The sequence below is a fragment of the Affinundibacterium macrobrachii genome, from assembly GCF_014652415.1.
Lineage (GTDB): Bacteria > Pseudomonadota > Gammaproteobacteria > Burkholderiales > Burkholderiaceae_D > Undibacterium > Undibacterium macrobrachii.
The window spans coordinates 346,030-576,715 of the sequence record NZ_BMYT01000003.1; the positions used below are offsets into that span (position 1 = coordinate 346,030).

The 230,686-nt window shown below is 44.9% G+C and carries 185 protein-coding genes, 1 tRNA gene and 1 other RNA gene (2 of these 187 running past the window's edge); 75 read left to right on the forward strand and 112 right to left on the reverse strand.

Translation table 11 applies throughout. The features are described from left to right. The 5 genes from rsmH to IE103_RS10480 all read right to left on the reverse strand — a co-directional run. Positions 1-931, reverse strand: partial view of a 16S rRNA (cytosine(1402)-N(4))-methyltransferase RsmH gene (gene rsmH / locus IE103_RS10460; protein ID WP_189346053.1) — the 5' portion only. 23 nt of this gene lie to the left of the window's left edge; 931 of the gene's 954 nt are visible here — the first part of the coding sequence; its start codon is at positions 929-931; its stop codon lies beyond the left edge, outside the window. Positions 932-940: 9 nt separating this feature from the next. Next, positions 941-1,369 carry a division/cell wall cluster transcriptional repressor MraZ gene (gene mraZ, locus IE103_RS10465; protein ID WP_189346054.1) on the reverse strand — a complete coding sequence of 143 codons (429 nt, stop codon included), beginning with the start codon at positions 1,367-1,369 and terminating at the stop codon, positions 941-943. Between the two features lie 577 nt (positions 1,370-1,946). Further along, complete coding sequence (locus IE103_RS10470) at positions 1,947-5,135, reverse strand: bifunctional diguanylate cyclase/phosphodiesterase (protein ID WP_189346055.1); 3,189 nt, start codon at positions 5,133-5,135, stop codon at positions 1,947-1,949. Between the two features lie 394 nt (positions 5,136-5,529). Next, positions 5,530-5,909: RNase P RNA component class A (rnpB, locus tag IE103_RS10475), an RNA gene on the reverse strand. 288 nt (positions 5,910-6,197) lie between these two features. Next, positions 6,198-6,806 (reverse strand): chalcone isomerase family protein, encoded by a 609-nt coding sequence (locus IE103_RS10480; protein ID WP_229827220.1) that lies wholly within the window; start codon positions 6,804-6,806, stop codon positions 6,198-6,200. A gap of 498 nt (positions 6,807-7,304) precedes the next feature. On the opposite strand from IE103_RS10480, the gene IE103_RS10485 reads away from it, so the two are divergent. From IE103_RS10485 to IE103_RS10610, 26 genes are all read left to right on the forward strand, one after another. After that, positions 7,305-8,717 carry an MBL fold metallo-hydrolase RNA specificity domain-containing protein gene (locus IE103_RS10485; protein ID WP_189346056.1) on the forward strand — a complete coding sequence of 471 codons (1,413 nt, stop codon included), beginning with the start codon at positions 7,305-7,307 and terminating at the stop codon, positions 8,715-8,717. A 138-nt stretch (positions 8,718-8,855) separates the two neighbouring features. Beyond that, complete coding sequence (locus IE103_RS10490) at positions 8,856-9,578, forward strand: hypothetical protein (RefSeq protein ID WP_189346057.1); 723 nt, start codon at positions 8,856-8,858, stop codon at positions 9,576-9,578. Between the two features lie 25 nt (positions 9,579-9,603). Next, on the forward strand, positions 9,604-10,284 hold the full coding sequence (pxpB, locus tag IE103_RS10495; RefSeq protein ID WP_268248957.1) for a 5-oxoprolinase subunit PxpB: 681 nt from the start codon (positions 9,604-9,606) through the stop codon (positions 10,282-10,284). Positions 10,285-10,286: 2 nt separating this feature from the next. Continuing rightward, entirely contained in the window at positions 10,287-11,258 is a 972-nt protein-coding gene (locus IE103_RS10500; protein ID WP_189346059.1) for a 5-oxoprolinase subunit C family protein, read from the forward strand. Continuing rightward, positions 11,251-12,021 carry a 5-oxoprolinase subunit PxpA gene (pxpA, locus tag IE103_RS10505; RefSeq protein WP_189346060.1) on the forward strand — a complete coding sequence of 257 codons (771 nt, stop codon included), beginning with the start codon at positions 11,251-11,253 and terminating at the stop codon, positions 12,019-12,021. The genes IE103_RS10500 and pxpA overlap by 8 nt, the downstream gene beginning before the upstream one ends. 111 nt (positions 12,022-12,132) lie before the next feature. Next, positions 12,133-12,849 (forward strand): DUF969 domain-containing protein, encoded by a 717-nt coding sequence (locus IE103_RS10510; protein WP_189346061.1) that lies wholly within the window; start codon positions 12,133-12,135, stop codon positions 12,847-12,849. Next, positions 12,846-13,847, forward strand: a complete 1,002-nt coding sequence (locus tag IE103_RS10515; protein ID WP_189346062.1) for a DUF979 domain-containing protein — start codon at positions 12,846-12,848, stop codon at positions 13,845-13,847. The genes IE103_RS10510 and IE103_RS10515 overlap by 4 nt, the downstream gene beginning before the upstream one ends. A 25-nt stretch (positions 13,848-13,872) precedes the next feature. Beyond that, positions 13,873-14,535, forward strand: a complete 663-nt coding sequence (gene pcp, locus IE103_RS10520; protein ID WP_189346063.1) for a pyroglutamyl-peptidase I — start codon at positions 13,873-13,875, stop codon at positions 14,533-14,535. Positions 14,536-14,827: 292 nt separating this feature from the next. Further along, positions 14,828-15,979 carry a methyl-accepting chemotaxis protein gene (locus tag IE103_RS10525; protein ID WP_189346064.1) on the forward strand — a complete coding sequence of 384 codons (1,152 nt, stop codon included), beginning with the start codon at positions 14,828-14,830 and terminating at the stop codon, positions 15,977-15,979. Positions 15,980-16,106: 127 nt separating this feature from the next. After that, a complete protein-coding gene (locus IE103_RS10530) occupies positions 16,107-20,966 on the forward strand; it encodes a PAS domain S-box protein (protein ID WP_189346065.1) in 4,860 nt (1,619 codons plus the stop codon). 182 nt (positions 20,967-21,148) lie between these two features. Next, positions 21,149-21,547, forward strand: a complete 399-nt coding sequence (locus IE103_RS10535) for a response regulator (RefSeq protein WP_189346066.1) — start codon at positions 21,149-21,151, stop codon at positions 21,545-21,547. A gap of 192 nt (positions 21,548-21,739) precedes the next feature. After that, positions 21,740-23,173: a high affinity choline transporter 1 gene (locus tag IE103_RS10540; RefSeq protein ID WP_189346067.1), complete on the forward strand. Its 1,434-nt coding sequence runs from the start codon at positions 21,740-21,742 to the stop codon at positions 23,171-23,173. Positions 23,174-23,288: 115 nt separating this feature from the next. Continuing rightward, positions 23,289-23,645 (forward strand): FmdB family zinc ribbon protein, encoded by a 357-nt coding sequence (locus IE103_RS10545; protein WP_189346068.1) that lies wholly within the window; start codon positions 23,289-23,291, stop codon positions 23,643-23,645. A 34-nt stretch (positions 23,646-23,679) separates the two neighbouring features. Continuing rightward, positions 23,680-24,312: a DUF502 domain-containing protein gene (locus IE103_RS10550; protein ID WP_189346069.1), complete on the forward strand. Its 633-nt coding sequence runs from the start codon at positions 23,680-23,682 to the stop codon at positions 24,310-24,312. Positions 24,313-24,409: 97 nt separating this feature from the next. Further along, positions 24,410-26,212, forward strand: a complete 1,803-nt coding sequence (gene aspS, locus IE103_RS10555) for an aspartate--tRNA ligase (RefSeq protein ID WP_189346070.1) — start codon at positions 24,410-24,412, stop codon at positions 26,210-26,212. Positions 26,213-26,455: 243 nt separating this feature from the next. Further along, positions 26,456-26,905 carry a dihydroneopterin triphosphate diphosphatase gene (nudB, locus tag IE103_RS10560; protein ID WP_189346071.1) on the forward strand — a complete coding sequence of 150 codons (450 nt, stop codon included), beginning with the start codon at positions 26,456-26,458 and terminating at the stop codon, positions 26,903-26,905. 82 nt (positions 26,906-26,987) lie between these two features. Continuing rightward, positions 26,988-27,815: an endonuclease/exonuclease/phosphatase family protein gene (locus IE103_RS10565; RefSeq protein ID WP_189346072.1), complete on the forward strand. Its 828-nt coding sequence runs from the start codon at positions 26,988-26,990 to the stop codon at positions 27,813-27,815. Then, positions 27,808-28,968 (forward strand): cardiolipin synthase ClsB, encoded by a 1,161-nt coding sequence (clsB, locus tag IE103_RS10570; RefSeq protein WP_189346073.1) that lies wholly within the window; start codon positions 27,808-27,810, stop codon positions 28,966-28,968. Before IE103_RS10565 ends, clsB begins: the two co-directional genes overlap by 8 nt. Positions 28,969-29,008: 40 nt before the next feature. After that, entirely contained in the window at positions 29,009-29,401 is a 393-nt protein-coding gene (locus IE103_RS10575) for an RNA-binding S4 domain-containing protein (protein WP_189346074.1), read from the forward strand. 243 nt (positions 29,402-29,644) lie between these two features. Continuing rightward, the gene (locus tag IE103_RS18545) at positions 29,645-31,357 is read left to right on the forward strand and encodes a methyl-accepting chemotaxis protein (protein WP_189346075.1); all 1,713 of its coding nucleotides are present in this window, start codon (positions 29,645-29,647) and stop codon (positions 31,355-31,357) included. A gap of 340 nt (positions 31,358-31,697) precedes the next feature. Further along, positions 31,698-32,300, forward strand: a complete 603-nt coding sequence (locus IE103_RS10585) for a TetR/AcrR family transcriptional regulator (protein WP_189346354.1) — start codon at positions 31,698-31,700, stop codon at positions 32,298-32,300. 96 nt (positions 32,301-32,396) lie between these two features. Next, positions 32,397-34,187, forward strand: a complete 1,791-nt coding sequence (locus tag IE103_RS10590) for an acyl-CoA dehydrogenase C-terminal domain-containing protein (RefSeq protein ID WP_189346076.1) — start codon at positions 32,397-32,399, stop codon at positions 34,185-34,187. A gap of 223 nt (positions 34,188-34,410) precedes the next feature. Beyond that, complete coding sequence (locus tag IE103_RS10595; protein ID WP_189346077.1) at positions 34,411-36,810, forward strand: 3-hydroxyacyl-CoA dehydrogenase/enoyl-CoA hydratase family protein; 2,400 nt, start codon at positions 34,411-34,413, stop codon at positions 36,808-36,810. 18 nt (positions 36,811-36,828) lie between these two features. Further along, positions 36,829-38,025: an acetyl-CoA C-acyltransferase gene (locus IE103_RS10600; RefSeq protein WP_189346078.1), complete on the forward strand. Its 1,197-nt coding sequence runs from the start codon at positions 36,829-36,831 to the stop codon at positions 38,023-38,025. A 281-nt stretch (positions 38,026-38,306) separates the two neighbouring features. Continuing rightward, positions 38,307-39,206: an alpha/beta hydrolase family protein gene (locus IE103_RS10605; protein ID WP_229827221.1), complete on the forward strand. Its 900-nt coding sequence runs from the start codon at positions 38,307-38,309 to the stop codon at positions 39,204-39,206. Positions 39,207-39,219: 13 nt separating this feature from the next. After that, complete coding sequence (locus tag IE103_RS10610) at positions 39,220-39,993, forward strand: enoyl-CoA hydratase (RefSeq protein WP_189346079.1); 774 nt, start codon at positions 39,220-39,222, stop codon at positions 39,991-39,993. Positions 39,994-40,451: 458 nt separating this feature from the next. Here the strand turns inward: IE103_RS10610 and IE103_RS10615 are convergent, their stop codons facing one another. The 3 genes from IE103_RS10615 to IE103_RS10625 all read right to left on the reverse strand — a co-directional run bounded on the left by IE103_RS10615 (position 40,452) and on the right by IE103_RS10625 (position 44,209). Beyond that, positions 40,452-41,957 carry a peptide MFS transporter gene (locus tag IE103_RS10615; protein ID WP_189346080.1) on the reverse strand — a complete coding sequence of 502 codons (1,506 nt, stop codon included), beginning with the start codon at positions 41,955-41,957 and terminating at the stop codon, positions 40,452-40,454. Positions 41,958-42,055: 98 nt separating this feature from the next. Continuing rightward, on the reverse strand, positions 42,056-42,958 hold the full coding sequence (locus IE103_RS10620) for a GNAT family N-acetyltransferase (protein ID WP_189346081.1): 903 nt from the start codon (positions 42,956-42,958) through the stop codon (positions 42,056-42,058). A gap of 249 nt (positions 42,959-43,207) precedes the next feature. Then, positions 43,208-44,209, reverse strand: coding sequence for a helix-turn-helix domain-containing protein (locus IE103_RS10625; protein WP_189346082.1), 1,002 nt, complete (start codon positions 44,207-44,209; stop codon positions 43,208-43,210). A 690-nt stretch (positions 44,210-44,899) separates the two neighbouring features. On the opposite strand from IE103_RS10625, the gene IE103_RS10630 reads away from it, so the two are divergent. After that, the gene (locus IE103_RS10630) at positions 44,900-46,162 is read left to right on the forward strand and encodes a sensor domain-containing diguanylate cyclase (protein WP_268248958.1); all 1,263 of its coding nucleotides are present in this window, start codon (positions 44,900-44,902) and stop codon (positions 46,160-46,162) included. A 57-nt stretch (positions 46,163-46,219) separates the two neighbouring features. On the opposite strand, the gene IE103_RS10635 is transcribed toward IE103_RS10630, so the two are convergent. The 7 genes from IE103_RS10635 to IE103_RS10660 form a co-directional block, all read right to left on the reverse strand. Next, positions 46,220-47,290 carry an alanine:cation symporter family protein gene (locus IE103_RS10635; RefSeq protein ID WP_229827222.1) on the reverse strand — a complete coding sequence of 357 codons (1,071 nt, stop codon included), beginning with the start codon at positions 47,288-47,290 and terminating at the stop codon, positions 46,220-46,222. Next, on the reverse strand, positions 47,238-47,735 hold the full coding sequence (locus tag IE103_RS18690; protein ID WP_229827223.1) for an alanine:cation symporter family protein: 498 nt from the start codon (positions 47,733-47,735) through the stop codon (positions 47,238-47,240). Before IE103_RS18690 ends, IE103_RS10635 begins: the two co-directional genes overlap by 53 nt. A gap of 84 nt (positions 47,736-47,819) precedes the next feature. Continuing rightward, complete coding sequence (locus IE103_RS10640) at positions 47,820-50,600, reverse strand: TonB-dependent receptor domain-containing protein (RefSeq protein ID WP_308426990.1); 2,781 nt, start codon at positions 50,598-50,600, stop codon at positions 47,820-47,822. A gap of 365 nt (positions 50,601-50,965) precedes the next feature. Further along, the gene (gene mdeB / locus IE103_RS10645) at positions 50,966-53,617 is read right to left on the reverse strand and encodes an alpha-ketoglutarate dehydrogenase (RefSeq protein WP_189346085.1); all 2,652 of its coding nucleotides are present in this window, start codon (positions 53,615-53,617) and stop codon (positions 50,966-50,968) included. Between the two features lie 20 nt (positions 53,618-53,637). Further along, on the reverse strand, positions 53,638-54,849 hold the full coding sequence (locus IE103_RS10650; protein WP_189346086.1) for a methionine gamma-lyase: 1,212 nt from the start codon (positions 54,847-54,849) through the stop codon (positions 53,638-53,640). 16 nt (positions 54,850-54,865) lie between these two features. After that, the gene (locus tag IE103_RS10655; protein ID WP_189346087.1) at positions 54,866-55,417 is read right to left on the reverse strand and encodes an OsmC family protein; all 552 of its coding nucleotides are present in this window, start codon (positions 55,415-55,417) and stop codon (positions 54,866-54,868) included. A 53-nt stretch (positions 55,418-55,470) separates the two neighbouring features. Beyond that, positions 55,471-56,847: a trans-sulfuration enzyme family protein gene (locus IE103_RS10660; protein WP_189346088.1), complete on the reverse strand. Its 1,377-nt coding sequence runs from the start codon at positions 56,845-56,847 to the stop codon at positions 55,471-55,473. Positions 56,848-57,006: 159 nt separating this feature from the next. Here IE103_RS10660 and IE103_RS10665 point away from each other — a divergent pair, with 159 nt between their 5' ends. Next, positions 57,007-57,471 carry an Lrp/AsnC family transcriptional regulator gene (locus IE103_RS10665; protein ID WP_189346089.1) on the forward strand — a complete coding sequence of 155 codons (465 nt, stop codon included), beginning with the start codon at positions 57,007-57,009 and terminating at the stop codon, positions 57,469-57,471. 132 nt (positions 57,472-57,603) lie between these two features. Further along, positions 57,604-59,313: an alkaline phosphatase family protein gene (locus IE103_RS10670; protein WP_189346090.1), complete on the forward strand. Its 1,710-nt coding sequence runs from the start codon at positions 57,604-57,606 to the stop codon at positions 59,311-59,313. A gap of 117 nt (positions 59,314-59,430) precedes the next feature. Here the strand turns inward: IE103_RS10670 and IE103_RS10675 are convergent, their stop codons facing one another. The 4 genes from IE103_RS10675 to IE103_RS10690 all read right to left on the reverse strand — a co-directional run bounded on the left by IE103_RS10675 (position 59,431) and on the right by IE103_RS10690 (position 66,251). Continuing rightward, the gene (locus IE103_RS10675) at positions 59,431-61,011 is read right to left on the reverse strand and encodes a POT-type proton-dependent oligopeptide transporter (RefSeq protein ID WP_189346091.1); all 1,581 of its coding nucleotides are present in this window, start codon (positions 61,009-61,011) and stop codon (positions 59,431-59,433) included. Between the two features lie 144 nt (positions 61,012-61,155). After that, complete coding sequence (locus tag IE103_RS10680; protein ID WP_189346092.1) at positions 61,156-64,359, reverse strand: efflux RND transporter permease subunit; 3,204 nt, start codon at positions 64,357-64,359, stop codon at positions 61,156-61,158. Position 64,360: 1 nt separating this feature from the next. Then, positions 64,361-65,521 carry an efflux RND transporter periplasmic adaptor subunit gene (locus tag IE103_RS10685; RefSeq protein ID WP_189346093.1) on the reverse strand — a complete coding sequence of 387 codons (1,161 nt, stop codon included), beginning with the start codon at positions 65,519-65,521 and terminating at the stop codon, positions 64,361-64,363. Between the two features lie 274 nt (positions 65,522-65,795). Then, complete coding sequence (locus IE103_RS10690; protein WP_189346094.1) at positions 65,796-66,251, reverse strand: fasciclin domain-containing protein; 456 nt, start codon at positions 66,249-66,251, stop codon at positions 65,796-65,798. Positions 66,252-66,808: 557 nt separating this feature from the next. Between IE103_RS10690 and IE103_RS10695 the strand changes: the two genes are divergently transcribed. Continuing rightward, entirely contained in the window at positions 66,809-67,840 is a 1,032-nt protein-coding gene (locus IE103_RS10695) for a Leu/Phe/Val dehydrogenase (RefSeq protein ID WP_189346095.1), read from the forward strand. Positions 67,841-67,986: 146 nt separating this feature from the next. Here IE103_RS10695 and IE103_RS10700 read toward each other — a convergent pair whose 3' ends face one another. Together IE103_RS10700 and IE103_RS10705 are read right to left on the reverse strand one after the other, a co-directional pair. Continuing rightward, positions 67,987-68,409: a type 2 periplasmic-binding domain-containing protein gene (locus IE103_RS10700; protein ID WP_189346096.1), complete on the reverse strand. Its 423-nt coding sequence runs from the start codon at positions 68,407-68,409 to the stop codon at positions 67,987-67,989. A gap of 12 nt (positions 68,410-68,421) precedes the next feature. Then, positions 68,422-69,693 (reverse strand): porin, encoded by a 1,272-nt coding sequence (locus tag IE103_RS10705; RefSeq protein ID WP_189346097.1) that lies wholly within the window; start codon positions 69,691-69,693, stop codon positions 68,422-68,424. A 713-nt stretch (positions 69,694-70,406) separates the two neighbouring features. Here IE103_RS10705 and IE103_RS10710 point away from each other — a divergent pair. Then, a complete protein-coding gene (locus tag IE103_RS10710; protein ID WP_229827224.1) occupies positions 70,407-71,843 on the forward strand; it encodes an MFS transporter in 1,437 nt (478 codons plus the stop codon). Between the two features lie 283 nt (positions 71,844-72,126). Here the strand turns inward: IE103_RS10710 and IE103_RS10715 are convergent, their stop codons facing one another. From IE103_RS10715 to IE103_RS10730, 4 genes are all read right to left on the reverse strand, one after another. Next, on the reverse strand, positions 72,127-72,693 hold the full coding sequence (locus IE103_RS10715; RefSeq protein ID WP_189346099.1) for an STM3941 family protein: 567 nt from the start codon (positions 72,691-72,693) through the stop codon (positions 72,127-72,129). An 89-nt stretch (positions 72,694-72,782) separates the two neighbouring features. Then, the gene (locus IE103_RS10720; RefSeq protein ID WP_189346100.1) at positions 72,783-73,280 is read right to left on the reverse strand and encodes a hypothetical protein; all 498 of its coding nucleotides are present in this window, start codon (positions 73,278-73,280) and stop codon (positions 72,783-72,785) included. A gap of 833 nt (positions 73,281-74,113) precedes the next feature. Continuing rightward, positions 74,114-74,581, reverse strand: coding sequence for a DUF6714 family protein (locus IE103_RS10725; RefSeq protein ID WP_189346101.1), 468 nt, complete (start codon positions 74,579-74,581; stop codon positions 74,114-74,116). A gap of 80 nt (positions 74,582-74,661) precedes the next feature. Further along, positions 74,662-75,024 (reverse strand): hypothetical protein, encoded by a 363-nt coding sequence (locus IE103_RS10730; RefSeq protein WP_189346102.1) that lies wholly within the window; start codon positions 75,022-75,024, stop codon positions 74,662-74,664. Between the two features lie 352 nt (positions 75,025-75,376). Here IE103_RS10730 and IE103_RS10735 point away from each other — a divergent pair, with 352 nt between their 5' ends. Together IE103_RS10735 and IE103_RS10740 are read left to right on the forward strand one after the other, a co-directional pair. Further along, positions 75,377-75,913, forward strand: a complete 537-nt coding sequence (locus tag IE103_RS10735; RefSeq protein WP_189346103.1) for a DNA-deoxyinosine glycosylase — start codon at positions 75,377-75,379, stop codon at positions 75,911-75,913. A 218-nt stretch (positions 75,914-76,131) separates the two neighbouring features. Next, positions 76,132-78,504, forward strand: coding sequence for a M1 family metallopeptidase (locus IE103_RS10740; RefSeq protein WP_189346104.1), 2,373 nt, complete (start codon positions 76,132-76,134; stop codon positions 78,502-78,504). A 154-nt stretch (positions 78,505-78,658) separates the two neighbouring features. Here IE103_RS10740 and IE103_RS10745 read toward each other — a convergent pair whose 3' ends face one another. Then, positions 78,659-80,041: a hypothetical protein gene (locus IE103_RS10745; protein WP_189346105.1), complete on the reverse strand. Its 1,383-nt coding sequence runs from the start codon at positions 80,039-80,041 to the stop codon at positions 78,659-78,661. Between the two features lie 133 nt (positions 80,042-80,174). On the opposite strand from IE103_RS10745, the gene IE103_RS10750 reads away from it, so the two are divergent. Next, a complete protein-coding gene (locus IE103_RS10750; RefSeq protein ID WP_189346106.1) occupies positions 80,175-80,909 on the forward strand; it encodes an AraC family transcriptional regulator in 735 nt (244 codons plus the stop codon). Here IE103_RS10750 and IE103_RS10755 read toward each other — a convergent pair. Together IE103_RS10755 and IE103_RS10760 are read right to left on the reverse strand one after the other, a co-directional pair. After that, positions 80,906-81,289 carry a VOC family protein gene (locus IE103_RS10755; RefSeq protein WP_189346356.1) on the reverse strand — a complete coding sequence of 128 codons (384 nt, stop codon included), beginning with the start codon at positions 81,287-81,289 and terminating at the stop codon, positions 80,906-80,908. The two genes, IE103_RS10750 and IE103_RS10755, sit on opposite strands and share 4 nt — an antisense overlap. A 149-nt stretch (positions 81,290-81,438) precedes the next feature. Then, positions 81,439-81,855 (reverse strand): BLUF domain-containing protein, encoded by a 417-nt coding sequence (locus IE103_RS10760; RefSeq protein WP_189346107.1) that lies wholly within the window; start codon positions 81,853-81,855, stop codon positions 81,439-81,441. Positions 81,856-82,214: 359 nt separating this feature from the next. Here IE103_RS10760 and IE103_RS10765 point away from each other — a divergent pair, with 359 nt between their 5' ends. Continuing rightward, positions 82,215-82,562, forward strand: coding sequence for a YciI family protein (locus IE103_RS10765; protein ID WP_189346108.1), 348 nt, complete (start codon positions 82,215-82,217; stop codon positions 82,560-82,562). A gap of 6 nt (positions 82,563-82,568) precedes the next feature. Then, positions 82,569-83,825, forward strand: coding sequence for an RNA polymerase sigma factor (locus IE103_RS10770; protein ID WP_189346109.1), 1,257 nt, complete (start codon positions 82,569-82,571; stop codon positions 83,823-83,825). A 77-nt stretch (positions 83,826-83,902) separates the two neighbouring features. On the opposite strand, the gene IE103_RS10775 is transcribed toward IE103_RS10770, so the two are convergent. The 4 genes from IE103_RS10775 to IE103_RS10790 all read right to left on the reverse strand — a co-directional run bounded on the left by IE103_RS10775 (position 83,903) and on the right by IE103_RS10790 (position 88,817). Continuing rightward, complete coding sequence (locus IE103_RS10775; RefSeq protein WP_229827225.1) at positions 83,903-85,009, reverse strand: serine hydrolase domain-containing protein; 1,107 nt, start codon at positions 85,007-85,009, stop codon at positions 83,903-83,905. 74 nt (positions 85,010-85,083) lie between these two features. Beyond that, on the reverse strand, positions 85,084-85,920 hold the full coding sequence (locus IE103_RS10780; RefSeq protein WP_189346110.1) for a helix-turn-helix domain-containing protein: 837 nt from the start codon (positions 85,918-85,920) through the stop codon (positions 85,084-85,086). A gap of 337 nt (positions 85,921-86,257) precedes the next feature. Beyond that, positions 86,258-87,928: a methyl-accepting chemotaxis protein gene (locus IE103_RS18595; protein ID WP_189346111.1), complete on the reverse strand. Its 1,671-nt coding sequence runs from the start codon at positions 87,926-87,928 to the stop codon at positions 86,258-86,260. A gap of 415 nt (positions 87,929-88,343) precedes the next feature. Then, positions 88,344-88,817, reverse strand: a complete 474-nt coding sequence (locus IE103_RS10790; RefSeq protein ID WP_189346112.1) for an FKBP-type peptidyl-prolyl cis-trans isomerase — start codon at positions 88,815-88,817, stop codon at positions 88,344-88,346. 323 nt (positions 88,818-89,140) lie between these two features. Here IE103_RS10790 and IE103_RS10795 point away from each other — a divergent pair, with 323 nt between their 5' ends. Beyond that, positions 89,141-90,880, forward strand: coding sequence for an eCIS core domain-containing protein (locus IE103_RS10795; RefSeq protein ID WP_229827226.1), 1,740 nt, complete (start codon positions 89,141-89,143; stop codon positions 90,878-90,880). Positions 90,881-90,990: 110 nt separating this feature from the next. Here the strand turns inward: IE103_RS10795 and msrA are convergent, their stop codons facing one another. Further along, positions 90,991-91,539 carry a peptide-methionine (S)-S-oxide reductase MsrA gene (gene msrA / locus IE103_RS10800; protein ID WP_189346113.1) on the reverse strand — a complete coding sequence of 183 codons (549 nt, stop codon included), beginning with the start codon at positions 91,537-91,539 and terminating at the stop codon, positions 90,991-90,993. Positions 91,540-91,711: 172 nt separating this feature from the next. Here msrA and IE103_RS10805 point away from each other — a divergent pair, with 172 nt between their 5' ends. From IE103_RS10805 to IE103_RS10830, 6 genes are all read left to right on the forward strand, one after another. Next, complete coding sequence (locus IE103_RS10805; protein WP_189346114.1) at positions 91,712-91,984, forward strand: hypothetical protein; 273 nt, start codon at positions 91,712-91,714, stop codon at positions 91,982-91,984. Positions 91,985-92,368: 384 nt separating this feature from the next. Continuing rightward, on the forward strand, positions 92,369-93,730 hold the full coding sequence (locus tag IE103_RS10810) for a hypothetical protein (protein ID WP_189346115.1): 1,362 nt from the start codon (positions 92,369-92,371) through the stop codon (positions 93,728-93,730). Positions 93,731-93,844: 114 nt separating this feature from the next. After that, on the forward strand, positions 93,845-94,630 hold the full coding sequence (locus IE103_RS10815) for a hypothetical protein (RefSeq protein ID WP_229827227.1): 786 nt from the start codon (positions 93,845-93,847) through the stop codon (positions 94,628-94,630). A gap of 6 nt (positions 94,631-94,636) precedes the next feature. Beyond that, on the forward strand, positions 94,637-97,465 hold the full coding sequence (locus IE103_RS10820; RefSeq protein WP_189346116.1) for an ATP-binding protein: 2,829 nt from the start codon (positions 94,637-94,639) through the stop codon (positions 97,463-97,465). A gap of 163 nt (positions 97,466-97,628) precedes the next feature. After that, positions 97,629-99,203: a DUF3667 domain-containing protein gene (locus tag IE103_RS10825; RefSeq protein ID WP_189346117.1), complete on the forward strand. Its 1,575-nt coding sequence runs from the start codon at positions 97,629-97,631 to the stop codon at positions 99,201-99,203. Positions 99,204-99,235: 32 nt separating this feature from the next. Next, positions 99,236-99,766 carry a DUF1697 domain-containing protein gene (locus IE103_RS10830; protein WP_189346118.1) on the forward strand — a complete coding sequence of 177 codons (531 nt, stop codon included), beginning with the start codon at positions 99,236-99,238 and terminating at the stop codon, positions 99,764-99,766. 3 nt (positions 99,767-99,769) lie between these two features. On the opposite strand, the gene IE103_RS10835 is transcribed toward IE103_RS10830, so the two are convergent. Continuing rightward, complete coding sequence (locus IE103_RS10835) at positions 99,770-100,681, reverse strand: ATP-grasp domain-containing protein (protein ID WP_189346119.1); 912 nt, start codon at positions 100,679-100,681, stop codon at positions 99,770-99,772. Positions 100,682-101,258: 577 nt separating this feature from the next. Here IE103_RS10835 and IE103_RS10840 point away from each other — a divergent pair. Then, the gene (locus tag IE103_RS10840; protein WP_189346120.1) at positions 101,259-103,169 is read left to right on the forward strand and encodes a M20/M25/M40 family metallo-hydrolase; all 1,911 of its coding nucleotides are present in this window, start codon (positions 101,259-101,261) and stop codon (positions 103,167-103,169) included. A gap of 116 nt (positions 103,170-103,285) precedes the next feature. Here IE103_RS10840 and IE103_RS10845 read toward each other — a convergent pair whose 3' ends face one another. The 3 genes from IE103_RS10845 to IE103_RS10855 all read right to left on the reverse strand — a co-directional run bounded on the left by IE103_RS10845 (position 103,286) and on the right by IE103_RS10855 (position 108,408). Further along, on the reverse strand, positions 103,286-105,322 hold the full coding sequence (locus IE103_RS10845; protein WP_189346121.1) for a TonB-dependent receptor: 2,037 nt from the start codon (positions 105,320-105,322) through the stop codon (positions 103,286-103,288). Positions 105,323-105,409: 87 nt separating this feature from the next. After that, complete coding sequence (locus IE103_RS10850) at positions 105,410-105,931, reverse strand: DUF6702 family protein (RefSeq protein ID WP_229827228.1); 522 nt, start codon at positions 105,929-105,931, stop codon at positions 105,410-105,412. 104 nt (positions 105,932-106,035) lie between these two features. After that, positions 106,036-108,408 (reverse strand): M1 family aminopeptidase, encoded by a 2,373-nt coding sequence (locus IE103_RS10855; protein WP_189346122.1) that lies wholly within the window; start codon positions 108,406-108,408, stop codon positions 106,036-106,038. A gap of 383 nt (positions 108,409-108,791) precedes the next feature. Here IE103_RS10855 and IE103_RS10860 point away from each other — a divergent pair, with 383 nt between their 5' ends. Beyond that, entirely contained in the window at positions 108,792-111,623 is a 2,832-nt protein-coding gene (locus IE103_RS10860; RefSeq protein WP_189346123.1) for a coiled-coil domain-containing protein, read from the forward strand. Between the two features lie 148 nt (positions 111,624-111,771). Here the strand turns inward: IE103_RS10860 and IE103_RS10865 are convergent, their stop codons facing one another. From IE103_RS10865 to IE103_RS10880, 4 genes are all read right to left on the reverse strand, one after another. After that, positions 111,772-112,191, reverse strand: a complete 420-nt coding sequence (locus IE103_RS10865) for a hypothetical protein (RefSeq protein WP_189346124.1) — start codon at positions 112,189-112,191, stop codon at positions 111,772-111,774. Between the two features lie 4 nt (positions 112,192-112,195). Then, positions 112,196-114,337 (reverse strand): M56 family metallopeptidase, encoded by a 2,142-nt coding sequence (locus IE103_RS10870; protein ID WP_189346125.1) that lies wholly within the window; start codon positions 114,335-114,337, stop codon positions 112,196-112,198. Next, a complete protein-coding gene (locus IE103_RS10875) occupies positions 114,330-114,722 on the reverse strand; it encodes a BlaI/MecI/CopY family transcriptional regulator (RefSeq protein WP_189346126.1) in 393 nt (130 codons plus the stop codon). Before IE103_RS10875 ends, IE103_RS10870 begins: the two co-directional genes overlap by 8 nt. A gap of 167 nt (positions 114,723-114,889) precedes the next feature. Next, positions 114,890-115,783, reverse strand: coding sequence for an EamA family transporter (locus IE103_RS10880; RefSeq protein ID WP_189346127.1), 894 nt, complete (start codon positions 115,781-115,783; stop codon positions 114,890-114,892). Positions 115,784-116,066: 283 nt separating this feature from the next. Between IE103_RS10880 and IE103_RS10885 the strand changes: the two genes are divergently transcribed. The 3 genes from IE103_RS10885 (at position 116,067) to IE103_RS10895 (ending at position 119,619) form a co-directional block, all read left to right on the forward strand. After that, positions 116,067-116,258 carry a hypothetical protein gene (locus tag IE103_RS10885; protein ID WP_189346128.1) on the forward strand — a complete coding sequence of 64 codons (192 nt, stop codon included), beginning with the start codon at positions 116,067-116,069 and terminating at the stop codon, positions 116,256-116,258. Between the two features lie 13 nt (positions 116,259-116,271). Next, complete coding sequence (locus IE103_RS10890) at positions 116,272-117,123, forward strand: SPFH domain-containing protein (RefSeq protein ID WP_189346129.1); 852 nt, start codon at positions 116,272-116,274, stop codon at positions 117,121-117,123. A 336-nt stretch (positions 117,124-117,459) separates the two neighbouring features. Then, positions 117,460-119,619 carry an AsmA family protein gene (locus tag IE103_RS10895; RefSeq protein WP_189346130.1) on the forward strand — a complete coding sequence of 720 codons (2,160 nt, stop codon included), beginning with the start codon at positions 117,460-117,462 and terminating at the stop codon, positions 119,617-119,619. A 153-nt stretch (positions 119,620-119,772) separates the two neighbouring features. Here the strand turns inward: IE103_RS10895 and IE103_RS10900 are convergent, their stop codons facing one another. The 4 genes from IE103_RS10900 to argJ form a co-directional block, all read right to left on the reverse strand. After that, positions 119,773-122,772, reverse strand: coding sequence for a TonB-dependent receptor (locus tag IE103_RS10900; RefSeq protein WP_189346131.1), 3,000 nt, complete (start codon positions 122,770-122,772; stop codon positions 119,773-119,775). 377 nt (positions 122,773-123,149) lie between these two features. Beyond that, the gene (locus IE103_RS10905; RefSeq protein ID WP_189346132.1) at positions 123,150-123,578 is read right to left on the reverse strand and encodes an NUDIX domain-containing protein; all 429 of its coding nucleotides are present in this window, start codon (positions 123,576-123,578) and stop codon (positions 123,150-123,152) included. Between the two features lie 24 nt (positions 123,579-123,602). Further along, positions 123,603-124,466: an ATP-binding protein gene (locus IE103_RS10910; RefSeq protein WP_189346133.1), complete on the reverse strand. Its 864-nt coding sequence runs from the start codon at positions 124,464-124,466 to the stop codon at positions 123,603-123,605. 123 nt (positions 124,467-124,589) lie between these two features. Then, a complete protein-coding gene (gene argJ, locus IE103_RS10915) occupies positions 124,590-125,828 on the reverse strand; it encodes a bifunctional glutamate N-acetyltransferase/amino-acid acetyltransferase ArgJ (RefSeq protein WP_189346134.1) in 1,239 nt (412 codons plus the stop codon). Positions 125,829-126,018: 190 nt separating this feature from the next. On the opposite strand from argJ, the gene IE103_RS10920 reads away from it, so the two are divergent. Continuing rightward, positions 126,019-127,746, forward strand: a complete 1,728-nt coding sequence (locus tag IE103_RS10920) for a cation:proton antiporter domain-containing protein (RefSeq protein ID WP_189346135.1) — start codon at positions 126,019-126,021, stop codon at positions 127,744-127,746. Between the two features lie 210 nt (positions 127,747-127,956). On the opposite strand, the gene IE103_RS10925 is transcribed toward IE103_RS10920, so the two are convergent. From IE103_RS10925 to queA, 7 genes are all read right to left on the reverse strand, one after another. Beyond that, complete coding sequence (locus tag IE103_RS10925) at positions 127,957-131,043, reverse strand: efflux RND transporter permease subunit (protein WP_189346136.1); 3,087 nt, start codon at positions 131,041-131,043, stop codon at positions 127,957-127,959. Next, the gene (locus IE103_RS10930) at positions 131,040-132,326 is read right to left on the reverse strand and encodes an efflux RND transporter periplasmic adaptor subunit (RefSeq protein WP_189346137.1); all 1,287 of its coding nucleotides are present in this window, start codon (positions 132,324-132,326) and stop codon (positions 131,040-131,042) included. The genes IE103_RS10925 and IE103_RS10930 overlap by 4 nt, the downstream gene beginning before the upstream one ends. Positions 132,327-132,599: 273 nt before the next feature. After that, a complete protein-coding gene (gene secF / locus IE103_RS10935; protein ID WP_189346138.1) occupies positions 132,600-133,577 on the reverse strand; it encodes a protein translocase subunit SecF in 978 nt (325 codons plus the stop codon). Positions 133,578-133,642: 65 nt separating this feature from the next. Continuing rightward, positions 133,643-135,511 (reverse strand): protein translocase subunit SecD, encoded by a 1,869-nt coding sequence (gene secD / locus IE103_RS10940; RefSeq protein WP_189346139.1) that lies wholly within the window; start codon positions 135,509-135,511, stop codon positions 133,643-133,645. Positions 135,512-135,615: 104 nt separating this feature from the next. After that, complete coding sequence (yajC, locus tag IE103_RS10945; RefSeq protein WP_189346360.1) at positions 135,616-135,936, reverse strand: preprotein translocase subunit YajC; 321 nt, start codon at positions 135,934-135,936, stop codon at positions 135,616-135,618. A 292-nt stretch (positions 135,937-136,228) separates the two neighbouring features. Next, on the reverse strand, positions 136,229-137,362 hold the full coding sequence (tgt, locus tag IE103_RS10950) for a tRNA guanosine(34) transglycosylase Tgt (RefSeq protein WP_189346140.1): 1,134 nt from the start codon (positions 137,360-137,362) through the stop codon (positions 136,229-136,231). A gap of 221 nt (positions 137,363-137,583) precedes the next feature. After that, complete coding sequence (gene queA, locus IE103_RS10955) at positions 137,584-138,627, reverse strand: tRNA preQ1(34) S-adenosylmethionine ribosyltransferase-isomerase QueA (RefSeq protein WP_189346141.1); 1,044 nt, start codon at positions 138,625-138,627, stop codon at positions 137,584-137,586. A 380-nt stretch (positions 138,628-139,007) separates the two neighbouring features. On the opposite strand from queA, the gene recG reads away from it, so the two are divergent. The 4 genes from recG (at position 139,008) to IE103_RS10975 (ending at position 144,185) form a co-directional block, all read left to right on the forward strand. Beyond that, positions 139,008-141,086 carry an ATP-dependent DNA helicase RecG gene (gene recG / locus IE103_RS10960; RefSeq protein ID WP_189346142.1) on the forward strand — a complete coding sequence of 693 codons (2,079 nt, stop codon included), beginning with the start codon at positions 139,008-139,010 and terminating at the stop codon, positions 141,084-141,086. Between the two features lie 224 nt (positions 141,087-141,310). Further along, a complete protein-coding gene (locus IE103_RS10965; RefSeq protein ID WP_189346143.1) occupies positions 141,311-142,222 on the forward strand; it encodes an SDR family NAD(P)-dependent oxidoreductase in 912 nt (303 codons plus the stop codon). Between the two features lie 193 nt (positions 142,223-142,415). Continuing rightward, the gene (locus tag IE103_RS10970; protein WP_189346144.1) at positions 142,416-143,552 is read left to right on the forward strand and encodes a site-2 protease family protein; all 1,137 of its coding nucleotides are present in this window, start codon (positions 142,416-142,418) and stop codon (positions 143,550-143,552) included. Positions 143,553-143,648: 96 nt separating this feature from the next. Beyond that, on the forward strand, positions 143,649-144,185 hold the full coding sequence (locus IE103_RS10975) for a DUF6265 family protein (protein WP_189346145.1): 537 nt from the start codon (positions 143,649-143,651) through the stop codon (positions 144,183-144,185). Positions 144,186-144,303: 118 nt separating this feature from the next. On the opposite strand, the gene IE103_RS10980 is transcribed toward IE103_RS10975, so the two are convergent. Further along, positions 144,304-146,817, reverse strand: coding sequence for a TonB-dependent receptor plug domain-containing protein (locus IE103_RS10980; RefSeq protein WP_189346146.1), 2,514 nt, complete (start codon positions 146,815-146,817; stop codon positions 144,304-144,306). A gap of 276 nt (positions 146,818-147,093) precedes the next feature. Here IE103_RS10980 and IE103_RS10985 point away from each other — a divergent pair, with 276 nt between their 5' ends. Beyond that, positions 147,094-147,699, forward strand: a complete 606-nt coding sequence (locus IE103_RS10985) for a DUF938 domain-containing protein (RefSeq protein ID WP_189346147.1) — start codon at positions 147,094-147,096, stop codon at positions 147,697-147,699. Between the two features lie 104 nt (positions 147,700-147,803). Here the strand turns inward: IE103_RS10985 and IE103_RS18600 are convergent, their stop codons facing one another. The 3 genes from IE103_RS18600 to IE103_RS11000 all read right to left on the reverse strand — a co-directional run bounded on the left by IE103_RS18600 (position 147,804) and on the right by IE103_RS11000 (position 152,034). Then, the gene (locus IE103_RS18600) at positions 147,804-149,402 is read right to left on the reverse strand and encodes a methyl-accepting chemotaxis protein (RefSeq protein ID WP_189346148.1); all 1,599 of its coding nucleotides are present in this window, start codon (positions 149,400-149,402) and stop codon (positions 147,804-147,806) included. A 205-nt stretch (positions 149,403-149,607) separates the two neighbouring features. Then, on the reverse strand, positions 149,608-151,119 hold the full coding sequence (locus tag IE103_RS10995; RefSeq protein WP_189346149.1) for a sensor histidine kinase: 1,512 nt from the start codon (positions 151,117-151,119) through the stop codon (positions 149,608-149,610). After that, on the reverse strand, positions 151,120-152,034 hold the full coding sequence (locus IE103_RS11000; protein WP_189346150.1) for a substrate-binding periplasmic protein: 915 nt from the start codon (positions 152,032-152,034) through the stop codon (positions 151,120-151,122). It abuts the gene before it with no gap. A gap of 297 nt (positions 152,035-152,331) precedes the next feature. On the opposite strand from IE103_RS11000, the gene IE103_RS11005 reads away from it, so the two are divergent. After that, positions 152,332-153,147 (forward strand): substrate-binding periplasmic protein, encoded by an 816-nt coding sequence (locus IE103_RS11005; RefSeq protein WP_189346151.1) that lies wholly within the window; start codon positions 152,332-152,334, stop codon positions 153,145-153,147. 119 nt (positions 153,148-153,266) lie between these two features. Beyond that, entirely contained in the window at positions 153,267-153,560 is a 294-nt protein-coding gene (locus IE103_RS11010) for a PsiF family protein (RefSeq protein ID WP_189346152.1), read from the forward strand. Positions 153,561-153,710: 150 nt separating this feature from the next. Here the strand turns inward: IE103_RS11010 and proB are convergent, their stop codons facing one another. The 5 genes from proB to IE103_RS11035 form a co-directional block, all read right to left on the reverse strand. Continuing rightward, positions 153,711-154,829: a glutamate 5-kinase gene (gene proB, locus IE103_RS11015; protein WP_189346153.1), complete on the reverse strand. Its 1,119-nt coding sequence runs from the start codon at positions 154,827-154,829 to the stop codon at positions 153,711-153,713. Positions 154,830-155,026: 197 nt separating this feature from the next. Further along, positions 155,027-156,136, reverse strand: coding sequence for an Obg family GTPase CgtA (gene cgtA, locus IE103_RS11020; protein WP_189346154.1), 1,110 nt, complete (start codon positions 156,134-156,136; stop codon positions 155,027-155,029). A 338-nt stretch (positions 156,137-156,474) separates the two neighbouring features. Beyond that, complete coding sequence (gene rpmA / locus IE103_RS11025) at positions 156,475-156,732, reverse strand: 50S ribosomal protein L27 (protein WP_189346155.1); 258 nt, start codon at positions 156,730-156,732, stop codon at positions 156,475-156,477. Positions 156,733-156,785: 53 nt separating this feature from the next. Beyond that, positions 156,786-157,097 (reverse strand): 50S ribosomal protein L21, encoded by a 312-nt coding sequence (gene rplU, locus IE103_RS11030; protein ID WP_189346156.1) that lies wholly within the window; start codon positions 157,095-157,097, stop codon positions 156,786-156,788. 200 nt (positions 157,098-157,297) lie between these two features. Then, positions 157,298-158,293 carry a glycosyl hydrolase family 18 protein gene (locus IE103_RS11035; RefSeq protein WP_189346157.1) on the reverse strand — a complete coding sequence of 332 codons (996 nt, stop codon included), beginning with the start codon at positions 158,291-158,293 and terminating at the stop codon, positions 157,298-157,300. A 286-nt stretch (positions 158,294-158,579) separates the two neighbouring features. Between IE103_RS11035 and ispB the strand changes: the two genes are divergently transcribed. The 7 genes from ispB to IE103_RS11070 all read left to right on the forward strand — a co-directional run bounded on the left by ispB (position 158,580) and on the right by IE103_RS11070 (position 165,525). Further along, positions 158,580-159,560 (forward strand): octaprenyl diphosphate synthase, encoded by a 981-nt coding sequence (gene ispB / locus IE103_RS11040; protein ID WP_189346158.1) that lies wholly within the window; start codon positions 158,580-158,582, stop codon positions 159,558-159,560. Between the two features lie 403 nt (positions 159,561-159,963). Then, positions 159,964-161,691, forward strand: a complete 1,728-nt coding sequence (pilB, locus tag IE103_RS11045) for a type IV-A pilus assembly ATPase PilB (RefSeq protein WP_189346159.1) — start codon at positions 159,964-159,966, stop codon at positions 161,689-161,691. Between the two features lie 18 nt (positions 161,692-161,709). Beyond that, on the forward strand, positions 161,710-162,942 hold the full coding sequence (locus tag IE103_RS11050) for a type II secretion system F family protein (RefSeq protein ID WP_189346160.1): 1,233 nt from the start codon (positions 161,710-161,712) through the stop codon (positions 162,940-162,942). Continuing rightward, the gene (locus tag IE103_RS11055) at positions 162,942-163,808 is read left to right on the forward strand and encodes a prepilin peptidase (RefSeq protein WP_189346161.1); all 867 of its coding nucleotides are present in this window, start codon (positions 162,942-162,944) and stop codon (positions 163,806-163,808) included. The genes IE103_RS11050 and IE103_RS11055 overlap by 1 nt, the downstream gene beginning before the upstream one ends. A 1-nt stretch (position 163,809) precedes the next feature. Then, complete coding sequence (coaE, locus tag IE103_RS11060; protein ID WP_189346162.1) at positions 163,810-164,451, forward strand: dephospho-CoA kinase; 642 nt, start codon at positions 163,810-163,812, stop codon at positions 164,449-164,451. Between the two features lie 99 nt (positions 164,452-164,550). After that, positions 164,551-165,306: a cell division protein ZapD gene (gene zapD / locus IE103_RS11065; protein ID WP_189346163.1), complete on the forward strand. Its 756-nt coding sequence runs from the start codon at positions 164,551-164,553 to the stop codon at positions 165,304-165,306. An 18-nt stretch (positions 165,307-165,324) separates the two neighbouring features. Next, positions 165,325-165,525 (forward strand): DNA gyrase inhibitor YacG, encoded by a 201-nt coding sequence (locus IE103_RS11070; protein ID WP_189346164.1) that lies wholly within the window; start codon positions 165,325-165,327, stop codon positions 165,523-165,525. Positions 165,526-165,548: 23 nt separating this feature from the next. Here IE103_RS11070 and IE103_RS11075 read toward each other — a convergent pair whose 3' ends face one another. From IE103_RS11075 to IE103_RS11155, 18 genes are all read right to left on the reverse strand, one after another. Next, positions 165,549-167,105, reverse strand: coding sequence for a sigma-54-dependent transcriptional regulator (locus IE103_RS11075; protein ID WP_189346165.1), 1,557 nt, complete (start codon positions 167,103-167,105; stop codon positions 165,549-165,551). 110 nt (positions 167,106-167,215) lie between these two features. After that, entirely contained in the window at positions 167,216-168,493 is a 1,278-nt protein-coding gene (locus IE103_RS11080; RefSeq protein WP_189346166.1) for a D-amino acid dehydrogenase, read from the reverse strand. 135 nt (positions 168,494-168,628) lie between these two features. Further along, positions 168,629-169,756, reverse strand: a complete 1,128-nt coding sequence (gene alr / locus IE103_RS11085; RefSeq protein WP_229827229.1) for an alanine racemase — start codon at positions 169,754-169,756, stop codon at positions 168,629-168,631. Between the two features lie 377 nt (positions 169,757-170,133). Continuing rightward, positions 170,134-171,201 (reverse strand): Holliday junction branch migration DNA helicase RuvB, encoded by a 1,068-nt coding sequence (gene ruvB, locus IE103_RS11090; protein ID WP_189346167.1) that lies wholly within the window; start codon positions 171,199-171,201, stop codon positions 170,134-170,136. A gap of 16 nt (positions 171,202-171,217) precedes the next feature. After that, positions 171,218-171,799 (reverse strand): Holliday junction branch migration protein RuvA, encoded by a 582-nt coding sequence (ruvA, locus tag IE103_RS11095; RefSeq protein ID WP_189346168.1) that lies wholly within the window; start codon positions 171,797-171,799, stop codon positions 171,218-171,220. Between the two features lie 743 nt (positions 171,800-172,542). Continuing rightward, positions 172,543-173,064, reverse strand: coding sequence for a hypothetical protein (locus tag IE103_RS18425; RefSeq protein WP_229827230.1), 522 nt, complete (start codon positions 173,062-173,064; stop codon positions 172,543-172,545). Positions 173,065-173,092: 28 nt separating this feature from the next. Continuing rightward, the gene (ruvC, locus tag IE103_RS11100) at positions 173,093-173,635 is read right to left on the reverse strand and encodes a crossover junction endodeoxyribonuclease RuvC (RefSeq protein ID WP_189346169.1); all 543 of its coding nucleotides are present in this window, start codon (positions 173,633-173,635) and stop codon (positions 173,093-173,095) included. A 239-nt stretch (positions 173,636-173,874) separates the two neighbouring features. Continuing rightward, complete coding sequence (gene purH, locus IE103_RS11105; protein ID WP_189346170.1) at positions 173,875-175,440, reverse strand: bifunctional phosphoribosylaminoimidazolecarboxamide formyltransferase/IMP cyclohydrolase; 1,566 nt, start codon at positions 175,438-175,440, stop codon at positions 173,875-173,877. A gap of 30 nt (positions 175,441-175,470) precedes the next feature. Then, on the reverse strand, positions 175,471-175,704 hold the full coding sequence (locus IE103_RS11110; protein ID WP_186892113.1) for a helix-turn-helix domain-containing protein: 234 nt from the start codon (positions 175,702-175,704) through the stop codon (positions 175,471-175,473). 115 nt (positions 175,705-175,819) lie between these two features. Further along, entirely contained in the window at positions 175,820-176,854 is a 1,035-nt protein-coding gene (gene dusB / locus IE103_RS11115; protein ID WP_189346171.1) for a tRNA dihydrouridine synthase DusB, read from the reverse strand. Between the two features lie 216 nt (positions 176,855-177,070). Next, entirely contained in the window at positions 177,071-177,607 is a 537-nt protein-coding gene (locus tag IE103_RS11120) for a TlpA family protein disulfide reductase (protein ID WP_189346362.1), read from the reverse strand. 131 nt (positions 177,608-177,738) lie between these two features. Then, positions 177,739-180,072, reverse strand: a complete 2,334-nt coding sequence (locus IE103_RS11125; RefSeq protein ID WP_373295237.1) for an EAL domain-containing protein — start codon at positions 180,070-180,072, stop codon at positions 177,739-177,741. Between the two features lie 215 nt (positions 180,073-180,287). Next, the gene (locus IE103_RS11130) at positions 180,288-181,196 is read right to left on the reverse strand and encodes an aldo/keto reductase (protein WP_189346173.1); all 909 of its coding nucleotides are present in this window, start codon (positions 181,194-181,196) and stop codon (positions 180,288-180,290) included. Between the two features lie 77 nt (positions 181,197-181,273). Next, the gene (locus IE103_RS11135; RefSeq protein WP_189346174.1) at positions 181,274-183,001 is read right to left on the reverse strand and encodes a lipoprotein N-acyltransferase Lnb domain-containing protein; all 1,728 of its coding nucleotides are present in this window, start codon (positions 182,999-183,001) and stop codon (positions 181,274-181,276) included. Between the two features lie 170 nt (positions 183,002-183,171). Further along, positions 183,172-183,534 carry an adenosine deaminase gene (locus tag IE103_RS11140; protein ID WP_189346175.1) on the reverse strand — a complete coding sequence of 121 codons (363 nt, stop codon included), beginning with the start codon at positions 183,532-183,534 and terminating at the stop codon, positions 183,172-183,174. A gap of 110 nt (positions 183,535-183,644) precedes the next feature. Further along, positions 183,645-184,304: a DsbA family protein gene (locus IE103_RS11145; RefSeq protein WP_189346176.1), complete on the reverse strand. Its 660-nt coding sequence runs from the start codon at positions 184,302-184,304 to the stop codon at positions 183,645-183,647. 27 nt (positions 184,305-184,331) lie between these two features. Next, the gene (locus IE103_RS11150; protein WP_189346177.1) at positions 184,332-185,441 is read right to left on the reverse strand and encodes an anhydro-N-acetylmuramic acid kinase; all 1,110 of its coding nucleotides are present in this window, start codon (positions 185,439-185,441) and stop codon (positions 184,332-184,334) included. Positions 185,442-185,517: 76 nt separating this feature from the next. Continuing rightward, on the reverse strand, positions 185,518-186,912 hold the full coding sequence (locus IE103_RS11155) for a M23 family metallopeptidase (RefSeq protein ID WP_189346178.1): 1,395 nt from the start codon (positions 186,910-186,912) through the stop codon (positions 185,518-185,520). 264 nt (positions 186,913-187,176) lie between these two features. On the opposite strand from IE103_RS11155, the gene tyrS reads away from it, so the two are divergent. Genes tyrS through IE103_RS11170 form a run of 3 tightly spaced genes read left to right on the forward strand, consistent with a single transcriptional unit; the run spans position 187,177 to position 189,570 of the window. Then, positions 187,177-188,436: a tyrosine--tRNA ligase gene (tyrS, locus tag IE103_RS11160; protein ID WP_189346179.1), complete on the forward strand. Its 1,260-nt coding sequence runs from the start codon at positions 187,177-187,179 to the stop codon at positions 188,434-188,436. Beyond that, positions 188,433-188,888 (forward strand): D-aminoacyl-tRNA deacylase, encoded by a 456-nt coding sequence (dtd, locus tag IE103_RS11165; protein ID WP_189346180.1) that lies wholly within the window; start codon positions 188,433-188,435, stop codon positions 188,886-188,888. The genes tyrS and dtd overlap by 4 nt, the downstream gene beginning before the upstream one ends. A 13-nt stretch (positions 188,889-188,901) precedes the next feature. Beyond that, positions 188,902-189,570: a histidine phosphatase family protein gene (locus tag IE103_RS11170; protein ID WP_189346181.1), complete on the forward strand. Its 669-nt coding sequence runs from the start codon at positions 188,902-188,904 to the stop codon at positions 189,568-189,570. Positions 189,571-189,720: 150 nt separating this feature from the next. Here IE103_RS11170 and IE103_RS11175 read toward each other — a convergent pair whose 3' ends face one another. Both IE103_RS11175 and IE103_RS11180 read right to left on the reverse strand, forming a co-directional pair. Beyond that, entirely contained in the window at positions 189,721-191,088 is a 1,368-nt protein-coding gene (locus IE103_RS11175) for an amidohydrolase (RefSeq protein ID WP_229827231.1), read from the reverse strand. A gap of 212 nt (positions 191,089-191,300) precedes the next feature. Continuing rightward, positions 191,301-192,140 (reverse strand): hypothetical protein, encoded by an 840-nt coding sequence (locus IE103_RS11180; protein ID WP_189346182.1) that lies wholly within the window; start codon positions 192,138-192,140, stop codon positions 191,301-191,303. Positions 192,141-192,520: 380 nt separating this feature from the next. Between IE103_RS11180 and IE103_RS11185 the strand changes: the two genes are divergently transcribed. From IE103_RS11185 to IE103_RS11200, 4 genes are all read left to right on the forward strand, one after another. Beyond that, positions 192,521-193,219 (forward strand): FadR/GntR family transcriptional regulator, encoded by a 699-nt coding sequence (locus tag IE103_RS11185; RefSeq protein ID WP_189346183.1) that lies wholly within the window; start codon positions 192,521-192,523, stop codon positions 193,217-193,219. 340 nt (positions 193,220-193,559) lie between these two features. Continuing rightward, a complete protein-coding gene (locus tag IE103_RS11190) occupies positions 193,560-194,966 on the forward strand; it encodes a glycoside hydrolase family 88/105 protein (protein ID WP_189346184.1) in 1,407 nt (468 codons plus the stop codon). 75 nt (positions 194,967-195,041) lie between these two features. Further along, complete coding sequence (locus IE103_RS11195; RefSeq protein ID WP_229827232.1) at positions 195,042-196,328, forward strand: DUF4861 family protein; 1,287 nt, start codon at positions 195,042-195,044, stop codon at positions 196,326-196,328. 70 nt (positions 196,329-196,398) lie between these two features. Then, positions 196,399-198,246 carry a glycoside hydrolase family 28 protein gene (locus IE103_RS11200; RefSeq protein WP_189346185.1) on the forward strand — a complete coding sequence of 616 codons (1,848 nt, stop codon included), beginning with the start codon at positions 196,399-196,401 and terminating at the stop codon, positions 198,244-198,246. A gap of 103 nt (positions 198,247-198,349) precedes the next feature. Here IE103_RS11200 and IE103_RS11205 read toward each other — a convergent pair whose 3' ends face one another. The 8 genes from IE103_RS11205 to IE103_RS11240 all read right to left on the reverse strand — a co-directional run bounded on the left by IE103_RS11205 (position 198,350) and on the right by IE103_RS11240 (position 209,919). After that, the gene (locus tag IE103_RS11205; RefSeq protein ID WP_189346186.1) at positions 198,350-198,766 is read right to left on the reverse strand and encodes a sulfite exporter TauE/SafE family protein; all 417 of its coding nucleotides are present in this window, start codon (positions 198,764-198,766) and stop codon (positions 198,350-198,352) included. A gap of 400 nt (positions 198,767-199,166) precedes the next feature. Further along, the gene (locus IE103_RS11210; protein ID WP_189346187.1) at positions 199,167-200,336 is read right to left on the reverse strand and encodes a serine hydrolase domain-containing protein; all 1,170 of its coding nucleotides are present in this window, start codon (positions 200,334-200,336) and stop codon (positions 199,167-199,169) included. Between the two features lie 427 nt (positions 200,337-200,763). Beyond that, on the reverse strand, positions 200,764-201,408 hold the full coding sequence (locus IE103_RS11215) for a hypothetical protein (RefSeq protein WP_189346188.1): 645 nt from the start codon (positions 201,406-201,408) through the stop codon (positions 200,764-200,766). A 52-nt stretch (positions 201,409-201,460) separates the two neighbouring features. Then, positions 201,461-202,660, reverse strand: coding sequence for a hypothetical protein (locus IE103_RS11220; protein WP_189346189.1), 1,200 nt, complete (start codon positions 202,658-202,660; stop codon positions 201,461-201,463). A gap of 878 nt (positions 202,661-203,538) precedes the next feature. Continuing rightward, complete coding sequence (locus IE103_RS11225) at positions 203,539-204,915, reverse strand: pectate lyase family protein (RefSeq protein ID WP_189346190.1); 1,377 nt, start codon at positions 204,913-204,915, stop codon at positions 203,539-203,541. Positions 204,916-205,084: 169 nt separating this feature from the next. Then, a complete protein-coding gene (locus tag IE103_RS11230) occupies positions 205,085-208,030 on the reverse strand; it encodes a TonB-dependent receptor (RefSeq protein WP_189346191.1) in 2,946 nt (981 codons plus the stop codon). 661 nt (positions 208,031-208,691) lie between these two features. Continuing rightward, on the reverse strand, positions 208,692-209,264 hold the full coding sequence (locus tag IE103_RS11235; RefSeq protein WP_189346192.1) for an outer membrane beta-barrel protein: 573 nt from the start codon (positions 209,262-209,264) through the stop codon (positions 208,692-208,694). Between the two features lie 199 nt (positions 209,265-209,463). Next, complete coding sequence (locus IE103_RS11240) at positions 209,464-209,919, reverse strand: Lrp/AsnC family transcriptional regulator (RefSeq protein WP_189346193.1); 456 nt, start codon at positions 209,917-209,919, stop codon at positions 209,464-209,466. Positions 209,920-210,196: 277 nt separating this feature from the next. Here IE103_RS11240 and rocF point away from each other — a divergent pair, with 277 nt between their 5' ends. Beyond that, positions 210,197-211,120: an arginase gene (gene rocF / locus IE103_RS11245; RefSeq protein WP_189346194.1), complete on the forward strand. Its 924-nt coding sequence runs from the start codon at positions 210,197-210,199 to the stop codon at positions 211,118-211,120. A 77-nt stretch (positions 211,121-211,197) separates the two neighbouring features. Here the strand turns inward: rocF and cueR are convergent, their stop codons facing one another. Both cueR and IE103_RS11255 read right to left on the reverse strand, forming a co-directional pair. Then, positions 211,198-211,626 (reverse strand): Cu(I)-responsive transcriptional regulator, encoded by a 429-nt coding sequence (cueR, locus tag IE103_RS11250; protein ID WP_189346365.1) that lies wholly within the window; start codon positions 211,624-211,626, stop codon positions 211,198-211,200. Between the two features lie 8 nt (positions 211,627-211,634). Then, positions 211,635-214,040, reverse strand: a complete 2,406-nt coding sequence (locus IE103_RS11255; RefSeq protein WP_189346195.1) for a heavy metal translocating P-type ATPase — start codon at positions 214,038-214,040, stop codon at positions 211,635-211,637. A gap of 214 nt (positions 214,041-214,254) precedes the next feature. On the opposite strand from IE103_RS11255, the gene IE103_RS11260 reads away from it, so the two are divergent. Further along, positions 214,255-214,458, forward strand: coding sequence for a heavy-metal-associated domain-containing protein (locus IE103_RS11260; protein ID WP_189346196.1), 204 nt, complete (start codon positions 214,255-214,257; stop codon positions 214,456-214,458). A 65-nt stretch (positions 214,459-214,523) separates the two neighbouring features. On the opposite strand, the gene IE103_RS11265 is transcribed toward IE103_RS11260, so the two are convergent. From IE103_RS11265 to petA, 9 genes are all read right to left on the reverse strand, one after another. Beyond that, positions 214,524-215,264, reverse strand: a complete 741-nt coding sequence (locus tag IE103_RS11265) for an LrgB family protein (RefSeq protein ID WP_189346197.1) — start codon at positions 215,262-215,264, stop codon at positions 214,524-214,526. A 1-nt stretch (position 215,265) separates the two neighbouring features. Next, positions 215,266-215,664: a CidA/LrgA family protein gene (locus IE103_RS11270; RefSeq protein WP_189346198.1), complete on the reverse strand. Its 399-nt coding sequence runs from the start codon at positions 215,662-215,664 to the stop codon at positions 215,266-215,268. Between the two features lie 66 nt (positions 215,665-215,730). Beyond that, a complete protein-coding gene (locus IE103_RS11275; protein WP_189346199.1) occupies positions 215,731-216,492 on the reverse strand; it encodes a substrate-binding periplasmic protein in 762 nt (253 codons plus the stop codon). Positions 216,493-216,784: 292 nt separating this feature from the next. Further along, positions 216,785-216,860, reverse strand: a tRNA-Thr gene (locus tag IE103_RS11280). Positions 216,861-216,928: 68 nt separating this feature from the next. Next, a complete protein-coding gene (locus tag IE103_RS11285) occupies positions 216,929-217,417 on the reverse strand; it encodes a ClpXP protease specificity-enhancing factor (RefSeq protein WP_189346200.1) in 489 nt (162 codons plus the stop codon). Between the two features lie 76 nt (positions 217,418-217,493). Further along, positions 217,494-218,105, reverse strand: a complete 612-nt coding sequence (locus IE103_RS11290) for a glutathione S-transferase N-terminal domain-containing protein (protein WP_186891052.1) — start codon at positions 218,103-218,105, stop codon at positions 217,494-217,496. 95 nt (positions 218,106-218,200) lie between these two features. Further along, positions 218,201-218,965, reverse strand: coding sequence for a cytochrome c1 (locus tag IE103_RS11295; RefSeq protein ID WP_189346201.1), 765 nt, complete (start codon positions 218,963-218,965; stop codon positions 218,201-218,203). 25 nt (positions 218,966-218,990) lie between these two features. Further along, positions 218,991-220,403 (reverse strand): cytochrome b, encoded by a 1,413-nt coding sequence (locus tag IE103_RS11300; protein WP_189346366.1) that lies wholly within the window; start codon positions 220,401-220,403, stop codon positions 218,991-218,993. Then, positions 220,403-221,017, reverse strand: coding sequence for a ubiquinol-cytochrome c reductase iron-sulfur subunit (petA, locus tag IE103_RS11305; RefSeq protein WP_189346202.1), 615 nt, complete (start codon positions 221,015-221,017; stop codon positions 220,403-220,405). The genes IE103_RS11300 and petA overlap by 1 nt, the downstream gene beginning before the upstream one ends. Positions 221,018-221,372: 355 nt before the next feature. On the opposite strand from petA, the gene mscL reads away from it, so the two are divergent. Next, entirely contained in the window at positions 221,373-221,804 is a 432-nt protein-coding gene (gene mscL, locus IE103_RS11310; RefSeq protein WP_189346203.1) for a large conductance mechanosensitive channel protein MscL, read from the forward strand. Between the two features lie 56 nt (positions 221,805-221,860). Here mscL and IE103_RS11315 read toward each other — a convergent pair whose 3' ends face one another. After that, the gene (locus tag IE103_RS11315; RefSeq protein WP_189346204.1) at positions 221,861-222,628 is read right to left on the reverse strand and encodes a Nif3-like dinuclear metal center hexameric protein; all 768 of its coding nucleotides are present in this window, start codon (positions 222,626-222,628) and stop codon (positions 221,861-221,863) included. A gap of 9 nt (positions 222,629-222,637) precedes the next feature. On the opposite strand from IE103_RS11315, the gene IE103_RS11320 reads away from it, so the two are divergent. After that, positions 222,638-223,804: a S1C family serine protease gene (locus tag IE103_RS11320; RefSeq protein WP_189346205.1), complete on the forward strand. Its 1,167-nt coding sequence runs from the start codon at positions 222,638-222,640 to the stop codon at positions 223,802-223,804. Between the two features lie 5 nt (positions 223,805-223,809). Beyond that, the gene (locus IE103_RS11325) at positions 223,810-224,487 is read left to right on the forward strand and encodes a DUF2461 domain-containing protein (RefSeq protein WP_189346206.1); all 678 of its coding nucleotides are present in this window, start codon (positions 223,810-223,812) and stop codon (positions 224,485-224,487) included. A 6-nt stretch (positions 224,488-224,493) separates the two neighbouring features. Here the strand turns inward: IE103_RS11325 and tatC are convergent, their stop codons facing one another. From tatC to hisC, 11 genes are all read right to left on the reverse strand, one after another. After that, on the reverse strand, positions 224,494-225,261 hold the full coding sequence (tatC, locus tag IE103_RS11330; protein WP_189346207.1) for a twin-arginine translocase subunit TatC: 768 nt from the start codon (positions 225,259-225,261) through the stop codon (positions 224,494-224,496). A 31-nt stretch (positions 225,262-225,292) separates the two neighbouring features. Continuing rightward, positions 225,293-225,796, reverse strand: coding sequence for a Sec-independent protein translocase protein TatB (gene tatB, locus IE103_RS11335; protein WP_189346208.1), 504 nt, complete (start codon positions 225,794-225,796; stop codon positions 225,293-225,295). A 26-nt stretch (positions 225,797-225,822) separates the two neighbouring features. After that, positions 225,823-226,032 carry a Sec-independent protein translocase subunit TatA gene (tatA, locus tag IE103_RS11340; RefSeq protein WP_189346367.1) on the reverse strand — a complete coding sequence of 70 codons (210 nt, stop codon included), beginning with the start codon at positions 226,030-226,032 and terminating at the stop codon, positions 225,823-225,825. 52 nt (positions 226,033-226,084) lie between these two features. Then, positions 226,085-226,444: a histidine triad nucleotide-binding protein gene (locus tag IE103_RS11345; protein WP_189346209.1), complete on the reverse strand. Its 360-nt coding sequence runs from the start codon at positions 226,442-226,444 to the stop codon at positions 226,085-226,087. 45 nt (positions 226,445-226,489) lie between these two features. Then, positions 226,490-226,837, reverse strand: coding sequence for a phosphoribosyl-ATP diphosphatase (locus IE103_RS11350; protein WP_189346210.1), 348 nt, complete (start codon positions 226,835-226,837; stop codon positions 226,490-226,492). Between the two features lie 95 nt (positions 226,838-226,932). Further along, positions 226,933-227,331 carry a phosphoribosyl-AMP cyclohydrolase gene (gene hisI / locus IE103_RS11355; RefSeq protein WP_189346211.1) on the reverse strand — a complete coding sequence of 133 codons (399 nt, stop codon included), beginning with the start codon at positions 227,329-227,331 and terminating at the stop codon, positions 226,933-226,935. Next, the gene (gene hisF, locus IE103_RS11360) at positions 227,328-228,092 is read right to left on the reverse strand and encodes an imidazole glycerol phosphate synthase subunit HisF (protein WP_189346212.1); all 765 of its coding nucleotides are present in this window, start codon (positions 228,090-228,092) and stop codon (positions 227,328-227,330) included. The genes hisI and hisF overlap by 4 nt, the downstream gene beginning before the upstream one ends. Further along, positions 228,089-228,880, reverse strand: a complete 792-nt coding sequence (gene hisA / locus IE103_RS11365; RefSeq protein ID WP_189346213.1) for a 1-(5-phosphoribosyl)-5-[(5-phosphoribosylamino)methylideneamino]imidazole-4-carboxamide isomerase — start codon at positions 228,878-228,880, stop codon at positions 228,089-228,091. The genes hisF and hisA overlap by 4 nt, the downstream gene beginning before the upstream one ends. A 112-nt stretch (positions 228,881-228,992) precedes the next feature. Continuing rightward, positions 228,993-229,631 (reverse strand): imidazole glycerol phosphate synthase subunit HisH, encoded by a 639-nt coding sequence (gene hisH, locus IE103_RS11370; protein ID WP_189346214.1) that lies wholly within the window; start codon positions 229,629-229,631, stop codon positions 228,993-228,995. 78 nt (positions 229,632-229,709) lie between these two features. Continuing rightward, complete coding sequence (gene hisB / locus IE103_RS11375; protein WP_189346215.1) at positions 229,710-230,300, reverse strand: imidazoleglycerol-phosphate dehydratase HisB; 591 nt, start codon at positions 230,298-230,300, stop codon at positions 229,710-229,712. Positions 230,301-230,392: 92 nt separating this feature from the next. After that, positions 230,393-230,686: the final stretch of a histidinol-phosphate transaminase gene (gene hisC, locus IE103_RS11380; RefSeq protein WP_189346216.1), read on the reverse strand. It continues 801 nt past the right edge of the window; 294 of the gene's 1,095 nt are visible here — the last part of the coding sequence; its start codon lies beyond the right edge, outside the window — the gene reads right to left on this strand; the stop codon is at positions 230,393-230,395.

Genomic DNA, 230,686 nt, shown 5'->3' on the forward strand with positions numbered 1-230,686 from the left:
CAACGCGCATAATCGCGGAGCGCGCACGCGCATTACGCAGAACTTCTTGCTCAGTCGGCTTCATCCGTGAAATGAGACGCATATGCGGCTTAGGCAAATCGGCTTCTCGAATCGGTAAACGTCGATCTGGCTGCGCAACTTTCACCTTAGAAGCAAAAAATTGCTTCACGATGCGGTCTTCTAATGAATGGAAACTAATAATCGCCATTCGCGCTTCGGGCGCGAGACTTTCGTAAGCTGCAACTAAACCGATCTCGAGGTCTTCAAGCTCTTTATTGATGAAAATCCGTATAGCTTGAAAGGTGCGAGTTGCCGGGTCTTTGCCCTTCTCGCGAGTTTTGACGGCGTGTGCGACGAGTTCGGCAAGTTGCCGAGTACTTGAAATGGACTCGCTCGCCCGGCGAGCAACAATCGCCTTTGCAATCTGAAAAGCAAACCGTTCTTCCCCATAATTTTCTATCACCTCTCTAATTTTTTGTTCATCTTCATGCGCCAACCACTCTGCAGCGGAAATACCGCGCGTGGTGTCCATGCGCATATCCAAAGGCCCATCATTTCTAAAACTAAATCCGCGCTCGGCATCATCAACTTGCGGCGACGAAATACCTAAATCCATCAACACACCATCTACGCGATCAATACCAAGATCGCTAAGCGCTGTGTGCATGTCTGCAAAACTTTCATGCACAATAGAAAAACGTGGGTCGAGAATTTGCTCAGCATTGGCGATTGCGTAAGGATCTTTATCAAAGGCAATCAAGCGACCTTGCGGTCCGAGCTGACTAAGTACTTTGCGGCTATGACCACCACGCCCAAATGTGCCATCGACATACACACCGTTAATACGCGCGCCCTGAATATTGAGAGCATCTATAGCCTCATCCAGTAACACCGTATGGTGAATCAGCTCGCTCGGAGTAGTAACAGTCATGATGCTCGGTTAAAAAGAAAAATTACTTAAAGCATCAGGCATGCCGTCGGCAATTGCCTTGGCTTCATTTTCGGCGAGCTTGTTCGCATCCCAAATTTCGAAATGCGATCCCATACCCAGCAACATAACATCGCGCTGCATTCCAACTGCATTGCGCAGCTCTGGCGCGACCAAAATACGACCACTCCCATCCATCTCGACGTCACAAGCATTACCTAACAAAATACGTTGATAGGCACGTGCTGCCATAGGCCAAGCAGCAATTTGCTCGCGATGCGATTCCCAAGTTGGGCGGGGAAACAATAATAGACAGCCATCAGGGTGGCGAGTTAGGGTTACACGGCCTTCGCATTGCACATTTAAGGCGTCACGATGCTTCGCAGGAATAGACATCCTACCTTTCGCATCGAGATTAAGTGCAGAGGCGCCTTGGAACACTGGATAACCCTAAATTTGGAGTAATGATCATTAATTTGTGCTGAAAAAATATTTTGTGAATTTACGCCACAAAAAAACACTTTTTCACACTTTTCCCCACTTTAGTGGATCGCTTGAGCATGGTCAAGCGAATTTGCACAGGAAAATGTGAAATTAATGAATAAAGTCAATGACTTAGCGCAACTAGTTAAACCTGAAAAATGAAGAATATCCCAATAAATTAGGGACTTACAAAAGATAGTGAAAGTAGGACATTACATATACTCATGTGTTTAGCCCTAGCAAGGAGATCAGCAAAATGCCGAGTGAAAAGCGACAGTTTGTCACTTAAAGAGAAATGTTTTCTTTTGGGTAATATTTAAAGTGGCGCGTCAAATCAACCATCAAGCGAGCAATCGCAAATGTTCGATGAGCATAGCCAACGGACGAAGACAAGTTCGTCGAACCTAGCTAACTACCAATCTCATCCGCAAGTTAAAAAAATTATCGGCGACAAGAACAAAACCCATCAAATCTGCTAAGGGCGATTGCAACCCATAACGCAAATTGAAGTCAATTTAGAATAAATTAGAGAGTTTTATGATAAATTAGTACTCTCCAGCAAAACCATGAATTCTTCGAAAGGGAGGGCTTTGGAGAAGTAAAAGCCTTGATATTCATCGCATGAGCAGGACATCAAGGTGTCAAGCTGAGTGGCGTTTTCCACGCCTTCTGCAACCACCTTCAATCCCAAAGTTTTTGCCATCGCAACAATCGCTAACACGATCGCCGTGTCATTGGCATCTGCTGGCATATCTTGAATGAAGGAGCGATCAATTTTTAGGCTATTGACTGGGAAACGTTTTAAGTAAGCCAAGGATGAATAACCCGTACCAAAATCATCGATCGACAAGGTGTAGCCTGCAGCATTTAAACCATCCATGTGCGCAATTGCTTGCTCATGATTGTTCATGACCATGCTTTCTGTGATTTCGAACTCGATACTTTCTGGCGTGATCTTCCAGAATTCGGTTACCTTTTGCAACTCGTCTAACAAAAATGGATCGTTAAACTGCGCACCGGAGAGATTTATCGCCACTCTGCCAAATGCGCCGTAAGCCATTTTCATTTGTGCGATATCTCGACACACAATATCCAAAACTTGCAAACCCATCTTGCCTATCATGCCGGATTCTTCTGCCAAACCAATAAATTGAGTTGGCAATACGATGCCATTCTCTGGATGATTCCAACGAATTAAGGCTTCTGCACCGACAATTTTCCCGCTTAAGACACTGACTTTCGGTTGGTAGAACACCACGAACTCACGGTTTTCCAATGCACGTCGTAATTGCGCTTCAAACGACAATCGTTCTATCGTGTGCACATTCATATGCGCATCATAGAATTGGTAATTATTCTTACCCTTATGCTTAGCACGATACATGGCGATTTCAGAATTCTTCATCAGAATTTGCGCATCTATACCATCTTCTGGATAAACAGCGATCCCAATACTGGCACTAATTTGCAATTCTTGCCCATTGATCTCAAATGGCGTCGCAACTACTTGCAATAATTTATCTGCGATATCGGTGAGTTCACGCGGGGTCTTATAACGATCCAGCAATAACATAAACTCATCACCACCAACCCGCGCAATCGTGTCTGACTCAGATAAAGTTTGCCTTAATTGAGACGCGATATTGCACAGTACTTTATCGCCCTCATCATGATCGAAACTATCATTAATGGCTTTAAACCTGTCCAAATCGAGCAGCAGGACTGCTAGCGTACCTTTGGTCGCCTCGGCATACACCAAGGCCTTGGATAAATATTGATTGAATAAAAACCGATTCGGCAGCTTGGTCACTTCATCATAATGCGCCAGTCGAATCGCTTTTTCTTCAGCTCGTTTGCCTTCAATTGCAATACTTGAGACATCAGTCGCAATGCTAATCAAACTCAAGTCTTCGTTACTGAGTGCGGCGGAAGACTCGGTGAATAAAGTGAATGTACCTAAGATCAAACCAGTCTTACCCATAATCGGCCATGAACCAACTGCGGCATAATTCGCCAGCAATTTCCGTTGTGCGATAAATTCCATCGTTGGTGATTTGGGTATATCTTGCGTCCAGACTGGAATCATCTCAAGCACCGCCTCACTCCAAACACCATTGCCATGACACACCGGTGCTTCATTGAGCTGTCGACGTAAGATCTCTGGAAAATGATGTCCGACCGTTTGCGTAAAGACACGCTGATCAACCGACAATAACTGCACACCACAATGCCAGTGAGGATTATTTCTTTCAACGAAATGACAGGTATCGATCAAAATCGACTCCAAGCTTTCACTACTTCCAATCAATTGCAAAAGCTGATTTTGCCCTTGTAACAATCGTTCAGCATGTTTGCGCTGTGAGATGTCACGCATCACACAAAACACCATAGGCTCGGTCGAAATCTTCACGCGGCTTAAGGTAACTTCACTAAACCAATCTTTGCCACGTCGGTGGGCGATCCATTCAAATTTTTGCACCTTGCCTTTAAACGCAAGATCAACAAACTTCTTAATTGATTCTGCTTTTTTCGCAGCAACGGTTGGTTGGGTGTAACGCAAATCGGCCGAGAATTCTTCAATATCGAGACTTAACAAATCGGCTTTATTATCGACCGCCAGCATATCCAATGCGTTCTGATTGCCATCAACAAAATGATAAGTTTTATCAATTAATAGAATGCCGTCTTGCGCATCTTGAAACAGCAAGCGATAACGGCGCTCACTTTCAGTCAGTTTTTCTCTCGACAATTTAAGATGATGCACTTTTTTATAGAGCAGCACTGCCAGCAGCAATGTGAAAATAATCGATAAACCGGCGAATAATAAACGCTGCTCCAAGCGTTTCTGCCAATCCAGTAGGATCGTATCCAGATCTCGCCCCAATACCACCACCAGAGGAAAATCCTTCATCTTTAGATAGGTATAACTTGTACGTTTATCTGCGCCAATAAGCGCACTCTCTAAGCGACCTTGCTCATCGAAACTACTTTTCACGCTCGCTACCACAGCTTCGTCCGCCTCTGCTTTCAAGTTCGCATGGCGCGTCATTGTTTGCACGATCACAGAGCCATCTTTGTCATACAAAGAGATTTTCGCACCTGCGTCTTTTGCTACGCGTTCATAAAAATCTTGAAAATAACTCAGACTAATTTCGGCCTGTATTTGCCCAATTGGCTGTCCGGTCGTAGAGAAAATATTCCGTGCTAAAGGAAGAATCGCTTGCGCTGTCTTTTTTGGAATATACGGTGAACCGAGCTGAACTGTTTTTTGGTAGGCATTAATTGGTAAATTCAAAAATGCGATGTGATCTTGCTTAGATAAATCAGTAGCTTCAACTGGAAAGCGAGAAGACGATGCGCGTAACATACCTTGCCTATCGACCACCGACAGTGCCGAGATAAATTCTGAATCACGGCGCTGAATACTTAGTATTTGGCGCAAATTCGCTTCTTCATTGAGGATTTGATCGCCTTTGGTTTGCAATTCTTCTGCGGCTGCGATCGTGGCGCGACTAGCGTCGTGCAGCACGCGGTTGGCATGCTCTTCGAGAATCCTCAAATTCAACAAACTATTTTTGTTAGCGATAGCCAAGGTCAAACTACGGTCTTGTACGATAGACCACCAAGTTTGCCCCACAATCGCGGAAATAATGAGCAGTACGCAACTAACTAAGAGCCAAACTGGTACCTCTTTATCTTCGGGCTTTTTAGTACTACGCACCATGCATCACCCCTTAATGAAAGATCGTATTTGTTTCTGCAAAGCGCGCAAGCAAGCATACGAACAAATCTGACAAAAGCAAATAATACGAAAACTCAGCTGAACTTAGATGAACAAGAATAAACATCAAGTGCCACAAATTCACAACAAACTGATAGAAAACTTATAGCAAATTCGTAGCGAAGTGCACGCAATGACTTTTGTTCCTCAGTCACAGAATGCTCACTGAACTAATCGTATCTAATTTATTTCTTGAAGTGTAACACTGGCATGTCTTCATACCAAGAAATCCTGCTCTTGCGATGCCTATCAAACACCGAGTCAATATCAAATAGATACGCTATGCATCAGCAGCCGAGGAATAAATAATGGAGGAAAAAATCGAAGAGAAGTACAAAATTGAAGCAGGCCGGTAGGCCGGATTCTGTTACGGCGTTTTGCATTGCTGCATCACGCTATGACAATCATTCCTCTAGGCGACGGATTGCTCCGCCGCTCAAGCTTTCTACCCGCACGCTCAGCGAGCCACCTCAACGCGTGCCTATTTGAAATTGCTCCGAGTGGAGGTTACCGCGTTTCACCCTTTGTGGTTTAGCATAGGCTTGCGCCCGCTACTCCCCAAAGACTCGTCTCTGTGGCCCTATTCCTCGTCTTATACCTCAGCTTGCGCCTTGGCTTTCAACGTACGGCCGTTAGCCGTCACCCTGCTCTATGGAGTCCGGACCTTCCTCCCGTCATCGTGTCAACACGATAACCAGCGATTGTCTGGCCTGCTTCACGCGCTATTGTAACAGCTCGCTCTTGAATCCCTAAGATAAGCTGGAATTTATTCGCCGAATTACTCTCCTAAATACCTACCGAATTCCTTCGCGCCAATGATCAAATTCAACCAATACCATGCAAAACTGTTCGATAAGCAAATCGAATCAGCATAAAAAAACGTCAATTCACAAGCGTAAATTGACGTTTCTGTTTGCAAATTTAAGCAATAACCTACAGCACTAATTTATCGAGCTAATGTATTGCACTTAGTTTTACCAAGTGCCGCAATAATCATCGTAAAAATTAAGCAGCTTTCGCATTCAACATTTTTTGTTTCAAAGCTTCATCAGCAGGTTCTTTGCCTATCCAAATACGCAAGACTGCGTTATAAAAGCTCAAATCATTGATCGTTTCGCCTATCTTTTGACCATTAAACTGGCATACCACACCAGTACCTGGCACCCAATCAAACGTCAGGATATCGCCCTTCTTTAATACTGGAACCAAGGAAAACATTTTACCGAAGCTAATCATCGGTTTGATTAATTTGGAACGCTCATCAATATCTAGGTTGGCTCGCAGCCCATCCATAAAGCGCTGCCCTAGATCATCATTACTCAATTCTCGCATCATCACCAGCGTGACACGTTTTGCGCCGGGCATTGCTAAAACGTCCGCTGTAGTATTTTTTTCCTCTGGCAGATAAAGGGCTGCGACATATACTTTGAAAAACACTTTATACCGAACCCCTGCTCCATTCAGCTTCAAGGATTGAGAGCCAACTTGTACCGAGTCGTCGAGCTTAACTCCGGATACGGTTACTGTATCGGCCCCTGCACTCAATGAAAACACCGAAGCACATACCATTGCAACGTTGACTAAGCCGATTTTGAAGATGAGTGAAAGTTTCATGCTGTCTCCTAAGTTTCTATAATGTCATTCAACAATTTGGCTGAATGCTGATATTTTTTTACTTTTAGAAGATAGTGAAAAAGCCTAGGAGGTGCAAGCAAATGCAGCAGGAAAAGACAGGATTGGAATAGTTACTCGAAAACTTGCAGCAATTTTCTTAATGAAAGACTATGCAATTAATATTCAACCTAGCAAAAAATAATCAGAGCCTTGGTTCTACACAAGCATCGACTACGCAACAAGGGAGCAATCAAGAAACAACAAAGTTCTTTGGCCGGCAACATCGACAGCATCAATCAACAATTACCCACAAAACCTGATCAATTTGCGCAGAATCAAGCAATCAATGATGCTGGAGATCGGTAATCCGACATACACTAGTCGCTTACCGCTGAACAATACATACTAGTAACTCAGTTGTAGCGCATTTATGGCTAATCTTCTTTTCGCTGGCCTATCATATTCACTGAATACACTGTACATAGTCAGGACAATACAATGAAAATTTCATTCCACGGTGCCAACAAAGATGTCACGGGCTCATGTCATTTAATCGAATGTGCAGGTAAGAAAGTCTTGATTGATTGTGGCTTATTTCAAGGTGGTCGCGATCTTTCTGATGAGAATACCGAAGACTTTGGATTTGATCCTGCAGAAATTGATTACTTGCTGTTAACCCACGCCCATCTGGATCACTGTGGTCGCATTCCTTTACTAGTAAAACGAGGATTTAGAGGAGAAATCATCACGAGTGCTGCTAGTAAAGACTTGGCTCGTCTGGTTTTACTCGATTCTGCACATCTACAAGAGGCCGATGCGCGCGCACAGTTACGCAAACAACAGCGGCACTCACAAAAACGCGTGGTGCACGATGAACCGCTCTACACTTTATATGATGCCACGCGTAGCTTTGATTTTTTTGGCAGGGTCGCGCACTACAATAAGGCGATCAAAGTTGCTCCCGGCATTACCGCAACTTTCTATGATGCAGGTCATATACTCGGTTCCGCTAGTATTTATTTAGAATTAAAAGAAGGACGCAAAACGTGTTGGATTGTGTTTTCAGGCGATATCGGCAGCAAGGGTCGTAAAATTTTACGTGATCCGGTGATTCCACCTCCTGCAGATGTCGTCGTCATGGAAACCACCTACGGCGACCGTCTTCATCGCTCACTCGAAGCGTCGGTGGAAGAATTTTATCAAGCGATTAATGACACCTTTCAACATGGTGGCAACGTTATTATTCCGACCTTTGCGCTTGAACGGGCGCAAGAGATTTTATGGTATTTGCGTGAGGGCGTTGAAAAGGGCAAACTGCCTGCTGCCATGCATATATTTCTTGACTCACCGATGGCGATCTCGGCAACCGAAATCTTTCGGGATCATCCTGAATGCTACGACGAAGAAACCGCCAAATTACTCAAACAAAAACGCGATCCATTTCAATTAAATAATTTACACATTACACGTGATGCAGCGGACAGCATGGCAATCAATCGCATCACCAGTGGTGCAGTTATTTTAGCTGGATCTGGTATGTGTACTGGAGGTCGAGTAAGGCATCATTTAAAACATCATTTGTGGCGCAGAAACGCGAGTGTGATTTTTGTTGGTTTTGCCGCACGAGGCACCTTGGCGAGACAAATTATTGACGGAGCTAGAAGTGTTCGCTTATTCGGTGAGGAAATTGATGTCAACGCCAATATTTATACCATCAACGGTTTTTCCGCACATGCGGACCGCGCTGAATTATTGGCTTGGCAAAAGAAAATTACGCCAACACATACAGTCTTAGTACATGGTGAAGAAGAAGTTATGCAAAGCTTTGCATCCCACTTAAAAAATACTGAGATACATATTCCTGAAAAAAATCAGCGATTTAGCCTGCCTGATTTTAAGATTCTAGATTAAGCAAACCCGTATTAAGCATACCTATGTAAAACATTAATTATTCACTACGATTCGAGCGAGCAAGGTAAAATTTGAGTTCGCTTAAATATGTTTTCACAAAATTGATTTGGGCGAGCTGATCAACGAATTGGAGTTTCTATGTTTTCAAAAAAGAGTTTGCGCGTTGTTGGTGGTGGATTATTGTTAGCTTGTTCTGGTTTGGCATCGGCAGGAAATGACTTTGCTCAACTCAAAACATTAAGTCAGTCCGAGTTCAAACGACTCGCAAGCGATTTCACTTCGGTGGCAAGCTATAAAGCGGTGACGCCGGCAGCTGCATTAGGCATTACTGGATTTGATGTAGGTGGCGAATTGTCTGTTACGCAGTTGGGTAATAGCGCAGTATGGAAGAAAGCCGGGAGCGATGTGTCTACGCTCATCGTTCCACGATTGCATATTCATAAAGGCTTACCTTTGAATATCGATATTGGCGCATCCTTAAGCGCAGTTCCTGATTCCAATATCAAATTAATGGGCTTAGAAGCACGTTATGCCCTTCTCGAAGGCAATGTCGCCTTGCCAGCAATTGCGATCCGTGGTGCTTACTCCAAATTATCCGGTGTCAATGAATTGGGGTTCAATAGTAAAAGTGTCGAATTCTTGGTTTCCAAAGGCTTTGTTATGTTCACACCTTACGTTGGTGCGGGACGTGTGTGGGGTAATCTATCTCCGAATGTCATTGGTTTGAGAAAAGAAAGCACCACCGCGAATAAATTATTTGCTGGTCTAAATGCAAATTTGGGCTTGATGAACTTAGCGGCTGAAGTGGATCGCACCGGGGACAATGATACTGTCAGCGTCAAACTCGGATTCCGTTGGTAAATTTCTACACAACTTGAGGCTCTCAGTGAATGCAACGCATCAACAACATCAAACATTGAAGCCTCAATTTTCCTACTACTTGCTCGGCGAAAGATCGGCTGTGATGCAGTCGGTTTCCACACACATCGACCTCGATTGCCAGCGCCTAATTTGGGCGATTGCGCAAAAAATACAAACACGAAAGATTTGTATCGATGTGGTTCCTGGCATGAATAATCTAACGCTAGTTTTCGATCCAATACACCATCCACCGCAAGCCATCTTGGCACAATTAGCCGAACTGGCTGCAACTACTGAAGTGACAGAATCAGCGACACGGCATGTACAAATTCCGGTGAAATATGGTGCGCAATATGGTCCAGATTTGGCGATCGTCGCAGATCATTGCCAGCTGAGTACCGATGAAGTGATTCAACTACATAGCGAAGCTAACTACTTGGTTTACTTTCTTGGATTCCAGCCAGGTTTTGCCTACCTTGGCGGCTTAAATCCGCAATTAGCAACTCCAAGGAAAACCGAACCGCGTACAAGAATCGAAGCTGGTTCAGTTGGGATTGGCGGCAATCAAACTGGCATTTATCCGGCAGCTAGCCCCGGTGGTTGGCAAATTATTGGTCACACCTCACTACGCCTGTTTGATCCACATAGATCGTCTGCTAGCTTGTTGCAACCCGGCGATACAGTAAGCTTTATTGTCGAAGACTGAGCATGAACAATCAAGCTGCGCTATCGCAAATTAGTATATTGAAATCGGGTATCCAAACCACGATTCAAGACCTTGGCCGAACTGGCTATCGTCACCTTGGCATCGCACAAGCGGGCGCACTGGATCGCTATTCACTGATTCTTGCCAACAAACTGGTCGGCAATCCTGAACACTGTGCTGGCATTGAAATAATGATTGGTCCAGTTGAAATTCAATTTCATCGCGACACTTGGTTTGCCTTATGCGGTGCCAATTTTGGCGCAGAACTCAACGGTCGACCCATCGCCAAGGCGTGGCGACATTTTGCCCGTGCTGGTCAAACTTTAGTGTTACGCGGTGCGATTAAGGAAGCTTTAGCCTACATGGCAGTTGATGGTGGCATTCACAACGAAATCATCCTCGGTTCTCGCGCAACTGACATGCAAGCTGGCATTGGCGGGCATTTCGGCAGAGCATTGAAAAAAGGCGATCAGCTGAACATCGGTACACCACGACATTTTCAACGCTCCGTCGGCGTTCAGCAAAGAATATGGACACCTGAGGTCCGCGCGATCCGAGGCCCAGAGTATTCCCACTTTGATAGCGATTCACAAAGGAAATTTTGGCGGCAAGCTTGGAAAGTGAGTAGCCAAAGCAATCGTATGGGATATCGCCTGATTGGCGAAGCCAATGACAAACGCAGTAGCAACCAACTGACCCGCATCGAACAAAAAGAATTGCTGTCGCATGGTGTTATACCCGGAGTGGTCCAAGTACCCGCTAACGGCCAGCCTATCGTCTTACTGGCCGATTGCCAAACCACTGGCGGCTATCCCAAAATAGCCTGTGTAATCGAAGCCGATTTATGGAAAATTGCGCAAACCCCGATTGGCCAACACTTTTGTTTTATCGAAGTCGACCACGCACTTGCGATTGAAGCACAACAAAAATGGCAACGCGAACTTGCAAGAATTCATGGTGCAGCCAATGTCTAAAGCGATACAAAAAAATTCCAGAGTCATCGATCTCAATGCCGATCTAGGTGAAGGTGGTGCCTACGATGCAGAAATTCTCCAGATCGTAAGCTCTGCCAATATTGCCTGTGGCGGTCATACTGGCGATCAACAAAGTATGCGTGAATCGGTACGATTAGCGAAGGCACACAAGGTTGCGATAGGCGCACACCCCAGTTTTGTCGATAGAGTCAACTTTGGCAGAAGCGCACAGAACCCGCATCCTGATCTGCTATTCCAGCAGCTATGCGAGCAAGTAAGCCAGTTAGCAAACATTGCCAAACAAGAGAACTACCCCCTGCAACATCTCAAGCCACATGGCGCTTTGTACAATCAAGCGGCGCATGATGCGGTGTTAGGGGAAGTCATCATCCGCGTAATTCGCGCTTGTGACCCATCACTGACCTTAATTGGCTTAGCCGGAAGCGCACTTCTGACACAAGCGCAAAACGCTGGAATAAAAACAAAAGCAGAAGCGTTCGCCGATCGTCGCTATAACAAAGACGCAACTCTGCGTGCGCGTAGTTTCGCCGATGCGTGTATTGAAAGTGACGATGATGCGATACAACAAGTACTGAATTTAATCGAACAGCAACAAGTTGTTTCTGTAGATGGGCAGAAGATACATATAGAAGCTCAGACGATTTGCGTACATGGTGATGGCGAACACGCCTTACATTTACTCAAAAGCATACGTGACAAATGCACCGAGCTCGGCTATACAATCCAATCAGTATGTCATTAGCGATGCTCGCAACAAGATTGCTACGAGAGCATCGGGACATCGGGGCATCGGTATTCAACTTGACGAACAACTTATCCATAAATCTAAAAATACTTAAGGGAGATAAAGACAATGGACAGCAATCTATGGTTGCCGCTGATTGGTATTCCAATTATTGTCGCCGGCTTTGCGCTACGATTTAATCCGCTTATGGTTGTCATCGCTGCTGGCATGGCAACCGGTTTAGCAGTTGGTATGGATCTAGGACTATTGCTAGAAACTTTTGGCGAGAAATTTATGAATAGCCGTCAATTGGCAAGCATCCTATTGATCCTTCCAGTGATTGCGATCCTTGAGAGATACGGATTAAAAGAGCGCGCGCAAAGCTGGGTTAGCGGAATTCGAAGTGCTACCGCAGGACGCATCTTGATGCTGTACTTTGTACTGCGTCAATTTACTTGCTCACTCGGACTAATTAGTTTGGGCGGGCAAGCCCAAACGGTTCGCCCTCTGCTGTTTCCTATGGCTGAAGGCGCGGCACTATCGAAGTATGGTGAGTTACCAGAGAATTTACGTCAAAAAATAGCAGCCCATGCAGCTGCTTGTGACAATGTCGCCTTATTTTTTGGTGAAGATATTTTCATTGCTTTCGGTGCAGTTTTATTGATGACTGGCTTCTTGAAAGAAAATGGCATCACCGATGTTGAACCTTTAATGATTGGTTTATGGGCCATCCCTACCGCGATCTGTGCGTTGGTAATTCACTTAATTCGACTGTCATGGTTAGACGCACAAATTGCACGCGATGTACAAACTTGGCAGCAACAACAAACTGGAGTACGCGCATGAATGCGACAAATCAAAGCGCGCTTAGCATCATCAGCATTCAAGTCATTTTCTACTTAATCGGTATCGTCGTGATGGCAATTGCTTGGTTGAGCATACGTGATCGGAGTAATCCGAAACGTTATACAACGGGGCTGTTTTGGTTTCTATTCGGCATAGGATTTTTATTTGGCGATGCAATGATCGCGACTTTGGGCAAATCATTGAGCTACAAGATACTTGGTGGCATCGTGATGCTATTGGCATTGATTGCTGGCAGTAATTTACTAGGTAGTGGTCAACATCCAGCGCAAGCAAATTGGGATAAGGCGGCATTTGCAGGTCGATTCAAAAATAAACTGTTTTTACCTGCAATCGCGATTCCGATTATTACTGTGATTTTGAGTAGTCTAGGGAAAGACCTCAAAATTGGTGAGTACTTTATACTCGATCAAAAAAATCTGACCTTGGCTTGTCTCACCATCGCCTGTATTTTCAGCCTGATCTATGCTTACTTCATTACCGGTGGAACACCAGTGGTCGCGGTGCAAGAATCAAGACGTTTAGTCGATGCGATGGGTTGGGCCCTGATCTTACCTTTGATGTTGGCAATGTTAGGTGGCGTGTTTGTTGCTGCCAAAACAGGACAATCGATCCAAAACCTAGTGACGATGTTTGTTGATCCAAGCAGTCGCCTCGCCTTAATCGTGATTTACTGTCTCGGCATGGCGCTGTTTACGATGGTGATGGGAAATGCCTTTGCCGCATTTCCTGTTATGGCAGCAGGGATTGCCTTACCGTTTTTAATCCTGCAGCATCATGCTAGTCCAGCACCATTAGTAGCGATTGGCATGCTATCTGGCTATTGCGGTACTTTGATGACGCCGATGGCAGCCAACTTCAATATCATCCCAGCTGCGCTATTAGAATTAAAAGACAAATATCTAGTCATCAAATATCAAATTCCAACCGCGATAGCCGTCTTAATCTGCAATATGATTTTGATGTACTTTCTGGTTTAATTTTTTCATACACAAAGTGCGAGCTATGCCAACCATCTTACTCACTGGCTTCGAACCATTCGATCGAGAAACGATCAATCCATCTTGGGAACTTGTTCAACTATTTGTCGAACGAAGCTTTGGTGAACATTATCAAGTACAAGTGGCACAATTAGCCTGTGAATTCGGCAATGCGATTGATCAGCTAGTTGATTTACTCGATCGCCATCAACCAGAAATCGTCGTATGTATAGGGCAAGCTGGCGGCAGAGCGGATTTCAGTATTGAAAGAGTGGCGATCAATCTCGATGATGCACGGATTCCTGATAATGCAGGTGCTCAACCGATTGATCAATCCATCGTCGCCGATGGACCTGCCGCCTATTTTTCAAGCTTACCGCTGAAGAAAATTATTAGAAAATTACGTGATCACGGTATTCCTACCAACATCTCTCATACCGCTGGCACCTATGTCTGCAACCACGTGTTTTACGGTTTGATGCATTATGCCAACACCCATCCACAATTACGACATGCGGGATTCGTCCACATCCCCTACCTCCCTGCGCAAGCCTGCCACCATCCAGGCGCGGCCAGCATGTCGCTGGAGTCACTAGAAAAAGCACTCGTTCTCCTAGTAGAAACGATCTTAGATGAAGATCCATTCACAGATACTTCGATGCAATTTAGCGCAGGAACTATTTGTTAATTACCAACTTATCAAAATTGAGCGTGCAATGTGAATATAAAAAATTTCCTTCACGCAGTTTTTTTCATGCAATAAGCGCAAAATATTGTTTAGAATCATTTGTAGAGGAGCTATGACTTGATCTCGAAAAAGATCATAGAACGCAGGTAAATGATCCAATCGAAAAAAGCTAACGAGAAAAAATAGACGAACTAGCATCAAGCTGAATACCCAACTCCTAAGAAAATTAAGGTTTAGGGCTGCAAGTTGTTAAATAAAAAGTTAATGCAAGATTGAATTGGGATAAGTGATTATGCAAAACGATTTTTTTCGTCAACCCGCTTTTGCCTATCTGGCTGGATTCATAGGCATCGCGACTAGCTTTACGTTAGCGTGGCGTCAATCTAGCCTACTTAGCTTTTCTTTATTTGCTTTATCCGCATTAGTGATTGGCTTGCTTGTCCTCAGCCTACTGCGCAGTTTTGCGATGCTCAATGCAGACGAACTCACAAACGAACAATTCGGCAGCAGTGCCAACACAGTCAATGAATTACGTGAGTTATTAACGAATGTTCTGCCAATTTGGGAGGCGCACGTGGAATCTGTGCGTTCACAATCAGAATCTTCTGTGCATGATTTAATTAATAGCTTTTCTTCGATGGTAAGTGAGCTCGATAAAGCGGGCTTTGAAGGTGTCAGTAATGTTGATCGTCACACTGCGCAAAACTCGGATGTCACAATCACCCTACTTCAACTCTGCAAAAAGGAATTGGCACCATTGATTAACTCTTTATCTCAAATGATAGAGAGTAAGGACGAATTATTAACTTGTATTCGGGATCTCGCCAAAGCAACCAGCGATATGTCGAGTATGGCTCAAGACGTAGGCCAGATCGCCGCACAAACCAATCTGCTGGCGATTAACGCTGCGATTGAAGCAGCGCGTGTTGGCGTGCAAGGCAGAGGCTTTGCAGTTGTGGCAGATGAAGTACGAAAACTATCGCAGCGCTCGGCAGAAACTGGCAAACACATGGCGGAGCGCGTCAACCATATTGCAAACGTAACCAAAGTCGCATTAAATACGGCAGACCGCTCGGCAGTGCAAGACAAACGTATCTTAGAAATTTCAGGCGATGTGGTCAGAGACGTTTTGTCTCATGTGCAAACACTAGGCGATACCGCTGAGCAAATGCGACATCATGGCAATATCATCCGTACAGACATTGAAAACCTGATGGTGGCATTACAGTTCCAAGATCGAATTAGCCAAATTCTACAAGTCGTCAAAGATGACATGGACAAGCTATCTCAACTTGCCGACAATCTACATCAATCTACAGTACCCACTCCAGACACGTGGCTGGCGGGGTTAAAAGATACGTATACGATGGAAGAAGAACTGCGTCGCCACAATAAGTCACCACAAGCGAATGAGGAAAAGGAATCTGAGATTACCTTCTTCTAAACTAACTCACCACTTGAACGAATCGTAAAAATAAAGTTAACGACAGCTAAGTTAGTCTTGGTAGTTGGTCTTAATAGCTACGCACCATTAACTTGTTTTCTTGATCGACGCTACTACGGAGTTTTGCATGTGGTCTTCTTTGAATAAGCCGAGAATTCTGATAGTAGAAAGTGATGAGCTAGTTTCAATCTTCGTACAGTTAAAGCTGGAATTATTTGGCTACCAAACCATCGGTCAAACCAATTCTGGTGCCAATGCGATCCGCTTAGCAGGCGAACTTCGCCCAGATTTGATTTTGATGGATACGGAGCTTTCTGGTGACATAGACGGAATTACTGCTGCAGAAACGATACGCGCGCAGTATGCGCTGCCAGTGGTATTCCTCACTGGTAAAAGCAATGATGAAGCGATCTCGACCGCAAGTCGATTTCAAGGCTTCACTTACATCACAAAACCTTTCTCGGATCAAGAACTACGTGCCATTATTCAAATGGCACTGTACAAACATCAAGCCGAGACAAAATTACAGATCAGCGATCTCGCATTAAAAGCGATTTCACAAGGCGTCATTGTTTCTACACCCGACAGAAAAATTGTCTCCGTCAATGATGCGTTCACCAAACAAACCGGCTACAGCATACAAGATATTTTTGGTAAGACTTGCCGTATCCTACAAGGTCCTTTGACCGATGCAACAATGGTGGCAGCCATTGAATCTGCATTGGCTGCCAACTTGCCATTCTTTGGCGAAATCCTGAACTACCGTAAAGACCAAAGTATTTTCTGGAACGAGCTAACAATTACGCCTGCATTTGATGAAGTTGGACAAGTTACTCATTTCATCGGCATCACCCGAGATATTACAGAACGCAAGAAAACGCTTGAAGCACTGAGACAAAGTGAACATGATTTATTAGAAGCTGAACGTTCTACCCATGTAGGTCATTGGGTATGGGATGCCGACTCAAAGAAGATCCGCTGGTCGGATGAAATGAATCGTATTTGGCAACGGGAAACGACGGAATTTGACGGTGACATCTTTAAAATGATCGCACAAACTGTGCATCCGAATGATCAAGCCAAAGTCATTGCCACCTGCAAAGAGGCATTCGAGGATCGTGAAGAATATGATCCGTTTGAATACCGTATATTTTTACCTGACGGCAGCATTCGCACTATCTGGGCAAAGACAGGACGAAAACAAAGAAACGCGGCTGGTAAGATTGTTCGACTAACCGGTACAGTTCAAGATATCACCGAGCGTCGACAAGCGGAGGAAGAACAACGCTTAAATCACGCTCTGATGGAACAAGCTTTTGGTAGTTCACCGATAGGTATGGCCCTGATCGATATTGAAGGGAAATTTCTGCGTGTGAATCGCATTCTTTGCGACATGTGTGGTCACAAAGAATCTGAACTGTTACATCAACCCACACTCAAATTCACACACCCCGATGATGCCAACGTCGATAAAGAATTAATTCTCCAATTGATCAATCGAGAATTAGAACGCTTCGAGGTGCATAAACGCTACTATCACAAAGAAGGTCATGTAATCTGGCTGCAGGTAAATGTCTCATTGGTCAGAGACACCAATGGCGCTCCGGTAAATTTCGTCACACAAATTCAAGATATTACGCAACGCTTAATGGCCGAAGCGCAACTCAATCAATTATCACAAGCGGTCGAACAGAGTACAGAAGCCATCATTATCACCGATGTCATTGGCAAAATTGAATACGTCAATGACACCTTTGTTTTGAAATCGGGATTTAGTCGTGAGGAAGCCATCGGACGTTATCCCAATATTCTAAATTCAGGTCAAACACCTAGAGAAGTATTCTCGGCACTTTGGAGCACTATTCGCGCAGGAAAAACTTGGAAAGGCGAATTAATCAATCGCCGAAAAGATGGCTCGATTTCGATTGAGTATGCAACGATTTCTCCATTGCGCCAAGCCGACGGTAGTATTTCTCATTTTGTCTCAACTCAAGAAGATATCAATGAGAAAAAAAAGCTCAGTGAAGAATTGGATCAACATCGGCATCACTTAGAAGAATTGGTTGACAGTCGCACCCATGAATTAGCCATTGCACGAGAACTCGCCGAAGAAGCAAACCGTGCCAAGAGCGCATTCATCGCGAATATGAGTCATGAAATCCGAACACCCATGAATGGCTTACTCGGCATGACTTATCTTGCGTTAAATAGTGCAACCGATCCAAAGCAAATTGACTATCTACAAAAGATTCATTTATCAGGACAACATTTACTTCACATCGTCGATGATATCCTCGATTTTTCCAAAATCGAGGCGGGAAAAATGCGTATCGAAGGAGTTGACTTTAGCCTAGATGATTTGATGGCAAAACTCTCCGCAATGATGAATACCAAAGTCGCAGGACGCCAATTGAGCTGGCGCATCGCAATCGACCCAAATGTCCCAAGAGAAATGCATGGCGACCCGCATCGCCTAAACCAAATTTTGATCAATTACACGAATAACGCGATCAAATTTACAGAGCATGGTGAAATCACCGTCAGTGCAAAAAAATTGCGCGATACACCGAGTGGCTGGCTGATACGTTTTGAAGTCAGTGATACTGGAATAGGTATGAGCGCAGAGCAGCAAACCAAACTGTTCCGTTCCTTTGAGCAAGCCGATAGTTCGACCACCAGAAAGTATGGTGGCTCGGGCTTAGGCTTAGCAATTAGTAAGGAGTTGGCGCTATTGATGGGTGGTGAAGTCGGCGTCGAAAGCGCATTAGGGGAAGGTAGTAAATTTTGGTTCACCGCAATGTTAGAACAAATAAAAGGGCCGCCAATCAAGCTCAAGCAGGCGATAAATAATCAAAATGCCTTACAACGCTTAAGGTTGATTACCGAGCACAAAAAAGTACAAATCTTACTGGTTGATGATAACGATTTTAATCAACAAGTTGGCAGCGAGCTGCTCAAGGTTGCTGGTTGCCATGTGATTCTCGCTGATGATGGACAAATGGCATTGGAGCAACTGACCGAACATAATCAGCAAATCGATTGCGTCTTAATGGATATTCAAATGCCTGTGATGGATGGCTTGGAAGCGAGCCGTCGCATCAGAGTGATTCCCAAATACGCACAGTTACCGATTATCGCCATCACGGCCAATGCGATGAATCAAGATCGGATTCACTGCCTCGCAGCGGGCATGAATGACTTTATCGCAAAACCCTTTGCACCAGATCTACTATATGCAACGGTACTACGCTGGCTGGGTGGTATCGCAGAACAAATCTCTCATACCGAGCTTACACAAAATCCGATTGCTGAACTCACCAAACCCAATACAACTTTCGATCAGAATAGTGAAAAACCTAAAGTCGCAATTGATCTCAAAGTATTGGCAAATCTAGTAGGCGACTCACCAGAAAAGATCGGAAAATTTGCACAGAAATTTGTCGACTCAGCGCAGGCAGGCCTCATCGATATTCAGCAGATGGCTGACGCTGGTGATCTACAAGGTTTAAGTGCTTTAGGTCACAAATTAAAATCAAGCGCCAGAACTGTGGGGGCGATGCAGTTTGGTGAAGTCTGTCATCAGCTAGAAGAATTGAAAAACCACGGCAAAATCGAAGATGCGACTTCCCGTATAGAAGAACTACAGCGCCTTTTTGAACAAATAAAAATCGAAGTAGAAGCGTATCGATCGCCAGCGACTAAGCTTACGACCGTCAGCGAAAATAGCCAAGCAAGTTACGCGCAAACTGTGGCAGATGATGATTCATCTTCTTTGAGTCAACTCAAACCCAATTTGCATGTCTTAGTCTTGGAAAATGAAATCGGTGACATGGAATTAACCTGTACCAGTTTACGCAAGCTAGGAGTAGCACGCGTATCAAACTGCACTGAGGGCAATCAAGCCTTAGCAGTACTGCGCACCTACGAGCCTGATGTGTTGATTTGTGATTTGACGCTACCTGGTATGGACGGTATTAGCTTTTTACGCATCGCTGCAGAAAATGCATATAAAGGTAGTGTAATTATTCTCAGCGCTGTCGACAAAAGCGTCATGAAAGCAGCAGAAAATTTAGTGAAAGCGTATGGTTTAAATTTGATTGGTACCTTACGTAAGCCTTTGGTAGAGAAAGAGCTATTTGAGTCTTTAGCAAAACAAGCGCCGAATCCTGCGGAACAAGCAAAACGTTCAAAAGTTCCAACGCTTGACCTCAACGAATTGCAAGCAGGATTTTCTGAAGACTGTCTCGAGGTATTCTTCCAACCTAAGGTATCCATCAAAACTGGGCGCGTGATTGGTGCGGAATGCCTTGCGCGTTGGCGTCATCCGACGCGTGGTTTACTGGGACCGAATGCATTTATTTCCGTGATGGAAGCAAATGGCATGATCGATGACTTGAGTAAGCTCATTCTAGAGAAAAGCGCGATTCACTTACGCAAATGGTACAACCAAGGCCATCAATTGAAATTAGCCGTCAATGTGTCGATGGATAACTTAAATCAACTCGACTTGCCCGAGCAATTTGAGTCGATTCTGAAAAAAGTCGGCATTCGTCCATCGCAATTTATTTTAGAACTTACCGAAACACGCTTGATGGCTAACTTAACCGTCAGCTTAGAGATCTTAACGCGCCTACGCTTAAAAGGCTTTGGCCTTTCCATCGACGATTTTGGAACTGGCTTCTCTACTATGGAAAATCTGAAGCAATTACCATTTACAGAACTCAAAATTGATCGCGCCTTCGTCCACGGCACCAGTGAAGATGAAGCGTCTAAAGCGATCTTAAATTCGAGCATACAGTTGGGCAAAATCTTCCATTTGAATTTAGTAGCAGAAGGCGTAGAAACGCAACAAGACTGGGATGTGATCGTTGAGTCGGGATGTGACGAAGTGCAAGGCTACTTTATCGCACAACCAATGCCGCCTGAGCAATTTATCGATTGGAAGATTAAATGGGAAAAACAAGCAAAAAAGGAAATTCTGTATTAACCCAATTCACTACCCCTAAATGAGCTATCGAGTTATCCATCTTCGTAAAAAAAAACTTTGAGAAAGTTCGGTGTATAGTAACGCGTTAAATATCGAAAATCGTTCGCACTTTTTTACAAAGTAAAACGAATTCTGAGAAATATCGAAGGCTTCTAAAAAAACAATCAAGAAAGTTATACAAAATGACGAAAAGTTATGAAAACCTGAGCGTACTTATTGTTGACGATGACGAGTTTCAAGTTGATTTTGTGTCTGATTTGTTGACAGATTTAGGTGTAAAGAAAATTATTGCCGCCAATGGTGGCAAGCAAGGCTTAGCAGCATTCGACTCAACTTCAGTGAAACCGGACTTATTATTATGTGATATTCAAATGCCCGATATCGATGGTTTTGAGTTCATGAGCGCAATGCGTGACCGTGAATTTAAAGGTGGTGTGATTCTGATGTCAGGTCAAGGTTCACGCGTCTTGCATTCGGCCTCTCTGGTTGCACAACTTTCTAGGCAAAATTTCTTAGGTAATATTGAAAAACCTGTTAGCAAAGAAGCACTCGTTGATAAAATTAAAAACATCTTGGAGTGAGGACACAAATTTGTTTTACGCTCACTAAATTTTTGTTATCGTTTTGACTACATTCTCCTTTAGTGGCACAAAATTAGCACAAAAAGCACAGAAATATTGTTATTTATCGTTATTCTTACGCATTGCCTTATAATGCCCGCGAATTATTTGCGGGCATTATTTATTTAACTTTCCCTTATTTTTATCTATTCCATGAATACTCTGCTTTGGCTAGTCGTCATTTACTGGGTTCTTTCTGTTGGTCTCGGGCTCTATGCCGCCCGCTACGTCAATAATTCCAAAGACTTTGCGGTCGCTGGTCGTTCTTTACCCATGTATATCGTCACCGCAACCGTGTTTGCGACTTGGTTTGGTTCAGAAACTGTTCTAGGAATTTCCTCTACCTTCGTAAAAGAAGGTTTAAAAGGCGTGGTTGCCGATCCTTTTGGTTCTTCGCTTTGCCTAATTTTTGTCGGCCTGTTTTTTGCACGTCCGCTGTATCGGATGAATTTACTGACCATCGGTGATTACTACAAAGCCAAATACGGTCGCACTGTCGAAATCTTAGTTTCTCTCTGTATTGTAGTGTCCTACCTAGGTTGGGTAGCAGCACAAATTAAAGCCTTGGGCTTGGTGTTTAGCGTGGTCTCAGGCGGTGCAATCGATATGAATACAGGCATGATTATCGGTGCTGGCAGCGTTTTAATTTACACCTTAATGGGCGGCATGTGGTCGGTTGCTATTACCGATTTCTTGCAAATGATCATCATCATGATTGGTATGTTGTACATGGGATGGGAAGTTTCAAATATGGTTGGGGGTGCAGGAACCGTGATTACGCACGCCGTCAATGCAGGAAAAATGGAATTTTGGCCAGCACCAACCACGCGCGAAGTGCTTTGGTTCTTTGCAGCATGGATTACGATGATGCTGGGATCCATTCCACAGCAAGACGTATTTCAACGTGTTGCGTCGGCAAAATCTGAAAATGCAGCTGCTAACTCTGCGGTGCTAGGCGGCAGCTTGTATTTCTTATTCGCGTTTATTCCTATGTTTTTGGCTTACTCGGCAACCTTAATTGATCCAGCGATGGTTGCAAAACTGATCGACACCGATTCTCAAATGATCTTGCCGACTTTGATCATGACGCAAATGCCGCTGTTCGCCCAAGTCATGTTCTTTGGCGCATTGCTGTCAGCGATTAAGAGCTGTGCTAGCGCAACTTTGTTGGCGCCGTCCGTCACGTTTTCAGAAAATATTTTAAAACCACTATTTCCAAATCAAACCGACAAACAATTCCTATTGATGATGCGAATTGTGGTTTTGATCTTTACCTGTATCGTTACTTTGTTCGCCATGAATACCAGCTCAAGCATTTACCAAATGGTTGAAAACGCTTACAAAGTCACCTTAGTAGCCGCATTTATTCCTCTAGCTTTTGGTTTGTATTGGAAACCAGCGACACAACAGGGTGCCCTACTTTCCATCATTTTCGGCTTAGTCACCTGGATTTCTTTAGAAATCTATGCACCTGAAGACTTCTGGCCACCTCAGCTTGCAGGCGTGCTGATGAGCTTAACCGGCATGTTGCTAGGTTCTTTGCTGCCGCAATTCATCGTTGCTAAACAAGCACCGTCAGCACACTAAATGCGTAAGCCCCTGAATTAATCGGCGTTGAATCGGCAATCTATGCGCGCTTTTTGTAAAAGCCGCGCATAAACCGTTATAATTCAGGGTTTTACGAGTTTTCCTGAGGATAAAAATGCCTATCTATGCTTATCGCTGCGATGCCTGTGGCTTTGCCAAAGATGTGCTGCAAAAAATGTCAGAAGATCCATTGACGATTTGCCCTGAATGTCATCAGCCTAGCTTTAAAAAACAAGTCACTGCCGCTGGTTTTCAATTAAAAGGTTCTGGTTGGTACGTCACTGATTTCCGTGGTGGCAATTCAGATAAAGCCAGCACAGGCGCCGCCACTGGTGCAACTGCAAAAACCGAAGACAAATCCAGTGAAGCCAAGCCCGCAAGTTCGGCTGACGCAAATAGCGCTAGCAGTAGTAGCGAAAGTAGTAGTACAGCAGCGACCAGCACAACGAGCGGTAGCGACAAAGCGGCATAACAGCAACACAATTTATCGAGCAAAATCTTGATCTATGCGTAAATACTTTATAACTGGCTTGCTGACTTTAGTACCGATTGCTATTACGGCATGGGTATTACATGCGGTTATCAGTAGCATGGATCAGACGCTATTGCTGTTGCCAGAACAATGGCGTCCAGAAGCTTTAATCGGACTCAAGATTCCTGGCTTTGGTGTTGTATTGACGGTTTTGATCATCTTCATCACTGGCTTATTAACACGAAACTTCATTGGCAATTACATCGTCAGCGCTTGGGAAGCTTTGTTAAATCGCATTCCTATCGTCAATTCAATTTATTCCAGTGTAAAGCAAGTCTCCGACACCTTATTTTCCTCGTCTGGAAACGCATTTAGTAAAGCTTTGTTGATTGAATATCCGCGACAAGGCGCTTGGACTATCGCGTTCTTGACTGGCAAACCCAGTGGTGATGTCAGCAAACATCTGGGCGAAGACTTCATCAGCGTCTATGTACCGACTACCCCCAACCCGACATCAGGGTATTTCTTAATTATCCCCAAAAAGGATGCGATTGAACTCGATATGAGTGTCGATACGGCGCTTAAATATGTGGTTTCTATGGGTGTTGTGGCACCAGAAGTTGCAGAAAAGGTGGCAGAACAAAACAATGCGACAAAAAACAATTGATCGCCCTAAAAATTGCTTAAATGGAATTTAACTCCATTCAATTTAACTAAATATTCACATCAAAGCTTTTAACTTTTAAGAAGACAGGTAAGAAATTATGTCCATGCGTACCAACTACTGCGGCCTTACTACTGAAGCATTACTCGGCCAAACCGTCAGCCTGTGCGGCTGGGTGCATCGCCGTCGTGATCACGGTGGGGTGATTTTTATTGATTTGCGCGACCGTGAAGGTTTGGTGCAAGTGGTGTGCGATCCAGATCGCGCTGAAGTCTTTAAAAATGCAGAAACCGTACGTAATGAATTCTGCTTACGTATTACTGGTATCGTACGCAATCGTCCAGACGGCACAATCAATGCCAATCTGAAATCAGGCAAAGTGGAAGTCTTATGCCATGAATTAGAAATCTTGAATGCATCGGTCACGCCACCATTCCAATTGGACGATGAGAACCTGTCTGAAACCACACGTCTGACACATCGCGTATTAGATTTGCGTCGCCCGCAAATGCAAAACAATTTGCGCTTGCGTTATAAGGTAGCGATGGAAGTCCGTAAATTTTTGGATGCCAATGGTTTCATCGATATCGAAACACCGATGCTAACCAAATCCACGCCAGAAGGTGCGCGTGATTATTTGGTACCGTCTCGCGTGAATGCGGGTAACTTCTTTGCCTTGCCACAATCCCCACAATTGTTTAAACAATTATTGATGGTGGCGAACTTTGACCGCTACTACCAAATCACTAAGTGCTTCCGCGATGAGGATTTGCGCGCAGATCGTCAACCAGAATTTACCCAGATCGATTGCGAAACTTCGTTCATGTCTGAACAAGAAATTCGCGATATGTTTGAAGGCATGATTCGCGGCGTATTCAAAAACACTTTGGATATCGATTTGCCAAATCCCTTCCCTGTCATGGATTTCGCGGAAGCAATGGGTCTCTACGGCTCCGATAAACCAGACATGCGCGTGAAATTAAAATTCACTGATTTGACGGATGTGATGAAAGACGTGGATTTCAAAGTCTTCTCAAATGCCGCCAACATGACTAACGGCCGCGTAGTCGGTATGTTAGTACCAGGCGGCGGCAGCATGCCACGTTCCGAAATCGACGCTTACGATCAATTCGTCCGCATCTACGGTGCGAAAGGCTTGGCGTACATCAAAGTCAACGATAAAGCGGCTGGCCGTGATGGCTTGCAAGCACCTATCGTCAAAAACTTGCATGATGCAGCCTTAGCAGAAATCATCGCTCGCACAGGCGCGAATGATGGCGATTTGATTTTCTTCGGTGCCGACAAAGCGAAGATCGTGAACGATGCGATCGGTGCATTGCGTGTCAAGATCGGTCATAGCGAATTCGGTAAAGCAAACGGTTTGTTCGAAGATGTATGGAAACCATTGTGGGTCATCGATTTCCCGATGTTCGAACACGATGAAGAAAATGATCGTTGGACCGCAACGCACCATCCATTCACCGCACCAAAAGATGGTCACGAAGACTTGATGGAAACTGATCCGGGCAAGTGTATTGCTAAAGCTTATGACATGGTCTTGAACGGTTGGGAACTCGGTGGCGGCTCAGTACGTATCCACCGTGCTGATGTACAAAGCAAAGTATTCCGTGCATTGAAAATCAACGATGAAGAAGCGCAATTGAAATTTGGCTTCTTGCTCGACGCCTTACAATACGGCGCGCCTCCACACGGTGGTTTGGCGTTCGGTTTGGATCGTATCGTCACCATGATGACTGGTGCAGAATCGATCCGTGACGTAATCGCCTTCCCGAAAACACAACGTGCACAATGTTTGTTGACACAAGCACCGTCAGAAGTCGATGAAAAGCAATTGAAAGAATTGCATATTCGTTTGCGCGCTGCCGAGCCTAAGGTGGTTTAAGCAAATTCAGCGCATCTAGTACTAGTAGGGCGGATTGAAAACGGCAGACTTAGTTCTGCCGTTTTTTTTGTCGATTTTTATTACAGTTTCTTGTCGATGACGATTAGTGTTTTGTAGATAGGTAGTGATCAAAGAAAGTTGAAGCGTATTCGATTACATTCGGCATCCAGCCGGAACCAAGCAGCACTGCTAATTTGTGGCATACTGCGATCACACAAAATCGAGCATACACCATCACAAACAATGAGCAGCAATTACAAAATTCCCGAATCCGTTTTAGTCGTAATTTACACCCCAAAACTCGACGTCTTATTATTAGAACGCGCAGACAAACCAGGATTTTGGCAATCAGTTACTGGTTCTAAAGACAGCGTAGATGAAGCGCTTGCATTGACCGCACATCGCGAAGTCATGGAAGAAACCGGGATCGATACCACCCAGCATCGTTTGAGCGACTGGCAACTCTCTAATGTTTATGAGATTTATCCAACTTGGCGCCACCGTTATGCGCCCGGTGTGACGCAGAACAAAGAATATGTTTTTGGGCTTTGTGTACCGCGCGACACCTCGGTTACACTAGCTCCAAGAGAGCATCTACAATATCAATGGTTGCCCTGGCAAGAAGCTGCCGATCGGTGCTTTTCTGCCTCGAATGCGGAAGCCATCTTGCAACTGCCGCAACGCCAGCGATAGCATCAAGGGCAACGATAAATATCGGTCTAGTGAGCCACATGCAAACCATCGACAAGCTATCAAAAGAATCGAAAGTAAGCGTATGAAACTGCGTATTGCCACCTACAATATTCATAAAGGTGTCAGTGCTTTTGGTCGCAAGACACGCATTCATGATCTCAAAGAAGCGATCAAATTACTTGATGCTGATTTAATTTTTCTTCAAGAAGTACAAGGTCAACACGATTACCACGCCAAAAAGCATGTGAATTGGCCAGAGCAAGGGCAGCATGATTTTTTAGCAGGCGAGACGCACACCAGCGTGTATGGGATGAATGCGGTCTATCAACACGGACATCACGGCAATGCCTTATTAAGTCGGCTTCCGATTTTACAATCGACCAATTTTGACGTGTCGGATCATGCTTATGAACAGCGCGGCATTTTGCATGTGCGGATACAACTAGGCGCACTTCATGCACATTGTTTTGTGATTCACTTAGGTTTATTCGCAGCCAGCCGTCGACGTCAAGTACAAGCATTGATTGCACAAATCCAAGCCGAAGTCGACAGTAGCGAACCACTGATTATCGCTGGTGATTTTAATGACTGGAGCAAAGGGCTTAGTCGAACCCTGTATAAAGAACTAGGCGTGATCGAGGCTTTCGATATCGCAAACCACAGCCACGCGGAGCTACCGATTAAACGTAGTGCACTGAATTCGGTGAAAAGTCTTTTTAAATCGACCACCAATCACGCTCGCACCTTTCCGGCTGGTTTACCTTGGCTTAGTCTAGATCGCGTTTATTTACGAGGTTTTGAGGTAGAGCAAGCGAAAGTCTTGAGCGGCAAACCGTGGTCGAATTTATCCGATCATGTACCGATCTGTGTCGATCTGCAACTCCAACATTCAGCAAACCACCATGGCTAAACTTGTTTTTTGCGATGGTAATCAAATCCAGTTACTACACACGGGAAAAGAGTTCTTCGCATCACTGATTGCGGCTATCGAACAAGCGCAACATGAAGTAGTGCTAGAAACTTACATCTATGCCAATGATCAAACCGCACAACTAATTACCCAAGCTTTGTGTGACGCCGCACAACGTGGCCTTTGTGTGCAAGTGATCATTGATTGGATAGGCGGTGGCAAGCGAGCGACACAACTACAATCGGTATTTCTGAACGCTGGTGTGGAATGTCGTCTCTTTAATCCGTGGTTCAAACGCGGTTTGGCGCGCACCCATAGAAAACTTGCGGTGATTGATCAAGCGATAGGATTTGTTGGCGGCATCAATATTATTGACGATTGCGTCACCGACGATGGTAAAAACACGCCTCTGCCCTACCCACGCTGGGATTTTGCAGTGCGCTTAGCTGGTACCTTGGTACCAGCGCTGCACAAAGAAGTGACTGCCCAATGGTTAAAAATGGGAAAACTTCAATTACTACAAAGACTGAAGCTGGCGGTAAATTTACGTAAGCCGCCCATGAGTGAAACTCACCACTCCAGCGAAGCCGCCCTCGTGATTCGAGACAATCTACGAAACCGCAGCACCATCCAAAAAGCCTATTTGAAAGCCCTCGGTTCTGCGCGTGAAACAGCGATTCTTGCCAATCCCTACTTCGCACCTGGTAGAAAAATTCGTAATGCTTTAATTCAGGCAGCGCGACGCGGTGTCGATGTCAGCTTATTATTAGGTGTCGGCGATTTTGAATTCCAAGATGCGGTTGCGCAATCGTATTATCCAAAACTACTTGCTAGTGGTGTCAAGATTTACGAATATCACAAAACCAAGTTACATGCGAAAGTTGCCGTTATCGATCAAAACTGGGCCACCGTCGGCTCCAGTAATTTTGACGGTTTAAGTTTATTCGTCAATCACGAAGCCAACATCGTCGTGCTCGATCCCGTATTTGCCAGCGATCTTCAACGCCACTTACAACAAGGATTACTTGATGCGACCAAAATTGACCCGCATTGCGTCATTCGTTTATCTTGGCCAAAGCGATTAAAACACCGCTTGGCATATTGGTTTTATCGGATAATCATGCGTATTGCCACACTAGGCCAATATCGCTAATCTGGTTTGCTGATCGTTTTACTTATCTACTAAATAAGCTATGTCACAGTCAACTTTAGTTTCTACCCGTATCGATAAATGGCTTTGGGCCGCGCGTTTTTTTAAAACCCGCAGTTTGGCGACAAACGCGGTTGAACTAGGCCGCGTCTTGCAAAACGAGCAAAGAGTTAAACCAGCGCACGCAGTGAAAGTTGGTGACATTCTGGAGATTCATCATGCTGATCAAGTATGGCAAGTCGAGGCTTTAAGAATTCTTGAAGTGCGCGGCTCCGCCAGCATTGCACAAACCATGTATGCAGAAACTGCTGACAGCATCACAAAACGTCAGCAAAGAGCCGAATATCGTCGTCTACATACCGAACCAGCGGCGCAACTTCAACAACGCCCAACCAAACGTCAACGCCGCCAATTAGACAATATCGCAATCGACTAGCTCAGCAACGATGAATGGAATAGATAGTTATCCACAATGAACCATCACAAGGTGGCTGATAAACAACTTTGATTCCAATTTGTAATAGTGATCTGAAATTTTAATCAAATTTCAGCGTATATTATTCCTCGGCAAGCGTTCCTATTTTCCTTACCTGAATTTCGTTAATATTGTTCGAATAACTGAACACAAACCATCTAGCTCTATTCTGAAACATTGTAGTGATCCTCGAAGGAGATTCAAATGCAAGCGTTTTATGATCTAAAAATAGCCACCAAGCTCATCTTTGGTTTTGTCGCTGTACTCTTATTGACCTGCTTATTAGGTGTGTTTTCTATCATTCAACTGACGCGGCTCAATAGCGCCGCCGATGAAATGGGAAACGATTTGATGCCAAGCTCGATTAGTGGGATGGGCATGAAAGAAAGCGTATCTCGGATGCGATCACAAGAAGCGCAACTAGCCACTGCAGAAACACCTGAGCTAGCAAAAACTTATCAGGATAGAACCAATGAAGCCATTGAGGCCTTCCGTAAAAGTCATAAAGAATTTCTGAAAAACGCTGACTCGCCCGAAGTCAAAAAAGCATTAGATGAATTATTGATCGCCTTCAGCGCGTATGCACAAATCTCGGAAAAAATCAGCAATTTGGCGCGCGAAGGAAAAACCCAAGACGCCGTTGCGCTATTACGCACAGAGTCATCTGCAAGCAATCGCAAAATGCGCGGCATGCTCGATAAAATCGTTGATGCACAATTACTTGCGGGACAAAAAGCTGCTGAAAACAGCCACGAACTATTTCTTAAAGCACGCTTACTGATCATCGTCGCAATCGCGATCAGCATCGCGATCGGTTTTATCATGGCGATTTGGTTAGCGAGAATCGTTTCTAAACCATTGCAAAATGCAGTGGGATTAGCGCAATCAATCGCTGCTGGAGATTTAACCAATAAAATTGAAGCAGAAAGCACTTGTGAGACTGGTCAGTTGATACGCGCACTGGCAGACATGAATACTAGCCTACTGAATGTGGTTACCGAGGTACGCGCTGGCACAGAACAAATCAATCATGCTGCGACAGAAATTGCCAGCGGCAACTTAGACCTTTCCAGCAGAACCGAAGAACAAGCTAGCTCTTTGGAAGAAACTGCATCCTCGATGGAAGAAATCACCGCGACCGTCAAGCATAATAGTGAAAACGCAAAGCAAGCGAATGTATTGTCTCAAACCGCTACGTCGATCGCTGAAAAAGGTGGCACTGTCGTTTCAGAAGTCGTATCAACGATGACATCAATCAACGAGTCTTCCAAAAAAATTGTCGACATTATTAGTGTCATCGATGGTATCGCATTCCAAACCAATATTCTCGCCCTCAATGCGGCGGTAGAAGCCGCCCGTGCTGGCGAGCAAGGCCGAGGCTTTGCGGTGGTTGCATCCGAAGTGCGCAGTCTAGCGCAACGCTCCGCCAGTGCGGCCAAAGAAATCAAAGAGTTGATCAATGATTCGGTAGAAAAAGTCAGCCAAGGAACACGCTTGGTCGATACTGCTGGTAGCACGATGCAAGAAGTGGTTGAAAGTGTGAAACGCGTCAGCGATATCATTAGTGAAATCACGGCTGCTGGTCAGGAGCAAACTAGCGGCATAGAACAAGTGAATCAGGCTATCATCCAAATGGATGGCGTAACGCAGCAAAACTCTGCCTTGGTAGAAGAAGCCGCCGCTGCCGCTGCCACTCTGCAAGAACAATCTGCTAATTTAGTACAAGTGGTCAGTGTGTTCAAACTAGACAATCAAAATTCTTATCAAAATACAGCCACCTCCGCTCGCCATAGCACCCGCACCAATCCGGCGAAAAAGGCTGCACCTGCCGTCAGAAAAGCAGCACCCACAATCGCGCAACTCAAATCATCCAACACCAAAGCAGAGGCCAACGCCGATTCTTGGGAAGAGTTCTAGCGGCTAAATTGTGATCAAAAGCGCATAAGCGCTAGCCAAATCAGCGCCATCATCTTCACTGAGGTGAGATGATGGCATTACCTTATAAATAACAAAAAACACATGGCGTTGTGATCTCGCACACTGTTGTAGGTATTCCATTCTAATGACTTTTTTCTGATTGACTTTTAAAGTCGCATGTTGAATAGTACGGTCGTTCGATTATTTTCTGTAGCGTAGTCAAGTTGCTTCCATTTCAGCATCGCTAAAGAAGTTTTCTGAGCACCGATTTAGCAAGCACGAGCAACCACAAGTAACAATCAGAACCGCATTTGATTCTATGAATATCACATCGAAGTTTATGCGCAAGGGAGAACTTACCCGCGCAGCGATATTAGAAACGGCATTGCAGTCGGCAAGTCGGCATGGGCTCGAAGGCTTAACTATTGGTTTGCTCGCTGAACAAATGAATATGAGTAAATCGGGTGTATTCGCTCATTTCGGCTCACGTGAAGATCTGCAAATTGCGGTACTCAAGCTGTATCACCACTTATTTGAACAAGAAGTGTTTTACCCCAGCATGAAAGAAGATCGGGGCTTGCCACGCTTGCGTTCGATGTTTTCTTTGTGGGTCAAGCGTGTGACCCAAGAAATTGCATCTGGCTGTATTTATATTAGCGGGGCGACCGAATACGATGATCGCCAAGGACCGATCCGCGATGAGTTAGTTGGCATGGTCAACGCTTGGCAAGGCGCACTATTGCGCGCAACCATGCAAGCACAAGAATTTAAGCATTTACAAGCGGATATCGACCCCGCACAAATCGTGTATGAGATGTATGGCCTGATTTTGGCATTGCACCACGATGCCCGTTTCTTAAAGAAATCAGGTAGCGTCAACCGCGCAGAAACAGGTTTTGAAAGAATGATTCAATCGTACGCGCCGTATAAATCGGCAGCATAAAAAATATAGGCACAAAAAATATAGCAACAGATTTTATTGATTACGGCAATTGTTACTTTTTATTTTTAGAACTTATTTAGTCCAGAGGAGAAAATCATGGGTCAATACATCGCTCCATTACGTGATATGCAATTCGTTTTACATGAATTGTTGGGAGTAGAAGCAGAGTTAAAAGCACTGCCGAAATACGAAGAAATTGATGCCGACATCATCAATCAAGTGATGGAAGAAGCGGGCAAGTTTTGCTCTGAAGTGATTTTCCCACTGAATCATTCTGGTGACCGCGAAGGCTGCCATCATGATAAAACGACGCACTCAGTAACAACACCAAAAGGCTTTAAAGAAGCTTACAAACAATACGTCGAAGCAGGCTGGCCTGCCCTCTCTTGCGACCCAGAATATGGCGGTCAAGGTTTGCCGCTGGTGATGAATAATTCATTGTATGAAATGATGAATTCCGCGAATCAAGCTTGGACTATGTACCCAGGTTTATCACACGGTGCTTACGAATGTTTGCACGAGCACGGCACACCAGAGCAAAAAGCACAATTCTTGCCAAAATTGACCTCCGGCGAATGGACAGGCACGATGTGCTTGACCGAGCCACACTGCGGCACCGACCTCGGCATGTTGCGTTCCAAAGCAGAACCACAAGGCGACGGCACTTACAAAATCACGGGCGCGAAAATCTTTATCTCTGCCGGTGAACATGATTGCGCAGACAACATCATTCACTTGGTGTTAGCGCGTTTGCCAGACGCACCAGAAGGCTCCAAAGGTATTTCCTTATTCCTTGTTCCAAAATTCTTGGTTAATGCAGACGGCAGCTTAGGTGCTCGCAACCCTATTTTCTGCGGCGCGATCGAAGAAAAAATGGGTATTCACGGCAACTCCACTTGCCAAATGAATTTGGATGGCGCGATCGGTACCTTGATCGGTCAACCACACAAAGGTCTGAACGCGATGTTCGTGTTCATGAACGCAGCGCGTTTGGGCGTAGGTATGCAAGGTTTGGGCTTGACCGAAGTCGCTTACCAAAATGCGTTGATCTACGCAAAAGATCGTATTCAAATGCGTAGTTTGTCTGGCCCTAAAGCACCAGACAAACCAGCTGATCCGATTATCGTTCACGCTGACGTACGTCGTATGTTATTGACGGCAAAAGCATGGGCCGAAGGTGGTCGTGCATTGTGCTCACACGCAGCAATTTTGCTGGACAAAGAATTGAATCACCCAGATGAAGATGTGCGTAAAGAATGCGCCGATGAAGTCGCTTTGTTGACACCAATCATCAAAGCATTCATCACTGATAATGCATGGACAGCGACTTCTGAATGCTTACAAGTCTACGGCGGTCACGGTTATATCGCTGAATGGGGCATGGAACAATATGTACGTGACGCACGTATTAACTTGATCTATGAAGGTACTAACACAGTACAATCTTTGGACTTGTTGGGTCGTAAAATTTTGCAGGACAACGGCGCGAAACTGCGTAAGTTTGGTGCAAAAGTGCAAGCGTTCGTGGAAGAAAATGGCACTGATGAAGCGATGTCTGAATTCGTCACACCACTGGCTGACTTGGGCGACAAATTGACCAAGTTGACGATGGAAATCGGCATGAAGGCTTTCCAAAATCCTGACGAAGTGGGCGCAGCTGCGGTTCCTTACTTGCGCGTTGCAGGTCATTTGGTCTACAGCTATTTCTTCGCGCAAATGGCGAAGATCGCTTTGGCGAAACAAGATTCTGGCGATACCTTCTACAAAGCTAAGTTAGCGACGATTCGTTTCTACTTTGCGCGTTTGTATCCAGAAACAGCGATGTTGATTCGCCAAGCACGTTCTGGTTCTGCGAATTTGTTGTCTTTAGAAGCTGATTTATTCTAAAAATGTCTCGACAAATCCAATTCTAAGGTGCCTCACGGCGTTGCCAATACTCGCAATATCGACATATTGCTCCGTTTGGCGCCTTGTGATGCATTCCTATAATTGAATTTCTAAAGACATTTTGCTGCGATGTTTTTATAGGGCGGCACGAATTCATTCCGCCCTACCCCAACCAAGTTTGACTTCGTAACCCTGTATTTCAATTTTATTAGAAGGTACGTCAATGCCTAATTTCATCGTCAAGAAAGTCGCCGTCCTCGGCGCTGGTGTGATGGGAGCGCAAATTGCTGCGCACTGTGTCAATGCCAAAGTTCCTGTCGTTTTGTTCGACCTGCCAGCCAAAGAAGGTCCGAAAAACGGTATCGTTCTCAAAGCGATTGAGAACCTGAAAAAACTCAACCCAGCGCCACTGGGCGACAAAGACGATGCAGCCTTGATCGAAGTCGCGAACTACGAAGACAACCTCGACGTTTTAGCTGGCTGCGATTTGATCATCGAAGCGATTGCAGAACGTATGGATTGGAAACACGATCTGTACAAAAAGGTTGCGCCACACATTGCACCAAATGCGATCTTCGCCTCTAACACTTCAGGTTTGTCGATCACGGCCTTGTCTGAAGGCTTTGATGCAGAGTTGAAAGCGCGTTTCTGCGGTGTGCATTTCTTTAACCCACCACGCTATATGCACTTGGTTGAATTGATCCCAACTGCAGCGACACGTTCTGAAATCCTCGACCAACTCGAAGGTTTCTTGACGACGACTTTGGGTAAAGGCGTGGTTCACGCGAAAGACACACCGAACTTCATCGCCAATCGCGTTGGTATCTTCGGTATGCTCGCAACGATCTACCAAGCCGAACAATTCGGCTTGAGCGTTGACGTCGTCGATGATTTGACTGGTAAAAAATTAGGCCGTGCTTCTTCTGGTACTTTCCGTACGGCTGACGTCGTCGGTCTCGATACCATGGCACACGTCATCAAAACGATGCAAGATAACTTGCAAGATGATCCATTCTTCGCTGTCTACAAAACACCAGAAGTCTTGGCGAAATTGGTCGCCGCTGGCACGCTCGGTTCCAAGTCCGGTGCAGGCTTCTACAAGAAAGTCGGCAAAGATATTTTGCGTTTAGATTTCGCGAGCGGTGAATACGTTCCAGGCGGCGCCAAGGCAGATGACTTGGTCGGTCGCATCTTGAAGGAAAAAGATCCTGTCAAGAAGATGAAATCTTTGCGTGAGTCGACCAATAAACAAGCACAATTCTTGTGGTCCATCTTCCGTGACGCATTCCATTACATCGCGATTCATGGTGCGACGATTGCGGACAATGCACGCGATATCGACTTCGCTATGCGTTGGGGCTTTGGTTGGAATGTCGGTCCATTCGAAACATGGCAAGCTTCTGGTTGGCAGCAAGTAGCAACTTGGGTCAAAGAAGATATCGATGCAGGTAAAGCACTGTGCGCAACACCATTGCCAGCGTGGGTATTTGAAGGCCCAGTAGCAGAAAAAGGTGGTGTACATACACCAGAAGGTTCATGGTCTATTAGCCGCAACACTTTTGCTCCACGCTCTAATTTGGCAGTCTACAACCGTCAAGCATTCCGTGCTCCCGTATTGGGCGCTGGTGCAGAAACAGGTGCAACTGCTGGCGTTACCTTCTTCGAAGATGATTCTGTCCGCATCTGGCATCAGAACGATGATGTCTTGATCTTGTCCTTCAAGACCAAGATGCATGTGATTGGCCCAGGCGTGGTCGCTGGTATGGAAAAAGCGATTGCTGAAGCCGAGAAGAACTTCAAAGGCTTGGTGATCTGGCATGCCGACGCAGCGGAAGGCGGTGCTTTCTCTGCTGGTGCAGATTTGCAAGCGATGTTGCCATTGTTTATGTCTGGCGGCGTGAAAGCGATCGAACCAGCCGTATCACAACTGCAAAACGCACACCAAGCGTTGAAATACGCGAACATCCCTGTGGTTGCTGCAGTAGCTGGTTTGGCACTCGGTGGTGGTTGCGAGTTGATGATGCACGCTGCAAAACGCGTAGCCGCACTCGAATCCTACATCGGTTTAGTTGAAGTTGGCGTGGGCTTGGTTCCAGGCGGTGGCGGCTTGAAAGAAGCGGCTGTACGTGCAGCGAAAGATGCAAAAGGCACTGACCTCTTGCAATTCTTGAAGAACTACTTCACGAATGCAGCGACGGCAAATGTGTCGAAGTCTGCTTTGGAAGCGCAAAAAATGGGCTACCTCGGCCAAGACGACGTCATTGTTTTCAATGCTTTCGAATTGTTGCACGTGGCAAAAGTCGAAGCACGCGCCATGTTCGACGCAGGCTATCGCCCACCAATGCGCAAACTGGTACCAGTCACAGGCCGTCACGGCATTGCAACCATCGGCGCGCAATTGATCAATATGCGTGATGGTGGCTTCATCTCTGCACATGACTTCAAACTCGGCAAGATGATTGCAGAAGTCGTTTGCGGTGGCGATATCGACAATGGCAGCATGGTCAGCGAACAATGGTTGCTCGACATGGAACGCAAAGCGTTTATGGAATTGTTGAACCATCCAAAAACACAAGAGCGCATCATGGGCATGATGCAAACTGGCAAACCAGTACGTAACTAATTCATCGAGGACTCGACAATGACTACTCAATTACAAGACGCATACATCGTTGCGGCAACTCGTTCTCCTATTGGTAAATCTGGACGCGGCTTTTTCCGCAATACTCGTCCAGATGACTTGCTGGTTGGCGTATTGAAATCTGCTTTGGCACAGGTGCCAAATCTCGATCCAAAATTGATCGAAGACGCGATTGTTGGCTGCTCCTTCCCAGAAGGCGCACAAGGTTTGAACTTGGCACGTATGAGCGTGCTGTTGGCAGGTTTGCCAAACACCATCGGTGGCGTAACGATTAACCGTTACTGCGCTTCTGGTATCACGGCAGTGGCTATGGCTGCGGACCGCATTCGCGTTGGCCAAGCTGACGTCATGATCGCCGCGGGTGTGGAATCCATGTCCATGGTGCCGATGATGGGTAACAACCCATCGATGAACATGGCGATTCTCAAAGACGAAAATGCCGGTATCGCTTACGGTATGGGTTTGACTGCAGAGAAAGTCGCGGCGCAGTGGAAAATTAGCCGTGAAGCGCAAGATGCCTTCGCTTTGCAATCGCATCAACGTGCATTGGCTGCACAGGCGGCTGGTTACTTCGATGCGGAAACTACACCATTCGAAATTATCGACCGCGTACCAAACTTGGCAACGGGCGAAATCGAACTCAAAACACGTACCGTGAATCGTGACGAAGGTGCACGTCCAGACACTTCTTTGGAAGGTTTGGCGAAACTGAAAGCGGTGTTCGCGGCGAAAGGTTCTGTGACTGCCGGTAACAGCTCACAAACGTCTGATGGCGCAGGTGCGTTGATTTTGGTTAGCGAAAAAATCTTGAAGCAATTCAACCTGACACCATTGGCACGTTTTGCATCCTTCGCAGTACGCGGTGTACCACCAGAAATCATGGGTATTGGTCCGAAAGAAGCGATCCCAGCAGCATGTAAAGCGGCGGGCATCACACAAGACCAAATCGACTGGTTCGAATTGAACGAAGCGTTTGCGGCGCAATCTTTGGCAGTGGTACAAGACCTCGGTCTCGATCCAGCTAAAGTGAACCCTATGGGCGGCGCGATTGCTTTGGGTCACCCATTGGGCGCAACTGGTGCGATTCGTTCTGCGACGACGATCCATGCTTTGCATCGTAATAAGTTGAAGTACGGTATGGTGACGATGTGTGTGGGAACGGGTATGGGGGCAGCAGGTATCTTCGAACGCATGTAAATCCAATTCTGGGGCGCAAGGCGTCGTTGCAAATGCGCGCAATACTTATGTATTACTGTGCTTCGCGCCTAGCCCTGCATCCCCACAATTGAATTTAAGTGACTATTAAGAGTTTATCGGACGAGTTAGAGTTTGTAGGGCGGGTGAAACCCGCGCCGCCGGACGCTTGGATGAATTTGGCACTGCCCTACGAGCCAACAATAAACAAGTTCTTACGATCGAATCCCTTGCACGAAACTAAACCGCACATCAAAACTGTGCGGTTTTTTTACGGAGTCTGTATGAACACGATTGAAACGACAACGCTGATTGCGAAAGATGGTACCGAGCTGGTGGGGCGCAAGTATTCACCTGCGTGTACGGTGCGTGCGGTGGTGTTGATTCCCGCGGCAATGGGTGTCAAGCAGCAGTTTTATGCGCCTTTTGCGGAATTCTTGTGCGAGCATGGATTTGCTGTGTTGAGCTTCGACTATCGTGGTATGGGCGAATCTTTGGATGCGCGTTTTAGCAAGTCTTTACGTGGCTTTGAAGCGGATATTAGCGATTGGGCCGAACTCGACTATAACTCGGCCTTACATGCAGCGAAGGCTTGGCATCCTGAACTTCCGTTTTTGGTGATTGGTCATTCGCTCGGCGGTCAACTTGCTGGCTTGCTGCCTGATAATCATTTAATCGATGGCTTACTTACTGTCGGCTCAGGCACCGGCTATTGGCGTCATAATGCACCGCCAACCAAACGTACCGTGTGGTTGCTATGGTATTTCTTAGTGCCGCTTTATACCAGCATCTGTGGCTACTTTCCAGGCAAGAAGTTGCGCAGAGTGGGCAATCTTCCTAAAGGTGTGATTTATCAATGGTCGCGCTGGTGCAAAGATCCACGTTATTTTGTCGATGAAAATGGCAAGGCCATGCGCACCTACCATCAGCAATTTACCGCCCCGATTCTAAGCATGAGCTTTACAGACGATGAAATGATGGGTCGTAAAAACATTGACCGACTGCACGATTATTTCAGCCGTGCGCAAGTCGAACGGCGCTACATACAACCGCAAGACGTAAAGGCAGAACGTGTTGGACACTTCGGCTTTTTTAGAGCGGAGTTTCGACACAGCTTGTGGCAACAAGCTTTACAATGGCTGACCCAACAAAACAAACAGCATCCCTCCGCACAACCTAACTAAATCAAGAGACATCATGGAAATTCTGACCAACATCAATGACGGCATTTTGACGATCAATTTCAATCGTCCAGAAAAGAAAAACGCGATCACGTTTGGCATGTATGAAGCGATGGCAAATGCGATCAATGCAGCGAATGACGATAAAAACGTCAGCGTGATTTTGATTACTGGTAAGCCAGAAATTTTCACTGCAGGAAATGATCTGGAAGACTTCATGAAACACGCCAGTAGCTTAGCTTCAGCAGAAATGCCGCCCGTGTATCAATTCATGCATGCCTTAAACGATGCGCAGAAACCGGTGATCGCTGCGGTCTCAGGTGGCGCGGTTGGTATTGGTACCACCTTATTAATGCATTGTGAGTTAGTGTACGCGGCCGATAATGCAAAATTCTCGATGCCATTCACGCAATTAGGTTTGTGCCCAGAATTCGCATCCAGCATGGTCTTACCGCAAATTGCAGGCTATCAACGCGCAGCGGAAATGCTGTTATTAGGCGAAGCATTCAATGCGCAACAAGCTTATGAAATGGGCCTAGTGAATAAAGTCTTGCCGCTCGAAGAATTATTGCCGTACGCAGAAAAACAAGCAGCAAAAATCGCCGCTTTGCCAGCCAAATCAATACGCTTAACCAAGAGTTTAATGAAGGCAAACCAACCGCAAGCGATACGCGACAAGATGAACGAGGAAAATGCGCATTTCGGCGCGATGCTGTCACAGCCTGAAGCACGCGAAGCAATGATGGCGTTTTTCCAAAAACGTAAACCCGAATTTAAGCAGTTCAATTAATTCGCGATAAATCGACCTTCGTTGGGATCTTAAACTGCCACAAAAATCGGCATCGATAATTTGAAAATTGCTACCATATTTATCTACACTTTAGTTGAAAACGCCTCGACGTTCACGTTTGATCGTGGAGGCATCTCGTATATCAGTTTTCGTTTCAGTCGCAGTACATAATTTACTAGAAAAACCTCATTCTGATCGCTCCCAAAGTCATTGTCGACATTCCTAAAAAAACACTACTACCTCGAATGCCAATCCACTCAAGTTCCACGTATTGCAAAAAATCTTCACACTCACGAACTGCATCAGACAATACGAACATATTCGTACAAAGCATATATGGTTGCAGACCATTTTCCCCTATCAATGCCGATCTCTCGAATTTGTTTAAATCAGAAATTGAGTCACGTACTTTTGAGATTAAATTCACAAGTCATTAACATAACTCAAAGCTCAAGAAATTATTTCACTCCATGCATCCATTTTTGAATTAACGGTGCCAATAAAAACAAGAGTATGCTTGCGCCTAGCAGGGAATAGAAACCAAATGAATATCCATGTAATGCTGATGGAATAGACATCCCTTTGTCACCGCTTACATAGCCAGCAAAAATTCCAGACAAATTATTACCAATTCCAGTTGATAGAAACCATCCCCCCATACCCAAACCGACAAGACGTGGCGGTGCCAACTTTGTAACCATAGACAATCCGATCGGCGACAAACACAGTTCGCCAATTGATTGCAGGGCATACACCGCGATCAAAGTCCAAAACGGAATTTTGTAGTGTTCGTCAACCAAAAAAGATAGTGCGTACATGAGAAGTGCAAACGCGGTCGCATTACCAAATAACCCGCATGCAAATTTTTGCGGCACTGTTGCTTCACGTTGATGTTTGGTAAGAAAGATCCAAAGAGCCGCGACCAGAGGAGCCATCAAGACAATAACCAAAGAATTCACGCTTTGAAACCAGCCCGTTGGGAAAACAAATCCCCCTAAATTCCGATCGACGATTTCACTAGCCAAAAAAGTAAAAGAACTTCCTGCTTGTTCAAAAAACATAAAGAAGACAACATTGAATCCAAATATGGTAAGCATTGCGATTACACGATCCCTTGCGATGCGACCGAGGCGCGCACCTTCTACTAAGAGCGCAATAGCAAGGGCAATGAACATAGCGGCAAGCAACCACTGTATGGTACTGGCGCTACAAGTCAATAAACCATAAGTCGCGGGTATTACTAATAGCGAACCAGCTAATACAGACATCACACGCTTAGCTTGTCCTTCACGTACTATTGGCGCTCCGATACACTTCAATTGTCGACGCCCGATTGAGAACCACAATAGGCACATCAACATTCCGCAGCCTCCAGCGATGAACACTGCCTTATAGGCTGGCATTTGACTAGTTCCGAAGATTTTCTCTGCAAGTAAACCGGTGAATAAGGGAGCAATAAAACCACCAGTATTGATTCCCATATAGAAAATCGTGAATCCAATATCACGACGTGAATCATTTTCGTGATAAAGCTTACCAACCAAGCTAGAAATATTTGGTTTGAACAAGCCATTACCAACAATGATCGTCGCCAATCCAAATTTGAATACCTGTGGATCAGGGTACGTAATCATAAAAAGACCGGAAGCCATAATCACCGCGCCAAGCAAAATAGCGTGTTGATAGCCAATAATACGATCAGCCATATAACCACCGATCAGAGCACTCGCATACACTAAGGCAAGATAGGAACCATACACAAAATTAGCTGATGCTTGGCCGGATGGGTCTCCCTCGTGAAACTGCGCAACGATGTACAAAACCAATGCCCAACGAATTCCATAAAAAGCAAAGCGCTCCCAAAACTCAGTCATAAATAACATCCATAATGGACTAGGATGCCCCCACAGTTCACGAAATTCTGGTTTATTGGGGAGCGGATTAGCGTTTGCTTCGATAGACATTTTCGGTGCAGTCCTAATAGTTCGATTAGATTGATATTGGTGAAATGATTTGAGATTTGGTATGAGCTGTCGACGAATCGCTAAATGAAAAGTATCGTCTATGTATGCGTAACATGATCTTCCCATAAGGCAGAATTAATTTTCCATTGACCATCTTCTTTAATGAATTGTATTAATTTATCGCCTTGTTGCTGAAACGCTCTTCCATCTAATACACCACGTTTCCCATAAACACATTGACGCTGTGCGATACTTCCAACTATGGAAGTTGTACTACTTAGTTCAAATTCTTCAAAATCACTAAGATATCCATTCGTTAAGATCTGCTGGCGTGGGCGAATAAATTGTTCAAGATTCGTTGCCTTGAAACGATCACCGATTTTGTTGTTGAACAAAACCGATGGTTGGCACATCGCCATTAAATTGTCGAATTTTGGTGTAGCACCGTGGCGGTTGCTAAATAGCTCAAAATAATTTCGAGAAAGTCGGTTGATTAAGAGTTCATCTCTCATGATTGAATAAACGTGTAAGATTTCGCTGGACGAGTCATTTTTTTCTTCCAGCACGGCCTCGAATCGTAAGCCCAGCCGTTGCAGCAATTTGATCGAATTAATATTTTCTGGCATTACCGTTGCGAGAATACGTTGATCATGGCATTGGTCGATCACATGCTCTAACATTGCATGACTAGCTTCTCGTGCATAACCCATACCACTATAGCGAGGAAGAAAAGCGAAACCGATATCATGAAATGCAAGATACTCTCGCTTAATCATGCTAACGATACCTATGGCTTGATCAGTATGATTTAAATTTACGATCCAGTAGGAAATCGTTTCATTTTCTTTCACCGTCTGAATATAACGCAGCGAATCACTCAAGTTGCGTACTTGGCGATCACCTATGAACCTTAAGAAACCCTGCGTATTCAAGAGTTCTAAGATAAAGGATGCATCGCTAGCTTCAAGTTCGCGCATATAAAGATTTTCACTGGTAAACATTCATGTTCCTTTTTTCAGATATCCCGAAAGAGTTTTCGAAGAAAAGCCACTAGTGTATTTAAATAGCTCATCTATCGCATGTAAAATACAACCACTACTTGTAAGAAAAGAGCATCTATTAGCGTTTTCATTCAGGCAACGAGTCGTATATTCTTGAATTTCAACAGTTACTTATTTGTCTCCCTAGATCGAGCTAAGATCGACAATATTTACAATCTGTTTTCTATGTAGAATTTTGTAGTATCTACTTTATTTTGCGGTATACATGCGTCTAAACTCACTAGGTGCGCTTCCAAACTGACGGTTAAAAGCACGCGACAAATGACTTGCGTCATAAAAACCCAGTTCCATCGCTAACTCCGTGATTGGTATTTGCGTTTCTGCCAGGCGTCTTCTTGCAATGTCGAGACGTTTCCTCAAAATATATCGGTGAGGTGTTTCCCCGAAACATGCGGAAAACTCACGTACGAAATGCGAGGTACTCATATTTGAGCGCGCTGCGAGCTGCGAAAGCGTGAGTTCCTCTTTCAAATTCTGTTCTAAAAAATCTAAAGCGGTTTGCAAACGAACGTAGTTTCTACTTATGCGCTCACTTTTAACGTTTGGAAATGAACCTACCTCACTATAGTTCGCAACGAGGTAGGTGGCTAAGGAAAATGCCAGATAATCACAGGACAGGTAGGCAAGTTTACTTCGCAGAGATTGAGCATGCAGAAGTTGCTCAATAGTATGTAAAACAAAACGATCTTGGCGATAGTTTGTATCTGGAAGTTTCACAAATCGCTCAGAATTCTTCGACGTCTTTTGGAATTGCGCTGTGCTCGTGATATTCGATTGAAGTTTTACTCCGGGCAATGACGACTCTTGGGCATGCGCTTCGCAAAGTGCATTTATCAATTGTTTTGGTAAAAACAGGTTCACAATATCGCAACTACTATCTTGACTCCATTCACTTGCTGAGCCAGGAGTACATATACGAAAACTCCCGGTCGCGAGTTCACCTGTCCAAACAAGCTGACCATTTTTCCAAATACTGGAAGTTAGCGGAGCCAGCAATAATGAAACTCGGTATTCACTCTCAAGTGGGCTTGCTTTAAGAATTTTTGAACTATACCGATCAATCTGCCAGCGTAAAAGTGAGACTCGTGATTGCGGGAGCGAAGGTAACACCATTGAAGGCTTCGCTCCTAAATCAATTTCATCCAGCCATTTTTGCAATGCTGTGGAACCAATTGAAAAATAACTCTGCATAAATTTGCTCAATTCATTAATTTCACTTAATAAATATGCTAATTCAATTCACTTCATTCGACTAGTTAAAAGACAACTAAAACGTTAAGGAAAGCTGCACAGTGAGGAATCGTATTGAGCTTCTGTTTTTTTTAAATGCTATTCTACAAATGATGGCAATGGCGACCTATAAACAGAAATGTGCCAATTTCCGCATCTCTCAAGATGAAATTCATATAGATGTCTAAATTGCTGATAGTTATACTTCTTAAATAAAAATACTAATGTTCACTATTCAAATTTAAATTAAAGTCTCCTCCCAAGCGAAGCTTTTACCAAAGTTGTCGATTACTCTTTGATATTTGCTGAGCTTTTTGCCCGTTTTAAAAACGGGCTTTTTTAATTCAATATTGTTCGACCACTTTTGACCTGAAGAAGTTATCGTAACACCTCACTCACGTGGACACTAAAACGGCAAATTCTTCGGCTCGTTACTGGAAAAATACTGCGAATAATTTTTATAATCATCCGCCGATTAGCAAGCAGATAAATTACAGAATCAAATAAAGTCATATTTGAGGTGGGAGATCAATGGCATCTGATTGAAAACAGTCCCTGGTGGCACATTGACAACACAGGTCCAATGCGTTGCGATGAAATTTTAAGGCATAAAAAATAGCAGTTCGAATCAGCGATCAATAATTAAACAATATGCACAAATTCTTTGATATTAAAATAGAAGACAAAATTGGTATTTGGGACTTTAATGTCAGGAGTAAGCGAGTGTGTTGGAATACAGTGATGTATCGACTTCACAATACGTCAATGCAAGCTTTTAATGATTCATTTGTGGCGTGGATATCGATGATCCATCCTGACGATAGAGAAAGTTTTAAATCTGCATTCCTCAATTTTTCAAACAATTGCCGTAGTTCAGAGTTTGAATTTCGACTAGCCTTACCTATCGAGCTCACCCGACGATTAAAGCTAATTTCACATATCACATTTGATCAATTTGCAAAGCCGGAAAGAATAACTGGCATTTGCTTTGATTTAGACGACCACGAAGCAATTGAGTCGAAATGTTCGACAATGTATACGGTGGTCGAGCAAAATCCGTTATCCATTATGATTACAGACGCAAACACCATCATAAAATACGTGAATCCAAGTTTTTCTAAGCTTACTGGCTATTCTTCCAATGAATTGCTAGGCAAAAAGCCGACACTTTTAAAGTCTGGTCAAACACCAAAACAGACATATCAACAAATGTGGAGCGCCTTACTAAAAGGAGCCACTTGGTCAGGACAATTAGTTAATCGAAAAAAAAATGGGGCAATTTATTATGAGAAAGTTCATATGGCTCCCATTAAGAATAAAGCTGGATTAATCACACACTTTGTTTCAATCAAGTTAGACATTACTAAAGAAAAGAAAAACCACGAGCAGCTTACTAGCATGGCTCATTATGATTCTTTGACCGGTCTTTGTAACAGATTATTTTTCTTTGAAAAACTACAATATGCGATAACAGTAGCGAAGAGGGAAAAGGAAAAAATAGCTCTACTTTTTCTAGATTTGGATAAATTCAAACCAATCAATGATTCTTATGGACATGCCATGGGTGACAAAGTGTTGCGTGAAATCGCTTTGCGATTAAAATCGATCACACGCGAATCTGATTGCGTTGGTCGAATTGGTGGTGATGAATTTGTTATTTTCCTTCCAAAAATTCAGTCAACTCAACAGGTACTAACTATTTGTGAAAAAATCAAGTGCAGGTTAAGTGAACCAATCTTGATTCATAACAATCCGATCAGCATAGCATGTTGCATTGGAATAGCCTTATACCCTGACCACGGCAATAGTATAAATTCACTATCGCAAAATGCTGATTCTGCCATGTATGAGGCAAAAGCAATTGGCGGTAACACTATCACGATGTTCAATAATAGAATAATCATTAGTCCGTAAGAAATCATACGCTTTTGAATACGTAAAAGGGCTTTGGGATTTTCAAACAGATTCTTATTAATTGGTCGTTTTCTGAGGTTTTCTTCGTTTAACGCTCAGTCGCTTTTCCCAATAGTACGCATTATAGATTCCAAGTTTTTCCGGATCAAAACTGATGGGTCTATCAGACTTTAGTTGGTCTTCGTAATCACGCAAACAAAGCAGTGTCGGCTTAGCTTGAAAAAAAATGATGAAAATGCCGCCGATATTAATCCATGCCATTAAACCCACACCGATGTCTCCTAAATTCCAAATATACCCTGAGCTATTTAGGGTGCCATAAGCCACCATCAACATCATCACAATTTTCACTACGATGAGAGGAATGCCGCGTTTGAAATGGCGGTTGAGATACGCGATATTGGTTTCAGCGATGTAGTAATAAGCAACAATCGTGGTAAAGGCAAAAAAGAATAAAGCGAGCCCAACAAAGATAGCACCAAACTTTCCAAACACGGTTTGCAATGCCAATTGCGTAAACGCCGCTGTACCGATTTCTGTATTGGCAGGCAGATGCTGGACGATAAATTGTCCTTCCGGTAAATTGCCTTGGACATTGTATTGCTGCGTGATCAAGATCATGAAGGCGGTTGCACTACACACCAAAAGCGTATCGACGTACACCGAAAATGCCTGTACCAAACCTTGTTGACTTGGGTGTTCCGTTTCAGCAGCAGCTGCTGCGTGGGTTCCGGTTCCTAGACCCGCTTCATTCGAATACACGCCACGTTTAACTCCCCATGCAATCGAAGCGCCCAAACCAGCTTGCGCCGTAAATGCATCACTAATAATGAGCTTTATCAGTGCGGGTAATTGATCTATATTCATTCCAATCACGATAAGAGCGAGTAAGATGTAAGCAAACGCCATAAACGGCACCACGAACTCGGCAAACGTGGCGATACGTTTAATACCACCAAAAATAATAATCCCCAGTAATAATAAAATGAACCCGAGGCCGATCAGTTTGTGGCTGCTAAATGTACCCAAAAGACTCGCCAGCATGACGCCATCGCCAAAAATTTGAGTTACGGCATTACCTACCGCATTTGCTTGTACGCCAGGAAAAAAAATACCGCATCCAATCACGGATGCTGCTGCAAAGACAATTCCTAGCCATTTTCCAACCTAAACAAGCTTCAAAATAATACGCAGAACCACCGCGATAATCACCCTGTTCTTCGACCTTATAAATTTGTGCTAAGGTCGATTCTATATACGCAGTGCTTGCACCTAAAAATGCCACCACCCACATCCAAAAAACGGCACCGGGTCCACCAAAACCAATTGCAGCGGCAACTCCGGCAATGTTACCAACGCCGACACGACCAGATAAAGAAACGGCCAAGGCTTGAAATGACGATATCCCCATCGTCGTTTGTTTGGGGGCTAAAATCAGGCGCAACATTTCTTTAACATGTCGCACTTGTGCAAATCGTGTTTGGAGTGAGAACAATAAACCTGCACCTAAGCACAAGTAAATTAAGGCAGGACTCCAAATCAAACTGGTCAAACCTAGGACTATTGTTTCCATGAGAGTTTCCTTGTTGATTATTCCAATGGGTTTTGACATAAAAAAAAGGTGATGGACATTCCCATCACCTTTTTTCTAATCACCTTACTTAAACGTTTGGTTGAAACTCATAAAAATCTGTCTACCTAACAACCCATAATAATATTGACCAAAAGCGGCGTTGGAACCAAAGCGAGAAGATTGCGCCGATAGTGTCGGTGCGCTTTGATTGAATACATTAGCAATACCTACATTTATCGACCACGTTTTAGCACGATGACTCACACTCAATGTGTGGGTCATGAAACTAGGGATATCCAATGCATAGCGCGCAGGTCCACCATTGTAGGTAAATGGTGTGCCGTTATATTCTGTCGCATTGACACCTTGAGAATACCCCTCTCGACCATTGTAAGACGTTGGCCCTGTGTAGTAGGTCGACCAATACGCCGTCCATGCATCGCGGGTAAAACTCAATTGCGTATTAGCTACCAATTTAGGGTTACCAAAAAGCCCTGTGCGATCTTTACTTTCGCCATTTCTAAATCGTTGATACAAATTTTCTTTGGTATGGGTCGCATTCATCGTTAAACCGAACGTGCCTATATCCAACTTTTTACTGTAGGCGACCGTGAAGTCTATCCCTTTGGTACTTTGTTTCTCGATGTTGCCGTAAGACGCATTTACATCGGTAATGCGACGATCGCCATCTGGTACGCGCTTAAATAAATTACAGATGGGATCGGAACGAAATTCTGCTTGACTATAACATTGCGAAACTAGACCAGATCCAAGTGCGGAAATTTGATTACGAATTTTAATATCCCAAAAATCGACTGCAAACTTAAAATTGGTATTGACTGGTGTAAAGATGAAGCCATATGTCGTTGAGACAGAGGTTTCTGGTTTGAGATGAGTACCTCCACCTGTGGTCACCAAAACGCTAGACCCACTGGCTTCTAAATTACCGGGCAATCCATCTAAAGCACAGTTTTTTCTGACGATTTCGCTCTTCACATATTCACCTGCTTTCATTTCATCATAGCGTATGCATGGATCGATGCTGGATTGACTAGAGAAGCTGGTTTGATTGGCTAAGAATAACTCGTACAAACGTGGTGCGCGAAAGGAAGTTCCACGTGTAGAACGAATTCTAAAACTATCATTAAGGCCCCAATTAAGGCCTAACTTAAAGGTCTTGCCATTGCCCGTTAATTTGTAGTGGCTGAAGCGACCAGAGGCGGTTAAATCCAAATTTTTAGCGAACATATGGTTTTTCAACAGAGGTGCAGTCACTTCACCAAAGGCTTCTGATAACACATCACTGCCCTTGGTAATACCAACGGTGGTACGCGCCCATAAATTACCCGCACGAGATAATTCACCGGGATCATCATTAATCGCATCGCGTCGTGCCGACACACCAAAAGCCGCACCGACTTGGCCTGCGGGAAGAGTCAACAAATGACCATTCGCACTCACTTCCGCAATGCTTTGCTGATACACGGTATTTCCTCTCGCTTTGGTGAAAAAGTAATCCGCCACATCCTTAGGAATCACGCCATCACTCACGCGCGATCCTGAAGTCAGATCAAATGGAATACATCCCGCAGGGGCGCCAGGACCACAGGGCACTCCATCGCCAATAAAACGATTGGTTTTTTGATCGATACCGGTACCATGATTGATGCGATCAGCGATCCCAACTACATTCGAATAGTGACCATCGCTATGCGAGTGTGAGATGTAAGCATCCCAATCCCATGAGCCTAGATTGCCTCGCACGCCCGTGACAAGGCGATTCAAATCAACCCGTTGTTCGCCTAACACATTATAGAAACCATAGGCATACACAGGATTTCCTTGTGCTTTATACGGATTCACTGGGGATTTTTCACTGATCAATCCAAAAAATTGATACCAATAATCTTGTTCAGAATTGCGACGATTACTCAATAATTCTGCGTACACTTCAGCACCATTTAACCAACTTGGGCTGTATTCCATGGTTGCAAAAATATTGTGATTTTTAGCGGGTTGGTAAGCATTGCCACTTAATGGTGCAGGATGATTACGTGGAAAAATATCGGTAGTACCATATGTAGCCGGCTCGCCAGCGACATTACTGCCACCCGGTACACGATAGCCTTTAAAGGCGACGGTTCCATTCGGATTGCGATTGTAGACACTCAAATATCCATAGGTCGCATTACCGACACAACGATAGCTTCCATCCGGTTCAACAATATCGGCACGACTACCGTCATTTCTATAATAAAACGCCTCTGGGCAACTGAGCGATTTTCTATCATTAAATTCGAGCGCGCGCGTGTTGTTAGTAGACGCTGCGATAGCGATACTGCCTGCATCAAAGCGTTTGCCCCACAAAATACCAATGCGCTCGCCACCACCACCGCCTTCAATATTACGATTACCAGAGGCGCTGATTTTGACACCATCAAAACCTCGTTGCGTAATGGCGTTGGTCACCCCCGCAATCGCATCCGAGCCGTAAATCGAGGAAGCGCCATCGGTGAGAATTTCATAGCGACTGGTCAGTAGCGAAGGTAAACTGCCTAAGTCCACAGGTGAGACCGAACTACCGACACCGGACGGTGGTAAGCGTCGTCCATTTAATAACACTAAAGTACGCCCTGAACCTAGGCCGCGCAAAGCGACCGTATTAATACCCGCACCACCTTCGCGGATGGAGGTTGAAAAGCGACCATTGTCGATTTGATCGGAACTGGCTGCGATGGTGGAATTTTGCAAAATTTCAGCGGCTGTTGTCAGACCTGCGGCGAAAGAACGTTCCGCCGTAAGAATCTGAACTGGCGAAGTATCGGTAAATTCTTTACTGCGAATACGCGAACCTGTGATAACGATTTTCTCAGGTTCACTTTTAGGTGTAGCGACTTTACTGTCGAGTTCCGTTTTTTTGTCTTCGGTCTTTTTTTCTTCAGGCTTTCTTACTTCTGTTTTTTGTACTTCTGGATCCGTTTTTTCTGCACCTCTTGGGCATACACGCTGGCTATGCTAAAAGCACTGGAAATTAAACTTACAAGCAATTTTTGTCTCATGATGTTCACCTTAATTTTGTTATTAACACGGTTTTATTTTTGCTAAATTTTCGGTGCACAAAGAAGCTATGAATCTCGCTAATGCCTCTATCAATTCACCGATCATTGATTAAGTTGATGCTAAAAAAAAGAATGGATGTGCCATGGGTAACAGCACACCATTCAAAAGACTTACTTAGTAAGTAAATGTTGTGCTGTCTCGACGATGCTGTGGGCGTCGATCCCAAAAAACTCTCGTAAAATTTGGCGCGTATCGCTGCGACCAAAGCCATCCGTTCCTAATGTGCGATATGTTCGATCTTGTGGAATATAGGCGCGTATGCTTTCAGGGAGGGCTCTGACATAATCACTGGCGGCAAGAATCGGGCCGTGGGTATGCGCGAGCTGTTGTGCGATAAATGGAATAGGCTTTGCCTCATTCAATTTGGCGTTTTCCGATTGCATACCATCGCGGGCTAATTCGCTCCAACTGGTGACACTCAAGACAAACACATTCACACCTTGCGCAGCCAACAATTCGGCCGCAGCTATTACTTGCACCAAAATAGCACCCGAACCTAAGAGCGTAATGGATTGCGTGTTCTCTTGTACTTTGCTTTGCGCTGTATTTTGTGCGGCCGCTGGGTAATAAGCGAAGTCGTAGCAACCACGAATCACATCCTGATGTTTATCCTGCGGCAAATTCGGTTGTGCGTAGTTTTCATTCATCAAGGTGATGTAATAGAACACATCATTCTGTTCCACGTACATGTCTCGCATACCGCGATCAAGAATGACGGCAAGCTCACCTGCGAACGCGGGATCATAGGATTTGCAATTGGGGATGGTGGCCGAAACCAAATGACTAGAACCATCTTGATGTTGCAAACCCTCGCCACCCAAGGTCGTTCTCCCTGAAGTCGCGCCTAATAAAAAGCCACGCGAACGTTGATCGGCTGCCGCCCAAATCGCATCGCCGACACGTTGGAATCCAAACATGCTGTAGTAGATATAAAACGGCAGCATAGAAAGACCATGCACGCTATAGCTGGTTGCCGCTGCGGTCCAACTCGCAATCGCGCCAGCTTCGCTAATACCTTCTTCTAAAATTTGACCATCCACCGCTTCACGATAACTCAACACAGACCCAATATCTTCAGGTGCGTATTGCTGACCAACACTAGAATAAATACCGACTTGCTTAAACAAATTCGCCATACCAAACGTACGCGCTTCGTCCGCGACTATAGGCACGATGCGTGGTCCCAACTGTGCGTCTTTCAACAAAGTTCCCAACATCCGCACGAATGCCATGGTGGTACTCATTTCTTTGCCATCGGCTTGCAGCGCAAAGTTGGCATACGACGATAATTCAGGAATAACTAGAGCATCGGCCGTGGTTTGACGCTTTGGTAAATAACCACCTAAGCGCTGCCGCTGTTGATGCAGATAACGTATTTCCGCACTCTCTTCAGAAGGTTTGATGAATTCCAAATCGGCAGCTTGTTGATCGGTCAAAGGAAGATCAAAACGATCTCGAAACGCAATTAAATCCTCCGCGCTTAATTTCTTCTGACTATGAGTCGTCATTTTCCCTTCGCCAGCGCTGCCCATGCCATACCCTTTTTTAGTATGCGCCAAAATCACGGTCGGCTGTCCTTGATGGGAACTCGCAGCTGCATACGCAGCAAAAATTTTGACAGGATCATGTCCACCGCGTTTGAGCTTATCAATCTGTTCGTCGCTCATGCCAGCAATCAGTTTGGACAAAGCTTCATTTTGTCCAAAAAAATGCTCACGGTTATAACGCCCATCTTTGGCGGCAAAGGTTTGCATTTGTCCGTCTACGGTATCACCCAAGGCTTTTTGTAAAGCACCATCATGATCACGTGATAACAAGCCATCCCAATCCGAACCCCACAGCAATTTAATGACTTTCCAACCTGCGCCGACAAACAAACGTTCCAACTCATCAATGATGCGACTATTGCCACGCACAGGGCCATCAAGGCGCTGTAGATTGCAGTTAACCACCCACACCAAATTATCTAATTTCTCACGTGCTGCAAGCGTTAAAGCGCTCATGGATTCCGGTTCATCCATTTCGCCATCGCCAAACACGCCCCATACTTTGCGACCACTGCAATCAAGTAATTTACGGTCGCTGAGATAGCGCATAAAGCGCGCATGATAGATAGAACTAATCGGTCCCAATCCCATCGACCCGGTTGGAAATTGCCAGAAATCGGGCATCAACCACGGATGCGGATAACTGCTTAAGCCTCGTGCGCCGTGGCTAGTAGCAAGAACTTCTTGGCGATAATGGCATAAGTCGGTTTCACTTAAACGACCTTCCAAAAAAGCACGCGCGTAAACACCAGGTGCGCTGTGCGGCTGGAAAAAGACTAAATCACCGCCATGCTCTGCATCTTTGGCGTGAAAGAAATGGTGATAACCCGTTTCGAATAAATCGGCGGCGCTGGCATAACTGGCGACGTGTCCTCCCAACTCACCATAGGCTTGATTGGCACGCACCACCATCACCAAGGCATTCCAACGGATGATGGCGCCTAATTTTTTTTCAATTTCTAAATCACCTGGAAAATTAGCTTGCTGTTCTACCGAAATACTATTGCGGTACGGCGTATTCAAATTATTTTCCCACTCCACGCCAAAGCGATGCGCTTCACTGGACAACATATCTAAAATTTGACAAGCGCGCTCTTTCCCTTCCACCGCGATTAACGCAGCAAAGGCATCGCGCCACTCGGCGGTTTCTTCCGGATCGGGGTCAATCATCGATACGAGATTCCCCGCAATATGGTTTTGTAATCTGGCATTCATATGCATTCCTTCTAAGCAAATTAGCTTTGTTCTAAAGCTTGTTCAATATCGAGAAGAATATCGCTGAGGTCTTCCAGTCCAACGGAAAGTCGCACCAAGCCATCACTGATGCCATGTGCCGCTCTTTGTTCTGGCGTGTAGGTGGCGTGTGTCATGCTCGCTGGATGTTGCGCTAAAGATTCGGCATCGCCGAGACTGACGGCGCGCGTGACGAGTTGGAGCGCATCCATGAAGCGTATGCCCGCTTCCATACCACCAATCAACTCGAACGCGATCATCCCGCCAAATCGACGCATCTGTTGTTTAGCAAGATCGTGTTGCGTGCAACTCGGTAGCCCGGGATAACACACTTTGCTGGTCTTGCTATGCTCTTCCAACATTTGCGCTACCACTTCAGCGCTATCGCAATGACGATCTAGACGCAGCGATAGAGTTTTCATTCCACGCATAACCAAGTGCGCATCGTTCGGCGACAACACTGCGCCTGTCATATCCTTCAAACCGAATAGACGCACTTTTTGCGCTAATTCTGGATCGACAAACGCAGCTGCGCCCGCCATTAAATCGCCATGCCCACCCAAATATTTAGTAGCAGAATGCACCACCACATCCGCCCCCAAGTTCAGTGGTTGTTGTAAGTAAGGTGTGCAATACGTGTTATCTACCACGGTCAGGGCGTGGTATTGATGCGCTAGCTGTGAAGCAGCAGCGATATCGACTAAACGCATATTCGGATTAGCAGGTGTTTCGAAATACACCACCCGACGTTTCGCCGTGCAATCAGCTAAAGCGGCTCGTAAACTATCGAGATTACTCATATCGACAAAGCGCACCTTGATTCCAAATTGCGTCAAACCGGTATTAAAAAATGCGAAGGTGCAACCGTACACCGTGATATCGGCAATCAGTTCATCACCCGGTTGCAACATACTCCAAATACACGAGGTAATCGCACCCATGCCAGAGCCAAAAACCACAGCGCCTTGCGCTTGTTCTAGGCTCGCGATTCTGGCTTCCAACAATGCTAAAGTAGGATTGGAAATGCGTGTATAAAAATGCCCTGATTCTTCTCCAGCAAAACAAGCTGCGCCATAAGCCACGTTCGGGAATGCAAAGGTAGAAGTCTGATAAATCGGTGGTACCAATGCGCCATGATGTTGTTGCGGATCGTAGGCATGGTGAATCGCACGGGTATTAAAACCTAGTTGTGTGTTTTTATTGTTCGTTGTCATGATGGAGTCTCGATATTTAAATTGGCGCGTTGCTAACTTGTACGCTTCCTTGAACATCAACAGCTTTGGCTAAACTCATCGCATTGGGGCTGTGTTGCTGTGCTTGTTGACGCAGTTGTTCAAACTGTTCTGGCGTGCCGTCACCGCTGACACGAATCACATAATGGATCCCATGTAGTTCCACCTTACTGGTTTCATTGACGCCCAAAAATCCAGCTAGATCGAGTTGACTCTTGACTTCAATTTCCAGTGTCGCGAGCTGAATTCCCATCACGGAAGCACCGACCAAAAACGCGACCATCATGCAAGAACCAAAGCCCGATAGCAGATACTCTTGTGGGCTGGCGCTGTGGTTACTACCACCTAATTGTTTAGGCTCATCAATAGCCCATTGAAAATCACGTTGTATGTGTTGATCGCCCACTTCCATAGGCAAGCAACGCACTTGACTGCGCGTACCTGAAAGCCATTGCAACTGCACGCCATACTTGGCAATCCCCATACTCGGGGTGTGTTTAATTTCATCAGACATTTCTGCCAAAGCACTTACGTTGATACCGTTTTTCATTATGTAACTCCTGATTTTGTAGCTATGTTTGTGATTAAAATTGAGATATATTTTTATATGGGCAAACGATCTAATGCCTGCGCTAAATCGGCGATCAGATCTTGTGGATCTTCAATACCGATAGATAGGCGCACACAACCCGGCGCAATGCCTAACTGCGCGCGTTGATCCGCGGTATAGGCGGCATGTGAAGTATTAAAAGGCAAACTCACGAGTGATTCGACGCCGCCCAAACTAGTGGCTTGGCGCATCAAACGTAGATTCTGTAAAAGCTGTAACGCCGCTTGATCGCTGCCAACGGCAAACGACACCATGCCGCCCATATTTTTAAAAAGATGCGATGCCAAATCATGATCCGGATGACTGCTTAAACCTGGATAGAACACCTGCCTGGTACGTGGATGATTTTCTAAAAATTGCGCAACTTGAAAAGCCCCGTCTTCATGCGCTTTCATACGCAATGCCAAGGTCTTCAAACCACGTTCAAATAGAAAACAGGCATGTGGATCGAGACAGCCACCATAGGCTAATAGTCGTGGCCAGATCGCATCAATGTACTTACGCGCTCCAACCGCAACCCCGGCAACCAGATCACTATGTCCATTCAAGTATTTGGTGGCGGAATGCACCACCACATGCGCGCCATATTCAATCGCATTCATTGCAATGGGTGTAGTGAATGTGGCATCGATCACGAGACGCAATTGATGTTCCCGTGCCAATTTTCCTAAGGCAGGAATATCGACGACTTTGAGTAAAGGATTGGTTAAAGTTTCGAAGTACAGCAACATCGTTTCTGGCCGTATTGCAGCTGCTATCGCTGCCATATCACGCGGATTCACATAGCTCACCGAAAAGCCAAGTGAAGGTAATTCGTGATGAAAAAAATTGTAAGTGCCACCATACAATTCATTCGAGGCGATCAAATGCGCGCCTTTATCCAGCATCGATAAAACCGTCGTCGAAATCGCAGCCATTCCACTAGAAAAAACGATCGCCGATTCGGTTTTTTCTAAGGCTGCCATTTTCTCTTGCAAGGCCCATTGACTTGGATTGCCATAGCGCGTGTAAATAAAACGATCACGCGCATAACCTTGTTCTACCGCTTGATATTGATCTTCACCCAAAATGAAGGTACTTGATTGATAAATCGGGGTACCAACTGCACCCGTCATTGGATCATCGTATGTTCCAGCGTGAACTGCAATTGTTGATACGCCCGCCTTTGGATAATGCAATTTCAAATCATTTACACGCATAGAAGGTCCTGGCTGGCGTTCTCTATGCATAGCATCAACCCATTTAACGTCACCCGCCCCAAAGCAGTACGAATGTGGATCTCCTTTAGGTGCAGCTATCGCTGGTATCAAATCAAGGGCGCTATTATGTTGTTTGGTGTGGAGATTTTTTGAATCAATTTTGGTAGTCATGATCGCTCACTCTGAATTAAAAACTCGTGATAAATATGTCGCTATAACAAGTCTATTTTCAGGTATGATTAGAGGCAAATTTTGATAATTTTCAGTGAAAAAATCTGCATATTTAGAAAAATAATCCGAAATAATTAAAAAAACAGGAAAATTTAACCCATGAAATTATTTGACCCCACAGATAAGAAAATCTTGTTCGAACTACAGAGAGATGGGCGTCAGACCATGGCCGAACTAGCTGAAAAAGTCAGCTTGTCACAGTCACCTTGCTGGCGCCGGGTCCGCCAATTAGAAGAAGCAGGGGTAGTACAAAGCTTTGGAGCCAGATTAAATAGGAATCGCTTGGGATTCGGTGTGACGGGTTTTGTGCATCTACAAATGGAAAACCATACAAATGACATCGCGGCAGCATTTGAACGTGAGGTGGTAGCAATTTCTCAAGTAATATCGTGCTATAACTTATCAGGGCGGTATGACTACATGCTTGAAGTAATCGCGCCAGATTTGGAAGAATTTTCTCACTTAATCCGCAATCAAATTCGTACTTTGCCTGGTGTGCGTGAGATTACAACTAGCTTCTCATTGAAAGAAATAAAGCGAGCCGAAATTTTGCCTATTATTTAGTGCGAAGCCTAAACATTAACTGCATTAAGATTAACTGTACTGCGTGCAAATATCATTTTTCGCGAAGTTACTCGAAGGAATCATCAACATGCGTTATCCTTAACGCTCTTTTGCTTCCTTCGATTTTTCGCTATGCTGAAATTCAATTCCAAAAACACTCCTTCAAAATTACGTCGCGGTTTATTAGCTGGTTTCGCGACATTCGCACTCAGTAGTCATTGCTACACTGCCCTTGCTGCAAATCTTAGCCAAGGGCCACAGATCACTAAAGCGCCAAAATTAATCTTGGTGTTGGTCGTTGATGGCTTACCCAATGAGCAAGTACAACGCTATCGCCACCAGTTTGGTGAAGGTGGATTTAAACGATTATTGGAACAAGGCGCATGGTTCGGCAATGCGCATCAAGCCCACGGCATTACGGTGACCGCGGTTGGTCACAGCGCCGTGTTGACCGGCGCCTATCCTTATCAACATGGGATTATCGGAAACAATTGGTTCGATCCAAATACCTCTACTTCGGTGTACTGCACCGAAGATAGACAACATACATACATCGGCACAGAAACCAAATCCAGCGATGGCACCTCGCCAGCGAATTTGAAGGTAAGCACAGTTGGTGATGAATTGCGTTATGCCACCGGCAATCGTTCTAAAGTGTTGACCGTATCTGGGAAAGATCGTGGTGCGATTTTATTAGCGGGTAAAACTGGCACTGCCTATATGCTGATGAAAAAAACTGGCGCGTTTGCTAGTAGCACGTATTACATGAATCAGCATCCTGCTTGGCATACGGCATTTCATGCGAGCAAACCGCAAGATCGTTTTTACGGTAAGCAATGGACCAACGTTTTACCAGAACATGCCTACCACGATGACGCACATGATGACGTAGTGGCACCCGCCAATACAACTAGCAGCAAACGCCTGCCCTATACCTACGATAGCGCGTCAGGAAAACCCGATGCCGAATACTATGAAAAGTTGTTCACTGGCCCATATGTCGATGAACTCACTTTGGATTTCGCAAATGCGGCTATCGATGGAGAAAAGCTGGGGAACAATCCAACCGGGGCAACGGATATATTAGGTGTCAGCCTATCTAGTCATGATTATGTGAATCACACTTGGGGACCAGAGAGCAAAATGTCGCACGATCATTTACAACGTTTAGATCGTTTGTTGGCAAAATTTTTGAATAACGTCGATAAAAAAGTTGGCTTAGACAATACCCTCGTCGTATTAACTGCGGATCATGGTTTCGCCAATGTGCCGGAATTTTCGCAAAGCATTAAACGCGATGCAAATCGACTTGATGGCAACAAAATGTCAGCAGCTTTAAATCAACACTTGTTCGAAAAATTCGGTGTTGAAAAACTCATTCGCAAATGGTCCGCACCTTACTTCTTTTTTGATTACAGCAAAGTTGAGTCAAAAGGCATTACGCGAACCGAATTAGAAAATACAGCAGCGCGATTCATCCTCAATTATCAAGGAGTTGCATCGACTTACACCCGTACCCAATTTGAACAAGGACAAGTACCAAATGACCGCATCAGTCGTTTAGTACAAAGAGCTTGGCATAAGCAGTTGTCAGGTGACTTGATGGTGGTGGTGAAACCTTATTGGTACTTTGGGTCAACGAATTCAGGTACTTCACATGGCACGCCATATACCTATGACACCAATGTGCCACTAATTTTTATGGGTAAGCCTTGGTTCAAGGCAGGAGCATATAGTAACTATGCCGAGGTCATGGATATCGCCCCAACTTTGTCGCACTTATTAAGACTACGCCTACCATCGGGTTCTGAAGGACGCGTGTTAACAGAAACACTCAAATAGACGCCTAAAAAAGTGGCTTAGTGTATCGCCAATTCTAGCAGCACAAAAAAAGCCGCAAACTCTTTTCAAATATCATGAAGAGTTTGCGGCTTTTTTATGACCAAATTTTAGTGTCTGTTATGCCTTGCGATAATTATCTAACATCCGATAATTGCGCGCATACATCGCGAACAAGAACGCGGCAAATAGACAGAATCCGGCAAAGAAGAACATTTGGAAGGCAGTCACACTGAGCCCCAAAGATTCAATGTAATTGGTCACCGTTTCACCCTTCACACTCGAATTTGCCAACAACACCCACAAATTACCAATGGTTACCGACAAATACCAAAAACTGGTAATCACACCTTTCATCGATAAAGGTGCCTGACTATAAGCAAACTCTAAACCAGTTGCAGAGACCAGCACTTCACCAAAAGTCATTAAGGCATACGGAATAATTTGCCACACGATGGTAATCGGATCACCACCGTCAATCGCCAACTGCAAAGCGCCGACGACGATCCATGCTAAGCCAGTAAAAGCGATACCTGCGCCCATACGGCGTAAAGCCGTAACCTTAACGCCCGCTTGACTGAGCAATGGGTATAAAACAAAGTTATTAAAAGGAATCAAGATCATCACTAGCAAGGGATTCAATGCCTGCATCATCGAAGATTGGAACCATTCTGGTTTCGTCATATGATCAGCCTGTAATACCCAAGTCGAGGCCTTCTGATCAAACAGGGACCAAAATGGCGTAATCAAAGCGAATAACACTAGCAGGCGCAATACATTACGCACGCCATCAATCGCTTCATCAGGATGTTGACCGCGCACGCGATCTAATTGTATCCATGCACCAACGCCACCAAAACCCATCACCAACACTAAGGCCGAACATAAAACTGAAACAAGACCAATCTGTTTGATAAAGCCAAACACGACTAACGCCAAGGCAAAACCGATCAGGGTCAACCACAGACCAGGACGGCTTTGCGTACGTGTTTGTCCTTGAGACAAAATCGCATTGCGGATCACCACCAAGAAAGCATGTGGATCGTTGCTCACCGGTTCAACGCGTACGTATTGTTTTCTTCCTAGCCAAAATACGAAGGTCGCAATAAACATCAAAATACCTGGAATGCCGAAGGCAACGCTAGCACCAAACTGTTTCAAAAATAATGGCATCAACAAAGACGCAAAGAATGACCCAAAATTAATGATCCAATAAAATCCATCAAACACTTTCTGCGCCAGTGAACGATTTGTTTGATCAAACTGATCGCCAATAAACGAAGCGACCAAAGGTTTAATGCCACCAGAACCAAGTGCAATTAAAAACAAGCCTGTATAAAAACCGTTTTTATTATGCTCAAACAAAGCTAAGCAAGCGTGGCCCGCACAGTACACCAAACTCAACCACAAAATTGTGTTGTATTTGCCGAATACCCGATCCGCTAACCAACCACCTAATAAAGGAAAGAAGTACACACCAATCACAAACGTATGGAAAATATCTTTAGCTTCACCTTTGCGTAATTCTTCTGGAATCGACAGCAACAAGCTAGTCATCAAGAACATAGTCAAAATATTGCGCATGCCATAAAAACTAAATCGCTCACAACCCTCATTCGCGATGATGAAGGGAATTTGCCTAGGCATTTTTGGCGTAACTGGATCGGCGCCAGTAACAGGAACTGCGGGAGTTGAACTCATATTAGGTACTCACAAAAACAGATATCAAAAAACATAAAACCACGACCTCTAATGAGGCCGTGGTTTGTATTACTTTAGATTCCAGCTATTCTAAACTTATCGAAACTTATATCACTACAAATTTAGCTAAATTAAGTGACTAGATTAGATGGAGGTTTGTGGCCTTCTTCCAATTACCACGTTCACCAATTTCATGAATAAGCGGAAAATCAGGCGCACAAAAATCAAGGTCAAAATCGCTTCGATGAAAGTGACGATGAAAGCGAAAAACGCATTCCAACGGTTAGCACGTCCACGGAATTTTGCCACCATACGATCACGCGCAATTTCGATACTGTCGTAGAAAGTTGGTACGACCAACAGGGTTAACAAAGTCGAGGTAATCGTTCCACCGATAATCGCAATCGCCAAAGGACGATAAAATTCACCACCCTCACCGACACCGATCGCCACCGGCAACATCCCTGCGATCAAGGCAAAAGTCGTCATCAAAATTGGACGCAAACGCATACGACCAGCATAGATCAAGGCATCCTCACGATCATATCCTTCCGACTCACGTTTACGCGCGCAATCGAGCAATAAAATCGCATTCTTCGCAACCAAGCCCATCAACATGATGATACCGATAAAGCTCATCAGGTTTAGCGTGCCATTCGTCATTAACAAAGCCAGCACCACACCAATTAAGCTCAGCGGCAAAGACAACATCACCGCACCCGGCGCTGTGAAAGAACCGAATTGCATCACTAAAATTAAATACATCAAGCCGATACCCATCACCAGCGCAATCGTCATTTCTGTAAATAATTCATTCTGATTCTTTGCTGAGCCAGCTAACTCGATGCCATATCCAGCTGGGAAATTAATCGCCTTGGCAATTTTCAGCGCATCCGATGTCACTTCACCTGGCGAACGACCTTGTACGTTGGCAGAAACAGCAATCATACGTTTACCGTCTGCATGCTCAATACGTGCAGGCCCTTTACCCATTGTAATCGTCGCAATTTGCTCCAACGGCACCATTTTATCTGTGCCTGCTACTGCGATCGGTAAGGTTTCGATATTGTCAGCACTCACTCTATCCTCTGGATGCAAGCGCACCGAGACATCACGTGTTTCGCCAGTTGGGTCAACCCAATCACCGACTTCAACACCAGCAAAAGATACGCGTAAAGCTTGTGCCGCATCATTTGCAGAGATTCCCAACGAGTTTGCTAAACCGCGATTCAACTCAATCTGCAACTCATCTTTTGGATCTTGCTGCGACAAACCAACATCTACCGCACCAGGAACCTTACGTAATTTATCCATAAACTCGCTGGTGATCTCCATTAACTTACGTGAATCTTCACCGGAGAAACGAATTTGTACTGGTTTGCCACCACCATTATTCAAATCGTCTTGCACCACGTATTCAGCGCCGACTAAAGTACTGACCGCTGCGCGCAAACTCACAGCCACTTCTGCCGCTGATCGTTTACGCTCGGTGCTCTTGCCGATATCGACATAGACCCGACCACCGGTGATGTTCACGCTACTATTAGTGGCAACTGTCTCAGGCAAAGTGCGCGCGAGTTCTGCCGCTTTTTCTACTTTTAAACGTGAATACTCCAGACTAGAACTCGATGGTGTACGTACGCTGATCATCACCGTGCCACTATCGGAAGCGGGTAAGAAACTCGTGCCACCAAACATACCGTGCAACACCAATGCCAAGACAAAACTCACCAAGGCGATGAAACCCATCCAACGACGATGATGCAAAGCCCAAGCAATGACACTACCATACGCTTCAGCCTTACTATCAAACCAGTGATTGAATCGCTCTAAAGTTTTGCTCAAGCCAGTTTTAGGTTGTAAGTGGTGATCTACTGGATCACCCCAATAGGCGGACAACATCGGATCTAAAGTAAATGAGATGAACAAGCTCACCATCACCGACGAAGTCACCGTCAAAGCAAACGGACGGAACCATTCGCCAGAAACACCAGGCATGAAAGCTACAGGGATAAACACCGCCATGATCGAGAAAGTGGTCGCGGCAACCGCTAAGCCAATCTCCGCCGTACCATTCAATGCGGCAGTACGACGATCAGAGCCATTTTCCATGTGACGCACAATGTTTTCACGAACCACAATCGCATCATCGATCAGCACACCGATCGCCAGTGATAGACCAAGCAAAGTCATAAAGTTGAGTGTGAAACCACACAACCAAACAGCGATAAAAGCGGCAATCACTGAGGTTGGTAAACTTAATGCGGTAATCAAGGTAGAACGCCATGAGTTCAAGAACACATAGACCACAAAAATCGTCAGAACTGCACCGAAAATTAATGCCTCAATCACATTGTTCAAATTTTTCTGCGCGTTCTTACCACCATCTTGAGTAATTTCTAACTTGGTACCCTCAGGCAAAGTCTTGTTGATTTCTGCGACTTGCTCACGAATCTTGTTAGCGACCGAAACCGTACTCGCATCACGTGATTTCATCACCATAATACCGACGTTGGGATTACCGTTACGCACGCTAAAGCCGCTAATCTCGGCAAATCCATCTTGAATCGTCGCTACTTGCGCCAAACGTATGACTTCCGTACCGCGACGCTTCACCACAATTTGTTCGAACTCTGCCGGAGACTCTAAGCGACCCACTAGACGAATGCTTTTTTCATCCATCGTTCCACGCACTTTACCGACAGGCGCGGTGGAATTTTGTGTACGCAATGCATTGACCACTTCGGATACCGATACATTAAACTCGCGCAGTTTTTGCGCGCGCAATAGCACACTTAATTCACGCTTCAAGGCACCGTTGACGGTAACGACAGCGACGCCATCTACAGCACGAAAACGATCAGATAAATCATCTTCTGCAAGACGCGATATTTCCGCATGTGATTTAGTCTTGGACGACAATGCCAATTGCATAATCGGCTGATCATTGGGGTCACGTCGCTCAATAATCGGTTCACGCATTTCGGTTGGTAACTTATAACGCACCGAAGCAATCGCATTTCTCACATCATCCGATGCTTCAATCATATTCCGATCAAAGTTAAAGATTAAAGTGAAGTAAGCACTGCCCTCATTTGCAGAGGCATTCAATTGGCGCACGCCAGAAATACTCTGCAAAGATTTCTCAATGCGATTTACGATTTCACGTTCGACTGTCTCTGGTGAAGCACCAGGATAAGGAACAGAAACGCCGAGTACCGGTTCTTGTACATTCGGAATTTCATTCACGCGCAGTTTTGACAAGGCCAGCAAACCCACGCACATCAAAGCAATAATGATGACGATAGTGGCGACTGGCCGTTTAATACTAAAATCGGATAGAAACATATTATTTTCCTGTCACGGAAGCCGCGGATGCTGCTGCCGCTGTTGCAGCAGCTGGCGCTGAACTAGCCGAAGCAACCAAGCTCACTTTCGAACCATCTTTAAAAGTTGACATAGGTTGACGCAATACCTTGTCACCACTCTTTAATCCAGAAATAATTGCGTAATCACCACGGCGCACATCACGCTCGCCCAACACAACAGAGAGTCGTTTCAACAAACCATCTTGAACTGCCCAGACATAGGTTTTGTCGCCATCACGAATCAAAGCGGAACCAATCAAGGTCAAGGCTTCAGTACTACCCGCTTCAACACGCCCCTCTGCATATAAACCAGATACGTGTGGCTGCTCTTTACCGACAAAATCGACTAATACTTCAACTTGACGCGTGGTGGCATTTGCCGCTGGATCAACCCGGCGTACTTTGCCAATAAATTGTTGGTCGTAGCCGTTGATCTTGAAACTAACAGATTGTCCTGCTTTCACAATATTGACGGACTCAGCAGAGATCAAACCTTGGAAGCGCAAGCTATTTGGGTCAATCACTTTCATGATCTCTTTACCGATTTGCGCCGTGTCACCGTTCGACACTTTACGCTCACTCACAATGCCATCAAATGGTGCGCGAATTTCGGTACGTTGCAGTTGCTGTCGCGCAGCGACGCTACGCGCCTTCGCCGCGACTAATTCGCTTTGCGCGTTGTTACGACGAATCTCAGCATCTTCTAATGCTTGCATCGATGTCATGCCGGATGCACGCAAGGTCTTCAAGCGTTCCAATTGACGTTCTGCTTGATCTAATGTTTGCTGCGCAGCGCGGGCACCTTGTTCCGCGGACGCTAATTGATCACGAAAAGTCGTGTCATCTAAACGTACTAACAAATCACCACGGCGCACTACTTCTCCGTTTTCCTTCAGTACTTGCATCACAATCGCTGACACTTCAGCACGCAAATCTGCTTTGCGTTCAGGCTGAATTGTCCCGGTAATTACCGGACCAGAAGCGAGCGAATTGTTCTGTATCGTGACATAATCTTCCGCAGTAATTTGCAGAGGTCGTTCTGCAGTAGCGGCTTTATCGGATGCTTTACTATCCTTGCCTCCCTGTCCGCACGCTGCCAAAACAAGGCACAAACTAAGGATGAGTAAACTTGGTCGCGACATAAAAAAACCTCCGAAAATTGAATCGATCTTTGAACCCGCTACCATACGTAAAGTTCAATACTTTGTCACTAGAACTCTGATTTGTATTGTCTTGAGCGAGACAAATTGCGCAGAAAATCAAATTCTGATCTGTAACAACAGGAAAATTATATTTAATTGACATCAAATATAAAAACGACCATCAATCTTGATGGTCGTTTTTAATGACGTATATCGCATTCCAGTTAGCATGAGGTTGTGTTCAAAGCTAACAATCATTGGCGATTTTTACTGATTATTTTGGAATCACTACTGTATCAATAACATGAATCACACCATTGTCGGCCACGATATCGGTTGCGGTAACATTGGCATTGTCTACTTTCACACCGCCAGTTGTACTAACTGTTAATGAAGCACCTTGTACCGTTTTGACTTTACCTGCTTTGACGTCAGCCGCCATCACTTTACCTGGTACCACGTGATAGGTTAATACAGCAGTCAACTTAGCTTTGTCTTTTAACAAAGCCTCTAAATCCGCTTTTGGAATTTTGGCAAATGCAGCATCGGTTGGCGCGAATACCGTGAATGGGCCTTTGCCTTTCAAGGTATCCACCAAACCAGCTGCTTTCAAAGCAGTTGCTAAGGTTGTGAAGTTACCAGCACCAACGGCGGTATCAACGATGTCTTTTGCATGGACGGAAAAAGAAGCTGCGATACTTAATACTGAAGCAAGAATAATACGTTTCATGGAATACTCCTTAGTAGATAAAAACGAAGATAAATAAAATGCTATTTACAAATTAAAGCTACAACATTCATCAGATAACAATCTGTGGGCTACTTGTATTTCTGTTCTACTTCAATGCTTTGTGCGCTAGTTGATTGACGACGCCAGCGCATTTTATACCAATCGGTTTTAATGTCTACTAATTAGTAACATAAAATACCGATTAGTATCGTGACATTTTGACCCGTTCTTATCATCGTATTTTTCACTTCATAAGTCCGATAAAAAATCAGTTAAATTGAATCCCAAGCTATGTCGAACATATTCGACACTTATTCCAGATCAAGCTAAATCCTGCGATAAGCCGTACCGTAAGCCTGATCCAACTTGAGTTTATAGGGGCTTAGCCGTATACTTCTGCGCGCGTGACACAATCACCGATTTTTTACCTGCTACCCGCTTGGTAGAAACCCGATTTACCAACTCATAGTCCCTTTTCATCCACCTATTTTTTTTGCGGCACTGGATCAAGCTGGCGCATCTGCCAGACTGCACCACATCCGCGCGGAGCCATAAGCATGACCGCCTTTGTATTCAACGAAGTCAATTTCGATAATCACGAACAAGTCGTTTTCGCATCAGAAGCCAAATCCGGCTTAAAAGCCATTATCGCCGTCCACAACACCAACCTCGGTCCAGCAATGGGCGGTTGCCGTATGTGGAATTACGCCAGCGAAGCAGAAGCAGTACGCGACGTATTGCGCCTCTCACGTGGCATGACCTACAAAAACGCCGTAGCTGGCTTGCCAATTGGCGGCGGCAAGAGCGTGATCATCGGCAATCCAAAGACAGATAAAACACCGGCTTTGTTCGAAGCGCTCGGTGAGGCTTTAGAACGTCTCGGTGGCCGCTACATTACGGCAGAAGACGTCGGCACTAGCCCAGCAGACATGGCAAACGTGGCAAGCAAAACGAAATACGTCGCTGGTTTAGGCGATCGTGGTGATCCATCTCCATTTACAGCTTTGGGTTGCTTCGTTGGTGCGCAGGCTGCGGTTAAACATCATTTCAAACGCGATAGTTTCGACGGCTTAACGGTGGCATTGCAAGGCTTGGGTCACGTTGGTTACGACTATGCACGTCGCTTGCACGAAGCGGGTGCGAAATTGGTGGTGGCTGATATCGATCAAAACTCTTTGAAACGCGCACAAGAAGAATTTGGCGCGACAGTAGTTGATGTCAACGCGATTTACGACGTAGAAGCCGACATTTATGCGCCATGCGCATTAGGTGCAACTTTGAACCCAGACACCATGAATCGCTTGAAAGTAAAAATCGTTGCAGGCGGTGCAAACAATCAATTGGCAACACCTGAAATCGGTGAAGTTTGTCGTCAAAAAGGTATATTGTACGCACCAGATTTCGTCATCAATGCCGGTGGCATCATCAAGGTTTGCTATGAATACATGAACACACCAGAAGACGGTATGGACGCCCACGTACGCCGTATCGGTGATACTTTAGCGGAAGTATTTGCACGTGCTGACTCCGAAGGCGTACCAACTAGTGTGATTGCAGATCGATTGGCTGAAGAGCGTTTTAAGAAGTAATTCGCTACGCTAAACGCCTGGCTTGGAATTAGATGCATCGCTGCACGAAAAGCGAATTCCAAGCGAACAAAAAAAATCCCGCAAAATTAATTGCGGGATTTTTTTCATCTAAAGGTGTATCTAGCTGTGTGAAGCTAGCTTGCAAATTAATGCGCTGTATAAACCACTTTCACACTCGCATTCACCGCACTTTTTTCCATGATACCGATACAGTTTGGATTTGCAGCGATTAGTTTAAGTATCTCAGCTGAATCACCGACTTCTCGCGGTGCACTTCCCTTGCCACTAAAAACCAAACGCGACCAAATTGCTTTGGCTTGTGCTTCATTTTTACCCAATACTTTTTCAAAGAATTCAGTACGCACAGCACCTGAAGAAATCAACAAAGGCAATGCTTGTCCACCACCTGGGAACTCTTTGCTGTTGCCTAAATAAATATCGGCGATCTGATCTTTGCTTAAAGTCGCAACCGCACTTTTTGCAGAAACCACGATCACGTGTTCAGCGTAGGCGAGCTGCGTACCAGCGAAAATTGCCAGACCAACTAATGTCTTAGAGAATAATTTCATGTTGGGCCTCGCTTAAAATACGAAATCAAGATTAACGGTAAACATCGACACCTTGCCATCGAAACCATTTGGTTTGCCTAACAATGAAGTCTCATAACTTTGGAAACCAGATGACGCACCGACTGCAGGATTCTTCATTTTCATGCGTTCATATTGCGCTTTTAATGCGAGGTTTTTAGCAAAGTCCCAGCGTACACCAAGTGTTACTGCATCACGTGAAGGATCGCCAGTACCCATGTAAGATTGATTGAGGTAATTTAGCTGCGCTCTTAATGCAGCTGGAGCAGCGACACCCGGTGCCAAAGCAGTTTTAGTTGCATCAACTTTAAAGTTGCTTAAGCCAGCATACGGAGTGAAGTCACCATAACGATATCCCGCCATCACATTCCAACCAGATACTGAGCCAATTACTACACTATTGGTATCTCGTTTAGACCACTCGGCTTGACCTATCCATTCACCATTGTCAAATGTTGCTCCCACCGTCGCAATTTTTGCTTCAATGTTAGAACGACTCGCTTGCGATGCAATCACAGAAGCGCAATTGGTACATACCACTGCAGGTAGAGAAACCAGTGCTTTAATATTCGCTTCTACAGTTGGTGCATTGACCGAAGCGTCATACCAAGAGTAACCCGCACGCACGCTCCAAGAGTCTTGCGCCCATTTCAAAGAAACGCCTTTAACACGACTCAAATCGACGTCACCACCGGCAACACTGACATTGGTCTTACCGAAGAAACCCTCAGCTTGCAACATACCATCGCCAACTTTTTTATCCCAGCGCGCAGTTGCACCATCTTGATAAGTAATTGGATTAACTTGGTAGATTTCGGATTGTGGGCGCGCCATGGTTTGCGCGTAATTCAAATTACGATAATCCGACATAATAAAAATTGGCGCGACCGTGCGTCCAAGTTTAACGTCGATTTCTGAAGTAATCGGATAGGACACATAAGCCCACTCGACAGTCGGCTTATTACTGTTATTGATGTCCTTTTTGGAGATCAATTGCACAACCGCTTTCAGCTTACCGTGCGGATTCAAAGTTGCTTGAATCGACGCTTGGCTATCACCATCAAAACGCCAATCTTTGAATGAAACGACACGCTGACGCTGATCAGTGCGAACACCTGCAACATCACTGCTACCTTTGTAAGTACCTATCGTGCCGAACCCATCAATTTTCAACCAATCGCTGAACTCATCAGCCTGCGCCACTGGCACAGCCGTAAAACTGGCGATACTTGCTAAAACTAGAGGATAAATGTATTGCGATTTCATATTGCTTTCCTTTATTTTTGTAACTAAATGGAGTAAGTCTTGGATCGAACTTCGTTGGGACAGAGACAAAAACAGCATAGAAATAAACAGCAAAAAATCTTCAAACTCAGATGCATCAGCAGATTCACACACCAGAATCCCATTTTTACAACGGTGTTGAATTCATACTAGCAACATTCAGAAATTCGTCAAAGTTATTTCCAGACAAAAACTATTTTGGCAATTTTTTACAACGTTTCCTTAAATTTAGGACTAGCTAATCCCATAAGTGTCGAATAACTATCCATCTAGCCACTAACTTAATTACGTTTTCTTGGTGTTGAAACCGGTATCCGTAACTCGCTCTTAGGCTATTAAAATCATTAATCATTGAGATTAGTGCACATGCTAACAGGGAAAAAATGTTGCCGTGCATCATCTTTTCTGGTTTAACGAAGTTTTACAAATTCTGCACACCAACAGACCAACAAAACTCTGTCAATTTCGCTACCAGAACTGACGAGTAAAAAAATAAGCATGCGACAAGAGCAGCAGCAACAAACAATAATTCTCATAAAAATCAATCAATTACGCATGCATTTGTCAAACTGAAGGTATACCATCTAGGCTTTATTTCAAGCGATGCAATCGATTGCGAAAACCACGCTCACTGTTGCGGCAGTGAAGTGAATTTGCATATCAGATAGCAATTTACCTACATCAGAATGAGACAAATGAAACAAGAACCAGCGCAGTCGCAAACACATTGGGGACAATTTATTCCTTTGGTATCGGTGTTCTTTTTTTGGGGCTTTGTTGCAGCGGGCAATGACATTCTGATTCCAGTTTTTAAACACGCTTTTCAATTAACGCAAACCCAAAGTCAATTTGTCTCTTTGTCGTTTTATGTGGCATACACAGTTGGATCAGTACTGTATTTATTGGTCTCAAAACTCATCAAAGAAGATGTGACAAAACGCATCGGTTACAAGAATAGTTTGGTGACTGGTTTGTGCATTTCTGCGTTCGGCACTTTATTGTTTTACCCCGCTGCCAATTTGGCGTCTTTTGATTTAATGCTGTCGGGATTATTTATCGTTGGTCTAGGCTTCTCACTGCTACAAACCACCGCCAACCCTTTAGCCATTTCACTGGGCACGGCTAACACTGCTTCACAACGTTTAACGCTTGCGGGTGGCGTCAATAATTTTGGTACAACGATAGGGCCTTTGATTATCGCGTTTGCGATTTTTGGTGCACCTTCTGGTAACAACGAAATGAGTATCGAGAGTGTCAAAATCCCTTATCTGGTGCTAGGCGCTGCGTTTGTACTGGTCGCCATCTTTCTCAAATTTTCATCGATACCCAATCACCCAAACCCAACAGTCATCAATCTCGAACAAGAGAGCTCGCAAACTTCTGCATTGCAGTTCCCTCAGCTATTGATGGGCATGGCTGCCATCTTTGTTTATGTGGGCGTTGAAGTATCCACTGCCAGCAATCTGCCCGGCTATATGGAAACCACGCAGGGCTATCAAACCAAAGACATCGCGCCGTTCATCTCTTTGTACTGGGCGAGCTTGATGATAGGACGTTGGACCGGCGGCGTTGAAGCATTTAATTTGCAGGCAGGTGCTGCCAAGATCGCCAAGTTCCTGGTGCCGTATGCTGCATTCAGCGTATTTTTGCTAGTCAATGCCATCGCACAACATGATTTGAGCCACTTCTATGTGTACGGCGCAGTCGTGCTAGTTTTAATTGCCGCCGATATCGCCAGCCAAGGCAATCCCGCCAAAATGCTACTGATTTTTTCATTACTCGGTATCTCAGGCTTAGTGTTGGGAATGAGCACCAGCGGCATGCTAAGCGTTTATGCCTTCACCAGCATAGGATTGTTTTGCAGCACCTTATGGCCCTGCATTTTTACCTTGGCGATCAGTGGCTTGGGCAAACATACAGGCCAAGGCAGCAACTACCTAATCATGATGATTATGGGCGGCGGCATAGTGAGTTGGATACAAGGCATGGTATCCGAGAAAATTGGCATACAAATGAGTTACCTTGTAGGTGTTGTTTGCTTTGCTTACCTTGCCCTCTATGCTTTGCTAGTACCTGGTATTTTGGCTAAGCAGGGAATTCATTTAGATAAAAAATCTGCTGTGGGACATTGAGCTTGGTTTGATTTTTTTGGGTTGGGGAATTGACGTGCAGCTTCGTGAAGTGCGGCTACATTGTTTGGGAGTTTGCTAGTAAAGGATTCAGAATACCGCATCAACGCAGAGCTGATCGGAACTGCGCGCGACGCACAGAAATCGATGAGCAGATGATTGAAAAAGTGCCGAATATTGAAACGCCGGCAAGTGCAGCTTCCCATAGAGCGCTATGTTGGCGTATAGACTCTCACTGCATTAGCATTTAGTTGTAAGTATTTGCCTATCATGAACAAACCAAGAATTAGACATGCACCTCTTCTGTTGAATTTCTTGCGACATTTGAACGTTGATGATAATCGCCCCAATACTGTTCAACCACCTTTACCAACTCGGCAAATTCGATATTCAGATTACCGACTACGATTCCAAAAGGACTCGGATATCCAAACCTATTTCCCGTTCTGGCAAAAAACCGCCGAATTTTTGTTCTGGATTGAAGGTATTTCTCGGGATCAAAAAGAACAATAAACATCATGGCCGTTTGTTCTGGTTGCGCAACTTCTATTGCCTTTATGTCGGACCAAGCCAAAAAGCCATTCTGCCATGTCGCCGAATGATCAGTGAGACCATGCTTGTCGATAATTAACCCGGGGGTCTTAATCGCTAATCTCAGACCGAAAGGCAAAAGAGTTGCAGCAATAAGAAGTAGCAAGACGCCCATTGCAACGTGAAACAAACGCAAGACCAATACATTCGCTTCTTGTCCAGAAGTGATGAACCACCAACCCATAAAGATTAGGCCTCCCATCATTGCCAACCACAGGAATGTGAGCTTACCTTTTTTTAGACTGATCTCTACTGATTCCATAATTCGATGATGTTTAACGTTGAGGTGAACGGGGAGCCGTCACCAAGTTCACAAATACGAAATACATGATGACAACTCCGTTCGACCGCTTAGTTATGTGCATTTTTTGTCCATGTGCGAATAAAATCTTCTCGCTGCTTCTGAATTGATATTGATTCAGAATGTACGAAATTTACGGGAAGATTTGCAAGCCAAAAATCCATGTGGTCGTACGTTGGATCAAACAACATCATCCAGTCACGTCGAAAGTAGGTGAATTTCTTAACGCATTGATCGTCTTTAAGAATAGACAGCACACAAATAAAACCGGCCAAAGTTTCCTCATGCTTGATCACATAACATTGATCGAAAAGTTTCCATTTTTCATTGCCGATGGCGATCCACGCATCGTCATCATAAGCATAACTTGCAACGAGAACTTTTCCTGCTCGAGGTGAACGGAGAATTTGTCCCATTCCCGAGAAATTGCCGAAATCTTTACGAGCAGACGACAATTTCAACCGGGCGTATTTACCCGAGTTTAGATCGAAGTCGAAGTAATAATTATCAGAAGTGTAGTCAGCTAATTTCATTTCGGTTTGACGCATAACACAATCGTGAGAGGATGGCCGCCCACGGATGTAAAAAGTAATTAGCCGAGTCACGGCCAGTCCGATCGACCAATTTGTTAGATCGGACTTCGCGTACATATCGAAATCCGAAAAATCCTCTTCCGCTCACCAACAAAGCAGCTTCACCGACCATTAAATGGTTGTATCGCGGTTGGTTTTGATCACTTAGTGTCCGAGTTTCAAAAGGTGCCTGACTCATTACGAAAGTAAATCTACGACTTCTCTTCCCAACATTTCCGACCACTTTTATGTCGGACACAATAACGGGAAAAACTTCAGGCTCTGAAAAATCTAGAATGTAATTTGCGTATACGAATACGGGCAACAGAATCAATCCTATTGCACCGACGCCTCCCACTATATTTGCAAATATTAGTAGCTTATAAAATGCCCCATAAGGTCGCTTTACAAGTATGAGGAATCCCAATGAAAATCCAACCAAAAAGAGAACGAACATCCCAATACCGACGTTTCCTATGCTCTCTCTATCCCAAAGAACCACATCAGAAAGAATAGTCCATACCATGGAGAACATTGATATGGCCATTATTGTTGAGCCAACAATGAGCCATCTTCGTTGACGACTTTGAAATAGAATTTCTTTCTCTGTACGTCCTTTCGCCGACTTCGATCCTTTGCGCCACGACTCATATGGCCGAGCAATCCATGATTTCTCTTCTTTGTGCATAAGGATCTAACGCTGAGCTGAACGTAACTGCGCATGTTGCACAAAAACCGAATAGCAATTGGTTGAAAAAATGCCGACCTTCGAAATGACAATTTGCGCAACTTCCGTGTCGAGCGTCATGTTATGCCTTACCTTCCCAAATATTTAATGCCATGATCAATTCTTCATCATCAATGTTCGCGTCATTACGAACTTGCAAAAGTTCGAGGTACTCCGCGACGATTTTTCTTTCATTCAGAGAGAATTCATTGTGTCGTTCGACCCAGTTTGCATCACTAACGTTTTGTGAGCTAAGGAAAACGATAATGCTGTCACCGACCCACGAATTTGGATTGGCAATATCAAACTCAATACACCTTGGTAAGAAATAGCGTAGCGCTATCGGGCTCAAAAAGCAAAGAGAACGAGCCAACCATTCTACCTTCCCATCTGGAACATTGCGAACCGAATAAGCCTCAAACGTGTCGCGGATATCATCGCACTCAACGCACCTGTGCAGTGTAATTTCATCGACCGATGGTTTACGAGCATCCTTAAATGCAAGATACACTTGGTCGATGAACAGGGTTTCGCTTTTAGATTGAGGCATAACGCAACGGTGAGCGGATGGCCGCGCACACGATTAATAAATACTGAACCACATCACGGCCAGCCCGATCGACCATCCTGTTAGCACCAATCAATGAGTGTTTCTTTCCCATTTTCTACCTCAAGAAAAACTTCAGAGTATGGATTCACATTTGGGAAATCTATGCCAGGATCGCATCGAATCAGATTAACGATACGTCCAGATAAAAATCTAGCAAACTCAGCACTTGATTTCCAATCATCAGCATTTTTAAGCAAAACGCTTAAAAAATCATCTTCAACTTTCTCAGTAAAGATAAGTTTAATATTCTCAGTCACATACAAACTAATGCCGTCACCCAGTTTAGAGTCAAAACTAAATACACCAAAATGGTCTACCAAAATTTGTAGGATGGGTTGTATTTCTCCATCTTTGATATAGACCTCAATGTCGGTATGGTTCATGGTGCTAACGTGTTTTCTGCGACAGTTCGTCGAATAAAACTGACACAGTTCGCATAAATATTTTTAAAAACATTCTTAAAACCCTTTTGTAGTAAGGCTCTTCACAGATGCACTGGGCACTGAATTAGTATTATTTTTTCGATGAAAACCGACATCGTGATCTCTTTACATTCTACCAAGCTTCAGGATCGCGTCAAGGAAGCAATTTGGTATAAGCACTATAGCGCCAGCATTGAACAAGCAGCACATGGTTGGATTTCGACTACAACATCGACACGAGTACGAAGCCAGTTAAAATGCGCGTAAAGATTATCGGGGTCAACTCTTCTCACGACTGTTCTCATTAACGACAATGCCTTCACAACCAACTCCACAGCAATCGCTCGCGAAGCGTAGCTTTGCGCCCGTCGTCGATCTGCATACGCGCATTTTGATTTTAGGTAGCTTGCCTGGCGATGCATCGCTCGCGCAACAACAATACTATGCACATCCGCAAAATCGATTTTGGCATTTGCTATCGGATGTTGTACAAACCGATCTGGTCAATCTCGATTACCCAACACGCTTACAAACTTTGTTAATGCATCAAATTGGTTTATGGGATGTGATTGCGCACGCTCATCGACGCGGGAGTTTAGATAGCCAAATCCGCAATCATAGCGATAACGATCTAATCAGCCTGGTGAACACATTACCGAATTTACACACGATTGCGTTTAATGGGGCCACTGCTTACAAATTGGGTAGCAAGATTTTGCAAGAACACGGCGCATCATATCGACTACTCAGCTTACCTTCTAGTAGCCCAGCCCACACCATGTCTTATGCGTTGAAATTGGCCGCTTGGCAGCAATTAAGTACGCTTAAGAACGCCCAATTGGGTAGCTAACTCGGCAATACACTACAGCCACAAACAACAATCGCTGCCACAATAATTGACAAGCAAGCACGGTCTGGACGATTCTTCAGTCTGCGTCAGAACTTAAACGCGCAAATTGCGTCCAAGTTTCTGCAAGCCCTGATCTGATTTTTTGATAAGGAAGCCAGTAGGTTTTCGCGAGAATCACGACCAAACCACTACATCAATCGTTTTCTGGAGTTTCTATCATGCGTATTTCCTCCTGGCTTATGCTGCTTTGCATGAGTGTTCCGGTGATGGTTTCTGCCCAGCAGTCTGAAGACAAATTTAGACAACTGGAAGATCTATTACCAACCCCAACCTCCATCCGCGCTGCTTCTGGCGCTCCCGGGCATGCGTATTGGCAGCAACGCGCTGATTACGTGATTCGCGCTAGCTTGGATGAAGACAAGCGCAGTATTACTGGCTCAGAAACCATCACCTATCACAATAACTCGCCAGATACTTTGAATTATTTGTGGTTGCAACTCGACCAAAATATTTTCAAGCCTGATTCTGACGCCAACACGACAGCGACCTACCCTTCACGCGATGCATGGAAAAATCCGAACGCGATGAGTTTTACTGCCATGCACACATTGAACGAAAAAGAAAAGTTTGATGGTGGTTTTAAAATTGGCACGGTTAAAGCAGCGAATGGTCAGGCTTTGAAATACGTTATCAATCGCACCATGATGCGTATCGACTTGCCGCAAAGCTTAAAACCAGGTGAAAAATTTACCTTTAGTTTGGACTGGAAACACAATATCAATGATGGCATGGTGTTGTGGGCACGTACTGGCTATGAACACTTCAAAGAAGACAAAAACGATATCTTTGAAATTGCTCACTGGTATCCGCGCATGGCCGCTTATTACGATGTTTATGGCTGGCAGCACAAACAGTTTTTGGGCTCAGGTGAATTCACCTTAGAATTCGGCGACTTCGATGTGCAAATCACCTTGCCGGGTGACCATGTGGTTTCTGCGACAGGTGAATTAAGCAATCCAGATGCTGTACTCAGTGCGATTCAACGTGAGCGTTTAGCGCAAGCACGTAACGCGTCAAAACCAGTTTTGATCGTGACGCAAGCAGAAGCAGAAAAAGCCGAGAAGTCACGTGCGACATCACAAAAGACTTGGCATTTCAAAGCGAAAAATGTACGTGATTTTGCTTGGGCATCTTCGCGCAAATTTATCTGGGATGCACAAGGCTATAAAACTGGAAACAGCAATGGTTTAGCCATGTCTTTCTACCCGAAAGAAGCCAATCCTTTATGGGGTCAGTATTCCACGCAAGCAGTGATTCACACGATAGAGCAATACAATAAATACAGTCTCGAATATCCTTACCCAGTTGCGCAATCGGTCAATGGTCCGCAAGGCGGGATGGAATATCCAATGATCGCGTTTAATGGCGGTCGCCCAACCAAAGATAAAAAAACTGGTGAATTGACCTACTCCAAGCAAACAAAATATTCGATGATCAGTGTGATCATTCACGAAGTTGGTCACAATTATTTCCCGATGATTGTGAACTCGGATGAGCGTCAATGGACTTGGATGGATGAAGGTTTAAATTCTTTCTTGCAGACCTTGGCAGAACGAGCTTGGGAAGAAAATTATCAAGATTTATTCCCGAGTGAACCACGCGGCATCGTCGACTATATGCGCAGTAAAAATCAAACGCCGATCATGACCAATTCAGAATCGGTTCTGCAATTTGGCAACAATGCTTACGCCAAACCAACGGCTGGCTTGCACATCTTGCGTGAAACGATTTTAGGTCGCGAATTATTTGATTTTGCCTTTAAAGAATATGCGCGTCGCTGGAAGTTTAAACGCCCAACGCCAGCAGATTTTTTCCGCACCATGGAAGACGCTTCGGGCACCGACTTAGATTGGTTCTGGCGTGGCTGGTTCTACACGACCGATCCAGTTGATATCAGCGTCGATGGTATCGTGCAATACCAAGTTTCTAGCAAAGATCCAGAAATCGAAAAAGCCTGGCGTCGTGCACAAAAAAATGAAGAACCTATTTCTTTAGCTGCGCAAAGAAATAAATCTTTGCCAGCACGTCGCATCGATACGCAACCAGGCTTAAAAGATTTTTATAACGAACATGATGATTTCACTGTCACGAATAAAGATCGGAATAACTACAATGATTTAATGAAGAGCCTCGATGATGAAGAGAAAGCCATGCTCAAATCGGGCAAGTACTACTATCTGGTGGACTTCTCCAACGTTGGTGGTTTGGTGATGCCCTTGATTTTAGAAATCGAACTCAAGAGCGGTAAAAAAGTCATCGAACGCATTCCTGCCGAAGTTTGGCGCTATAACTCCAAGAAGCTGACTAAGCTCCTTGTTACGGATGAACCAATGGTCGGCCTCACGCAAGATCCTTACTTGGAAACAGCAGATATCGATCTCAACAATAATTCTTGGCCACGTAAAATCACCAAATCTCGTTTGGAATTATTCAAGATGAATCAACCTACTGGCAATATGATGATTGATTTCAATACGCCGCTGAAAAAGGATGAGAAGGATGAAAAGAAAGAGAAGTCGGTAGAGAAATAAAGATGTAAATAATAAGACTCTACAAAAGAAAAATAGAAATTGAAAAATAAAAGCGAGATAAGGATTCATTCTTATCTCGCTTTTTTATTCAACTGTTTATGCTGTGAACCTCAATCAATTTATCTATCAATCGATAAAAATTGAAGGAGCAATGTTAAGTTTCAACAGCCGAACTACTCGATACATCAAGTCGCAAATCTTTCGATTTTTGATATCGCTGATTTGATTCTTGGAATAGCTGGATGAACAATTGATTCTTTTTCGCATCCCATCCAACTGGCTTGCCGTCATAAGGATTCGGATACCGTTTGGCGAGATCTTGCACAGCTTGTGGGATTGCAGATAATGGCACTTTACCCACTAACAATTCCATCTTGGTAGCGAACAGATGGATCTGGGCAAAAGTATCAATATGCTTCTCGATATAGGCCTCGTATCCAGGAGTACTAACATCCAACAGAACTTTGGTGACAGGATCGCGCAAGTAAATATTAGAGAAGCCAAAACCAAGCAATGCTTCTTGCTTAGCCTTAACTTCATTCTTTTTCAAAAGATAATCTCGACCAGATTGATTTGCCAAAGCAGACCAAATTTGCTGCCAGTCATAAGCCAAATTTAAGCCTGCATTTGGTCTATTCAACAAATTAAACAAAAAGCCTTGCAACCAAGAATTTTGCGGATCGCCTGATTCTAGGCGTAAGTCATGCATTATTCGCAGGCTAATTCTTGATTCAAAATTGAGGGCTCGACCAATGCTCATTTTCTTTTCAGAAAAGCCTTCTAGCCAAGTTTTGATTGCAGCATATTGATTATTTAAATTTGGAAAACGTTGTAACAACTCATCGATGATACGAAGATCGCGCTGTACCGCTGACAACGCAATCATGTGTGAAATTAAGAAAGTGGAATTCTCTAACCAACGCTGAGAGAAAGCAGCAATTTTCATCAATGCGGCCATCCCTTGCTCGCTCTGCCCGTTTGCAATTAAACGAATTGCGCGCATACGTTCAATTTCCATAGCATGAACCAGTGCCGAATATGGCGGAATACTTGCTGCAATAAACGGGGGGGCAATTTCAGTAAAGTCTTTACTTGTCAAAATCAGGTTTAAGTGTTCACTCAAAACACGCCGAGACTCAATGATTTCCTGCTCTCGCTCAAGCGAACGCGAAATATAAAAGTCCACGCAATTCATCGTCTTTGCATATTCACAAACTTCGTCGTCTGACTTTTTAAACGACTCTTCTTCTGATTCATATTCGCTTGAATTAGGCTGACGTTCGTATCGAATTAAATCTAACTCTAATTTACGCTTGCCCACCGACAAAGGATCAAACCCATTCTTCGCATTGATCCCAAGTAAAATCAAATAGCCGTTATCATCTTCGATATGTTGAGGTGCTTTCCAATCTAAGCTTGCCTGCACTTCTGGTCGCAAAGCTTGATCTTGCCAGTTGGCGACAACAAATATCAGAACGATACTGGTTACGACGAAGATGATTCCTAACAAACTCCGTAAAATAATTCTTTTGAGCATAGCTACCCCAACTTTGTATCGATAAAAAATGCAAATTAATCTATGTTGCAAGACAATATCTTAAGTGCTCGTATTACACAACCTAGATCGATACAATTTCTACATTTACAGACACACCAAATTATTCTTAGCTATGCCCAACTGCGATGACTCTCAGCGATTACCAAATACGGTGTTAAGTGCATGGCAGCACACCACTGATACGGCAACACGTATGCTGGTGCTGCCAGATGGCTGCCGCGATTTTATTATTCGATCGAATCCTCAAGGCTTTTCTTTACACATGCTGAGCCCACTCGACGACAGCGCGCGTTATGTTGAGAGTGATAGAGGTGATCGCTACTATGGATGGCGGCTGCATCCAGCAGCGAGTTTCAATCAAGCGCATGCAAGGTCAACAAAATTGACAGAGCGCCTCAATGAGTTAACAACGCAATTCCCAATAGATCCACAACACCATACAGCACAAATCTTGCAAGTATTGGATGACTTGTTCGACCTTGACACCCAAATTGGAGATGCTTTAGCTAGCCTGAAAACGCGTCAAAGCGTGCCGCACTCCGCACGTGAACTAGGTGTATCCGAACGTAGTTTGCAACGATGGCTGATCCAGAAAACTGGGCGTTCACCAACTTATTGGAGAAATCTGGCGCGCGCCAGACAAGCTGCACAAGCCTTGCTAGCGCGCATGAGGTTGAATAACGATAAGGGTCATCGCATTAATTTGGCGGAACTCGCTGCCGATTTCGCCTATGCCGATCAAGCACATTTATGTCGCGAGTTCCAACGTTGGTTTGGATGCAGTCCAAGCACCATGCTGCGCTCGCCCATCTACCAAAAATTAATCATGGCAGATGGTTATGCCTAGGCCTGCATCGAGGTACAAATTTCTACCAAGACACCGTCACAATCTGCGACATAAGCAATCGTTTGGCCCCAAGGCATTTCTTTTGGCGCTTGCATCAGCGTAGCGCCAGCATCAACTGCAGTGCGCACCGCTGCCGCAACGTCTTCACTCACTAGGGCAATCTCAAAACTAGGATGATGCGGATCAGAGTTACTGACTTCTTTTCCCAATTGGCGCATCAAAGCGCGTGACGAAAACGCGAGTGCTGTGCCGCCAGTTTCCAATTCGCCATAATCACCACTCTCGTGCAGAAATCTGGTTTGCATACCAAAAGCCTTCTCATAAAACGCCAAGCTTTGTTTGACATCATTCACATAAAGAATCGTGTAGGCAAATTGCATCATTACTCCGTTCATAAAATAAGAAATGTTTTCAGTGGTTAAGCAGTCTCATCATAAAGTCGAACACGATTGCTGTCTTGAATAAAACCGCCAAAAACAAAAAAACTAGCGACACGCGCTAGTTTTTTAAGGTTATTTTATAGTCTGCATTAACTCAACCAACGTGCGCTACTGATTACCTCAGCGAAAAACTCTTTCAATGCAGCGGCTGACATACGAAACGGATCAAATTCTGCTGTCGAAGAATATTTGAGGAACAGTGCGGTATTCTCAGTGGTAGCGGCGATCAAGCCCATATTCCAACCAGTAAATTGGCGTTGCGTGATTTCCTCCAGTACCAACACTTCCGGTTTGTTATGTCGCTTATCTTTCAAAATATGATGATAAAGCGCGTTCACTGCGGAGCGTTCACCTTCCAAACATTGCAAGAAAATACCGTTCGACAAACTAAGTGCGCCAGTAACGGCAAGTTGCTGATTATTCTTGCGTGAACTAGCCAAAATATCTTTAACGTCGGCGGGTCCCAAGTTCACTGCACGGCTGGCATAAATTAAACGGATCATCATAATTGTTCAATACTTTCAAGGATCGCAATAGGAAATCAAATAAGGGCTAAACCAAGCCACAATGTCGCCGATTATAGAGAGTTATGTTCACGCCTGCCGAACGCATACAAGCAAATTTTCGTGACAAAAACAGCGACGAAAGTCTCTTTAAATAAAGTAACTGAGGCTTTTCACAATTATTTTCGACATAAAATACAAATGCATGTCGATTTACACTCAGTTCAAACGTCATCGTTTTGAAACTGGCAAAGGTTAATGTAGTGCATTCGCGCACAAGGCTTAAACATCTCGATCCGGAAGACGATTGCAAGCCAGCTTCCTACTTAGGTTGATTTTTTGATTATTTTTAGGAGAACACCATGCAATACATGCTACTCATCGCCACTAGCGAGGCTGTCGAAGCAACCATGGATCAACATGCGCTGGGCGAAATCATCGCTGCCTATGGTCCCTACACCAACGCGATGATAGAAGCTGGCGTCTTGGTCGGCGGCGAGCGACTACGAGAATCTACTACTGCTACCACAGTCAGTATCCGTGATGGTAAAACCCAGTTACTTGACGGCCCTTATGCCGATACCAAAGAACAATTAGGCGGTTTTTATATTATCGACGTACCGGATCTTGATACGGCGATCAGCTGGGCTGCACGCTGCCCTAGCGCGCATCTTGGTTCTATCGAGGTACGCCCAATTTGGCCGATGTAAAACCATATGCAAAAACAAAATGACCATCGCGATCCGCGCTTAATTGAAGCATTAGTACGGCGTAGTTATGGTCGTTTGTTGGCGATGCTATCCGTTCGCTCTGGTGATCTGGCAAGTGCAGAAGACGCGCTTGCCACAGCATTTGAAATTGCATTAAAAAACTGGCCAGAGCAAGGCACCCCAAGCAATCCCGAAGCTTGGTTATTTACTGTCGCACGTCGTCAATTAATCGATCAGGCACGTAGCGCAAAAACCCAACGTCAGCATCAAGAAGAATTCAGTTATCTGCTTGACGAAGCTGTCATCGAATGCGATCCGCTCGCAATACCTGACCAAAGGCTAGCACTGATGTTTGCATGTACGCATCCAGCAATCGATCGCAACATACGGGCACCACTGATGCTGCAAACCCTATTGGGCTTTGATGCCGCCAGCATTGCATCAGCATTTTTAATTGCGCCCAGCAATATGGCGCAACGCTTAGTTCGAGCCAAACACAAAATCCGTGTGGCGGGCATACGTTTCAACATTCCCGATCAAAGCGCAATTCGCGATGGGTTGGATGCCGTACTCGATGCGATCTATAGCATCTACACCACCGCATGGTCGCAAAGCAGCGATGGAGATATTCAACACGGCAATCTGGCAGAAGAAGCACTTTGGCTGACGCAACTATTAAGCGAACTAGCACCGCAAGAACCTGAAGTTTTTGGTTTGTTCGCCTTAATGCTTTATGCCGAATCACGTCGCGCAGCACGGCAAGATGTGGATGGCAATTACGTACCTTTGCAAGAGCAAAATTGTGAATTATGGGATCTCAAAAAAATCGAACAAGCGGAACATTATTTACGTCATGCCAGTAGCATGCAAAGATCTGGACGTTTTCAAATTGAAGCAGCGATTCAATCCGCCCACACGGTTCGCATACACCAAGGCAAAGCCGACTGGCACGCTATCAACAAACTTTATGCGCAGCTCTATCAACTGACCGATTCACCTGTAGTGGCGATCAATCATGCCGTGGCACTGGCAGAAATCTTAGAGCCACAAATCGCCCTCGCCCAATTAGAGCAACTAAGTAACAACGCAGAATTGAAAAAGCGTCTAAACCACTACCAACCGTACTGGGCAGCCAGCGCACATTTACATGAGCGATGTGGCAATCGCGATGCTGCAAAGCACGCTTACCAGCAAGCGATCGGTCTATGTAATGATCAGACAGCTCGTGGTTTTTTACAGAAACGCTTGCGGCAAATGAGTTAGTGTCATTTCATTTGCCACGAGTCAATGCTGCACTCTAAGCGACCAAGGCTTCCTTTATTTTTTACTCTAATTTTTACTTATTCCAGCGCGCCAAGAATATGCTCAGCAATCAGTTTGTCGGTAATTTGATGCGGATTGCGTACGCCAAAATTGGTCGTCGTCACCAGCGCCACCATATCAAGATCAGGAAAAACTACGACTTTGTTTCCACCCGAGCCAGCCATTTGATACGAATGATGCTTCACGCCTTTTGCGCTGTACGGATACAACCATAGAAAATAGCCGTAATTGCGCCCTTCATCAACCTGCGCTTGCGGTGACACTGAAGCCTTCACCCACGCCGCAGACAACACTTGCTGTCCCTGCCATGTTCCGCCATTGGCGAGCAACTGTCCGAGTTTCAAAAGATCACGGCTACGCAAGCCCAAGCCACCACCGCCTTGTGCTAAGCCTAAAGGAGAAAATTGCCACTCCGCTTTCGTGATGCCCAAAGGCGCAAACAGCGCTTTTTTTGCGAAATCCTGTAACGGCATTTTGCTCGCGCTTTGCACTACTGCGCCTAAGGTGGTGGACCCAGCCGTACAATAACTAAACGAGCGACCATAAGGAGAGTCCGCAGGTTTTGGAATCCAGGCAGGAAAGCCCTTGATCGGCAAATCGAGGTAAAACTTGACCCAATCCTCAATCAGATACATGCGCTCTTCATTGCCACGAGAGAACTGATTTTGATCATCACATTCCATCATCGAACTCATGGTTAATAAATCTTCAACCGTAATTTTTGCCTTGCGTGGATCTGGATTTTCTAATGCTTGTTTTGGCTTTAATTGACTAAGGATAGGTGTCGAGAGTTTCATGTGACCGCGATCAATTGCTGCTCCTGCCAGCATTCCAGTAACCGTCTTGGTCGCAGAACGGGTATTACGCAGCGCTTCTATACCAGCGTCATCATAATATGCCTCATAAACGAGTTGACCGTGTCGAGCGATCAAGACACTCGTTATCTGCTGAAATGTTCCCTTCTTAATCGCTTCGTCCATCGCCGCCAGTTTTGCAGCATCTAATTTTTGCGTTGCGGGTGATGCTTTCACCCAATCATTTTTATCAGTTTGGGGATGCGCTATTGCATAGCTATTCCATAGCATCGCGCAGATCACAAATCCAAAGGCAGGTTGTCGTTTCATATCAAATCTCCATTCGCTAGTTCGCTAAATCGTTCATTTATTCGTTTGAATAAGCTCAATCTTGAGCGAAGAAATCAATGCAGTCTTGGATATTTGAAACCAGCTTTTTGGTCACTGAGCTTGGTGAAACTGGTCGGTGTCAATCCCCACTGCTGCATGAATGCTCGATTTAAATGACTTTGATCACAGAATCCACAACTCAGCGCGATATCACTCAAGGTTTGATTGCTAGTCATCATCAGCTGAGTGGCACGCTCGACGCGACGCCGACGTAAATCATCGCCTGGCGTACAGCCGAGATGACGCAGATATTGGCGTGCCAAGTAGACACGATGCACGCCAATCGCATCCGCAATATCAGCGATGCCCAAATCTTGATCCGATAAATCAGCGATCATTTCTTGCGCACGTTGCAACCATGGTGGCGCGTTAATCGACAAGGGAATTTTCGTGTTAATGCTACTTAACACATTCAAAGTAAGCGCTTCCAAATCAAGCTTGAGCGCGTCACGCGAAGAAGCGGCTTTGAGCAATCCAAATGCTTTTCTGATGAGTTGTGGATCATGATAGCGAAGTGCGAAATCAGGCAGCTTGATTTGCTCATAGAGTTCTCGCGACTCATCCGTATCAAAACTAATCGCAAAGAACCAACCACCATCACCCGCAAAGCGATCACGATGAACCACGTCAGGTGGATTAAAAACTAAAACTGGTCCCTCGCGTTGAGGTCCCGAAGCCGAAGTCAAATAGCGCCCGCGCGTCGCCAACACGATATGCGCTCCAGCATGACTATGTTCTTTCACATCGTACTCAGGCACCGTCGCCTGTAAATGACTCAATCCAATACGCGAAAAACGGCGATCAAATGCATTCCTACCGTAATACTGCCCTGTCGCAAATTTATCTATCATGCCCACATCCCCAAGCATCTTGAAAACACGATCATTCGAAATCTGAATGAAAATCACGATCTTAAAGACAAACGCAAACCGATTCGATCTGATTCAGATCAAATGGCAAATTCGATGACTAGGCTGCGTAATTTGGGAGTGAAAGCTTGTAGAGAAATTGTTTGGCTAGGACACAAGTAGCCAAGTTAATCAGAATGGACGTTGCTTCGACCGCTCAGAATCATCCGCTTGCTTAGCTTTGCATCATCGTTTATTAGGTCGACGTGACTCAAGCTCGACACGAGTCAACAATAAGTTAGCAATGACTCGGCAACGACTCTGCAACTAAGATCAACCTTTACGCCAGCCGCTTTACTTGGCTACGCGCGACAACAAGCGTTTGTTCGGGACTAACACCATGCAAGCGGATACTTGAACTTCGTGTCGTGGCGACTTGATTTCCTTTGATTAATTTAAAGGTATTCACCAACTCACTTAAGCCTATTGCTTGCATTTTCATGCTGTCTGCTGCTGCCGCAGCTTGTTCCACCAACGCGGCATTTTGTTGTGTCATATCGTCCATTTGCGTCATCGCTTGATTGATCAGATCGATGCCCGCACTTTGTTCATGGCTTGCAATGGTGATGTCGCGCATGACTTCGGCCGCGCGTTTTACATCATTGACAATCTCCGTCATGTTTTTGCCTGCTTCATCAACTTGTTGGCTACCCAAGCTGACTTTTTCTACCGAATCGTTAATCAATGTTTTGATTTCCTTCGCGGCATTTGCACTGCGCTGCGCTAGCGCACGGACTTCTGAGGCTACCACTGCGAAGCCGCGACCTTGCTCACCGGCTCTGGCGGCTTCGACTGCCGCATTTAAGGCGAGAATATTGGTTTGAAAAGCGATGCCATCAATCACTCCGATGATATCGGCAATTTTTGCTGAACTCTCTTTAATCGAACCCATCGTCTGCACGACATTCGCCACCACTTGCCCCCCTTTATCTGCAAAGGCAGCGGTTTCGACCACGATATCAGTTGCCTTATGCGCGTTATCGGCATTTTGTTTTACAGTAGAAGTGAGTTCTTCGATCGATGATGCGGTCTCTTCTAATGAACTGGCTTGGGTTTCCGTACGTGCTGATAAATCGTGATTGCCGATCGCGATTTCATTGGCGCCTTGACTAACTTGTTCGGTAGCTTGCTTGATTTGTCCTACCAATAATTTGATATTGGTTTGTAATACCCGCAAGGATTGCGTCATTTGACCGATTTCATTTGCGCCATGCGATTGAATTTTTCCAGATAAATCACCGGCACTCATGACGGCGATATCGCTGGCGGCTCGCTGCAAAGGTGGGATAATCGATTGATAGCAATTAAGCCCAAAGGTAATAGCCATCACCATGCCGCACATCGCCAAGCTGAATCCTAGTAAATCACTGCTGCCACTCACTCTACCGCTATAGCTAGACCACGCAATCGCTGCATTAAGCAGAGCCATCAACACAACGAAGCTTAATAAGCGTGTCGAAATAGACAGCTGTGCATGCCATTGCAATGGGCTCCAACGACGACGTGGTATCGCTGCACCTTCATGAATCTGCAAGCGATGATCACCGTCTTTAATGGCACGATATGCGGTTTCGGCGGCATTGATTTGTTGTCGTGAAGGCTTCACGCGAATCGAAGTATAACCCACCACTTTTGCGTCTTTAATGAGTGGCGCTGCGGTCGCTTCGACCCAATAAAAATCACCATTTTTGCAGCGATTTTTTACTAAACCGGTCCAGGATTTTCCAGCTTGAATTGTGTGCCATAAGTCAGCAAAAGCTTCTGCTGGCATATCTGGGTGTCGCAGTATATTTTGAGGTGCACCGATGAGCTCGGATTCTGTGTAGCCGCTGATACGAATAAAGTCGTCATTCGCATAAGTGATATTGCCGTGCAAATCTGTTTTAGAGACGATGGTTTCTGATTCGTGCAAGACATACTCAACTTGCGTGACCGGTAAATTCTGACGCATTTGAAGCTCTCTACTTCGTAATCAATCTTGTGGACGTGATAGATCACTAGCTTTAGAAAAATACGATATGAAATAACAAAACTTCTTCTTAAAATTTTTTTCTAAAAAGCTGGCTTTCTTGGATCGGAAGTATATTGAGAACCCCAAAGTGAATTGTTAAAAAATGTCAGCTTCACGTGATTGGATATCGAAACCTTGCGCCATATCAAAAAAGTACTCAGCACAGTTGTATCGATGCATGAGAATTTTTGATTTAATCAAGTCTAGTGTCACGAACACGATCGCCTACGCTTGCGCGTTGCATTGACCAAATAAAAAAGCACCACAGAAATCATCTATGGTGCTTGATGTCAATCCTAACAAAATGAATCGTCGCAAATCTGCTTAAAACTAGATCGACGACCGTGTTGACAGATTAGTGATGGTGACCGTGTTCGCCGTGTACGTGACCATGTGCGATTTCTTCTGCAGTAGCGGCACGAATATCTAACACTTGCACATTCACTTTTAGAGAGCTGCCAGCGAGCGGATGATTACCATCTAACATGACTTGATCACCTTTAATCTTCAGCACGGTGTACACCATCTGTTCACCTGTCTCGCTGTAACCTTCCATCATGCCGCCAACCTTGATACCAGGCGGGAAATCTTTTTTAGAAATCGTTCTGAGCAAGCTTTCATCACGTACACCGAAGGCATCTTCTGGCGACAAATTCATCGACAATTTAAAACCGACTTCTTGACCTTGTAGTGCTTCTTCAATTTTTGGTAAGAGATTGTCATAACCGTGCAAATACGCGACCGGTGTTTTACCGCTTTCTAATACTTTGCCTTTGCCGTCAACTACCGTAAGGCGAATGGTCACTGCGCTGTCTTTTTCAATAATCATGCTGAACTCAGTTTAATAATGGGAAAAGACAGTATCTTAACCTATGGTGATGTGTCGGGGGTACTAAGGTGAATCTCATCGCCGTTTAGTTTGGTCAACGATTTACATGTAATTTGCGGACCTATTGCATATGATCTGACATTCAATTACATCAATCACCATTAGTCTAAGTACCGCTAGTCAAGTTCAAATACCGATGCTCACATAAACAAGCTTCGATATACGAATAACAAAGATCAAACCAATTTTGGCATACAACTTGCTATTTTTATTGAATTAAAGATTTGCCACTTTCAGATTTACTTTAACTATTTGAGGTCTGTATGAGCACAAAAGCATCATTGCAACGAGGTGAGAGCGATTCACCAAAGCGAAATGCTGGCGCTCAGCTAAGCAATAATCAGGCGACATACCCAAGCAACGCACAAATCCATCAGTTGCAAGCTTATCAGCACATGACCCAAACTAGCGCAAGCGCAATACAGCTCAAAGCGATGCAAAACCTGATGACACAGTCCACAATCCAACGCATCGAAGAGGAAGAGCCAGTCCAAGCAATGTTGGCTACCGTGCAAAAAGTGAACGATGAAGAACCGCTACAAGCAAAATCAGATGAGACGAACTTGAGCCCAGCGACAGGTTCTGGTTTGCCTCGTCAATTAAAGAGCGGAATCGAATCACTCTCCGGTATCAGCATGGATCATGTCAAAGTTCATTACAACTCCGACAAACCAGCCCAACTCAACGCCCACGCTTACGCGCAAGGAAACGAGATTCATTTAGGGCCGGGCCAAGAACAGCACTTGCCGCATGAGGCATGGCATGTCGTGCAACAGGCACAAGATAGGGTGATGCCAACAACACAAATGAAATCTGGTATCCCAATTAATGATGATGCGGGTTTAGAAAGCGAAGCAGATGTAATGGGAGCAAAGGCACTTTTACAGAGCAAAGACACACCCCAAATTTCAAATACTAATCAGACCAACGCAATTCAAGCACATGCCTCTCAAACACTACAACGAATGGTTTCTAAGGATTTAGGGCTAGGTACCGAAGTTCAAGTGTCTCGTTACCCAACGGATCGTTTTCGCTGCTATATATCAGCTCGTTACTCTTTAGACAGTGGGAAATATAAAGTTCAAGTCTTGAAAGTTGGTGATTCCATTCAGTTAGTGACTATATTAGAACTGACACCCGAGGAAATCACTTTACCAACGCAAATCAACGAGCCACTATTTAGTAGTATCGAAGACGATACAGAGGACGTGTTTATTGTGAGCTCGCCAGAAACAGATGAGTCAGATCATGGTGCTGAAAATGATGCAGGCGCAGAAGAGCAATTAATTGACTGGCACGAACTTTCAGATCAAGGCATCCAACGATCTTTGCAGACAACGACGCCATATGGAACAGGACTACTATTCAATATTTTTATGCAATTAGTTGCATATCACTGTAAAAAAGCGGGAATTGATATCCCTTCCTCGTTGCCTGAAAGATTCATGGCGTGGCTATCTGGTGTAAAAACTAGAGCACAATTTAAGCAAATTATAGGACTTACTCCTGGATTTAACGACAACGTGACCGAGATTATTCAACGTGCGCGGACACCAAATACTTATAGTTACAACACTGACTACACCGGTGATTCTAACGGCTTTGAGTATAAAAACGTTGTCTATTACTTGGATGGAGATGGCAATATTGACTTCAAAAAAAATCCATCAACGATTATCAATGCATACAACAACGCAACCGGGAATAAGATCAAGGCAAGCAGCATCAAGTGGAAATACCCTGTCAAAGATGCCTCCGAAGTACAAATGAGCAATGATCTTAAGGATAAGGAGCAAGGGATCATGCCATCTGGTAAGAAAGTGAAACTGAAAACTGCTTCACGACCACAACATTTTGCAATCGCAGATATGCTTTATCCCAATTCAAGAGCTGGAACTTGGACTTGGCACCACCTAACACCACATTACAAAATGGTTTTGGTGGATATGAAAGTTCACGCAAAGCATGGTCACAATGGCGGGGTTCATATTTGGAACAAGTAATTCACATAACATGCTTTAAAACGAGAGAATTTTCATTTCTACGCACAATAATGAGCAGTGAAATACCGCACTTTTAGAATTCGCCAAAAACCTAAAGACCGGTTTGTTAATCAGTTGTGCAACTTACTAACAAATAACTTGCGCGCCTTTGCTACTTTCGGCGCCACCACAAAAGCGCAATAACCCTGTTGTGGATGTTGGCGGAAATAATTTTGATGGTAAGTCTCAGCCAAATAAAACTGCGGTGCCATACTTAATTCGGTAACGATGGGGTCGTCCCAAACCTGACGCATGTTTTGCATCACTTCTTGCGCCACTTTTTTCTGCTGATCGTCATGATAATAAATCACCGAACGATACTGTGTGCCTTGATCGGCGCCTTGGCGATTAAGCGTAGTGGGATCGTGAATCGTAAAAAAGATTTCGAGAATTTCTGCATAGGTGATCACGTCCGGATCAAACACTAAACGCACCACTTCCGCATGTCCTGTGGTACCGGTGCAAATTTGTTCGTAACTTGGGTTGTGCACGTGCCCTCCGCAATAACCGGATTCCACAGTATGGATTCCACGGATTTGTTGGAAAACGGCTTCGGTACACCAAAAACAACCACCACCGAGGGTGGCTATTTGCTGAGTTTGTTGCGTTTGTTCATTCATGACTATTCCTTATGACACAAATTGTGTTGACTGATGCAACACTGACGTACCTACCTTGCCCTGACCGACTAGTTCCACACAATTTGGAAGTTTTTATTTTGAATCATGTATAGATATGATAAGTTAATACAAATCACATAAATTCTTATCAACCACACCACGAGTTCTCACAATGAAATTCAAAACCCTTGTTCGAGAAGTCGGCATTTATGGTTTATCCGGATTCTTCTCCGCCTTCTTACTAGGCACGACAGGATTTTATCAAGCTTCATTAAACTGGACTTACTTCCTTGTTTTCTTTTTCGTATTGCTTGGCATGTTGAAGTTTGTTACGAAAATATTCGACCTTGTTTTGCCAGTTCAAGCAAAACAGATTGATCCAAGAGAACTAGAAAACAAGGCGATAGTTGCCGAAGCATTCAATCAACCAAAAAACCAGCATTAATCCAAAAATTTGGTTCACAAGAAAGGAAGAAACACCATGTTCACGTTCAAAAATTGGTCATGGACCGTCTTTTTTAGTGGCTTCTTAGCGTATTTAATTTCTAAATTTTTAATTAAATTGGCAAATATCCCCACTGACTCACTCAATTTTTACCATTTTGTTCTATGGTTTTTGCTCATGTGGGGAATCAAATGTCTGTTAGCTGACTTATTTGCATTTATCGGTGCGTATTTTTTCGTCAAAAGTTAGCAATTCAAAAACAGATGAAGCTGCATCTAGCTTGGATTTGTCTCATTGAGTCTTGCCAGTCGTCGCAAAACAACAATCGTTTTTTAGTATTTTTCTGCCAATACTCAAGCCGCCCTCAAGAAGGTAAAATGCGGCATGCAAAATTTTGATGACGAATCCATAGTAAGAATAGAAGACGATTTATCCGATCAGAACGATTTAAGTCTCAAGTCTTACTTCAAATCCAGCTTAACTCCCGATGATGTTGTTGCTCTCGCGCCTTTGCGGCGCGCGCAGCCTATGCTGCAAGCCTTCACTGCGCTATTTCACGGTGGCATCAACAGTGTTTTAATGCGCCTGCTGGTTTTGCGCGAGTTGACGGCCGATGTCGATTCGCCTTCGCTCAGCCGCGCTGACATCAATGCCAAGTTAGGTTATTTGGAACCAGAAGCGCTTGAAACTGTATTGACCCGCTTGCGTAGCACCGGATTATTGGTGTGGGACCCTAGCCAATCGGTGTACCGTATCGCACCAATGGCACGCAATGTGTTAGCGGCGATCGAATCTTTAGTTCAAGTGGAACAACAAGAAGATCCTTCCGAAGTCAGCTATATGTTGACGCAAGTAGCGGGAGCGCAAGCTGTCGGTGGTGTCTCGGTCGAACAGTTACATCATTTACTCGGTCGCTTGATCGAGTTGACAGAAGAATTCTCTGATGCGATTGCATCTGGCTCGGAGTTTCAATTACGCACAGCACAACAGAAATGGCATACCGCTTGTGATTGGGTGGAAAAAGGCTCGCAGATTATCCACGCAATCACCAACGATAGTCGCGCAGATTCGGCAACGCATCGCGCCGCGCAAGCAATTGGTCGTGCCCAAAGTGCGCTATTGAATATGCAAGGCATGTTCTCACGCGCTTTGAATCAAATCGAACGGCAACGCGTACACCTTGGGCAATCAGGTTTGTCCACGACCGATATCAAAATGTGGTTGTTACAGCGCGAAGACTTGGCCTCACTTGCCGACGGCGCTTTATCGCATCCCGTCACGCCACACTTCATTACCCCATCAGAGATGATCGATGTGGCAGAAAGCGAACTACTCAGCAATCGCGGATCGGCTGTGCTTGGTGTGCTGCCTACAGGCCAAGATGCACCATCAATTGCCAACGATAATAGCGAAGCCTTATTAGAACTCGACCACTGGCTTGATTTGCTCAGCCAAATTGATGGCAAAACGCTAGACCCAGAAACGAAGAAACCAAAACCATTGCAAGAGATCTTATTACCTGCCAGCTTCGCGATCGCCTCTTATCGGGCATCACTACTGCCTTTGATTGGCGATGCGAACGAGGCTTCGTTACAAGGTGCGACTGCGACCTTGGCACGCTTACCTTTAGAATTTTCATCGAAAGATAAGATGCAAAAGGTCTCTGATCCACATGTCGCAGCGATTTCTGTAGCGAGCCTAGTGCCTTTGGAAAAGCCGCCAATTGAGCCAAGTAATCCAAGTTAATGCAGATCAATCGTAGTTACTTGATGGTAGTAGTGTCACCTGTCAGAGCTTGGCTGCAATACAGCGCTGCACTCTGCACTGCTACCAATACTGTTTTTTAGATAGAGAATTTCCATGAACGAAGATGCACAAATCCTAATCGCGCGCTTGTTGGCACACCAGACCTTACGTCGCGAAGACAAATTAGTTAAGCGCGCATTATCTGATGAGAATTTTCGGATGGATGTCGATGCACGCTTAAAAGCTTGCGGAATGAAGTTTGTTGATAATGTCTACGCTGACTATGTCACGCTGGCCTTAACCCGTGATAGCGAGTCGAAAGTGTTTGGCACCAAAGACACCTGGCAGAACAATAATTTTGGTTTAGCGCGTGATGGCGTCGCCTTACTAGTCGTGTTGTGGTCATTAATTATTTTGCCGAAACGTGAACGACAAGAAGCGCATCAGATGGCGCAAGAAGATCAGAACGATATGTTCGGCAAAGAAAAACCCTTACCGCGCGCCGAAGATACTTCAATCGGTATTTCTTACCGTACCTTGCTCGCGGATTTTGGCGAAAAACTAGGTAAGAAAACACGCATGGATATGAATCTGGGGCAACTAGCGCGTTTGGGATTTATTGAACGTAAATCCGACCTGATTATGGAAGGCCCATTGTTAGATTTATTGATGGATACCGATGCGCTAAAAGATCGCATCATCAATGGCGCACTGTCTGATATCTTCCATATTCCTATGCCACGTACGCCAGCGGTGATCGAAGCTGAACAAGCTGAGAGCACCGAAGAAAAGCCGAATGAACCAATTGAAACTGTTCAGCTAAGCAATCAGGAAACTTCTGCCACAAGCTCGGAATCAGATTCCAGCGACGCTACACTTAACATCACAGAAAAAGAATAAGCCATCATGTTTCATATCAAATCACTCGAACTGGTTCATTGGGATTACTGGCAACGGATTAAGAATATCCCGCTAGACGCTAAGATCATCACAATTGCGGGTCAAAATGGTTCTGGCAAAACCACACTACTCGATGCCTTGCGTACCTTGTTTGGTTTGGAATGTTCAATGGGACGTTCTTACAAACACTACGCACGTCACTCTGGTCAACAAACCGCTTGGATACGCGCTGTGGTCGATAATAGTGCAGTCGGTCCGCAAATTTCGAACCGCCCTTTCCGTATGTCCGGTCTGTATGAAGACGAAGTGACACTACTGTGCAAAATCGAAAAAAATGGCGGCGATTGGAAACGCCAATATCTGATGCGCAGCGGTCGCATCGAAATTGAAGAGATTCAAGAAGCAAACGATTGGCTGGGTGTAGAAACCTACCGCAAGCGTTTGTCGCACGCAGGCTTATCATCGGCGATGGGTAAAGTGCTGGCACTGGAACAAGGTGAAACCGATAAGCTGTGCGAATATGCACCACGTCAATTGCTTGATCTGGTTTTCCAAGTATTTGGCGATAAAGAAGTATTAGATGCCTACGATGATGCGAAGCGCCATCAACGCGATACCGAATCTGAACTACAACGTTTTGAAACCGAACTCGAAGGTGCTAAAACTAACCTAGAAGGTTTGCGTTTAAAGGTCGCCAATTTCCATCAATGGGAAAGTTTGAACAAAGAAAAACGTGACTTGCAGGAGGAGATTTTACCAACCTTGCAATACCACGAAGATTTGGAACGTGCAGCAGCGACTAGTCAGGCATTACGCGCCAGCAAGCGTCATTTAAAGGCGCAGGACGAAGCGCTGTCTGAGCGTCGTCAAGCACTGGCACAACAAGCAAAAAATCATAGCGAAGCACAACAAGCAGAAGCCGCCTTAGAAGCCGAAGAATCGAGCCTGCGTGAAAAACTCGCACAAGTCAATGCCAAGCTTAAACCACAAGAAAGCTTGCTCGAACAAAAAGCGCGTTTGCAAAAACTCGCCGCCGAAGCCGATGCCGACATTGCGAATATCGCCGATGAGTTAGAAAAGAAAGAAGAAGAACTGGCGCAGCAAAAACAAGAGCGCGATGCCTTGAGTCAACGGATTGCTGCGGATATGGAAACCATCTCTGCCCTGCAAGGCAAAGCCAGTTTGCCCGACCCAGAGAACGTGCGACAAATGCGCCGTGCCTTGAATGAAGCGAATATCCCGCACAGCATGTTGCCAGAGATCGTCGAAGTCACCGATGCCAAATGGCAAGGCGCGGTGGAAGGCGTGCTGCGCGGTTATACCTCGGTCATTCTGCTCGACAATCCTAGTGATGCCAGCGCTGCCTATCGCATCGGCGAGAAGCAACGCTACAGCCATTTCATTGTACCTGATCGCATCAATGCGCCAGTAGTGAAAGACGATAGTTTATTATCCGTCGTCAGTTTTAATGCCAAAGCACCCGCTTGGTTGATCGAACAATTAGAACGTATAGAAACAGTCGACAGTATTGATATCGGTATGAAACTGCCGAAGTCACAAGAATGGATTACGCCAGATGCATATCACTTCGAGCGTCGTGGTGGTCGTTCTTTGTTCGTGGAAGTGTCACGCTACCGCTTTGGTAATGCGGGTCGCACCCAACGTCTAGAAGCTCTACAAAAAGCACTGCCACGTTTGCAATCACAAGAAGATCAACTGACGATCAAAATCAGCAAATTAGCCGGTGAAATTTCATCTTACAAAGCGCGCCTAGCGGGTGTCGATGCCGCCAAAGAATTAAGCGCGCGTCACGCGGAGTTTGAAGAAGCGTCGCGCAATACACAGCCGCTCAAACAACAACGCATCGAAGTCGGCACACGTCTTGGTGAAATCGCACCGCTACTAAAAGCCGCCACCGAACAACGTACTGTTGCTCACCTAAAGTGGGAACAAGCGAAGGCAGCAATTGCCGACGCCGAATCACAACAACGTATTTCAGAAAAACGTCATGCTGAAGAACGCAAAGCACAGTTTGAAACGCTGCGTAGTATGCGCGAGACTTGGCATACCTTGCCACTCAATTGGAAGCGTAGTTCACATCGAAAAGAACTGGTGGCAGAGCATGAAAACGTCCATCAGGTCGAATTGCGCTTGCGTAGTTTAGGCAATAACTTGGCACGTGATGACTGGGAGACTGACTCTACGGTGGTTGACCAATACACACGTCTGAATAATTTGCTGCAAAACCGCCAAGCAGAAACTGATGAGCGACGCTACCAAAACAATCGGGCAATGGAAGCGACCGTCAACGCACGTGCAGCGTACATGGACCGATTACGTTACACAATTAAGACCTATAGTAAAAACATCAAACAACTGGGCGAATTGGCGGGCATTGAAGTACACACCGATCCCGTTAAACTAGAAAATGACGATGTAATGCTGGCGCAAGCAGGCTTACACGTGCGTTTCAAATTTGATGGCAAAGGACCTATCGGCATGAACGATGGTGAAGCATCGGGCGGCCAACAGGTGATGAAATCCTTGATTCTCTTGATCGGGCTCTTGAAATCAGAAGATGGTTCCGGCGGCTTTGTCTTCATTGATGAACCGTTTGCGCATTTGGATATTCGTAATATTCAATTAGTCGGTGAGTTCTTAAAAAATACCGACGCCCAATACTTGATGACGACACCATTGACACATAACACCGATGTCTATGACCCATCTGAATTAACGCTGATTACAAGTAAGAAAAAGAAAGACACTGAATGGGCGCAGCCGATTTTTGTCTTACAAAGACGCGTCGAGAAAGTGAAAGACGCTAGAGCTTGATCAATACAAACTCTACCCAGCGCATCACCTAAAGTGCATTCAAGTAAAAAAGCGAGTCAGCGTTCTGCGCAGATTCGCTTTTTTTTTCATCATCAACGATGCTTTTCTTGAGACTCAAAGCTGAATAAGGCACAATCTCTAACTCAACAATTTGAGGTAAGTCATGGGAATTGAACTCAGCGGTGCGGGTGAAGCATTAACAGCCATCATGGTCAGCGATGAACTAAGTAAAGAAGTCGGCAAATCGCCAAGCGGCCATAAGGACGATCACGGCGATCAAAATGATCACGCAAATAAAACTTGCGCCAACTGTGGCGCCGAACTTACGGGGGCGTTTTGTCATGCCTGTGGTCAATCTGCGCACATTCATCGTTCTTTATTGCATATGGTGGAAGAAGCCTTGCACGGCATTCTGCATTTTGACACGAAAGCATGGCGTACTATTCCAGCCTTAATTTTTAGACCGGGACATTTGACCAAGCAATACATCGAGGGTAAACGCACATCTTTTGTGTCACCACTTGCCTTGTTCTTGTTCTTAATCTTCTTTATGTTCTTCATTTTTTCAATCACGACGACTGGGCCGAATAATGCGCTGCTGAACGCCACAAACACACGTGAAGAAATCGTCAAAGAGTTAAGTAATGCAGAAGAGAAATTGAACCAACAACTTGCAGAGCAAGTAAAACAAGGTCCGTATGGCGCGGACGCATTCGAATTGCAATCTGAAATCAGTGATGCGCAATTTGAAATTCGAAAGTTAAAAGATGCACTCAATGAAAGCGATGGGAAGAAAAAAGATCTGGTAGCACTCAATAAAGAGTTAGCTATTGCCGAAGCCAATCTCAAATTACTGAGAGAAGCGAAACTCAAATTAAAGAGGCAAGGAAAAGAGAATGTAGCTGCTGAAGCAACGACAAGTGTCAGTACTAATGCTAGTGCAAGCCTTGAAGAAAATGCAGCATCAAGCTCTGTTCAAAATGCGAGTGAACAAGCAAAAGACGATAGCGCATTGAAGGCAACTCTACCTATCGAAAAATTACAGCCATGGGAAATCAATCCGCGTATTCAACTCGCCGAGCGCGAAGTGAAATACTTAAAAAAACAAATCGCGGCTGGCGAAAAGGATAAAGCTAAAGAACAAGAAAACTCACAAATTGAGGACGCTTTAAAAGCCATAAAAAATGGCGACGACCAGTCCCCAGGTACAGCATCAAATACATCATCTGATACCACGGCAAGCGCGAGTAGTGTCGCTAATGAGAAGGCAAAAAAAGGTATTGGGACAGATATAGATATTCAAAATTCGTCATCTATTCCCTATGTCGCCGACCTCATCGACCATGCAAAAAGTAACCCAGAGTTGACGCTGTATAAAATGAAGAAGAATGCTTCAGGATTGGCTTTCCTATTAGTACCGCTGACCTTGCCATTCCTGTGGTTACTCTTCGCGTTCAATCGAAAATTTGTCATGTTTGATCATGCCGTATTTGCGCTCTACTCATTGTCTTTCATGTGTTTTCTGATGAGTACGATCACTGTACTGACTTACTTTGAGTTCAATATGATTGCAGCATTGTTATTTGCTTTCGTTCCACCGGTACATATGTATGCACAATTGCGGCATGCGTATAGCTTAGGAACCTTCGCAACCCTATGGCGCACCATTGCATTGCTATTTATTGCACTGATTTCACTGTCGCTATTTGCTGCGGTCGTTACTATTGCCAGCGCGTAAAACGATGGCTTAAGCTTTACAGAGATCCTTAGATGAATAATCCAAGCCCAAGCAATACCTATATCGCCTTACTGCGCGCCGTCAATGTTGGCGGCACTGGCAAATTGCCGATGAAAGATTTGCTTAGCATGTGTGAGGCGCTTGGGTTTCAACAGGTAAAAACTTATATTGCCAGTGGCAATGTGATTTTTAGTAGCAAGCTAAGTGCAAAGGCTTGCCAAGACTTACTAGAAAAAGCACTCGCCGATTATGCGGGTAAGTTTGTCGGGGTTTTCATACGAACACCCCAACAGCTACAAAAACTACTAGCCGACAATCCATTTGCCGATAAAGAAGGTAATCGTAGTGTCTGTCTATTTTTGGATGAACCCATCACCACGGCAATCATCGATGCAGTGAAAAATAAGCGAGATGAAGAGCTGGCTTGTGGTGATGGTGCGCTTTACGTCTATTACGGTGCAGGGATGGCAACTTCAAAATTGCTAATCCCTGCGGCGAAAAATGGCACCGCACGTAACATCAATACTGTGAGCAAACTGTGCGAACTTGGCTTGGCATTGTAAAGTTTATGACCCAGACAATGCGCGCATAATCGCTTGCGCAAAACGCTGTGGCGCTTGCGGGTCTAATTCTAAAAATAGTTCTGGCTCTAACAACTCTAGTTCCATCAACATAAATTGACCATCGCGCAACACGCCATCCACTCGCGCATAACAAGGCATTCGCTTTAAGGCATGTAAAATCGTTTGTGCTTGTGCTTGCATCTGTGCCGATACTTCAACTGCATGTACCGTACCACCGTGATCTGACTGCACACGGAAATCCCCCGCCTTAGCGCGCTTGAGCAAAGCATGGCTGAACTCGCCATCAAAGAAAATCAAAGACCATTCGCCTTCCGACATAATCTCTGGCATGAATGGCTGCACCAAAAAATCTTGCTGTTGTCGCCAGATCGAAAAATCACGCTCGGCTTCTAATAGATTGTCTGCATTGACACGCAAAGTGCGCCACGCTCCAGCAGACTGAACTGGTTTGACGACGATCTGCGGACTATCTAATCGCGCCATCAATTCTGTAAGACTGTCTTGTTGATCTGGCGTGACGCACAAACTAGGAATCACAGCTAACTGCTGTTGGCTTAACTCGAACAAATATTTTTTATTCAGGTTCCATGCAAGGGTATCTAAATCATTCACGACCTTGACCTTCAATGCACGCAGGCGATCTAGCCAAGTCAAAAAATCGGACAGCTTTTCATGGTAATCCCAAGGACAACGAATAATCACCGCATCAAAGGATTGCCACTGCACTTGCGGATCGGTCCAAATACAAATCGATACCTGTGCCCCCAAAGCACCTAATGCTGCCGGTAATAATTGTTCACCGCCGAATAAATCGGGTAATTCCGCGCTAGTCACTAAAGCGATATGTGGTGAAGTTTGGGACGACAATTGTTGAGATTCCAAGTGCGCTTGCATAAAGATTTCCTAAGATGATTATCGGCAGCATGATACCGAAAGCGGCTGCTTTACAGACAGAAAATCTCGTGATTTCAGCTTCTATTTAATTTTGTCAGTATCCGTTTGCGCTAATACCACTCAAAGAAAATGTTGGATGAAAACTAGACTGAGTCTATCGGACGCATCGAGTCAAACAAAAGCTACGCCATGCATTCTTAATGATGAGTTGAACTATATTGTGATCATTACCACATAAAAAATATTAATACCATTTACTTTTTTCAACTCAATTTCGTATTAATCAAGGTATATCAGTGTCGCGTATCGATTTCATGGGTAGATGATTCCTTTGCAAAATTTTGTTTGGTTTAAAGACAAAAATCACTTATTTGATTTTTCTAAAAAAACAACTGATAACTTTCCGTCAATCTCTTTCTCTGTTCTACTCGCTGCTGATTGTCAAAAAATCGAATCGATATAGACACTTCATACGTCACAAATCAGTGCAGCGAAATGAAGCGCTCATTCTCTAAGTCGAAACAATCATGCTCATCACCATCATCAAATCAATATCAAAAAAGTCCGGGAGGGACATATGCAAAAGAAAATAATATCTGGCGTAATGCTAAGCTTAATCCTAAGCGCTTCAGCCAGCGTTACTGGTAGTACCACGGAAATTAGCGCTGAAAAAAAAGTATGGATCACCATCGGTGATGCGGCTTTTAATGAGCTAAAACAAATCTCACCCAAACTGGTGATCAAAGAAAGCCGTATGGTCAATGCGGGCTCTGCCGGTTTTGCAAAAAGTGAAGGCGTCCATTTAGTTCAGATCAACGAGTCGATGATGCAAGCTTTATCTGGCGTCATCCATAACAAACTCAAACGTTGTGGCGGCTTTATCGCGCATGATAGCGAAACGACTGGACTCAATTCATTGAGTAACACCGCGAATGGTTTTGCGCCGGCGATTGCGGCTATTGCACCGTCGTACAGCATCGACAATCAAACCATCGTGAACCCACTATTAACGCAAATGCAGGCAAGTAATATTGGTCAAACCATCGTTGATCTCTCCGCATTCGTGAATCGCTACTACACCACCACGGGTGGGGTGAATGGCTCTAATTGGATTAAAGATAAATGGACACAACTCGCTAGTGGTCGTAGCAATGTCACGGTAGAACAATTCACACACACTGGCTTCCCACAGAAATCCGTGATCTTAACGATCCAAGGTAGCGATAACGCATCAGAAGTTGTGGTACTTGGTGGTCACCAAGATTCCATCAACACCGCTGGCACCACCGAGACCACCAGAGCACCCGGCGCAGATGACGATGCATCAGGCATCGCTAGTTTGACTGAAGCAATTCGGGTTATGTTGGCGAGCAATTACCAACCACGCCGCACCATCAAATTTATGGCCTATGCTGCTGAAGAGGTCGGTTTAAAAGGCTCAGGTGAAATCGCCAGAAAATTTAAAGCAGACGGCGTCAATGTGGTCGGTGTCATGCAATTGGATATGACTAACTACAAAGGCTCAGCTAAAGATATTTACCTGTACACCGATTACACCAATGCTGGCCAAAATACCTTTGTCGCCAACTTGATCAGCACATATCAACCTAGCCTCACGATTGGCTATGACAGCTGCGGTTACGGCTGTTCAGACCACGCATCTTGGCACGCCCAAGGCTATGCGACTTCTATGCCATTTGAAACCGCGATGAGCGAGAGTAATCCACGCATTCATGGCACTGGCGATACTTATGCGAACATGGGTAGCCAAGCAAATCATGCCTTAAAATTTGGGCGCTTAGCAACCTCATTTGCGGTTGAGTTGGGTAGTGATGGTCCTGGTTTGCCGCCAGCTACGACAGTGTTAACGAAAGATGTGGCAGTCGCCGTCAATGGTGCGACCAATGCGCAAGCAACTTATACCTTTGCCGTGCCAACAGGTGCTAGCAATTTGACATTCAAAACCACTGGCGGCAGCGGTGACTTGGATATCTATACCAAGCTCGGCAGCGCACCGACCACCACTTCTTACTTACAAAAATCAGATGGCGCGACAAACACAGAAACCATCACGATCGCAGCACCAAGCGCCGGCACCTATTATTTGCTCACCAATGCGGCATCCACCGTAAGCGGCGCCTCTCTAGTAGCTAGCTATCAAACAGGAACAACTCCTGGAAATGTGTTGACTAGCGGCGTTGCAGTCAGCGTTGGTAGTCTAGCGAAAAATGCGACCAAGACTTACACCATTTCCGTTCCAGCGGGTAAAACTTCACTGACTTTCAAATTGTCAGGTGGTACTGGTGATGGTGATATCTATGCCAAATTTGGTGCAGCACCAAGCACCACTGTCTACGACAAAAAATCCGATGGTTCAACCAATGCCGAAACCATTACGATTTCTACTCCACAAGCAGGCACTTACTATTTATTGATCAAAGCCTATGCGGCTATGAGTGGCGCTAGTGTGTTGGCAACGATCCAATAAGGTATTGATACTAGTACTTCTGCGCGGATGCACATATTCGCGCAGACATCGATTATAAAAAAGCCAGTGCGACATTAGTCCCACTGGCTTTTTTTCGAACGAATACGCTCAATTATTTAAAACGTCTTCACCAACATCAAACGGAACGAACGTGATTCCAGAGGATGAAAATGAATATCCTCTTTTGGACTCGCTTCACCTTTGAGCTGCGATTCATAATAATAATCAATCGCAGAAGCACGACGATTAGTTAGATTGAAACCTTCCAATTCCAATTTGAGTGTTGGGCTAAATTTATAAGCAATACGTCCATTCAAGGTGCTACTTGCTTTGGAACGCACTGAATTATCTTCAAGCAAAGCACGCGGACCAAAATAGCGTAAACGTAGTGCGCCCGACCAAGCGCCTAGTTTATCGACGCTTGCAGATAATTGCGCAACACCTTCAACCGCGCCGACGATACGATTTCCAGCAGGATCGAAATCACGTGAACGCGCTTTGGCATAGGCGGCATCAAAATCAATCGATAACCAATCATTGGCTTGATAAGAATTAGAAATCTCAATGCCGTGACGACGACTTGGGCGCCCTGCTTCGGTTGTTCCAGCGTCACCTACAAAGCTGAGTTCGGAATCGAAATCAAGTCGATACAGCGATATCGAAGTTTGTAAGCCCGGCACTATTTCGGTACGCATACCTAATTCCGTTCCACGCGCACGCACTAGCCCAGGCGATTTACCTGTGGGTTCCAAGCTTTGTGGATCGATTGTAGTCAAAGTGGCGCGAGCATCATTGCTATGAAAACCTGTACCCAGATTAAAATAAAATTCTGTCTTATTCCATGGGCCAAAAATCAAACTGGCGCTTGGACTAGTAATGTGATCATTGGCTTTGCCTGAATTTTCACGTCGATCACCGTCGACTTGAAAACGATACTGATCGTGGCGTACACCAAAGTTAGTCCGGAAACTTTCGCTCCAGCGGGTACTGATATCAGCATACAAACCTAGACTAGTTTCAACGATATGGTCTTGTCGCACTGTCGATAATTGCTGACGCGCTTTGGTTTTATGCAAGCCGTTAAAAATATTGTCGTTTTGCAGCTGAGTACCGATTGTGAAGTCAGTGTTCTTTCCATTCAAATGCGAATGCCAAGTATGACTTGCATTCAATCCACTGGTCACGCGGCGATCTGGCTGGCTGAACTGATCACCATTAATCGGATCATCCATAAAATAGGTAAAGTTCGAATACAAATCCAAACCCGTATTAATCAAATACGCGCTAATCTTGGATGCATCATCGGTCGCGGTACGACGCCAAGTACCCGACAAACTATAGCGATGCGCTTCACCGCCATCAGTATTATCAATCGTATCAAAACGACTGATATCGCCCTGTTCTACCGCGCGCAAGGGAATTTGATCAGTTGCATTCCATTTGCCGCGATACAACATTGCACTAAGACTAAATCCATTGTTCGCAAATCCCTCGCTATAACGCAGAACGGCATTTACTTTTTTAAATTTGTCTGGGTTCACAAAAGGACCGTCATTGCCGCTCAACTCCAGCGCATACAATAAACTTCCGTCTGCGAAATCTGGTGAGGCAGCCAGCAAGGCACGACGATAAGCATTTTGCCCCAAAGTGACGCTGGCGATACTTTGACTCAAACGATTGGCATACAGCATGGCAGCGCTACCCGCCGCAGAAAAATCGCCTGTGGTCGATGAATAAGGACCCTTTTTGAATTCCATGCGTGCCGTTAATTCGGGGATGAGAAAATTCAAGTCAGTCCAACCTTGTCCGTGTGCATGACTACGTTGATTCACGGGCATCTCATCGAGCGTCGTGCGTAAATCAGTACCGTGATCGAGATTAAAACCACGCAAGTAAAATTGATTCGCTTTTCCTTCTCCGCTGTGTTGACTTACGATCAAACCAGGAATGGATTCGAGTAATTCACCGGGACGATAGGTGGTCATTGATGCCAATTCTTTTTTACCAATCACGCCTGCATTTGCGGCATCCAACAAACCTAATTGACTCATCTTAGAACCATCAATCGCTACACGATGCAAAACGGAGTCGTCCGCAAACACACTTTGATGGAACATCGTGGCAATCAAGCCAACCAATAATCGTTGCTTCATAATTAAAATAAAATTCTAAAAATTAATTCATTAACTGAAAAAAAAGCGCCAACTGGCGCTAGTTGCTCATACTCTTAGGCGATCAAATCAAGGTAATTGCTGCTCGCGCTTACTGCGTGTAAAGGTATGCGTTTGCGTCACTCCGTTCTGGGTGATATTTAAGGTGTTTACTTGATCAATCAAAAAATCCGTTAATACTGCCTGACGGATACTGACTTGCGCAGGTAAGGCACGCTGTTCTAACTCTTGAAACACAATCACGCTATTAGGATCAACTTTTAATCCCACCCACTTCAGCGGCAAAATACCGGCTGTATCAGCCATCGCAAATTGCTTTTCGAAATATTTTTTGAACACCGCAATATCTTCTGGGTCGCTCAAATCAAATTGACGTTGATATAAATTTTCTAGCAGCGCTTCGACGTCGTGCGCCATGAAGGTATGCACGATTTCAGTATTGCCTGTATTGGGATTCATGCTGATATCAGTGATGCCGGCATGAAAACGATGTGCGTGTGCGAGCGGACTCAAACCTAAAGACGCAAGAACGAGCGTGCTAGCCACCAAAGTTAAGAAGACGAATTTAAAAACTTGAATACGACGCAACATGCTTATCTCAATTTTCTATCTTGTTTGTTGTGCATGCACATTTGCGCGCATGCACAACGAAGAATCGATCTGAAGTACGACACGCGCACTTCAGATGAAGTACATTACTTCTTCTCAGCTGGTTTCGCCGCATCTTTGGATTCAGGTTTATCTGTCTTCAAAGGTGTTTTGAAATCCATCATCATGTCGCTTGGCTGCATATTCATTTTGAATAATTCCAAACGTGATTGCGTTATCTTACGTGGCCAAGAATTGTTGTTGGTATCAATATCTGCAGTTTCCAAATAAGGATCTTGCGTCAAACCAACCATAGGCTCATCTGTAACGATCAGCTTGGTGAATTTCTTGGAGTTGTAACGCCAGATTTCTGCTGGAATACGTTGAATTAATTTCTTACCGCTCTTCAATTCAATTTCCAAAATCAAAGGCATCACTAAACCGCCGACGTTGGAGAAATCCACCAGATAAAAATGCTTGCCAGATTTCAGCATCGCTTTTTCATCTTCTTCCAAACTCTTCATCAGATCCATGTAATTGTTACGATCTTTATTGGTGACAGTGAAGTCATCATATTGATTGTAAAAATCTTTGAGTTCAGGATGTGAATCTAAGCGACGTTCCAACTTACCTTTGTCTGCCTGATTAGCAGTTGAAGTTGGCTGGGACGCAAACTGCGCGCGACGCCATGCTTTCTCTACTTCTGGATCTTTGGTTGACATCGTGTATTCAACGATACCGTCGATACTAATATCGACTGGATCTGTTGTGTAGAACCAGCCATGCCAGAACCAATCTAAGTCTGTACCAGAAGCATCTTCCATGGTGCGGAAGAAATCTGCTGGTGTTGGGCGCTTAAACTTCCAACGTTGCGCGTACTCTTTAAACGCGAAGTCAAACAATTCACGACCCAAAATTGTTTCACGCAAGATGTGCAAACCAGCTGCTGGTTTTGCATAAGCGTTTGGACCAAATTGCAAAATGGATTCGGAATTGGTCATGATAGGCACTTGATTTTGGCTCTTCATGTAATCGACAATGCCGCGTGGCTCACCACGTGTGCCTGGATAATTTTCTTCCCAAGCTTGTTCCGCCAAACTTTGTACGAAAGAGTTCAAACCTTCGTCCATCCAAGTCCATTGACGCTCATCTGAATTGACGATCATCGGGAAATAGTTATGACCAACTTCGTGAATAATCACACTGATCAAACCGTACTTAGTACGCTTAGAATAAGTCAACTCGCCAGTCTTTTTATCTTTGGTTGGACGACCGCCGTTAAAAGACAACATCGGATATTCCATACCGCCTTGTGGGCCATTCACAGATTGCGCTGTTGGATATGGATAATCTAAAGAGAACTTATTGTATTGTTCTATCGTGTGGATGATCGCTTGCGTAGAATATTGTCCCCACAAAGGATTGGCTTCTTTTGGATAGAAAGACATCGCTAAGCCGTTGCTGGAACCAGATTTATAGCCTTGCGCATCCCAAATGTATTTGCGCGAAGTTGCCCATGCAAAGTCACGTACATTTTTTGCTTTGAAGTGCCAAGTTTTGCTAGAAGTTGCACGTGTTTTCTCGGCTTCTTCCGCTTCTTTTTGCGTTACGATCGCAACCGGTGTTTTTGCCGTGCGCGCTTGCTTCAAGCGCTCGCGCTGCGTTGCCGTCAAAATTTTATCTGCGTTGTTCAATTCACCTGTTGCAGCAACCACGTGATCGCTTGGCACAGTCAATTGCACATCGTAATCACCAAACTCCAATGTGAATTCGCCAGAACCTAAGAATTGCTTATGTTGCCAACCATAGACATCGTAGTAAGCCGCCATACGTGGGAACCATTGTGCGATTTCGAAGATATCGTTTTTATCTTCTTTGAAATGCTCGTAGCCATCACGACCACCTAGCAATTTGCCATTACCGATGTTGTAGTTCCAATCAATACTGAACACATATTTCGCGCCCGGTTTCAATGGCTGTGGCAAATCGATACGCATCATCGTACGATTAATCACATGCTTCAATGCTTGACCTTCGGCGGTTTTAACTGAAGTAATTTTGAAACCACCATCAAAATTCTCACGCTCATTCATCACACTCATCGCTTGGAAGCTAACCGCATTCGGGTTTTTCCAAGCATCACGTGACGGTAAAGTGCGAGTTTTATTCGCATCCGAATCTGGACGGAAGATATTTTGGTCTAACTGCACCCACAGATAATTCAAAGTATCTGGCGAATTATTGTGATACGTGATGGTCTCTGCGCCAGTGATCGCACGTTTAGACTCATCCAAAGTTGCGCGAATCACATAATCAGCACGCTGCTGCCAATATGCATGACCCGGCGCACCAGAAGCGGTGCGTACGGAGGTTGGTGTAGGCAATAAATTTTCTATTTGACGAAACTTATCGTCGGACTGCCCACCCGCAAAGGCAGACATGCTCAGACATAAGAGCCCTAATGACACTGGCAAACGCATTATGTTTACTCCATGAAGTGGAAGAAAATGGGAGGTGTGAATTATTTTATAAAAATTCCCCGCAAATTGGAGCGTAGCACGGATGAAAAGTTCCAAAAGACCATGAATAATTCCAAAAATAACGACAAAGACTGCACAAAAACAGCGCAAAAACAGCAAAAAAGTAGCGAAATCACACGCTCATGCCAAACCGAATTGATCGCAGCTTATCCATAAGCGCGTCTATCTGTGGTTTTATCCGCCAGAAGCGCAAAAAATCCAAGACAATCCAAAACAAGATTGCTATAAGATAAATAAATTACAGCTCAATTTCGGTAAAATGAGAAGGTTTTATCATCTTCGCAATTGCAATCTCTTACGACTCCTGATCACTAGGTTTTTCCATGTTCAAACAACTAAAGCAATCATTACTCAATCGTACATTCAACCGTGGCGATGAAGATGCGAACAGTGATCAGAGCCAAGATGCTATCAATAGCGCCTTCCATCATTCTGCCCAAGAGATGTCATCAGCGCAGGCTATAAGCGCAGTACATGAAGTTGCGACCAGTGGACTACATGACGCAGCCGAAAAACCCGATCAAAGCATCTTGGATCAAATTGACAAAGAATGGAATCTGCAACAAGCAGCGTACGCGAGAGCCAAAGTTGAGCGTGATTTGTTAATTGATGCCAATAGCCGTATCGACTTTGAACAAGAGTTATTGGTCAAAGTTAGAACTCGTTTGATGGCGGAGAAACAAGCAGAGAAGTTAGCCCAACAAAGATTAGACAGCGAACGACAAGCACTCGAACTACATCAACAACGCATCAACGCCGAACAAGCATCCGAAAAAACCGTGCAATCGACGCTAGCGATGGAAACCGAATTGCGCGCTATCGCCGAAAAATTGATTGCTACGGAAAATCTCGCGAAATCAAATGCCGAGACACAACTAGAAGAAGTACATCAAATCGAAAAAGTGGCAGCAGAACGCATACATGCAGAACAACAAGCAAAGCAAGCACTGAAAGAAAAACTGCAAGCCGAGGCTGCGTTATTGCAAGCGATAGAGCGCAAAACCCAGACCGAACAAGCAGCGCTAACACAAGCGCAGCAGCGACTACAAGCTGAACAAGAATTGCACGCGCTGACTGAAAAAAAACAAACGCAAGAACACACGCTAAACGAGAAGATTCAACAACGTATCGCCGCTGATCAAGCCGCAGAACAACTGGCGCGCCAACGTATCGCTGAAGAACAAGAAGCCATCGCCCAGCTCACTCAACAAGAATCCACTACCAACGCACAATTAGATGCTGAAAATGCGAGGATAGAAGCGGAAAATGAACTGATCCGCGTCAGCAAACTCAAGATCGCAGTTGAACGCGAAGCCAAACTCAAAAGTACGGAACGATTACTTGTCAGTCGTTTAGCTGAACAAAAATTGCAGGAGCGCATCGCTGCAGAAGCCGAACTAGCCAAGCTAATCGAAGAAAAAATTACCGCCGAAACCGCGCTGATTGAATCCGCGGTCGCCTTGTCGCTCGCTGAAAACACAGCAGAACAAGCAGCAAAAGAAAAACAGAGCTTAGAACAACTCGCGGCACAAAAAATCGAAGAGAAAATCCTCGCAGAAGAACGAGCACTAACAGACAGTCAACGCAGACAAGCGGCTGAAGCGAGTCTGTTAAGTCAAGTCGAGGCCAGAACCAGTGCAGAGCAACGAGCAGAACAAATTTCTGCGGCCCAACTTGCTGCAGCACAAGAAGCCGAACAAAGCTTACAAAAACGCCTGCAAGCCGAACTCGACGCCATCAGTGCTGCCACACAAAGGCAAGAGAACGACCGTTTGGCGATTCTGGCGGAACAACAAAGACTGGCGCACGAAACCGCCTTACTAGAAGCGGCACATCGCCTCGCTGACGCAGAGTTAGAAGCAGAAACCGTCGCACGAGAACGCGTTTCCGCTTCTATCCAAGCGCAAAAACAGGCACAAGAGCGGCAACAAGCAGAGCACGATGCCAAGCGTCTGTTAGAACAAAGAATCTTAAGCGAAGCTGAATTGCTAAGCGCGCAAAAATCACAACTTACTTTAGATGCAGAAACAGAACAGTTGATACAAGAACGTCTAGCAGCAGAGCAAAAACTGCATTCGCACACGCAAGAGCTACAGCAACTGAACGAGCTACAAGCAAGATTACAAACCAGAATCGCAGAAGCACAACAAGCGCTCGCCGAATTAACGGCACAACACCAACAAGACCATCAAAGCCTTGAAGCGAAAATTCTAGAGCGCGAACAGCTAGAACAACAAGTCACACAATCCGAGGCAGAATTAGCCAACTTAGAACAACTAGCTGACCAAGAACGTCTGCTACTGACGCAAACACATCAAAAAATCGCACAAGAAAAAGAAAGTATTAGCAAAGCGAAACAACGACTACAAGCTGAAAAAGCAGCGACTGTCATCGCACAACAACGCCTGTTGCGCGAACAAGAATTACATCAATTAGCCCAAGAAAATGCGGCGCTCGAAACGCAAGCCATCAACGCAGCACAAGACAAAATAGAACAGCAAGATTTGGCGATTCAAGCTGAACAAGCCAGAATCGCGGCAGAACAAGCTGCGCACGCGCTCGCTGATCAACACCAACAATTAGCACAGACACTAGCGGAGAAAAATCAACAATTTGTCGAACTCGAAAATCCGCAATTACCCTTACCGATAGAAGTAGAACAACAGCCAGAGCGGCAAGCGACAGACGAGGCAGTGCAAAATGCAGCATCGAGTCATGAAGAAAATTTTTCCTCTAATACAGCCACGGCATACCAGGCTAGTTCAGCATCAACACCGGCCTCTACCGAGACCGCCTTAGCTTGTATTGAGAGCAAAGATAATTTTGAGCTCTATCTAGAAACAGCGAATCGCTCCAAATCACGTTGGAGTAACGGCACAATCGCCCTGGTCCTGACTACGATTATCGCGATCGGCATTTATTGGTGGTGGAGTCAACAAGTGCAAAATCAGCCCAAAACTGCAGAACAAAAAACGCTTAAAGCAACATCAACAGCAAGCAAGCCACAATCACGCAGCAATCTGGGTGCCACTAGCACCGCAAACACAAAAGAGCATACGAATGCTAGTTCAAACCTAACAAACTCTGACGGCCAATTATTCCAACCTAGGTTGGATAAAGGCTTCGAGCAAGTAGGCAAGCACCAAAACAAATAGTGCGAATCAGCACGCTGCTGGTCGGTGATGTGGAGGTCTAGATGAACCCAGTGGTTAGGAGTTGATTTGCGGCCTCTGCAAACGATATTTTGATTCGCTTGTATGTCAGAGGTCGCTAGCAATCAAAAGAAACGCGATCGTCCCTCGCTTAATATTGAGACGCCTTTTTTACTTCTTCTATTGGATCGCAGGCTGCGACCATTTCAGTCGAATCAATTTTCAATTGCCAATCCGCTTGCATCACAGAATCACGCTGCGCCAGCAAAAAATAACCCGTACATGGTGCAATTTTTAAATGTATCGATTTCTGTATCGTATGTCTTGCCGAATTTGATGGCATCGCTTCCAGCACTAAGCTACGCTCACCAGGTGCAATCTGGACTGGCATAGAAAACTGTAGGCTACCGTCAATCGATACCACCCGCACTGGAAACTGCGAACTGGAATGAATTGCGGAATAAGGCTTCGCCTCCAAATAAGACAACGGTGCTTTGGTAAATATGGCGCAGGACGAGAAACTAAGGCAACAAGATAAGGCGATCAAATGGGGTAACAAAGTTTTCATCATATTCTCATTTCTCTGGTGATTTTGTAGTTACAACTTGATCGACAGCATGGGTTTGTCCGCGATGTTGCCAACCAAACGCGTCATTCACACGATTCGATTCTTGATCGATAGAGAGTGGACGTCCATTTGCATAAGTAAACGATTGAAGTTCCTTTTGATTTTGGATACGAGTCGGCATCGCACCAGCACGTCGCGATTGCTGACTAGATGCTTGCGCCAATTGCTCGGCTTGTACTCGTTCAGTTTGCCATTGGGTGATCGCCGCTTGTATCGGTTTTAACTGTGCTAAAGCTTCAGCACTAATTCGATGGTAGGTTTGTTTCGCGATTTGATTCGCACGTGCGATTTCAGCATCGGTCATCAATATCGCAAGCTCTTGTGGAACGATAGGATTTTGCGCAAAACGTTGTTGCAACTTTTCGACGAATTGGTTGTAACAAATCTCCCAGTCGTTAATTTGCTTTAGGGTTTCGAGGTTCTTGCTACGAACACCACTCGCTACTAAATTTGCGGGTGGCTGGCATCTCTCAGCACTCAAACGATATTCGTTGGCTGGGAACTCGGTTAGATAGGCTTGAATCTCTGCCTGCTTTTGTAGTCGTGCATGAATTTGATTCAGCCGATTTTGCGCCTCTGCTCTACCCGATGCGCGCAATGCTTCATATAGCTGTGCTGCCTTTTGATAATCTTGCTGAGCATAAGCAAGCTCCGCCTGCATCCAACTGGTATCGAGCATTAAATCTTGACTTGCGAGCTGAGTGCGCTCTTCACGCCTAACCACAAAGGATGTTGGATTTTGTGATCGAAGTGGTGCTTGCGCAGAAACCTGTGCCGTGGGCGTACTTGCTATTTGTTCGCTACGATTACTAACTTCTGCTTGACCAGAAGGTGTACTCGTCACTTGCACGGTCGACGATATAGACTCAGGAGCCGGCTCCAAATTCAAATTGGGACGAGAATCTGTCGCAACATTGGACTTCGAAACTTCGACAGGAAGCTGCATGGTAGGCATCGCAAATGTCGCCGTCCACGTGACGCCCAAAATACCGACTCCAGAAACGATTAGCTTGGTTGCTGATGTCACTTTAGTCAAGTAATGTGATTGCTGCGTTTTATTTCCAAGGCTTGCTCGCTGCTCCAATAAACACCGCACCCTTTGCTCTAAGGCTGAGCCTTCGTGATGTGCCGCCAGTATCAATCCGTTCATGGTGTGATCTTTTACTTGTTTGGCGCAGACATAGAGTGCCTTTGCTAAATCCTGTGCTTTGACCGTTTTACTCGCATCGGCATCACAAGCTAACTCAGCGATATCTCGCAATCGCTTATATGCCATGCGATTCAATATTTGGAAAAAGAATAGGCGCAACACCAGCACATAAGCAATGCTCCAAACCGTATCTTTGCGAACGACATGCGCAATCTCATGTGCTAACACGGCGCGTTGCTGTGCTGGCGTTAGCTCTTCTGTCATCCATTGCGGCAAGCAAATCACGCCATTCGGTACCACCATCGGACTATACCAATTAGGACTGATACGCAACTGCAAACGCAGCTGGTGAGGAGAAAAATGTTCTGCAATAAATTGATGCGAAGCGGCTATAGCACATGCATCGTCTGCTTGTTCTTCCAGCGCGAGTCGATTTAAATTTCTTAATTGCCACACCAAATGCCAGACCACGAAAACAGCAAAAATGAGCCAGGCCGACACGATATAGATCGCAATTTCCGACAAATACGATGGCAAGGATATTGAAGAAGGAAGAGAAAAATCAACGATAGACGATGGCACAGACTTCGCTACATTTTGCGAATACTTCGGTGGATTTGTAGATTCAACAGCTACAGAATCCACCGCATTGCCTTCTGTCGTCAGCACCGATACGGGCACTATCAATTCACTATCATGCATCGATGCTGCTGAAGTATTCGTTTGAAACATATTACTCGCCAGCACCAAATGCAGTGCTGCTGTGATGAAGCCTGCGAAGTAAGCCAGACGCCACAAGGATTCACTAAAACGTGTGTGGGTGATCGGATTCAACAGCCCCACGCGCTGCACAACATATGCAAATCCTAGCAATAAACTACTATGAATGAGATATGTAATGAGGTACACCAAAAAGTACGCCGCAGCTTGCTCAAGCATGGTCGCCTCCTTTATCTTCGATCAATTGACGAATTTTTTCTAAGTCATCGACTTTAATCTCATCTTCTTGCACCAAATGACTCAATAGCGCTGGCGTATTACCGCGGAATACGGTTGCCAACAAATCCGCCAGCATCGATCTTTGAATCTGAGATTCGCTCACTAAAGGAGTATAAAAAATTTGACGCCCTTCACGCTGGCTAGACAGAAGCCCGCGCTTTTCCAAACGCGTCAGTAAAGTAGCGACAGTGGTATGAGCAAGTGCACGACTATCGCGCAACAATTCTGTCACCTGCGCCGTACTAGAATTCGGTTGATCCCATAGCACACGCATGATGCTTAGTTGCAAATCACTCAGTGAAACCTTGTCAGCGTCTTCATCCATATCGTTCCTTTTGGAAGCATTTCAACTTATTTCTACAAATGTAGTAAGACAACTGTAGTAGTTAACTTTAAGGATGTCAATGCCAACTTAGGCAAAAATAAAATCAACTATAAAATCGATAGAAAAATACGTCTTGAAAACAACAGCTGTGAATCGAAGTTAGACGATCAGAAACTGCCCAATGCAATCACGCCGACCGCAATACATAAAGCACCGCAGATGCGTTGCAGGCGATCGCCCTCGTCTAATAAATGGCCACCTATCAGTGCAGCAAATAGCATGGAAACTTCACGTGCGGGGGCGACGTGACTGAGTGGTGCCTCCTGCATCGCATACAAAACAAGCACATACGAAATAGGACTAATCACAGCGACAATCAACGCGTATTTCCATTCTTTATTCCAAGACACACGCGTTGCAACACGGTCACGTAGCAACACCGGTAACAGCAGCGCGATACGAACGAAGTTGCCAAAGTAATCGACCAACAAGGGAGAGAGCAGCAATACTTTGACGGCGTAACCATCTAACACCGTGTAGGCCGCGATAAATAAACCTGTGCATAAGCCGTAGAAAATGCCTCTACGCACTCTTATCTGCTGGTCATGTGCGTCTTGCTCTTGACGCAGCGAACGCAATAATTTGGGACCACCTGCGATCAAAAACACGCCACCAACAACCGCCAAGATACCGAGCCCACCCAACAAACTCAGATGTTCTCCGAGAAACAATATGGCAACTGCTGATGAGATCAACGGCCCCGAGCCGCGCGCTAATGGATAGACCACGGTTAAATCGGCTTTGCGATAACCACGCAGCAAAGTCACGAAATACAAGACATGTAAAACGCCACTCGCACTTATAAATCCCCATTCGAGGTATCCCCAAGTCGGCACCATATCCCAACCAACATAGATACCAACAGGTGCCCACACTACCGCCATGATTAAAGCAGTGAAACCTGCGAAGCGCACATCGCCCCCTGCTTTTTTAGCAGCGATGTTCCATAAGGCATGAATAAGACCAGCAAGAATGACTAAGTGAAAAGCGGAATGTGACACAGAAAAAACCTAGAAGAAAATTACGAATCCATGCCTAAGCACAATTCAAAGCAAGTAAGCACAGTGTAACAAACTACGACTATGATCAAAGCAAATTAGACTCCATTTAAGTCTTGCTGCGAATATTCTTGTCACATCTAATCAACCAGCGGCTCGTATCCAAGCAAAGAAATCCGGTTTTTTCTAGCAACGATTACCTCATGTTTTTGCTAGTAGGAGCGCCATAAAAAAACTACACTTTGTTTTCGCGATTTAATTTAAAAATAAATAGAAAGGAGTGGTGATGAAACATTTTGTAATGATACTGATAGGCGCAGTGCTACTGTATGGAGGATGGCAATTAACCTCGCCACTCACCAGAAAAAATGCAAGCAAGACGTTTGCCCGTCATGCACTGCGACTCATTGCGTTTGGCATGTTACTACTCATCTTGTTGATCATCGCGTATTACACACCTGCTTTACACTTACTTTGATATAGGAAGAAAAATGAAAAAAATCCTCTCCAAATTGGCGCCACTAAGTTTAATCTCAATTGCAGCAATCCTAACTGGTTGCACCCAAATCGATACTGGTAATGTCGGAGTTGAACGAACTTTAGGTAAAGTCGGCAAAGATGCGCTGCCACCAGGCATCTACTTCACTGCATTTAAAACAGTTGATGAATTCACTGCCAAAGAAGTGAATTTTCAGCTACAAGATATGACGCCAAAAAGTCGCGACAACCTAACGATGAAAGATGTCGATATCGATATTTATTTCAAGACGATGCCAGCCGCAATTCCTGCTTTGTACACCAAGTATCAAGGTGATGTGGTGCAACACAAACAAGTAGTTAGAGATGGCACTAGCGACTTGGTGATGGCATATAGTCGGGTCTCGCGCGAAGCACGTGAATCTGTCTATAAATCCATCGCGCAATTGGACGCAACCACGATGCATACCAAACGCACCGAATTAGCTGAGATGGTCAGAGCCAGCTTGCAAGCAGAGTTAGACAACAATGACAAAGGCGCGTTCTTAATCACAGCGGTGAATGTACGAAACTTGTTAACCGACCCAGCGATTGAGGCGGCGATTCGTCAGCGTGCAGAAACGGATCAAGCGATTCAGAAGAAACTTAAAGAAGTTGATTTAGCCAGAGCGGAAGCAGAACGCTTAATCGTGCAAGCAGAAGGCGAAGCAAAGGCAAATAAAATCATCAGCGAATCACTCACACCTGCTTTAAAAGAACTACGCTTGGCGGAAATCCAACGTGACGCGGCCATTGCGATCGCTTCAAAAGCGGGCAATACGGTTTTGTTAGGCAATGCCACGCCTTTAGTGAACGTGAATAAATAAACACACAAATAATCCGCGGCTAGGAGAACGCTTATCTAAATGGAGACAAGCGTTCAAATGCTTTCAATCAAATATCTAAGCTGGATTAGCTCAAGTTTATTAGCCCAAATAAATTAGTTCATATCTGTCATTCCCGTCCTTGCGGGAATGACAATTCAACCTGTAGGGCTGAACCGAGCAGCATTACGGCAGGAATTCCATTTTTTCGTTTACTCCCTGCCCACACTTGCGCAGCAAATATTTCAAATTCCACAAGTAAAAACATTTAACAAATTCGTCGTTGTGAAGGTGCTATGATCATATCGCTGTGATCTTCTTTTCAATCAGGAATTTGCTATGAAAAAGCCTTTCAAGATTTTAGCTGTCGCGCTCTCGGCTATCGTACTCTTACTGGGTCTTGGTATCGCCTATCTGAGTTTTATATTCGACCCAAATCAGTTCAAATCACAATTGATTGAGCTGGTTAAAAACAAGAAACATAGAGATTTGGCGATTGATGGCAATATTCAACTCAACTTTTTTCCCAAACTGGGCGTCAGTTTAGAGAAGATCAAACTGTCAGAGTTTGAATCAACAACGCAATTCGCCGCAGTCGATAAAGCCCAAGTTTCTCTGGCACTCCTTCCCCTGCTACAAAAGCAAATTGTCGTCGATAAAATTTCACTCCAAGGTCTACAACTGCGCTACCAACGTGATGCCGCAGGTCAATCAAATATCGATGATCTGATCAAGCAAGAATCTTCTAACAAAGAAGCGGAATCGCCTAGCTCAACAACGCAGCAAATGCGTTTCGATATTGAAGGTATCGATATCGCGCAATCGAGTTTTGCCATTGACGATCAAAAAAGTGAATTAAAAGGACGCATTCACGATCTGAATTTCAGTACCGGAAAAATCAGCAACAAAAATAAAACGCCGATCAAGTTCAGCGCGCAATTCCAATTTGAGCAACCCAAAGCGGAAGCAAAAATCGACATCAATACACAATTGCGCTTCGACATCGAACAAAAACTGCTCGACCTGCAAGATCTCAAATCCCAAATCGCCGGCAAACTAGGAAGCAATCCTTTTAATGTTGAAATCAGCACGGCGGCAATGCAACTCAGTCCGAACAAAAGTGCTAGCGAACAAATTCAGCTAGCCGCCAAACTAGGTGGCACTCAAGAATTGAGTACGCAAATTGTGTTGGGTAAGTTACAGATACAGGATAAACAATTGCAAATTGCCGAGCTCAGTGCGCAAGCACAAAGCAAGCAGGCTGGCAGCAGCAAACAAGTCAATTTGAAATCTAGTCTAAGCATGGGACTCGATACCCAAGTTGTACAACTGCCCCAGTTAGCGCTACAAATTAAGTTGAATGATCCAAAACTCGCGCAAGCCGAAATCCTTATCCCTATCAATGGACAACTCAGTGCCAATCTAAAGGATAAATCGCTTGATACCGAGCTAGATGCAAAATTCGATGACACCAAATTACAAACGTCAGTACAAGTGAATAATTTTTCAAATCCGGCAATCAGCTTTAAAGTCGATATCGATAAAATCAATCTAGATCGTTATATTAAAAGTGCAGTGGAACCTGCAAAAGTAGATAGCAGCAAAGAAGAGGATCTCAATCTAAGCGCATTGAAATCCTTGAACCTAGATGGTCTGATCCGCATCGGAGCGCTTCAAGTTAAAAACCTAAAGATCAATCAAGTTGCTTTACCAATCAAAGCAAGCCAAGGAAAATTCGCCATGAATGGCATTGCAGCGCAACTATATCAAGGTAGTGTCGCTGGCAATATGGGTTTTGATGTCGACGGAAACCGCTTTCAAATGCAACAAAATTTAAGCAATGTGCAAATCAATCCTATCTTGGTCGATTTCATGCAAAAAGACATTGTTGAAGGTCGCGGCAACCTCAGTGTCAATATCAATACCCACGGCAAACGTGTATCGCAATTTAAAGATAATTTAAACGGCAACGTACGAACACAATTAACTGATGGTGCAGTGAAAGGAATTAACTTAGCAAAATCCTTGCGCGACTTTAAAGCAAAAATACTCAACAAAGCGGATCAGCAACAAGCTGCTAATAAAAATGAAAAAACCGACTTCTCAGCATTTTCAGTATCGATGCAATTTGTTGACGGCGTAGGTAACAGCGACGATCTCGATATGAAATCACCGTTCTTGCGAGTTGGTGGTAAAGGACAAGTGAATCTACGCAATAGCAGTCTCGATTACACCGCACGCACAACCATTGTGAATACCTCAGCAGGGCAAGATGGCGCTGATTTATCGCAACTAAAAGACCTAAGCATTCCAGTACGAATCAGCGGCCCATTCGACAAACTAGGCTATCAAATCTTATTCTCACAAATCGGCAGCGAAGCCTTGAAATCAGCATTCAAAGCAAAAGCAGCCCCTGTTCTTGAAGAGAAGAAAAAAGAATTGAAAGAGAAAGTGAATGAGGAGTTGAAAGGGAAATTGAAGGGATTGTTTGGACAGTGAAATGCCACCCTATTTTTGGAATTTGATTCTGATTTTGAAATACCACAAATAAAAGGCGAATCTGCCAAAGCAGATTCGCCTTTTTCCCTACCATCTAGCCCGCAACTTCACATCGAAAAAACTTAGCTTCTCTCAGCGAAGCAAACATGAGCATTAGAAGTTATAACGTGCTGACAATCGCAAGTAGCGGGGAGTCTGCCACGCAGTCGGCAGTTGATAGTTCTTAGCAATTCGGGTCGATTCTGTCCGACTGAAATCGCGTACTTCATTCCATTCTGTTGTGGTTCGACTATCAAACAAATTCACTAATGAAAATTGTACCGTCAACATTCCAGGGCCAATTTTCTGATTGTAATTTGCTGACAAATCAAGTTGTTTCACCCACGGTGTTCTTGGGCCACTTCCACGCTGATTAAGGACTGACACACCCTGATCGTTCAAGCAATAGTAACTAGATGGACTAGTATAGTGACCTGCACCACGATCAATTTTCCCATTTGAATCATAAAAATCATAGGTCGTTTTTGGCACAAAACCAATACAACTCGTTGGTCGTCCAGAAGTTACAGATGAGTTAAAGCCAAACGTCCATGTGTCACTAAACTTAAGGTGACCATACAACTTAAACTGATGCCGACGGTCATTTGGCAAAAATCCATCAGAACCATCTGCTAACGCAGCGTAATCAAAATCTTGAGTAATACCAGCGTCGCCTTGATTTAAGTTTGATTGAACATACCCCTCACCAGTTCCCCTACTTTTCGACCACACATAAGATCCCCCTACAGACCAAACTCCGTCGAATGGACGATCTAAAGAGAATTCTAAGCCATCATATAAACGCGTGTACTTGGGTAGGCCAATCACGCTAGCGGGGATCGTTGTCTGTACTAACTTGCCATCCCCGTTTACATCTAATTTTAAGGTGAGATCACTACCTGGATTCAGCAAAACACACTCTGGGAGATTCTCACTCTTAAAATTAGGATATCCATTTGCACGCAAATGTTTGACAATTGGACCTTCCGAGCAATAATCGTCCATCCCGGAATTCAATCGTCGGTTTGTGTATTTAAGTCCCGCAGATAAATTTTTCGCAACAGCTTGTTGAATACCCAAAATAAATTCATCTTGATTCATTGGCTTTAAGTTAGGATCAACGATACTACCCGGATTTGGATAGGTTGGCAGACCAGACTTCACTTTATTTCCAATTGGCACTAAACCGCTAGGGACACCATTTTTTGGATCTTTTGAAGTGAACGTGAAGAACTCTGTTTCACTATATGAGATTTGAGTGGCACGATAATTTGTATTTGCAGCGACAGGAATATAGTATCGGCCTGCATTACCATATAATTTCGTAGTCGCATCCCCTTTGACGTTCCAAGCAAAACCAAGTCTTGGCGCGAGCAGATTTTTCTTTTCGATAAATGGCGTGCCTGCGGCATTTTTATTTACAAATGATTCCCAACGCAATCCACCGTAAAGCACTAAATTGCGCATTGCTTGCCATTTATCTTCGATATACTTTGCATCATTCACGACCTGATAAACACCCGAAGTTGAATAGCCAAGAGATGTGCGAACATATTCTCCGCCGGGAACGACAGCATTCTTTACCAAATTCACTTCACCCGTTTTAGATACCAAGTAAGCATAAGTTTTACCTGCAGAATTGCTACGAGATCCGGCAATTGCTGATTTCCAATCTTGCAAATCAACGCCGGCTGTAATTCGATGATTTCCGATTGTATATTCAAGATCTAGTCGATTACTACGCCGTTTATCAAAATTTTCCTCAACAGAATCTCTTGCTGAGACCGCAGGCAACACATAACAACCTGGATAAGTTACCTTGCCAGTTATATCAGTGGCTGTCACATAAGGACAAGGGGAGTTCGGCTCATATTTACGAGATGCAGAAGCACCTTTTGTCAGTCCTGTATAGGCGTTCGTCGCTCCAGTTAACAATGAAACAGTCAAATTATCCGTGAGATAACCCGTATATTTTCCGATAAAAACGTTGGCTAAACTTTTATTTGAGCTAACTAGTGGATCACCGAAATGAGTCAACGCGTATTCTTCTGGATATGGCCTTGGTTGCCAAGTAAAACTATGGCTCTTTGAATGATTTGTTATTGCGGTTACTTCGAATCGATGATCACCAGAAGGAACAAAATCGAGTTTTACCATCCCATTTGGACGCCCTGATTCAGAAGCCGTACTCGAAGTCCGTCCATAGCTATCAGAGAAGTTATTAGTACTGGTCACCATACCCCACACAAACAACTTATCTTTGATGATAGGACCACCCAAGTTAGCGTTCACCTCGGTTGAATTTGATGTATTACCTCTAGTGTACGAATACCATAGACTTGGTGTCTCTTTACTTCGAATATTGTTAGGTTTTGCACTGAAAGAGCTTGGTGAATAAATAACACCAACACCCCCCTTCCAAGTATTTGAACCACGTTTAGATGTCAAACCAATCACACCGCCTAATGAACGGCCATACTCGGCACTGTACCCACCAGTCTTAATTTGTTGTTGTTCAATCGCATCAAATGGAAGACTCGCAAACGAAAGCAAAGTTCGTACATTAGTAACATCCATGCCATTAATAAAATAGGCATTCTCTGCAATAGACGCTCCTCCAAAAGACGGCAAATTCGCCAAGCCTGAATCACCTTGAACTGTCCCTGGAGCCAGCATCGCAACAGCTGTAGCGCTTCGAGGAATAGGCATTGATTGAATTTCTGCTTGGGTAAATACAGTATTCGACTCAACACTCGAAACATCAATTGTTTGGCGAGTGCGTGACCCCTTTACAACAACGCTTGAAGTCGATAGCAAAGAGACCTCTGTTCCCGTCCCTATCACAACTTCAATTTCCTGAGTCACACCGTCAGAAACAATTTTATACTTACCAGGGCTAACTTTCGCGATTCGAAAAGTCCCATCCGGATTCGCATCGATTAAACGGTTAGACCCATTTTCCAAGCTAGTAATGCTAATTTTTGCATTTGCGGTAGCGCGTCCAAAGATCGAACCATCTGAGCTTTGCGCCATTGCTGCTGTCGCAAAACACATACTAATAGCCAAGGCAATTGCAGACCGTCTGGCGAAGGCTGCTTGTTTGTTGTTTGTCATTTTTATCCTTTCTTGTGTTTTTATAAAATCCATATGTGAAAAGATATTTACACATATAGAAGGAATATATTAAACAGCTAGAAAAGTATGAACAATCAAAAGTCTTTCTTTATAGGCTATTTTAAAAAATAAAACACAATCTATCTCATTCTCGCAACAAGTAAATTTAAACGTCCTTGAATTATTTTTAATGAGGGCTTTTTTGCACGATTTAAATGAAACTTTTTTGACATTTTGCTGTCGCGTTTTTTATTGTTCAACAGCGACTAAATAGTTTCAAGTAGAAACAAAAAAGCCCTCGATAAAAATCGAAGGCCTGTGGGGGAATTATCAAAAACAAAAAATGGCTTCAAACTAAGCTGGCAAGCTAGTTTGAATTATTTGCTAGTAGCAGCATCTGTGTCATAACGTAATTGATTGAGGAATTCAATCAAAGGGATAGTTGCTGGCAATAAAGGTTCAACCGCGACAGTGCCTTGCCAAGCAAAAGCTTGCCCTTCTAGGCTTTGTGGCTCGCCACGCCATTCACGTGCAATATAAAAATGTAAGCGTACGTGGGCATGCGGGTAAATGTATTCAACGCCACACCAGGGTTCCGCTTGGATAATTTGTACCCCAAGCTCTTCCATAAATTCCCGCTTAAGTGCATCCAATATGGATTCATCTTGCTCCACTTTACCGCCGGGGAATTCCCAGTAACCAGCATATGGTTTGCCTTGTGGTCGTTGTCCTAATAAGACGTCGCCATTTGGTTTCATCAAAATGCCGACAGCAACATTTACTGGGCTTGCGCTCATAGTTTGCATTTCAGAGAAAAGTGTAAGGGAAAATTATGCTTGGCGACCCGCAAAATCGCGGGCGAATTGCCAAGCGACACGGCCTGATCGCGACCCGCGTTGCAAGGCCCAACGCAGCGCATCGGCTCGCGCCGCCTCGATCTGTGCGGGTGAGCAAGAAAAACTTCGCAACCAATATGCAACGATATCTAAATAATCGTCTTGCTTAAACGGATAAAACGACACCCACAAACCAAAGCGCTCAGACAGGGAAATCTTTTCTTCTACTGTTTCACCTGGATGCAAATCACCATCTTCATCATGCGTATAGCTCGCATTGTCAGACATTTTTTCTGGCATTAGATGACGTCGATTGGAAGTTGCGTAGATCAGCACATTGTCTGATTGCGCTGAGATGCTGCCATCAAGTGCAACTTTTAAGGCTTTATAACCAGCTTCGCCATCTTCAAATGAAAGATCATCACAAAACAGAATAAATTTTTCTGGGCGTTCTGCGATCAAATCAATGATGTCTGGCAAATCACTCATATCAGCTTTATCGATCTCAATTAAACGCAATCCTTGCGTCGCAAATTCTTGCAAACAGGCTTTAATTAAAGAAGACTTTCCGGTACCGCGAGCACCAGTGAGTAAGACATTATTCGCAGGCTTTCCTTGCACAAATTGACGCGTGTTTTGGGCGATCAATTCTTTCTGTATATTGATGTGCTGTAAATCTTCGAACACCAACTTGCTCACATGTTTTACTGCTTGCAAATATCCTTGACCAGCCCGTTTCCGCCAACGAAAAGCCGTCGCTGCCTGCCAATCGGGTGCTGGTAAAGCCGCTGGCAAATAAGCCTCAATGCGATTAAGTAACTGCTCTGCACGTTGCAAGAATTGATCAAGTTGGGACATAAGAAATGGCGCAATGAAGTCGCTGAGGAACAAATTCTGGATGGGTTATACGGCAATTACAATGGCTTCCATGCTCGCTTCTTCACCTCGTCGGTGAAGAAGCGAACGAAGGCAATCGAAAAATCAAGAACGATAATCTGCATTGATGGATACGTAGTCGTGCGATAAATCGCAAGTCCATACGGTGGTCTTCGCTGTGCCGCGCGCTAATTTGACGTGAATCGTAATTTCACTTTGCTTCATTACGCGTTGGCCATCTTCTTCGCGATAATCTGGATTACGGCCGCCATTTTTAGCAACCCAAACATCGTCCAAATACAGATTAATCTTGCTAACATCCAAATCATTCACACCCGCGTAACCAATCGCGGCGAGAATCCGACCAAGGTTTGGATCGGATGCAAAAAAGGCGGTTTTAACTAAAGGTGAATGTGCGATCGAGTACGCAATCTTGCGGCATTCCTCTACATCTAAACCTTCTTCAACAACAATGCTAATAAATTTGGTAGCGCCCTCGCCATCGCGAATAATCATGTGCGCCAATTTTTGCGACAAGGCGATCACCGCTTCTGCGAGCGCGTTATATTCTGGCGTATCGAGTTCGTTGATCTCTAAGGCAGAAGTACCGGTCGCAATCAACATGAATGAATCATTGGTCGAAGTATCGCCATCAATCGTGATGCAATTAAAAGAATGATCTGCTGCTTTCTTTACCAGATGATCCAAAACCGCTTGCGACACTTTTGCGTCCAAAGCCAAATAACCCAACATCGTCGCCATATTTGGCTTGATCATGCCAGCACCTTTACTGATGCCAGTCAAAGTTACTGGAATACCATTAATGACGACTGAGCTTGAAGCTGCTTTCGGCTGGGTATCGGTGGTCATAATCGCTTCTGCAGCGGCAAACCAATTATCTTCACTTAAACTGGCAATTGCTGCCGGCATACCAGCAATCAAGCGATCAACCGGCAATTGTTCCAAAATAACGCCTGTCGAGAATGGCAAAATTTGCGATGGCTCGCATCCCAAATATTCTGCCAAGGCATGGCAAGTCGCATTTGCTGCGGCGAGTCCTGCATCGCCAGTTCCTGCATTGGCATTACCGGTATTTACCACTAGTGCGCGAATTGGGCCAACCGCCATGTGCGGACTCTCTAAATGGGCTTTGCACACTTGCACCGGCGCTGCACAAAAACGATTCGTCGTAAATACCCCTGCCACTGTCGCTGTTGGTGCTAACTTCATCACCAACAAATCTTTACGATTTGCCTTGCGAATACCTGCCTGAGCAAAACCCAGTTCAATACCTTTCACTGGTTTTAAATCGGCGGCGAGTGGAATCAGAGAATTAACGGCCATGGTGTCAGTCCTAGCGTAAAAATGAACAATGAAGCCGCTATTTTAGTTTATTTGCAGAACGTTTTAGTAAGGATGTTCTTTGTAATTCGGAAAAATTATCCGCAACGATTTTAGCCAGAAATAAATCGAATTAAATCATGATGTTAAAATGCATTTCCAATGCTAAGCATCAATTTCAGGAGAGTCCATTTTGACACATAACATTTCCTTAATTACCACCTTAGCAGCAGGCTTTGGCTTTGCGCTGATCTTTGGCTTCATCGCCGAAAAGATTAAGTTGCCCGCCTTAGTCGGCTATCTCGTTGCTGGGATTTTGATAGGCCCAGCCACACCAGGCTTTGTTGCTGACGCCAATATCGCTTCGCAACTCTCCGAGATTGGTGTCATGTTATTGATGTTTGGTGTCGGCCTCCATTTTTCTTTAAAAGATTTATTAGCTGTCAAACGCATCGCCCTTCCTGGTGCGGTATTACAGATGGGCATGGCCACTGGCCTAGGCATGTTGATGGCATGGTGGTTAGGCTGGAGTTTTGGCAGCGGTTTGGTGTTTGGCTTGTCTCTTTCTTGTGCCAGTACTGTGGTACTGCTAAAGGCTTTAGAGGCACGTGGCATTTTAGACTCGATGAATGGTCGCATCGCAGTAGGTTGGTTGGTGGTCGAAGATCTGGCGACAGTGCTCTTTTTGGTTTTATTGCCAGCGCTGGCTGGTGTGTTGGGTGGCACGGTCAGCAGCGCAACACCAGAAACACCGCTATGGATGGCTTTAGGAAAAACCTTATTGCAGGTGGTCGCTTTCATCGTCTTGATGTTGGTTGTTGGTCGCCGTGTATTACCTTGGTTGTTATGGCAAGTGTCACGTACAGGATCGCGTGAGTTATTTACTTTATCGGTGATTGCTTGCGCGATCGGCATCGCGTTTGGCGCGTCTGCCTTGTTCAGTGTGTCGTTTGCACTCGGTGCTTTTTTCGCTGGTACTGTGATGCGCGAGTCAGAATTTAGCCATCGTGCTGCCGAAGAATCACTGCCATTACGCGACGCATTTTCAGTCTTGTTCTTTGTCTCAGTCGGCATGTTGTTTGATCCTGTGATTGTGATCGAACAACCGTTGCGTGTATTAGGCGTGGTGGCCATTATTATCTTTGGTAAATCCTTAGCGGCAGTTGCCTTGGTCATTGCCTTCCGCTATCCACTCAATACCGCACTAACAGTGGCCGCGAGCTTGGCTCAAATTGGTGAGTTCTCGTTTATTCTCGCTGGTCTTGGTGTTAGCCTCGGTTTAATGCCAGCTGAAGGCATGAGTTTAATTTTGGCGAGTGCATTAATCTCCATCGCGCTCAACCCAGTTCTGTTTGCGGCAGTTGAGCCGATACGTCGATGGGCGCTGGCCAACTCACAATTAGCGCGTAATCTAGAGCAAAGGCAAGATCCTTACGCCGAGTTACCGCAATCGACAGATAATAAATATTTACAAGGACAAATCGTATTGGTTGGCTATGGTCGAATAGGTAGCAGAATCGGTGCCGCATTAAGCGCACAGCATATTCCGTTTGTAGTGGCTGAACAAAATCGCGAACTGGTTGAAAAAATTCGCGGTCAAGGCATCGTTGCGGTTTCCGGTAATGCGGCTGATGCCGTGGTCTTGGTTCAAGCTCACATACATGATGCCGCGATGCTAGTGATCGCGACACCAGATACCTTGAATGCGCGTCAAATGATTCACACTGCTCGCACGCTCAATCCCAACATAGAAATTGTCATGTGCGCGGATAGTGCCGACGAAATGCAATTGCTGAAGGAAGAAACCCAAGCGAACTCAGACATTGTGTTCTTGGGCGAAGAAGAGCTAGCAAAAGGTATGACGAATCATGTGCTAACACGCTTTTTGGCAGATACAGCCAAGGATCACAAAACCCACTAAATGCTAGCGATCTTCTGATGACGATCACTGCAATGACAAAACCCGCGATTCATCAATTTGTACAAATGATGAATCGCGGGTTTTGTTTTTTAACCGCTTACTTTTACTTCAGCTTTAATCTAACTCTCGATTTAGCTTTCACTCTTGCTGGTAGATGGTTAACACAAATCAAAACACAACGCGGTTTGTATTGACTCAATCATGCAAACACTAAATCGTATTTCCAACAATCGGTCCTTTGCCACTGTACTTATCTAGAGCAAGATAGAGCACAGGTGTAATGAATAGCGTGATCGCTTGCGAGAAAATCAAACCACCGACCACCGCCAAACCTAAAGGCTGACGTAACTCGGCGCCCGCACCTAATCCTAAAGCAATCGGCAAAGCACCAACTAGCGCGGCCAAAGTCGTCATCATGATAGGACGGAAACGCTCAATACAGGCTTCACGGATCGCTTCGGTTGGATTCATACCGCGATTGCGTTGTGCGTCGAGCGCGAAGTCAATCATCATAATCGCGTTCTTCTTGACGATACCAATCAATAACAAGATACCGATGGTTGCAATCAAGGTCAGGTCTTTACCAAACATTTCTAACATCAGCAAAGCACCAACCGCAGCCGATGGCAAACCAGCCAAAATCGTAATCGGATGAATGAAGCTCTCGTACAAAACACCAAGCAAAACATAGATCACCAACAAAGCAGAAATAATCAAAATCATTTGCCCAGCTTGTGAATCTTTAAACACCGCCGCATCACCACCATACGAAGTAATAATTGATGAAGGTAATTTGATTTCATCTTTAAACTTGTCGATCTTATTAGTCGCATCACCTAAAGGCATATCCGGCGCAAGATTGAATGACACCGTCACTGCTTGTAACTGACCAACGTGGTTAATCGCCGTTGGACCAACCGTACGCGTGACCGTCGCAAAACTCGACATTGGCACTAAATTGCCGGTGTTACTACGCACATAAATACTGCCGATTGCCGACTCGTCTTTACGATTTTCTGGCGCTACTTCGAGTACCACTGCGTAACTATCCACACTGGTAAATAAAGTCGCAATTTGTCGCTCACCAAATGCACTATACAAAGCAGCACGAATTGCATCGATACCCACGCCTAAAGAATTGGCGCGATCACGGTCTATCGAAATAGAAGCTTGCAAACCTTTCAGTTGTGAATCGGTCGTAACGTCTTTAAAGCCAGGATCAGCACGCATCTTGTCTTGCATCTTGAAAGCCCAGCTACTGAGTTCACTTGCATCCACACTTTGCATGATGAATTGGTATTGACTCTTACTTGGACGACCACCTAACTGTAAGTTTTGGGTTGGTCGCAAGAACACGGTAATTCCTGGTACGGCTTTCAATTTATTACGTAAACCTTCGACCACTTCTTTCATCGGCTTACGCTCACCACGCGGTTTCAGATTAATAAAACCACGTCCAGTATTTTGCGAACCGCCACCGCCATGAAACGAAGAAACCGTCAATACATTGGGATCTTCACGCAAAATCTTAGCGACCTTTTCTTGCAAGATCACCATCGCTGGAAACGATGTATCTTCAGCTGCTTCGGTAGAAACATTAATCTGTCCGATATCTTCTTCAGGGAAGAAACCCTTTGGAATGGTATGGAACAAATAAGCAGTTGCGATAAACGTCAACAGTGCAACGAATAACACAAACTTACGATGCGCAAGCGCCATATCCAAACCGCGCGTGTATGCATGCAAAGAAGCGGTAAAGCCGCGCTCGAAACTATGTGTCAATGCACCCATCCACTTGGATGGCGCTGCGTGATCACGCTCTGCCTTCAAGAAACGGCTTGCTAACATCGGTACCAGAGTCAATGAAACAAAGGCTGACACGATGATCGCCAAACTAACCACGACCGCAAATTCATGAAACAGCTGACCAATCACGCCGGGCATGAAGAAAATCGGGATAAACACCGCGATCAATGAAGTTGAGATAGAAATAATCGTGAACCCAACCTCGCGTGAACCTTTCAATGCCGCTTCAAACGGTGACTCACCCATCTCCACGTGTCGAATAATATTTTCCAACATCACAATCGCATCATCGACGACCAAGCCCACCGCCAAGGTAATCCCCAGTAGCGAAATATTGTCTAGGGTATAGTCAAACGCCCAAAGCAAAAAGACTGCGCCAACCAAAGATACGGGTAACGACAATGCTGGAATGATGGTCGCAACCATATGACGCAAGAATAAGAAAATCACCACAATCACTAGGAAAATCGTTAGTAGCAAAGTCAAATTCACATCATGTAAAGCATCACGCACCGAGACCGAACGATCATTCGCTAGTGTGATATTCACCGACGCTGGTAATTGTGCTTTAAAGCCTGGAATCGCCGCTTTAATCGCGTCTACCACTTTCACCGTATTGGCGTCGGTCTGACGTTGAATCGCCAACATAATCGCTGGCTCACCGTTGAAATTACCAACCGACTTCACGGTTTCATAACTATCTTCAACGCTCGCAACATCACGCAAACGAACAACTTGCCCACCCTTATTGCTGACAATAATATTGGCAAACTCGGCGGCGTTTTGTAATTGCTTATTCGCGACGATGGTTAAGGTTTGTTTGTCACCATCCAAAGTCCCAACAGGGGCAATCGAATTGGCAGCTCGGATACTAGTCGTAATTTCATCGAAACCGATATTGCGTGTTGCCAATGCACCTGGGTCAACTCTAATACGCACCGCATAGCGACGAATACCAAAAATATTGACCTGCGCAACGCCGGCTAAAGTCGACAAATTAGGCGAAATCAAATGTTCAGCATAATTGGTTAATTCCGACAAACTCAACGATGGAGAAGTCAATGCCAGCACCAACACTGCGGAATCGGCGGGATTCACTTTGCGATACGATGGCAACGAAGTCATTTCTATAGGCAAAGAACGCTGCGCGCGCAACAAAGCTGCCTGTACGTCAACCGCTGCATCATCAACATTGCGACTAGGATCAAATTCCAAGGTCAAAGAAGTGGAACCTAGCGTACTGCTAGAACTAATGGTGGCAAGACCCGGAATAGTAGAAAATTGTTTTTCTAACGGCAACGCAACTGAGGTAGCCATCGTCTCTGGACTTGCACCAGGCAAACCAGCACCAACGCTAATCACTGGCGTGTTATAACTAGGCAGAGCAGCAATCGGTATCATGCGATACGCCAAAATACCTGCGATAACCACCGAGATATTCAGCAATATCGTCATCACCGGACGACGAATAAATAACTCCGATAAGTTCATGATGCACTCGCTGCGGAAGCTGCCGCTGAAGCTGGACTTGGAGCAGTTGCCCCTGCAGAAGCAGGAGGATTCGAAGCAGATTTTTTCGCTTCGGATTTATCCGATTTATCTGCATCACCACTAGCGCCATTACCACCAATCGCATCAGCACGATCCTTAATCGGCACACCTGGACGTAAGTTTTGCTTACCTTCAAGCACTACCTTCATGCCTTCTTCCAAGCCGGTCACGATGGCGTCATTGCCATAGCTATACTGCACTTTCACTTGTTTCTGTGCTGCCTTGCCATCTTTATCTGCAATAAAAACCGTCACCGCATTCACACCGATCACCAAAGCATCGCGTGGTACAACGATCACATCTTTGAGCGTTAACACACTCAAATCAATATTCGCGTAAGCACCTGGCCACAGCTTCATTTCTTTGTTATCGAACACCGCCTTCACTTTCACAGTGCCAGAGACTGGATCGACCACATTATCAATAAACTGCAACTTGCCTTTAAAGCTTAAGTTGCTATCTGGCAGACTCGCCATCGCAACACTGTCACCACGCTTCAAGCTATCCAAGGCATCTGACAGATTGCGTTGCGGTAGTGGCAAGGTAATAGCGACTGGGTCCATTTGCGTGATAGTGACCAAGGCCGCGCCTGAAGTACTTGGTTGCACCAAAGATCCTGGGAACACGTTGATTAAACCAGTACGTCCGCTTACTGGTGCAACAATGCGGCTATAGCCCAAACTAACTTTGACGGCAGCGACTGCGGCTTTGGCGGCATCAACCACCGCTTGTTGGGCGTTGACGCTAGTTTGCGCCGCATCGACCACACTTTGTGACTGAAATTTCTGCGCGAATAATTCTTTACTACGTGCCAGTTGTCGTTGGTTCTCCGACAAACTTGCAAGTTCTTTATCTAACTGCGCCTGTGCTTTTGTCAAATTAACCGTATCAGTGCGGTTATCCAGGGTGAATAAAATATCACCAGCGCGCACGAATTGCCCTTCTTTGATGTGGACCTTCTCTATCACGCTAGAAATCTGCGGGCGCACATCAACAATGTTCAAAGAAGAAACGACACCATTGGCTTTTAATTTCACTTCATAGTCGCGTTTCTGCGCTAACACGGTGTTCACAATCACCGGACGATTTTTATCTGCCTTGCCGCCTATCGTCTGTCCGGCCACAATTTCTGTGCTTTCAGAACCATTCTTCTTCCACATCCAATAGCCACCAGCGGCGACAGCTACGGACAAAGCGAGTACCGAGATTTTTGCGTTTTTCATGTTGATTTGATTTTCAGATCGAAGCACCTTAGACAATTGATACGGAGAAAGTTCTGTAACGCATCGTAAATTGGGTGCAAATTATTTCGGTTCAGACAACACACTAACTCAAGACAAACTAAGAAAGTTTTCTGCAAACGAAATACGGAGATTGTTTGATGTACAGAATCTTAACAAAGAAAAAGCCAGCACTTAGGCTGGCTTTGTTCTTTTATACGTTTTGTTACCAAAACGACGCGATCAATTTAAAGATCTACATGCTAAATAGGCAATTTACACAACTGCGCCATCGGTCTCGTCTTTTTCTTTCACTGGCTTGATCAAGTCTTCACGTTTAACACCTAACCACATCGCGATTGCCGCAGCAACGAAAACTGATGAGTAAATACCAAAGCAAATACCAATCGTCAGCGCTTTTGCGAAGCCAGCCAAAGTTGGACCACCAAACAAGAGCATAGACAACACCATCATCTGTGTAGAACCGTGCGTGATGATAGTACGAGAAATCGTGCTGGTAATCGCGTTATCAATCACTTCGGTTACCGTTGCTTTACGCATCTTCAAGAAGTTTTCACGAATACGATCGAAAATAACTACGGATTCATTGACGGAATAACCCAATACCGCCAACACCGCTGCCAATACAGCAAGATCGAACTCCCACTGGAAGAAAGCGAAGAAACCAAGAATAATCACCACGTCATGCAAGTTCGCGATAATCGCTGACACCGAGTATTTCCACTCAAAGCGAATCGCCAAATACGCCATCACGCCGACGATCACAAACAGTAATGCCATCACGCCATCATGAGCCAATTCATCACCAACTTGCGCGCCAACCAAAGCGGTTCTTTGCAGCTTGACATCTGGATGATCAACTTTCAGTGCATTTAAGACGCGCTCGTTTTGCGCGGTAATCATTGCATTCAGTTCTTTTTCGGTCGGCTTGGCTGCGCCTTCGGCAACTTTTGGTAATGGCATACGTATCACCACATCTTGTGCCTTACCAAAAGTTTGCACTACAACTTCACTCAAACCAAGTGCTTTAATCGTCTCACTAATTTTTGTCGTATCAGCAGCTTGACTATAGCTCACCTCCATTGAGGTACCGCCGGTGAACTCAACGGATAAATGCAAACCACGGGTCAGCAAGAAAAATACTGCGGCAACAAAAGTAACTGCTGAGATGACATTAAAAATCAGCGCATGGCGCATGAAAGGTATGTCGCGTTTAATACGGAATAATTCCATGATAAATTCCTAAATCTTTTTCTTAATTGACTAAGTACTGTGTATGCAATTTTTTCAAATTGAAATTACTCAGTAGGCTTCCAAATTTGACCAATTGAAATCGAAGTCAATTTCTTCTTACGGCCATACCAAAGATTCACTACACCGCGCATCACAAATACCGCGGAGAAAATCGAAGTCAAAATACCCAGGCAATGCACAATCGCAAACGCTTTAATAGGGCCTGAACCAAACAACAACAAAGCCAATCCTGCGATAAATGTAGTTACGTTCGAATCAAGAATCGTTGCCCAAGCACGATCAAAACCTTGCAAGATCGCATGCTGTGGTGAATTACCCGCACGTAGTTCTTCTCGAATCCGCTCATTAATCAAGACGTTGGCGTCAATCGCCATACCGAGTGCTAATGCAATCGCCGCCATACCTGGTAAAGTCAAGGTCGCTTGCATCACCGACAAAATACCAACTAATAATAATAAATTGACCGCTAACGCAAACACGCTGAAGAAACCAAAGATCATGTAGTACACAATCATAAACACGGCGATCGCGGCAAAACCGTACATCGTCGAATGAATACCTTTAGTGATATTTTCCGCACCTAATTGCGCACCAATCGTACGTTCTTCAATTACTTCCATCGGTGCTGCCAATGCACCAGAGCGCAATAACAAAGCTAGTTCGTTTGCTTCATTGGTTGAGCGCATACCAGTAGTCTGAAACTTATTGCTGAATACACCTTGAATCGTTGCAACTTGCAAAAGCTCGCCTTTACCTTTTTCAAATAAAACAAAGGCCATGCGTTTACCAACATTCTGACGAGTAGTCTCACCCATACGTCGACCACCCTCACTGTTTAGGTCGATACTCACTGCTGGTTGCTGATTCTGATCAAAACTCGCTTGGGCGCCAGTGATCGCATCACCTGTAACAATTGGTTCTTTATACAAAATCGCTGGACCACCACGGCCGACTTTAAACATTTCGGAACCAAATGGCACTGCTGTATTTTCGTCAACAGGGCCAATTACACTCTCATCAACCAAACGAACTTCCAACGTGGCAGTACGACCAATAATCGCTTTTGCACGGGCAACATCCTGCACACCAGGCAACTGCACCACAATACGATCTGCACCTTGCTGCTGAATGATCGGTTCTGCCACACCAATTTCATTTACACGTTTCGACAAGGCAGCGATATTCTGCTTTACACCTTCGTTCATCAAAGTGGTTAATGCTTGTGGCTTGATTGTCACCTTAAACGCGATATCACTATTTTCAGCCGTCGCAACGGTATCAAGCAAATCTACATCATTCATTTGACGCGTAATGATGTCGCGTGCTTTGGCACGGGTTTCTGCATCACGGAACTTTACCGTCACCGACGAGGCATCGCGCGAAATTCCCGCATGACGAATTTCTTTATCTTTCAACGTGCTACGCAAACTAGACTGCAAACTATTCAAGCGATTATTCAATACGGCTGAAGTATCGACTTTCATCAAGAAATGCACGCCACCGCGCAAGTCCAAACCTAAGTACATAGGGAAAGCGTGTAACTTCTGCATCCATTCTGGCGTATTTGGTAACAGATTCAAGGCGACGGTATACACAGGATCACTAGGATCTACATTCAAACCTTTTTCCAATGCAGCTTTCGCTTTGAACTGCGCGTCTGTTGTCGCAAAACGTGCACGAATCGAACCTTGAATTCCGTTGTAATCAAAAGAAAAGCCAGTCGATTTAATGCCTGCATCTTTAAGCACTTGCTCAACTCGCGCAATCATGGCCTCGTCCACTTTGACTGTGGCTTTTGCACTATTAATTTGCACAGCGACTGAATCACCGAAGAAATTCGGTGCAGCATACAAAGCACCAAAGACCAGCGAAATCAAGATGATGATGTACTTCCAGAGAGGATAACGATTCATAGCGGATTCGAGAAAAAGAACTACACAAACTACGTAAAACTCAGAAACTAAAATAAATCAGGGGCAAAGCGATGCGTTTTGCCCCTGTTGCGAAGATCGCTGATTTATTTCAGCGTGCCTTTTGGTAACAATGTCGTCACTGCGCTTTTTTGAACTTGCATTTCAACGCCATTACTAATTTCTACGGAAACAAATGCATCCGCAACTTTCGTTACTTTGCCAGCGATACCACCAGCTGTAATCACTTCATCACCTTTCGCCAAAGCATCCAACATAGCTTTTTGTTCTTTTTGACGCTTCATTTGTGGGCGAATCATGACAAAGTACAACACCACGAACATCAAAATGATAGGCAAAAAGCTCATCAAAGAAGATTCTGGCGCTGCACCAGCAGCTTGAGCGTAAGCATTAGAAATAAACACGATAAAACTCCATTGAATAAATTTTTTAAAACAAATCAGAGACTTGCACGCATCTTGGGGCAATGTTGAAGATTTAAAGCCCTACAATATTTTTGCCAAAATGTTCAGCATTTTTCATGCCTAGCAACAAAGCGCAACATTCTAGCACTTGGTTCGCTAGATTCTGCCAATTCATTCCAGCAAAGCGAAAACTTGTTGTGCAAACGATTCTTGAAGGCAAATTGATCACAACTTGTCTCAAGAATCCGATGTTGGCTGATATTTTCAGTATGAACTTACAAAGTTTTTGGCCTAACTACACCCCACGCGCCCGATCCGCTTTAAATTGCGCCACGAACTCAGGGAAGCGATCTTCATCCAAAGACAAGCGAATCTGACGCATCAGCTCTAGGTAATAATGCAAATTGTGGATAGTATTTAAACGTGCGCCGAGGATTTCTCCGGTGCGGTGCAAGTGGTGTAGATATGCGCGGGAGAAGTTTTTGCAGGCGTAGCAGGTGCAAGTTTCGTCTAATGGCGCTTTGTCTTCTTTGTAACGTGCGTTCTTGATTTTGACATCACCAAAGCGGGTAAAGATCCAGCCGTTTCGCGCATTGCGAGTTGGCATCACGCAATCGAACATATCGATACCGTTCGCCACACCCGCAACTAAGTCTTCTGGTGTGCCGACACCCATTAAATAGTGTGGTTTGTTTTCTGGTAATTTAGGGCCGACGTGCGAGAGGATGCGCAGCATATCTTCTTTTGGTTCACCGACGGACAAGCCGCCGATCGCCATACCGTCAAAACCCATTTCATTCAAAGCCGCCAGAGACTCGTCGCGCAAGTTTTCGAACATGCCGCCTTGCACGATACCGAATAAGGCATTCGGATTTTCACCGCCTTTAAATTCATTCATCGAACGTTGCGCCCAGCGCAAAGACATACGCATGGATTTGCCCGCTTCTTCACTCGTCGCTGGACGACCATCGATTTCATATGGTGTGCATTCATCGAATTGCATCACGATGTCGGAATTCAAGGCACGTTGAATTTGCATAGAAATTTCCGGTGACAAGAACAAACGTTCGCCACTAATCGGGGAAGCGAACTTCACGCCTTCTTCGGTAATCTTACGCATCGCACCGAGTGAGAATACTTGAAAGCCACCGGAGTCAGTCAAGATAGGCTTATCCCAACCCATGAAATCATGCAGGCCGCCAAATTTATTCACAACGTCTAAGCCTGGACGCAACCACAAATGGAAGGTATTCCCCAAGATGATGTGGGCGTCGATTTCTTTGAGTTCTAGCGGCGACATCGCCTTCACCGAACCGTAAGTTCCCACCGGCATAAAAATCGGCGTTTCGATCACGCCATGATTCACGGTAACGCGACCGCGACGCGCAGCGGTGGTTTTGTCTTTTTTGATTAATTGAAATTCGAGCATAGGGTTTACCGACCTAGATAAAAAGTTGGGACTAAAAAATTAAAAGCTTAACCGCAGAGGGGCAGAGATCGCAGAGTTTCTTAATTATTTTCTCTCCTCCGCTTTGTTACACCGTGCACACCTAGAAATTCAAGGTCAGGGATGCAGTACAAGGCACCAAGCACAGCAATACGTCGGTATTGCGTGCATTAGCAACGCAGTGATGCGCCCTGAGATTAGATTTATTGGTGTGCACCTGAGCGATTGGTTAATAACATCGCATCACCATAACTAAAGAAACGATACTTCTGCGCGATGGCATGCGCGTAGGCTTCGCGTATCGCATCGTAGCCTGCAAATGCTGAGACTAGCATCATTAATGTTGATTTTGGTAAATGGAAATTCGTAATCAAACGATCTACTGTTTTGAAGACATATCCTGGCGTAATGAAGAGACGCGTGTCACCACTACCCTCTACCAATTCACCAGTTTGTGAAGCCGATTCTATCGCTCGCATACTCGTAGTACCAACGCAGATCACGTTCTTACCCGCTGCTTTGGTCGCACGCACTGCCGCGACTGTCTCTTCTGGTACCGTGTACCACTCGCTATGCATGTCATGTTTGCTCAAGTCTTCGGTGCGCACAGGTTGGAAAGTGCCTGCGCCTACATGCAAGGTGACAAAAGCGAGTTGTATGCCTTTGGCTTTACATTTTTCCAAAAGTGCTTCGTCAAAATGCAAGCCGGCAGTCGGTGCAGCGACCGCGCCTGGTACTCGTGAATACACGGTTTGATAACGATGTTCATCAAAATCATCGGCTTCGTGATTGATATACGGCGGCAATGGCAGGCGACCATATTTCTCGATGAGCTCAAACACATCACCTGGAAAATGCAGCGTAAAAAATTCACCAGCGCGTTCACCAACCGTGACATCAAACGCATCCGCCAAGCGTATCTTGCTGCCAGCCAGTGGAGATTTTGAGGCACGTAATTGGACGTGCACAATGTGTTCGTCTGCATTGTTCTTGATCACGCGTTCAACCAACATCTCCACTTTGCCACCGGTTTCTTTCGCACCAAAAAAACGTGCTTTCAAGACGCGAGTATCGTTGAATACCAATAAATCGCCTGCATTGAGTTGCTCCACGATGTCGGCAAATTGACGATCAACGATGCCTGTGTCACTCACGTGCAACAGGCGCGAGGCGGTACGATCCGGCAAAGCTGTTTGCGCGATCAACTCGGGTGGAAGTTCAAAATCAAAATCACTGAGTGAGTACATAATTACACCAAAATAAAAACTACTTATTGTTCGCAATGTTTGCTGCATGAGTTCATCTACAGCGCGCCTACACTTCGACCAAATACAAATTGTCGACAATCATCCAATCGTCATTCAAACGCCCTTCTCCCGCAAGCGGGAGAAGGGGCGGGGATGAGGGTGATTGAGTACGCGTCGCGCCAAATTGGAAGAATGCTCTCTCAGCATTTCTACATTATGTGTAACTAGACGCCATGCAGTTTCTGAATCACCCTCACCCTAGCCCTCTTCCGCTTGCGGGAGAGGGAACGTCATCTGCCCTACGAAAAAGCTCCACCACTGTACAAAAAACCAGTAGAATCAACACCATTTCGTTTCAGACCAACCCGCCATTTTACCCTATGTCAGCAAGCACACCTATTCAGCCTGCCAGCAAAAAAAAAACTGCACCTGCCAAACCTGTGCGCTTGGAAGAGAAATTTGCCAAGCTAGGTCTGCGTTCTGACATGGATTTTGTCTTGCACTTACCCATGCGTTACGAAGATGAGACGGAAATTGTCTCCATGCGCGATGCTGGTTTTCGCGGTGGTAGTTCGGTGCAAGTCGAGGGTGAGGTGACGGAATGTGATATTCAATATCGCCCACGCCGCCAATTAGTCGTCACGATTAGCGACAATACTGGGCAAGTGGTTTTACGCTTTTTGAACTTCTACGGTAGTCAAATAAAGCAGATGGCAGTCGGCATGCGGGTACGGGCGCGAGGCGAATTACGACATGGCTTCTTTGGTGCCGAAATGGTGCATCCGACGTATAAGATGGTGAATGAAGGTGCTGCGCTCCCCACTGCGCTGACACCTGTTTATCACGCGGGCGATGGTGTTTCGCAAACCATGCTGCGCAAAGCCATCACCAGCGCGCTCAACAAAGTGCAATGGTACGACACGCTCTCCCCTACTTTACTGCAACAACTCGGTTTGCAAGACTTTAAATCCGCAGTGAAGTTACTGCACAACCCACCACCCGATGTCGATCAATATGCGCTACTGGAACACGAGCATCCGGCTTGGGAGCGCATGAAATTTGACGAGCTGTTAGCACAACAACTCTCTCTCAAACGCGCACAAGCCTCGCGCAGATCGCAAGGCGCGACAGCATTGCCCATCGTCGGCGCGTTAACACAGGCTTTTTTAGCGACCTTACCTTTCAAACTTACCGGCGCGCAAGAACGCGTACTGGAAGAAATTCGCGCTGATCTAAAACAAGCTTTTCCTATGCAACGCTTATTGCAAGGTGATGTAGGTAGCGGCAAAACCATCGTCGCCGCACTCGCTGCGACGCAAGCAATCGACAGCGGTTATCAAGCTGCTTTAATGGCACCGACCGAGATCTTGGCGGAACAACATTTTCGTAAAGTAGCGGGTTGGTTAGAACCCTTAGGGATCAAAACCGCATGGTTGACAGGTAGTTTAAAAAAGAAAGAAAAAGAGCAAGCAAACGCCCTGATCGCCTCTGGCGAAGCGCAATTGGTGATCGGCACCCATGCGCTGATTCAAGACACCGTGCAATTTGCCAAACTCGGTTTAGTCATCGTCGATGAGCAACATCGCTTCGGCGTAACGCAAAGGCTGACGCTACGGAATAAAGCTGAAGCAGGTAAGACGCCGCATCAATTGATGATGTCAGCCACGCCAATTCCGCGCACGCTGGCAATGACCTACTACGCCGATCTAGAAGTGTCGGTGATTGATGAATTACCACCGGGACGCACGCCTATCGTCACGCGCGTGGTCGATCAAAATCGTCGTGAGGAAGTGATAGAACGCGTTCATGCCGCCGTGCAAGAAGGCAAGCAAGTGTATTGGGTTTGTCCGCTGATAGAAGAATCCGAAGCGCTACAACTGCAAACGGCGACAGATACCCATGCGATGCTGAGCGCTGCCTTACCCGACTGCCGTGTCGGTTTAGTGCACGGCAAACTCAAGCCTGCGGAAAAGCAAATCGTGATGGATGCCTTCACCCGTAATGAAGTGCAAGTGCTGGTCGCGACCACCGTGATCGAAGTCGGCGTCGATGTGCCAAATGCGAGTTTGATGGTGATCGAGCATGCGGAGCGTTTCGGGCTATCCCAATTACATCAATTACGCGGACGAGTGGGTCGTGGCGCAGCTGCCAGTGTTTGTCTTTTGCTATACCAGGGCCCCCTTGGTCACACTGCCAAACAAAGATTACTGACCATGCGCGAAAGTACGGATGGCTTTGAAATTGCGCGTAAGGATTTAGAATTGCGCGGCCCGGGCGAATTTCTCGGTGCGCGACAATCGGGCGAAGCATTACTGCGTTTTGCGAATTTAGAAAAAGACCAATATCTCGTCGAAAAAGCCCGCAACCTCGCGGTGCAACTGCTGGCCAATGATATGCCGACTGTCGAGGCACATTTGCAGCGCTGGATGGGGCATCGAGAAGAGTTTTTGCGGGTTTAAGGATTGATGCATGTCAGCTAGACGAATTCTTCGAGAAATTTGCGACCTCTTTCCTCTCAATTTCAGTTATCGTATCGCCTCCGTTGTCGGGGCAATCAAATAAGTGGTGACCAGTCACTATTTTGCTTTTGACCAATCCGTCCCGACAAAAAAGCTAGATACTGAAACTGCATTACAATCATTTGATCCAACATTAACAAACTCATCTTAAAACAGGAGTGCGCATGAGCTTAGATTTTTCTGGTCGCGTTGCGATAGTCACAGGCGCTGGTGGTGGCCTTGGTCGTGAACATGCTTTGGCATTGGCCAAACGCGGTGCGAAAGTCGTCGTGAATGATCTTGGTGGTGCGCGTGATGGATCTGGCGGCTCGGCAAGCGCGGCGCAAGCGGTGGTCGATGAAATTATCGCAGCTGGCGGTGAAGCGATTGCCAACAGCGCATCTGTCACTGACTTCGCTGCAGTACTAGCGATGGTGCAAGAGACCATGGATAAATGGGGGCGCATCGACATCTTGATCAATAATGCCGGCATCTTGCGCGACAAATCCTTTGGGAAAATGGAACTCGATGATTTCCGTCTGGTGATCGAAGTCCATCTGATGGGCAGCGTGAATTGTTGTAAAGCGGTTTGGCCCATCATGACGGCGCAAAACTATGGTCGCATTATGATGACGACATCGTCTTCTGGTCTCTACGGCAATTTTGGACAATCGAATTACAGCGCGGCCAAATTGGGCTTGGTTGGTCTGATGCAAACTCTGTCTATCGAAGGTGCTAAACATGACATTCGCGTCAATGCCTTAGCACCAACCGCAGCGACCCGCATGACCAATGGCCTGTATCCAGAAGCTATGCTGAATGCGATTCAAGCTAGCGATGTGGTGCCAGCGATGTTGGTACTCGCAGCACAAGATGCACCTAATCGCACCATCTTGTGCGCGGGCGCAGGTAGTTTTGAGGCTGCGCATATCAGCTTAACCAAAGGCGTTTATTTGGGACGTGATGAGAATGTGGAGGAGGCTTTATTGGCACGCTTGTCAGAGGTAACCGACCCTGCAGGACAAAGTATTCCTGCCAACGGAATAGCCCAAGGGCATCAAGAAATCACTGCAGCAATGAGCGCGCAACAATTCTGAAATCCCTCGTTATCTTGAGTCGAGCAAAGATGAATAAAATCATCTTTGCTCGACTCAACGCAGCAAATCACAAGTCTCCCGCAACGAGCTAACGTCCGTTGACTTTCAACTTAAATGCCAAAGAAAATCCAGAAAGTATCAGCATTTTCTAATAGAATTCGCGTTTATTGATTGAATTTAAGATGGATGCAAATTGGAACTACTCAATATTGATTGTTTGGGCAAGGCACTCAGACTAGAAGGCTCCTTAGCTGGCTGGCAGCAATTATTCTGGGACAATAATTTGGTCTCGCAAAAAAATGCCAGCGCTGACAACGAAGGTTTATCGGCGCATGAATTTGAAATTCGCGTCACGCCGACAGCGGCGAATGCCGCCACAGAAAACACCGAGTCCGCACAAACCGCACTAGAACAGACTTTCCTGATTCGACTAGAAAGCAATCTGCATTGGCAACCTTTTTCGATCGACTATCGCCTGCTGATCAACAATGAGCTGATCACCGAAGGGAAAAGAACCACGCGCGATATTGAACGCCAAGTACCTGCTGTGCCAGTGAGCACGCCACAAAAAATGAGCTTGCTTGGAATACTTTCGCTCGGTTTCAAATTACTCAAAAGTGCAAAGATCATAAAGGTGTTATTGGCGGGAGCAAGTTTGGCCGCCTATTCTTGGCTATTTTCGTTTCAATTCGCGATCGCTTTAATCGCCTGTTTGATGGTGCATGAATATGGTCACATTCGTGCGATGAAATATTTTGGTATGAAAACCAAGGGTATTTATATCATTCCGTTTTTAGGAGGCTTGGCATTATCCGACGATAAAATTAATACGCGTTGGCAAGATGTGACGATCTCAATTATGGGACCCGTGTTCGGCTTGCTATTGTCATTGGTGCTGATGCTGGTGTATTGGATCACTGGGAATATTTTCTTTGCTGGCTTAGCCAATTTTAATGCGCTGATTAATCTAATTAATCTACTACCAATCTTGCCTCTAGACGGTGGGCATATTCTAAAAAGCATAGGCTTCTCGGTGAATGGTAAATTTGGTTTAGTGGCATTGGTGCTTGGCTCGATCATCGGTATTTTTGGTAGCTACACTTTAGGCTTAAGCTTCTTAGCATTCTTTATGTTGATAGGCACGATAGAAATTGCGATGGAGTGGAAATTACGCCATCAAAGCCACCTCTTACCTTTAGATCGTTATGGACAAATCTTTTCCAGCATTTGGTACTTCGTGACAGTTGCAGCACTAGTAGCAATCATGTGGTATTTCGCAAAAAGTGGCGATCAAATTTTATCCGCGCCTATGCATATTTTGCGCAGCTAGTTGCACGAATACACACGAAAAAATTGGCGCACCCGAAGCAAATAAAAAAGTGTGTCAGCGTTTTTTACTTGTATCAAACCCTGATGGAGATATCACATGAAAAAACACTGGCGCACTAGTATCCTCGCAATACACTTAAGCCTGTTGCCTATCTTCAGCATAGCTCAGCCAGCACCACAAGCAATCAACTCAGTTAGCGAAGCTCAATCTAGGGTAGAAATCCGAGACTTAACTTGGATGCTTGGTAGCTGGACTGCCGTCACAGAAAAACAAATTATCGATGAACATTGGGCATTACAAGGCCAATCATTGATGGGCATTTCCCGCACAATCGAGGCGGATAAAAGCAAAGCGGTGGAATTACTTTTTATTGAAAAACAAGACCAGGACTGGATAGTACGCTTACGTTTCTTCGGTCCAGCAATAGAGAAAGCCACACGCGGCAAGGATGAACCGTTACGATTAAAGGTGGTCCACGCCGACACCACAGAATTACGTTGTGAAGGTATTGGTGGCGAAATTGGTACGACACTCACCTACACAAAACTCACCACGAACAGTATGCGTGCAGAAATTCGTAAAGTACGCGAGGGAAAATTGGTTTGGTCTGAGACTTATCAATTTCAACGATAAAAACCAGCAACAAAAAATCATTACAAGTGCTTATAAAAAAACGCTTATCAATCTTCATCGATAAGCGTTTTTTATTGCTCCAGTTACTGAGCCTAACTAATGCACATTCAGTTAAAAGCTACAAGCTATAACTCAAACGCGCATACACAAAGCGCCCCGAGCGTCCAAATGGAGAGAAGTTAGAGAATGAAGTCGCACCCGCTGTATTCAAAGCTGGCATACGTGGATCGCTATAGGTATCAAATACATTATCTGCACCAAGCGCTAATTTCAAACGTTTAGTAAAGTTGTAGCGAAACTCCACATCAACCAATGTTTTTGCTGACAAGACTTGATCCAAGGCTGCTGTGGTGCCTGGATCTAACACTTCACCATAACGCGTTGCGCGGAAAGTCGCGGCATAGTCTGCCAACTTCCAATCGACGCTCGCATTGATTTTATTGCGCGGTTGTCCGCGCTCAAAGATCAAGACATTCACGCGATCAAACAAAACTGGAGAAGGCGACAATGCCGATAATTGTGCTGTCTTTGGCACTTTGGTTACTTCGGTTTTTGTAAAATTACCCGCCAGAGTAAAATCAAAACGGCCGGACGATTCGGTCATCATCGGCCAATTCGACACAATATCTAAACCCTGTGTTTTCGTATCCACACCATTGATAAAGAAGCGTCCACCACCAATGCCAATAAAGCCTTGTGCAGTCAAATAATTACGCACATTGGCAGCGGTTAAGTTCTCGGACAAAACGATGCGATTACTAATTTCAATGCGATAGGCATCAACCGTGACACCTAATTTTCCAAAACTAAATACGGCACCTAAAGATTGATTAAATGATTTCTCCGCATCCAATGGTTTGGCACCCAGTGCAATCGCCGCCGGATCGCTAGGCTTGAAGGTAGTGATTTCAAACGGTACGCCGTTAATAAAATTGGTTGCCGTCGAAGTGAAAAACTGTTGCTGTGGCGATGGCGCACGGAAGCCATTTTGTATCGAACCACGCAAGCCAAACTGTTTGCTAAAGTCGTAGCGAGTTGCAATCTTACCCGTCACATTATTTCCAAAATCAGAATAATGCTCTGCACGAATTGCAGCCGACGCTTGCCATTCTTTGTTTAAGTTGGTTTCGACATCAATATATGCACCAACCGCACTACGATTATTATCGGAAGCATTTGCTGGGGTGAAGCCAGGAAAAACCTGTGCTCCCGGAGCTGTTGGACTGCCATTAGCCAGCTTCTCGCCACCGAAACGATATGAATCTGGCTCACCGGCAAATAAGCTATAGCCTTCTCTACGCGCTTCAAATCCGGTCGCAAAACTGATAGGCGAAGAAAAATCTGGCAAGCTAAAACTTCTCACCGCTGACAAATTAAGCACTAACTGATCATAAGAAAAACCACCGGCCTCGAATTGCTTTTTACTAGTTGGACCAATTGATCGGTTGATCGTATCTTTGATCGTAAACTGCATCTTATTCTTGCCATAGCCTAATGACGCATCCATGTCCCATAGTCCTGCGGTCCAACTGATACCAGCAGTCGCACTGTAGTCATCAACTTGTGGTGCAATCTTGGGCAAAAATCCGTTGGGATAAACAGAAATGATATTTTGGTCTTGCAAAGCACGGCGAAAGAATCCCGCAGATAAAGCATCGCGTCTTTGATAACTTGACCATGCATACAGCTTGGCGCCACCTTCCAACATCTGTCCGGCGTTGACAAACACGGTCGATTGTTTCAACTCAGGTTCACCATACCAAGCATTAAATCGATTGGCGTCTTTTTCACGCGGATCAAATGCACCGTTCACCAACGGGTATTGTTGACGAAAATCCCAACCGCCACGGTCTGTATACTTTTGATCTTTTAATTCTGCAGCGACTGTCACGTAGCCAGTTTCGCCAAATGACAAGCCTTTCCAAATACTCATAGTCGCGGTATTGCCGTCATTGCGACTACGCGTCGTACCTGGAGCACTCCACGTGGCACCGGTTGGAGTGGTGCCAGGGATAAAATCGTATTCCGTAATTCGTTGCCCATAACTCGCTGTGACTTCACCACCGTCGCGATTCTCACGCAAACGCAAGTTAATAACACCGGATAACGCGTCGGATCCATATTGCGCCGATGCACCATCACGCAATACTTCGATGTTCTTCACGATCGCACTCGGAATCGTATTTAAATCCACAGCAGCAGTACCACGACCCACCGTACCATTTACATTGACTAAGGAAGATGCATGACGACGCTTTGAATTTACCAATACCAAGGTTTGATCCGGCCCCAATCCACGTAAAGTCGCCGGACGTATCGTATCAGTGCCATCAGTTAAACCTGGTCGAGGAAAATTAAGCGAAGGCAAGGCAACTGATAACGCTTGATTGATTTCACTCACACCTAAATTTTGCAGGGACTCGGCAGAGATCACATCGACTGGCGCAGAAGTATTGGTCGCAGAACGATTTTGCATACGCGTACCAGTCACAATCACCGATGTTGGCTTTTCATCCTGAACCTGCGCAGCTGTTGCTTGTGCATGCGCCGATGATGAATATCCAAACGCAGCTCCAAATAATGAAGTAATGGCAAGCGCGAGTATCGATTTTTTGGGTATAGTGTGCTGCATTGGAAACCTCCGAACGGAAAATAAACACAAAGTGCAAACGAAGAAATGAAGCGGCTAGCAAAACAAGCTCAATTCATCATGACACCAAGAAAAACCGAAGTCAATTTAAGTCCACCTAGATACAACATAATGCGTAACTGATTTTGCTATCCTGCCTAAAGTGGTTTGTCCACGCGGCTTTGCACGATTTTAGTGCGACTAAACTGGACTTGCTTATTAGATCAATTCAATTAAAAAAACGCATTTCAACATCACTGCACATTTCTCTACTCAGCTATGCAAGCCATTAAACTATTTTCTCCAGCTTGTGAAAGAAACCAAGAGCCTATTCTTTCACAGCTTAAAACTTATTTAGATCAAGCCAACAAAGTATTAGAAATTGGTAGCGGAACTGGTCAGCATGCGGTTTATTTTAGCCATCACTTACCACATCTAGTTTGGCAAACCAGCGATCGCGAAAAGAACCACGCTAGCATTCAAGCGTGGATAAATGACGCGGCTAATGACAGAGTTCTTACACCAATCTCGCTAGATGTTGGAAGCGAGAATTGGCCCGCGCAAATTGTCGATGCAGTGTTCACCGCGAATACCTGTCATATCATGCACTGGCACGAAGTGCAGTGTATGTTTGCAGGGGTGAGTAAGATTCTTACTGAAGGCGGACTCTTGATTATTTATGGCCCCTTCAATTACGCGGGTCAATTCACCAGTGACAGTAATCGCGAATTTGATGCTGCCTTAAAATTACAAGCAGCCCATCGCGGAATTAGAGACATCGCAGATATGCAAGAACTAGCAAAACAAACCCAATTCATCCTGCAACAAGATATCGAGATGCCAGCAAACAATCGCTTACTCGTTTTCAAAAAAATGCGCCCATAGTAAGGATTATGGGCGCGATTAAATATTAGTTAAGTAGCTATCCAGCAGCAATCAAATAAGCTGGTTCACTACCTATGTCCGACTCAAATTCTCAATAAGCCCGATCAGGCGCGCAAACGTAATTGACCGCCGAATTGGCTGGTATTTTGATATGTACTACTTGAGTTGACTTTAAATATGCTGACTAGATCTGCTAATTTGCTAGCTTGATTTTGTAGCGCTTCTGCCGCTGCCGCTGCCTCTTCAACGAGTGATGCATTTTGCTGCGTGACTGTATCCATCTGCATGACTGCCTGATTGACTTGATCGATACCGGTCGATTGCTCTGAACTGGCTGCGGTGATTTCAGCAACAATATCACTGACGCGCTTCACACTCTCGACCACCTCATTCATGGTATCGCCAGCCTGATGAACTAATGAAGAACCAGCCTCGACTTTTTCGACCGAATTATTAATTAGCTCTTTAATTTCTTTCGCCGCCGCAGCACTACGCTGCGCCAGACTACGCACTTCCGAAGCGACTACGGCAAAGCCTCGTCCCTGTTCACCAGCACGTGCAGCTTCTACCGCGGCATTCAATGCCAAAATATTGGTTTGGAAAGCGATGCCATCAATGACGCTAATAATATCGACAATTTTCTTGGACGATTCATTAATCGAACTCATTGTCGTCACCACCTGAGAAACAACCCGACCGCCACGCTCCGCGACTTCAGAAGCAGAGCCTGTCAATACATTTGCTTGCTTAGCGTTATCCGCATTTTGTTTCACTGTCGAGGTTATTTCTTCCATCGACGCTGCAGTTTCTTCCAATGAACTAGCTTGTTGCTCAGTACGCGAAGACAATTCCAGATTTCCCGCCGCTATTTCGCTTGAGGCTGAGGCGATAGTCTCGGTTCCAGCGCGCACCTGACTCACAATGACACTCAGGCTATCACTCATTTTTTTCAAAGCTTGTAATAAGCTACCCAACTCATCATTAGAGCTATCATCAATATTCCTAGTTAGATCTCCAGCAGCGACCGTCTCTGCCACCAACACGGCTTCACGAATCGGTCTAACAATGCTATTCATGAGCCAGATTCCCATACCAGTCGCAATAACAAGCGCAAGTACAAGACTGAATATCGTTACCAACTTGAAATTGGCGAATGCCTTCTGGGATTTCTCATACTCCGCTTTTGCAACTTCAGCCTGTAATTGAATCAGGTTATTCATGACTTCTCGTACAGGAAGAAATACCTCACCAAGCTTACCAGTGACAATTTGTTTCACTGTTTCGTTATCACCATTTTTTAGAGCCGCCACTGCAGGCTCCAAAACTTGTGTCAAAAACGCTTCTCGCTTACGTTCAAAATCTTGTGCCATCGCTTTTTCTTCTGGCGTCAGAAAGGTCGCCATATACTCGGCCCAAACTTTGTTGGCACGATTTCGATTGTCTTCCACCTCGGTTAAAGTAAGTTTAATTTGTTCTGGCGATTCAACCGCTGCGCGTGAAATGGCTATCTGATTACCTTGAATCAAACGAATTACACTGTCTAACTGACTTAATGCAATCAAACGATCATCGTAGATCGTTTTAATCGAGCTGTTGTTACGATTGAGCGCAACAAATCCCTCAAAACCAATCAGCAAAGCAACCAAACTTAGTATCACAAGACTAATGATTAGTTTTGCTTTAATCGTCAAATTCTGCAACATACATTCCTCCTGATTGGACAATTGTATCGAAGGTAAAACTGATGAACTTAATGTCCATCTTGTCCGAATTCAAATTTCAATCGCAAACAAAAATATTTCCATGTAGGAACATACTAATAGACAAAGTATCTCGCAGCTACACCGAAATCGTTAATTTTTGCAAATTCATTTATCAAACTAAATCCTAGTTTTCGCAGAAATAAAACTAAGCAGATCTCAAGGTAAACCAAAATACACTACCGCTAGGTGTAGCGGTGTCATACCCAACTTCACCACCAAGCTTATACACAATGCGCTGCACGATAGACAGGCCTAATCCATGTCCATCCGCTGAACTATGCCCAAATTGAACAAAGGTTTTAAATAATTGCTCTTGTTGCTCGATGCTCAACCCAGCACCAGAATCTTTCACCCAACACTTCACAAAACCATTTGCCAAATCTGTGACGCCAATTTCAATTTGTGGTCGAACGCCTCCATACTTAATTGCGTTGGAGAGATAATTTACCCAAACCTCTTCGGTCCACTGTTCGTTTGCCATCACACGTGGCCAATGACCAGAAAACCGGATTTGCGCGCCTTTTTCTATAGCAAGTGCAGACATGCGCTGACAGGCTTCGCGTGCGGTATGTTCTAAACTTATTTTCTCTAAAATCAGATTCTCATCTTTTCTAACTCTCGCCAACAGCAACAGCGAATCAATAATCGTGTGCATCTTGATGGAGGATTGCTGAATACTCATCAATAACATGCGATTCTTCTCAGCGGACAATTCCAGATTGTCAGCATTCAACAGATTGGACGCTCCCATCAAATTGGTGACAGGTTGTTTCAGATCATGCGCAACAGTATGTGCATAAGCATCAAGCTCACGATTTTGTAAAACTAATTCTTCGGATTTTCGTTCCAGTAATTTAGTTTTCAATTGCAAATCGGCAGTGCGCTCCGCTACTAGTTGCTCCAATTGTTCGCGGTAGAGTGCAAGTTCGGTATCTAAGATGTCACGCTTACGCATATCGTCATAGATTCTCGATCGCATAGAATTAATCGCATAGACAACCAAGTCGAGTTCATCACGTTCATCGCTTTTGGGTCGATCTAAAAATAATTCTTGTTCCAAATTATTTAATTCAAGTTGCTGCACATAACTTGCAGTTTTTTCTAAGTGTCGACCGATCCAGCGCCGAAAAACAAATAGAACAAACAAGGCGGACATCAACAAACTAACCGAAGTCGTAATCGCGATACTTTGCGCAGTTTCCCACATCCTTGCGTGAATATCCTTTGCCATTAATTCGACATGTAGAACCCCAATTTCATAAGCATCGTCTCCTTCACGATAGACGATTTTGAAATCTCGTTCCAAAAGAATTTGCAAATGCTCTGGATGTTGTCGTTCCCATGCATCATTCAGTTCGCCACGCAAACGCAGACGACCGACATCAGGAATTTTGGCAATACCGTCTAACAAGGTATCGATTCTCGGCATATCTACGGACCACAAGCCAGCCGCTAAACTGGGTAAATAACTATTTTCGATTTCTGTAAATCGTTGCTCCAAATTACCCAAGGCCGATTGATAGGCACGATAGATTTGCACTGCCGTGACAAGACTGGCGACAATCAGCGTGTACAGCAACACCGCCACCACAATTTTATGTCCTAGGTACTTGCGTTGGCGGTGGGATGTTGGATGAAGAGAGTCTGAATTTGCCATTTAAAATCCCAGCACCGGTGAGAACCACAGTTCAGTTTTTAGTAGCGGCGTTTGCTCTGACAATTGCGGATTTCTTATCGTGATCACTTCACGCTTATCCAACTGTGCTTGTTTAATCATGTTCCCAAAATGCCGTACAAATAACTGCCGCATACTTCCATCTTTCATGGCGATAGTCAGCCCTCGTTCAATCGCTTGTGCCAGAGCGTAATTGTCTTTTTTTACAAAAAAATACAATGGCGCTGGATAATAAATCACCCAGCGCGGGGCAATTGCAAATGCTTGCTTTTGATGTGCATCGACCTCCGCTTGAATTTCTGTCATCGATCTTGGGAAGTAACGAATGCGACCTCGCTCAAGCATCGCGAATAGGCCTTGATAACTTGAGCTCGATGTCACGTTAAATCCGTTTGCTTGCAAAATCGGAAAATCGGGCCAATCATGCCCTTGCCCAGAGCGTAAAGCTTTTAACTGATCAGCACTTTCTAATCGTGCAAAATAATCTGAATCGGATCTATTCACTAGAAGTAAGCGCCAGCCCAATAGGCCGCGATCAATTGGAATGCGGATCGGTAACAAATCGCGTTCACGCTCTGGAGAGGTGAAGGTCCAAACCACATCAAGCTCTTTCCCCATTTGAACATGGCGCAAAGTACGCCATTGCGGCATATCATGTTTGCTCGGCTTGGCTTCATATGCCACACCAGATTTGGATAATGCGAGCTTTAACAAAGAAATTGGATATTGACCACGCTCATCCTGCGCCATAGACGCCGCCCAAGCATAAGTCACTGACTGCGCTGGCTCAGATTTTGTAGCATGTACCGGAAACGTACAAACGACCAACAATCCAAAGCACGTAGCAAATTCGCGCCAACCGTGAATGCAAAAAGCAAATGTATTCCAATGATTCATATCAGCATCGTAAGAAATGATTCATTCAATAAGCACTTTAGGCACAATATGCACGAAAAGCATTTCAGCTGCATTTTTATAACCGTGATTTTTTTCTGAATCTACATGACTTCCAAACACAAAGCTACTAACAAGCGCGAACTGTTGTAAAGAAGTAAGTCAATGCGAACATATTATTTTGACAGCTTAAAAAAGCAAATCACAACATCGCAAACACGTATCGTTGCTTAGTCTCCGCGTCTGTGCGAACATCGTTTGCAAGTAAGTTCGAAAATTCTCATTCATGACAAATAAGACATGAAGATCTACTATCAGTTTCTATCACTGAGCTTGGTACTGATGCTATCAAACTTTGTTCACGCATCGTCAGGCGCGCGAACACATCTAAAATTTTGCTTTGAAGATGAAGTCCAATTCCCTTGGACTAAACCAGATGGTAGCGGCTTGACCATAGAATTATTAAAACGTGTAGAAGAAAAATTGGGGGAACGCTTCGAATTTATTGCAAAGCCGTGGAAGCGTTGTCAGGAAGAAGTTAGTAACGGTGTGCTCGACGGTTACTTTGGCGCCGCATTTTCTGAAGAGCGCCAACAATTCAGCGTATATCCACGTTTACCTGACGGCAAAATTGATGTTGATAGCGCACTGCATATTGATCAAACACGAATTTTTCTGCGACGGGATACTGCCGTCAAATGGGATGGCCAACACCTCCGTCACGTAAATAAACCCATACTTGTTCAACGTGGCTATTTAATCGGCAACATACTGAGCAAACAGGGCTATAAAATCAGAGAAGTCCGCACCGTGCATGAAGGGCTAGGCTTGCTCGCTGCAGGTGAAGCGGAAGTCGCCATTTTGCCTGGATTCGAAGCCCAATTCCTTGTGCAACAAGATTTACAGTTCAAAAAGAATCTACAAATTCATCCGCTTACTTACGCGTCTTTACCACTTTATCTAGCGATTAGCAGACATCGTTATCAAAACGATGCAAAACGATTTGATGCGATTTGGAATGCCATCAAAAGCGTACGCAATTCCGCCAGCTATCAACAAGAAGTAGAAGCCATTTATATTCGATTAAAGACAGACAAATCATCAAACGTAAAATAAAGTAAAGCGAATTGTCTTTCGTATCTCAGTCCGCTATTGTCATTTAGTTGTCACAACTTAGTCTTACTATTTTTAACGTCAACTCGATCAATCGATTCTTCTAGTTATTGGAGCCTTACATGAAAAAACTACTTTGCGTTATCGCTCTCTTGAGCCCAATCGCGTTCACACATGCTGCGCCGCAAGCCGTGACAGCTCAACAATCCAAGATGGTGACTTGCAACAAAGATGCCACAGGAAAAAAAGGCGATGAACGCAAAGCTTTTATGAAAGAATGCTTGTCCGCAAAGCCTGTCGTAGAAGAGAAAAAACTCACGACGCAACAAGATAAAATGAAAACCTGCAACGCCGATGCAAAAGGTATGAAAGGCGATGAACGCAAAAAGTTTATGTCGGAATGCTTGAAAAAATAAATACCGTGGTGACCGCACGGCAATCACATAGTCACCGATTAAGGCAAATAAGCTAAAACGTGAATTGTGTGTGATCGGTCTGATTCGCACAATTCACGACAAATACATTGGCGGAAATCACGTAACAGTCTCAAATGATCTAGCAATCGCCTACATGACGACAAGATTGTCGCGGTGAATCAACTCAGGTTCTTCAACAAATCCCAAAATACTTTCGATATCAACTGAAGCTCGACGCATAATTCTGCGCGCGTCACCACTTGTGTAATTTGTCAGGCCTTTCGCAATCACACGACCTTGCTCATCAATGCAACTGACCACAGCACCACGTCCAAACTCACCTCGTACCTCGCAGACTCCAATCGCCAATAAAGATTTACCTTCGTCGCGCAATTTAAGTACCGCACCAGCATCCAATATGAATTGTCCTGAAGTTTGCAAGTGATCCATCATCCATTGTTTGCGCGCGGCTAATGGTGCCATATCGGATCGTAATTCCGTGCCGATTGCTTCGCCTTTGGCTAAGCGAACCAACACGTTTTGCTCTCGCCCCCACGCAATCACCGTATGCGCACCAGAACGTGCAGCACGCTTTGCTGCAATAATTTTTGTCAGCATACCGCCAGTACCAACTTGGCTTCCAGCACCACCTGCCATCAATTCCAGAGCCGCATCACCAGCGCTCGCCTGATGAACAAATTCGGCATCAGGATTTTTGCGCGGATCGGCTGTATAAAGCCCGCGTTGATCGGTCAAAATAATGAGGGCATCCGCTTCGACTAAATTCGCCACCAGTGCAGCGAGAGTGTCGTTATCACCGAATTTGATCTCATCTGTGACCACGGTATCATTCTCATTAATCACAGGAACAATACCCAGTCCCAACAAGGTAGTAAGCGTTGAACGTGCATTTAAATAGCGCTCACGATCTGCTAAATCTGCATGGGTCAATAAGATTTGTGCCGTTCCTATGCCATGCGCACGAAAGCTCGTCTCATAGATCTGTGCCAGCCCCATCTGACCGACAGCAGCACAAGCCTGTAACTCATGCACGCCGGTAGGTCGCGTCTCAAAACCCAAACGTTGTCGCCCCTCTGCAATCGCCCCCGAACTAACTAGAACGACCTCTTTTCCAAGATCACGCAAAGCAGCAATCTGTTGCGCCCAATTGGCAATCGCGACTCGGTCGAGACCGCGACCTTCATTCGTGACTAGAGATGAACCGACTTTGATAATTAGACGCTTGGCGTTTTGAACTTGAGATTGCATGAGAATAATAAATTAATTTTCATTCGGAATTAAATGATTTTAATTATACATTATTCTGATTTATTTTAATCTGCGGAATTTTATTCCGAAAATTGTGTGTAAGCATACTTATGCTTCGATCTAAAAACAAAAAGAGCCGAACAAGTCGGCTCTTTTTGTTTCAAATTCGATGCGCTTAATCAGACAATAAGCAGACATTAATCAATCACTTTAAAGCGTGGATCATCTGGATCGATCGACAAAATTCCCTGCGCTTCTTCTTTCATTTGGGTTTCTTGTGAGCGCTGCTCAGCCGTACGTTTCTCTTCCAAATGCACGTAGATGTCATTGATCAAGGCTTGACAACCTTCATGACTCAAAGCAGAAATTTCGAACACAGGGCCTTTCCAACCGAAACGCTTGACGAAATCCTTGACGCGTTTCTTACGTTCGTCTTCACTCAAAACATCAAGTTTGTTCAACACTAACCAACGTGGTTTGTCTGCCAGTGTTTCATCGTATTTCTGCAATTCTTTGATCAAGGCTTTCGCATCTTTGACCGGATCTGCACCTTCATCAAACGGCGCCAAATCGACAATATGCAAGAGCAAACCGGTGCGCTGCAAATGCTTCAAGAATTGGACACCAAGACCAACACCATCCGCAGCTCCTTCGATCAAACCTGGGATATCCGCGATCACGAAACTCTTTTCGTGACTAACGCGAACCATACCTAAGTTGGGGTGCAAAGTGGTAAATGGATAATCGGCGATTTTTGGACGTGCATTTGACACTGCCGTAATGAAAGTTGATTTACCGGCATTCGGCAAGCCCAATAAACCCACATCGGCCAAGACTTTTAATTCAAGTTTGAGTTCGCGACGTTCACCTTCTTTACCATCGCTACGCTGACGCGGTGCGCGATTCGTCGAGGATTTAAAATGGATATTACCCCAGCCACCCTCACCACCACGCGCCAACAAAACTTCTTGACCATGCTCAGTAATATCAGCAATCACTTCATCGGTATTGCGATCAACAATCAAGGTACCAACTGGCATACGCAAACGAATATCGTCTGCACCTTTACCGTAGCAATCCGCGCCACGACCGTTTTCACCATCTTTGGCTTTGTGTAATTTAGAGTAACGGAAGTCAACTAGTGTATTGATGTTGCGGTCGCCAACGGCGTAAATACTACCGCCTTTACCACCGTCACCACCATCAGGACCGCCAAATGGACGGAATTTTTCACGGCAGAAAGAGGCAACACCGTTGCCGCCATCACCTGCAATGACTTCGATTCTTGCTTCGTCAATAAATTTCATGTTTTGCCGCCTAAACGAAAGGGCTTTTCAGCCTTGAATCCCAGTCTTTCTTTTGGTGGCATCTACTTTAAACAGACGCGCTTCACACCGAACACTGGGGAATTACGAATTGAGAGTCTGAACGAATTATTGTGCTGTTTTATTCTGCATGCAGCAATAGACAATGTTCTAAGACAAAATAAGCTAGTAGCGATTACTACCAGCATCGATGATTAATACCATCATTACAATTAGTAGGGATCAGCTTCTTTGCCTTACCTACTCTAAAAACTAAAAAGGCTCTACCTATGGCAGAGCCTCTTTTTAAGCTTGCGCTTACAGCAAGTTGTCAGCTTAAATTAAGCAGCAACAACTGTCACTGTTTGACGCTTCAATGCGCCTTTGATTACAAATTGTACTTTGCCTGTTACCAAAGCGTACAAAGTGTGATCTTTACCCATACCAACGCCTTCACCTGCGTGTACTTTTGTACCGCGTTGACGAACGATGATGCCGCCAGCATTGATAGCTTGGCCGCCGTAAACTTTAACGCCTAAGCGTTTTGACTCTGAGTCACGGCCGTTGCGCGTGGTGCCGCCGCCTTTTTTATGTGCCATTTAATAGCTCCTTGAAATCTAGTGAAATTGCTTACGTTAATGAACAGTTAAAATTAACCGTTGATAGAAACGATTTGCAGTTCAGTGTAATTTTGGCGATGACCTTGGCGCTTTTGGTAATGCTTACGACGACGCATTTTGAAAATGCGAACTTTGTCGTGACGACCGTGGTCGATTACCTTAGCCAGCACCGTAGCACCTGCGACCAATGGAGTACCAAACTTAATTGTTTCTCCAGCACCCATAGCGAGTACTTGATCAATGGTGATTTCGGAGCCAATGTCTGCAGGTATCTGTTCTACTTTAAGTTTTTCACCAGCGACAACTTTATATTGTTTGCCACCGGTTTTTATGACCGCGTACATGTGAAACCTCATCAAATAAATAATAGGAATTCCCTGAAACTCTTTTTTGACATCGCCAACAAAAAATCAAGGGAACTGCGAATTATACATAGCTTGCCGACGTCGGTCAAAGACTTTTGCGTAAATTTTCAGCAGCAAGACAATACTAAGCTCGATTTTGAGCTAGGTTTCGGCATATGCTCCCAGCGATTTGTAAGTATTTATTTAACCTTAGACTTGGGAGAACTTAGTCTTTGCAATTGCGCCCAAGTTTGCGGGTTTCGCCACTCTGCTGAACTTAATTGCAAATCCCACAATGCGACACCAGCTCCCAAATTTTCAACTTCCTGCAAATGAGCGCTAATCGTTGTTCCCAAGCCGCCCTCGCCCCATCGCGCTAGCCAGGTTGGAAAGCCCATGACGATTTGATCTGTACGATATCCTAAGCGCTGACCATAAGCCAATTGCCAACTGTATCGAAAGATTGCAGCACCATTTTCACATACAGGTTTGCCTTCGGGTCGAAAACTAGCTGTACTACCTTCATAGAGATCTTGATAACCCATACTGTGAATTGCATCAACATAGCCCAACCAATCCCCCCACCACGCCATATTCGGTGCGTTCGCACAAGGACTATGAAAACTATCTATCGTCAATAATTTCTGCTGTTTCTTTAAAGCCGAACTTAAATTGCGCACAAACTTCGCATATGAAGCCCGATCGCCTTCGAAATCACCCTCACCTTCCAAGTCCAAATCCACACCATCTAAGCCATATTCATTCATCACGACAATCAAAGACGCAATAAATTCATTGGGGTGATCACGAAATGCGCGCTGTGCTAAAGGCCAGTCCCAATGATTTAATACCTGCGAATTGTTATATACGGTTAATAAAACTTGTATTTGATGCCGCTTCGCCCATGCGATAACTCTTTTCACATCAGCAGGCAACAAGCGTCGCCCACTGTTATCGACGGGTGCCAACACTACACTTTTGCCGTCTGGAGATGGATTCCAAAACTGCAGTCCTATACGCGTGAGTCCTTTCGTTATATGGGGATTTTCTTGCAAGGCTTGCATAGATTTTCCAACGCCGTAGACCGGAATCCAGCCAACAACTTGCGACTTTTGCGCGTGTGCTTGCGCACTCAGAAATAAAAAAGTCAGTCCGACCAAGTACAAAACTATCCAGCGACAATGCATAAATCTCATCTTCTTTCATTCAATCGAAACACTACAATCAAAAATCAACAAGACGCATAATTCAATTAATTCCTAAAGGAAACAATTAGGGTTTTGACTTAGGCTAACTTGATCAAGTAATTCCATAGATCGACAATTTGCGTAACCGGAAGTCTTTGATATGTAACAAGATTCTATGAAAAATGCAGGTTTCGGGTGAGTAAAACTCTGCTGCTTTTTCTGAGTTTTTGTGCAGCCCTCCTCTGACATCGTATAATCACGCCACATTTTAACTTTGCTATTGCAGGATACGCCCTTGTCTGCCACGCCCAACCAAAACTCTATTAATCAACTAATCGCTCCTGAAATGGATGCAGTGAACTTGGTTATACGCCAACAGTTGCATTCCGATGTAGCGCTTGTTAGTCAAATTTCTGAATATATTATTAATGCGGGCGGCAAACGCATACGCCCCGTGTTGGTTCTACTGATGGCGAATGCTTATGGCTACCAAGGTAAGTACCACTACGATTTAGCGGCAATTGTCGAATTCATTCACACCGCGACCTTATTGCATGATGATGTTGTCGACGAATCGTCGATGCGACGTGGAAGACAAACTGCAAACGCCTTATTTGGCAATGCTGCTTCTGTCTTGGTAGGTGATTTCCTGTATTCACGCGCGTTTCAAATGATGGTGTCTATCAACAGCATGCAAATTATGCAAATCTTGGCAGATGCGACAAATGTGATTGCCGAGGGTGAAGTTTTGCAATTACTGAACATGCATGATCCAGATGTCACCGAAGAACGCTATTTAGAGGTGATTCGCTGCAAAACAGCAAAGCTATTCGAAGCCGCTGCAGAAATCGGCGCGTTGATTAGTGGGGCGAATTCAATCCAAATTGCAGCTGCTGGCGAATATGGGCGTTCACTGGGGACCGCATTTCAACTCATTGACGATGTCTTAGACTATTCTGGTAAAGCAGAAGAAATCGGGAAAAATGTAGGTGATGATTTACGCGAAGGTAAGCCAACCTTACCTTTGATTTTTTTGATGAAAAATGGCAGCGCAGAAGAACGTGCATTAGTAAAAGCATGTATCGAAGAAGGTGATGAATCGAAATTCGATGCCATATTGCATGCGATCACTCAATCTGGAGCCTTGGCCTACACCAAAACGCAAGCAGATAAGGCGGCAGAACAAGCTGCACTAGCGGTGCAAGATTTACCCGATACGCCTTTTAAACAGGCTTTACTCGACCTCGCCAATCTTGCAGTGAATCGCAATCACTAGGCGACACTACTTACTGTAATCTTGGATTTCTGCATACAAAACCGCTCTAAAATTATCACGCGCCGAAAATACAGGTGGCGCGTGCATTCCTTCTACAGACAGCTTTTGGTATTAATGAAGTGCTGCTGAAGCTCATCAAGTTCTATCTAGCTGTATCGTGTTTATACGACACTGCAAGGTGTTAGTAGACCTAATTCAATGTCATGTTCTCAATAGCACAGCCGGACGCATCTCTAGCAGATTGAAGTGAATTCACGACAGAAGTAAGCTAATTGACGCTAAATCCCTCAACAATTACTGCGTAAACATATGCACATGAAGCAATATCCCTGTTTACAAAAGTCTTACTTAGTTGCATTATCACAAAGCAAGCTTTGATACCTCTTCTTTCCTTATAAAAATTATGTCAGCTGTCCCACCAAATTCGGCTTCGATTCAACCTGCCTCGGGCTTAGCGCGTGCTTTAGCACAAGCAAATTTGCTTACCGCTGCGCAACTTGATGCGATACAGAAAAAGGTACAAATTGAGAAATCCAATTTTTTAGATGGATTGCTACAAAATGGCGCTATCAATGCGCGCGACTTAGCGACTTTTTGTTCTGAAACCTTTGGCTACCCGCAGCTTGACTTGAGTGTGTTCGATGAGTCGATGTTGCCAGAGAAGATCATTGACGCAAAGATGATGCAATCTCAACGCGTCATCCCTTTATCGAAAAAAGGCAATAAGGTTTCCATCGGCATTTCCGATCCAACCAATACAGTCGCCATCGATCAAATTAAGTTTCAAACTGGTCTTAGCGTCGATATTGTGATCGTTCAGCATGACTTGCTACAAAAACTGATTGATAAAATCAGCAAAACCTCAGAACAATCGATTTCTGATTTAGCTGGCGATGACTACGACATCGAATTTAAAGAAGAAGATCTCAACTCAGGTGTAGTAGACACCCAAGCAGCTGAGATTGATGACGCTCCAGTCGTTAAATTCTTGCAAAAGATGTTGGTTGATGCGATCAATATGGGGGCATCTGATCTCCATTTTGAACCGTTTGAAAAGTTCTACAGAATTCGCTTCCGCGTTGACGGCGAATTACGCGAAATTGCACAACCTCCTTTAGCGATCAAAGATAAATTAGTCTCTCGTATTAAAGTCATCTCCAAGCTAGACATCTCTGAAAAACGTGTCCCTCAAGATGGTCGCATGAAGCTCGTTCTATCAGCGAGTAAAGCAATCGATTTTCGTGTGAGCACACTACCAACGCTATTCGGCGAAAAAATCGTAATGCGTATCTTGGATGGATCGCAGGCGCAAATGGGTATTGATGCGCTCGGCTACGATCCAGATCAAAAAGAAATTTTATTAGACGCAATTCAGCGCCCATACGGCATGGTGCTCGTCACAGGGCCAACTGGCTCGGGTAAAACGGTATCGCTCTACACCTGTTTAAATGTGATCAACAAACCGGGGATCAATATTTCTACCGCAGAAGATCCAGCGGAGATTAATTTACCAGGCGTGAACCAAGTCAACATTAATGACAAAGCAGGTTTAACCTTCCCGGTCGCGCTCAAGTCCTTCCTGCGCCAAGATCCTGACATTATCATGGTGGGTGAGATTCGTGACTTAGAAACAGCGGATATCGCTATTAAAGCGGCACAAACTGGTCACATGGTTTTCTCTACACTCCATACTAATGACGCACCATCGACATTAACCCGATTAATGAATATGGGTGTGGCGCCTTTCAATATCGCATCGTCGGTCATTCTGATCACGGCCCAACGCTTAACGCGACGTTTATGTACCTGCAAAAAACCTGTAGAAATTTTGGACGAAGTTCTATTGGCAGCTGGCTTTCTTGAAGAAGAATTGGACGGTACTTGGAAACCATACGGACCAGTCGGCTGCGAGCGATGCAGCGGCTCTGGATACAAAGGACGGGTTGGTATTTACCAAATTATGCCAATTACTGAAGCAATTGAAAAAATTATTCTAGCGAATGGCACCAGTCTTGAGATCCGCCAGCAATCTGAGGCGGAAGGGGTCAAAGGTCTACGCCGCTCAGGCTTACAAAAAGTGCGTCAAGGGCTTACCAGCTTAGAAGAAGTTCTTGGCTGCACCAACGAATAAAAATACAAGGAATCCGAGATGGCAACATCAGCAAGTAAAGGCGGCAAATCTTCGCAAGTTAAAGAAAATCTCTATTCTTGGGAAGGTAAAGACAAGCAAGGCAAAACCGTCAAAGGTGAATTGCGTGCGGGCGGCGAAGCGATTGTCAGCGCCACGCTGCGCCGTCAAGGCGTGATGGTGACCAAAGTCAAAAAGAAAAGTTATAGCTCAGGTCAAAAAATTACCGACAAGGACATCACCTTGTTCACTCGTCAATTGGCAACGATGATGAAAGCTGGCGTCCCTTTGCTTCAATCATTTGATATTGTGGGCAAAGGCCATGCCAATCCCTCGGTGTCAAAATTATTGCTAGATATTCGCGCAGATATCGAAACTGGTACTAGCTTAAATCAAGCTTTCCGCAAGTACCCGCTTTATTTTGATCCCTTATTTTGTAATTTGGTCGGGGCTGGTGAACAAGCGGGTATTTTGGAAGATTTGTTAACGCGCCTAGCAATTTACAAAGAAAAAACATTAGCAATTAAAGCTAAGATTAAATCTGCACTCACTTATCCTATCGCGATTCTTTCGATTGCATTTATTGTGACTGCAGTAATCATGATTTGGGTTGTGCCAGCATTTAAGGAAGTATTTAAGAGCTTTGGAGCAGATTTACCTGGCCCCACGCTATTGGTTATGGCTATTTCAGATTTTGTCGTAGCCAATTGGTATCTCATATTTGGTGGAATTTTCGGTGCTCTCTATTTCTTCTTTCAATCTTGGCAACGCTCTCTTGAGATGCAACGATTCATGGATAGAATTTTGCTACAAGCACCAATTTTTGGTGCTGTGATTCGCAAAGCAACGATAGCACGCTGGACGCGTACATTAGCAACGATGTTTGCTGCGGGTGTGCCTTTAGTCGAGGCTTTAGACTCTGTGGGTGGCGCATCTGGTAACGCGGTTTATCTTGACGCCACAATTAAAATTCAAACTGAGGTAACAACCGGTACCAGTTTGACAGTCGCAATGCAAAATGCTGGCGTGTTCCCTAGCATGGTGACGCAAATGGTTGCCATTGGTGAAGAATCAGGCGCCTTAGATGGAATGTTGGGCAAAGTAGCTGATTTTTATGAGGAAGAAGTTGATGAAGCAGTCGCTAACTTATCCGCACTAATGGAACCAATGATTATGGCTATTCTGGGTGTCATCATCGGTGGCTTGGTTGTTGCCATGTATTTACCAATCTTTAAACTTGGTTCGGTGGTCTAATGCTAGATTTAGTTTTATTTGTCGCACCAGAAAATCTGCTAGCAACAATCTTATTTGGAATTTTGGGGCTTCTCATCGGAAGCTTCCTCAATGTCGTCATTCATCGTTTACCGATTATGATGCAGCGAGAATCCGATAACTACGTCGCCACGGAGTCAGGTAAAGAACCGGCACACACTTCTCGTTACAATTTAATTGTTCCGCGCTCAGCTTGTCCGCATTGCCAACACCAAATCACGGCCTTGGAAAATATCCCAGTCATCAGCTATTTAGTCATAGGCGGCAAATGCCGCGGCTGCAAAGCGCCCATATCTATACGCTACCCTATCGTGGAAGCGATTACGGGACTACTTAGCGGCCTTATGATCTGGCATTTTGGAAGTGGCACTGCTGGTTTAGGCGCCATCGTATTTGTCTGGTTTTTAATCGCGATGACTTTTATTGATGCCGATACCCAACTTCTTCCTGATGACCTGACTTTGCCACTACTTTGGCTAGGATTACTACTGAACTTGCACGGCACATTTACTTCACTTGAGAATGCCGTCATTGGCGCGGTTGCGGGTTATTTGTCTTTATGGACAGTTTACTGGGCATTTAAACTGCTCACAGGTAAAGAAGGCATGGGCTATGGTGATTTCAAACTACTAGCAGCACTTGGCGCTTGGATGGGTTGGAGCATGCTACCTTTAATCATCTTACTGTCTTCCGCGGTTGGTGCTGTGATCGGCATCTCTATGATGGTTTTAGGCAGACTGGGCAAAGGGAAGCCCATTCCATTCGGTCCATATCTTGCGATTGCTGGGCTAATTGCCTTGCTATGGGGACAAAATATCAATAGCCAATATTTAGGTTTGTTCTATTGAGATGTCAACGACCTCGTTAATCGTATCTAACAATCTTGATTTCTTCAGCGTAGGCTTAACTGGTGGAATCGGTAGCGGCAAAACGACAGTCGCCAATTTTTTTGCAGAGTTGGGTGTCAGCATCATAGACACAGACATCATTGCACACAACTTGACACTGCCTGGTGGTGCGGCCATACCTGCGATTCAAAAAGAATTTAGCGACGATTTTATTAGCGAAGATGGCGCCATGAATCGGCAAAAAATGCGTGAATTTGTATTTGCCAATCCAGCGGCAAAGCAGCGTTTAGAGCACATCCTCCATCCTCAAATTCGTACTGCTTGCGAAGAAGCTGCGCGTCAAGTACAAGGTTCATATGTGATGTTTGTTGTTCCCCTGCTGATTGAATCTGGCACTTGGGCGCAAAGAGTAACAAAAATCGCTGTTGTCGATTGCCAAGAAGAGACGCAAATTTCTCGTGTAATGCAACGCAATCACTTTAATCGTGAACAAGTTTTAGCTATCATGCGAGCACAAGCAACAAGAGAACAACGCTTGCAACATGCGGATGATGTGATTAATTCAGAACAGAATTTCAGTTCATTGAAACAGCATGTAGAGCAACTGCATCAAAAATACCTAAAATTATGTGAACTAGGCTAAACAAACGCACACAATGTTTGTAATTTTCGTCAGCTTGGTTCAGAATCACGTGAAACTAATTGCGCACCACATGAGCACCATATTTACAGGGAATTTATTTTGATTGTTTACGAATACCCTTTCAACGAGCGTATTCGCACGTTATTGCGGTTAGAAGACCTGTACGAAAAGTTTTCGTTTTTCTTGCACCAGTCCGATCCGCTGCAACATCACGTCGCGATTGCCACCATATTTGAGATGCTCGAAGTGGCAGGCCGCGCTGACTTAAAATCCGATCTACTACAAGAATTAGATAGACAGAAAAATACCCTAATCGGCTTTAAATCCAATCCTAATGTACAAGCGGATATGCTCGATCAAGTCATCAATGATGTTGAAAGAGCTAGCGCTACTTTAATGGGGTCGACCGGAAAAACAGGTCAACATATTCGAGATAATGAATGGTTGATGAGCATACGCGGCCGCACCATCATTCCTGGCGGCGCTTGTGAATTTGATTTGCCGAGTTATCACGCTTGGAAAAAACTGCCAGCAGAAAAGCGCTTTGCCGATATTTCAGCTTGGTTCGCTCCGATCGCGCCATTGTTCGATGCTATTAATGTCGTACTGCGTTTATTGCGTGAATCCGGCGGCACCACCAAAGTAATTGCACAAGCAGGCAGCTACCAACAAATGTTGCAGGGTAAGGTATATCAACTGCTACGCGTCTCTATCGATCAAGGCATGGGCGCAATTCCTGAAATTTCAGCGAATAAATACATGCTGTGGATACGCATCATGTCGCAAGATGGCGATATGAAACCGAAGCCATTCGAAGGCGACGTTCCGTTTGACCTCACTCTCTGCAATTTCTAATTACCAAATATCCTAGCTATGGCAACTGTTGTATCTTGCCCCACCTGTGGGGCTAAAGTCACTTGGGAACCGGCGAGCACCTATCGCCCGTTTTGTTCTGATCGCTGCAAGCAAATTGATCTCGGTGCGTGGGCAGAGGAAAAATACACGATCCCAACAGTGAATTTACCCGAAGATCCTAATCATCCTGATACTCCCGATCTCGGTAGTCTCAATTAAAACATCCAAAAACAAGGTAACGATTACTTCTTAGGAATTCCGTGCTTGCGCAATTTGGCTGCGATCATGGAATGAGAGGTGTCTAATCTAGCGGCTAATTTTCGGCTAGATGGAAATTCTTGATAAAGCTTGCTGAGCAAAGCTGATTCAAATTGATTGACGGAAGCCTCCCAGGTTTCCGCCTCTTCAAAAACGACCGTATCTGCCTGCATAGAATCTTCCGCCCAATCCAAATCGGCAGCATCCAGCACACGTTGGTCAGACATCGTAATCGCGCGAAAAACTACATTCTGCAACTGTCTTACATTGCCCGGCCAGCGATTATTCAGCATCGCAGTCGTCGCTGCTTGATTGAGACGCGAGACTGGCTTTTGTGCTTGCGTACAAGCGCGTTCAATGAAGTGGCGTGCCAATAACAAAATATCGTCAGCGCGTTCACGCAATGGCGGCATTTCTAAATGCAGAACATTCAAACGATAAAACAAATCTTCACGGAAGCTGCCTTCTTGCACCATCTTGCGTAAATTACGATGGGTCGCGCTGATGATACGTACATCGACTTGAATTTCTTTATCACCGCCGATACGACGAAATTTCCCATCGTTCAAAAATCGTAGCAATTTCGCCTGCAAGTACAAAGACATCTCACCAACTTCATCCAGAAAGACCGTACCACCGTCGGCCATTTCAAATAAGCCGGGCTTACCGCCGCGATTCGCACCGGTAAAAGCGCCCGCCATATAGCCAAATAATTCGCTCTCAGCCAAACTTTCAGGCAAAGCGGCACAATTCAATTCGAGAAACGGTGCATGACTACGCGCACTAACGCCATGACAAGCTTGCGCCAGCAACTCTTTTCCCGTTCCCGTTTCGCCCGTAATCAACAAAGGCGCATCCACTACAGCAACCCGCGCTGCGCGTTTTTTCAAGACACGAATTTGTTCAGAATCACCGATAATGGCTTCAAAGCCACCTATCTCAGCGCGTGAAATCGCATGCAAACGCTCACCAATTCGCTTAGGCGCAGTCAAGGTCAAGAGCGCGCCAACAGCTTTGCCGTCGCTCGCTGTACCGGCAGATAATGGCTCAAACACGGGCGTGACGTCCATCATAAAAGGCTCGCCATTCAACAAGACTTCGCGCGTAGGTGCGCAAAATTCGTTGGCAATTAATTCGTGTTGGATCGTGCTATCTTGCAGCACTTGATATAAAGATTTTTGGCAGAGTTCTTTTTCCGTACAGCGCGCCACTTCCGCTGCTGCGGCATTGGCGATCACGATGCGCCCTAAAGCATCAATCGCCAGCACTGGATCTTCCATCACCGCCATGATGGTATCGAGATTAAGACTGCGACGCATGCCCGGCAAAATATCAACGACTTCTATCGTCCCAACACCAGCGACTTGATCACAATCAGCTTGCAGACTAGCGAGCATGCTTTGTTTTAACTCGGGAATGTCGATATAGATATTCGGCGGATCAACCTCCACCGCTTGCACGTTCAAACCCTGCCGCGCCAATACCGCGAGAATCTCGTGAGCGATACCGACTCGATCTTCAAAGGGAATATTGACGCGCATACTTTACTTGACCTTCTGAATTAAGAAATCAAAAACATCTTGCCGCCGAGGCGCAGAGAACGCAAAGAAAATACACAAGTCACTCTGCGTTCTCTGCGCCTCAATGCTTCTTAAATCGCAATCGGGCGATTCATGCTGCCATAACGATCCATGTACAGGCCCTCGGTCGAGATTGCTGGCTTCTTGCCGGAAATCAAATCCGCCAAGAATTGACCTGAACCACAAGACATGGTCCATCCCAAAGTACCGTGGCCGGTATTCAGAAATAAATTGCGATACGGTGTAGGGCCGACAATCGGTGTGCCATCCGGAGTCATTGGACGCAAGCCAGTCCAGAATTCGGCTTTACTAACATCGCCACCATGCGGAAATAAATCAGTGACTGAATGCACCAAAGTCTTACGACGAGATTCACGCAAACGCAAATCGTAGCCTGTGATTTCAGCCGTGCCGCCAACGCGAATTCGGTCGCCCAAGCGCGTAATTGCGACTTTGTAGGTTTCATCCATCACCGTCGATTCTGGCGCACCTGCTGCATCCGTAATCGGTACAGTGATCGAATAGCCTTTGATCGGGTACACCGGAATCTTAATACCTAATTCACGCAACAAAATTGGCGAGTAGCTACCCAATGCTAAGACAAATTTATCCGCAATGAATTGGCCTTTGGAAGTTTGCACGCTCTTGACTTGATCACCCTCAGCAATGATGCGTTCTATGCTGACGCCATACTCAAATTTCACGCCCAAGCCCTCTGCCAGCTTCGCCAAATTCTGCGTGAATTTGAAGCAGTCACCCGTTTCATCACCCGGCAAACGCAAGGCACCGACGAATTTTTCACGCACATTTTTTAATGCAGGTTCAACCCGTAAGCATTCGTCGCCACTTAAAGACTCATATGGCACGCCATAGCGTTTCAGGATATCGATGTCGGCTTGTGAACCATCAAGTTGCTGTTGATTGCGGAATAACTGCAAAGTTCCCTGCGTACGTTCGTCATAGGAAATACCAGTGTCTTCACGCAATTGCTGCAACACATCGCGGCTGTACTGCGCCATGCGCAACATACGGCCTTTATTGATCTCATAACGCTTGGTTGTGCAGTTCATCAACATCTGAAACACCCAGCGCCACATCGCGGGATCCATACTCGGACGAATTGCCAATGGACTATGTTCCATCATCAGCCATTTGATCGCCTTCATCGGCACACCTGGACCAGCCCATGGTGCAGAGTAACCAGGAGAAACCTCACCTGCATTCGCAAAACTGGTTTCCAAGGCAGCGCCGCTTTGGCGTTCAATCACCGTCACCTCATGCCCAGCTTTGGCAAGGTAATAAGCGGTGGAGGTACCAATAACGCCTGCTCCCAAGATGACTATTTTCATGTTGTTTTCCAATAAAATATCTGAATGCTTTAATACGAAAAATTCTTTTTTACCGCGGGGGCGCAGAGTACGCTGAGTGTATTTCTTACAGAACCTCTGCGTTCTCTGCGCCTCTGCGGTTCCAATCCGAACTATTTAATCAACATAATGACGTTGATAGCGCGGGCCTAAACTGGTCAAGATTTCATAACCGATGGTGCCAGCGCGTTTCGCAACCTGATCCACCGTGTTATTTGGGCAAATCAGATCTACCAATGCGCCCGGATATAAAAGTTGTGGATCGACATGACTCACGTTCAAGGTGATCGTATCCATCGACACATTACCGACCATAGGCACTTCCACGCCAGCGATATGTGCCACACCACAATTACTCAAACTACGTAACCAACCGTCAGCATAACCAACTGACACCGTTGCGATTTTAGATGGTTGTGTTGCGCGCCACGTTTTGCTGTAACCGACGCTGGCACCCATAGGAATTTCGCGCGTCTGAATAATTCGACCTTGCAGCTGCACCACTGAATGCATAGGACTAGCCTGCCCAGCAACAGGTGCAACACCATACAAAGCCGCGCCCGGACGAGCCAAATCAAAATGGAAATCAGTGCCCAAGAAAATGCCTGAAGAATTAGAAAAGCTCGCTTTTAAAGCGGGATAATGTTGACGCAACTGCGCCAATAAATGTTGAAAGCTCTTCAACTGCATTTGATTCATAGGATCAAGTTGATCTTCTGCGCAGGCCAAATGACTCATCGCGTAACGCACGTCAATCCCATCGGTAATACTAAAATCATTTAGCCAAGTAATGAGTTCCGCTTGCGACAAACCCATGCGCGCCATGCCGGTATCAATCTGTATCACAGCAGGCAATCTTTCTTGCCTTTCCTGCGCGAGCTTGCGCCATGCAGTAATTTGGTCGAGGCTATTTAACACTGGCGTACAGCCATATTCAATAAACTCCGCTTCGTAACCCACTGGAGAGCCATGCATGACATAAATCGCCACATCACGTGGAATATGGGCACGCAAACTAATCGCCTCTTCCAGCTGCGCCACAAATAGATGGCGACAACCTTCATCCACCAAAGCTTTAGACACAGGAATCGCGCCTAAGCCATAAGCATCGGCTTTCACTGCAGCGCCACAGGCCGCTTTGCCTAAGCGCCCTTGCAAATAACGGTAATTCGCACGAAGCGCGCGTAAATCTATTGTCAGTAGCGCCCCAGCGCGTCCCGCCTCTTGCAGCATACTTTGCAGCATAGCAACCTCAAAAAATCATCAACTGCATTGAAATAGCAATTGCCATGCCAAGTTCTTCAGGCGATACACACCGAGCAAAATCAATGACTTAGCAATATACGCGGGAATTCTAACAGAATAGACTGTATCGAAATAAATACAAGAAGAAATTTTTCGTATCGATAAGCTTCGACACGCATAGGGAAAATAAAGAGAATCCGTAATCCGTACCGTTTTTAATACAGAGTATGGATTTTAATACAGTCAAAAGCCATTCAAATTAGTAAATCTAAGCGAAGGAAATCTTTAGCTAGATGCTGTCGGCTATATGCAAAAAGAAAATTACATAAAAAAGAAACAACAATAAACATCAAATCATACAAAACAAAGTAGTCGAACTACGCTCCCCACAAATCGCCATTCGGATTCATGCGCGGTGCAGTCAAACCAAAATGCTCATAAGCACTGGCAGTGGCGATACGCCCACGTGGCGTACGTTGCAAATAACCTTGTTGAATTAAATATGGCTCTAACACGTCCTCGATGGTGTCGCGCTCTTCGCCGATGGCGGCGGCGACATTATCTAAACCGACTGGACCACCGCCAAATTTAAACAAAATCGCTTCCAGCAGTTTTCTGTCCATCAAATCAAAACCAACCGCATCGACATCCAGCATTTTTAGAGCAGCATCGGCCATAGCTTTGGTAATTTCGCCATTACCTTTGACTTGCGCATAGTCACGTACGCGGCGTAGCAAGCGATTAGCAATCCGCGGCGTGCCGCGCGCACGCTTGGCAATTTCAAATGCACCATCATCTTTGATCGGCACTTCAAGTAAGGACGCCGAACGGGTCACGATACGACTTAATTCTTCCGAAGTATAAAACTCCAATCGTGCCACGATCCCAAAGCGATCTCGCAAAGGATTGGTTAACATCCCAGCGCGCGTAGTCGCACCCACCAAAGTAAAAGGTTGCAAATCAAGTTTGACTGAACGCGCTGCAGGCCCTTCACCGATCATAATGTCGATTTGGTAGTCTTCTAAAGCAGGATATAAAATTTCTTCCACTACAGGCGACAAGCGATGGATTTCGTCAATGAACAGCACATCATTCGCTTCTAAGTTCGTCAACAAAGCAGCCAAATCACCCGCGCGCTCCAACACGGGGCCAGATGTTTGACGCAAATTCACGCCCATCTCGCGCGCGATAATATGTGCCAAGGTAGTCTTACCCAAACCGGGTGGACCGAATAACAAAGTGTGATCAAGTGCTTCTTTTCGCTGACGCGCAGCACCGATAAAAATCTCTAGCTGATCGCGGATTTTTTCTTGACCTACATATTCATCAAGTTGCTTAGGGCGCAAAGCGCGCTCAATCGCCTCTTCATTGGGAGAGGACGGCGTTGCCGCGATAATGCGCGTATCAACAAGTTGCGAGGTGAGATTGTCAGTTTGTATGCTCATATGGTTCTACTTGTATTTAGCTCTTCGACAAAGCTTTCAAAGCAGCCTTGATGCCATCCGAAACACCTGATCCTGCTGGCACCAATTTCAATGCGGCCAAGGCTTCTTTATCAGAATAACCTAGCGCCAATAAGGCATTCAAAATATCCGAGCTATGATCGCCCGCAGCGGCAGCCACACCGGCAGCACCCAGATCCGCACCCAGCTTACCTTTAAGTTCTAACAACAAACGCTCTGCGGTCTTTTTACCTATCCCCGGGACTCGCGTTAAGCGCCCAGCTTCTTGCAACGTTATGGCCTGCGACAAATCTGCCACCGACATCCCCGACAAAATGGATAAAGCGGTACGCGCACCGACGCCACTGATTTTAATTAGCTGTTTGAAAGTCGCCCGCTCTTCAGCGGTACCAAAACCAAACAACACATGTGCATCTTCACGAATTGCTAAATGTGTCAACAAAGCCACCTTCTCGCCAATTGCCGGCAGATTATAAAAAGTGCTCATAGGGACGTCGATTTCATAGCCAACGCCTTGGCAATCAACTAGGATTTGCGGTGGATTCTTTTCGATCAGGGTTCCGGCGATGCGACCTATCATGCTGGGCTTTCGTACTGTATAAATAAACAGTGATAGTAAACTATTCTTGAAGTCTTGTGGTGGCGATGTTTTTGTTGAGTTGTTGAATTGTTGATTTCAACTCTTACCACTGATTAGCTCAACTGAACGTTTGCTGGTCGGGTGTGGCCCGACAGCCAATTACCTTTTTTGCTTCGCCAAAAAAGGTAATCCAAAAAAGGCGACCGTAGACTCGCCCCTGCGGGGTGCTTACGCTTCGCTTCAGCATAATTTGTGCGTCACAAAAAATGGGAAAGTGTTGAAACTCGCCTTTGGCTCAAACAACAACACTTTCTTATCCATTTTCTGTGACGCACAAATTACATCGTCTCAAACGGGGGTAGGTCAAAGTCAAAAACAACGACCTACAACTGATGTTAGAAAAATATACGACCGTTGGTTCTGATTGTTTTGAAGTTGCCGTTGCTTTTGACTTTGTTTTTTGACCTTTACCCACTTCTGACACTGCCACTTGTGCAAGACAGAAAATGGATAAAGAAAGCTTCGTTGTTTGAGCGTAGCGAGTTTCGAAGCTTTCCCATTTTTTGTCTTGCACAAGTGGGAAGCCGAAGGCCAGTGGCAGCGTGGTCGCCTTTCTTTGCTTGCTTACTTTCTTTGGCGAAGCAAAGAAAGTGAGTGGCTGTCGAGCCACACCCGACCTGCGAACGAAAAAATAACCCAGAAGTTAATATGACAGCGGCTCCATGCCCAAAGAGAATACAAAGTCATCTAACAAAAACCACAATGTATTTATTTGAAAAGAAGTCGTACCAGTTGGACTTAATATTTCGCGCCTCTGCCATTCGCGTTTGATCAAATCCCGAAATTGCCTTTAGTCTGTCCAACAATCCAGTTCGCAATAAATCTCTTTCAAACACGACCACTGTAGAACTAGCAGAGTGAATCCTTAACATAATATCTCGCTCACCCGTCTCCGGTGATTCAAAACTGCTTGCCTCAATCAAGTAAATATCCTGAAATCGTACTATCTCTCGAAGCCTAAACGTATTAGCGAATTCAAAGCCATCGTCGATTATTCGTATACCTCTCATGGATCGTTCGGGGAAAACAATTACAAACAAAAACAACAAACCGGTGATCAGAAAAAAAATACCCCCAACCGACAGATATAAATAAGTTGAGCCAAAAAAAGAAAAAGCTGAAAAAGCAACTGACAAACAAAAGTAAAAATATGCGTCTCTACGGGCAATTACAGGTTCAATTGTAGAACGTACTTTCCAATTCATCCGAGCCACCTCTTTTGATTAAACAAACTCACCCAATCAACCTACCCGCCCTAACCCGCAAACCCTTCTTAGCCAACTCAGGCGCAATCGCACCAAGCGTCTTCAAAGTATCCCCACTATGCGCATGACAAATCGCCACGCCCAGCGCATCGGCAGCATCACTACTAGGCGTTCCAGATAAAGACAACAAGCGCTGCACCATGTCTTGCACTTGTTCTTTTTTAGCTTTGCCATGACCAACCACGCCTTGCTTTACTTGCAGCGCGGTGTATTCAGCAACAATGAGTTCAGCTTGCACCAAAGCACAGATCGCGGCGCCACGTGCTTGCCCGAGCAAAAGTGTAGATTGAGGATTGACGTTAACGAATACCTTTTCAATTGCGGCGCAATCGGGTTGGTAGGTTTGGATGATTTCGGTAACACCCGAGAGAATAGTTTTCAAACGCTCAGGCAAAGTGCCTTCGACTGTTTTGATGGTACCTGAGGCGATGTAAGTGAGCTTACTGCCTTGCTTATAGATGACACCGAAACCTGTGGTGCGCAAACCGGGATCGATGCCGAGGATTTTCATTTGTGCTTGCTTCTGATGAATGATCGTTAGCAAATTATACGCAGAACTTGGGTTTTCACGTATGAGTTCTTCCCACAGAATAATCGCCTTAGGCTAGGGCAAAAAATAAGCTAACAATAATGCGCTTGGAATTCGAGTATCGAGATGCAGTTCAAGGCGCAAAACACAGCAATACGTCGGTATTGCGAGTATTTGCAACGCTGAAATGCGCCCGAGAATTTGATTATGGGCGCATTCTTTTAATGACGGAAGTGACGCACGCCGGTGTACAACATCACCACACCACGCTCATCCGCAGCATCGATCACTTCTTGATCACGCATAGAACCGCCTGGATGAATTACACAGGTTGCGCCTGCATCGACGACGACATCAAGACCATCACGGAACGGGAAGAATGCGTCAGACGCGACTGCTGAACCTTGCAGCGTTAAACCCGCATTTTGCGCTTTAATCGAAGCGATACGTGCGGAATCGATACGGCTCATTTGACCTGCGCCCACACCTAAAGTCATGCCGTTACCGCAGAACACAATCGCGTTGGATTTGACGTATTTAGCGACACGCCATGCGAACATCATGTCGGCCATTTGTTGCGGTGTCGGTTGCAATTTGCTGACGACGCGTACATCAGCAGGCAAGACGTTTTTCGCATCTGGCGCTTGCACTAACAAGCCACCGCCAACACGTTTAACGTCGTATTGATTCACGCCAGCGCCCAATGGGATTTCTAGCAAACGTACATTTTGCTTCGCAGCGAAAATTTGTTTTGCTTCCGCTGTAAATGAAGGAGCGATCAAAACTTCCACGAATTGTTTTGCGACTGCTTCTGCTGCTGCGCCATCACATACGGTGTTAAACGCAATAATGCCGCCAAACGCGGAAGTTGGATCTGTTTGCAATGCTTTGCTATAGGCTTCCAATGCAGTCGCGCCGATGGCTACGCCACATGGATTCGCATGCTTGACGATCACGCACGCGCCTGTGTCGAAAGACTTGACGCATTCCCATGCTGCATCCGCATCAGCGATGTTGTTGTAAGACAGTTCCTTGCCTTGCAATTGCACATAGTTCGCCAATGCACCTGCGACTGGCGCCAGATCACGGTAGAAAGAAGCAGATTGATGTGGGTTTTCACCGTAACGCATTTCTTGCACTTTTTCGAAATGCATATTCAAAGTTTGTGGATACGCACTGCGTGTTGTATGCGCTTTATCTTCACCCAAACTGGTCAAATAATTGGTGATCGCGCCATCGTATTGTGCGGTGTGTGCAAATACTTTTTTCGCCAACATAAACTTAGTGTCATACGACACCACATTATTACCTGCCTTCATTTCCGCTAAGACTGTTGAGTAATCACTAGGATCGCAAATTACGACTACGTCTTTATGATTTTTCGCAGATGAGCGCAACATGGTTGGGCCGCCGATATCAATATTCTCAATCGCGTCTTCCAGAGAACATTCTGCTTTTGCCACAGTAGCTTGGAATGGATAGAGATTGACGACCACCATATCTATCGTTGGAATACCGTGCTTTTCCAAGGCCGCTTGGTGTTCAGGAAAGTCACGACGTGCCAAAATGCCGCCGTGTACTTTTGGATGCAAAGTCTTGACACGACCATCGAGCATCTCTGGAAAACCTGTGTAATCAGCGACTTCAGTCACTGGCAAACCATTGTCAGCCAAGAGTTTTGCTGTACCACCTGTGGACAACAGTTTGACGCCCATGGCATTGAGTTCACGGGCAAATTCGAGAACACCAGTTTTGTCCGATACGGACAGGAGAGCTTGTTTGATCATGACAAAGAAATTAAAGAGATTGAAATAAAATTAAAGAAGACCGTGTTGCTGCAATTTTTTGCGCAAAGTATTGCGATTAATACCGAGCATGTCTGCAGCCTGAGATTGATTGCTATCGGTGCGTGTCATGACCATTTCTAACATCGGTTTTTCAACCGCCAACACCACCATATCGTAAATATTCGAAGCGGGTTGTTCGCCCAAATCGCGGAAATATTTTTCCAGATTTTTGTGAACTGCTTCTTGAATGCTTTCTTTACTCATACTGAATTTTCTTCTTATTAATGAATTCGACTGACGATAAAACCGCCGTGAATTCAAGGGTTAAACTAAATAAAACTTCCACCAAAATCGTCACAACAAAAGCAATGAGAAAAGCTTAAGCAGCTAAGGCCTGCGCTAATTCATCGTTCGTATTTATCTCGGAGGGGCGGTATTGTAACCGTTCTGTCGGTCGACTATCAAAAAACATGTTGACCGCCGCCAATTGTTCCTCACAAGTTTCCAACTTATTCATTTGCTGGCGAAAGGCTTCGCCATCGACCAAATCTTCCACATACCAACCTATGTGTTTGCGCGCAGTACGCACACCCATAAACTCACCATAAAACGCATAATGCTCGCGCAAATGACGGTCTAACAAAGCTTTAACTTCCGATACTAAAGGCGCTGGTAAATACGTGCCGGTCTTTAAGTAATGATCGATTTCTCTAAAAATCCATGGACGTCCTTGCGCCGCACGACCAATCATGATGGCATCAGCACCCGTCACTTCCAACACGTATTTGGCTTTTTCAGGTGTCGTAATATCACCATTCGCTACTACGGGAATACCGGCTTGTGCCTTCACTGCGGCAATGGTCTCGTATTCCGCATCTCCCTTGTAGCCATCGGCACGCGTGCGTCCATGCAAAGTCAACATCGCAATCCCGGCCGATTCGGCAATACGGGCAATTTGCAAAGCATTCTTGTTCGCTCTATCCCAACCGGTGCGAAATTTCAAAGTCACGGGCACATCGACCGCCGCAACTACCGCATCCAAAATCTCGCCGACGAGTTTTTCATCTTGTAGCAGAGCCGAACCGCACCAGGCATTACAGACTTTTTTGACCGGGCACCCCATATTGATATCGATGATTTGCGCACCTTTATCGACATTGTATTTCGCGCATTCCGCCAACATCTTGGGATCTGCTCCGGCGATCTGCACTGCCTTGGGTTCCATTTCACCTTCGTGATTGGTACGGCGCGTGGACTTTTCGGTTTCCCACAATTTAGGATTTGATGCCGCCATCTCAGATACCGCATATCCCGCACCCAAGTCTTTACACAATTGGCGAAATGGTCTATCCGTAACACCCGCCATGGGCGCGACAAAAATATTATTCTTGAGCTGATAGGAGCCAATGTGCACGATGTAGAACCTTGGGAGAATCGGAGGAATTTCGAGGAAGCGCTATTCTACCTGAAAAGCTGCCTAAATAATTAGCAAAACTGCGCCAAACTGTGGGTTTGGACGAACAATTTTTTTCAATTTAGAGGAGCTTTTCAATAGACTTTCTTGTGATTTGTTGATCCATTATCACAAGAAAAAAACAAAGATGAATCAAATCAACGAGCCGAAATCAAATCAAGACTTCGCGAGTTCTTTTGCAAGTAATTGATTTAATTCGTCAAATGAAGGTTCACCAACATATCGTTTAACAATATTGCCTTGCTTATCAATCACAAAGGTTGTTGGTGTTAATTTGACGTCACCATAAGCCTGAGCAATTTTGCCTTGATGATCGAGTACAACTTGAAATGGCAACTTTCTGGTTTCGGTGAAATTTAAAACGTAGTTTGGCGGATCATAGCTCATCGCTACTGCAAAAAACTCTAGCCCCTGTGAACGATATTTTTCATAACTTGCGATCATCTGCGGCATTTCTTTAATACAGGTCGCGCATGATGTTGCCCAGAAGTTGACCATGTACACTTTGCCTTGCAAAGACTGCTGTGTCAGTGTTTTACCTTGAATGTTGGTGAAATCTAACTTAGGTGCAGCCTGCTTGCTATTAAATGATTGGTAGGCAAATATGGCGACAAGCAACAAGACAATACCGACAACAATACCGAGTTTAAACGCCCCTGCTTGTTTGTTTTGATTGGTTGAAGTTGCGATCATCATAAGTCTCTTAAGCGCGAATAAATAACAAGTAATACCAGCCACCAGCTAATTGAGCCCGAATTATACTTGCGTTCTTCAGCGACGGTTCATTTCTGCTCAATTTCCACGAGCGTCATAAGTAATTTCACTTATGCAGCAGACGGCACTTGATTCGCAATCCAAACATCGGGCGAGGTTGGTCGTGAGTAGAGGAAACCTTGCATTGAATCACAATCATTCTCGATCAAGTAATTTGCTTGTTCGATCGTTTCGACCCCTTCAGCAACCACTTTTAATCCGAATTGTTTTGCCATCGATAAGACTGAAACAACGATCGCCATCCCGTTCGCATCACCAGGAACATCTTGCACAAAACTTTTATCGATTTTTAGTTCATACAAAGGCAAACGTTTTAAGTAATTCAAACTCGAATAGCCAGTACCAAAATCATCAATCGAAAAACGTATTCCTAAATCCGCCAGCATATTCATACGTGAGATCGTTTCAGGCAAATTATCAATGAACAATCCTTCGGTCACCTCAAATATTAAGTATTCACCACTGACCTGATGCTGCTCTAAAATTAAACGCACTTTCTCGACAAAATCCTTTTGCCGAAATTGCTTAGGACTGACATTAATCGATAGCGGAAATTGAAAACCGTTTGCATGCAAACGTTTCAATATAGTGCAAGCTTCGGACAAAACCCAATCACCAATTTTGACAATCAAGCCCGACTCTTCCGCCAAAGGAATAAATAAGGCGGGTGAAACCATGCCGCGTGTCTTACTATTCCAGCGCATTAATAATTCAGCGCCAACCGCTTGCGCATCTTTATTGACTTGCGCCTGCATCACCATCTGTAATTCATTTTGCTCCAAGGCTTTCGCCAGATCGCGTTCAAGTGTCAAACGTTGTTCGACCTCGATTTGCATATTTCCTTCGAAGAAGGCAATTTGATTGCGACCAGCAGATTTAGCTCTGTACATCGCGGTATCTGACTCTCGCAATAGATCATCTGCTTTCTGTCCGGCTTTAGGCATCAAGCTAACACCGATACTGCAACTTGAGCTATACACTTGCCCGTTCAAAATAAAATCCTGAGAAAGCGCATGGCGAACTTTTTCTGCAATAGTTAACGCTAGTTTTCCCGCGACTTCGATATGCGGATCAAGACTGTCGACCAACACAACAAACTCATCACCACCGATACGCGCTACCGTATCGACTTCTCGCAATAATTGATTTAATCGACTTGCCACTTCCACTAACAGCAAATCACCAGTTGCGTGCCCGCGCGCATCGTTGATCGTTTTAAAGTGATCCAAATCGATAAACAAGACTGCGCTGTAGTTACCAGTTCGTTGCGCATTGGCGAGTTGCACGCCCATGCGATCACGTAATAGACGTCGATTCGGAAGACCGGTTAGTACGTCAAAAAATGCCAAACGATAGATATCTAACTCTGCCTTTTTCCGATCTGTAATATCCCGTTCAATCGCCACATAATGCGTGCATTTTCCCTGCTGATCATTAATCGGACGAATATCGACTTCCAACCAAAATTCTTCTTGAGATTTTGTATAGCTAATGATTTCTGAACGAATCGCCTGTCGTGTGCTCATTGCCGAACGAATTCGATGTACTTCGTGAATATCAGAATTGGGGCCGTATAACATTTCCAAATTACGCCCAATTGCCTCTGCGCGACTATAGCCAGTGCTACGCTCGAAGGCCTTGTTCACAAACACTAAATGCGGACCATCTTCTTGCAAATTACTATCAGTAATCATCACCATGTCGTTCAAATTCTCGACCGCTGCTGAAATCAATCGCAATTCTTCGTTCGCCTTCTTCAAGGAATTTTGCTCTTCTTGCAAAGACAAACTAATTTGCAATTGCTTACGTAATGATTCTTCGAGGCGGCGCAATAAAACCGCGCATGAAACCGTGATCACCGAGCTAATAAAGGTGAAATTGAGAGTGATGATAATCCAGCGTAAAAATGGCTTGTCGTGATAACGATCAAACTGCAAATCGATATCAAACGCGTACCCAACTGAAATCAGCGTTACCGCATTTAGAACCAAGACAAAAACAGCGGAGCGCAAACCTAGCAGCAGTGCGGCTAGAACAGGAACCGCCATTAAATATATCTGACTGACTGGGCCAACTTTAAATAGGAAAAAGACCCCGACACCATAAACGATGAATAAAAAATTCCAGCTTTTTGCGCTAAAGCTAAGGAAGTGCCCTCGCCATAAAACAAACAACCAGCTAATTGCCAATACATCGATCAAAACGATGGAATAGAGAGCATCGCGGATCGCCATAATGACACTAGGAATAGCCGTCAGCGTTCCTAGCACCAATGCGACGGAGAGAATGGCGTTGAGCATTTGATCTCGCCAGAATTGGAGATCTCTTGCAGGTAGACGTTGAGCGCGCAAAAAGCGGCGTAAATATGGACGAACAATCTTCAATTATTGCCCCATAGATATAGACTTAACTGCCATACCAGTTGCATCGAACAAGCGTCATCGATTTATCTTTCTTCGATGCGATTCGCGTCAACATTGCATCAACATTAAATAATCACGATGACAAAATCGTAGCCAGCGAGTGTTCTTTTATACGCTGTTTTATTCTTGCTGAAAAGTATTTTTTAATAATTCAGATCGAAAGCCCACACTAATTTTTAGGGCAATTCTGTCCCGCTAGCGGCCCGCCACAAATCAAACCACTGTTCACGACTCAAAGGACAATTCAAGGCCTGCACCGCTTCCGCCAATACTTTTACTCGGCTAGAGCCGGTTAATACCATAGGACGAGAAGGCAATTGTAAAATCCATGCGATGGCAACACATGCAGCAGTAACGCCCAATTCACTGGCAATACGATCCAACTGTGCTTGTAGTTTTTGCGCTTGCTCGCCTTGCTCGCTAAACAAACGTCCACCAGCGAGCGCTGACCAAATCATCGGCGACATACGAAGTCGTTGGCACTGATCAAAGGTTCCATCATAGATAGGCGCGTGATGCAGCAAAGAGCATTCCACTTGATTAGTAACGAGAGGAAAACGCGATGCAAGTAATTCAAACTGTGCCGGGGAAAAATTGGACACGCCAAAATGACTGACTTTGCCAGCTTGCTTCAATTGCGAAAATGCATCTGCAATTTCATCGGCATCCATCAATGGATCAGGACGATGAATCAAGAGCAAGTCAATTTTCTCGAGGCGCATGCTACGCAAAGAATTCTCTGCCGAGGCAATAATATGTGTAGCGCTCGTATTATAAATATGCGCACGTTGATGCGGCCTCTGCGCCGAAGGAAACTGAATCCCGCATTTCGTCACAATCTGAAACTGCTGCCGCAATTGCGGTTCCAAGGCAAATGCTTCGCCCAGCAAAAGTTCGCTTGTATAGTCGCCATAAATGTCTGCTTGGTCTATCGTCGTAATGCCAAGATCTAAAGCTGCATGTAGAAAAGCAACGCGCTCGACAGGCGTCATTTGCCAAGCAGATAAACGCCACAAACCCAAAACAATGCGAGAAAATTCCGGCCCCTGCGGAGCAATTTGCAATCGGGAAGATAATGAAGGCATAGGATTAGCTTATTTAAGTTGAACCAAGTTGATAGCTCGCTCATTATCTTCGATTTTGTTAGCAACAAGCGCAACAACTAGAACATCTTTTTTAAGCTAAATTCAAATTGCGACAGTGTTTTTTCACTTGAACGAATGCGATCAATGCTCAAGTGTAAAGAGACGTCTTTAGATTTGAAATATTTAGACTGGACAAAACGAAAATGCATATGAGATTGATCATTCCCTGCTAGGTCCGATGTCATTACGACAGAAATCCGTGATTTCATATCAAATACTTCACGCAATATAAAGCCTATTTCTGGCTGAGCGTACAATTGCGCCCGCCCTGATTGCCAACGCACACCAAGTCCAAGAAGTGCAAAACTATCCAAATCATTGCCTGCACGATGTGTTATACCAAGCCCACCTTCGATAAATGCTGCTTTATTAGAACGCAGTTGCGCATCATAGTGAGGCGCAACTCCAATACGAAAAGCACCTGAAATACCTCCACTCATTGCATCATAAGGAATCAATGATTTTGCGGAATAAACGGTGAACTGATCGAGTAGTATTTGTCTGCTGCGAAGATCTTTGAGTATCGACACGTCAAACAAAAGTAACTCAGTCTCGCTAAAATACTGACGATTATCATCATCAAGTTGATGCGAAGCTGGAGTTAAGTTCATACGCAAATAAGTTTGCTCATCACGTCGCGTTAAGCCAATCGCGATCTGCGAGTCTTGAGGCGACTCTATCGGATTCTTCTGTTCCAGCACTTGCAAAACATGACTTGGATATTTTTCCTGCAATTCGTGCGAAATCTTTGACTTGAGTGAATTGCTTAGCACCGCTAGTCGTTTGTCTTGAAACTTTGTGGTTTCTGTTTGATAAGCAAGATAAGCTTTCGCCAACTGCAAATGCAGGAAGGCTTGATTCGGTTCCAACTGAGTTACCTCGGGTAGACGCAGGGCATCGATATCTTCTTGAATTGCTTTACTTTGATCAGAAGGTAGTTGCTCACGTAATGCCCGAATCAACCATCGATTTGGTGAAATCAAACGGCTTTGTTCAATTAGATTTAACTTTTCAGCGCGTTTCACCACGTCTTTGGGCGTTAACCAAAATCCGGTATTGTTTAATGGCTCAGTTGCGGCTAGTGACAATACAAAATCAATGACCGTAGCACAGTTATATTTCTGAAAAAAATATACTAGGTCGGTTTGACGCAATTCAATTAAATGCGCCTGTATCAATTCCTTTTGAAAAGCGCTCAATTTAAGAGAGTATTCCCAAATACTACGTTGCTCTTCGCCCAAATAGAGTGCGATCTTCTCTTGATATGGAGATAGACTAAAGTAACCAGTTTTACCAACGACCATGCTTTCATAAAACAACTTGGGGATATTGATGCCGCCTGCATCAGTAAAAAATGAGATCGCATGTTCAAGTGGATTACCATTCGAATCAAGTCCACGCAACTTCAAAAAGATGTGCCCCATCATACTTGAGGGCTGCGCCAAATTTTCAGAAGCAAATGCAAGACTAATTTCTGTTGCTGGCGCACGCGTTTTAAACTCTTGAAACTCCGTGCAATCTTGCAATGACAATTCGGGTAGATCGAGCTGCTGACGCAACCACAAATAACGCGCCGGGAAGCGACATTGCTGATTCCTCTCGCCACCGTAAAGTAATTCTAGCGTCGCATTTAATTCTGCAACCAAGGAAAAAGAATCTGCTGTCAATAAAAATTGACGACTATAAATATTGGGTCGACCATTGCTTACGTGTAGCAGACCTGACCACACAGGGTGTCTAGCCAAATTCTTTTGCTGCGCCAGTTCAAAATATTTGTGCAAGTTTTCTGGTGACTGATGCTGTGCTGCAGCAGGAATGGCTTGACTACACCAGCATCCCAAACAAAAGGAAATTAGAAAACGTAATGAAAAAAAAGCGGCTAGAGAGCCGCTTTTTTTGCTAACGGGAACGCGAATTATTTGCATGAAACAACAACATTCTCTGAATAACGCCACATTTTTTCTGTGGAATAGTCTGTTGTAGAACCGAACGCACCACCGCTGAGGATGTTAATAAAGAACTTTGGATCAACAGATTTCTCTACTGAAGTTTCTTTTGCGCAACCATCGGTTGAAACCAATACCATCTTATTTTTGTTTTCGCGTGTGACATTCACAACTCCTGGTGCTTTAAATGTCGCACCATCAATCGTGCCGCTGATTTCCTTGCCATTTGATGCAGAAACATTAATTGCTTGTGTCTTGTCATTCAAAATAGATGCGCAGCCAGACAAAGCAAATACGGCGAACAAAGAAGTGAATAAAGCTGTCTTTTTCATTAGAGAATTTCCGATCTTTCTAGATATAGTTTTCAAAAAATATGAAGCAATATTATACATCAGACAAGTTTTATTTTGTTTAATATTTTTCTGCATATTTTTTAATCAATTCAACTAAAACCCTGCAAAACTTCTTTGAAATTTCTAGCAATCACTTCAGCCTTTGCATAGCCCGAACTCAACATATGCAAGCCATCTTCTCTAACTAGCAATAGAACTGGAAAACCGCGCACGCCCCACTGTTGGATTTGTTGAAAATGCAGTCGTGTTTCATCCTTACATTCTGCAGAAGAGAGCGTCTCTAAGAAACTATCGTAATCAAAAATTTCCGCTTGCTCGAATCGGTTCAGCGCTTCGACCGCGATCTCTGCAAGTACAGCCTCTTGGGTAATATCCTTTCCCTCTGCATAAAAGGCATGCTGAATCGCTTGAAACACGGCGAAATTGATTTTCGTTGGCATATCTTGCGTCAGCATTTTCGCAGCGACGACGGCACGACATGCAGGTTCCGTATCATAGATAAAATTTGGCTTATTTAAGCCTGTCATATCAAACGGTAAACCGCTCACTTGCTGTACTTTTTCCCAATGCGACAAAATCATATGGCGCTGGTCTGCGTCCATTTTTTGCGTGTTATATGCGCGCAATCCACCCAATACAATATCCAATTCAGCGTCTGGCATATCAGCTAAAAATGTTTGCAACTCCAAACTAAATCCATAGCACCAAGAGCACATTGGGTCGGCGATATAAAGAAACTTGTTTGTCATAATCTGATTCATCGTCTATCAATAAATTTAGGCTGGATATAAAGCGCCGAGAATTCGTGCGCCACGTGCCGCGGTTACTTCGCTCAAGTTAGCCGTCTTTCTTTGCACAAATCGTTGTGCGAGCCAAGCAAACGCAATTGCCTCTACATGATTCGCAGCAATCCCCAAACTATCGGTCTTATCGATCTGTCTGTGCGGCATCCGATTTGCGAGTTGTTGCATCAAGGTTTGATTGTAAGCACCACCGCCACATACATAGACTGTTTGACAGTCTGGTGCGAATTGCGCAATCGCATCGCTAATCGTCGCAGCAGTGAAACTACACAAACTGGCTTGCACATCGACTGGGCTTAATGTGGCAAACTGCGCCAACTTGGCTTGCAGCCACGACAAATGAAAAAGATCTCTTCCGGTGCTTTTTGGTGGCGGCATCTTAAAAAAATCTTCATCACACAAACTCGCAAGCAAACCGTCATGCGTTTGTCCTTGAGCAGCCCACGCACCATCGGCATCGTAAGCAAGTACATGATATTGGTGTATCCAAGCATCCATTAACAAATTACCTGGGCCAGTATCAAATCCTATCGTGCGGCCATCTGCATGCAGTACGCTGATATTGCTAATACCGCCGACATTTAACACCACACGGCACTCGCCCTCTTTGGCAAACATCGCGCGATGAAATGCCGGAACCAAGGGCGCGCCCTGCCCACCCGCCGCGATGTCGCGACTACGAAAATCAGCGATGACATCAATTCCAGTCAACTCCGCTAACAGTGCGGGATTATTCGTTTGTCTAGTAAATCCCAAATCAGGTCGATGCCGAATAGTTTGCCCATGCACACCAATCGCTTTCACTAACACATCTGGGCACTGGCGACATAACGCGTGTACACAGTCAGCGTAAATCCTTACCAATTGATTTGCTAATAAGGCTTCACGTTCTATCTCATTTTCGCCTGACTGCTGCAATTGCATCGCTTGCTGTTTTAACTCGAAAGAAAATTGAATGTGCGCGCTGGCATGCAATTGTAAACTTGCGCCTTCAGCTTCGGGTAAGGAAACCAATACGCCATCAACACCATCCAAGCTCGTTCCTGACATGAGTCCAATATAGTAGGTCGATTTTTCTTGCATAAGCATTCGCTCAAAATAGGTGTTTACAACAAAAAAGCCGAACTAGGTTCGGCTTCGTTGACATGCAAGCTATAGCTTAACGTGCCGCGACCAAAGTTGCGGAATTTCTTTCTGGTCGCAATAAATCAAAACGGTGTGCCATTTCAGCAGCAACTGCTCTGAACTTCGGCAACTCATGCGCCGCCAAAGCAGCTGCACTTTGCACGCTAATGGTATTCGGATCACGCGGCTCATTGTTAACGCGGAACTCATAATGCAAATGTGGTCCAGTTGACCAGCCGGTGGAGCCAACATAACCAATCACTTGACCTTGTGTCACTCGCGTGCCTTTGCGAGCGCCCGGTGCAAAACGGCTCATGTGTGCGTAGGCAGTGCTGTAACCATTCCAATGTTTAATGATCACCATATTGCCATAACCACCTTGTGGCCCAGCGTGTTCGATGGTGCCATCCGCCGATGCGCGGATTGGTGTTCCAGTTGCAGCAGCGAAATCGATGCCAGTATGACGTTTCCACTTACCTGAGATTGGATGCACACGCATAGAAAAACCGGAAGATACGCGAGAGAATTCAAGCGGCGATTTTAAGAAAGCTTTTTTCAATGATTTGCCATCAAAGCTATAGTAACCACCTTCACCAGCACCTTCATCGAACCAAACAGCTTGCGACAATTTGCCAGAATTTTTAAATTCACCAGACAACAAACGTCCGGTCTTCACTAATTCGCCATTGAGCCAGAAAGTTTCGTACACAACGTTGAAATAATCTCCACGTTGCAAACGACGAAAATCGATACTTGTTTCAAACATCTTCACGATTTGATCGGCAACCGCCGCTGGAATCAATGCCTTATCCGTTGCAACGAACAAGGAAGATTGAATATCACCTGAGCGCATTTCAATCCGACGTTCAAGTTGTTCATTCACTTCAGCAGCTTGAAATCCATTTTGATCACGTCGAGTTACGAGCAAAGTCTTAGCACCGTTATCGTTGCCATCCAAACCCACGCGCAACCACTCTAAGGTACCTTCATCGGTGGTCTTTACACGAATCGATTTGCCCGCACGCGCTTGCAATACGCCGCGCGCAACCGGATCAGTTTTTAAAAAATTAGCCGCATTAACATCATCAACGCCTAGGCGCTGCAACAAAGAAGCCAAGGTGTCGCCACGTTGGATTTTTTCTTCTTTGACATAGTGCTGTTGCTGTAACACGATTTTAGAAATTTGCTCATCTAAAGATGGCAAAACCAAATCTTGCGTCACCGTCTTGACGGGAAGATTGGAAGCGTCTGGTGCCAATGGAGCAACACCGACCGCACCCACTGCACATACGGCAAAGAACAAGCCTGTAAAAGGAATCACGCGCGATGCACGCATACCACGTGCATTTGCAATGCTGACTTCAATCAGGGATTTGACTTTAACTTGCGTAGTTGCAGCTAATTGACGGAATTTATCGGATAAACGCATGCAATAAGTTAAAATTGATATTTCGCTGTCAGATCATGAAATCTGGCACCAAATAGCTTGTTTGCAAACCCACTTCTTTTATTTTTATCAATTTATTATTAAAAATGGGGGCGAAAATTAGTCGCCCGATTGTAAAGCAAATGGCGAATAATGCAAGCTAACGATTATGCGAGCGAGCGACTTTTTTCGCTAGTCTTGTTACAAAACTTTTTGACATACTTTGATTCATCTCGAATTCTATTTAATTAATTAGTAAATACCATCATGACTTTGCCACAATCCAATGATAAAGCGCCTAGCGCAACGACTCTTCTGCCACTCTCTGATGCAGTGCAACACGCATTAGCAGTTACCAAACGCGGTGTCGATGAACTATTAATTGAATCTGAATTTGCACAGAAACTAGCTCGCAGTGAAAAAACTGGCAAACCACTGCGCATCAAATTAGGACTTGATCCTACAGCACCTGATTTACACCTAGGTCACACCGTAGTCTTGAACAAGATGCGCCAATTGCAAGATTTGGGGCATACCGTCATTTTCTTGATTGGTGACTTCACTTCAATGATTGGTGATCCATCTGGCCGCAACGCAACTCGCCCGCCATTGACGCGTGAACAAATCGAAGAAAATGCGCAAACTTATTTTAAGCAAGCATCCTTGGTATTAGACCCAAGCAAAACAGAAATTCGCTACAACTCCGAATGGTGTGATCCGCTCGGCTCACGTGGCTTGATTCAATTATCGTCTAAATACACCGTGGCGCGCATGATGGAGCGCGATGACTTCACCAAACGCTTTAAAGCAGGTACGCCGATTTCTGTGCACGAGTTTTTGTATCCCTTGATGCAAGGCTATGACTCTGTCGCTTTGCATGCGGATTTGGAATTGGGCGGAACAGATCAGAAATTCAATCTGTTGGTCGGTCGTGAACTACAAAAAGACTATGGACAAGAGCAACAATGTATTTTGACGATGCCATTACTAGAAGGTTTAGATGGCGTGGAAAAAATGTCCAAATCGAAAAACAACTACATCGCGATTACCGAACCAGCCAACACCATGTTCGCCAAAGTCATGAGTATTTCTGACGAAATGATGTGGCGTTACTATGATTTGCTGTCGTTCTGTTCCTTAGAACAAATCGCGCAATACAAAAAATCTGTCGCAGAAGGGCAAAATCCACGCGACATCAAAGTCGCCATTGCACAAGAAATCGTCACGCGTTTCCACAACAAACAAGCGGCAGAATATGCTTTGGCAGATTTTGTAAATCGATCAAAAGGCGGCATCCCTGACGATATCGCTGAAGTGACTTTAAGCGGCGCACCTATTGGTATTGCACAATTATTGAAACAGGCTAATTTGTGTGCGTCCACTTCAGAAGCGATGCGCATGGTTGATCAAGGTGGTGTGCGTATCGACGGCGCAGTGATCAGCGACAAGCAATTACAAGTACAGGCAGGTACGGTAGTGCTGCAAGTTGGCAAACGTAAATTTGCGAAAGTCACACTGACAGCATGATCGCTTTACTGCAACGCGTCACACATGCCCAAGTCGTCGTCGATGGCGCTACCATAGGCGCGATCGACGCTGGATTGATGGTGCTAGTTTGCGCTGAACGCAATGACACCGAAAAAGATGCTGAGCAATTACTCACACGATTGCTCAGCTATCGCGTATTTTCAGACGATGCTGGCAAAATGAACCGCAGCGTCACTGATGTACAAGGCGGCTTGCTCCTAGTGCCACAATTTACCCTTGCCGCCGATACACAATCTGGTACGCGACCGTCATTCACACCAGCAGCGCCACCTGCACTCGGCAAACAATTATTTGATCACTTTGTCGCGTTGGCAAAACAACGACATGCACGCGTCGAAACAGGCCAATTTGGTGCAGATATGAAAGTCACGCTGACCAATGACGGCCCCGTAACCTTTTGGTTACAAACCAAAGCCAAAGCAGATAAATAAAGTAGAACAATAAGTGCGCACAGAAATTTTACTCATTCGTCACGGCGAAACAGCATGGAACGCTGTACGCAAATTGCAAGGTCACTTAGATATCCCACTCAATGCGGAGGGGCAACGTCAAGCCAAAGCACTTGCCGCCGGATTGCAGCATGAAGCGCTGGCCGCCATCATCTCTAGCGATTTACAGCGTGCAATGCAAACGGCTGGCGAGATCGCCCGCTTACAAGGCATACCGACCAAAATCGATGCAGCATTGCGCGAACGCTGCTTTGGTGATTTTGAAGGAAAGCTATACAGCGAACTACCTGAACTTTATCCAGATGAGTACGCGCAATGGCGCGCGCGCGATCCTGATTTTCATTTTCCTGCCAAACAAGACGATCGCAACAATGTTGGTGAGAGCATACGAGAATTTCAGCATCGAACCATCGATGCAATTTCGCACTATGCAGCCCAATATCAAGGCAAGAAAATCGCCATCGTTGCCCACGGCGGCGTACTCGAATGCGCCTATCGTGCTGCGATGAAGCTGCCACTGAATGCCGAACGGACCATTACCATTTACAACGCTAGCATCAATCGCTTTTCTTTCGAAAACGGTGAGCTCTCACTCATCGACTGGGGTGATGTTACTCATCTAGGAAATGCAATTCTGGACGAAATTGCAGGCGATACTAAATAAGCCTTCAACAAATCAATGAGCGATTTGCAAGGCACTCCTATCTTATAATCGCTATTATCGGCAACTCAGACTAAGCTTTGACCATAGCTTTTAGAAAAAACAAAGGCGGTATGTCAACCGCCTTATGAAGTTACATCAAAATCAGTTCAATTACTTCTTCAACAAATCCAACAAAGCAATCACACTCGCTTCAACGCCTGCCCGTACTGCTGGTTCAGGTGTGATTTTAAATAAAGGACTGTGATGACCTGGCACGGCTGGGCCGCCTTTGCTTTCTCTTTCAAAATCTTCTTTTGGGGTGCCACCGATTGAAAAATACACGCTAGGGATGTACGGTTCACTCACGAAGAAAGGAAAGTCTTCCGCACCCATGCCGTCACGCATTTTCGGTGTTGCGAAGGCGTCTTTGCCTAGCTTCTCTGTCCAGACTTTTTTCAAATGCTGGGTCAGTGGAATGTCGTTCAAGGTCGGAGGTGTTGGCGTATCGACTTCGACCACTTCGGGCAATAAATTTTCTGGTAAACCTGCTGCGCGCGCGGTATTGAGCGCGACACGTTTAATTGCAGACAATAATAGAGCGCGTGTTTCTTTGCTTTCGCTGCGCACACTTAATTGCAACTTCGCTTGGTCTGAAATAATGTTGGACTTCGTACCCGAATGGAAGGAGCCAACAGTGATCACTGCTGGTTCACGCGGCGCCACTTCGCGCGTGACAATGGTCTGTAGCGCTAAAACAATTTGCGAACCGATGACAACCGGATCTTTACCCAAATGGGGATAGGCGCCATGTGTACCAATACCGTGTACGGTGATCTCCACTGTATCGACACCAGAATATGGCGAGCCTTCTTCGGCGACGATCTTGCCAGCTTCTGAGCCAGAATCAACATGGAACGCTAAAGCATATTTGGGTTGCCCAAAACGTTTCCAAATTTGATCTTTCATCATCGCCGCTGCACCACCAACCCGCTCTTCGGCTGGCTGTCCAATCAACATCAAAGTGCCTGACCACTGTTGCTTACGTGCAGCCATTTGTACTGCGGTCCCAACTAAACTGGTGATATGCACATCATGACCACAAGCATGCATCACATGCTGCATTTTTCCATCTGGATCTTTTTGCTGTACTTTCGACGCATACGGCAAACCCGATTTTTCTTCTAAAGGCAAACCATCCATATCTGCACGTAACATCACCAATGGTCCCGCGCCATTTTTTAATATGGCAACCACGCCGGTCTTACCAACACCCTCAGTCACTTCAAAACCAGCGGCACGCAATTCCTTTGCCAGACGTGCCGCAGTATTGGTTTCCATAAACGAAAGCTCAGGATTTTGGTGGAAGTACTCAAATAAGGGCTTCAACTGCGATTGATAATTTTTTGCAATTGCCGTTTTGAGTTCACTATCCGCCGCGTATGCAGATTGTGCAAACGCCCCCATCATCGCCACGGCGACTCCGATTGATCGCAAATTGAATTTCAAGCTTGATCGAATAAGTTGCTTAGTTGGTTTCAAGTGCATCTCCATAAGTTAATCATCGGCATCGAGTTTCCATTGTGCACGATTCATTTTAAACAGAGGATTTTTATGAAGACTTCGTCACGCAATCTGACGCTGATACAACAAGCCTTATTGAAAACAAAATAGTTAGAACTAAATAATGGACGCCGCTACCTATATTCGTTGCCAAAACTAAGCCTGTCAGCGCCAAGCGAGAATCAATAGATTCACCGTTGTTGAATTTGTCTACTATATGCATACGCCATCAAAGCATAACCAAGTATCGGTCCTGCACCAAAACCCAATAACGGCATAGGGGTAAGTTGTAAAAATGCACAAATATCGATCACAAGATAGTACAAGGCAGGCAGATAGAATGTGGTGTGTTGATGTCGTCGTCCAATCCAAATTAAAGAGATGGGGACAATTGCCAGCACCAACAACAATATTGCAGCAATACTCAAATGCATAGTCGCGCCTAACTGAATCACGCCTTCTACATACGACACGGGTTGTAAAGGATCGGGCTGCGCAGACGACAAAATACTTGCCGCTAACAAGGTAATGATGCATGTCAGTTTTATCACCGTCCTATTATCCGTGCGCATAATCGATATAAGTCCAATCAATGCGACAGCCAAACTTTGCGACGCATCAGGTTGCCAAGCCAAAGCCGCAGCAATGACCGGATAGAAAAATATCCAAATTTGAGCTTGCGTATTTCTTTGATGAATCAGATTTTCTAGAAGTAAAACGAGTAAGGGTAAGACGCAAGCAGCAATGTAGAGACGAAAGCCTCCCAGCACTAACCACCGTTGCGGATCGGGACTTGATCCGAGTACTGGTGGTAAAAAAAGTAGCAGACCCAAAAATAGAATTAGATAGATCTGCCATTTCGTCGACACCGCAACAAAGTTTCGTCTTGACATTGCGTAGGCAAGACCCAGAGCGAACACACTGACTACGACTTGTTGTATCCACACAAACCTGCTAACACCGACAAACTGCATCAAGACGATACTCATCAACAAAGCCGGAATCGGTGCAAAAAAAAGTAAAGATCGCATATTTCGAGAAAAAGAAGAGTTATATAGCATTATTCGTTGCGTCAGACTTACACGTCTTTAGACATCACACTTAATTCTCAGTTCTGTGTATTTAGGTTTGAGCTATCGATGCATTCGTCTAGATAAAGCAAAAAAAGCTAATCAATTTGACGAGCTGATTATATTGATTCCACGACACTCGAAGTTGCGTTTATTAATTAAATTTATCTTTTACCTTAGAACTTGTTAGCATGTGCAATAACAACAGCCTCTCAGGTTTATACAATGCAATCAATACATTCACCGCTTGCGGCATTGGACAGACCAATTTAGAATAAACCTTGTCTGCTTGACTTCACTTTTCACGCTTTTCTTCACGCTCTTCACCATATCGACACTCAATGAAAAAAGTTGCTGCTGCATTAGAAAATATCGCGCCAGAACCACGCTTATATCGCGTTGTCTCTAACCGCATCCAACAACTGATCAAGGACGAAAATATCGCAGCCGGAGAGCGTCTTCCATCTGAACGCGATTTAGCTAGCAAGCTTAATGTCAGTCGTGCCTCACTACGAGAAGCCTTAATTGCCTTAGAACTAGGTGGAATTGTTGAAGTGCGTGGTGGCTCAGGTGTCTATGTCAGTGAACAAGCGAAAGCGGATAAGGATGTGCCAGAAGGTGGTCCAGGTCCGTTTGAAGTGTTGTCTGCACGTCGCTTAATTGAATCTGAAGTTGCCGCCATCGCGGCAAAGAATGCGACCGATTCTGCAATTGATGCCATCCTAAAAGCGGTGTTAGAGATGGAACGTCATCACGACAATCGCAACGAAAATGAAATGGCAGATCGCAACTTCCATCTGGCGATTGCACGTGCGACCGGCAATAGTGCTTTAGTTGGGGTGATCGAATATTTATGGAATCAACGCGGTAGCTTGTGGCACAAGTTAAAAGAACATTTTCAAACCGAAGAGTTACGCAAACAAACACTGCTTGATCATCGTGCGATCTTAGAAGCGATCGCAGCGCATGATGCCAATGGCGCAAAACAGGCGATGCGCGCCCATCTTGATCGAGTCAGCCGGACTTTTTCACGCGGATAAATTTTCGCGTATTCTTCTTAAATTTCGCCCAACAAACGACCAGCTACTAGCTGGTCGTTTGCTTATGTGGGTTTATGTAAGCTTATGTCGACCTATATTGACCTGAATTGACATAAATAAGATAACTCGTCTCGCTAAACGCCTCACAAACTTGATGTGTAAGCATGTGAATGTAATAAAGTCACATCCTTAGTTATCATTATTTTCAAATAAAAATACGACATTCGGCTAGTCCACATTGCATATTTGGTCTTACCACATTAAAATGGTCTGACCAAATTTAAGCTATTGCAATTAAAGTATTCGATCACGATCAACTCAAAATCATAAAGAGACCGCTATGAAACTTCAGACTACCTTGCTCTGCTCCTTACTTTGCTCGTGCTTGTTGAGCGATATTGCACTGGCCGACAAACAGTATAGAAATCCAGACAATCCTAATTTGACGGATAAAGGCGAAGGAACGTATCCGATCCCGTATAAAAAACCCGTGATTAAAGAAATTACGGACTCCTTACATCAGATTCGTAACTATCTCGAATCAACTACGCCAACGCGAGTAATTAATAAATCGACTGGCGCGCCGATTAGCGATTTTAAAAAGCCAATTAAAGAAGCGATCTTTGAACCGAGCAAAGGTGACTACGGCATCATGGTGTATGAGATGGGCGTGGTGCATTCTGGCTTATTGAAAGCGCGCGCCGCAACGGATGACAAAAGCTTCACCAATATGACCGAGCGTCACTTCCGCTTCTTCGCTGACACCATGCCTTATTTCAAGGCGCAAGAAGCGCAATTCCATTTGGAACGCGCAAATAGTTTTTCTCGTTTTCTAGACCCGCGTTCGTTAGACGATAGTGGCTCGATGTGTGCTGCGCTTATTCGCGCACGCTTGGCCAACGTTGGGCCAGATTTAAAGCACATGATCGACATCTGCGGCAACTGGGTTTCAAAACAGCAGTTCCGTTTAGCAGATGGCACACTCGCGCGCAAACGTCCACAGGCGGTTTCCTTATGGGCAGATGATATGTACATGAGCATTCCGGCACTTGCCGAATTAGGTCGACTCACCGGCGACAATGCCTACTTCGACGATGCGGTAAACAATGTGCTGCAAATGTCCGCGTATATGTTTAATGCGCAACGCGGTTTATACACACATGGTTGGAATGAGAACAATCCAGATGCACCACGCTTCTATTGGGCGCGTGCGAATGGTTGGGCGGTATTGGCGATGTCGGATCTGCTCGACGTACTACCGAAAAATCATCCTGGTTATCCTAAAGTACTGAATCAATTGCGTGCCAGCTTGAAGGGAATTGCCGAGCTTCAATCCGGCAAAGGTTTATGGCATCAAATGTTAGACCGCAATGATTCCTATCTCGAAACGTCAGCGAGCGCAATGTTTGTGTATGCGATTGCGCATGCGGTCAATCAAGGCTGGATTAGTCCAAGTACTTGGGGCTCTATCGCGCAAGCTGGTTGGATAGGTTTATCAACACGGATCACCGACAAAGGCGAGATTGAAGGAATCTGCGTTGGCACTACCTTCGCTAGCGATCACGCGTACTACTACAATCGTCCGACCAGCGTCGAAGCGTTGCATGGCTATGGACCGATGTTGATGGCTGGAGCCGAAGTCATACAAATGTTAAAGAATCCAGCGTTTAACATTGAACACAAGGTCAGAACTTATCACTACGTGCCGACGGGTGCTGCAAAAACCGATTATCGCGAGCATCACTAATACAAACAGCAAGCGCAGAATCGAAACGATACCAACACGGCCTAAACCTAAACAATTCAGTGATAGGAACGAGACATGCTTACAACTAGCCACCACAAGACACATTCATCGGGTAAGCGTCATGCACAATTCAAGCTTAGAGCAACTACACTGGCATTGTGTCTGATGCCAGCAATCGGTCTAGCTCAAGATAAATTCAAAGTAACGGTAACTCATCAGCTAGCTGATGCGCGTCCTTCAGAAACTATTACGATTCCATGGGCGCAAGTGAATCAATATTTGCCAGGTGCGTTGATACAGAAAATCGCAATCAAAGATCAACACGGCAAAGTATTGCCACATCAGGTCACCAATATTGCGCCACAAGCCAAAGACCCGCAGGGAATTGGTATCGCTTATGGTGAACTGATCTTCCAACATCACTTTGCGGCAGGTGAAAAACAAGCAAGCTTTACGATAGAAAAAATCGATACTGTCGCGCCCGTGTTTGAGACAAAAACCTTCGCAAGACAGATACCAGAGCGGCTCGATGACTTTGCTTGGGAAACCGATAAAATTGCGCACCGCACCTATGGCCCTGCATTAGCAGCGCCCGCACCTCCTGGCGTGACCAAGGAAGTATTAGTCACCAGCGGTATCGATATTTGGTTTAAACGCGTGCCCTATCCTATCGTAGATCGCTGGTATAACAAAGGACACGATCATTATCATAAAGACGAAGGCGAAGGTCTGGATATGTATAACGTCGGTCGCTCTCGCGGATGCGGTGGCACTGGCATTTGGGACGGCAAACAACTACATACCAGTATCAATTATGCGCAGTGGAAAATACTCGCGAATGGTCCAATCCGCACCATCTTTGAACTGAGTTACCAAAGCTGGGATGCGGCAGGCGTTGCCGTTACTGAAACCAAACGCTTCACGATTGATGCAGGCCATTATCTCGACAAAATTGAGAGTACGTTCCAATTCAATGCATCAACTGCCAATCCTCAACTTATTGCCGCTGTTGGTCTCAATAAAACACCGTCCGACAAAGGTCAACAAGCCAAGATTCAAGTCGAAAAAGATCAAGCATCATCTTCTTTATCACAATGGATAGAACAATCGAGCAACGGTGCGATTGGCACCGCAATTATTCTTCCAGGTGCGGATGCTTATAGCGAAGATAGTCTCAATCATCTGATCTTGAAACCTGTCACCAGCGGTCAAAAAATGACTTACTACGCAGGCGCAATTTGGGAGCGCTGGGGCGATGTTAAAACACAAGAAGCTTGGTTGGATTACATAAACAAAATGGCGGCACGCTATCGTGATCCGGTCAAAGTAAGCTTAAGTTCGATCAGCAATCAAACGCGTTAATGCTGACCAGATTTTAATTTAATCATCTAAACACGAACATCAATTTTTGACCCAAATCATCGAGCACATCATGCCAACCCATCAAACAATCAACCAACAGCGTCGTTCATTACTGCGCTACTCTAGCGCTGCTAGCCTATTCGGCTTATCGACACTTCCTACGCTGAGCCAAGCGACGAGCAATCCTGTAAAACACGATCCGTGGAAACATGCAGAACAAATTATTGCGCAGTTTACTAAGCCAATTAAATTTGCCAAGCGCGATTTTCTGATTACACAATTTGGCGCAAAGACGTGCGAACTGCAAAATATCAACGGCCAAGTTGCATCAGATACCGAAGGTGCAATCGAGGGTGTTATTCCAACACCTCAGACTGGCTCAGCAGATTGCTATCAAGCGATTAACCAAGCAATCATCGCTTGCAATAAAGCCGGCGGTGGACGCGTTGTGATCCCTGCTGGGAATTGGTACTGTGCAGGACCAATACGTTTACGCTCAAACGTTCATCTACATCTAGCTGCGAATGCACACGTCTTCTTTAGTGCCAATCCCGCTGACTACGCCAAATATGGCGATGTCGATTGCGGCAAAAATGGCAAGCTCGTGATCTCTCGTTGGCAAGGCAATGATTGCCTCAATTACTCGCCAATGATTTATGCCTACAACGAAAAAAATATTGCGATTACAGGCGAAGATTGGAGCAGTATTTTCGATGGTCAAGGCGGCACGCCTTTTGAAGATGGTTCTGGCAATTGGTGGGATTGGAAAGGTCGCAAGAATCCTAAAAAGCCGATCCAATTTTCAGAAGTGAATGTGAATGCAAATAACCCAGAAAATCTAGATCAGCTTGCGCCAAACTTAAGCGAAGATGCTAAAAAATTGGTGCAAGGCATAGGCGATAAATGGCGTACTGATTCACGCTTTCTACCGGTATTGTCCGAACTGGGCATTCCAACCTCGCGCAGAATATTTGGTATTGGACATTATTTACGTCCGAGCATGATTGAATTGATCGGCTGTCATAACGTGCTATTACAGGGTTACAAAATACAAGCCGCACCGTTCTGGCTGCATCATCCTGTCAAGTGTCGCAAAGTACACATCAACAAAGTCAATATGGATAGCATGGGACCCAACAGTGATGGTTTTGATCCCGAATCTTGCGATACTGTTTTGATCGAAAACTGCACCTTTAATACCGGTGATGATTGTATCGCGATCAAATCTGGCAAAAACCGCGACACGCAATTTGGTCCAACGCGTAACATTGTCGTGCAACACTGCGTAATGAATAGCGGTCACGGTGCAGTCACTTTAGGTAGTGAGATGGCGGCAGGTATTGAGTATATCTATGCGCAACATTTGGATTTCCGCAATATGAATTGGGACCATGATCCTTTAAATACGGCAATTCGAATGAAGACCAATATGAATCGGGGCGGTTTTCTACGTCACTTCTATGTACGCGATGTGAGTATTCCGAATGGCGTCAAAACCATGCCCGCGTTTTATAAACCTTTGCCAAATTCATTGATTGCACCGCAGTCGGTTCCGTCAACAGCGGGCGCGGTTATCACCATTGATTGTGATTACGCGCCAGCGGATGACAGCGTGCGTATCCGCCCACCTGTAATATCTGAAATCCACGTCTCTGATATTAAAGTTGGCACTGTCAATATCGGTGGAGGAAATTACTCGAGTTATCAAGCATTTGTTTTGCTAGGACCAGTCGCTTCCAGCTACAACGGCAAAACCAAGCAAGCGATCTTGCCGATACAAAATGTCAGCATCAGCAATTGCGACTTTGGTACCGTGCGCAATGACAAAGCACCGTGGTTCTTACATCATGTGCAGAATCTGCAATTGCGTAACATCACAATCAATGGAAAATCTTATTCAGAAACGATTTCGACTTAAGCTGGACTGGCGCTAAATCGATGCTGATTTGAAGCTAAATTAAAACTAATTTAGATCTAAGGCAAGCGAGTCATTGCTCAAACAATGACTCGCAAAATATGCCTCATAATTGAAGCGCATCGTAGAGTAACTTGAGTCCTGAAATACCCAATAAGCTAGTAGCCAGCGAATAAAAATAACGCTCTGGAATAATCTTCAATACATACAAGCCCAGCCACACTCCCAAGGGCGCAAAAATCGCCAAACTTGCAGCAATCTTCCAACTATCTAGCGTGAAAAATCCCATTGCGGCATAGGGTAATAATTTACCCGCATTGAGCACTGTAAAAAATACCGCGGTGGTGGCGACGAAAGTTTGCTTTGCCAAGTTTCTCGCCATCAAATACACCAGAATCGGTGGGCCACCAGCATGAGCAACCGTGCTGGTGATTCCAGAGATGATGGCACACAGACGTGCGAATTTTTTTCCAGGTAAATCATGCCAATGTAGTCGCTGACGTAACTGAAAAATTCTGTTCATCAAATTGGACGCAAAGGGGTACTGCGATGCTTATGGAGTAGCGGCGCTACTCAGGCGAAAACAGCAACAGCATTTTTCTCCAGAACCACATTGGTGACTGGTGCGGTTCACGCAACAGCAAGACAAAGCAAAAGGCTTGAAGGCATTTTGAGTTGCATGTGTGATGGCGTTATAGAAAAATTTTTATCGCGGTAATTTGCGTGTACTTGGTTCGACTACTCGACTATCGGGGGACTTATGAGTGACTCCATGCTTGTTGCAATTGGATAATGGAAGAATGGGGAATTTAGCGCTTTCCTCAGCCGCGCAACGACCATATTGAGACACTTAACTGCACTCCCCACGATACCGTGAGCTCATCACTGGGACATTGAAACAGCCCCCCGTTACTACCTAAATATTACTGTTTGGCTGCTTTATCTGCTTGAATCTTCATTTGCACTGCATGCTTCCAAAGCGTCTCGAAGATATTATAGAAGTGTCCAGATTCTTCGTCATGCATTGAGGTATTTGTAAACAGAATCACACCGATTTCCTTGTTTGGATCTGCCAGCATGATTGTTCTCACTCCGGGATCGGATCCGTTATGCCCAATCCTGGTGGTGTCGTGCTTCGTGGCCCAGAAAATTCCAGAATTAACCGAGTCTTCCCCTTGAATGTTGACGTTGTCTGGCTTATTTGCACTCGTGTACTGGAACCTGAGCATCTCGTCGACTGACTTCTGCTCAAGCATTCGTGTCCCTTCATATTTGCCATCATTCAGCAACGCGATAAAGAACTTGGAGAGGTCGGATACCGAGGTGCGGACGCCACCTTCTGGATATGTCGTTATCCCGTATTGAGGAATAGGAATGCGGAGGCCTTGCGAGACGTACAGCCGTGCATGCTTCGCAGGCAATATTTCAGATAAGAACCAGCCAGAGTTTTTCATTCGCAGAGGGGCAAAGATGTGACGCTTGGTATAGGTATTGAGCTTCTCGCCGACAACAACCTCGACGATGTAGCCAGCCAGCGCAGCTCCGATATTCGAGTACTCGCGGGACGTCCCCGGTTTGGCCTTTAGGAAGTTGTCGCTCGAATAGTATTTACCGTTGCGCGCGAAGTAGCCCCGCAAAAACTCTCCAAGGGCTTCCGGGGAGTCACCTCCGAAGTGATACACGCGTTCGTAGACCGACGGTCTATCTGTGATTCCCGAGGTGTGGGTAGCCAGTTGCCTGAGTGTGATAGGCTCGCTCGGATGGTGGGGATTAATGACTTTGAAAGGCAGGTAGGAATTGATGTTTTCATCAAGAGAGACTTTCCCCTCTTGCACCGCTCGCATCAACGCTACGCCAGTAAAAGTCTTACTGATTGATCCGATATTCATAATCGTATCGGGAGTGAATGCTATCGCGCGTTCCTTATCGGCGAAGCCATATCCCTTCATCCAAACTACTTTCTTGTTCACGATGATGGCGCCACCAACTCCAACCATCCCTCCTTCTTTGATTCGTTGCCCGACAATGGAATCGATTTGAGCGTTCACATCTTCAGATTGCGTTCTAGTCTTAACACCTCCATCTGACGACATGCTTGTTTTCATTGCGAAGCTATTACACGCCGACAGTAGCAATACCACTAAGGAAAAAAAAGATAAGACATACCTTGAACGTTTAGTAGACATCGCCCACCCTTAAAATAGTAAAAAAGAATTCGCACTATACATGTCAACATACTTTTGAGACTTCAGAAATATTTATTTAAAATGTATAGAAAATGTATGCTTCTAACATAATCAGGTATTAACCTCTCGGGACATGAGATGCTTCCTCGCCCCTTTTGCTCTGTTGTTGAAGGGGATCGGGTTTTTGAGGTTGGTTGTGCCGTAATTGTAGGCGACGATGCCAGGTTGATCCGTGATGCGAGTTACCCTGTTGGGTCGTCGTAGATTTGTTTGTCCTTACCCCCTATTTGCAGACTCTTATGGACTCTTCACACATTTAATTTGCCCTATTCTTTCAAGTTTCTCGTACTCCCATACATTTATAGAGCGCAGCTTTAGCCTTAAGAGTACCCTCAAAATTTAAAGTTAATACCGATTTGCCATCTAAAAGAAGTTCTACTTTACTTTTATCTTCGGCAGCTTTTAAAGTTGCCTCCATTTTTACAGGTATGATCAATGCGTTTCCTATGTGGAAAAATGGAAACTTTCCCGTTTCACCATTCACACGCATGGTAACCTCGACCTTTTTCATCTCTCCTTTATTTTCAGGAATGCTGCCTCCCCTGTACACTATACTGGACATAGCATCCTTTCCTATTCCCCAGTTATAGAACATGCCTCCCGAATCAAGCTCCACATATGCTGCCATGCAGCGCGGTCCTATTTCAACCTTCTTCCCGTCATATAACACCCAAACACTGTCATCACGCGCCTCATAAATTAACTCTGGATCAGACAAGCCTGGCATCGAAGGCACTGGCATATCATACATTCCTTTGTACTTCATCTTGCTTGTTGGTACTCCTGATGCTCCAAACAATATATTTGGCAGCCCTACATTAGCTTCTTGTGGATTTGCCCATGCAGCAGAACTTGCATTTGGTAGACATAAGTTTATTGCAGCCAACAACAAAATTTGTCGTGAAATTTTTTTGTACATCTAATTTCTCCTCCTTTTTCTTCCTTTGATTGTCTAAATTTTAAATACTTGCTTACTTAGCAGAAGCATTTTGTGGAGTCTTAATTAAATCTTGACACGCATTACCACCGGCACGAATATCACTTGTCGAGGTACTGATACGAACATCTGCCACCCTGAAAGTGTGTTTTTTATCCTTAGCTAAAACAAAATCCACATCGCAACTTCTCAAAACACCACTCTCAATCACTTGTCCTGTTGATCTATTTTGCAAAAAAGCACGGTTATCAAAACTTTGACTGTAACGCCTAAAACGCAATTGGTCAGCTTCGCTAAACAATCCTGCCCCCATTCGCATAATAAGTAGTTCTTCAGTTTGACCTTGCCAAATCATGATGGCAGAAGATTCTGTATTACTTAACTCTCTTGAACCACGGATTTTTAAAGCATATTTGGCAAATGCATCGTCGATATGTTTTTTTTCAATTTCAGGCAAATATTCCTCTTCAATTCGCGACTTCAATGTATTCATCTTTTCGCTAATTGAACCTAATTGCTTTGCTCTTTCATCAATCTCTGCTTTTGTCAGCACTCGATCTGCTGGGCTAACTGGCTTAACGCTCCCCTCCCATAACATCTTCCATGTAAACGCAGTAAGTGCGGGCGCTGTAGCATCAACATCAACCACATGAATTGGTGCTTGAAAGCCAAGCAATTTGAGTTTCTGATTAAAGTCTTCTTTATTAAAATGATTGTTCTTAATAGCATTCACCACTGCTTTAGAAACTTGATTTTGTTCATGTTCCAGACACGCAACTTTTTGCGTTTGCAACATTACATGACTGCCAATTGAAGAAAACTCTGTTTCGGGAATCGCCTCACCGTTAAGTGTTCGACGAATAAAATTCACACTATTATCTGCCACTCGTACTTGCACAGGGTCAGTCGCATTCGGAACATTAGCAAAGACTTTACCCAGATGATCTTTCTTATGATGACACACGAATTGTAAACGCATGATTGACCATTCTGGCTGTGGTTCAGCTTCATAGACAATGTACATGGTAATTTGACTAACGTATGTCGATGCAAACAAATCCTTCATATTGACAGGCGTTCTAGAAAGCACGTTTGATCCAACATAATAGGCAACACGCTCTCCTTTTTTACCTTCCATGCTAACCAAATAGGTAAATTCAGCAAAGGCCAAATTAGACATCGAAAGAAAAACCGTTAATAACCATGAAGTTCTGAAAAATTTTATGTATCGCATCGTAGCCTCACATGATTAACGTATATATGAATCGTACTACCTAGTTTTAGAAAAATTCAGCGAAACAATCCACTCACCAACACAAAAAAACATTTTCTGGGTAGCATGCGCTATTCAAGAGAAATGTTTTGCCTTCTTATCGAGCTTGTCTTCGCCACACTACGTTTTTCAAAATACCAAAATCTGGTCAAGTAATGATCGCCCCCAATTGGAACATTGAAACAATTTAGGTAAACGGCAGCTAGAGCGTGTTGCAGCTTCGGACTGCCAATTTGGTAAGACGATTACTTGCTAGCTCGTTCATTGAAGCACTCTCGTCAAGTCGCATTTTTACGTCACTTAGGGGAAAGTTTTTTTGTTGAAGTTGAATAAATTAAATTTCCTCCGATAAAGCCAGTGGTTTATTACTTGGGCGCCTCAAAGCCCCTAGTACACAGTAATCCTCCTACAGCCCAATCTTCATTTGACGCCGAATATTTCGGCGGTACACTCAGACAAACATGGGCACGACCCGCCATCAAATGCCGTCAACCACCTTACACTCTCTTTGCTGCGCTGATTCTCGGAATATCTCACTGAAATGCTGACAGAACGTTCCATGAGTCACCTTCCTTCTGCATTGAACTTTCCCTTATTTTGATAGGGACTAAAGTTTCAAACTGACCGTCGAGTAGATTAAATCTTGGTAAGCCCCCCCATCAGAGCCGAGGGAATTGCCTTATGTATTTAAAGTAAACACTAATTACACAAATATATTACTTTATTAAATTCTATTTTATTTAACCATTTAAAAAAACTCAAGCCGAAAAATGCACCGTCACTAGCCACAGAATGGAAGCGTGGCCTAAGTTTCCCCCAAATCTATTGTCGCGTTGTCTTCACTTGCGATTCAATCTAGGCAACCATTTCCGAGTATCCCAATCGTCTTCAGAAAAACCTAACTGCACTTCTTTAGAATAAGGATAAGCACTGACCTCACGCTCATCATTGATGATAGTGCCGCGCCCTTCTGCGATGTAGTAAATCACGCGCGTATCATCCTTATCTCTATCCCAAGGACGGGCACCTGCATATCGTAGTAATTCCGACTCGACCATTCTTGCATCGAGTACCTTAAGGTCTTGCGGCCAGTCGATAGGCTTTGATTGTAAAAGTAGCTGGGCTCGCGTCTCACCATAGCGCCCGAATAGCGGGAGTTGATTACCAAACTGATCGACCGCGATATTATCTTTCGCAAAGTAAGCGAGATCACCATCCCCACCCAACATCATCAATGGTAAAGCTTTCTTGGTTGACATTCCACCTCGCAACACATTCGCGACCACATTCAGCCTACCTGTTTGATATGGATGATCGCCCCATTCCAATGCCATCAAGTTGTAATGAATCGCTTTTGACCTTGGGTTGTAAATCAAGTTATTCGCAATGGTCGCGCTGGCGCCGCCTTTTAACAGAGGATTACGTTCTACGTTATGCGCCCATATATTGCGATAAAAAATCACATTCGTCACATTGTCATGAACTAAGCTTCCTTTTGAATGTTCGCCCTTTGCGTGTGTCGATTCTGCCAAACCTTCTGCTGCAAGATTATTTGAAAACAAAATGTGATGACTGGTTGCATTGCGCCATTCTTCTGGCGTATTCCCTTTAAACCGAGGACCAGATACCGACATGTTTTCATCGATGGCCCAACTCATACTACAGTGATCAATAATCACATGGTGTGCCGCTGAAATATTTAAACCATCAACTTCCCAGCCACTTGCTTTGGCCTGCCCGTCGGCACCAGTGCGGATACGAAGATGCTGAATAATCACATGCGAGGCACGAATATTGATGCCACCGCGAATCAGTGTAATGCCTGGTGAGGGCGCGGTTTGCCCAGCAATCGTCACGAAACCTTCGTTGACTTGCAATACACTGCGCTCTAAATCGATCACACCGGCAACTTCGAAGACGATGGTTCTAGCTCCCTTGGTTTCTAGCGCTGCACGTAAGTAACCTATACCTTCTTTTCGTAAGTTCGTCACACGAATAATCTTGCCGCCTTGCCCTCCTTTTACTTCATCTAACCAAGCAATATCATTCGGATGCGCGTAGTTTTTATGCAGAGCATCGATATCACTTGCCTTACCGCTGACGACAATGAACAGATTAATGAGGATGGCGAGTAGCGCCAGAGAAATAAAACGATCAAGCCGTAAACCAAGTCCTTGTCGATTAAAAAAATTGCCAGTCATTTCACGCATCATCATTCGCATTCCATCGGTTCTCAGTGATACTGCAAACAACTAGCATCACCGCTTTTCTTACCAAAAAAAATAGCGCAACTTAACGAGGGAGTCTTGTTAAGTTGCGCTATCGTCTACTGCACACGATGATCAATCAAACGAACATCGCTTTCGTCCTGGGGAGGATGAAATTTTAGAATTTATAACGAACACCAAGTAAATATTCACGACCTGTCACATTGTTCACCACGACGCTATCGCGCAAGCGGCTAATGAATTGATCATTTGCTTGATTGGTCAAGTTAGAACCTTCAAAGCTGATTTCCCATTGATTGTTGATCTTGTATGTGACCGAGAGATCAACGTTGACTGTGCTATTTTTACCTTCGACGTCATTATTATTTTGACCTGGAACACGAGTCACAAACGAAGAACGTTTGGAAGCAGAGACGCGGGCACTGAATGAACCATCATCGTAGTACAGAGTGGCATTCCAAGATTTAGGAGAGAGATTCAACAAATCATCGGTAATAGTTGCGCTACTGGTTGGTGAAACCACATATTCAATCTTCGATTTCACATAGGTGTAGTTCAACAAAGTACCAAAGTTTTTACCCCAAGCTGGCAAGAAGGTAAATGGCTGCTGATAATTCAACTCAAAACCACTCAACTTACCGCCCTTGGTATTAATCGGTGCGGTGACTTGGAATACTTCTTCTCCAGTAAAGTTCGCAGGCAATAAAGACATTGGCAAACCCGTATCTTTATAAGCGACGTTAGTACGAATACTTTGAATATAGGTATTGATATTCTTTTGGAATAAACCCAAACCTAAGAAAGCGTTTTTACCGAAATACCACTCAAAATTAGAATCGAAAGTATCAGCACGGAATGGCTGCAATAATGGATTGCCGCTCGTCACCGATAAAGTACCAGTAGTCGAAATCGTGCCGCCTGGATTTAAGTTACCCAACTGTGGACGTGCCATGACTTTGGCGGCAGCAAAACGCGCGATAAAATCACGGCTCACATTAATCGCGATGTTCGCAGATGGTAAGAAATCATTGTAGGTGTTACGTACGGTAACTGGCGTACCACCACCCGCAGCTTGATAGCCAGTAGCGATTTGCTCAGTTTGCACATAGCGCGCACCGAAGTTACCACGCACGCGATATCCTGCTACGGTATTGTTAAAATCACCCATCAAGAAAACGCTCTTGTCATTTTCTTCGACAGCACGATTATTACCTCGCGCATTACCGTTCGTAATCGAAGACAAAGTGAAATCACCGGGGCCACCCACAGGTCCACTCTTCAAACAATTACAATAAATATCGTATGCTTTCGCAATTGCGTTCAAGTCAGGAATCAACCACGAAGTTGGAGTGCCCGCTGGCAAATTTTGACCACGACCAAAGCCCGTTAATTGGGTCGTTAAACTAGCGATATTTGTTCCCGCATTCGGCGCAAAAATCGTGTCGTTTTGATTCACACGACGCGACTCATAAGAATTAAAATTATATTTCTTCACATCTGCGCCGGCACGCAAAGTCAATTTATCTTCAATCGCATCCCATGAGAAATCGACATGCACAACATCATTACGGTTATTCGCACCTTGTGGACGAATACGAATTTCGCTCGTGGTTGTGTTTGGTACGGTTCCAGCTTGTGTGCCAGATGTCACTTGTGGCACGGTAGCCAAAGTCATTGGTCCAGTTGCCGAGGTGACATCGAATGGATACGTAATCACTGGCGCACGATCATCACCGCGAAAATCCAAGGCGTAACCGTTGACATTAATTGCATCTAAAGTGGTGGTGGTTTGCACAGGATTCGCGAACTTGGAAGTAGCGCGACCAATCCGTGCATTCATACGGAAAGTGTCACTGAATTGATGATCCAAAGTGAGTGTAGGCTGTGTGAATGTGGTGGATAACTCATCGAAGCGCGATTCTGCACGCACATCTACACCGTTATACATGCCATACAATAGTGAGCCATTTGGCGCGTATTCCGTTTTAACCACGCTGGTTTGTGGCTTACCACCTTGACTGGCAGAACGGCTAAATGAAATCGCCTCCAAAAAATCTTCTTGACGTGTTGCTTCGAGTTTTGAATACAGCATATCGAATGAAAACACCGTACCGCGTTGTGGTTTATATTGCAAAGAAGCGGTTAAACCAAGACGATCTTGGTCATGCGTTAAACGACCATAGCGCGGTAAACGTGGCACAAAATTATTCGCTGAACTCGCCAAATTATAGGCGGCAATATTTTCTGCTGTGCCAGGTAAACGTGACACGCCTTGCGCCGCAGGTCCGCAAGTCGTTGCTGTCGAATTACTTGGATTTGCTGGAGTCACACCCATCGGTGCGCACCAACCACCAGAAGATGGGCCATTGTCCCAACGCACTGTACTGAAACCTTCTTCAAAAACTCGGCGCTTAGAAAACGCACCGGACAATAAAGCGCCGAAAGTATTATTCGCAAACGTATTCGAGACTAAGAAGCCAACACGCGGATCGGTTTTCTGTGACAAATCATTGTAGCGACCTTTCGCCATCACACTTGCATTGAAGCCACGCAAATCGAATGGACGCATGGTTTGCAAATCTACGGTCGCGCCCAACGAGCCTTCATCAACATCAGCAGAAGCACTTTTACGAACAGTTAAGGAATTAAATAATTCTGATGGGAAGACATTGAAGTCAAAACCGCGCGAGCGGTTTGCACCACCTGAACTATCGGTACCGCCAGTCGTCGCCAAGCCTTCAATACCATTGATACGCACACGTGTGAAATCTTGTCCCAAACCACGCACCGTGACGCTACGTCCTTCACCCGCATCACGATCAATCACGACACCTGGAATACGTTGCAAAGACTCGGCCAAGTTTGTATCCGGAAACTTACCCATATCCTCCGACTTCACCACATCGACGATGCCATTATCATCGCGCTTCTTATTTAAGGCACTTTCCAATGATGCGCGTAAGCCAGTGATGACAACCAAGGTTGGCTGCTCTTCGGTTTTTGGCTTGCTGTCTTGCGCATACGCACCACTAATTGCCATTGCCATGACGGAAGCGGTCATGGCGAGTCGTCCGAATTTTTTTCTAAAGTTTCTGTTACGCATGATGTTTGTCCTTTTGGTCTCGAATAGTTTTTATAAAGCTAGAAGTTAAAAAATATCTGGCTTCTTGTTTTCCTCTGATTCATTGGGCGCTGATCAGACGCACCAACACGGCAACAAAAAAACGATTACATTTCGACTTTTTTAACTTTGATTCGATTCTAAAAGTATTTATCAGCCCAACGCGAGAACTTTTAACGATGTAAAAATAGTAAATTTAATTAAAATGCATCCATTGAAAGAATTTTTAAAATTTTCCCTATTGGCATTTTTATCGCAAAAATCATTTAAATCCAGTTAAATTACACGCAAATTCTTCCAAAATATTTTTTATTTCCATAAATAAATAGACTTATTTTTACTTTTTATAGACTTATCGGCGGTAAAATATTTATCGATCTAGCGTCCAAAAAACAACAATTGGTCTTACCAGATTTATTTTTGGTTCACCAAAAATATGACTTTGGTCAATCCAAATTACGAAAATAGTCTTACCACTTATATCAATTCTAGGTTCATTTTGAATTAATCTGCGCAAAAAAAAGCAGCCTGCTTAGGCTGCTTTTTTGCTTCTAGCGATTCTCTTCAGCTGCTCTCTTCAACTGCACTGTACGATTCGTACATCACGAAAGCTATCTATTCTGAGCGCCTGTGAGATCAGGGATTAGAACTCTGATTGCACACCGATAGAGAAGTTAGTCACACCAGAAGTTGTCTGGGTAAAGCCAGACACCTTCACACGACGGTGATCAACTTCAGCACGAATCGCCACTTTTTTATCGACGTAATACAAAGCGCCTAATGAGATCAAAGGCTGACCCGAGTAATGTGTTTCCGATGCAGCGAAATCACGCGTACTCGCCACAATTTCACCTTTCATAAACGCTACGCCCAACTTAGCAAAACCAACAAAATTATTCATTGGTGTGGTCTTAACAATTGCTGCCAAATCAGCACCACGACCATTGAAAGTCGCTTTCAAAGCAGAATCACTAGCACCCACTTCGTTTAAGTAAATATAGCTACCTTCCACACCAAAATTTGGTGAAAACTCATAGCCGCCATACAACTTCCAGCTAGCAGCCGCAGTGTGGCAACTTGTTGAGCCAGCGCAGTCAAAATTCCACTTTGCGCGACCAACAGAACCGCCAAAATAAGAAACCTGTGCTGCTGCATGAGCACTGACTAATGCACTACCTAAAACAAAGGCCGCAGCCAGAATATTTTTCTTTAACATGAGGATTCACCTATCAAGGAGTTTTTAAAAAAACCACCGCAAATTTTAATTGGTCATTACCAATGAGCGACCAAGCATTGCCGGAGTTTCGTACAAAATTGGCATTTTACCCGCAGGCAATCGTCTACGTCAGAATTTATTTGTAATTCGTTGCAGAAGTCGCAGAATTACAGCAACCGCCATCGAAGTATCAATAACTCTAGCGAATCGGTAAGGCACTAACTGGCTTAATCTCTTCCATGCAGATCATCGAGCGTAAGTTGCCAACACCCTGAACCTGCATCAATTTATCTGTCAAAAACTGCGACAAACTCTTCAAATCACTGGCAACTACTTTTAATAAATAATCGAAGTCGCCCGAAATCGTATGACATTCGATAATGTCGGGAAAAGCGCGCAAATTGCCTTCAATTTCTCGCACATTACGGTATTGCTCACGATCTAGCGATAAACTCACGAAAGCCATCACGCCAAGACCAATCGCCTCTGGTGCGACTTGAGCGGTGTAAGCGCGAATCACTTTACTCTCCTCTAAAGCACGCACACGGCGCAAAGTCTGCGGCGGCGATAAGTGAATCTTTTCAGCCAACTGCAAATTACTAATACGACCATCTTCCTGCAAGTGGCGCAATATACTTAAATCGTAGTTATCCATGTAGGCCTCAATAAGTTCAAAAATTCCACTTCGAATGACAAAAGAGGAATTAAATTACGATTTAGTGGCACATCAGGAATTTAATTTCTCATCAAACGATTATATACAACAATTACGAAATCAAAAATTTTCTATTTCGCTCTATAATTCAGCCTAATCAACGCCATCAATGAATCGTGTTTGGCGACGACGAACATGAAGTGCTTGTGTGCAAACGGCTAGCGCACAAACTGCACCACATACTCTAATCAGCTCTTTTGAAAGTGAATGCTCAATAATGAAAACCATCTCACTCATAGGCGCACCTACGGATGTAGGCGCGAGTGTAAAAGGTGCAGGCATGGGGCCTGATGCCCTTCGTGTTGCTGGCTTAGTGCAAGCATTAGAAGCAAGAGACTTGAACGTGATCGATCATGGCAATCTGCATGGACCCGCCAATCCTTGGCAAGCGCCGGTGAATGGCTTGCGCCATTTGAATGAAGCAATCGATTGGAACCAAGCAGTTTATGACGAGGTAAGCAATGCTTTGCAAGCTGGTCACATGCCGATGATGCTAGGTGGCGATCACTGCTTAGCGATTGGTTCTATCAGTGCGGTGGCAAAACATTGTAAAGAGCATGGTAAAAAATTGCGCGTATTGTGGTTTGATGCGCATGCGGACAGCAACTTATCAACGATTAGTCCAACCGGTAATATCCACGGCATGCCAGTTGCATGTCTAATGGGTCATGGACCTGAGCAATTAATTGCTTATGGTGGTTACACACCAGCGATGCAAGCTGATGAGATTCGTCAAATAGGCATCCGTAGCGTCGATGATGGCGAGCGTCAATTTATTCACGACATGGGCATTCCCGTGTTTGATATGCGCTATATCGATGAACATGGGATGCGCGCTGTGATGTTAAAAGCCTTAGAAGGCGTTGATGAAAACACACATATCCATGTGAGTTTTGATCTCGACTGTCTCGATCCAGATATTGCGCCCGGTGTTGGAACCGCGGTGCTTGGCGGCCCAACATATCGCGAAGCCCAACTGTGCATGGAGATGATTGCTGATACTGGTTTGCTTGGTTCTTTAGATGTAGTTGAACTCAATCCTGCTTTAGATTTACGTAATCAAACGGCGATCTTGGCAGTCGATTTAATCGAGAGTTTATTCGGCAAATCAACCTTGGTTAGAATTAATCCTAAAGCCTAATTCGACTGAAATTAGTTAGTCACTAAAATACCAAGACATTTCTATTTTGGTGGCTAACTCAGTAGCTAACTTAGTTACTAAGTACGCGCATTTTTACAACCCGTTTGATCCTTGCCAATCTGATCGGATAACTGGTCAAGAATAGGACAGTCAGGACGGGTGTCGCCATGGCAAGCCTGCGCCAAATGCGCCAATTGCTGCCGTATCAACATCATCTTCGCAATTTGTTCATCAAGTTCAGCGATGTAAGATCCAGCTAGCTTTTTCACTTCCGCACTCTGCCGACTGCGATCTTGCCATAGCCCAAGTAAGGTTTTAATACGCTCTAGAGAAAATCCCAAATCCCGTGCGCGCCGAATAAATCCTAATGTATGTAAATCATTTTCCGAATACTGCCGATAGCCTGCCTCAGTACGATCAGCAGTCGCTATCAAACCTACGCTCTCATAATATCGAATCATCTTTGCGCTCACGCCAGAAGCTTTTGCTACCTGACCAATGTTCATCATCGTCATTATTTTTCTTCCTGGGTACGCGTCGGTTTCCAATTGCGTAATAGCAAAGCATTTGACACGACACTGACACTAGAAAGCGCCATCGCCGCTCCAGCCAACATAGGATTCAGAAAACCAAAGGCAGCTAAAGGTATGCCAACGATATTGTAAATAAATGCCCATCCAAGATTTTGACGAATTTTGCGATAGGTTCTTTGCGAGATTGAAATTGCATCAGCGAGCAGCAAGGGGTCACCGCGCATTAAGGTAATTCCAGCCGTATGCATCGCGACATCGGTACCAGTCGACATCGCAATTCCTACATCTGCGGCTGCTAATGCAGGTGCATCGTTAATCCCATCCCCGACCATGCCGACGCGCAATCCAGATCGCTGTAGATCACGCACGATATTCGCTTTATCCGCTGGCAGAACTTCGGCTCGAACATCATTAATACCAACGACTGCAGCAACCGCATTTGCGCTGCCATAGTTATCACCGCTCAACATAATCGATTGCGCACCCAATGCATGCAAACGTCTCACCGCATGGGCTGCACTCGCCTTCACTTGATCACCAAAACTTAACAGTCCAGCTAGTTGCAAATCTCCATTCGACGAGATCGCTAGATATGACACGGTACGTCCCAATTGCTGCTGTTCTTGCGCCACTAATTCATATCCACCACCATCGACACCCAACTCTTGCATCCACCGCAGATTGCCTAAATACAGTGTCAGCTCATTCAATTGCGCCTGCACTCCTCGACCTGGTGATGCCTTCGCATCCGCTACTACGTGCAGATTCAAACCAAGTTGCTGCGCTCTTTGCAAAACCGCGTGCGCAAGTGGATGATCACTATATTGCTGCACTGCTGCAGCCCATTCCAATAACTGCTGTTCGCTGTAGGTATGACTAAGCGTGGCAGTCAGATGTGGCTTACCTTCGGTCAAGGTGCCCGTTTTATCAAATGCGATTGCGTTTAAACTATGCGTGATTTCTAAAGCCTGAGCATCTTTAATCAGAATCCCAAATTTAGCAGCGACACCAGTACCAACCATAATTGCCGTCGGGGTTGCCAAGCCCAAAGCACATGGGCATGCAATCACCTGCACCGCAACTGCATTCAATAAAGCAGCCTGCCAATCTCCCGTTATCCAAGCCCACAACAATAAAGTAAGCAAGGAAATACCCAATACAATAGGTACAAAAACCGCACTGATTCGATCGACCAAAGCCTGTATCGGCGCCTTCACTGCTTGCGCATCTTCAACCAACTTGATGATTTGTGAAAGCATCGTAGCGCCACCAACACCGCGCGCAATCACTAATAAAAGACCATCTGCATTCACTGAACCACCGATCACAGCATCACCAACATGCTTGCTAACGGGCAGACTTTCTCCCGTCAACAGTGATTCATCGAGATGGCTAATTCCTTCCATAATCTCACCATCAACAGGTACACGATCGCCAGGACGAATCACCACCATATCGCCAACCCGCACTTCCGATACAGGCACTTCTACCTCAAGTCCATCGCGACGAACTAAGGCTGTCGTGGCGCGCAAAGATTCCAATGCACGCAAGGCTTCTAATGTTTGATGTTTGGCTTTCGCTTCCATCCACTTACCAAGCAATACCAAACTAATGACCACCGCAGACGATTCAAAATACAAGTGTTGCATGCCATGCGAGACGTGATCGGTCTGCCAAAACATTAAATACACGGATAAGCCATAGGCCGAGCTGGTGCCGATTGCCACAAGCAAATCCATATTGCCGCTACCAGCGATGAGCGCCTTCCATCCCGCTTTATAAAATCGCGCGCCAAGCCAAAACTGCACAGGTGTTGCGAGTGCAAATTGAACCCAAGCTGGGATCGCCCATTGAATTCCAATAATCGCCAATAGCATGGGAGCCATCAACGGCAAACTCAAAGCCATCGCGATAACTACCAACCAAGCTTGACTCAGTCCGGCTTGCTGCTGGGACAACCTGGCCTGTTGATCATCGACCAACTGCGCTGGGTAACCCGCTTTTTTTGCGGCAGCCAATAGGCTTAGCAATTCCACCTCTGCAAGCGTGGTGATTTGCGCTTTTTCAGTCGCCAAATTCACGCTGGCATTGAGCACGCCCGGCACCGCTAGGAATGCCTTCTCAACCCGACCAACACATGAAGCGCAAGTCATCTCTGCTACCTGCAATGTCCAAGTTTTAGTAGGTACGTGATAGCCAGCTTTTTCAATACTAGCGAGCACATGCTGTAAGCTAGCGCCCGACTTTAGCGCGATGCTGGCTTTTTCCGTTGCCAGATTTACTGTGGCCTCTGCCACTCCTTCCGTAGCGAGCAAAGCTTTTTCAACCCTTCGTACGCAAGACGAACAGGTCATTCCTTCAATCTGCAAACTGATTTTATTTTCCATACAATTTCTCTCTGATTAAACCACCGCTTTGGTGATCATCATGAAGCTGCTGATCAACGGATTGTGGTGCAGCAGATTTCTGACATACGATCAGGATATAGCTTCCCATTATGGTAGGGTCAAGGAAAAATTGAGACTTCATGATGGAGCGCAAGCAAAGCGCAGTCAGAACCACTACAATCATTCCATTCAAAGGCTTTCTAGGAGAATTTTCATGCCACGGTTTCAAGTAGAAGATATGACATGCAAGCATTGTAAAGCGAGCATCAGCAAAGCGATTCAAGAGGTCGATGCGCAAGCCAGCATCACGATAGATCTCGCCGCACATTCGGTTACGATTAATTCCACACAATCAGACGCAGCGCTTGAGGCGGCGATTCGTGAGGCGGGTTTTACGCCCGTACTACTTACAGCTTAAAATAGAACGAATGCAAATACAGAACGAGATCTATCAAAGATCTCCTATGTATGTCGAGATTGATGCTATTTGAAAAAATAGTTCACAATCACTGGCACAAAGGTCGGTGCCAGTAAGGCAGTCAAAACACCATTCAATCCCATTCCCAAACCAGCGAAAGTGCCAATTTCTCGGCTCACCTGAAAAGCACGTGCAGTACCAATTCCGTGCGCGGCTAAACCCAATGCAAAGCCACGAATCTCTGGTGAGCTAATTCGCATCCAATTGAACAAATACCGTGCGACTAATGCGCCAAATGCGCCTGTCAAAATGACGATAGCAGCAGCAACGGAGGGAATGCCACCAATCTTGTCGGCGATACTCATCGCGATCGGCGTAGTGGCTGACTTAGGACCAATTGATAGTGCCAACTCTTTCGAACCGCCCATCCAAATAATAATAAAAACCGCGGAAATGATTGCAGTGATCGATCCGCACAATAAACCTATCGTTAAGGGCAAAAATCGACGCCGTAATTTTGGTAATTGACGTGCCAATGGGATTGCCAACGCGACAGTCACCGGTCCAAGCATCAAATGAATCACTTGCGCTGAAGCGAAATAAGTTTCATATGAAATGCCGGCAGTGCTTAATACGAGAATAATCATCGCGACTGCCATCACGACAGGGTTAGCGAGTGGCGAAAAATTGAACTTAGAAGATATCCATGTAGCCAACAAATAGGCAGATAGCGTCAAACAAATAGCGAGTATTGGAGAATGCGCCAGATAATGCCAAACCGCCATGAAATCGAAAGCCGAACCCATATCATTGATCCAACCTGGATGGCGTCGATGGTTTATCTGCCATCACTTCATCTATGGCTGGCGGCGTCGAATTCATCAAGCAACGCATACTGATAGCAGTGATAGCTAAGGTTAATAAAGTGCTGGAGATGATGGCAATCACAACGGCCAGCCAATGCTGCATGACACCCGCCGCAGAAACCATAATGCCAACGCCTGCTGGAATAAAAAACAGCGACATATGTTTGAGAATATGGTGGCTGGATTCTTCCACTTTTTCCATCAATCGCGGTGAGACAAGTAAAGCAAAGAACAACAGCACCATACCAATCACCGAACCTGGAATACTCAGCGCCAATCCCAAGGCGATGAGTTCTCCCACACATTGGAACAACAGTAAAACGGCTAGGGTATAAAACATAGGGACTTATAATCTAAGAGACGTACAGACGCACGTGATATCAGCAAGAGCTAGCACAAGCATGACTCAATTTGCTTTGGTGTACTGCTGTACAATCAATTGAATCTTGCCTTCGCGACGCAATTTGTCTACTGCATTTTGTAGTTTCTCAATCAGAATTGGATCTGAGTTGATATTCATACCAAAATACAAGGAACCGGCATCATAAAGCTTCATCAGCTTTACCAACTTATCGGCGCCAATATCAAATTGCTGTTGATTAACTGCCATACCAATTTCTGTATTAACGACAACATCAATCTGCCCTGCTTTTAACATACGCATTTCATCTGTGTTTGAATTAAAGATACGTATCGCAGAAGATGGAACACCGGCCTCCGTTAAATCGGTTAAGGAAGCTTCGGCACGAATCACTCCGACTTTAAATTTCTCCAAGTCTTTCATGTGGAGAATCTTATCGGCGACTTCAGCGCGCGCGTATATCCATGTCGTGCGAGGAAAAAGTGGGCCTATCCACACAAATTGTGTTTCACGCGTCGGAATACGTGCAATCGTATAAATAATCGTATTTTTAGTTTCTTGTACCGTCTTATAGGCACGCGTCCACGGCACAAGTTGAAATTCACACTGTAGATGAGCGTTACTGCAGGCAGCACGTAAGATATCTGTGGAAATTCCTGTAACTTGTTTACCATTCAAAAAATTATACGGCGGCCATTCTTCTGTATAGGCCTTGATATCAATAGTAGAAGCAGCGACGCTATGGGCAAGCAAATATAGCACGCCCAAGCAGCAAGACTTCCAAAATTTGGTTGGCAACAGTCGCATATAGAATCAATTCAGCCAATAAAAATAAGACTGAAACAAGAAAGGTCAATCCGAAAACCATTATGGCATAAAGCAGTATTGCCTTGTAGCACAACTCTGCGAAAGCACCCAACAAAACAACTTTACTGAGCTTGGGTGGAAAAGGGACGAATCTTGATGAAGATGCGAAACTCTAAAATCTAGAATCAACTATGTAAGGAAGAAATGCCGAAACAATGCTGAGTCGAATCGATTGTGCAGTGAAAATGCACAATAAAAAAGGGCTCACATTTCTGTGAGCCCTTAGTACTACTGGTGCCGGCTGCCGGAATCGAACTGGCTACCTGATGATTACAAGTCAACTGCTCTACCAAGTGAGCTAAGCCGGCGGAAATCGTTTCAATCTTTATTGCATCACTTTTGTTTTGCAACGAATCTTGAAGAACAAAATTATAGACTACTTTATGACTTTTAGGGAAGGTTTTTCTGATTTTTTTTGTGTTTCTTTTGATTCTTTTATTTCTTCCGCTTTTTCCACTTCGATTAAGGGCTTTTCTTCCCTCACATTCACCGATGCCAAACCAATGCTTGGTCGACTTGGCTCCGACGGTGGTGGTTCAGACATCGGCTCGTCTTCAATCGCATCAAAAACCATTCCTTGTCCATTCTCACTCGAAAAAATCGCCTGCACATTTCGCACAGGAATATAAATATCTCGTGATACACCACCAAATCTGGCTTTAAAGCTAATAGCGTCATTATCCATTTTCAAACCGCTGGTGGCAGAAAAAGCGATATTCAAAACAATTTCACCTTTACGCACAAATTCCATCGGAACTTGTACAGCACCACTCACTTTTACTGATAAATAAGGTGTAAACCCGTTGTCCGTGCACCACTCGTAAATAGCACGTAACAAATAAGGCTTTGTAGAAATTTCTGACATGGATTTGAAATACCTTCTTGAGAATCATGAAAAAAACGACTAAGTGGGAACTTGCCTCACTTAGTCGCCCATTTCATTAACGACGCATTACTTTTTCAGACGGTGTCAAAGCTTCGATGTAAGCAGGACGCGAGAAAATGCGTTCTGCATATTTCAACAATGGTGCCGCTGTTTTGGATAAGTCGATGCCATAGTGATCAAGACGCCACAACAACGGTGCAACCGCAACGTCTAACATGGAGAACTCTTCACCCAACATGTATTTGTTCTTAACAAACAACGGCGCCAACTGTGTCAAACGATCACGAATCTCTGCGCGCGCTTTGTCCAACACTTTAGAAGAGGCATTGTTTTTCTCATTTTCCAAAGTATGCACATGCACGAATAATTCTTTTTCAAAATTAAACAACATCAAACGTGCACGAGCGCGTTGCAATGGATCAGCAGGCATCAATTGTGGGTGAGGAAAACGCTCATCGATATACTCATTAATGATATTCGATTCGTACAATACCAATTCACGCTCTACCAAGATCGGCACTTGGCCGTAAGGATTCATGGTTGAGATATCTTCTGGTTTGTTGAACAAATCAACGTCACGGATTTCAAAATCCATGCCTTTTTCAAACAAGACTAAACGGCAACGTTGAGAAAATGGGCAGGTTGTACCTGAGTAGAGAACCATCATTTTTATAGTTCCTTAAAAACGATTAGGGCGAGGCGCAAAAAGCGGACCTCACCCTGGGATGACACATCCGCTGAATCTCTCAGCGGACGACTAATTTACTTCACTTCTTTCCAGTAAGAGGCATTCAAACGCCATGCTAATGTTGCGAGCAAGGCCATAAACAAAACAACCCAAACGCCTAAACGCTTACGATCATTTTGTGCTGGTTCACCCATCCACTGCAAGTAAGCAACCAAGTCACCGACAGCATTGTCGTACTCGACTGGAGTCATTTTTCCTGGCGTTAAAGTCTCGAAGCCAACAAACTTATGTTCCATCTTGGATGGATCATGTGCATCTTTAACTTCTTCGAATTTAGCACCGCGTACACCTTGCAACTCCCACAATGCATGTGGCATACCAACATTTGGGAACAACATATTATTCCAACCAGTTGGACGACTTTCGTCTTTGTAGTAAGTACGCAAATAGGTGTACAACCAGTCTGCGCCAGTACCAGCGCCAGATGCTTTAGCGCGAGCGATAACTGACAAATCTGGTGGAACAGCGCCGAACCATTCTTTCGCATCTTTTGCGCTCAAGCTTGTTTTCATCAATTCACCAATTTTTTCTCCGGTGAATAATAAATTGCTCTTGATTTGATCATCAGACAAACCAATGTCACGCAAACGGTTGTAACGCATGGATACAGCAGAGTGGCAATTCAAGCAGTAGTTCACAAACAACTTCGCACCATTTTGCAATGCAGATAAGTCGTTCGTACGTTCTGGAGCGCGATCCAATGGAAAGCTTCCACCGCTAGCCAGCGCTAAGGCTGGAGCAAATGCCAAGCTTAAGATCAGTTTTTTAAGTAATTTCATGCTAATTTTTCCTCGCTTAATCTGATCAATGCGCAGCAAAAGTTACGCGTTTTGGCACAGTCTTAAATGTACCCATACCGCTCCACCAAGGCATCAACAAGAAGAAACCAAAGTAGATCAGCGCGCAAACTTGTGACACACGCTCGCCCATTGGGGATGGCGCTTGTACACCGAGGTAACCCAACACGATAAATGCGATACCAAATACGATGTACACATATTTATGCCAATCAGGGCGATAACGAATCGACTTCACTGGAGATACGTCCAACCAAGGTAAGAACGCCAAGATCACAACAGAACCGCCAAACAATACAACGCCCCAGAATTTTGCATCCAAGCCGAAAGGCATCATGCCGATAATTGCCAACAATGCGATCACTGCAATTGCTGCCTTAGTCATAAAGCCCAAAGAAGACTTCAACCAAATCAACGCAACATACGCAGCAACACCAGCTTGAATCACATACAAGAACTCAGAAGTAGTTGCGCGCAAGATGGAGTAAAACGGTGTGAAATACCATGTTGGTGCAATGTGTGGAGGCGTTTTTAATGAGTCAGCTGGAATAAAGTTATTGTATTCCAAGAAGTATCCACCCATTTCTGGAGCAAAGAACACCACTGCTGTAAAGATCGTCAAGAACACAGTCACGCCAAAAATATCATGGAAAGTGTAGTAAGGATGAGAAGGCACGCCATCAACTGGATGACCATCTGCATCTAAATTCTCTTTGATTTCAATTCCGTCTGGATTATTAGAACCGACTTCATGCAAAGCGATCAAATGCGCAACCACCAAGCCCAACAATACCAATGGAATAGCGATAACGTGGAAAGCGAAGAAGCGATTTAATGTCGCATCAGAAACAACGTAGTCACCACGAATCCACAATGACAAATCTGGGCCGATGAAAGGAATCGCACCAAACAAGTTCACGATAACCTGTGCACCCCAGTAAGACATTTGTCCCCAAGGTAAGAGGTAACCGAAGAAAGCTTCTGCCATCAAGCACAAGAAAATAGCGAAACCAAACAACCAAATCAACTCACGTGGCTTGCGGTATGAACCGTACAATAAAGCACGAGTCATGTGCAAATACACAATGATGAAGAACGCAGAAGCACCAGTGGAATGCATGTATCGCACTAACCAACCTGATGGAACTTCACGCATGATGTACTCAACAGAAGCAAAAGCTAAATTCGCATCTGGTTTGTAATGCATCACCAAGAAAATACCAGTCACAATCTGAATAACCAAAACCAGCATCGCTAAGGAGCCGAAGATGTACCAGAAGTTAAAGTTTTTTGGTGCGTAGTATTGACCCCATTGATCATTCCACAATTTTGTCAGTGGAAAACGAGAGTCAACCCAATTTAATGCTTTCGCTGCGATAGGCGCATCGTCAGGAAGTTTTTTCTCAACAAATGCCATGATTAAGCCTCGCCTTTCTCATCTTTACCGATGATGATTTTGGTATCTGATAAAAACATATGCGGTGGCACGTCTAGATTTTGCGGTGCAGGTTTGTTTTTATAAACGCGACCAGCCAAATCAAATGTGGAACCGTGGCATGGGCAGATAAATCCACCATCCCAATCATCTGGTAACGATGGCTGTGCGCCTGGCGTGAATTTGGAGATTGGTGAGCAACCTAAATGGGAGCAAATACCAACTGTCACCAAAATATCACTATGTTCTTTACGAGAACGTGTTTGTTTGTCGCAATACGCTGGCATATCCATCGTATAAGGCTTTTCAGATTTTGGATCTGCTACTTTTGCCTCTGTTTTTTTGAGACTTTCCATCATCTCTGGCGTGCGCTTTAAAATCCACACTGGCTTACCACGCCATTCTGTTGTCGTCATTTCACCAGGTTTTAATGTGGAAATATCCACTTCAACCGGTGCACCCGCCGCTTTTGCGCGCTCGGATGGCTGAAAAGTACTCACTAGTGACACCGCCGTACTGACACCCACTGCTCCACCTGCAACACAGGTAGCAACGAGTAAGCCGCGACGACTTGGATCGACCTGCTTTTCGATACTCATACAAACCCCAATCTATCAAAAATCAAACTTGACGAAGCACAACCCCACTTCTTACAACCTTAAATTATAAAGGAGCCGGAAGGTGAATTAAAGAAAAAGATGCTTTACAGGCCGATTTAGCTTGTTTTTGCACCTAAATGACCCACATGCTACAAATTTTCTATAAAAAAATAAGCGAACCGTGGCGGCATGAACGGAGAATTACAACAAAACGATGCGCGATTCACAAAAATTGACAATATTATTCAAGTCGAAAGCGCTTTTGCGGATTATCATATTGCTGTTTTGCCATATTCTTAGAGCAAATACTTCACATTTGAATTTGATAAATCTAAAACTAGTTAGGGGAATTTTTATGGGCATGATGCAAGAGTTTAAGAGCTTTGCGGCACAAGGGAATGTGATTGACTTAGCTGTGGGCGTTATTATTGGTGCCGCGTTCGGCAAGATTGTCGATTCATTAGTTGGCGACATCGTAATGCCGGTTGTGGGAAAAATTTTTGGCGGCTTAGATTTCGCTAATTACTACTTACCATTAAATGGCCAAGCGGCGGATCTAACTTTAGCTGAGGCAAAAAAAGCAGGCGCGGTGCTCGCTTATGGTAATTTCTTAACGATATCTTTAAATTTCATTATCTTGGCGTTTATTATTTTCCAAATGGTGCGCTTGGTAAATCTAATGAAGAAGAAAGACGCAGCGGATGCCGCAGCAGCACCTGCGGCACCGCCACCAACGCCCGAAGACGTGATGTTATTGCGCGAAATTCGTGATGCATTAAAAAAATAATTTACAGAATAAAGTTCTCAAAAAAAATGCCACCAATCTTGGTGGCATTTTTACAATCAAACTGGATTGGCGATGTCAACAAACTGATGTTCAATGCCAAATTCCCGCGCGATCATTTGCCCTAAGGCTTGAACACCATAACGCTCGCTGGCGTGATGACCACAAGCCAAATAGCTAACACCGGCCTCTCTCGCCAAATGCACAGTGGGCTCAGAAATTTCACCGCTAATATAAACGTTTGCACCTGCGTCGATCGCCGCAGCCAGCATATTCTGCGCGGCACCCGAGCACCAAGCAATCGTCGCCACCGCTTGCTCTGCATCGCCGATCACTAAGGCTTCGCGCCCTAATTTCGAAGAAATATGCTTAGCCAATTGTCCAACTTGAGAAATCCCGGCATCCATTGATCTTCCAAGCCAAGCTATATCATCCTCACCAAATCGACCTGTTACTTCAAACCCAAAAAGCCGCGCCAATTGAGCGTTATTGCCTAAACTAGGATGCGAATCTAAAGGAAGATGATAGGCAAACAGTGACATTTCGTGTTCTATTAAGGTTTTGAGACGCTGATATTTCTGCCCTACTACACGCATATCCTCGCCTTTCCAAAAATATCCGTGATGCACCAAAATGGCATCCGCTTCAAGACGAACCGCTTCGTCTAAGAGCGCCTGACAAGCGGTGACACCAGTAATGATCTTCTTAATTTCTTTTCGCCCTTCCACCTGAAGCCCATTTGGGCAATAATCACGGAAACGCGCGACTTGCAATTCGTTCGCCAAAAATTGCGTCAGCATATTTCTATCGATTGATTTTTCTAACATATACTCCTCATGATGCGTCGTCTATGGCTGTTATTTGCGCAAACCGTTACTGTCGGCTTGGCACTGTGGTTTATTGTAACCAGCTTAAAGCCCAATTGGGTGCAGCAAGGCTTGGTAATTAACAAGAATGTGAGTTTGACTTCATCGGCCACACTGAAAGAAGCACCAAGCAGTAAGAACAATGCGCCAGGCACCTATCATCTTGCAGCTAAACGCGCGATGCCTTCGGTCGTCAATATTAGTGCGACGCGTAGCTCAAGCAATAACAATCCTCTTTTAAATGATCCGTTTTTTCGACGCTTTTTTGGCGAGCAAGCTAAACCTAGAACGGAACGCCCATCGAGTAGCGGCTCTGGCGTCATCATGAGTCCACAAGGTCATATTCTGACGAATAATCATGTCATCCAAGGTGCAGGGGAGATCGAAGTTGCCTTGGCAGATGGCCGACAAGCTACTGCTAAAGTGATTGGCACTGATCCAGACACTGATCTAGCGGTTTTGCAGATTGACTTAAAGGATCTGCCAACTATCACGCTTGGTCATTCAGAAGAAGCAAACGTTGGCGATGTGGTCCTCGCAATCGGCAATCCATTTGGCGTAGGCCAAACGGTTACGATGGGAATTATTTCCGCGCTTGGCCGCAATAGCGTTGGCATCAATACCTATGAAAATTTCATTCAAACTGATGCAGCGGTCAACCCCGGTAATTCAGGCGGTGCTTTGGTTGATGCGAACGGCAATTTACTTGGCATCAATTCCGCGATTTACTCACAAAATGGTGGTTCGCTAGGAATCGGTTTTGCTATTCCTGTTTCAACCATCAAGATGGTGATGGAAGCGATCATTACAGATGGTCAAGTGGTTCGTGGCTATCTTGGTATTAGCCCTGAAGATATTACAGAAGAAATGGCAGAGAGCTTCAACATCAAACAAACCAAAGGCTCGATTGTTGCCGCAGTGGTGCGAGGTGGACCTGCTGACCAAGCCGGTGTTAAACCAGGTGATATTTGTACTGCGATTGACGGCAAAGCGTTCTCCAATAGTCGTGAAATGATGAATCAAATCGCACAGCTCAAGCCCAATTCTAAAGCCAAGTTGACGCTGGTACGACAATCAAACGAAATGCAATTAGATATCGTGGTCGGCAAACGTCCACCATTTAAACCGGAAGATTAATCACCATGCACGTCGCCGAACTCAGTCGATTTCTGTTTGAATTATCAGAGAATAACAACCGTGCTTGGTTTGTTATGAATAAACCGCGCTACGATATTTTGCGTGCGGAATTTTTACAAATGGTGACACGACTAATCCAAGAGCTAAGCAAATTCGATCCCGCAATCACGCAATGTGATCCTAAGAAAGCCCTATTTCGGATCAATCGCGATGTGCGCTTTGGCAAAGATAAATCACCGTATAAAACTTATTTCTCCGCGTCGATTTTACCGAGTGGTCGCAAGAAACCCAGTGAAGGTGGCGGTCCCGCCTGCTATTTTCAGATCAGCCAAAACAATCGTTTGTTGTTTGCAGTAGGCGAATATATGCCACCGTCAGATCGCTTAAAGAATATTCGTCAACATATCCTCGAAGATGAAGCCGGATTCAAAAAACTGATCAAAAATAAAGCGATGAAAGACTGCTTTGGTGAATTGCAAGAAGAAGGGAAATTGATACGACCACCCAAAGGTTTCGATCCTGAGCATGCTTTAATCGAGTATCTAAAACTCAAGAGCATGATGGTATGGACCGAATGCTCTCTAGAGGGCATGCTGTACGAAGACGTACACAAAAAATTATTAAGCGGATTTAAAACAGCCCTCCCACTAGTCACTTGGTTAAGGGCTGCAAAATTTAGCTAGTACAACTTAACTATCAGATGAAGATTCGGGTGCTTGCGTCGCTTTCACAAAAATCGGCGCAACAAATAAGCCTAATTCAAACAGCATCCACATAGGAATTGCCAACGCCAGTTGGCTAACAACGTCTGGTGGTGTCACGATTGCTGCAATGATAAATGCACCGACAATCACATACGAGCGTATCGCTTTTAGTTTCTCTACTGTCAGAAGCCCTGTGCGTACCAAAACGATCACCACGATCGGCACTTCGAAGGTCAAGCCAAAGGCCAAACACATCGACATAATGAAATCGAGATAGTTTTCGATATCGGGAGAAACGGTAATCGAGGTCGGCGCAAATTCGGCAATAAACTTAAATACACGACCAAAAACAAAGAAATAGCAAAACGCCACCCCTGCGGCAAACAGCACGGATGAAGAAATCACCAATGGTGCGATTAAACGCTTTTCATGCGCGTACAAGCCCGGTGCGATAAAGGCCCAAGCTTGATACAACACCCAAGGCAAAGCAAGCAAGAATGCCAATAACAAAGTGACTTTCATCGGCACCAAGAATGGCGAAATCACGCCGGTCGCGATCATCTTCGAACCCGCTGGCAAAGCGGAAATCATCGGCTGCGCCAGAAAATCATAAATCGCTGTAGTTCCTGGCCATGCAAACAAAGCTGCACAAATAATGGCGACACCCGCACACGCCTTCACTAATCGATCTCTTAATTCGACCAGGTGCGAAATGAAGGTATCTTGCATACCTAAGAAATTATTATCACTCATGACATGCCCTTAAATAATTTATTGAGAGCATTTAGAAAAAACTCGATGAAGGGCTGCGATTGACACGATGCTTTGCCATCCGCGCCGCACCTGAAATGACCTGACTACGATGGCCATGTCGGCTTTTATACCAATGAGGAATGTTCGAAGTCTTAGCGACTTTTCGGCGACGAAAATTCTTCGCCTTCTCAATCATCGCTTCATCTGAGGGAGACGCATAAGTGTCATGTCCAGCATAAATAGAATTTGCAGATGGCTGCACTAATTCATTCAATTCCTGCTGGGCTTCAGAAAATTCTTTATGAATATCTTGCTCGAAATTTTGCGCTGCAGATTCAACTTCCTTCTGCATTTTGCGCAACTCTTCCATTTCGATTTCACGACTGACTTCGGATTTGACCTGGCTGATATAGCGTTGCGCGCGACCAAACAAGGTGCCAGCCATGCGCGCCACTTTAGGTAAGTCTTTGGGGCCAATTACGATCAAAGCTACCGCCCCAATCAAGGCGAGCTTGGTCAATCCGAGATCTATCATAAATCTGCTCTAACACCATCCGAAGATTAGTGTATAGATTTATCCTTTGCATCGACATCGATCGTTTTTTGTTCATCGGCTTTTGGTGATTTCTCATCTTCACCTTTCACGCCATCTTTAAAACCCTTAACGGCTTTACCCAAATCACTACCAACATTGCCGAGTTTTTTAGTGCCGAATACTAAAACGACTACAACCAATACAATTAGCCAATGCCAAATACTAAATGAACCCATCATGCTTCCTTCAAGGCCGGAGCCAAAAATCAATCAATTAAAATATCGTAAATCACGCTAACTTCGCGCCACCAATCACATGCATGTGTAAATGATAAACAACTTGACCACCGTCCGGTCCGGTGTTGATCACCGTTTTAAAACCACCCGACTTTGATCCATCTGCATGCTCTATATATGCACAAGCTTGTTGGGCTGCTAGCTTGGGAGCTAATTCCAACATTTTACCTAACAATACTGCATCTTCGGCACTCGCATCGGCCAAACTTGACAAATGCTTCTTGGGAATAATCAAGAAATGGACAGGTGCTGCAGGATTTATGTCATTAAATGCCATTAAATCATCATCTTCATACAAAATAGTTGCAGGAATTTGCTTCTCAACGATTTTACAAAAAATGCAGTTATCCATACTGTCCGCTCAAAGATTGTTACAAAAAACCAAAATTGAAGCCTATCAATTTTGGGGGCGAGAAGCTTTCTCTTCTATTCCAGAGATCCCTTCACGCCGTGCCAACTCATCCAGTACTTGTTGCGGATGCAAATTATACTGGGCTAACATGACAAGCGAATGAAACCAGAGGTCCGCGCACTCATACAATAAATCCGATGTGTCGCCAGAAACGCGCGCATCTTTTGCCGCCATCACTGTTTCCGTCGCCTCTTCACCAATTTTCTTCAAAATCGCATCATCGCCTTTATGGAACAACTTAGCGACATATGAGGTATCTGGATTACCACCATTGACCGCCTTACGGCTTTCAATCACTGCGGCGAGTTGATGCAATATAGATTCTTGAGTCATTGCGTAATGAAATTTACTTAGTTATTTACTTGTTTTTTTACTTATTTATTTACACATTTAAATAAGCAACAAAGACATATCGACTGATAGCGCAATTATTTATAAATTGCTTCAGGATCTTTTAACACAGGGTCTACTGTTACCCATTCACCTGCGTCAACATTTCCCTCAAATTTTTGGAAGAAACAAGAATGTCGCCCCGTGTGACATGCGATTCCTTCGACTTGTTCGATCTTCAGAAGAATCACATCTTCGTCGCAATCGAGTCGGATTTCTTTCACTTTTTGAACATGGCCAGACTCTTCGCCTTTGTGCCAGAGTTTTTTACGTGAACGGCTCCAATACACTGCTTCACCAGTTTCAACGGTACGACTCAGCGCTTCACGATTCATCCAAGCGAACATGACTACATCATTGCTACCAACTTCTTGCGCAATGACGGGGACGAGACCAACTTCATCCCATTTCACTTTATTTAACCAACGAAAACTCATGCTAACCTCATTGGTATATGTTGTGCTGCCATAAATTGTTTTGCTTCCTGCACTGTATGCTGTCCAAAATGAAAAATACTTGCTGCCAAAACGGCATCTGCGCCACCGAGTTTAATGCCATCGGCAAGATCTTGTAAGCCGCCAACCCCGCCCGAGGCAATCACTGGAATGTCAATCGCATCGGAGACTGCTCGCGTTAAGGCGAGATCAAAGCCAGAACGCGTTCCATCTTTGTCCATACTCGTTAATAGAATTTCCCCCGCACCTAATTCTGCCATCTTGCAAGCCCACTCAACGGCATCGAGACCAGTCGCATTGCGACCACCGTGGGTATACACTTCCCAACGACCAGGCGCAGTCGCTTTCGCATCGATCGCAACCACGATACATTGAGAGCCATATTTATGCGCTGCGTCCGCGACTAACTGCGGATTTGTCACCGCCGAGGTATTCATTCCAACTTTATCCGCACCAGCATTCAGTAGTCGACGTACATCAGCGACTGTTCTAACACCGCCACCGACAGTCAGAGGAATAAATACTTGGGATGCAACAGCCTCAATCACCGGCAAAATCAAATCGCGATCATCAGAAGAGGCTGTGATATCCAAAAACGTGATTTCATCCGCGCCTTGTAAATCGTAACGGCGCGCTACTTCCACAGGATCGCCTGCGTCACGCAATTCCAGAAAATTGACACCTTTTACCACTCGTCCAGCGTTCACATCCAGACAAGGAATAATCCTTTTGGCTAAAGTCATTCTTCGTCTTCTTCGTAAATCAAATCACCACTAAGTTCATCAGCACGATCTTGTGCACTTGCCAAATCTAAAGTGCCTTCATAAATGGAACGTCCACAGATCACACCCTCGATACCTTCGTCTTGAACCTCGCACAAGGCTTCAACATCAGCAAGCACATGCACACCGCCAGATGCGATAACCGGAATCGAAACCGCCTGTGCCAACTTCACAGTAGCTTCAATATTCACGCCACCCATCATGCCATCGCGGCCGATGTCGGTATAGATAATCGCTTCGACGCCATAGCCTTCAAATTTTTTCGCTAAATCAATCACATCATGACCCGACATTTTGCTCCAGCCATCTGTCGCTACTTTGCCGTCTTTAGCGTCAATACCGACAATAATTTGACCTGGAAAAGCACTGCATGCATCCGCCAAAAATCCTGGGCTCTTCACTGCGGCGGTGCCGATAATGATGTAAGAAATACCGGCGTTTAAATAACGCTCGATGGTATCAAGGTCGCGAATGCCGCCACCTAATTGCACCGGCACTTCTTCAGTTTCTGTTTCTTCTGCATATTCACGCACGGTTTTGATAATTGCCTTGATCGCAGCCTCATTTTTTGGTTTTCCAGCGAAGGCGCCGTTTAAATCCACCAAATGTAAACGACGTGCGCCTTGCTCTAACCAGTGACGTGCCATATCAGCAGGTTCTTCGGAAAATACTGTGGCTTGATCCATATCGCCTTGTTTAAGACGTACGCAGTGACCATCTTTCAGGTCGATAGCAGGAATGAGCAGCATGATGAGTTTATATAATATGTAAAAATAGAATCGAACAAAAACGTATTAAACAACAAAGACCAACAATCAAACGATACAAGCATGAATCATTTGAATCACTTCTATCCCTTCATTAAGGATTCCAGTGTACAAAATTTTTATATAGTTGCAATCCAGCAGCCGCACTTTTCTCTGGATGAAACTGTGTCGCAAAAATATTCTCTCGTGCAACGGCCGAAGTAAATACTTGACCATATTCAGTGGTGCCAACCACATCTTGCTCATGTTCAGCTTGCACAAAATAACTATGCACGAAGTAAAAATAACTATCGTCAGCAATGCCATTCCAAAGCGGATGTGCTTGCGTTTGATGCACGCGATTCCATCCCATTTGTGGCACTTTATAACGGGAACCATCTTCTTGCAATTGTCCGCTTAAATCAAAGCGCACAACCTTACCTGGCAGTAAGCCTAAGCATGGCGCATTCCCTTCGGCGCTGATGTCAAACAACATCTGTTCACCAACACAGACGCCAAATAAGGGCTTTTCGCGTGCTGCTTGTAGCAAGGCCTCCTGTACACCCGATTCTTGCAAACTACGCATGCAATCGGGCATCGCACCTTGACCTGGCAAGACTAAACGATCAGCCGATTGAATATCCGTAATCAAACCTGAAATCAGGACCTCGGCTTCAGGGGCAACCGCACGTAATGCTTGCGCGACAGAGCGCACGTTACCCATGCCGTAATCAACGACAACAATCTTATTCATAACAATGAGGGAGTAGACATAGTGAAGTATTCGCGAATAGCATAAACATGCAAGCTTTATGCCATCGCTATCGCTTTTTTATAGACTACCTTTTGTGGATGGAATGGTGCCCAAGGCGCGTTCATCTAACTCGGCTGCCATACGCAGCGCGCGACCAAAGGCCTTAAAAATAGTTTCACATTGATGATGTGCATTTTCACCACGCAGATTATCAATATGTAGAGAAACCAAAGCATGATTCACAAAACCTTGGAAAAATTCATGGGTCAAGTCGACATCAAATGAACCGATCATCGCTCGTTTAAAATCGACATGGTATTCCAGACCTGGACGACCAGAAAAATCAATCACGACGCGTGACAACGCTTCATCGAGTGGCACATAGGCGTGACCATAGCGACGTATGCCTTTTTTATCACCGATCGCTTGTGCAAATGCTTGGCCCAAAGTGATACCAACATCTTCCACCGTGTGGTGCGCATCAATATGTAAATCGCCATCGGCTTCGATATCTAAATCGATTAATCCATGACGTGCGATTTGATCGAGCATGTGATCCAAAAACGGCACACCCGTCTTTAAAGATTGTTTGCCAGTACCATCGAGATTAATCGCGACGCGAATCTTGGTTTCATTGGTGTTGCGTGTTACTTGCGCTGTACGTTGCATGATGAGATTTGCTAATTGTGGTTAGCCAGTTAGCTACAATGTTGTTGAGTGAAATTCGACAGAAAAATTTTAATAGAAATTTCAAAGAAAACTTAATCTAAAGCCAGTTTAAAAGCATGTAAAAATTGGGCATTTTCTTCCGGTGTGCTAACCGTGATGCGCAAACAATTCTGCAAAAGTGCATGCATTTTACCCACATTTTTCACCAAAATTTTTTGTTCCAACAATTTTGTGAAGACTTCATTGCCATATGTCTCACTTTTCTTTGGATTTGACACGCGAATTAACAAAAAGTTTGCCGCAGAGGGAAATACTTCCACGCCTGACAAGCTGGCAAGTTGACTAGACAACTGACTGCGTTGCGAGCGCAATTGTGCCGCTTGCTG

Excerpts from the sequence above, each read along its gene's own strand:
- IE103_RS10470 (WP_189346055.1), bottom strand. The coding sequence starts at position 5,135 with ATGGTGCGTAGTACTAAAAAGCCCGAAGATAAAGAGGTACCAGTTTGG.
- IE103_RS10480 (WP_229827220.1), bottom strand. The coding sequence starts at position 6,806 with ATGAAACTTTCACTCATCTTCAAAATCGGCTTAGTCAACGTTGCAATG.
- IE103_RS10485 (WP_189346056.1), top strand. The coding sequence starts at position 7,305 with ATGAAAATTTCATTCCACGGTGCCAACAAAGATGTCACGGGCTCATGT.
- IE103_RS10490 (WP_189346057.1), top strand. The coding sequence starts at position 8,856 with ATGTTTTCAAAAAAGAGTTTGCGCGTTGTTGGTGGTGGATTATTGTTA.
- IE103_RS10500 (WP_189346059.1), top strand. The coding sequence starts at position 10,287 with ATGAACAATCAAGCTGCGCTATCGCAAATTAGTATATTGAAATCGGGT.
- pxpA (WP_189346060.1), top strand. The coding sequence starts at position 11,251 with ATGTCTAAAGCGATACAAAAAAATTCCAGAGTCATCGATCTCAATGCC.
- IE103_RS10510 (WP_189346061.1), top strand. The coding sequence starts at position 12,133 with ATGGACAGCAATCTATGGTTGCCGCTGATTGGTATTCCAATTATTGTC.
- IE103_RS10515 (WP_189346062.1), top strand. The coding sequence starts at position 12,846 with ATGAATGCGACAAATCAAAGCGCGCTTAGCATCATCAGCATTCAAGTC.
- pcp (WP_189346063.1), top strand. The coding sequence starts at position 13,873 with ATGCCAACCATCTTACTCACTGGCTTCGAACCATTCGATCGAGAAACG.
- IE103_RS10525 (WP_189346064.1), top strand. The coding sequence starts at position 14,828 with ATGCAAAACGATTTTTTTCGTCAACCCGCTTTTGCCTATCTGGCTGGA.
- IE103_RS10530 (WP_189346065.1), top strand. The coding sequence starts at position 16,107 with ATGTGGTCTTCTTTGAATAAGCCGAGAATTCTGATAGTAGAAAGTGAT.
- IE103_RS10535 (WP_189346066.1), top strand. The coding sequence starts at position 21,149 with ATGACGAAAAGTTATGAAAACCTGAGCGTACTTATTGTTGACGATGAC.
- IE103_RS10540 (WP_189346067.1), top strand. The coding sequence starts at position 21,740 with ATGAATACTCTGCTTTGGCTAGTCGTCATTTACTGGGTTCTTTCTGTT.
- IE103_RS10545 (WP_189346068.1), top strand. The coding sequence starts at position 23,289 with ATGCCTATCTATGCTTATCGCTGCGATGCCTGTGGCTTTGCCAAAGAT.
- IE103_RS10550 (WP_189346069.1), top strand. The coding sequence starts at position 23,680 with ATGCGTAAATACTTTATAACTGGCTTGCTGACTTTAGTACCGATTGCT.
- aspS (WP_189346070.1), top strand. The coding sequence starts at position 24,410 with ATGTCCATGCGTACCAACTACTGCGGCCTTACTACTGAAGCATTACTC.
- nudB (WP_189346071.1), top strand. The coding sequence starts at position 26,456 with ATGAGCAGCAATTACAAAATTCCCGAATCCGTTTTAGTCGTAATTTAC.
- IE103_RS10565 (WP_189346072.1), top strand. The coding sequence starts at position 26,988 with ATGAAACTGCGTATTGCCACCTACAATATTCATAAAGGTGTCAGTGCT.
- clsB (WP_189346073.1), top strand. The coding sequence starts at position 27,808 with ATGGCTAAACTTGTTTTTTGCGATGGTAATCAAATCCAGTTACTACAC.
- IE103_RS10575 (WP_189346074.1), top strand. The coding sequence starts at position 29,009 with ATGTCACAGTCAACTTTAGTTTCTACCCGTATCGATAAATGGCTTTGG.
- IE103_RS18545 (WP_189346075.1), top strand. The coding sequence starts at position 29,645 with ATGCAAGCGTTTTATGATCTAAAAATAGCCACCAAGCTCATCTTTGGT.
- IE103_RS10585 (WP_189346354.1), top strand. The coding sequence starts at position 31,698 with ATGCGCAAGGGAGAACTTACCCGCGCAGCGATATTAGAAACGGCATTG.
- IE103_RS10590 (WP_189346076.1), top strand. The coding sequence starts at position 32,397 with ATGGGTCAATACATCGCTCCATTACGTGATATGCAATTCGTTTTACAT.
- IE103_RS10595 (WP_189346077.1), top strand. The coding sequence starts at position 34,411 with ATGCCTAATTTCATCGTCAAGAAAGTCGCCGTCCTCGGCGCTGGTGTG.
- IE103_RS10600 (WP_189346078.1), top strand. The coding sequence starts at position 36,829 with ATGACTACTCAATTACAAGACGCATACATCGTTGCGGCAACTCGTTCT.
- IE103_RS10605 (WP_229827221.1), top strand. The coding sequence starts at position 38,307 with ATGAACACGATTGAAACGACAACGCTGATTGCGAAAGATGGTACCGAG.
- IE103_RS10610 (WP_189346079.1), top strand. The coding sequence starts at position 39,220 with ATGGAAATTCTGACCAACATCAATGACGGCATTTTGACGATCAATTTC.
- IE103_RS10615 (WP_189346080.1), bottom strand. The coding sequence starts at position 41,957 with ATGTCTATCGAAGCAAACGCTAATCCGCTCCCCAATAAACCAGAATTT.
- IE103_RS10620 (WP_189346081.1), bottom strand. The coding sequence starts at position 42,958 with ATGTTTACCAGTGAAAATCTTTATATGCGCGAACTTGAAGCTAGCGAT.
- IE103_RS10625 (WP_189346082.1), bottom strand. The coding sequence starts at position 44,209 with ATGCAGAGTTATTTTTCAATTGGTTCCACAGCATTGCAAAAATGGCTG.
- IE103_RS10630 (WP_268248958.1), top strand. The coding sequence starts at position 44,900 with ATGCACAAATTCTTTGATATTAAAATAGAAGACAAAATTGGTATTTGG.
- IE103_RS18690 (WP_229827223.1), bottom strand. The coding sequence starts at position 47,735 with ATGGAAACAATAGTCCTAGGTTTGACCAGTTTGATTTGGAGTCCTGCC.
- mdeB (WP_189346085.1), bottom strand. The coding sequence starts at position 53,617 with ATGAATGCCAGATTACAAAACCATATTGCGGGGAATCTCGTATCGATG.
- IE103_RS10650 (WP_189346086.1), bottom strand. The coding sequence starts at position 54,849 with ATGACAACGAACAATAAAAACACACAACTAGGTTTTAATACCCGTGCG.
- IE103_RS10655 (WP_189346087.1), bottom strand. The coding sequence starts at position 55,417 with ATGAAAAACGGTATCAACGTAAGTGCTTTGGCAGAAATGTCTGATGAA.
- IE103_RS10660 (WP_189346088.1), bottom strand. The coding sequence starts at position 56,847 with ATGACTACCAAAATTGATTCAAAAAATCTCCACACCAAACAACATAAT.
- IE103_RS10665 (WP_189346089.1), top strand. The coding sequence starts at position 57,007 with ATGAAATTATTTGACCCCACAGATAAGAAAATCTTGTTCGAACTACAG.
- IE103_RS10670 (WP_189346090.1), top strand. The coding sequence starts at position 57,604 with ATGCTGAAATTCAATTCCAAAAACACTCCTTCAAAATTACGTCGCGGT.
- IE103_RS10675 (WP_189346091.1), bottom strand. The coding sequence starts at position 61,011 with ATGAGTTCAACTCCCGCAGTTCCTGTTACTGGCGCCGATCCAGTTACG.
- IE103_RS10680 (WP_189346092.1), bottom strand. The coding sequence starts at position 64,359 with ATGTTTCTATCCGATTTTAGTATTAAACGGCCAGTCGCCACTATCGTC.
- IE103_RS10685 (WP_189346093.1), bottom strand. The coding sequence starts at position 65,521 with ATGTCGCGACCAAGTTTACTCATCCTTAGTTTGTGCCTTGTTTTGGCA.
- IE103_RS10690 (WP_189346094.1), bottom strand. The coding sequence starts at position 66,251 with ATGAAACGTATTATTCTTGCTTCAGTATTAAGTATCGCAGCTTCTTTT.
- IE103_RS10695 (WP_189346095.1), top strand. The coding sequence starts at position 66,809 with ATGACCGCCTTTGTATTCAACGAAGTCAATTTCGATAATCACGAACAA.
- IE103_RS10700 (WP_189346096.1), bottom strand. The coding sequence starts at position 68,409 with ATGAAATTATTCTCTAAGACATTAGTTGGTCTGGCAATTTTCGCTGGT.
- IE103_RS10705 (WP_189346097.1), bottom strand. The coding sequence starts at position 69,693 with ATGAAATCGCAATACATTTATCCTCTAGTTTTAGCAAGTATCGCCAGT.
- IE103_RS10710 (WP_229827224.1), top strand. The coding sequence starts at position 70,407 with ATGAAACAAGAACCAGCGCAGTCGCAAACACATTGGGGACAATTTATT.
- IE103_RS10715 (WP_189346099.1), bottom strand. The coding sequence starts at position 72,693 with ATGGAATCAGTAGAGATCAGTCTAAAAAAAGGTAAGCTCACATTCCTG.
- IE103_RS10720 (WP_189346100.1), bottom strand. The coding sequence starts at position 73,280 with ATGCGTCAAACCGAAATGAAATTAGCTGACTACACTTCTGATAATTAT.
- IE103_RS10725 (WP_189346101.1), bottom strand. The coding sequence starts at position 74,581 with ATGCCTCAATCTAAAAGCGAAACCCTGTTCATCGACCAAGTGTATCTT.
- IE103_RS10730 (WP_189346102.1), bottom strand. The coding sequence starts at position 75,024 with ATGAACCATACCGACATTGAGGTCTATATCAAAGATGGAGAAATACAA.
- IE103_RS10735 (WP_189346103.1), top strand. The coding sequence starts at position 75,377 with ATGCCTTCACAACCAACTCCACAGCAATCGCTCGCGAAGCGTAGCTTT.
- IE103_RS10740 (WP_189346104.1), top strand. The coding sequence starts at position 76,132 with ATGCGTATTTCCTCCTGGCTTATGCTGCTTTGCATGAGTGTTCCGGTG.
- IE103_RS10745 (WP_189346105.1), bottom strand. The coding sequence starts at position 80,041 with ATGCTCAAAAGAATTATTTTACGGAGTTTGTTAGGAATCATCTTCGTC.
- IE103_RS10750 (WP_189346106.1), top strand. The coding sequence starts at position 80,175 with ATGCCCAACTGCGATGACTCTCAGCGATTACCAAATACGGTGTTAAGT.
- IE103_RS10755 (WP_189346356.1), bottom strand. The coding sequence starts at position 81,289 with ATGCAATTTGCCTACACGATTCTTTATGTGAATGATGTCAAACAAAGC.
- IE103_RS10760 (WP_189346107.1), bottom strand. The coding sequence starts at position 81,855 with ATGATGATCCGTTTAATTTATGCCAGCCGTGCAGTGAACTTGGGACCC.
- IE103_RS10765 (WP_189346108.1), top strand. The coding sequence starts at position 82,215 with ATGCAATACATGCTACTCATCGCCACTAGCGAGGCTGTCGAAGCAACC.
- IE103_RS10770 (WP_189346109.1), top strand. The coding sequence starts at position 82,569 with ATGCAAAAACAAAATGACCATCGCGATCCGCGCTTAATTGAAGCATTA.
- IE103_RS10775 (WP_229827225.1), bottom strand. The coding sequence starts at position 85,009 with ATGAAACGACAACCTGCCTTTGGATTTGTGATCTGCGCGATGCTATGG.
- IE103_RS10780 (WP_189346110.1), bottom strand. The coding sequence starts at position 85,920 with ATGATAGATAAATTTGCGACAGGGCAGTATTACGGTAGGAATGCATTT.
- IE103_RS18595 (WP_189346111.1), bottom strand. The coding sequence starts at position 87,928 with ATGCGTCAGAATTTACCGGTCACGCAAGTTGAGTATGTCTTGCACGAA.
- IE103_RS10790 (WP_189346112.1), bottom strand. The coding sequence starts at position 88,817 with ATGATTATTGAAAAAGACAGCGCAGTGACCATTCGCCTTACGGTAGTT.
- IE103_RS10795 (WP_229827226.1), top strand. The coding sequence starts at position 89,141 with ATGAGCACAAAAGCATCATTGCAACGAGGTGAGAGCGATTCACCAAAG.
- msrA (WP_189346113.1), bottom strand. The coding sequence starts at position 91,539 with ATGAATGAACAAACGCAACAAACTCAGCAAATAGCCACCCTCGGTGGT.
- IE103_RS10805 (WP_189346114.1), top strand. The coding sequence starts at position 91,712 with ATGAAATTCAAAACCCTTGTTCGAGAAGTCGGCATTTATGGTTTATCC.
- IE103_RS10810 (WP_189346115.1), top strand. The coding sequence starts at position 92,369 with ATGCAAAATTTTGATGACGAATCCATAGTAAGAATAGAAGACGATTTA.
- IE103_RS10815 (WP_229827227.1), top strand. The coding sequence starts at position 93,845 with ATGAACGAAGATGCACAAATCCTAATCGCGCGCTTGTTGGCACACCAG.
- IE103_RS10820 (WP_189346116.1), top strand. The coding sequence starts at position 94,637 with ATGTTTCATATCAAATCACTCGAACTGGTTCATTGGGATTACTGGCAA.
- IE103_RS10825 (WP_189346117.1), top strand. The coding sequence starts at position 97,629 with ATGGGAATTGAACTCAGCGGTGCGGGTGAAGCATTAACAGCCATCATG.
- IE103_RS10830 (WP_189346118.1), top strand. The coding sequence starts at position 99,236 with ATGAATAATCCAAGCCCAAGCAATACCTATATCGCCTTACTGCGCGCC.
- IE103_RS10835 (WP_189346119.1), bottom strand. The coding sequence starts at position 100,681 with ATGCAAGCGCACTTGGAATCTCAACAATTGTCGTCCCAAACTTCACCA.
- IE103_RS10840 (WP_189346120.1), top strand. The coding sequence starts at position 101,259 with ATGCAAAAGAAAATAATATCTGGCGTAATGCTAAGCTTAATCCTAAGC.
- IE103_RS10845 (WP_189346121.1), bottom strand. The coding sequence starts at position 105,322 with ATGAAGCAACGATTATTGGTTGGCTTGATTGCCACGATGTTCCATCAA.
- IE103_RS10850 (WP_229827228.1), bottom strand. The coding sequence starts at position 105,931 with ATGTTGCGTCGTATTCAAGTTTTTAAATTCGTCTTCTTAACTTTGGTG.
- IE103_RS10855 (WP_189346122.1), bottom strand. The coding sequence starts at position 108,408 with ATGCGTTTGCCAGTGTCATTAGGGCTCTTATGTCTGAGCATGTCTGCC.
- IE103_RS10860 (WP_189346123.1), top strand. The coding sequence starts at position 108,792 with ATGTTCAAACAACTAAAGCAATCATTACTCAATCGTACATTCAACCGT.
- IE103_RS10865 (WP_189346124.1), bottom strand. The coding sequence starts at position 112,191 with ATGATGAAAACTTTGTTACCCCATTTGATCGCCTTATCTTGTTGCCTT.
- IE103_RS10870 (WP_189346125.1), bottom strand. The coding sequence starts at position 114,337 with ATGCTTGAGCAAGCTGCGGCGTACTTTTTGGTGTACCTCATTACATAT.
- IE103_RS10875 (WP_189346126.1), bottom strand. The coding sequence starts at position 114,722 with ATGGATGAAGACGCTGACAAGGTTTCACTGAGTGATTTGCAACTAAGC.
- IE103_RS10885 (WP_189346128.1), top strand. The coding sequence starts at position 116,067 with ATGAAACATTTTGTAATGATACTGATAGGCGCAGTGCTACTGTATGGA.
- IE103_RS10890 (WP_189346129.1), top strand. The coding sequence starts at position 116,272 with ATGAAAAAAATCCTCTCCAAATTGGCGCCACTAAGTTTAATCTCAATT.
- IE103_RS10895 (WP_189346130.1), top strand. The coding sequence starts at position 117,460 with ATGAAAAAGCCTTTCAAGATTTTAGCTGTCGCGCTCTCGGCTATCGTA.
- IE103_RS10900 (WP_189346131.1), bottom strand. The coding sequence starts at position 122,772 with ATGACAAACAACAAACAAGCAGCCTTCGCCAGACGGTCTGCAATTGCC.
- IE103_RS10905 (WP_189346132.1), bottom strand. The coding sequence starts at position 123,578 with ATGCAAACTATGAGCGCAAGCCCAGTAAATGTTGCTGTCGGCATTTTG.
- IE103_RS10910 (WP_189346133.1), bottom strand. The coding sequence starts at position 124,466 with ATGTCCCAACTTGATCAATTCTTGCAACGTGCAGAGCAGTTACTTAAT.
- argJ (WP_189346134.1), bottom strand. The coding sequence starts at position 125,828 with ATGGCCGTTAATTCTCTGATTCCACTCGCCGCCGATTTAAAACCAGTG.
- IE103_RS10925 (WP_189346136.1), bottom strand. The coding sequence starts at position 131,043 with ATGAACTTATCGGAGTTATTTATTCGTCGTCCGGTGATGACGATATTG.
- IE103_RS10930 (WP_189346137.1), bottom strand. The coding sequence starts at position 132,326 with ATGAAAAACGCAAAAATCTCGGTACTCGCTTTGTCCGTAGCTGTCGCC.
- secF (WP_189346138.1), bottom strand. The coding sequence starts at position 133,577 with ATGGAATTATTCCGTATTAAACGCGACATACCTTTCATGCGCCATGCG.
- secD (WP_189346139.1), bottom strand. The coding sequence starts at position 135,511 with ATGAATCGTTATCCTCTCTGGAAGTACATCATCATCTTGATTTCGCTG.
- tgt (WP_189346140.1), bottom strand. The coding sequence starts at position 137,362 with ATGCTCGAATTTCAATTAATCAAAAAAGACAAAACCACCGCTGCGCGT.
- queA (WP_189346141.1), bottom strand. The coding sequence starts at position 138,627 with ATGTACTCACTCAGTGATTTTGATTTTGAACTTCCACCCGAGTTGATC.
- recG (WP_189346142.1), top strand. The coding sequence starts at position 139,008 with ATGTCAGCAAGCACACCTATTCAGCCTGCCAGCAAAAAAAAAACTGCA.
- IE103_RS10965 (WP_189346143.1), top strand. The coding sequence starts at position 141,311 with ATGAGCTTAGATTTTTCTGGTCGCGTTGCGATAGTCACAGGCGCTGGT.
- IE103_RS10975 (WP_189346145.1), top strand. The coding sequence starts at position 143,649 with ATGAAAAAACACTGGCGCACTAGTATCCTCGCAATACACTTAAGCCTG.
- IE103_RS10980 (WP_189346146.1), bottom strand. The coding sequence starts at position 146,817 with ATGCAGCACACTATACCCAAAAAATCGATACTCGCGCTTGCCATTACT.
- IE103_RS10985 (WP_189346147.1), top strand. The coding sequence starts at position 147,094 with ATGCAAGCCATTAAACTATTTTCTCCAGCTTGTGAAAGAAACCAAGAG.
- IE103_RS18600 (WP_189346148.1), bottom strand. The coding sequence starts at position 149,402 with ATGTTGCAGAATTTGACGATTAAAGCAAAACTAATCATTAGTCTTGTG.
- IE103_RS10995 (WP_189346149.1), bottom strand. The coding sequence starts at position 151,119 with ATGGCAAATTCAGACTCTCTTCATCCAACATCCCACCGCCAACGCAAG.
- IE103_RS11000 (WP_189346150.1), bottom strand. The coding sequence starts at position 152,034 with ATGAATCATTGGAATACATTTGCTTTTTGCATTCACGGTTGGCGCGAA.
- IE103_RS11005 (WP_189346151.1), top strand. The coding sequence starts at position 152,332 with ATGAAGATCTACTATCAGTTTCTATCACTGAGCTTGGTACTGATGCTA.
- IE103_RS11010 (WP_189346152.1), top strand. The coding sequence starts at position 153,267 with ATGAAAAAACTACTTTGCGTTATCGCTCTCTTGAGCCCAATCGCGTTC.
- proB (WP_189346153.1), bottom strand. The coding sequence starts at position 154,829 with ATGCAATCTCAAGTTCAAAACGCCAAGCGTCTAATTATCAAAGTCGGT.
- cgtA (WP_189346154.1), bottom strand. The coding sequence starts at position 156,136 with ATGAAATTTATTGACGAAGCAAGAATCGAAGTCATTGCAGGTGATGGC.
- rpmA (WP_189346155.1), bottom strand. The coding sequence starts at position 156,732 with ATGGCACATAAAAAAGGCGGCGGCACCACGCGCAACGGCCGTGACTCA.
- rplU (WP_189346156.1), bottom strand. The coding sequence starts at position 157,097 with ATGTACGCGGTCATAAAAACCGGTGGCAAACAATATAAAGTTGTCGCT.
- IE103_RS11035 (WP_189346157.1), bottom strand. The coding sequence starts at position 158,293 with ATGAGATTTATGCATTGTCGCTGGATAGTTTTGTACTTGGTCGGACTG.
- pilB (WP_189346159.1), top strand. The coding sequence starts at position 159,964 with ATGTCAGCTGTCCCACCAAATTCGGCTTCGATTCAACCTGCCTCGGGC.
- IE103_RS11050 (WP_189346160.1), top strand. The coding sequence starts at position 161,710 with ATGGCAACATCAGCAAGTAAAGGCGGCAAATCTTCGCAAGTTAAAGAA.
- IE103_RS11055 (WP_189346161.1), top strand. The coding sequence starts at position 162,942 with ATGCTAGATTTAGTTTTATTTGTCGCACCAGAAAATCTGCTAGCAACA.
- coaE (WP_189346162.1), top strand. The coding sequence starts at position 163,810 with ATGTCAACGACCTCGTTAATCGTATCTAACAATCTTGATTTCTTCAGC.
- IE103_RS11070 (WP_189346164.1), top strand. The coding sequence starts at position 165,325 with ATGGCAACTGTTGTATCTTGCCCCACCTGTGGGGCTAAAGTCACTTGG.
- IE103_RS11075 (WP_189346165.1), bottom strand. The coding sequence starts at position 167,105 with ATGCGCGTCAATATTCCCTTTGAAGATCGAGTCGGTATCGCTCACGAG.
- IE103_RS11080 (WP_189346166.1), bottom strand. The coding sequence starts at position 168,493 with ATGAAAATAGTCATCTTGGGAGCAGGCGTTATTGGTACCTCCACCGCT.
- alr (WP_229827229.1), bottom strand. The coding sequence starts at position 169,756 with ATGCTGCAAAGTATGCTGCAAGAGGCGGGACGCGCTGGGGCGCTACTG.
- ruvB (WP_189346167.1), bottom strand. The coding sequence starts at position 171,201 with ATGAGCATACAAACTGACAATCTCACCTCGCAACTTGTTGATACGCGC.
- ruvA (WP_189346168.1), bottom strand. The coding sequence starts at position 171,799 with ATGATAGGTCGCATCGCCGGAACCCTGATCGAAAAGAATCCACCGCAA.
- IE103_RS18425 (WP_229827230.1), bottom strand. The coding sequence starts at position 173,064 with ATGAATTGGAAAGTACGTTCTACAATTGAACCTGTAATTGCCCGTAGA.
- ruvC (WP_189346169.1), bottom strand. The coding sequence starts at position 173,635 with ATGAAAATCCTCGGCATCGATCCCGGTTTGCGCACCACAGGTTTCGGT.
- purH (WP_189346170.1), bottom strand. The coding sequence starts at position 175,440 with ATGATCAAACAAGCTCTCCTGTCCGTATCGGACAAAACTGGTGTTCTC.
- IE103_RS11110 (WP_186892113.1), bottom strand. The coding sequence starts at position 175,704 with ATGAGTAAAGAAAGCATTCAAGAAGCAGTTCACAAAAATCTGGAAAAA.
- IE103_RS11120 (WP_189346362.1), bottom strand. The coding sequence starts at position 177,607 with ATGATCGCAACTTCAACCAATCAAAACAAACAAGCAGGGGCGTTTAAA.
- IE103_RS11130 (WP_189346173.1), bottom strand. The coding sequence starts at position 181,196 with ATGCCTTCATTATCTTCCCGATTGCAAATTGCTCCGCAGGGGCCGGAA.
- IE103_RS11140 (WP_189346175.1), bottom strand. The coding sequence starts at position 183,534 with ATGAAAAAGACAGCTTTATTCACTTCTTTGTTCGCCGTATTTGCTTTG.
- IE103_RS11145 (WP_189346176.1), bottom strand. The coding sequence starts at position 184,304 with ATGACAAACAAGTTTCTTTATATCGCCGACCCAATGTGCTCTTGGTGC.
- IE103_RS11150 (WP_189346177.1), bottom strand. The coding sequence starts at position 185,441 with ATGCAAGAAAAATCGACCTACTATATTGGACTCATGTCAGGAACGAGC.
- IE103_RS11155 (WP_189346178.1), bottom strand. The coding sequence starts at position 186,912 with ATGCGTTTATCCGATAAATTCCGTCAATTAGCTGCAACTACGCAAGTT.
- tyrS (WP_189346179.1), top strand. The coding sequence starts at position 187,177 with ATGACTTTGCCACAATCCAATGATAAAGCGCCTAGCGCAACGACTCTT.
- dtd (WP_189346180.1), top strand. The coding sequence starts at position 188,433 with ATGATCGCTTTACTGCAACGCGTCACACATGCCCAAGTCGTCGTCGAT.
- IE103_RS11180 (WP_189346182.1), bottom strand. The coding sequence starts at position 192,140 with ATGCGATCTTTACTTTTTTTTGCACCGATTCCGGCTTTGTTGATGAGT.
- IE103_RS11185 (WP_189346183.1), top strand. The coding sequence starts at position 192,521 with ATGAAAAAAGTTGCTGCTGCATTAGAAAATATCGCGCCAGAACCACGC.
- IE103_RS11190 (WP_189346184.1), top strand. The coding sequence starts at position 193,560 with ATGAAACTTCAGACTACCTTGCTCTGCTCCTTACTTTGCTCGTGCTTG.
- IE103_RS11195 (WP_229827232.1), top strand. The coding sequence starts at position 195,042 with ATGCTTACAACTAGCCACCACAAGACACATTCATCGGGTAAGCGTCAT.
- IE103_RS11200 (WP_189346185.1), top strand. The coding sequence starts at position 196,399 with ATGCCAACCCATCAAACAATCAACCAACAGCGTCGTTCATTACTGCGC.
- IE103_RS11205 (WP_189346186.1), bottom strand. The coding sequence starts at position 198,766 with ATGAACAGAATTTTTCAGTTACGTCAGCGACTACATTGGCATGATTTA.
- IE103_RS11210 (WP_189346187.1), bottom strand. The coding sequence starts at position 200,336 with ATGTCGTCAGATGGAGGTGTTAAGACTAGAACGCAATCTGAAGATGTG.
- IE103_RS11215 (WP_189346188.1), bottom strand. The coding sequence starts at position 201,408 with ATGTACAAAAAAATTTCACGACAAATTTTGTTGTTGGCTGCAATAAAC.
- IE103_RS11220 (WP_189346189.1), bottom strand. The coding sequence starts at position 202,660 with ATGCGATACATAAAATTTTTCAGAACTTCATGGTTATTAACGGTTTTT.
- IE103_RS11225 (WP_189346190.1), bottom strand. The coding sequence starts at position 204,915 with ATGATGATGCGTGAAATGACTGGCAATTTTTTTAATCGACAAGGACTT.
- IE103_RS11230 (WP_189346191.1), bottom strand. The coding sequence starts at position 208,030 with ATGCGTAACAGAAACTTTAGAAAAAAATTCGGACGACTCGCCATGACC.
- IE103_RS11235 (WP_189346192.1), bottom strand. The coding sequence starts at position 209,264 with ATGTTAAAGAAAAATATTCTGGCTGCGGCCTTTGTTTTAGGTAGTGCA.
- IE103_RS11240 (WP_189346193.1), bottom strand. The coding sequence starts at position 209,919 with ATGGATAACTACGATTTAAGTATATTGCGCCACTTGCAGGAAGATGGT.
- rocF (WP_189346194.1), top strand. The coding sequence starts at position 210,197 with ATGAAAACCATCTCACTCATAGGCGCACCTACGGATGTAGGCGCGAGT.
- cueR (WP_189346365.1), bottom strand. The coding sequence starts at position 211,626 with ATGAACATTGGTCAGGTAGCAAAAGCTTCTGGCGTGAGCGCAAAGATG.
- IE103_RS11255 (WP_189346195.1), bottom strand. The coding sequence starts at position 214,040 with ATGGAAAATAAAATCAGTTTGCAGATTGAAGGAATGACCTGTTCGTCT.
- IE103_RS11260 (WP_189346196.1), top strand. The coding sequence starts at position 214,255 with ATGCCACGGTTTCAAGTAGAAGATATGACATGCAAGCATTGTAAAGCG.
- IE103_RS11265 (WP_189346197.1), bottom strand. The coding sequence starts at position 215,264 with ATGGGTTCGGCTTTCGATTTCATGGCGGTTTGGCATTATCTGGCGCAT.
- IE103_RS11270 (WP_189346198.1), bottom strand. The coding sequence starts at position 215,664 with ATGTTTTATACCCTAGCCGTTTTACTGTTGTTCCAATGTGTGGGAGAA.
- IE103_RS11275 (WP_189346199.1), bottom strand. The coding sequence starts at position 216,492 with ATGCGACTGTTGCCAACCAAATTTTGGAAGTCTTGCTGCTTGGGCGTG.
- IE103_RS11285 (WP_189346200.1), bottom strand. The coding sequence starts at position 217,417 with ATGTCAGAAATTTCTACAAAGCCTTATTTGTTACGTGCTATTTACGAG.
- IE103_RS11290 (WP_186891052.1), bottom strand. The coding sequence starts at position 218,105 with ATGATGGTTCTCTACTCAGGTACAACCTGCCCATTTTCTCAACGTTGC.
- IE103_RS11295 (WP_189346201.1), bottom strand. The coding sequence starts at position 218,965 with ATGAAATTACTTAAAAAACTGATCTTAAGCTTGGCATTTGCTCCAGCC.
- petA (WP_189346202.1), bottom strand. The coding sequence starts at position 221,017 with ATGAGTATCGAAAAGCAGGTCGATCCAAGTCGTCGCGGCTTACTCGTT.
- mscL (WP_189346203.1), top strand. The coding sequence starts at position 221,373 with ATGGGCATGATGCAAGAGTTTAAGAGCTTTGCGGCACAAGGGAATGTG.
- IE103_RS11315 (WP_189346204.1), bottom strand. The coding sequence starts at position 222,628 with ATGTTAGAAAAATCAATCGATAGAAATATGCTGACGCAATTTTTGGCG.
- IE103_RS11320 (WP_189346205.1), top strand. The coding sequence starts at position 222,638 with ATGATGCGTCGTCTATGGCTGTTATTTGCGCAAACCGTTACTGTCGGC.
- IE103_RS11325 (WP_189346206.1), top strand. The coding sequence starts at position 223,810 with ATGCACGTCGCCGAACTCAGTCGATTTCTGTTTGAATTATCAGAGAAT.
- tatC (WP_189346207.1), bottom strand. The coding sequence starts at position 225,261 with ATGAGTGATAATAATTTCTTAGGTATGCAAGATACCTTCATTTCGCAC.
- tatB (WP_189346208.1), bottom strand. The coding sequence starts at position 225,796 with ATGATAGATCTCGGATTGACCAAGCTCGCCTTGATTGGGGCGGTAGCT.
- tatA (WP_189346367.1), bottom strand. The coding sequence starts at position 226,032 with ATGGGTTCATTTAGTATTTGGCATTGGCTAATTGTATTGGTTGTAGTC.
- IE103_RS11345 (WP_189346209.1), bottom strand. The coding sequence starts at position 226,444 with ATGGATAACTGCATTTTTTGTAAAATCGTTGAGAAGCAAATTCCTGCA.
- IE103_RS11350 (WP_189346210.1), bottom strand. The coding sequence starts at position 226,837 with ATGACTCAAGAATCTATATTGCATCAACTCGCCGCAGTGATTGAAAGC.
- hisI (WP_189346211.1), bottom strand. The coding sequence starts at position 227,331 with ATGAGTTTTCGTTGGTTAAATAAAGTGAAATGGGATGAAGTTGGTCTC.
- hisF (WP_189346212.1), bottom strand. The coding sequence starts at position 228,092 with ATGACTTTAGCCAAAAGGATTATTCCTTGTCTGGATGTGAACGCTGGA.
- hisA (WP_189346213.1), bottom strand. The coding sequence starts at position 228,880 with ATGCTGCTCATTCCTGCTATCGACCTGAAAGATGGTCACTGCGTACGT.
- hisH (WP_189346214.1), bottom strand. The coding sequence starts at position 229,631 with ATGAATAAGATTGTTGTCGTTGATTACGGCATGGGTAACGTGCGCTCT.
- hisB (WP_189346215.1), bottom strand. The coding sequence starts at position 230,300 with ATGCAACGTACAGCGCAAGTAACACGCAACACCAATGAAACCAAGATT.